At 71.2% G+C, this 229,751-nt stretch carries 195 protein-coding genes, 5 pseudogenes and 2 CRISPR repeat arrays (2 of these 202 cut by a window edge); of the genes and pseudogenes, 85 read left to right on the forward strand and 115 right to left on the reverse strand.

The genetic code is table 11. From position 1 onward, the window contains the following. Window positions 1-1,506: the 3' portion of a glycoside hydrolase family 27 protein gene (locus tag KIF24_RS15200; protein WP_221084583.1), read on the forward strand. 138 nt of this gene lie to the left of the window's left edge; 1,506 of the gene's 1,644 nt are visible here — the last part of the coding sequence; its start codon lies off the left edge, out of view; the stop codon is at window positions 1,504-1,506. On the opposite strand, the gene KIF24_RS15205 is transcribed toward KIF24_RS15200, so the two are convergent. The 4 genes from KIF24_RS15205 to chvE form a co-directional block, all read right to left on the reverse strand. Next, on the reverse strand, window positions 1,503-2,810 hold the full coding sequence (locus KIF24_RS15205; protein WP_221084584.1) for an ROK family transcriptional regulator: 1,308 nt from the start codon (window positions 2,808-2,810) through the stop codon (window positions 1,503-1,505). The two genes, KIF24_RS15200 and KIF24_RS15205, sit on opposite strands and share 4 nt — an antisense overlap. A gap of 120 nt (window positions 2,811-2,930) precedes the next feature. After that, window positions 2,931-4,181: a multiple monosaccharide ABC transporter permease gene (mmsB, locus tag KIF24_RS15210; protein WP_221084585.1), complete on the reverse strand. Its 1,251-nt coding sequence runs from the start codon at window positions 4,179-4,181 to the stop codon at window positions 2,931-2,933. Beyond that, complete coding sequence (gene mmsA, locus KIF24_RS15215; protein ID WP_221084586.1) at window positions 4,178-5,716, reverse strand: multiple monosaccharide ABC transporter ATP-binding protein; 1,539 nt, start codon at window positions 5,714-5,716, stop codon at window positions 4,178-4,180. Before mmsA ends, mmsB begins: the two co-directional genes overlap by 4 nt. A 91-nt stretch (window positions 5,717-5,807) precedes the next feature. After that, window positions 5,808-6,938, reverse strand: a complete 1,131-nt coding sequence (chvE, locus tag KIF24_RS15220) for a multiple monosaccharide ABC transporter substrate-binding protein (RefSeq protein ID WP_331461145.1) — start codon at window positions 6,936-6,938, stop codon at window positions 5,808-5,810. Window positions 6,939-7,442: 504 nt separating this feature from the next. Here chvE and KIF24_RS15225 point away from each other — a divergent pair. Further along, window positions 7,443-8,753: a hypothetical protein gene (locus KIF24_RS15225; protein ID WP_221084587.1), complete on the forward strand. Its 1,311-nt coding sequence runs from the start codon at window positions 7,443-7,445 to the stop codon at window positions 8,751-8,753. A gap of 141 nt (window positions 8,754-8,894) precedes the next feature. Here the strand turns inward: KIF24_RS15225 and KIF24_RS15235 are convergent, their stop codons facing one another. Both KIF24_RS15235 and KIF24_RS15240 read right to left on the reverse strand, forming a co-directional pair. Then, a complete protein-coding gene (locus tag KIF24_RS15235; protein WP_230415631.1) occupies window positions 8,895-11,897 on the reverse strand; it encodes a glycoside hydrolase family 95 protein in 3,003 nt (1,000 codons plus the stop codon). 318 nt (window positions 11,898-12,215) lie between these two features. Next, window positions 12,216-12,551, reverse strand: a complete 336-nt coding sequence (locus tag KIF24_RS15240; protein WP_221084589.1) for an L-rhamnose mutarotase — start codon at window positions 12,549-12,551, stop codon at window positions 12,216-12,218. 172 nt (window positions 12,552-12,723) lie between these two features. Between KIF24_RS15240 and KIF24_RS15245 the strand changes: the two genes are divergently transcribed. Continuing rightward, window positions 12,724-13,419, forward strand: a complete 696-nt coding sequence (locus KIF24_RS15245; RefSeq protein ID WP_221084590.1) for a FadR/GntR family transcriptional regulator — start codon at window positions 12,724-12,726, stop codon at window positions 13,417-13,419. Between the two features lie 155 nt (window positions 13,420-13,574). Here KIF24_RS15245 and KIF24_RS15250 read toward each other — a convergent pair whose 3' ends face one another. The 4 genes from KIF24_RS15250 to KIF24_RS15265 all read right to left on the reverse strand — a co-directional run bounded on the left by KIF24_RS15250 (window position 13,575) and on the right by KIF24_RS15265 (window position 18,618). Next, the gene (locus KIF24_RS15250; protein ID WP_221084591.1) at window positions 13,575-14,900 is read right to left on the reverse strand and encodes an enolase C-terminal domain-like protein; all 1,326 of its coding nucleotides are present in this window, start codon (window positions 14,898-14,900) and stop codon (window positions 13,575-13,577) included. 76 nt (window positions 14,901-14,976) lie between these two features. Continuing rightward, the gene (locus KIF24_RS15255; RefSeq protein WP_221084592.1) at window positions 14,977-16,020 is read right to left on the reverse strand and encodes an ABC transporter permease; all 1,044 of its coding nucleotides are present in this window, start codon (window positions 16,018-16,020) and stop codon (window positions 14,977-14,979) included. Beyond that, the gene (locus tag KIF24_RS15260; RefSeq protein WP_221084593.1) at window positions 16,013-17,554 is read right to left on the reverse strand and encodes a sugar ABC transporter ATP-binding protein; all 1,542 of its coding nucleotides are present in this window, start codon (window positions 17,552-17,554) and stop codon (window positions 16,013-16,015) included. Before KIF24_RS15260 ends, KIF24_RS15255 begins: the two co-directional genes overlap by 8 nt. After that, window positions 17,551-18,618 (reverse strand): sugar ABC transporter substrate-binding protein, encoded by a 1,068-nt coding sequence (locus KIF24_RS15265; protein ID WP_221084594.1) that lies wholly within the window; start codon window positions 18,616-18,618, stop codon window positions 17,551-17,553. The genes KIF24_RS15260 and KIF24_RS15265 overlap by 4 nt, the downstream gene beginning before the upstream one ends. 712 nt (window positions 18,619-19,330) lie before the next feature. Here KIF24_RS15265 and KIF24_RS15270 point away from each other — a divergent pair. Then, window positions 19,331-19,613: pseudogene (locus KIF24_RS15270) on the forward strand (VOC family protein). Between the two features lie 140 nt (window positions 19,614-19,753). Here the strand turns inward: KIF24_RS15270 and KIF24_RS15275 are convergent. Genes KIF24_RS15275 through KIF24_RS15290 form a run of 4 tightly spaced genes read right to left on the reverse strand, consistent with a single transcriptional unit; the run spans window position 19,754 to window position 24,060 of the window. Next, on the reverse strand, window positions 19,754-20,905 hold the full coding sequence (locus KIF24_RS15275; RefSeq protein ID WP_221084595.1) for a serine hydrolase domain-containing protein: 1,152 nt from the start codon (window positions 20,903-20,905) through the stop codon (window positions 19,754-19,756). 4 nt (window positions 20,906-20,909) lie between these two features. Continuing rightward, window positions 20,910-21,737, reverse strand: coding sequence for a carbohydrate ABC transporter permease (locus KIF24_RS15280; RefSeq protein ID WP_221084596.1), 828 nt, complete (start codon window positions 21,735-21,737; stop codon window positions 20,910-20,912). Continuing rightward, window positions 21,737-22,702, reverse strand: a complete 966-nt coding sequence (locus KIF24_RS15285; protein ID WP_221084597.1) for a carbohydrate ABC transporter permease — start codon at window positions 22,700-22,702, stop codon at window positions 21,737-21,739. The genes KIF24_RS15280 and KIF24_RS15285 overlap by 1 nt, the downstream gene beginning before the upstream one ends. Beyond that, complete coding sequence (locus tag KIF24_RS15290; protein ID WP_221084598.1) at window positions 22,699-24,060, reverse strand: ABC transporter substrate-binding protein; 1,362 nt, start codon at window positions 24,058-24,060, stop codon at window positions 22,699-22,701. The genes KIF24_RS15285 and KIF24_RS15290 overlap by 4 nt, the downstream gene beginning before the upstream one ends. Window positions 24,061-24,358: 298 nt before the next feature. Here KIF24_RS15290 and KIF24_RS15295 point away from each other — a divergent pair, with 298 nt between their 5' ends. From KIF24_RS15295 to KIF24_RS15305, 3 genes are all read left to right on the forward strand, one after another. Continuing rightward, window positions 24,359-25,384 carry a LacI family DNA-binding transcriptional regulator gene (locus tag KIF24_RS15295; protein ID WP_221084599.1) on the forward strand — a complete coding sequence of 342 codons (1,026 nt, stop codon included), beginning with the start codon at window positions 24,359-24,361 and terminating at the stop codon, window positions 25,382-25,384. Window positions 25,385-25,452: 68 nt separating this feature from the next. Next, entirely contained in the window at window positions 25,453-26,418 is a 966-nt protein-coding gene (locus tag KIF24_RS15300) for a family 43 glycosylhydrolase (protein WP_221084600.1), read from the forward strand. A gap of 114 nt (window positions 26,419-26,532) precedes the next feature. Next, the gene (locus tag KIF24_RS15305; protein ID WP_221084601.1) at window positions 26,533-27,732 is read left to right on the forward strand and encodes an epoxide hydrolase family protein; all 1,200 of its coding nucleotides are present in this window, start codon (window positions 26,533-26,535) and stop codon (window positions 27,730-27,732) included. 18 nt (window positions 27,733-27,750) lie between these two features. Here KIF24_RS15305 and KIF24_RS15310 read toward each other — a convergent pair whose 3' ends face one another. The 4 genes from KIF24_RS15310 to KIF24_RS15325 all read right to left on the reverse strand — a co-directional run bounded on the left by KIF24_RS15310 (window position 27,751) and on the right by KIF24_RS15325 (window position 30,086). Then, window positions 27,751-27,915, reverse strand: a complete 165-nt coding sequence (locus KIF24_RS15310) for a hypothetical protein (RefSeq protein WP_221084602.1) — start codon at window positions 27,913-27,915, stop codon at window positions 27,751-27,753. 412 nt (window positions 27,916-28,327) lie between these two features. Further along, window positions 28,328-29,167 (reverse strand): helix-turn-helix domain-containing protein, encoded by an 840-nt coding sequence (locus KIF24_RS15315; RefSeq protein ID WP_221084603.1) that lies wholly within the window; start codon window positions 29,165-29,167, stop codon window positions 28,328-28,330. A gap of 12 nt (window positions 29,168-29,179) precedes the next feature. Continuing rightward, the gene (locus tag KIF24_RS15320) at window positions 29,180-29,698 is read right to left on the reverse strand and encodes a DUF6879 family protein (protein WP_221084604.1); all 519 of its coding nucleotides are present in this window, start codon (window positions 29,696-29,698) and stop codon (window positions 29,180-29,182) included. Further along, window positions 29,679-30,086, reverse strand: coding sequence for a hypothetical protein (locus KIF24_RS15325; protein WP_221084605.1), 408 nt, complete (start codon window positions 30,084-30,086; stop codon window positions 29,679-29,681). The genes KIF24_RS15320 and KIF24_RS15325 overlap by 20 nt, the downstream gene beginning before the upstream one ends. A gap of 172 nt (window positions 30,087-30,258) precedes the next feature. Here KIF24_RS15325 and KIF24_RS15330 point away from each other — a divergent pair, with 172 nt between their 5' ends. Together KIF24_RS15330 and KIF24_RS15335 are read left to right on the forward strand one after the other, a co-directional pair. Then, window positions 30,259-30,516, forward strand: a complete 258-nt coding sequence (locus KIF24_RS15330; protein ID WP_221084606.1) for a hypothetical protein — start codon at window positions 30,259-30,261, stop codon at window positions 30,514-30,516. A gap of 190 nt (window positions 30,517-30,706) precedes the next feature. Continuing rightward, window positions 30,707-31,162: a hypothetical protein gene (locus KIF24_RS15335; protein ID WP_221084607.1), complete on the forward strand. Its 456-nt coding sequence runs from the start codon at window positions 30,707-30,709 to the stop codon at window positions 31,160-31,162. A gap of 49 nt (window positions 31,163-31,211) precedes the next feature. Here KIF24_RS15335 and KIF24_RS15340 read toward each other — a convergent pair whose 3' ends face one another. From KIF24_RS15340 to KIF24_RS15420, 17 genes are all read right to left on the reverse strand, one after another. Further along, window positions 31,212-31,763 (reverse strand): class IV adenylate cyclase, encoded by a 552-nt coding sequence (locus tag KIF24_RS15340; RefSeq protein WP_221084608.1) that lies wholly within the window; start codon window positions 31,761-31,763, stop codon window positions 31,212-31,214. Further along, on the reverse strand, window positions 31,760-32,779 hold the full coding sequence (locus KIF24_RS15345) for an ABC transporter ATP-binding protein (RefSeq protein ID WP_221084609.1): 1,020 nt from the start codon (window positions 32,777-32,779) through the stop codon (window positions 31,760-31,762). Before KIF24_RS15345 ends, KIF24_RS15340 begins: the two co-directional genes overlap by 4 nt. Continuing rightward, window positions 32,776-33,780, reverse strand: a complete 1,005-nt coding sequence (locus KIF24_RS15350) for an ABC transporter ATP-binding protein (RefSeq protein WP_221084610.1) — start codon at window positions 33,778-33,780, stop codon at window positions 32,776-32,778. The genes KIF24_RS15345 and KIF24_RS15350 overlap by 4 nt, the downstream gene beginning before the upstream one ends. After that, window positions 33,777-34,688: an ABC transporter permease gene (locus KIF24_RS15355; protein ID WP_230415632.1), complete on the reverse strand. Its 912-nt coding sequence runs from the start codon at window positions 34,686-34,688 to the stop codon at window positions 33,777-33,779. The genes KIF24_RS15350 and KIF24_RS15355 overlap by 4 nt, the downstream gene beginning before the upstream one ends. Next, the gene (locus KIF24_RS15360; protein WP_221084611.1) at window positions 34,685-35,629 is read right to left on the reverse strand and encodes an ABC transporter permease; all 945 of its coding nucleotides are present in this window, start codon (window positions 35,627-35,629) and stop codon (window positions 34,685-34,687) included. Before KIF24_RS15360 ends, KIF24_RS15355 begins: the two co-directional genes overlap by 4 nt. Window positions 35,630-35,647: 18 nt before the next feature. Next, window positions 35,648-37,183, reverse strand: a complete 1,536-nt coding sequence (locus tag KIF24_RS15365) for an ABC transporter substrate-binding protein (protein WP_221084612.1) — start codon at window positions 37,181-37,183, stop codon at window positions 35,648-35,650. A gap of 293 nt (window positions 37,184-37,476) precedes the next feature. Further along, window positions 37,477-38,109: a M23 family metallopeptidase gene (locus KIF24_RS15370; RefSeq protein ID WP_221084613.1), complete on the reverse strand. Its 633-nt coding sequence runs from the start codon at window positions 38,107-38,109 to the stop codon at window positions 37,477-37,479. 92 nt (window positions 38,110-38,201) lie between these two features. Further along, the gene (locus tag KIF24_RS15375; protein WP_221084614.1) at window positions 38,202-38,666 is read right to left on the reverse strand and encodes a universal stress protein; all 465 of its coding nucleotides are present in this window, start codon (window positions 38,664-38,666) and stop codon (window positions 38,202-38,204) included. Window positions 38,667-38,956: 290 nt separating this feature from the next. Next, window positions 38,957-39,943: a zinc-dependent alcohol dehydrogenase family protein gene (locus KIF24_RS15380; protein WP_221084615.1), complete on the reverse strand. Its 987-nt coding sequence runs from the start codon at window positions 39,941-39,943 to the stop codon at window positions 38,957-38,959. Then, window positions 39,940-40,782 carry a carbohydrate ABC transporter permease gene (locus KIF24_RS15385; protein WP_221084616.1) on the reverse strand — a complete coding sequence of 281 codons (843 nt, stop codon included), beginning with the start codon at window positions 40,780-40,782 and terminating at the stop codon, window positions 39,940-39,942. The genes KIF24_RS15380 and KIF24_RS15385 overlap by 4 nt, the downstream gene beginning before the upstream one ends. Beyond that, on the reverse strand, window positions 40,779-41,711 hold the full coding sequence (locus KIF24_RS15390) for a carbohydrate ABC transporter permease (protein ID WP_221084617.1): 933 nt from the start codon (window positions 41,709-41,711) through the stop codon (window positions 40,779-40,781). Before KIF24_RS15390 ends, KIF24_RS15385 begins: the two co-directional genes overlap by 4 nt. Before the next feature lie 55 nt (window positions 41,712-41,766). Beyond that, on the reverse strand, window positions 41,767-43,128 hold the full coding sequence (locus KIF24_RS15395; protein WP_331461146.1) for an ABC transporter substrate-binding protein: 1,362 nt from the start codon (window positions 43,126-43,128) through the stop codon (window positions 41,767-41,769). A 57-nt stretch (window positions 43,129-43,185) separates the two neighbouring features. Next, a complete protein-coding gene (locus KIF24_RS15400; protein ID WP_221084618.1) occupies window positions 43,186-43,947 on the reverse strand; it encodes a DeoR/GlpR family DNA-binding transcription regulator in 762 nt (253 codons plus the stop codon). A gap of 218 nt (window positions 43,948-44,165) precedes the next feature. Beyond that, window positions 44,166-44,921: a hypothetical protein gene (locus KIF24_RS15405; protein WP_221084619.1), complete on the reverse strand. Its 756-nt coding sequence runs from the start codon at window positions 44,919-44,921 to the stop codon at window positions 44,166-44,168. Continuing rightward, window positions 44,911-45,426, reverse strand: coding sequence for a sigma-70 family RNA polymerase sigma factor (locus KIF24_RS15410; RefSeq protein ID WP_221084620.1), 516 nt, complete (start codon window positions 45,424-45,426; stop codon window positions 44,911-44,913). Before KIF24_RS15410 ends, KIF24_RS15405 begins: the two co-directional genes overlap by 11 nt. A gap of 95 nt (window positions 45,427-45,521) precedes the next feature. Beyond that, window positions 45,522-46,154 carry a hypothetical protein gene (locus KIF24_RS15415; RefSeq protein WP_331461147.1) on the reverse strand — a complete coding sequence of 211 codons (633 nt, stop codon included), beginning with the start codon at window positions 46,152-46,154 and terminating at the stop codon, window positions 45,522-45,524. A 147-nt stretch (window positions 46,155-46,301) separates the two neighbouring features. Next, window positions 46,302-46,715, reverse strand: coding sequence for a hypothetical protein (locus KIF24_RS15420; RefSeq protein ID WP_221084621.1), 414 nt, complete (start codon window positions 46,713-46,715; stop codon window positions 46,302-46,304). 389 nt (window positions 46,716-47,104) lie between these two features. Here KIF24_RS15420 and KIF24_RS15425 point away from each other — a divergent pair, with 389 nt between their 5' ends. The 3 genes from KIF24_RS15425 to KIF24_RS15435 all read left to right on the forward strand — a co-directional run bounded on the left by KIF24_RS15425 (window position 47,105) and on the right by KIF24_RS15435 (window position 50,585). Then, a complete protein-coding gene (locus KIF24_RS15425; protein WP_221084622.1) occupies window positions 47,105-47,458 on the forward strand; it encodes a DUF4212 domain-containing protein in 354 nt (117 codons plus the stop codon). Next, window positions 47,455-49,140 (forward strand): sodium:solute symporter family protein, encoded by a 1,686-nt coding sequence (locus tag KIF24_RS15430; protein ID WP_221084623.1) that lies wholly within the window; start codon window positions 47,455-47,457, stop codon window positions 49,138-49,140. Before KIF24_RS15425 ends, KIF24_RS15430 begins: the two co-directional genes overlap by 4 nt. 221 nt (window positions 49,141-49,361) lie before the next feature. After that, the gene (locus tag KIF24_RS15435) at window positions 49,362-50,585 is read left to right on the forward strand and encodes a multidrug effflux MFS transporter (protein WP_221087376.1); all 1,224 of its coding nucleotides are present in this window, start codon (window positions 49,362-49,364) and stop codon (window positions 50,583-50,585) included. Between the two features lie 45 nt (window positions 50,586-50,630). Here the strand turns inward: KIF24_RS15435 and KIF24_RS15440 are convergent, their stop codons facing one another. The 5 genes from KIF24_RS15440 to KIF24_RS15460 all read right to left on the reverse strand — a co-directional run bounded on the left by KIF24_RS15440 (window position 50,631) and on the right by KIF24_RS15460 (window position 55,243). Beyond that, window positions 50,631-51,020 (reverse strand): VOC family protein, encoded by a 390-nt coding sequence (locus tag KIF24_RS15440; RefSeq protein WP_221084624.1) that lies wholly within the window; start codon window positions 51,018-51,020, stop codon window positions 50,631-50,633. Beyond that, on the reverse strand, window positions 51,002-51,286 hold the full coding sequence (locus tag KIF24_RS15445) for an ArsR/SmtB family transcription factor (RefSeq protein ID WP_331461148.1): 285 nt from the start codon (window positions 51,284-51,286) through the stop codon (window positions 51,002-51,004). The genes KIF24_RS15440 and KIF24_RS15445 overlap by 19 nt, the downstream gene beginning before the upstream one ends. Before the next feature lie 192 nt (window positions 51,287-51,478). Then, complete coding sequence (locus KIF24_RS15450; RefSeq protein WP_221084625.1) at window positions 51,479-53,716, reverse strand: xanthine dehydrogenase family protein molybdopterin-binding subunit; 2,238 nt, start codon at window positions 53,714-53,716, stop codon at window positions 51,479-51,481. Between the two features lie 13 nt (window positions 53,717-53,729). Beyond that, on the reverse strand, window positions 53,730-54,749 hold the full coding sequence (locus KIF24_RS15455; protein ID WP_221084626.1) for an FAD binding domain-containing protein: 1,020 nt from the start codon (window positions 54,747-54,749) through the stop codon (window positions 53,730-53,732). Further along, the gene (locus KIF24_RS15460) at window positions 54,749-55,243 is read right to left on the reverse strand and encodes a (2Fe-2S)-binding protein (RefSeq protein ID WP_331461367.1); all 495 of its coding nucleotides are present in this window, start codon (window positions 55,241-55,243) and stop codon (window positions 54,749-54,751) included. Before KIF24_RS15460 ends, KIF24_RS15455 begins: the two co-directional genes overlap by 1 nt. 215 nt (window positions 55,244-55,458) lie before the next feature. Between KIF24_RS15460 and sthA the strand changes: the two genes are divergently transcribed. Beyond that, on the forward strand, window positions 55,459-56,862 hold the full coding sequence (gene sthA, locus KIF24_RS15465) for a Si-specific NAD(P)(+) transhydrogenase (RefSeq protein ID WP_221084627.1): 1,404 nt from the start codon (window positions 55,459-55,461) through the stop codon (window positions 56,860-56,862). A gap of 373 nt (window positions 56,863-57,235) precedes the next feature. Here the strand turns inward: sthA and aceB are convergent, their stop codons facing one another. Together aceB and aceA are read right to left on the reverse strand one after the other, a co-directional pair. Further along, window positions 57,236-58,846: a malate synthase A gene (aceB, locus tag KIF24_RS15470; protein ID WP_221084628.1), complete on the reverse strand. Its 1,611-nt coding sequence runs from the start codon at window positions 58,844-58,846 to the stop codon at window positions 57,236-57,238. Continuing rightward, window positions 58,846-60,114 carry an isocitrate lyase gene (gene aceA, locus KIF24_RS15475; RefSeq protein WP_221084629.1) on the reverse strand — a complete coding sequence of 423 codons (1,269 nt, stop codon included), beginning with the start codon at window positions 60,112-60,114 and terminating at the stop codon, window positions 58,846-58,848. Before aceA ends, aceB begins: the two co-directional genes overlap by 1 nt. 218 nt (window positions 60,115-60,332) lie before the next feature. On the opposite strand from aceA, the gene KIF24_RS15480 reads away from it, so the two are divergent. Then, on the forward strand, window positions 60,333-61,727 hold the full coding sequence (locus KIF24_RS15480; RefSeq protein WP_221084630.1) for a short-chain fatty acyl-CoA regulator family protein: 1,395 nt from the start codon (window positions 60,333-60,335) through the stop codon (window positions 61,725-61,727). 63 nt (window positions 61,728-61,790) lie between these two features. Continuing rightward, the gene (locus KIF24_RS15485; RefSeq protein WP_221084631.1) at window positions 61,791-62,642 is read left to right on the forward strand and encodes an endonuclease/exonuclease/phosphatase family protein; all 852 of its coding nucleotides are present in this window, start codon (window positions 61,791-61,793) and stop codon (window positions 62,640-62,642) included. A 9-nt stretch (window positions 62,643-62,651) separates the two neighbouring features. Here KIF24_RS15485 and KIF24_RS34510 read toward each other — a convergent pair whose 3' ends face one another. The 4 genes from KIF24_RS34510 to eda form a co-directional block, all read right to left on the reverse strand. Continuing rightward, window positions 62,652-63,509, reverse strand: a complete 858-nt coding sequence (locus tag KIF24_RS34510) for a DUF4253 domain-containing protein (RefSeq protein ID WP_221084632.1) — start codon at window positions 63,507-63,509, stop codon at window positions 62,652-62,654. Between the two features lie 62 nt (window positions 63,510-63,571). Further along, window positions 63,572-64,069 (reverse strand): DinB family protein, encoded by a 498-nt coding sequence (locus KIF24_RS15495; protein WP_221084633.1) that lies wholly within the window; start codon window positions 64,067-64,069, stop codon window positions 63,572-63,574. Between the two features lie 235 nt (window positions 64,070-64,304). Beyond that, window positions 64,305-65,408 (reverse strand): sugar kinase, encoded by a 1,104-nt coding sequence (locus KIF24_RS15500; protein WP_221084634.1) that lies wholly within the window; start codon window positions 65,406-65,408, stop codon window positions 64,305-64,307. Further along, entirely contained in the window at window positions 65,405-66,043 is a 639-nt protein-coding gene (eda, locus tag KIF24_RS15505; RefSeq protein WP_221084635.1) for a bifunctional 4-hydroxy-2-oxoglutarate aldolase/2-dehydro-3-deoxy-phosphogluconate aldolase, read from the reverse strand. Before eda ends, KIF24_RS15500 begins: the two co-directional genes overlap by 4 nt. Before the next feature lie 447 nt (window positions 66,044-66,490). On the opposite strand from eda, the gene KIF24_RS15510 reads away from it, so the two are divergent. Next, a complete protein-coding gene (locus KIF24_RS15510) occupies window positions 66,491-68,122 on the forward strand; it encodes a cellulose binding domain-containing protein (RefSeq protein ID WP_230415637.1) in 1,632 nt (543 codons plus the stop codon). A 109-nt stretch (window positions 68,123-68,231) separates the two neighbouring features. Continuing rightward, window positions 68,232-69,008 (forward strand): IclR family transcriptional regulator, encoded by a 777-nt coding sequence (locus KIF24_RS34515; RefSeq protein ID WP_221084637.1) that lies wholly within the window; start codon window positions 68,232-68,234, stop codon window positions 69,006-69,008. A gap of 616 nt (window positions 69,009-69,624) precedes the next feature. Here the strand turns inward: KIF24_RS34515 and KIF24_RS15520 are convergent. Beyond that, a complete protein-coding gene (locus KIF24_RS15520) occupies window positions 69,625-71,004 on the reverse strand; it encodes a glycosyl hydrolase family 18 protein (protein ID WP_221084638.1) in 1,380 nt (459 codons plus the stop codon). Between the two features lie 235 nt (window positions 71,005-71,239). Between KIF24_RS15520 and KIF24_RS15525 the strand changes: the two genes are divergently transcribed. Further along, entirely contained in the window at window positions 71,240-72,805 is a 1,566-nt protein-coding gene (locus KIF24_RS15525) for a glycoside hydrolase family 43 protein (RefSeq protein ID WP_230415639.1), read from the forward strand. 66 nt (window positions 72,806-72,871) lie between these two features. On the opposite strand, the gene KIF24_RS15530 is transcribed toward KIF24_RS15525, so the two are convergent. Further along, on the reverse strand, window positions 72,872-74,506 hold the full coding sequence (locus KIF24_RS15530) for a glucuronyl esterase domain-containing protein (protein ID WP_221084640.1): 1,635 nt from the start codon (window positions 74,504-74,506) through the stop codon (window positions 72,872-72,874). 573 nt (window positions 74,507-75,079) lie between these two features. On the opposite strand from KIF24_RS15530, the gene KIF24_RS15535 reads away from it, so the two are divergent. The 11 genes from KIF24_RS15535 to KIF24_RS15585 all read left to right on the forward strand — a co-directional run bounded on the left by KIF24_RS15535 (window position 75,080) and on the right by KIF24_RS15585 (window position 86,217). Continuing rightward, complete coding sequence (locus tag KIF24_RS15535) at window positions 75,080-75,682, forward strand: DUF4956 domain-containing protein (protein WP_221084641.1); 603 nt, start codon at window positions 75,080-75,082, stop codon at window positions 75,680-75,682. Then, on the forward strand, window positions 75,679-76,509 hold the full coding sequence (locus KIF24_RS15540) for a polyphosphate polymerase domain-containing protein (RefSeq protein ID WP_221084642.1): 831 nt from the start codon (window positions 75,679-75,681) through the stop codon (window positions 76,507-76,509). The genes KIF24_RS15535 and KIF24_RS15540 overlap by 4 nt, the downstream gene beginning before the upstream one ends. Before the next feature lie 157 nt (window positions 76,510-76,666). Beyond that, window positions 76,667-78,358 carry a CotH kinase family protein gene (locus KIF24_RS15545; protein ID WP_221084643.1) on the forward strand — a complete coding sequence of 564 codons (1,692 nt, stop codon included), beginning with the start codon at window positions 76,667-76,669 and terminating at the stop codon, window positions 78,356-78,358. Further along, window positions 78,355-78,630: a cellulose binding domain-containing protein gene (locus KIF24_RS15550; protein ID WP_221084644.1), complete on the forward strand. Its 276-nt coding sequence runs from the start codon at window positions 78,355-78,357 to the stop codon at window positions 78,628-78,630. Before KIF24_RS15545 ends, KIF24_RS15550 begins: the two co-directional genes overlap by 4 nt. A 249-nt stretch (window positions 78,631-78,879) precedes the next feature. Next, entirely contained in the window at window positions 78,880-80,076 is a 1,197-nt protein-coding gene (locus KIF24_RS15555; protein ID WP_221084645.1) for a helix-turn-helix domain-containing protein, read from the forward strand. A gap of 356 nt (window positions 80,077-80,432) precedes the next feature. After that, a complete protein-coding gene (locus tag KIF24_RS35090) occupies window positions 80,433-80,612 on the forward strand; it encodes a hypothetical protein (RefSeq protein ID WP_221087671.1) in 180 nt (59 codons plus the stop codon). A gap of 138 nt (window positions 80,613-80,750) precedes the next feature. Next, window positions 80,751-81,620 (forward strand): SDR family NAD(P)-dependent oxidoreductase, encoded by an 870-nt coding sequence (locus tag KIF24_RS15565; RefSeq protein WP_230415642.1) that lies wholly within the window; start codon window positions 80,751-80,753, stop codon window positions 81,618-81,620. Window positions 81,621-81,831: 211 nt separating this feature from the next. After that, entirely contained in the window at window positions 81,832-82,035 is a 204-nt protein-coding gene (locus tag KIF24_RS15570) for a cold-shock protein (protein WP_221087380.1), read from the forward strand. Between the two features lie 118 nt (window positions 82,036-82,153). Then, the gene (locus tag KIF24_RS15575; protein ID WP_221084646.1) at window positions 82,154-82,759 is read left to right on the forward strand and encodes an NUDIX-like domain-containing protein; all 606 of its coding nucleotides are present in this window, start codon (window positions 82,154-82,156) and stop codon (window positions 82,757-82,759) included. Between the two features lie 33 nt (window positions 82,760-82,792). Continuing rightward, a complete protein-coding gene (locus tag KIF24_RS15580; RefSeq protein ID WP_221084647.1) occupies window positions 82,793-84,472 on the forward strand; it encodes an ABC transporter transmembrane domain-containing protein in 1,680 nt (559 codons plus the stop codon). Next, window positions 84,469-86,217, forward strand: a complete 1,749-nt coding sequence (locus KIF24_RS15585; RefSeq protein ID WP_221084648.1) for an ABC transporter ATP-binding protein — start codon at window positions 84,469-84,471, stop codon at window positions 86,215-86,217. The genes KIF24_RS15580 and KIF24_RS15585 overlap by 4 nt, the downstream gene beginning before the upstream one ends. On the opposite strand, the gene KIF24_RS15590 is transcribed toward KIF24_RS15585, so the two are convergent. From KIF24_RS15590 to KIF24_RS15640, 11 genes are read right to left on the reverse strand one after another with little or no spacing between them, the layout of a single operon-like run. Continuing rightward, the gene (locus KIF24_RS15590) at window positions 86,125-86,799 is read right to left on the reverse strand and encodes a DUF998 domain-containing protein (RefSeq protein WP_221084649.1); all 675 of its coding nucleotides are present in this window, start codon (window positions 86,797-86,799) and stop codon (window positions 86,125-86,127) included. The genes KIF24_RS15585 and KIF24_RS15590 overlap by 93 nt on opposite strands. Window positions 86,800-86,846: 47 nt before the next feature. Continuing rightward, window positions 86,847-87,830: an LLM class flavin-dependent oxidoreductase gene (locus tag KIF24_RS15595; RefSeq protein ID WP_221084650.1), complete on the reverse strand. Its 984-nt coding sequence runs from the start codon at window positions 87,828-87,830 to the stop codon at window positions 86,847-86,849. After that, window positions 87,827-88,153: a TIGR04076 family protein gene (locus KIF24_RS15600; RefSeq protein WP_221084651.1), complete on the reverse strand. Its 327-nt coding sequence runs from the start codon at window positions 88,151-88,153 to the stop codon at window positions 87,827-87,829. The genes KIF24_RS15595 and KIF24_RS15600 overlap by 4 nt, the downstream gene beginning before the upstream one ends. Beyond that, window positions 88,150-88,524 (reverse strand): nuclear transport factor 2 family protein, encoded by a 375-nt coding sequence (locus KIF24_RS15605; protein WP_221084652.1) that lies wholly within the window; start codon window positions 88,522-88,524, stop codon window positions 88,150-88,152. Before KIF24_RS15605 ends, KIF24_RS15600 begins: the two co-directional genes overlap by 4 nt. A 4-nt stretch (window positions 88,525-88,528) precedes the next feature. Continuing rightward, window positions 88,529-90,202, reverse strand: a complete 1,674-nt coding sequence (locus KIF24_RS15610) for a DUF885 domain-containing protein (RefSeq protein WP_221084653.1) — start codon at window positions 90,200-90,202, stop codon at window positions 88,529-88,531. Next, on the reverse strand, window positions 90,199-91,437 hold the full coding sequence (locus KIF24_RS15615; RefSeq protein WP_221084654.1) for an amidohydrolase family protein: 1,239 nt from the start codon (window positions 91,435-91,437) through the stop codon (window positions 90,199-90,201). The genes KIF24_RS15610 and KIF24_RS15615 overlap by 4 nt, the downstream gene beginning before the upstream one ends. Further along, window positions 91,437-92,486, reverse strand: a complete 1,050-nt coding sequence (locus tag KIF24_RS15620; RefSeq protein ID WP_230415644.1) for an ABC transporter ATP-binding protein — start codon at window positions 92,484-92,486, stop codon at window positions 91,437-91,439. Before KIF24_RS15620 ends, KIF24_RS15615 begins: the two co-directional genes overlap by 1 nt. Further along, entirely contained in the window at window positions 92,483-93,460 is a 978-nt protein-coding gene (locus tag KIF24_RS15625; protein ID WP_221084655.1) for an ABC transporter ATP-binding protein, read from the reverse strand. Before KIF24_RS15625 ends, KIF24_RS15620 begins: the two co-directional genes overlap by 4 nt. A 1-nt stretch (window position 93,461) precedes the next feature. After that, the gene (locus KIF24_RS15630) at window positions 93,462-94,379 is read right to left on the reverse strand and encodes an ABC transporter permease (protein WP_221084656.1); all 918 of its coding nucleotides are present in this window, start codon (window positions 94,377-94,379) and stop codon (window positions 93,462-93,464) included. Further along, on the reverse strand, window positions 94,376-95,461 hold the full coding sequence (locus KIF24_RS15635; RefSeq protein ID WP_221084657.1) for an ABC transporter permease: 1,086 nt from the start codon (window positions 95,459-95,461) through the stop codon (window positions 94,376-94,378). The genes KIF24_RS15630 and KIF24_RS15635 overlap by 4 nt, the downstream gene beginning before the upstream one ends. Window positions 95,462-95,471: 10 nt before the next feature. Continuing rightward, the gene (locus KIF24_RS15640; RefSeq protein WP_221084658.1) at window positions 95,472-97,079 is read right to left on the reverse strand and encodes an ABC transporter substrate-binding protein; all 1,608 of its coding nucleotides are present in this window, start codon (window positions 97,077-97,079) and stop codon (window positions 95,472-95,474) included. Window positions 97,080-97,345: 266 nt separating this feature from the next. Here KIF24_RS15640 and KIF24_RS15645 point away from each other — a divergent pair, with 266 nt between their 5' ends. Further along, a complete protein-coding gene (locus tag KIF24_RS15645) occupies window positions 97,346-97,882 on the forward strand; it encodes a cupin domain-containing protein (RefSeq protein WP_221084659.1) in 537 nt (178 codons plus the stop codon). Between the two features lie 137 nt (window positions 97,883-98,019). Here the strand turns inward: KIF24_RS15645 and KIF24_RS15650 are convergent, their stop codons facing one another. Continuing rightward, window positions 98,020-98,499, reverse strand: coding sequence for an SRPBCC family protein (locus tag KIF24_RS15650; protein WP_221084660.1), 480 nt, complete (start codon window positions 98,497-98,499; stop codon window positions 98,020-98,022). A 20-nt stretch (window positions 98,500-98,519) separates the two neighbouring features. Here KIF24_RS15650 and KIF24_RS15655 point away from each other — a divergent pair, with 20 nt between their 5' ends. The 7 genes and pseudogenes from KIF24_RS15655 (at window position 98,520) to KIF24_RS15685 (ending at window position 105,308) form a co-directional block, all read left to right on the forward strand. Further along, window positions 98,520-98,930 carry an ArsR/SmtB family transcription factor gene (locus KIF24_RS15655; protein WP_230415645.1) on the forward strand — a complete coding sequence of 137 codons (411 nt, stop codon included), beginning with the start codon at window positions 98,520-98,522 and terminating at the stop codon, window positions 98,928-98,930. Continuing rightward, a complete protein-coding gene (locus KIF24_RS15660; protein WP_221084661.1) occupies window positions 98,927-99,307 on the forward strand; it encodes an ArsR/SmtB family transcription factor in 381 nt (126 codons plus the stop codon). The genes KIF24_RS15655 and KIF24_RS15660 overlap by 4 nt, the downstream gene beginning before the upstream one ends. Continuing rightward, a complete protein-coding gene (locus tag KIF24_RS15665; protein WP_221084662.1) occupies window positions 99,307-100,026 on the forward strand; it encodes a cation transporter in 720 nt (239 codons plus the stop codon). The genes KIF24_RS15660 and KIF24_RS15665 overlap by 1 nt, the downstream gene beginning before the upstream one ends. 66 nt (window positions 100,027-100,092) lie before the next feature. Further along, window positions 100,093-100,490, forward strand: a pseudogene (locus KIF24_RS15670) (DUF6518 family protein). A 152-nt stretch (window positions 100,491-100,642) separates the two neighbouring features. Further along, entirely contained in the window at window positions 100,643-102,790 is a 2,148-nt protein-coding gene (locus tag KIF24_RS15675; RefSeq protein ID WP_230415646.1) for a galactose-binding domain-containing protein, read from the forward strand. A gap of 212 nt (window positions 102,791-103,002) precedes the next feature. Next, window positions 103,003-104,895, forward strand: a complete 1,893-nt coding sequence (locus tag KIF24_RS15680; RefSeq protein ID WP_221084663.1) for a glycosyl hydrolase family 28-related protein — start codon at window positions 103,003-103,005, stop codon at window positions 104,893-104,895. Between the two features lie 35 nt (window positions 104,896-104,930). Continuing rightward, the gene (locus KIF24_RS15685) at window positions 104,931-105,308 is read left to right on the forward strand and encodes an MmcQ/YjbR family DNA-binding protein (RefSeq protein ID WP_221084664.1); all 378 of its coding nucleotides are present in this window, start codon (window positions 104,931-104,933) and stop codon (window positions 105,306-105,308) included. A 51-nt stretch (window positions 105,309-105,359) separates the two neighbouring features. On the opposite strand, the gene KIF24_RS15690 is transcribed toward KIF24_RS15685, so the two are convergent. Continuing rightward, complete coding sequence (locus KIF24_RS15690) at window positions 105,360-107,186, reverse strand: family 43 glycosylhydrolase (protein ID WP_221084665.1); 1,827 nt, start codon at window positions 107,184-107,186, stop codon at window positions 105,360-105,362. Window positions 107,187-107,665: 479 nt separating this feature from the next. Between KIF24_RS15690 and KIF24_RS15695 the strand changes: the two genes are divergently transcribed. Further along, window positions 107,666-109,105, forward strand: coding sequence for a cellulase family glycosylhydrolase (locus KIF24_RS15695; RefSeq protein WP_221084666.1), 1,440 nt, complete (start codon window positions 107,666-107,668; stop codon window positions 109,103-109,105). 230 nt (window positions 109,106-109,335) lie between these two features. Here the strand turns inward: KIF24_RS15695 and KIF24_RS15700 are convergent, their stop codons facing one another. Next, the gene (locus KIF24_RS15700; protein WP_221084667.1) at window positions 109,336-110,775 is read right to left on the reverse strand and encodes a glucose-6-phosphate dehydrogenase; all 1,440 of its coding nucleotides are present in this window, start codon (window positions 110,773-110,775) and stop codon (window positions 109,336-109,338) included. A gap of 204 nt (window positions 110,776-110,979) precedes the next feature. On the opposite strand from KIF24_RS15700, the gene pgi reads away from it, so the two are divergent. Next, window positions 110,980-112,614 (forward strand): glucose-6-phosphate isomerase, encoded by a 1,635-nt coding sequence (gene pgi, locus KIF24_RS15705; RefSeq protein WP_221084668.1) that lies wholly within the window; start codon window positions 110,980-110,982, stop codon window positions 112,612-112,614. Window positions 112,615-112,817: 203 nt separating this feature from the next. Here the strand turns inward: pgi and KIF24_RS15710 are convergent, their stop codons facing one another. Next, on the reverse strand, window positions 112,818-113,150 hold the full coding sequence (locus KIF24_RS15710) for a hypothetical protein (RefSeq protein WP_221084669.1): 333 nt from the start codon (window positions 113,148-113,150) through the stop codon (window positions 112,818-112,820). 47 nt (window positions 113,151-113,197) lie between these two features. Here KIF24_RS15710 and KIF24_RS15715 point away from each other — a divergent pair, with 47 nt between their 5' ends. Then, window positions 113,198-113,392: a hypothetical protein gene (locus tag KIF24_RS15715; protein WP_221084670.1), complete on the forward strand. Its 195-nt coding sequence runs from the start codon at window positions 113,198-113,200 to the stop codon at window positions 113,390-113,392. A 521-nt stretch (window positions 113,393-113,913) separates the two neighbouring features. Beyond that, on the forward strand, window positions 113,914-114,213 hold the full coding sequence (locus KIF24_RS15720; protein ID WP_221087384.1) for a BON domain-containing protein: 300 nt from the start codon (window positions 113,914-113,916) through the stop codon (window positions 114,211-114,213). 142 nt (window positions 114,214-114,355) lie between these two features. On the opposite strand, the gene KIF24_RS15725 is transcribed toward KIF24_RS15720, so the two are convergent. Continuing rightward, complete coding sequence (locus tag KIF24_RS15725) at window positions 114,356-114,934, reverse strand: STAS domain-containing protein (RefSeq protein WP_221084671.1); 579 nt, start codon at window positions 114,932-114,934, stop codon at window positions 114,356-114,358. Window positions 114,935-115,020: 86 nt separating this feature from the next. Here KIF24_RS15725 and KIF24_RS15730 point away from each other — a divergent pair, with 86 nt between their 5' ends. Together KIF24_RS15730 and KIF24_RS15735 are read left to right on the forward strand one after the other, a co-directional pair. Continuing rightward, the gene (locus KIF24_RS15730; RefSeq protein WP_221084672.1) at window positions 115,021-115,191 is read left to right on the forward strand and encodes a hypothetical protein; all 171 of its coding nucleotides are present in this window, start codon (window positions 115,021-115,023) and stop codon (window positions 115,189-115,191) included. Between the two features lie 103 nt (window positions 115,192-115,294). Continuing rightward, window positions 115,295-115,465 (forward strand): hypothetical protein, encoded by a 171-nt coding sequence (locus tag KIF24_RS15735; RefSeq protein ID WP_221084673.1) that lies wholly within the window; start codon window positions 115,295-115,297, stop codon window positions 115,463-115,465. Window positions 115,466-115,467: 2 nt separating this feature from the next. Here the strand turns inward: KIF24_RS15735 and KIF24_RS15740 are convergent, their stop codons facing one another. Next, on the reverse strand, window positions 115,468-117,102 hold the full coding sequence (locus tag KIF24_RS15740; protein WP_221084674.1) for a glycosyltransferase 87 family protein: 1,635 nt from the start codon (window positions 117,100-117,102) through the stop codon (window positions 115,468-115,470). Between the two features lie 238 nt (window positions 117,103-117,340). Between KIF24_RS15740 and KIF24_RS15745 the strand changes: the two genes are divergently transcribed. After that, complete coding sequence (locus KIF24_RS15745) at window positions 117,341-118,681, forward strand: extracellular catalytic domain type 1 short-chain-length polyhydroxyalkanoate depolymerase (protein WP_221084675.1); 1,341 nt, start codon at window positions 117,341-117,343, stop codon at window positions 118,679-118,681. Between the two features lie 174 nt (window positions 118,682-118,855). Continuing rightward, window positions 118,856-120,463, forward strand: a complete 1,608-nt coding sequence (locus KIF24_RS15750; protein ID WP_221084676.1) for an RICIN domain-containing protein — start codon at window positions 118,856-118,858, stop codon at window positions 120,461-120,463. A 91-nt stretch (window positions 120,464-120,554) separates the two neighbouring features. Here KIF24_RS15750 and KIF24_RS15755 read toward each other — a convergent pair whose 3' ends face one another. The 3 genes from KIF24_RS15755 to KIF24_RS15765 form a co-directional block, all read right to left on the reverse strand. Next, entirely contained in the window at window positions 120,555-122,006 is a 1,452-nt protein-coding gene (locus KIF24_RS15755; RefSeq protein ID WP_221084677.1) for an endo-1,4-beta-xylanase, read from the reverse strand. A gap of 258 nt (window positions 122,007-122,264) precedes the next feature. Further along, on the reverse strand, window positions 122,265-123,308 hold the full coding sequence (locus tag KIF24_RS15760) for an acetylxylan esterase (RefSeq protein ID WP_221084678.1): 1,044 nt from the start codon (window positions 123,306-123,308) through the stop codon (window positions 122,265-122,267). A 21-nt stretch (window positions 123,309-123,329) separates the two neighbouring features. Further along, on the reverse strand, window positions 123,330-124,361 hold the full coding sequence (locus tag KIF24_RS15765) for a LacI family DNA-binding transcriptional regulator (protein ID WP_221084679.1): 1,032 nt from the start codon (window positions 124,359-124,361) through the stop codon (window positions 123,330-123,332). Window positions 124,362-124,660: 299 nt separating this feature from the next. Here KIF24_RS15765 and KIF24_RS15770 point away from each other — a divergent pair, with 299 nt between their 5' ends. From KIF24_RS15770 to KIF24_RS15795, 6 genes are all read left to right on the forward strand, one after another. Beyond that, window positions 124,661-127,060 carry a beta-xylosidase/alpha-l-arabinosidase gene (locus KIF24_RS15770; RefSeq protein ID WP_230415648.1) on the forward strand — a complete coding sequence of 800 codons (2,400 nt, stop codon included), beginning with the start codon at window positions 124,661-124,663 and terminating at the stop codon, window positions 127,058-127,060. Further along, on the forward strand, window positions 127,057-128,037 hold the full coding sequence (locus KIF24_RS15775; protein ID WP_230415650.1) for an ABC transporter permease: 981 nt from the start codon (window positions 127,057-127,059) through the stop codon (window positions 128,035-128,037). Before KIF24_RS15770 ends, KIF24_RS15775 begins: the two co-directional genes overlap by 4 nt. Then, the gene (locus KIF24_RS32940) at window positions 128,034-128,969 is read left to right on the forward strand and encodes a carbohydrate ABC transporter permease (protein WP_331461149.1); all 936 of its coding nucleotides are present in this window, start codon (window positions 128,034-128,036) and stop codon (window positions 128,967-128,969) included. The genes KIF24_RS15775 and KIF24_RS32940 overlap by 4 nt, the downstream gene beginning before the upstream one ends. A 44-nt stretch (window positions 128,970-129,013) precedes the next feature. Next, a complete protein-coding gene (locus KIF24_RS15785) occupies window positions 129,014-130,651 on the forward strand; it encodes an ABC transporter substrate-binding protein (protein ID WP_221084681.1) in 1,638 nt (545 codons plus the stop codon). 73 nt (window positions 130,652-130,724) lie between these two features. Next, complete coding sequence (locus KIF24_RS15790; protein ID WP_221084682.1) at window positions 130,725-131,183, forward strand: hypothetical protein; 459 nt, start codon at window positions 130,725-130,727, stop codon at window positions 131,181-131,183. Then, window positions 131,180-131,863, forward strand: a complete 684-nt coding sequence (locus KIF24_RS15795) for a DUF624 domain-containing protein (RefSeq protein WP_221084683.1) — start codon at window positions 131,180-131,182, stop codon at window positions 131,861-131,863. The genes KIF24_RS15790 and KIF24_RS15795 overlap by 4 nt, the downstream gene beginning before the upstream one ends. Before the next feature lie 114 nt (window positions 131,864-131,977). Here KIF24_RS15795 and KIF24_RS15800 read toward each other — a convergent pair whose 3' ends face one another. Then, window positions 131,978-134,056 (reverse strand): alpha-glucuronidase, encoded by a 2,079-nt coding sequence (locus tag KIF24_RS15800; protein ID WP_221084684.1) that lies wholly within the window; start codon window positions 134,054-134,056, stop codon window positions 131,978-131,980. A 305-nt stretch (window positions 134,057-134,361) separates the two neighbouring features. On the opposite strand from KIF24_RS15800, the gene KIF24_RS15805 reads away from it, so the two are divergent. After that, entirely contained in the window at window positions 134,362-134,625 is a 264-nt protein-coding gene (locus tag KIF24_RS15805; RefSeq protein ID WP_230415652.1) for a DUF2267 domain-containing protein, read from the forward strand. A gap of 10 nt (window positions 134,626-134,635) precedes the next feature. On the opposite strand, the gene KIF24_RS15810 is transcribed toward KIF24_RS15805, so the two are convergent. Both KIF24_RS15810 and KIF24_RS15815 read right to left on the reverse strand, forming a co-directional pair. Next, window positions 134,636-135,055 carry a roadblock/LC7 domain-containing protein gene (locus tag KIF24_RS15810; protein WP_221084685.1) on the reverse strand — a complete coding sequence of 140 codons (420 nt, stop codon included), beginning with the start codon at window positions 135,053-135,055 and terminating at the stop codon, window positions 134,636-134,638. 265 nt (window positions 135,056-135,320) lie between these two features. Beyond that, entirely contained in the window at window positions 135,321-136,589 is a 1,269-nt protein-coding gene (locus KIF24_RS15815; protein WP_221084686.1) for a YncE family protein, read from the reverse strand. Window positions 136,590-136,755: 166 nt separating this feature from the next. On the opposite strand from KIF24_RS15815, the gene KIF24_RS15820 reads away from it, so the two are divergent. From KIF24_RS15820 to KIF24_RS15840, 5 genes are all read left to right on the forward strand, one after another. Beyond that, the gene (locus tag KIF24_RS15820; protein ID WP_269440728.1) at window positions 136,756-137,250 is read left to right on the forward strand and encodes an RNA polymerase sigma factor; all 495 of its coding nucleotides are present in this window, start codon (window positions 136,756-136,758) and stop codon (window positions 137,248-137,250) included. Next, a complete protein-coding gene (locus KIF24_RS15825; protein ID WP_221084687.1) occupies window positions 137,243-137,974 on the forward strand; it encodes a hypothetical protein in 732 nt (243 codons plus the stop codon). The genes KIF24_RS15820 and KIF24_RS15825 overlap by 8 nt, the downstream gene beginning before the upstream one ends. Before the next feature lie 515 nt (window positions 137,975-138,489). Further along, entirely contained in the window at window positions 138,490-139,755 is a 1,266-nt protein-coding gene (locus KIF24_RS15830; protein ID WP_331461150.1) for an extracellular solute-binding protein, read from the forward strand. A 13-nt stretch (window positions 139,756-139,768) separates the two neighbouring features. Continuing rightward, window positions 139,769-140,791, forward strand: coding sequence for a carbohydrate ABC transporter permease (locus KIF24_RS15835; RefSeq protein ID WP_221084689.1), 1,023 nt, complete (start codon window positions 139,769-139,771; stop codon window positions 140,789-140,791). Continuing rightward, on the forward strand, window positions 140,791-141,666 hold the full coding sequence (locus tag KIF24_RS15840) for a carbohydrate ABC transporter permease (RefSeq protein ID WP_221084690.1): 876 nt from the start codon (window positions 140,791-140,793) through the stop codon (window positions 141,664-141,666). The genes KIF24_RS15835 and KIF24_RS15840 overlap by 1 nt, the downstream gene beginning before the upstream one ends. A 268-nt stretch (window positions 141,667-141,934) precedes the next feature. Here the strand turns inward: KIF24_RS15840 and KIF24_RS15845 are convergent. Next, window positions 141,935-142,552, reverse strand: a pseudogene (locus KIF24_RS15845) (flavin reductase family protein); the annotation flags it as partial. 198 nt (window positions 142,553-142,750) lie between these two features. Here KIF24_RS15845 and KIF24_RS15850 point away from each other — a divergent pair. Beyond that, window positions 142,751-143,536, forward strand: coding sequence for a class I SAM-dependent methyltransferase (locus KIF24_RS15850; protein WP_221084691.1), 786 nt, complete (start codon window positions 142,751-142,753; stop codon window positions 143,534-143,536). A 184-nt stretch (window positions 143,537-143,720) separates the two neighbouring features. Here KIF24_RS15850 and KIF24_RS15855 read toward each other — a convergent pair whose 3' ends face one another. The 5 genes from KIF24_RS15855 to KIF24_RS15875 are packed head-to-tail and all read right to left on the reverse strand — an operon-like array spanning window position 143,721 to window position 149,227. Then, complete coding sequence (locus tag KIF24_RS15855) at window positions 143,721-144,038, reverse strand: DUF4387 family protein (protein ID WP_221083342.1); 318 nt, start codon at window positions 144,036-144,038, stop codon at window positions 143,721-143,723. Continuing rightward, the gene (locus tag KIF24_RS15860; RefSeq protein ID WP_221084692.1) at window positions 144,035-145,396 is read right to left on the reverse strand and encodes an acyclic terpene utilization AtuA family protein; all 1,362 of its coding nucleotides are present in this window, start codon (window positions 145,394-145,396) and stop codon (window positions 144,035-144,037) included. Before KIF24_RS15860 ends, KIF24_RS15855 begins: the two co-directional genes overlap by 4 nt. A gap of 6 nt (window positions 145,397-145,402) precedes the next feature. Further along, window positions 145,403-147,013: an FAD-binding dehydrogenase gene (locus KIF24_RS15865; protein ID WP_221084693.1), complete on the reverse strand. Its 1,611-nt coding sequence runs from the start codon at window positions 147,011-147,013 to the stop codon at window positions 145,403-145,405. Then, the gene (locus KIF24_RS15870) at window positions 147,010-147,942 is read right to left on the reverse strand and encodes an NAD(P)-dependent oxidoreductase (protein WP_221084694.1); all 933 of its coding nucleotides are present in this window, start codon (window positions 147,940-147,942) and stop codon (window positions 147,010-147,012) included. Before KIF24_RS15870 ends, KIF24_RS15865 begins: the two co-directional genes overlap by 4 nt. A gap of 10 nt (window positions 147,943-147,952) precedes the next feature. Next, complete coding sequence (locus tag KIF24_RS15875) at window positions 147,953-149,227, reverse strand: MFS transporter (protein ID WP_221084695.1); 1,275 nt, start codon at window positions 149,225-149,227, stop codon at window positions 147,953-147,955. A gap of 101 nt (window positions 149,228-149,328) precedes the next feature. Between KIF24_RS15875 and KIF24_RS15880 the strand changes: the two genes are divergently transcribed. After that, window positions 149,329-150,018, forward strand: coding sequence for a GntR family transcriptional regulator (locus KIF24_RS15880; protein WP_221084696.1), 690 nt, complete (start codon window positions 149,329-149,331; stop codon window positions 150,016-150,018). After that, on the forward strand, window positions 150,015-151,094 hold the full coding sequence (locus tag KIF24_RS15885) for a tartrate dehydrogenase (RefSeq protein ID WP_221084697.1): 1,080 nt from the start codon (window positions 150,015-150,017) through the stop codon (window positions 151,092-151,094). Before KIF24_RS15880 ends, KIF24_RS15885 begins: the two co-directional genes overlap by 4 nt. Before the next feature lie 40 nt (window positions 151,095-151,134). Here the strand turns inward: KIF24_RS15885 and KIF24_RS15890 are convergent, their stop codons facing one another. Further along, window positions 151,135-151,590 carry an NUDIX hydrolase gene (locus KIF24_RS15890; RefSeq protein ID WP_221084698.1) on the reverse strand — a complete coding sequence of 152 codons (456 nt, stop codon included), beginning with the start codon at window positions 151,588-151,590 and terminating at the stop codon, window positions 151,135-151,137. Between the two features lie 338 nt (window positions 151,591-151,928). Next, a CRISPR array of direct repeats spans window positions 151,929-156,169; the repeat unit is 28 nt; unit sequence CTGCTCCCCGCGCACGCGGGGATGATCC. 857 nt (window positions 156,170-157,026) lie between these two features. Here KIF24_RS15890 and KIF24_RS15895 point away from each other — a divergent pair. Further along, on the forward strand, window positions 157,027-157,692 hold the full coding sequence (locus tag KIF24_RS15895; RefSeq protein ID WP_221084699.1) for a 2'-5' RNA ligase family protein: 666 nt from the start codon (window positions 157,027-157,029) through the stop codon (window positions 157,690-157,692). A 50-nt stretch (window positions 157,693-157,742) separates the two neighbouring features. On the opposite strand, the gene KIF24_RS15900 is transcribed toward KIF24_RS15895, so the two are convergent. Continuing rightward, the gene (locus tag KIF24_RS15900; protein WP_230415654.1) at window positions 157,743-158,990 is read right to left on the reverse strand and encodes a tetratricopeptide repeat protein; all 1,248 of its coding nucleotides are present in this window, start codon (window positions 158,988-158,990) and stop codon (window positions 157,743-157,745) included. Between the two features lie 314 nt (window positions 158,991-159,304). Here KIF24_RS15900 and KIF24_RS15905 point away from each other — a divergent pair, with 314 nt between their 5' ends. The 5 genes from KIF24_RS15905 to KIF24_RS15925 all read left to right on the forward strand — a co-directional run bounded on the left by KIF24_RS15905 (window position 159,305) and on the right by KIF24_RS15925 (window position 164,725). Beyond that, window positions 159,305-160,537: an FAD-binding oxidoreductase gene (locus tag KIF24_RS15905; protein WP_331461151.1), complete on the forward strand. Its 1,233-nt coding sequence runs from the start codon at window positions 159,305-159,307 to the stop codon at window positions 160,535-160,537. A gap of 55 nt (window positions 160,538-160,592) precedes the next feature. After that, window positions 160,593-161,165 (forward strand): N-acetyltransferase, encoded by a 573-nt coding sequence (locus KIF24_RS15910; protein WP_221084701.1) that lies wholly within the window; start codon window positions 160,593-160,595, stop codon window positions 161,163-161,165. 64 nt (window positions 161,166-161,229) lie between these two features. Then, complete coding sequence (locus KIF24_RS15915) at window positions 161,230-162,687, forward strand: APC family permease (protein ID WP_221084702.1); 1,458 nt, start codon at window positions 161,230-161,232, stop codon at window positions 162,685-162,687. A 14-nt stretch (window positions 162,688-162,701) separates the two neighbouring features. Beyond that, window positions 162,702-163,514, forward strand: coding sequence for a hypothetical protein (locus KIF24_RS15920; protein ID WP_230415656.1), 813 nt, complete (start codon window positions 162,702-162,704; stop codon window positions 163,512-163,514). Further along, a complete protein-coding gene (locus KIF24_RS15925; protein WP_221084703.1) occupies window positions 163,511-164,725 on the forward strand; it encodes a histidine decarboxylase in 1,215 nt (404 codons plus the stop codon). The genes KIF24_RS15920 and KIF24_RS15925 overlap by 4 nt, the downstream gene beginning before the upstream one ends. Window positions 164,726-165,000: 275 nt before the next feature. Here the strand turns inward: KIF24_RS15925 and KIF24_RS15930 are convergent, their stop codons facing one another. Continuing rightward, a complete protein-coding gene (locus tag KIF24_RS15930; protein WP_230415658.1) occupies window positions 165,001-165,711 on the reverse strand; it encodes a TOPRIM nucleotidyl transferase/hydrolase domain-containing protein in 711 nt (236 codons plus the stop codon). Between the two features lie 198 nt (window positions 165,712-165,909). Here KIF24_RS15930 and KIF24_RS15935 point away from each other — a divergent pair, with 198 nt between their 5' ends. Then, entirely contained in the window at window positions 165,910-167,322 is a 1,413-nt protein-coding gene (locus tag KIF24_RS15935; protein ID WP_221084704.1) for a carbohydrate-binding protein, read from the forward strand. Window positions 167,323-167,512: 190 nt separating this feature from the next. Further along, a CRISPR array of direct repeats spans window positions 167,513-168,456; the repeat unit is 28 nt; unit sequence GGATCACCCCCGCGTGCGCGGGGAGCAG. A 25-nt stretch (window positions 168,457-168,481) separates the two neighbouring features. Here KIF24_RS15935 and cas2e read toward each other — a convergent pair. Genes cas2e through KIF24_RS15985 form a run of 10 tightly spaced genes read right to left on the reverse strand, consistent with a single transcriptional unit; the run spans window position 168,482 to window position 179,644 of the window. Then, a complete protein-coding gene (cas2e, locus tag KIF24_RS15940; protein WP_221084705.1) occupies window positions 168,482-168,892 on the reverse strand; it encodes a type I-E CRISPR-associated endoribonuclease Cas2e in 411 nt (136 codons plus the stop codon). After that, complete coding sequence (cas1e, locus tag KIF24_RS15945) at window positions 168,892-169,860, reverse strand: type I-E CRISPR-associated endonuclease Cas1e (RefSeq protein ID WP_221084706.1); 969 nt, start codon at window positions 169,858-169,860, stop codon at window positions 168,892-168,894. The genes cas2e and cas1e overlap by 1 nt, the downstream gene beginning before the upstream one ends. After that, a complete protein-coding gene (gene cas6e / locus KIF24_RS15950; protein WP_221084707.1) occupies window positions 169,857-170,534 on the reverse strand; it encodes a type I-E CRISPR-associated protein Cas6/Cse3/CasE in 678 nt (225 codons plus the stop codon). The genes cas1e and cas6e overlap by 4 nt, the downstream gene beginning before the upstream one ends. 2 nt (window positions 170,535-170,536) lie before the next feature. Beyond that, window positions 170,537-171,238, reverse strand: a complete 702-nt coding sequence (gene cas5e / locus KIF24_RS15955; protein WP_221084708.1) for a type I-E CRISPR-associated protein Cas5/CasD — start codon at window positions 171,236-171,238, stop codon at window positions 170,537-170,539. Continuing rightward, entirely contained in the window at window positions 171,235-172,359 is a 1,125-nt protein-coding gene (gene cas7e, locus KIF24_RS15960; protein WP_221084709.1) for a type I-E CRISPR-associated protein Cas7/Cse4/CasC, read from the reverse strand. The genes cas5e and cas7e overlap by 4 nt, the downstream gene beginning before the upstream one ends. Then, entirely contained in the window at window positions 172,356-173,012 is a 657-nt protein-coding gene (casB, locus tag KIF24_RS15965) for a type I-E CRISPR-associated protein Cse2/CasB (RefSeq protein WP_221084710.1), read from the reverse strand. Before casB ends, cas7e begins: the two co-directional genes overlap by 4 nt. Further along, window positions 173,009-174,670, reverse strand: coding sequence for a type I-E CRISPR-associated protein Cse1/CasA (gene casA, locus KIF24_RS15970; protein ID WP_221084711.1), 1,662 nt, complete (start codon window positions 174,668-174,670; stop codon window positions 173,009-173,011). Before casA ends, casB begins: the two co-directional genes overlap by 4 nt. 32 nt (window positions 174,671-174,702) lie before the next feature. Further along, window positions 174,703-177,546, reverse strand: a complete 2,844-nt coding sequence (locus KIF24_RS15975; protein WP_221084712.1) for a CRISPR-associated endonuclease Cas3'' — start codon at window positions 177,544-177,546, stop codon at window positions 174,703-174,705. Further along, window positions 177,543-178,418, reverse strand: a complete 876-nt coding sequence (locus tag KIF24_RS15980) for a 3'-5' exonuclease (RefSeq protein ID WP_221084713.1) — start codon at window positions 178,416-178,418, stop codon at window positions 177,543-177,545. Before KIF24_RS15980 ends, KIF24_RS15975 begins: the two co-directional genes overlap by 4 nt. Next, window positions 178,382-179,644 (reverse strand): UvrD-helicase domain-containing protein, encoded by a 1,263-nt coding sequence (locus tag KIF24_RS15985; protein WP_221084714.1) that lies wholly within the window; start codon window positions 179,642-179,644, stop codon window positions 178,382-178,384. Before KIF24_RS15985 ends, KIF24_RS15980 begins: the two co-directional genes overlap by 37 nt. A gap of 253 nt (window positions 179,645-179,897) precedes the next feature. Between KIF24_RS15985 and KIF24_RS15990 the strand changes: the two genes are divergently transcribed. Then, a complete protein-coding gene (locus KIF24_RS15990) occupies window positions 179,898-181,196 on the forward strand; it encodes a serine/threonine-protein kinase (RefSeq protein WP_331461152.1) in 1,299 nt (432 codons plus the stop codon). Here KIF24_RS15990 and KIF24_RS15995 read toward each other — a convergent pair. Then, window positions 181,135-181,842 carry a hypothetical protein gene (locus KIF24_RS15995; protein ID WP_230415659.1) on the reverse strand — a complete coding sequence of 236 codons (708 nt, stop codon included), beginning with the start codon at window positions 181,840-181,842 and terminating at the stop codon, window positions 181,135-181,137. The genes KIF24_RS15990 and KIF24_RS15995 overlap by 62 nt on opposite strands. Before the next feature lie 47 nt (window positions 181,843-181,889). Next, window positions 181,890-182,060 carry a hypothetical protein gene (locus tag KIF24_RS16000; RefSeq protein ID WP_221084716.1) on the reverse strand — a complete coding sequence of 57 codons (171 nt, stop codon included), beginning with the start codon at window positions 182,058-182,060 and terminating at the stop codon, window positions 181,890-181,892. Between the two features lie 95 nt (window positions 182,061-182,155). Between KIF24_RS16000 and KIF24_RS16005 the strand changes: the two genes are divergently transcribed. The 3 genes and pseudogenes from KIF24_RS16005 (at window position 182,156) to KIF24_RS16015 (ending at window position 185,676) form a co-directional block, all read left to right on the forward strand. Next, entirely contained in the window at window positions 182,156-184,243 is a 2,088-nt protein-coding gene (locus KIF24_RS16005; RefSeq protein WP_221084717.1) for an N-6 DNA methylase, read from the forward strand. 108 nt (window positions 184,244-184,351) lie between these two features. Beyond that, window positions 184,352-184,495, forward strand: coding sequence for a hypothetical protein (locus KIF24_RS16010; protein ID WP_221084718.1), 144 nt, complete (start codon window positions 184,352-184,354; stop codon window positions 184,493-184,495). Window positions 184,496-184,666: 171 nt separating this feature from the next. Then, window positions 184,667-185,676, forward strand: a pseudogene (locus KIF24_RS16015) (SDR family oxidoreductase). Between the two features lie 120 nt (window positions 185,677-185,796). On the opposite strand, the gene KIF24_RS16020 reads toward KIF24_RS16015, so the two are convergent. The 4 genes from KIF24_RS16020 to KIF24_RS16035 all read right to left on the reverse strand — a co-directional run bounded on the left by KIF24_RS16020 (window position 185,797) and on the right by KIF24_RS16035 (window position 190,387). Next, window positions 185,797-187,173 (reverse strand): GH1 family beta-glucosidase, encoded by a 1,377-nt coding sequence (locus KIF24_RS16020; protein WP_221084719.1) that lies wholly within the window; start codon window positions 187,171-187,173, stop codon window positions 185,797-185,799. Window positions 187,174-187,208: 35 nt separating this feature from the next. Beyond that, window positions 187,209-188,048 (reverse strand): carbohydrate ABC transporter permease, encoded by an 840-nt coding sequence (locus KIF24_RS16025; RefSeq protein WP_221084720.1) that lies wholly within the window; start codon window positions 188,046-188,048, stop codon window positions 187,209-187,211. Then, window positions 188,041-189,027 carry a carbohydrate ABC transporter permease gene (locus tag KIF24_RS16030; protein ID WP_221084721.1) on the reverse strand — a complete coding sequence of 329 codons (987 nt, stop codon included), beginning with the start codon at window positions 189,025-189,027 and terminating at the stop codon, window positions 188,041-188,043. Before KIF24_RS16030 ends, KIF24_RS16025 begins: the two co-directional genes overlap by 8 nt. 64 nt (window positions 189,028-189,091) lie before the next feature. After that, window positions 189,092-190,387: an ABC transporter substrate-binding protein gene (locus KIF24_RS16035; protein ID WP_221084722.1), complete on the reverse strand. Its 1,296-nt coding sequence runs from the start codon at window positions 190,385-190,387 to the stop codon at window positions 189,092-189,094. Between the two features lie 152 nt (window positions 190,388-190,539). On the opposite strand from KIF24_RS16035, the gene KIF24_RS16040 reads away from it, so the two are divergent. After that, window positions 190,540-191,739 carry an ROK family transcriptional regulator gene (locus KIF24_RS16040; RefSeq protein WP_221084723.1) on the forward strand — a complete coding sequence of 400 codons (1,200 nt, stop codon included), beginning with the start codon at window positions 190,540-190,542 and terminating at the stop codon, window positions 191,737-191,739. A gap of 440 nt (window positions 191,740-192,179) precedes the next feature. Continuing rightward, on the forward strand, window positions 192,180-194,450 hold the full coding sequence (locus KIF24_RS16045) for a discoidin domain-containing protein (protein WP_221084724.1): 2,271 nt from the start codon (window positions 192,180-192,182) through the stop codon (window positions 194,448-194,450). Window positions 194,451-194,497: 47 nt separating this feature from the next. Here KIF24_RS16045 and KIF24_RS16050 read toward each other — a convergent pair whose 3' ends face one another. The 5 genes from KIF24_RS16050 to KIF24_RS16070 form a co-directional block, all read right to left on the reverse strand. Continuing rightward, window positions 194,498-194,992: a molybdenum cofactor biosysynthesis protein gene (locus KIF24_RS16050; protein WP_221084725.1), complete on the reverse strand. Its 495-nt coding sequence runs from the start codon at window positions 194,990-194,992 to the stop codon at window positions 194,498-194,500. A gap of 124 nt (window positions 194,993-195,116) precedes the next feature. Continuing rightward, a complete protein-coding gene (locus tag KIF24_RS35325) occupies window positions 195,117-196,496 on the reverse strand; it encodes an extracellular catalytic domain type 1 short-chain-length polyhydroxyalkanoate depolymerase (protein ID WP_456238345.1) in 1,380 nt (459 codons plus the stop codon). Between the two features lie 196 nt (window positions 196,497-196,692). Then, complete coding sequence (locus tag KIF24_RS16060; RefSeq protein WP_221084726.1) at window positions 196,693-198,909, reverse strand: ABC transporter permease; 2,217 nt, start codon at window positions 198,907-198,909, stop codon at window positions 196,693-196,695. 73 nt (window positions 198,910-198,982) lie between these two features. After that, window positions 198,983-199,678 (reverse strand): ABC transporter ATP-binding protein, encoded by a 696-nt coding sequence (locus KIF24_RS16065; RefSeq protein ID WP_221084727.1) that lies wholly within the window; start codon window positions 199,676-199,678, stop codon window positions 198,983-198,985. Next, window positions 199,675-200,205 (reverse strand): PadR family transcriptional regulator, encoded by a 531-nt coding sequence (locus KIF24_RS16070; protein ID WP_221084728.1) that lies wholly within the window; start codon window positions 200,203-200,205, stop codon window positions 199,675-199,677. The genes KIF24_RS16065 and KIF24_RS16070 overlap by 4 nt, the downstream gene beginning before the upstream one ends. A 317-nt stretch (window positions 200,206-200,522) precedes the next feature. Between KIF24_RS16070 and KIF24_RS16075 the strand changes: the two genes are divergently transcribed. Next, entirely contained in the window at window positions 200,523-201,866 is a 1,344-nt protein-coding gene (locus tag KIF24_RS16075) for a glycoside hydrolase family 18 protein (protein WP_221084729.1), read from the forward strand. Window positions 201,867-201,875: 9 nt separating this feature from the next. Here the strand turns inward: KIF24_RS16075 and KIF24_RS16080 are convergent, their stop codons facing one another. Beyond that, entirely contained in the window at window positions 201,876-203,012 is a 1,137-nt protein-coding gene (locus KIF24_RS16080; protein WP_221084730.1) for an NYN domain-containing protein, read from the reverse strand. Between the two features lie 123 nt (window positions 203,013-203,135). On the opposite strand from KIF24_RS16080, the gene KIF24_RS16085 reads away from it, so the two are divergent. Further along, complete coding sequence (locus tag KIF24_RS16085) at window positions 203,136-203,702, forward strand: nucleosidase (protein ID WP_221084731.1); 567 nt, start codon at window positions 203,136-203,138, stop codon at window positions 203,700-203,702. A gap of 69 nt (window positions 203,703-203,771) precedes the next feature. Here the strand turns inward: KIF24_RS16085 and KIF24_RS16090 are convergent, their stop codons facing one another. Continuing rightward, window positions 203,772-204,578 carry a hypothetical protein gene (locus KIF24_RS16090; protein ID WP_221084732.1) on the reverse strand — a complete coding sequence of 269 codons (807 nt, stop codon included), beginning with the start codon at window positions 204,576-204,578 and terminating at the stop codon, window positions 203,772-203,774. 201 nt (window positions 204,579-204,779) lie between these two features. Here KIF24_RS16090 and KIF24_RS16095 point away from each other — a divergent pair, with 201 nt between their 5' ends. Both KIF24_RS16095 and KIF24_RS16100 read left to right on the forward strand, forming a co-directional pair. Then, window positions 204,780-207,836: a tetratricopeptide repeat protein gene (locus KIF24_RS16095; RefSeq protein ID WP_221084733.1), complete on the forward strand. Its 3,057-nt coding sequence runs from the start codon at window positions 204,780-204,782 to the stop codon at window positions 207,834-207,836. A gap of 128 nt (window positions 207,837-207,964) precedes the next feature. After that, complete coding sequence (locus tag KIF24_RS16100) at window positions 207,965-208,384, forward strand: DUF1440 domain-containing protein (protein WP_221084734.1); 420 nt, start codon at window positions 207,965-207,967, stop codon at window positions 208,382-208,384. A gap of 68 nt (window positions 208,385-208,452) precedes the next feature. Here the strand turns inward: KIF24_RS16100 and KIF24_RS16105 are convergent, their stop codons facing one another. The 7 genes and pseudogenes from KIF24_RS16105 to KIF24_RS34545 all read right to left on the reverse strand — a co-directional run bounded on the left by KIF24_RS16105 (window position 208,453) and on the right by KIF24_RS34545 (window position 215,038). Further along, on the reverse strand, window positions 208,453-210,111 hold the full coding sequence (locus KIF24_RS16105) for an ABC transporter permease (protein WP_221084735.1): 1,659 nt from the start codon (window positions 210,109-210,111) through the stop codon (window positions 208,453-208,455). Then, window positions 210,108-211,025 carry an ABC transporter ATP-binding protein gene (locus KIF24_RS16110; RefSeq protein ID WP_221084736.1) on the reverse strand — a complete coding sequence of 306 codons (918 nt, stop codon included), beginning with the start codon at window positions 211,023-211,025 and terminating at the stop codon, window positions 210,108-210,110. Before KIF24_RS16110 ends, KIF24_RS16105 begins: the two co-directional genes overlap by 4 nt. A 135-nt stretch (window positions 211,026-211,160) precedes the next feature. After that, a complete protein-coding gene (locus KIF24_RS16115; protein WP_331461369.1) occupies window positions 211,161-211,634 on the reverse strand; it encodes a hypothetical protein in 474 nt (157 codons plus the stop codon). A gap of 33 nt (window positions 211,635-211,667) precedes the next feature. Next, window positions 211,668-211,853: pseudogene (locus KIF24_RS34535) on the reverse strand (TetR/AcrR family transcriptional regulator); the annotation flags it as partial. A gap of 98 nt (window positions 211,854-211,951) precedes the next feature. Further along, window positions 211,952-213,589 carry a ribosomal protection-like ABC-F family protein gene (abc-f, locus tag KIF24_RS16120; protein WP_221084737.1) on the reverse strand — a complete coding sequence of 546 codons (1,638 nt, stop codon included), beginning with the start codon at window positions 213,587-213,589 and terminating at the stop codon, window positions 211,952-211,954. Window positions 213,590-213,857: 268 nt separating this feature from the next. After that, window positions 213,858-214,247 carry a helix-turn-helix domain-containing protein gene (locus KIF24_RS34540; protein ID WP_331461154.1) on the reverse strand — a complete coding sequence of 130 codons (390 nt, stop codon included), beginning with the start codon at window positions 214,245-214,247 and terminating at the stop codon, window positions 213,858-213,860. Continuing rightward, window positions 214,163-215,038 (reverse strand): hypothetical protein, encoded by an 876-nt coding sequence (locus KIF24_RS34545; protein ID WP_331461155.1) that lies wholly within the window; start codon window positions 215,036-215,038, stop codon window positions 214,163-214,165. The genes KIF24_RS34540 and KIF24_RS34545 overlap by 85 nt, the downstream gene beginning before the upstream one ends. An 86-nt stretch (window positions 215,039-215,124) precedes the next feature. Between KIF24_RS34545 and KIF24_RS16130 the strand changes: the two genes are divergently transcribed. The 4 genes from KIF24_RS16130 (at window position 215,125) to KIF24_RS16145 (ending at window position 221,824) form a co-directional block, all read left to right on the forward strand. Continuing rightward, complete coding sequence (locus KIF24_RS16130; RefSeq protein WP_407939998.1) at window positions 215,125-217,440, forward strand: aminotransferase class III-fold pyridoxal phosphate-dependent enzyme; 2,316 nt, start codon at window positions 215,125-215,127, stop codon at window positions 217,438-217,440. 4 nt (window positions 217,441-217,444) lie between these two features. Continuing rightward, window positions 217,445-219,049: a xylulokinase gene (locus tag KIF24_RS16135; protein ID WP_221084738.1), complete on the forward strand. Its 1,605-nt coding sequence runs from the start codon at window positions 217,445-217,447 to the stop codon at window positions 219,047-219,049. Between the two features lie 71 nt (window positions 219,050-219,120). Then, complete coding sequence (locus tag KIF24_RS16140; protein WP_221084739.1) at window positions 219,121-219,834, forward strand: MIP/aquaporin family protein; 714 nt, start codon at window positions 219,121-219,123, stop codon at window positions 219,832-219,834. A 283-nt stretch (window positions 219,835-220,117) separates the two neighbouring features. Continuing rightward, window positions 220,118-221,824: a hypothetical protein gene (locus KIF24_RS16145; RefSeq protein WP_331461370.1), complete on the forward strand. Its 1,707-nt coding sequence runs from the start codon at window positions 220,118-220,120 to the stop codon at window positions 221,822-221,824. A 47-nt stretch (window positions 221,825-221,871) separates the two neighbouring features. Here KIF24_RS16145 and KIF24_RS16150 read toward each other — a convergent pair whose 3' ends face one another. Both KIF24_RS16150 and KIF24_RS16155 read right to left on the reverse strand, forming a co-directional pair. Next, window positions 221,872-223,350, reverse strand: coding sequence for a cation:proton antiporter domain-containing protein (locus tag KIF24_RS16150; RefSeq protein ID WP_221084741.1), 1,479 nt, complete (start codon window positions 223,348-223,350; stop codon window positions 221,872-221,874). Between the two features lie 48 nt (window positions 223,351-223,398). Next, window positions 223,399-223,626 carry a potassium transporter TrkA gene (locus tag KIF24_RS16155; protein WP_221084742.1) on the reverse strand — a complete coding sequence of 76 codons (228 nt, stop codon included), beginning with the start codon at window positions 223,624-223,626 and terminating at the stop codon, window positions 223,399-223,401. 575 nt (window positions 223,627-224,201) lie between these two features. On the opposite strand from KIF24_RS16155, the gene KIF24_RS16160 reads away from it, so the two are divergent. Continuing rightward, window positions 224,202-225,377: a lactonase family protein gene (locus KIF24_RS16160; protein ID WP_221084743.1), complete on the forward strand. Its 1,176-nt coding sequence runs from the start codon at window positions 224,202-224,204 to the stop codon at window positions 225,375-225,377. 266 nt (window positions 225,378-225,643) lie between these two features. Here the strand turns inward: KIF24_RS16160 and KIF24_RS16165 are convergent, their stop codons facing one another. Continuing rightward, window positions 225,644-225,985 (reverse strand): AbfB domain-containing protein, encoded by a 342-nt coding sequence (locus tag KIF24_RS16165; protein ID WP_331461371.1) that lies wholly within the window; start codon window positions 225,983-225,985, stop codon window positions 225,644-225,646. 126 nt (window positions 225,986-226,111) lie between these two features. On the opposite strand from KIF24_RS16165, the gene KIF24_RS16170 reads away from it, so the two are divergent. Beyond that, a complete protein-coding gene (locus tag KIF24_RS16170) occupies window positions 226,112-226,858 on the forward strand; it encodes a VOC family protein (protein ID WP_221084744.1) in 747 nt (248 codons plus the stop codon). A gap of 84 nt (window positions 226,859-226,942) precedes the next feature. On the opposite strand, the gene argS is transcribed toward KIF24_RS16170, so the two are convergent. Continuing rightward, window positions 226,943-227,416 (reverse strand): arginine--tRNA ligase domain-containing protein, encoded by a 474-nt coding sequence (gene argS / locus KIF24_RS34550; RefSeq protein ID WP_331461157.1) that lies wholly within the window; start codon window positions 227,414-227,416, stop codon window positions 226,943-226,945. Between the two features lie 96 nt (window positions 227,417-227,512). On the opposite strand from argS, the gene KIF24_RS16175 reads away from it, so the two are divergent. Further along, window positions 227,513-228,181, forward strand: coding sequence for a winged helix-turn-helix domain-containing protein (locus KIF24_RS16175; RefSeq protein ID WP_221084745.1), 669 nt, complete (start codon window positions 227,513-227,515; stop codon window positions 228,179-228,181). After that, the gene (locus tag KIF24_RS16180) at window positions 228,175-229,497 is read left to right on the forward strand and encodes a sensor histidine kinase (RefSeq protein WP_221084746.1); all 1,323 of its coding nucleotides are present in this window, start codon (window positions 228,175-228,177) and stop codon (window positions 229,495-229,497) included. Before KIF24_RS16175 ends, KIF24_RS16180 begins: the two co-directional genes overlap by 7 nt. Here KIF24_RS16180 and KIF24_RS16185 read toward each other — a convergent pair. After that, window positions 229,448-229,751 carry the 3' portion of a COG4315 family predicted lipoprotein gene (locus tag KIF24_RS16185; protein WP_221084747.1) on the reverse strand. 200 nt of this gene lie beyond the right edge of the window, so 304 of the gene's 504 nt are visible here — the last part of the coding sequence; the start codon falls outside the window, past its right edge; it ends in the stop codon at window positions 229,448-229,450. The two genes, KIF24_RS16180 and KIF24_RS16185, sit on opposite strands and share 50 nt — an antisense overlap.

Below are 229,751 nucleotides of genomic sequence, written 5' to 3' on the forward strand. Positions count from 1 at the left end.
TGGAACACCTGGAACACGTTCGGTTGCAACATCAACGAGGCGCTGATCCGGCAGATGGCCGACGCCATCGTCGCCAACGGGATGCGCGACCTCGGCTACAAGTACGTCGTCGTCGACGACTGCTGGTTCAACCCGAACCGCGACGCGCAGGGCAACCTGCAGGCCGACCCGGGCCGCTTCCCGAGCGGGATGAAGGCGCTCGGCGACTACCTGCACGCCCGCGGCCTGCTCTTCGGGCTCTACCAGGTGCCGCGGGAGAAGACCTGCGCCCAGTACTTCGGGGCGTGGCCCGGATCCACCGGCAGCCTCGGACACGAGTACCAGGACGCCCGGCAGTTCGCCGCCTGGGGCGTCGACTACCTGAAGTACGACTGGTGCTCGCCCTGGGGGACCATCAACGACCAGGTGGCGGGCTTCGCCCTGATGCGGGACGCCCTGGCAGCCACCGGCCGCCCCATCGTCTACAGCATCAACCCGAACAGCATCCACGAGAAGACCGGTCCGCAGCGCAACTGGGGTGACATCGCCAACATGTGGCGGACCACCGAGGACATCACCAACTCGTGGGACACCGGCCAGACCAACGGCTACCCGATGGGCATCCAGAACATCCTCAACGTCAACGTGCCCCTGGCCTCGTACGCCTCGCCGGGATCCTTCAACGACCCGGACATGCTCGTGGTCGGCAACGGTGGGATGACCGACACGGAGATGCGCAGCCACTTCGCCCTCTGGTCGATCATGGCGGCGCCACTGATGGCCGGCAACGACATCCGCAACGCCAACGCGGCGACGCTGGCCATCCTGCGCAACGAGAACCTGATCGCCATCAACCAGGACCCGCTGGCACTACAGGCGGTGCAGGTCGCCAACGACGGCACCCGCCGGGTGCTGGCCAAGCGGCTGTCGAACGGCGACGTCGCGGTCGCCCTGCTGAACCAGGGCGGTTCCACGACGACCGTGTCCACCACCGCAGCCGCGATCGGCAAGTCCGGCAGTTCGTTCACCCTCCGGGACGCCTGGACCAACGGCACCTCCACCACCAGCGGCGCGATCTCGGCCAGCGTGCCGGCGCACGGCACCGTCGTCTACCGGGTCAGCGGCGGCGGGACGACGAACCCGCCGGCCGCCTTCCGGCTGCGCAGCGAGTCGTCCGGCCGATGCCTGGACGTCAACAACGGCAGCACCGCCAACGGCACCACGACGCTGATCTGGGACTGTCACAGCGGCAGCAACCAGAGCTTCAGCCAGAACGGCCAGGCCCTCCAGGTGCTCGGCAAGTGCCTCGACATCTCGCCGAACGCGACGGCCGGCACCCCGGTGCAGATCTGGGACTGCAACGGCGGCAGCAACCAGCAGTGGACCTTCAACGGCAACGGCACGATCAGCAGTGTCCGCTTCCCGAACCTCTGCCTGGACGTCAACAACAACGGGACCACGAACGGGACCACCGTGCTCGTCTGGACCTGCCATACCGCCGCCAACCAGCGGTGGAGCCGGGCCTAGCACCGGTCCGACCACCCATCCCGGTCGCCCCGCCCGCGCCCGCCGAGCGCGGGCGGGTGCGCCATCCGGGCGGATGCCCTGCCGGGCATCCGCCCGGATGCGTCACCGGACCGGTCGGCCACGCCGGCCAGCGCTGGCAGCGGGTCGGCGAGCAACCGGGCGAAGCCGAGTTCCGCCGCGCCGACGAGGGTGGCGTCGTCGCCGAGGATCGCGGTGCGCAGCCGTACGGTCTCCCGGGCCACCGGCAGCACGTTCCGGGCGATCCGCCGGCGCACCTGCACCGCCGCGGCGGGATACAGATCGCACAGCATCCCGCCGAAGACCACCATCCCCGGGTTGAACAGGTTGATCAGATTCGCCACGCCGATGCCGAGCCAGTCGCCGACGCGGCGCAGGGCCGCCCCCGCCGCCGGATCACCACGGTCGGCGTCGTCGGCCACCGACCGGATCGCGGCTCGGCCGAACAGCTCGGCGGGCCGACCGGCGGCGTCGAGCAGGGCCCGCTCGCCTACCTCCGCCTCCAGGCAGCCGGACGACCCGCAACCGCAGGGCCGGCCGCCGTGCGGGTTGACCACCATGTGGCCCAGCTCGCAGCCGTAGCCGCCATCACCGCCGAGCAGCCGGCCGCCGACGATGATGCCACCGCCCACGCCGACATCCCCATGCAGGTAGATGAGGTCGTCGAGGCCGACACCCGCGCCGCGCAGCTGCTCGGCCTGCGCGCCGAGGTGGGCCTCGTTACCCACGGCCACCGGCAGGCCGAGCCCGAGACGGCGGCCGAGTTCGGCACCGAACGCCTGGTCCACCCAGCCCAGGTCGGGCCCGAAGCGCACCATCCCGTCACCGGGACGGATCATGCCACAGTACGAGGCGCCCACGCCGACACAGGCCGCCTCCGGTGGCGCCGCGCGGTGCAGCTGGCGGCCGAACCGGGCGAGAACCGCGACCACTCGACGCAGGTCGGGTCCGGCGCGCGGGCGCGTCGCCTCGCGGCGGTCCAGGATCACTCCCCCCAGCCCGACCCGAGCGGCGACCAATCGATCCACGGCGACGTCGAAGGCCAGCACATAGCACCGGTCGGATGCCGGGCGGACCAGCAGCGAGGGCCGGCCGGCGCGGCCGGTGTCCGTGGGCGACTCCTCGTGGACCAGGCCCGCCCGGGTCAGCTCGGTGGTCAGCGCCATGATGGTGCTGCGGTTCAGGTCCATCCGTTCGGCCAGCTCGGCACGGGACGACGGGCCGGTGAGGTGCACGTGCCGCAGCAGCCGGCCGGCGTTGCGCCGGCGGATCTCCTCCTGGACCAATCCGACCTCCGGCGTCAGGCCACGACGGGACGGACAGCTGACCCGAGGGAGTGTCGCCAGGACGCGACGCCGGCGTCAAGCGTGGGCCACCCGGAAACCGGCCGGCCCACGCCCGAACCGTCAGCGACTCGCGCCCGCGCGCCGCTTGTTGTAGACGTCGAAGGCCACGGCCACCAGCAGCACCAGGCCCTTCACCACCGATTGCAGCGACTGGTCCACGCCCATCAGCTGCATGCCGTTGCTCATCACCGCCATGATGAGGCCACCCACCATGGCACCCACGACGGTGCCCACGCCACCGGTGACCGCTGCGCCGCCGATGAAGGCCGCGGCGATCGCGTCGAGCTCGAACATGTTGCCGGCCGCGGGCTGTGCGCCGTTGGAGCGCGACGAGAAGATGATGCCCGCCACGGCGGACAGGAAGCCCATGTTGACGAAGATCCAGAAGTTGACGGTACGGACCTTCACGCCCGACAACATCGCCGCGGAGAGGTTGCCGCCGATCGCGTAGACCTGCCGGCCGAAGACCGTACGCCGGGTGAGCAGGCCGTAGACCAGCACCAGCGCCGCAAGGATGATCAGCACGATCGGCAGACCGCGAGCGTGGGCCAACTGCCAGGCGAAATACATGACCACGCCGCCGACCAGCGTCATCCGCACGACGAACAGCACGAACGACTCGACGGGCTGCTGGTAGCGGATGCGCGCGGCCCGGGTGCGGAAGCAGCTCACCACGTAGCCGGCCACCCCGATCGCGCCGATCAGCAGGGTGAAGGCGTCGTAGCCGTCCCCGCCGATCAGTCCGTTGAGGAAGCCGGCCGCGATCCGGTTGTACTCGGCCGGGAACGGCGACAGCGAGATGTTGTCGAGCACCCGCAGGGTGAGACCGCGGAACAGCAGCATGCCCGCCAGGGTCACGATGAAGGCGGGGATACCGACATACGCGACCCAGAAGCCGTGCCAGGCGCCGACCGCGATGCCCACGGCCAGGGCGGCCAGCACGCCGACCCACCACGGCTGGCCCTGCCGGATGACCACCACGGCGGAGACCGCACCGGTCAGCGCGACCACCGAGCCGACCGACAGGTCGATGTGCCCGCCGATGATCACGACGACCATGCCGATCGCGAGCACGAGGATGTAGGAGTACTGCAGGACGATGTTGGTGATGTTGCCCGGGCTCAGCGAGATGCCGTCGGTCAGGAACGCGAAGAGCGCGACGATGACGACGAGGGCGACGAAGATCCCGCTCTGCCGCAGGTTGTTCATGATCAGCGCGCGGGGATCGCTGGTGCCGGCGTGCGGCGCGGCGCCGGGAGCGCTCTCGGCGGGCTTCCTGTCCGCCGCCGACGAGGGCTTGGTGCTGGTCATCTGACGGGTTCCTTGTCCTTCGCCATGAGTTCCATGAGCTTCTCCTGGGTCGCCTCACCGGCCGGCAGCACGCCGGTGATCCGGCCCGCGGACAGCGTGTAGATGCGGTCGCACATGCCGAGCAGTTCGGGCAGCTCGGAGGAGATGATGATGACCGCCTTGCCCTCGGCGACCAACCGGTTGACGATCGTGTAGATCTCGAACTTCGCCCCGACGTCGATACCCCGGGTCGGCTCGTCCAGGATCAGCACGTCCGGATCGGTGAACAACCACTTGGACAGCACGACCTTCTGCTGGTTGCCGCCGGAGAGCTTGCCCACCACCGACATCACGCTCGGTGCCTTGATGTTCAGGTCACGCCGGCTCGTCTCGGCGACCTTGATCTCCTCGTTGCCGTGCACCCAGCCGAACCGGGCGAGCCGGCGCAGCCCGGCCGCCGAGATGTTGCGCCGGATGTCCTCGATGAGGTTGAGCCCGAAACGCTTGCGGTCCTCGGTCGCGTACGCGATGCCGTTGCGGATCGCCTCCGCGACGGAGCGTGCCCTGATCTCCCTGCCGTGCATGAGAAGCCGGCCGGTGATGTCCCGGCCGTACGACCGCCCGAAGACGCTCATCGCCAGTTCGGTACGCCCGGCGCCCATCAGCCCGGCGATGCCGACCACCTCACCGGCGCGTACGTCGAGGCTGGCACCCTCGACGACCAGGCGGTCCTGGGTCGGGTGCCGCACCGACCAGTTCTCGATCCGCAACACCTCCGCACCCGGTGTGGAGACCCGGTCGGGGTAGAAGCTGTCCAACTCGCGGCCGACCATGCCGCGGATGATCCGGTCCTGGGTCACCTCGCCCGAGCGCACGTCGAGCCGCTCCACCGTCCGCCCGTCGCGCAGCACGGTGGTCGAGTCGGCGATCGAGGTGATCTCGTTGAGCTTGTGCGAGATCATGATGGAGGTGATGCCCTCGTCGCGCAGCCGGCGCATCAAGTCCAGCAGATGCGCCGAGTCGACGTCGTTGAGCGCGGCGGTCGGCTCGTCGAGGATGAGCAGCCGGACCTTCTTGGACAGTGCCTTGGCGATCTCCACCAGCTGCTGCTTGCCGACGCCGAGTTGCACGACGGGCGTCAGCGGGTTCTCGGCCAGTCCCACCGAGGCGAGCAGCTTCGCCGCCTCGGCGTTGGTGCGGTTCCAGTCGATGAGCCCGCCGGGACCACGGCGTTCGTTGCCGAGGAAGATGTTCTCGGCGATCGACAGGTACGGCACCAGGGCGAGTTCCTGGTGGATGATGACGATGCCGTGGTGCTCGCTGCCCCGGATGCCACGGAAGTGCACCGGGTCACCGTCGAGGAGGATCTCCCCGTCGTAGCTGCCGGACGGGTAGACGCCCGACAACACCTTCATCAGGGTGGACTTGCCGGCACCGTTCTCGCCGCAGATGGCGTGGATCTCCCCACGGCGAACGGCGAGCGAGACGTCCTGGAGCGCGGCCACGCCCGGGAAGGTCTTGGTGATGTGACGCATCTCGAGGATGTTGTCGTCCATGCTCACCGTCCTGGCGGTCTGGATCGTGCGGGGTGGCAGGGGTGGTGCCGGGCTCGGCGACGATGCCGCCGCCGAGCCCGGGACAGCGCCGTCAGCCGGCCTGGCCGGCGGCGACCTCCTCGGCGGTGAAGTAGCCCGAGTCGATCAGAACCGGCTTGATGTCGTCCTTGTACACCGTCTGGACCGGCAACAGGTACGACGGGACGACCTTGACACCGTTCTCGTACGTCTCGGTGTCGTTGGCCTCCGGCGTCTTGTCGGTCAGGAACGCCTCACCGGCGATGACGGCCTGCTCGGCCAGCAGGCGGGTGTCCTTGAAGATGGTGGAGTGCTGCACCCCGTCGTCGATCAGCTTGACCGAGGCGATCTCGGCGTCCTGACCGGTCACCACCGGGAAGTCGGCACCGCGGTAGCCGGCGTTCTGTAGGGCGGTGATGATGCCACGGGACAGCCCGTCGTACGGCGACAGGACGCCGTCGACCTTGGTGCCACTGTTGTAGCTGGCGGTCAGCAGGTCCTCCATCCGCCGCTGCGCGGCCTCCTGCTGCCACCGCAGGATCGCCACCTGCTCGATGTCGGTCTGCCCGGACGTCACCTTCAGCGTGCCGTCCTCGATGAACGGTTTGAGGGTGTCCATCGCGCCGTCGAAGAAGAAGTGGGCGTTGTTGTCGTCGAGCGATCCGGCGAACAGCTCGATGTTGAACGGTCCCTTCGCCTCGCCCTTCGCGCCGTCCTTGGTCTGCACACCGAGGCCGACCAGCAACGCGGTCGCCTGGGCGACGCCGACCTTGCGGTTGTCGAAGCTGACGTAGAAGTCGACGTTCGGGCTTTCCCGGATGAGCCGGTCGTAGGCGATGACCGGGATGTCCGCGTCGGCCGCCGCCTGCAACTGCCCGCTCAGCGCCGTGCCGTCGATCGCCGCGATGATGAGCACGTCGGCACCGCGCGTGATCATCTGGTCGACCTGCTGGGACTGGGTGGGGATGTCGTCACCGGCGTACTGGAGGTCGACCTGGTAACCCTTGGCCTCGAGCTTCTCCTTGACCGAGTTGCCGTCCGCGATCCACCGCTCGGAGGTCTGGGTCGGCATCGAGACGCCGATGGTCAGGTCGCCGGGGCTGTCGCTGTCGTTCCCATCGCTGCCGGCACCCTCACCACTGCAAGCCGCCATACTCAGCGCCAGTACGGCGCTACCGAGAGCGGCCAGGATTCTTCTGCTCACTGGCTTCCCCAATCTGGAACTCGCGCCGTCGGACCGGCTGCGCGGGTCGCACTTGGGGCCCAAGTGTTAGCGCTCACAATGCGCCGGTCAACACCTCGTTAGAAATACCCCGGTCACGGTCTCGTAACGAACGCCCCGCTCCACCAAGCGGCCGAGTCGTCGCAGGTCAACGCGGCGATCACGGGACGTGGCCGGGGAGTCGCGCGCACCGACCGGGTGGGCTTCATCGACGCCAGAGAATACGGCAAGCCAGGGCCGGCGGACACCCCGCGGCCGACCTCCGTCCACACCCGACCGCCCACCCGCCGGGGTCGACCAGCGGCGATCCACGGGCGTCGCGCCATGTGAACGCTCGGTTTCCATGCCGTTACCAGAACGGCCTTGACATCCACCTGACGGACGCCGATGCTCTGCTAAATCAGTTTAGCGCCCGTTGTCCCCTGGCTCGGCAGAGCCGCTCCGGCGCGAGCCGGACCAGACGGACGCGTCCAACAAGGAGGGCCGATGAGACTGCGCAGGACGCTCGTCTCCGTCGCTGCGGTGCTGCTGCTGGCCACGTCCGGCACCGCCGCCTATGCCGCGACCAGAGAACACGGCGGCGGCACCGGTGGCATCCGCAGCGTCACACCGATCACCACCGTCTACACCTATGGCCAGAAGGTCTCGGCCGTCGCGGTCGAGTACGGCGCGACGGTCAACCCCCACAAGCTCGACAACTCCACCTTCTCGGTCTCCGACACCAGCTACAACTTCCGCTTCAACCCGATCGAGGACCTGCCCAAGCTGACCGAGCGGAGGATCACCCGCACCTACACCAACAGCGCCGCCACGACCCGCGCCGACCGCCGGTCGGTCCCCGGACGGTACGTGATCGTCGAGCTGGATCCGGACCAGAACGCCGGCTGGACGGTCATCGTCTCCAAGTGCCCGACCTTCCTGTGCACCGTCAAGGTGAACACCGACCTGCCGACCCGGGTGACCCAGCGCAAGGATGTGCACGCCCAGCCGGGCAAGGGCAGGGGCAAGGGGCCGGTGCTGGCCAAGGCCGCGCCACGCACCTCGCACGGGGTCACCGAGCCGCCGGTGAACCTGCTCGTCGACGACTTCGACTACGGCTCGTACCTCAGCGGCGGCATGGTGCTGCCGTACCACTACCACCTGCCGAAGAACTACCAGCCCGGCAGGAAGTACCCGCTGATGGTCGTGCTGCCCGGACACGGCATGGGATGGGACGGCGACAACGCGGGAGTGCAGATCGCCGCCGACATCCCGGCGACGGCCTGGTTGCGGCCAGACGTGACCGGCAGCCGGGAGGACGTCATCGTGCTCGCCCCGCAGAACCAGCGGGTGGGTGACGTGGCGGAGGCGGACCTGCTGGTCAAGCTGGTCGACCAGTTCAGCAAGGACTACGCGGTGGACACCGACCGGGTGTACGCCACCACCGTCTCGTACGGCTCCCGGCTGTTGTGGGAGGCGTTCGCCAAGCGTCCCGACCTGTTCGCCGGCGGGCTGGTGACCGGTGGTTTCCAGGTCGGCGCCGCACAGGCGACGGCCATCGCCGCCGCCGAGATCCCGCTCTGGATCACCCACGGCGTCAGCGACCACCTGCTCAACATCTCGCTGGCCCGCAACACGCAGGCGGCGCTGCGCTCGGCGTACGAGGCGCGGGGCAAGACACCGCAGCAGATCGACGAGTTGCTGCACTACACCGAGTACGGCAACGAGGCGTTCTCGCTGCCCGACTACCACGCGGCCTACGGCCCGACGTACGACGACCGGGGCATCCTGCGGTGGCTGCTGGCCCAGCGGAAGTGACGACGGGCCGGGCCTCCGGGGCGTACTGAGCAGGCACCGACCGGGCTCGCCGGCCGCGACAGGGGATGTCGTGGCCGGCGAGCCCGCCGGGATGCGGTGCTGGATCCGTCGGCGGAGATCCGGGAGACCCGCCCTCGACCGTCAGGCGCCGATCGCGATCGCGAAGATGTGCATGGTCGGCACGTTGGCCGCCGGGCGTGCGCTGATGTTCGGCAGTTCCACCCGGGCCACCGGCTTGTTCTGCAACGCCACCCCGACGTAGTAGACGCAGGCGGCGACGTTGTGCCGCTGGTTGCCGGGCCGGTTCTGGTACGCCATCACGACGGCCGCGGTGCCACCGCCGTGCGGTCCGCCGTACCAGTCCGGGGTGCTGAGCGTGAACGTCTGCCGGGTGCCGTCGGCGTAGACCACGGCGGCGGTGCCCGAGACGGCACCGTAGGTGCCGGTCGCGAGGAAGCCGAGCGTACGGCCGGTGCCGGTCAGACCGATCGACTGCCCGGAGGCGATGGCGTTGTCGGCACCGCCCGGTGCGACGTCGGGCCAGCGGAAGGTGACCCCGTTGCGGCTCACCGTGCTGCCGGGCGTGACCCCGGCCTGGGCCAGGGCCTGCGCGGAGAGGGTGGCTCCGTTGCCGTCGAAGTTGCCGGCGCCGGTGTTGTAGTCGTTGGTGGTGCTGACGTTGGTGAAGCTCTGCTCCAGCGGCGGTGCGGTGGGCGCACCGCCGGACCCGGTGGCCCGGTAGGTGCGCCCGGCCGCGACGGTGACCTCGATCAGGTCGCTCTCGACCTTCGTGGTCGGGGCCGGGGTGCCGTCGGCGGCGTCGACCACGGTGTGGTTGCCGGTGAACAGCCGGCCGCGCAGCCGGACGGTGCCGGCCCGGTCCGGCCGGACGAGAATCTCGCTGGCCTGGCCGTTGCTCCAGGTGATGCCGACGGTGTGACCGCCCCGGCCCCGCAGCCCGCTGACCCGTCCGCTGGGCCAGGCCGCCGGCAGGGCCGGCAGGATGTGTAGTTCGCCGACGTGGCTGTGCAGCAGCATCTCCGCGATGCCGGCGGTGGCGCCGAAGTTGCCGTCGATCTGGAACGGCGGGTGCAGGTCGAACATGTTCGGCGCGAGCCGGGCCGGGGTGGCGAGGAAGCGGATCAGGTCATGGGCCCGGTCGCCCTCCTCCATCCGGGCCCAGAAGTTGATTTTCCAGGCGAGCGACCAGCCGGTGCCGTCGTCGCCCCGGATCTCCAGGGTGCGCCGGGCCGCCTCGAACAGCTGCGGGGTGTTGCGCCGGGTGATCTGGTTGCTGGGGGCCAGACCGTAGAGGTGCGAGACGTGGCGGTGGTTCCGCTCGGTCTCGACCCAGTCGTAGAGCCACTCCATGATGTTGCCGCGCGATCCGATCCGGTTCGGCGCGAGCCGGTCCCGGGTGGCCCGGACCTGTGCCCGGAAGGTGGCGTCGGTGTTGAGGATCTCGCTCGCCCGGGCGCACCCGTCGAAGAGGTCCCGCAGGATCTGATTGTCCATCGTGGGCCCCGCGCAGACGCTGGCGTCGGCGTGGTGGCCGATCTCGGGCGAGTTCGACGGGTTGGTCACCAGGTAACCGAGGCTCGGCTCGGTCACCAGGGTGTCGAGGAAGAACTGCGCCGCGCCCCTCATCGCCGGGTAGTTCGCCCGGAGGAACTCGATGTCCCCGGTGAACAGGTAGTGGTCCCAGATCAGGGTGGCCAGCCAGGCGCCGCCGGTCTGCCACATGCCCCAGAAGGCGCCGTCGACCACGGAGGTGGCCCGCCAGGCGTCGGTGTTGTGGTGGGTGACCCAGCCGCCGGCACCGTACTGCACCTGGGCGGTGCGGGCGCCGGCGACCGCGAGGTCCCTGACCATGTCGAAGACCGGTGCGTGGCACTCGGACAGGTTTGTGGTGTTGGCCGGCCAGTAGTTCATCGGCAGGTTGGCGTTGATGGTGTACTTCGAGTCCCAGGCCGGGGTCAGCGAATCGTTCCAGATGCCCTGGAGGTTGGCCGGCTGGGTGCCCGGCCGGGAGGACGAGATCAGCAGGTACCGGCCGAACTGGAACAGCAGCGCGGAGAACTGCGGATCGTCGACGTTGTTGTGCTGGGCGATCCGGACGTCGGTCGGCTGGTCCGCCGCCGAGGTACGCCCCAGGTCGAGGCTGACCCGCCCGAACAGCGCCTGGTGGTCGGCGACGTGCCGGGTGCGCAGCTGGTCGTAGCTGCTGGCCCGCGCCGCGGTAAGGTGCCGCCGCGCGATGCCCTGGTAGTCGCCGCCGACGTTGCGGTAGTTCACGTAGCTGGAGCCGATCGAGACCAGCAGGGTCACGCTGGTGGCGCCGGTGACCCGCAACGTGCCGCCGGAACTGCTCACGGTGCCGCCGCTGACGGTGGCGTTGGCCAGCGCAAGGAAGCGCACCGCGCCGGTGACGCCCTCCTGGTTGCCGGAGACGCCGTCGAGGGCGATCGTGGTGCCGTCCGGGCTGGAGACGGAGGTCCGCTGCGGGCTGTCGAACGTGGCGGTGAAGGTGATCGAGCCGCTCCGGTCGGCGGTCAGCCGCATCGCGATGACCTGGTCCGGTGCGCTGGCGAACGTCTCCCGCTGGTACCGCACCCCGTTCATCACGTACGACACGCCGGTGGTCGCGGTGGTGAGGTCAAGCTGCCGGTCGTACTGCGACGCCCCGCCGGAGGTCGGGAAGGCCAGTCGGAGGTTGCCGACGGTCTGGTACGCCAACTGCCCGACCGGGTTGCCGAGCATGTTCTGGTTGACCAGGTTCTGGGCCTGGGTCCACTGGTTCGCGAACACGAGTCGCCGGATCTCGGCCAGCGCGCCCAGACCACGCGGGTTGCTCGGGTCGTGCGGTCCGCCGGCCCAGACGGTGTCCTCGTTGAGCTGTAGCCGTTCCGCGTCGACGTTGCCGAAGACCATGGCACCGAGCCGGCCGTTGCCGATCGGCAGCGCCCGCAGCCAGTCGGTGCCGGCGGCCTCGTCGTACCAGAGCGCCAGGTCACCGGCGGCCAGCACCTGTGGCGGTGCCGCCGGATCCGCTCGGGCCGCGGCGGTCCAGGGCAGCGGCAGCAGGGCGCCACCCGCACCCGCCGCGCCGATCTTGAGGGCCTGCCGTCGAGTCAGGTCTGACATCGATCCTCCAACCGTGACCGATCCGGCCATGCGAAGCCTCACTGATCGCCGACAGACCCAGAATGGCCAGACATCAGATGTGTTTCGCGAATGTTACCGCCTGACGGCGCGATAGGCAACGGTCTATCTCGCCAGCGGACCGGGGCGACGGCCCGTCCGTCGTCCCGTCAATTCCGAATCTCACCAGGCATTACGCAATCCAGGGCAGGGTGCTACCACACCCGGCGGGCGGCCCGGCCGGACCGGACCACACACCGACCGAGACTGGTGCAGGCACCTTATTCATCAGATGTAGGGAGCGCGGTAGAGCGATGCGTATCAGTACCGATCCTCGGTCAGGTGCCAGATCTCCTGCATCGGGGCCCACAAGTGCCCCGACCCGGGTTCGGCGAGCGATTCCTGGCACGGGTCGGTCAGCTTCCACCACGCCTGCGTCTCCGGGTCGTCGGCCATCCGGCGCTGGTCCGCGTCGTGGTCATCGCCGACGTACTCGTAGTAGCCGAACAACAGGTCGCCGTGGAGAAAGATGGTGAAGTTGCGGATGTTCCCCTCGCGTAGCGTCTGCTCGACACCGGGCCAGACCTCGGCGTGCAGCCGCAGGTAGGTCTCCCGGTGCTCCGGCCTGAGCCGGATCACCATGCCGTAACGTCGCATGTCACACCCTCCGGTGAGGTCGGTTGATCCTGGTCCCGGCAGCCACACGGCGAGCGAGCCACGGCGCCGGCAAACGTCCGATGTCTCTATAGTGGTGAGGGTTGCCGGTGTCGGCCGCAGGTGGTGGCCCCAGGCTGACGGCGTCCGGCCGACCGGTCCGAAGGGGGCGTGGATGGCACTGACCGACGACGCGATCGCGAAGATCCGGAGCATGATCCAGAGCGGTGAGCTGCCCCCGGGGACGCGGCTGCCACCAGAGCCGCAACTGGCCGCCCAGATGGGGTTGTCGCGCAGCGGAGTCCGGGAAGCGGTCAAGGTGCTCGAATCGGCCCGGGTGCTCGACGTGCGGCGCGGCGACGGAACGTACGTCACCAGCCTCGCACCCCGGCTGCTGCTGCAGGGGCTCGGCGTCGCGGTGGAACTGCTGCGTGACGACACGCTCCTGGAGGTCATGGAGGTGCGCCGGATGCTGGAGCCGATGGCGACCGGCCTGGCGGCGCTGCGGATGACCGACGCCGACCTCGACGAGCTGGGCCAGATCCTTCAGGACATGCGGGCGGCGACCGACGACGCCGAGAAGCTCATCCAGTTCGACACCGCCTTTCACCACACCGTCGTCGCCACCACCGGCAACGAGACCCTCACCTCGCTGCTGGACGGGCTCTCCGGTCGTACGCTGCGGGCCCGGGTGTGGCGCGGGTTGATAGAGGGCGACGCGGCGCACCAGACGATCGAGGAGCATCACACGATCTATCTCGCGCTGCGCGCGCGTGACCAGTTGCTGGCACAGGCCAGCGCCCTGCTGCATGTCAACACCTCCGAGGCGTGGCTGCGTACGGTGCTCGCCGCGAAGTCGACGGACGGGTAGCGGCCGGATCGAAGCAGGCAGGCCGACCGAGCCGCGGCAGACATCAGATGAACCGCCCCGTACGGTCGCGTAGCCGAACAACTCGGCGACCCCGGCCGGTGGACGGCGAACGCCCTCGAACGCAGAGTTGCGGTGGCCCCGGGCCGCATGCGTGATCATGATGTCGGCGCTCCCGCCAGGGCATCGGCGTCGGCCCACGCCGGGCCGTCGGGGAAGCGGTACCGCGCCAACGAGTCGGGCAGGATCCGGGCGCTCATGCCGGCGGCGTCGGGCGCGCGGTACCGTCCGCCGCTGAGGCGTACCGGATCGACGAAGTGCTCATGCAGATGGTCGACGTACTCGATGGCCCGGTCGTCGGTGCTGCCGCTGAGCGCGACGAAGTCGAACATGGCCAGGTGCTGCACCAGCTCGCACAGCCCCACTCCCCCGGCGTGTGGGCAGACCGGCACCCCGAACTTCGCGGCGAGCAGCAGGATCGCCAGGTTCTCGTTGACCCCGGCGACGCGACAGGCGTCGATCTGCACCACATCGACGGCGTCGGCCTGGAGCAGCTGCTTGAACATGACCGCGTTGTGCACGTGCTCGCCGGTGGCCACCTTGACCGGGGCGAGAGCCTTGCGCACGGCGCCGTGCCCGAGCACGTCGTCCGGCGAGGTCGGCTCCTCGATCCAGTACGGGTCGAACTCGGCGAGTTCCCGCATCCAGCGGATCGCCTCGGGCACGCCCCAGACCTGGTTGGCGTCGACCGCGATCCGGATGTCCGGCCCGACGGCCTGCCGGGCGATGCCCATCCGGCGTACGTCGTCGGCCAGGTTCCCGCCCACCTTGAGCTTGATCAGCCGGTAGCCCGCCTCGACCGCTTCCCGGCAGAGCCGGGCCAGCTTCTCGTCGTCGTAACCGAGCCAACCGGGAGTCGTGGTGTACGCCGGGTAGCCCTCGGCCCGTAGCCGCCGCTCACGCTCGGCCCGCCCACCCTCGGCGGCCCGCAGCAACGCCGACGCCTCGTCCTCGGTGAGGGCGTCGCGCAGATAGCGGAAGTCGACCTGGGCGATCAGCTGCTCCGGGGTGAGGTCGGCGAGCAGCTTCCACAACGGCTTGCCCGCCCGCCGGGCCGCGAGATCCCACACCGCGTTGACGAGACCACCGGCGGCCATGTGCACGACCCCCTTCTCCGGCCCCAGCCACCGGAGCTGGCTGTCACCGACGAGCCGGCGGGCCAGCGCCCCCGGATCGGCGACCATCTCGTCGACCCGCAGGCCGACCACCATCGGGGCGAGCGCCTGCACCGCCGCGACCTGGAGGTCGGTGCCGCGGCCCACGGTGAAGACCAGTCCGTGGCCCTCGGCACCGGCCGAGGTCCGCAGGATCACGTACGCGGCGGAGTAGTCGGGGAACGGGTTCATCGCGTCCGACCCGTCGCGATGCCGGGACGTGGGGAACCGTACGTCGATGGTTTCTATGGACGAGATGCGCTCACTCACCGAAACTCCTGAGGGGTCGAGCAGGTGGGCCTGACTGTCTGCCTCGCGAACGGCCCGGCCGCCGGGCCGGGCCGCCTCACGTCTGTGCCTTACCTCCGGTGATGCGGGAGACCACCAGGGCCACCAGGATGACGGTGCCGTTGAGGAAGTTCGTCCACTGCGCGGGCACCCCGGCCAGGGCCAGCACGTTGATGATCATGAAGAGCAGCAGGACGCCGGTGAAGGCACCGAAGACGCTGCCCCGGCCGCCGTTGAGGCTGACGCCACCGATCACCGCCGCCGCGAAGACCTGGAAGATGGCGCCGCTGCCCTGGGCCGACGGCACCGCCGCGAGCCGGCCGCTGATCAGCAGGCCGGCAAGGGCCGCGAGCACACTGGCCACGATGAGGGCCGTCCAGAGCACCCGGTCGGTGCGGATACCCGCCGCGCGGGCCGCGTCGGTGTTGCCGCCGATCGCGTAGAGCGCCCGGCCTGCGCGGGTGTAGCCGAGGACGACGATCCCGGCGGCGAACAGCAGCAGCGACAGCCAGATCGAGGCCGGCACGCCGACCCAGGTGGTGGAGCCGAGATAGGTCATCGACTCGGGCAGCATGAAGAAGGTCTGGCCGCCGGAGATGCCGGTGAGCAACCCGCGCAGGACGATCAGCATGCCCAACGTGACGATGAAACCGTTGAGGCCGAAGCGCACGATGAGCAACCCGTTGAAGGCGCCGACGAGGGCACCGACGAGCAGCACGACCGGGACCGCCCAGGCGCCGGGTAGCACGTCGAGACCGAGGCCCCGGGTCAACGCGGGGTCGACGACCAGCCAGGCCGCGATGCCCGGCGCGAGGCCGAAGGTGGACTCCAGCGACAGGTCCATCTTGCCGGTGATCAGCACGATGGTCTGGGCGAGGACCACGATGGCGATCTCCGACATGCTCTGTAGCACGTTGATGATGTTGTCGGTGCTGAGGAAGACCGGGCTGACGATCGACCCGACGACGGCGACCGCGATGATCGCCGGCACCAGCGCCAGGTCACGGAGCCGGGCGATGGCCAGGCTGCGCGACGGGGGACCCGGTGGTGACGGTGGCGGCGTTGCGGCCGGCCGCGCGGTGGTGGAGAGCGTCTCAGACATGGTGGAGATCCACCCCTTCCATGGCGGCTACCAGATCGTTGTCGCTCCACCCGTGGGCCATCTCGCGAACGACCCGCCCCTGGAACAACACCAGTACGCGATCACAGATCCGCAGGTCGTCGAGTTCGTCGGAGACGACCAGCACGGTGGTGCCGCGACGGCGTACCTCCTCGACGACGCCGAGCAGGGTCTGCTTGGAGCGCACGTCCACCCCGGCGGTCGGGGTGATCAGGACCAGCAGCTTCGGATCGCTGGCCAGCGCCCGGCCCATGACCACCTTCTGCTGGTTGCCGCCGGACAGGTCGGAGACCGGCACCTGCGGCCCGGCGGCCTTGATCGCCAGATCGGCGATGGCGTCCCGGGCCAGGGCATCACGCCGGGCCGGCGAGATGAGGCCCCGCCGACCGATCCGACCCGGCACGGTCATCGTGACGTTCTCGGCGATGGACAGCAGCGGCACCAGGCCCTCCCGGTGCCGGTCCTGCGGCACCAGCCCGACACCGGCGTCGAGGGCGTCGGGCACGCTGCCGGGACGCAGTTCCCGGCCGCCGACGGCGACCGTCCCGCCCGCTGGCCGGGCCAGGCCGACGATCGCCTCGGCGACCTCGACCTTGCCGCTGCCACCGCCGCCCGCGATGCCGACCACCTCGCCCGCCCGGGCCTCGACGGACAGCTCGGCGCCGGAGGCGGTGACCAGGTCCCGGACCGACAGCAGCACCGGCGCGTCGGCGGGCAGCGGCCGGTGGTCGGCCTCGGGCATGGTCACGTCCTCACCGGTCATCGCGGCCACCAACTCCGGGCGGCTCAGCTGCGCCACCGGGGCGGTGACGATGTGCCGGGCGTCGCGGAAGACCGTCACCTGGTCGCAGATCTCGTAGATCTCCTGCAGGTGATGGCTGATGAACAGGAAGGTCACGCCCTGCGCCCGCAGCTCCCGGATCCGGGTGAACAGGCGGTTGATGCCGGCGCCGTCGAGCTGGGCGGTCGGCTCGTCGAGAATGATGAACCGGGCTCCGAAGGAGAGCGCCCGGGCGATCTCGACGAACTGCCGTTGCTCGACGGAGAGCGTCGAGGCGGGCCGGCGTACGTCGACGTCCACCGACCACGCCGCCAGCAACTGCTCCGCCGCACGACGCAGCCGCGACCAGCCGATCAACCCGGCCCGGCCGCGGGCGTGCCGGTTGAGGAACAGGTTCTCCGCCACGGTGAGCGTGCCGATGATTGTGGACTTCTGGTAGACGCAGGCCACTCGCCTGCGCCAGGCGTCACGGTCACCCAGCGGCGGTGCCGGACGCCCGTCGAAGGCCACCGCGCCGTCGTCGGCGGCCTGCAATCCGGTGAGAATGCCGACCAGCGTGGACTTACCGGCGCCGTTGCGTCCCACCAGGCCGTGTGTCTCACCGCGCCGGACCACGATCTCCGCGTCGGCCAGCGCCACCGTCGAACCGAACCGCTTGGTGATGTTCACGGCCTCGACGACGGGCTGGTCGGCGCCGACCAGCCCGTCGGTCGGCGCCGGCGGGATGCCGCTCATGCGTTGTTGCCCCACAGGGACGGGTCGTCGAACTTCAGGGTGGGCTCACCCGCGATCGGCGCACCGTCCAGCGTCACCAGCGGCGCCGGCAACTGGTCCTCGAGCAGGCCGTCGCGCACCTGGATGATGTTGCTGCCGTGCGGGGTCGGGCCGGGCTGGAACGTCCTGCCCTCGATCGCCGCCTGCACGTACTCCAGGCCGTACCTGGCGTAGAGGTCGGCCGGTTGGCTGACGGTGGCGTCGATCAGCCCCGCACCGATGTTCTTCAGTTCCTCGGGGATGCCGTCGTTGGAGACCACGAAGACGTGCTTTGGGTCGCTCGGCGGCACCTGGAGACCCCGCTGCTTGAGGATCTGGAGGGTCCCGGACAGGGCGAAGGAGGACTGCATGTAGATGCCCCTGATGTCCGGGTCCGCCGCGAACCGGGTCTGTAGCTTCGACGCCGCCACGTCGGCCTTCCAGTCGGTGGCCTCGCCGAAGACGGTGATGTCGGGGAACTCCTTCTGCATGCACTCGTTGAACGCCTCGGTGCGGTCCCGGCCGTTGATCGAGTCGAGGCCACCCTGGAGCATGACGACCTTGCCCCGGCCGCCGAGTCTGGTGCCGAGGAACTGGCACGCCTTGATGCCGTAGGCGCGGTTGTCGGCCCGGACGACCATGAACACGTTGCCGGTGTCGGGCCGGGTGTCGATGGTGACCACCGGGATCTGCCTACTGTCCAGTTGGGACAGGGTCGGTGCGATGGCGGCGGTGTCCTGCGGCGCCATCACCACACCCTTGACACCCTGGCTGATGAAGGTCTGGGTGTTCGAGATCAGGTTGGCGATGTCGTTCTGCGAGTTGGTGGTCTTGACCTCGACACCCAGCTCGTCGGCGAACTGCGGGACGTACCTGATGTAGGAGTTCCAGAAGTCGGTGTCGGAGCGCGGATAGTCCACCCCGACGACCTTGGAGCCGCCCGATCCGGTGCCGTCGGCCGTGCCGTCACCGCAACCCGCCGCGAGGGTGGCCGACGCGCCGAGCATCAGCGTCAGCCCCACGTTCAGCAGTGCCCTATTTTTCATTGCTGTTCCTCCATATCCGGGGCGTCACCTCAGGCGCGTCGCCACGGCCTGGTCGGGCCACGACGACGCCCGTGTCGGACGTGACGTGCGAAGGGTTCATGCGAGGGGCGAATGTCCACGGCGGATTCGCGCTGCCGCCCCAGCTCCGCTGCTTCAGTCGCGCGCTGGGAGCGACGTTGCCGCAGCTGTCCAGCACCGGCCCGGTTGTCACGTTCGTGCTCCGCCGACGGGTGGCCGGGATGAAGGTGACCCGCAGGACGGTGATGGCGTCGTTGTTTCCGGCCCCACCCGCGCCGAGGGCGGCCCACAGCGAAGCCGGGCGACGGGACATGGCGATCCCTCCGAGACACGATGGTGGGGTGGTGGAGTTCACGAAGCTTAGACGTCAGACGTTAAAGGTTACAGACGTGTGACGTCAACGTCCGGGATCACCCGGTAACCCCCAGAAGCGCACCTTGATCGCAGCAGACATCAGACTGATTGCTTTGGGCGACTGGGCCATCCTGCCAACCCGGCCGGCCGACCGTTCGTTCGACGGGCACCTGTGGCTCGGGTGGCCGCAGGGCGACAGCCGACGCCGTGGACGACAACCGGGAGGCGGAAACGTCGGACGCGAAATGTTTGCGATCACATGGGTGTGGACTGGCCAACACCATGAGCAGGGTCAACTAGATGCGAACGCTAACATCGATGATGCTGAGATTGCTAGGCGCTGTCGACATTCTGGCGGGACGCGCTGGGCTACGTGCATCCCGGCGCGGCTGTTCTTCCAGCAGGTGCCCGAGGACAAGGTCGCGAAGAACCGGGTGCACCTCGACGTGCGGGCCGCGGCCGGGCTGACCGGAGCGGAACGGATGGCGGCGTTGCAGGCCGAGTGTGATCGGCTCGTCGCGTTGGGCGCCACCCAGGTACGCCGGGTCGAGCCCGCGCCACCGCTTGAGGCCGGCTTCATCGTGCTGACCGACCCCGAGGGCAACGAGTTCTGCCTCGACTGACGGGGCCTCCGACGCCCCGGGCGCTACGCCGCCCGGATCGCGAGATCAGCATCGACAAACGACATCCGCTCACCGTAGGTCGATCACGGTCGCGGGTGTGCCCCGGCTCGGTCGAGCGGCTTCGCCGGGGCCACCGTCGGTCAGCTGTCGCCCAGGCAGTCCCGGACCGCTGCGGAGAGCAGGTTGGCGCGCTCGTCGTCGAAGCCGCCCATCTGGTTGACGACGTAGCCGAACCCGACCTGGTGGGCCTCGTCGCCGAAGGCCAGGTGCCCACCCGCCCCGTCATGGCCGAAGCTGCGTTCGCCGAGCATCGGGCGGGGCACCGAGTGCACCAGGAAACCGGTACCCCAGCGGTGTCCCGCGTCGGGGAGCCCGTAGACCTGTTGCCCGCTGACGCGGACCGTGACGGCGTCGTCGACGGACGCGGGGCTGAGCAGCCGCGCACCGTCGACCTCGGAGACACAGGCGGCGTAGAGGCGGGCCAGGCTCTCGGCCGTGCTGACCGCGCCCGCGCCCGGGATCTGGGCGGCCTGTATGGCCGGGTCATTGAAGCTGACCAGGCCGTTCTCGTCGGCGGGGAAGGCGAAGGCACCGCCCATGGTGATGCCGCGCTCGGCGACCGGGTCGCCGGCCGGAACGGGCTCGCCGATCGGCGCCAGCATCCAGGCGACCGCGTCGCGTTCGGCGGCCGGCAGGCCGATCCAGGTACGCAGGCCGAGCGGCTCACCCAGGGCGCGGGCAAAGTAGGCACCAGGCATCTCACCGGTGATCCGTCGGATCACCTCGCCGATCAGCCAGCCGTAGGTGATCGCGTGGTAGCTGTACGCGGTGCCCGGCTTCCACAGTGGAGTCTGCGCCTCGATCGCCTTGATCACCGGGTCCCAGGCCAGCACCTCCTCGCGGGAGAAGTGCTGGTCCAGCGCCGGCAGGCCGGACTGGTGGGTGAGCAGCCACCGTACCGGGATCTCCGCCTTGCCGTGCTGGCCGAACTCCGGCCAGTAGCGGGTGACCGGTGCGTCGAGCTCCAGCCGGCCCTCCTGCACCAGCAGGTAGGCGCAGATCGCCATGATCCCCTTGGTGCAGGAGAAGACGACCGCGGGCGTGCCGGCGGTCCAGGGCCGGCCCGATCGGGGGTCGGCGGACCCGCCGTGCAGGTCCACGACCTTACGACCGGCCACGTACACGGCGACTGCGGCGCCCACCTCGCCCCGGCTGGCGAAGTTGTCACGGAACACGTCGGCCACCCGGCCGAAGCCGTCGTCGGCGTGCCCGTGGATCTGGGTGTCGGTCAACTCGTCATCCCTTCACGGACCCTTGGAGCAGTGCCTTGATGAATTGTCGCTGGAAGATCAGGAACACGATCAGCGTGGGGGTGAGGATCAGGAGCGAGCCGGCGCAGAGCAGCACCAGATCCGTCCCCCACTGACCCTGGAAGGCGCCGAGCGCGCCGGCCATCGTCCGTTTGGTCGCGTCGTCGACCAGGACGATGGCGAGCAGGAACTGGTTCCAGGTCCACAGGAACAACAGGATGGTCAGCGAGGCGATGGCCGGCCGGGCCAGCGGCACGTGCACCCGCCAGAACAGCTGCCAGGTGTTGCTGCCGTCCACCCGTGCCGCCTCGGACAGTTCCCGGGGCACGTTGATGAAGTGGGCGCGCATCCAGAAGACCGCGAACGGCATGTAGAGGCCGATCAGCGGCAGGATGATCGCCCATCGGGTGTTGAGCAGGCCCAGGTCCCGCATCTGGTAGTACAGCGGGGTGACCACCGCCTCGAAGGGCAGGGTCAGGCCGAGCAGCAGCAGCCCGAAGGCGAGGTGACCGCCGGGTACCCGCAGGTGACCGAGGCCGAACCCGGCCATGGTCGCGATGAGCACGCCGATCGGCACCACCCCGGCCACGATCAGTGCGCTCGACTTCAGCAGGGCGCCCATGTTCGCGGCGGTGAAGGCGTCGGCGAAGTTGCCCCACTGTGGATCGGTGGGCCAGGCCAGGCCGGTGGGCACGGTGCCGCGCGGTTGCAGGGCCGCCGACAGCATGCTCAGAAACGGCAGCAGGGTGACCACGACCAGCGCGATCAGGAAGATGCGCCCGGTGAGCCGCTCGCTGCGGGTGGTCAGGTTCATCACTTCTCTCCCCGGGTCAGCCGCTGGATCGGCAGTACGCACACCAGCACCAGCGCCATCAGCACCACCGCCAGGGCAGAGGCGAGGCCGACCTGACGCTGCGAGAAGGCGAGCCGGTAGATCTCCAGGCCGGGCACGGTGGTCTGGAGTCCCGGACCACCGCTGGTGGAGATGTAGACGATGTCGAAGCTGGCCAGCGCCGCGATGATGGTCACGGTCAGGCAGATCCCGATCTCCTGGCGCAGGCTGGGCAGGGTCACCGCGAAGAACTCACGCATCGGGCCGGCCCCGTCGATCCGGGCGGCCTCGTAGAGCGAGGGGTCGATCTTGCTCATGCCGGTGATCAGCAGGATCGTGCAGAGGCCGAGCATGACCCAGGTGCCGATCACGCCCACCGCCGGCAGCGCGGTGTCGAAGTCGCCGAGCCAGGCCCGGGTGACGCCGTCCAGCCCGACGGCCCGCAGCGCCTGGTTGACCAGCCCGTTGGTGGAGAGCACCCAGCTCCAGGCGATGCCGGCCGCGACGAGCGGGATCACCTGGGGCAGGAACAGCACGGTGCGGACCATGGTGCCGGCCGGGCCGGTGGTGATCCGCCGGACCAGGCTGGCCACCAGCAGGCCGAGGACGACCGGAATGAAGCTGAAGAAGATGATCAGAATGAACGCGTTGGAGATGATCTTCAGCAGGTCCCGGTCGGTGAAGACCGTGAGGTAGTTGTCCAGCCCCGCCCAGCGGGCGGCCCCGATGCCGTTCCAGTCGTACAGCGAGTACTGCACGGTCAGCACGAGCGGACGCAGCACGAAGACGCCGTACATGATCAGGGCGGGCAGCACCCAGAGCCAACCGGTCCACCGGACCGTGCGGCCCCACCGCTTCCGGTGGGGCCGCACGGGTGACCGGTGTCCCCGGCCGGGCCGGGACGAGGTGTCCGGCCCGGCCGGGGCGCTGCCGAGGGCAGACGTCATCGGGACAGTTCCTTCTCGTACTCGGCCTGGACCGCCTTCACGTACCCCTCGGGGGTCTGCTGACCGGCGACCAGCTTCTGCATCTCGGGGGTGATGGCCGCGGCGAAGATGCCGCCGGTCGCGTTCGCGGTGAAGTCGACCGCGCCGTTGTCGGCGCCCAACTGCTGCGAGGCCTTGAGGGTCTCGGCCAGCACGGTCCCGTCGGCCACCGGCGGCAGGGCCAGGTCGGCCGGGCCGCCCGGGTGCGAGCCGCCGACGGTCACCGAGATCTCACGGGCCTTGTCGTTGGTGTGCAACCAGTTGAGGAAGTACGCGGCGGCGTCCGCGTTCTTCGCCCTGGCGCCGACGCCGAAGGTGTTCGGCGCGGACATCGCGACCCGCTTGGCGTCGGCGGTCTCACCCGGGAAGAGGAAGAAGCCGACCTCGCCGGCCATGTTCTTGTCCAGGTTCCCCGACTCCCAGTCGCCGTTGAACATGAACAGGCCGTTGCCCTTCTGGAACTCGCCCATCATGGCGGTGTAGTCGATGGCGTTCGCGTCCTGCGGGAAGTAGCCGGCCTCGGCCCACTTCTGGATGGTCTGGGTCGCCTTGAGCGCGGCGGGCGTGTCGAAGGTGGCACCGGGCTTCTGGAAGATCCAGTCCGCGATCGCGGTCGGGTCGCCGTACTGGTTCTGCAGTGCCTGGTGCGGGAAGTTGATGCCGGCGGTGTTCTTGTTGAACTGCATGATCGGCAGCAGGTCGGCCGCCTTCGCCTTGGCCAGCAACTCCTCGAACTCGGCGATGGTGGCCGGCGGCTGGGTCATGCCGACCTGCTCGGCCTGCTTCTTGTTGTAGAAGACGCCGGTCACGCTGTAGCCGAGCCCCATGCCGTACAGCGATCCGCTGCCACGCACCGCCCCGCCGTCGGACAGGCGCAGCTGCACCAGCTGGGAGGCGGGGAACTTGTCCCAGCCGTGCGCGTCGAAGTACGGGTCCAGGTTCTTCAGCAGCCCGTCCTTGACCAGGTCGACCATGGTGGGCAGCCGGATGATGTCGGGCGCGTTGTCCGACGCGAGCACCCGGGGTGCGTTCTCCGTGATCACGGTGAACTGGTCCTCGCGGATGTTGAACGTGACGTTCGGGTGCTGCTTGGTGAACTCGTCCGCGAGCGCCTTGGCCAGCGGGAAGCCGGTCTCGGCGTACATTTCCAGGGTGATCGGGTCGCTACCGAGCTCCGTGCTGACCGCGGCGTCGGGGTCCCCCGACGGGGTCTGCTCGGAACCCGGCGCGCTACAGGCGGTGCTTGTCAGACCGACGGCCAGCAGTGGCACCAGCAGTGCCAACCGGCGTCGGGTGAACCTCGTCGAGAACTCCGGCACCTCGTGCTCCTTGACTCATCCGCGTGCCGAGCCCCGGCTGACGGCCCGCGGTCCCAATATGACGTCGGCGGACGCACCAGCGTCCACCGCAGAGGCGAAACAGCGCCGCTAAACTGATTTAGCAGAGCATGCGCGCGTTGCCGGGGGCTGTCAAGGACGAGTTCGCAACGGTCTGGAAACAGATGGTTCATCGGCCGGGCGTCCCGCGACGGGACACCGCCGGTGACCGGGGACGCGGCTCGACGCATCATGATTGGGCAACGGCGGCGTCGGACGGGCCGCCGCGATCGGAGGACTCATGGGCCGCGACAGAGCAACCTTGGCCGACGTGGCGCGCCGGGCCGGGCTGTCCAAGACCGCCGCGTCGATGGTGCTCAACGGCCGCGAGGGCACCCGGCTCTCCGCGGAGGCGCACCAACGGGTCTTCGCCGCCGCGGAGGAACTCGGCTACCGGCCCAACGTGGCCGCCCGTAGCCTGCGGACCCGCAAGACCGCCACCATCGCGTTCGTCTCCGACATCGTCGCCACGACCCGCTTCGCCGGCGGCCTCATCCGCGGCGCGCTGGACGCCTCCCGGGAGCGCGACCACGTCCTGCTGATCACCGAGACCCAGGGCGACGCGGCGTTCGAGCAGTACGCCATCGAGGCGATCCTCGACCGCCAGGTCGACGGCGTGATCTACGCGGCCATGGCGACCCGCCGGCTGGCCGTACCGCCGGCCATCCTCGGCGGCCCGGTGGTGCTGCTCAACGCGACCAGCCCGGAGCAGCTGCCCTGCGTGCTGCCCGACGACGAGCGGGCCGGTGCCGTGGTCGCCGAGACCCTGCTCGGCCAGGGCCACCGGGATCGCATCGCGCTGATCGGTCGCAACCGGCAGAAGGAACGCGATCCGGAGATCTCCCTCGCCGCCGAGGCCCGGCTGCGCGGCATCCGGGACACCCTCGCCGCCGCCGGCGTCTCGCTCCTCAGCGAGGGCTTCTGCCCGGAGTGGCAGCCGGAGCACGGCTACGCCGCCATGCGTACCCTGCTGGATCGGCCCGCCCGGCCCACCGCGGTGATCTGCATGAACGACCGGCTCGCCTTCGGCGCGTACCAGGCGCTCGGCGAGACCGGCCTGACCATCCCGGACGACCTCTCGGTGATCTCCTTCGACGACGACCCGATCGCCGCCTGGCTCCGGCCGGGGCTCTCCACCGCCGCGCTGCCGCACGAGCAGATGGGGCGCCGGGCGGTGGAACTCCTGCTCGACGGGGATCATGCCGGCCCCACGTTGGTGCCGATGCCGCTGCGGCGCCGCCGCTCCGTGGCCCCGCCCGCGGGCTGACCCCGACCGTTCGCCGGCCGGGTCACCCGCTGTCGCGGCTAAACCGATTCACTGGTACGTTTCCGGCCATGCTGAGTCTGCCCGACCACTGGGTGTGGGACAGCTGGTACGCCCAGGACGACGCCGGCCGCTGGCACGCCTTCTTCCTGCGCGCCTCCCGCGCCCTGCTCGACCCGCACCGCCGCCACCGCCGTGCCTCCATCGGTCACGCCGTCTCCACCGACCTGCGCTCCTGGCGCCTGCTCGCCGACGCGCTCGTGCCCGCCGACCAGCCGGCCTGGGACGACCTGGCCACCTGGACCGGCTGCACGGTGCGCGGCCCGGACCGGCGGTGGTACCTCTTCTACACCGGGGTCGGCCGGGCGGAGGACGGCCTGGTCCAACGCATCGGCCTGGCCGTCTCCGACGACCTGCTGACCTGGCACCGGCACGGCGACGGCCCGCTCCTGGAGGCCGACCCCACCTGGTACGAGCTGCTCGACCGCGAGATGTGGTACGAGCAGGCGTGGCGCGACCCGTGGGTCTTCCCCGATCCGGACGGCCACGGCTGGCACATGCTGATCACCGCCCGCGCCAACCAGGGACCTGCCGACGCGCGTGGTGTCGTCGGCCACGCGACCTCGCCGGACCTGCTGAACTGGACCGTCCAGGCGCCGCTGTCCGCGCCCGCCGGATTCGGTCACCTGGAGGTGCCGCAGATCGCCGTCGTCGACGGCCAGCCGCTGCTGCTGTTCTGCACCAACGCCTTCGCCGCCGGTCGCGAGTCCGGGCACCGGCTCTGGGTGACGACCTCGCCGACGGTCCGTGGCCCGTGGGACGTCGCGTCCGCCCGGCCCGTCGCGCAACCGCACCTGTACGCGCCCCGCCTGGTCCCCGACGCCGACGGCTGGTCCCTGATCGGTTTCGTCGAGCACGCCGACGGCGAGTTCGTCGGCGAGATCAGCGACCCGATCCCGGTCCGCTACGAGCGCACCGGCGGTCTGGTCGCGCGGGCCCCGACGGTGGTTCCCGCCGGAGCCCACCACCCCGGCTGACCCGACCGAGAAGTCGCGTTCCGGTCCGCCGGCCACCGGCCCGATGTCACGATGGGCCGGTGCCAGCTCCGGCGGGTCCCGGCGTCCGTCGGCCCGACCCGACAGGCGGAGAACATGTCCAACGACAACGATGTCCATCCCTTCCGCCTGGACACGCCGGAAGAGGCGATCACCGACATGCGTCGCCGGATCGCGGCCACGCGTTGGCCCACCAGGGAACTGGTCACCGATCGCTCCCAGGGCGTACAACTGGCGACAGTTCAGGAGCTGGCCCGCTACTGGACCGACGATCACGACTGGCGCGCCTTCGAGACGAGGCTGAACGCCCTGTCGCAATACACGACGGACATCGACGGCGTCGAGATCCACTTCATTCATCAGCGGTCACCGCACGAGGACGCCCTGCCGCTGATCATGACGCACGGCTGGCCAGGCTCGGTCGTCGAACTGCTCGGCGTCGTCGGCCCGCTCACCGATCCGACCGCGCACGGCGGACGGGCCGAGGACGCCTTCCACCTGGTACTGCCATCCTTGCCGGGTTACGGCTTCTCGGGCGAACCGACCGAACTCGGCTGGGACTCGGCCCGGATGGCACGCGCCTGGGCGGAGCTGATGGGCCGCCTCGGCTACTCGCGCTACGTCGCCCAGGGGGGCGACGTGGGCGCCGCCGTCACGGACGCGATGGGCCGCCAGGCACCAGAGGGCCTGCTCGGCATCCACATCAACCTGCTCGCCGCGGCGATCGATCTCAAGGACCAACTCCCGGCGGAGTCCGAGCAGGAGCGCGCGGCACACGAGGCGCTCAACGCATTCGTGACGGACGGCTTCGGCTACTTCCTGGAGCAGTCCACCCGACCGCAGACGATCGGCTACTCCCTGCTCGACTCACCCATCGGGCTGGCGGCCTGGATGCTCGATCACGACACCGACAGCTACCACAAGATCTCCCGCGCGTTCGTCGACGGCGAGCCCGTCGGCAGTCTCACCCGGGACACCATCATCGACAACATCACGCTCTACTGGCTGACGGGCACCGGCACCTCGGCCGCCCGCTGGTACTGGGAGTTCGGCCGGTTCCAGGCGGCGGCCCGCGCGACCGGCCAGGCTCCTCCGGCGGTCTCGGTTCCGGTCGGCTTCACGACGTTCCCCGGCGAGATCTGGGCGGCCCCGCGCAGCTGGGTCGAGGCGGTCTACCCCGGCCTCGCCTACTTCAACAAGGTCGATCGCGGCGGCCACTTCCCGGCCTGGGAGGAACCGGAGCTCTTCTCCACCGAGGTACGGGCCGCGTTCCGGCCGCTGCGCGCCCGCCGATGACCGCCGCCGGCACCGGTGTCAGTCGCCGGCATGCGCGGCCGGAAGCTGCTCTCCGTCCCCGACCGCCCGGCCGGGCCGGGTCAGCACCGCCACCGCCACCATGAAGGTGGTGAGCAGGCCGATGGCCGCCAGGGCGGGGAGAGACCGGCCAGCAGGCAGCAGGACCAGCGGTACGCCGGCCACGACGAAAAGGTCGACCCGGACGCCCCCCGCCCGACAGCCACCGCACCAGCGCCGTGCCCACCAGGTAGAGGGCAGTGCCTCCGTAGAGCGCCGCGGCGGCCGGCCAACCCAGTGGATCACCGCCCGGAGTGCCGCCGTCGCCGGCGACCACCTGCGTGTTCGCGGCATGGGCGGCATACGTCGGGCTGGAACAGGAAGAACAACTGGATAGGTTTGAAGATCACTACCTTGGTGAGTGGGACTCGATGAAGGCGCATGCCGAGCGTCGCGCCGTCCCTCTGGCGCGACGCCCAGCGCGGAACCTCTCCATTCGTACCAACCGCGTGTTCGCGTAGGCGCTCCATATCACGCACACGCCGTGACCCTAGGTGGCCAGAGCAGCGCCCGTTGTAGCCGTTCACGAGACGCAGACTCAACCTGACCGATAGGAACGCAAGGTGTCCTCGATTAACCGTGCCGCGCCTTCCCCGTAGACCGTGGCCTCTGCCAGCGCCTCGAACGCCTTGGCGTAGAGCGCAATCTCGCGTGGCTGGGTAATGGTCAGCTCGGCCGTGACGGCCTCGACCTGGACCAGCCGGTCGTCGAACATGATGAACTGGTTGGTTGGCACCTCGTAGCGGTGGGTCCTGGGGAGGATGCCCAGGCGGACCCGTGGCAGGGAGAGCACAGTGAGCAGGCGGTCGAGCTGCCCGATCATGACCTCTCGGTCGCCAACGACGGTACGGAGCGTCTGTTCGGCCAGGATGAAGTGAAAGCGGTGGATGCCGCGGTAGAGGATCTGCTGCCGTTCCATGCGGACCTCCACGCCCGCGTCGAGGTCATCGGTCACCTGGTAGAAGGCGATGACCCGGCCGAGGACAGCACGGGCGTACTCGGCCGTGTGCAGGATGCCGGGCACGAGTACCGGCTCGTACCACCGGAACAGGCGGGTTTCGCCTTCGACCTGCTTGGAGGTTTCCTGCCGTCGCTTCGTGCCGGTGCGCAGCATGCGGCGCCACTCGACGTACATCGCCTCGATGTTACGGACTGTGGCGATGAGGTCCGGTACCTGGTCGAGTGAACCGCACTGCTGGCACCAGGCGCGGATGTCGTCCTCGCTCGGCGTCTGCTTCCCGTACTCGATCTTGGAAATCTTGGAGTTGTGCCAACCGGTGAGGTCGGCAAGTTGTCGACCCGTCAGTCCAGCGTCACGGCGAAGGTCCCTCAGCCGGTGGCCGAGCGCTTCGCGCGCCTGGTGGACGGGTCCTGACAAGGTGCCGCCTGCTCACTCGGCAACGTAGGCGGCATGTGGGGTGGCCCGGTCCCAGACCTGCCGGTGTGCCGCACGGCACCGCTCGACGATGAAGGGGTCCGTGGTTTCCGCCCCTCCGGCGAACCGGCCGCCGGGCTCGAAGACGGTGTAGACCACCCGCTCGTCGTCGAAGATCCAGAAGTCGTCCAGCGGCAGGGCGAGGTCTGCGGTCAGGTGGCGCGGGAGCCAACGGATGTCCTCGCCAGCGGCGGTGTTCAGCTCGGCGACGGTCAGGCCCCAGCGGGTGTAGTCGACGTGGGGCACCGTCACCACCCGTACGCGGGAAACGCTTCGGCCCGCGCCGGTGGTCTCCTTGACGAGCGTCAGCCAGGGCTGGTGCCAAGCGAAGTCGTCGGGTTCGCCGGTGAGGAAACGCCGGAAGGGCTCGCTCTCCTCCGGCGTGGAGTAGATGTCCTGTACCTCAAGGTGAAAGGCAGTGCGGGCGAACGTCCGGAACAGATCGTCGAAGGCGTCACCCGTCAGCAGTTGCACCTACATCACCCTCCCGTATCTTCCCGACCTCGACGCACGTCTCGTGGCCAGGGATGTCCATCTGCATGATCACCTCGTGATCAAGGACGGCGGCCCCGGCCAGTATGTAGCTGTCACGCCCTGTGTCCTGGAGCGGGACGCCGAGTTGCGTGTCCGGTTCCAGGAAGCGCAGCAAGCCCTTGGGGATCTCGACGCTCGTCGTCTCTTCGGGCACCTTCCAACCCTGCACGATGTACGTCTCGCGATCGGTGGCGAAGAGAGTCGGAGAGCCGCCCCCTTGTGTCTGCTTGCCGAGAAACCGTAGCTCCATGCGGTCACCTCCCGTAGCGATGTTGCTTTGGTTTTCTTGCCATTCACCCATCTTCTGACAGGCTTCGATGTCCGTCAAGTGCTGTGAGTAGCCGTCACATTGCAGCAATTCGGAGCAACTTTGTTGGCTCGGCCAGGTCCCCGACCTAGCTTCGAGGCATCTCTACAACTCGATGACCGGGCTGGCAGCCCGGTACTTCCTCATGTCCGCGTCCACATCGGCGGTGGGGGCGGACCGAGCGGGAGGCTCGATGCGACTGCTGTTACGGCGTGCCAGCGGCGGTGTTCTGCCGGGCGGCACCGAGTACGTGCCGGGTCTCGGCGTGGTGCGGACTGTCGGCAGGGAGTGGCGGTGGAGGCTCGCCGGCGAGTACGCCACGACCCACCGGCTCACCGGGCCGTGGTACCGGCGGGTCTGCGCCTCGTGCGGAACCCGGGGGCGCTGCGCGTTCCAGCGCTGGTCCAGCGCGACCCTTGCCGCCGGGACGCGTGAGCGGCGAGGCCGGTAGGCCATGCGGTACAGCCCGTTCACTGTCGAGTGCCCGCCTCCGCCGTGTCCGCCGCTGGGAGTGCCGGTGGTCATCGGCTGGGAGTTGGCGTCGAGTCTGTGGCGCTCGCACCTGCCCGACCCGCTGAGCCGCGACGCGACCTGCACCCGGTGTCACCTGCCGATGCCGTGCTTTTGCTGGCTGTTCGCGGATGCCTTCCTCGCCGAAGCCGTCGCGCCAGATGTTCGTCCGTTCGCTCCTGCGAGCCCTCGACGAGCTGCCGCCCGAGCGGCGCGACCGGCTGGTGCTGGGTGGCGACTACAACGTCATCGCCCGGCATCATCGGCCGCTGCATCCCGGCTTCCTGCCCTTCGAGTTCGGCCTACTCGAAGCCCTGGAGGCGCACGGCCTGGTCGACGCGCACGAACGGTGCTCGCCCGGCGAGCAGCCGTACTCCTGGATCGGGCGAACCGGCGACGGCTACCGCTACGACTACTTCCACATCGGGCGTGAGCTGGCCGGGCGTATCACGGGTTGTGCGTACCTGCACGAGACGCGCGAACTGCGGTTGACCGACCACGCGGCGGTCACGCTGACGCTGGACGTTGACGAGGTGGAGCGGCTGGCGATCGGCGACGTGATCGAAGAAGCGGCGACGTTGTTCTAGGGGCAGCCCGGCGCACATTCCTACCGCGACCCGCTGGCGTGACCTCGCCCTACACGCCCGTCGGCGCCGCGCGGACGAGCGAGTCGTAGGTGTCGGTGGTGCGCTCCAGCTCGACACCGAGGGAGAGCGCGAAGGCGTGCAGCTCGGCTTGTACAGCCTCGCCGGTTTGCCCCGGCCCGACGACCTTCTCGATCTCCAGGAACGTCCCGATGTGCTCAACGTCGTCCAGGCACAGGGACAGGTCGCCCAGCCTGGCCGAACGGCGGGTCTTCACGATGCGGACGGTGGGATAGAAGCCCATGTGCTGGATGGCTTCGTGCATCTGGTCGCGGTCGGCTACCTCGGTCTCGAACTCCAGGCAGGCCAGCTCGTTGTCCGTGGGACGCTTCAGCGTGAACAGATGGCCGCCGTCCTGCGTGCGGAGACGGGCGAAGGCCACGCCGAGCTTGCTCATGCCGTAACGCCAGCCGTCCTGGGCGTACGCCTGGTCGTCCTGGTGTACCGGGGGCGACAAGACGACACCGCGGCGGTACAGCTCATCCGCCAGACCGGCCAGGTCACGGACGCGGTACTTGACCTCGATCTCCCTGGCCTGGCTCACGTGATCGGCCCCCGGGCCGACCGCATCGCCCGTACCGCCTCCCCGGCGAACAGGCACGCCGCGCGGTGTGCGGGGTCGACCTCGGCGAGCGCCGGGTCGGTCTCGGCGCACTCCGGCCGGGCCTGCGGGCAGCGGGTCCGGAACCGGCAGCCGTCGGGCGGGTCGACCGGGCTGGGGATGTCACCGCTGAGGATGATCCGGCGGCGTTCCCGCTCGACCTGCGGGTCGGCCACCGGCACCGCCGACAGCAGCGCGGCAGTGTACGGATGGGCCGGCTCCCGCCAGATCTGCGCCGGCGTGCCGCTCTCCACGATCCGCCCGAGGTACATCACGGCCATCCGGTCGCTCATGTGCTCGACCGCGGCGAGGTCGTGCGCGATGAACAGGTAGGTGAGGCCGAGGTCCCGCTGCAAACCCCGGAGCAGGTTCATGATCTGCGCCTGCACGCTCAGGTCAAGCGAGGCGATCGGTTCGTCCAGCACGATCAGGTCCGGCTCGCCGGCCAGCGCGCGGGCGATGCCGACCCGCTGCCGCTGGCCGCCGGAGAGCTCGTGCGGGTGCCGGTCGGCCAGGTCACGGCGCAGCCCGACCATGTCGAGCAGTTCCTCGACCCGCCGGCGGCGGGCGGCTGCGCCGTCGGTGAGCCGGTGCACGATCAGCGGCTCGGCGATACTCGCCCCGATGGTCCGCCGCGGATCGAGGGACGCCTGCGGGTCCTGGAACACCATCGCGACGCGGCGGCGCAGCGCGCGCAGTCGCCGCCGGGACCAGCGGGTGACCTCCTGCCCCGCCACCCGGACGCTGCCGGAGGTCGGGTCGACCAGTCGCAGCAACGCCAACCCCGCGGTGGACTTGCCGCTGCCGGACTCGCCGACCAGACCCAGGGTCTCGCCGCGACGGATCTCCAGGGAGACCCCGTCGACCGCACGAACCACGCCGGCCGGCGTCGGGAACCACACGGTCAGGTCGTCGAGTTCGGCCACGACCTCGGCCGGTACGCGCGGCGTCGTGGTCATCGGGCCTCCCCGTCGGCGCGCTGCGGATAGAAGGTGCGGACGTGATGCCCGGTCGACACCGGCACCAGTGGTGGCAGCTCGTGCTCGCACCGGGCGTCGCCGCGCACCGGGCAACGGGGCCAGAAGGCGCAGCCGGGCGGGAGGTCCAACGGGCTGGGAGGGGCGCCCTGGATGGTGACCAGATCACCGCCGCCGGCCGCCGGGTCCGGCCGGGCCGCCAGCAGGGCCGCAGTGTACGGGTGCGACGGCGCACCGAAGACCGCGTCCACCGGCCCCTGTTCGAGGATGCGGCCCGCGTACATGACCGCGACCGTGTCGGCGATGCCGGCGACCACACCGAGGTCGTGGGTGATCCAGACGACCGCCGTGCCGAGCCGCCGTTGCAGGTCGGCGACCAGCTCGACGATCTGGGCCTGGGTGGTGACGTCGAGGGCCGTCGTCGGCTCGTCGGCGATCAGCAGGTCCGGCTCGCACATCAGGGCCATGGCGATCACCACCCGCTGGCGCATGCCGCCGGAGAACTGGTGCGGGTAGGCGTCGACCCGCTGCGCGGCGGACGGGATGCCGACCAGGTCGAGCAGTTCCACGGCGCGGGACCGGGCGGCCCGCCGGGTCAGCCCGAGGTGTTCCTCACCGGCCTCGGCGACCTGCCGGCCCACGGTCAACACCGGGTTGAGCGAGGTCATCGGATCCTGGAAGACGAAGCCGACGTGCCGCCCGCGCAGCCGCCGCCGGCGCTCCCCGGCCAGCCCGGTGAGGTCCGTGCCGAGCAGGTGCACCCGCCCGGTCACCCGGGCGGAGCGGGGCGCGAGACCGGTGGCGGCGAGCACGCTCATGCTCTTGCCGCTGCCCGACTCGCCGACCAGCGCCAGGGTCTCCCCCGGGCGCACCGACCAGTCCACGCCGACGACCGCCCGCGCCGGCCCGCGCCGGGTGCCGATGGTGACGCTGAGATCCTCGATCGCGAGTACCGGTTCGCCGCGCTCGCGCTGCTGACTCATGTGCTGCTCCTGCGGGCTTCGCTCACGGTGAGCTGGCGGGGGTCGAGCACGTCCCGCAGCGCGTCACCGACCAGGTTGAACGCCAGCACGGTGAGGAAGATCGCCGCGCCGGGGAAGAAGCCCAGCCACCACGCCTGGGTGACGAACCCCCGCCCGTCGAACAGCATCCGGCCCCAGGCCGGATCGGGTGGCTGCACGCCGAGGCCGAGGAAGGACAGCGCCGCCTCGGAGAGGATCGCGAAGGCCAGCGACAGCGACGTCTGCACGATCAGTGGTGCCGCGATGTTGGGCAGCACGTGTCGCCGCATGATGCGCAGGTCGGACGCGCCGATCGAGATCGCCGCCCGGACGAAGACCTGTTCCCGGACGGAGAGCACACCGGCGCGGGTGACCCGGGCGAAGATCGGGGTGTAGACCACCCCGATCGCGACCATCGCGGTCACCAGCCCCGGCCCCAACACCGCCACGATGGCCACGGCGAGCAGCAGGACCGGGAACGCGAAGAGCACGTCCATGCAGCGCATCAGCACGTTGTCGAGCCAGCCCCGGTAGTAGCCGGCGAACAGCCCGAGGGTCACCCCCACCACCAGCGCGATCCCGACGCTGACCAGGCCGACCTGTAGGGAGACCCGCGCCGCGACCATGACCCGGCTGAGCACGTCGCGACCCAGTTCGTCGGTGCCGAACGGATGCGACCAACTGGGCGGTTGGAGCATCCGGTCGACGTCGACCTCGTTGATCCCGGACGGCGCCAACCAAGGCCCGGCGACGCCCACCACCACCAGCAGCGCGAGCACCACGCTGCCGACCAGCGCCAGCGGATCGTGCCGCAGCGCCGACAACGCCCGACGCAGCTGCCCCTCGCTGCGGGCCGTTCGCCCGCCCCGCTCGCTCATGTCGGTGCTCATCGGACGGTGATCCGTGGATCGAGGCGGGCATAGAGGATGTCGACCAGGAGGTTGACCAGGAGGAACAGCGCCGCCACCAGCAGCACGGCGCCCTGTAGCACGGGATAGTCACGAGCCTGGACCGCGTCGTAGGTGAGCCGGCCGATGCCGGGCCAGGCGAACAGCACCTCGATCACGATCACGCCACCGAGCAGGCTGGCCAGCTGCACCGCGACCACGGTGACCACCGGGATGAGCGCGTTCCGCAGCACGTGCCGCAGCACCACCACCCGGGTACGCAGCCCCTTGGCCTCCGCGGTGCGGACGTAGTCCTCCGAGAGCACCTCCAGCATCGAGGAGCGGATGAACCGGGTGAGGATCGAGGCGGTCACCAGGCCGACCGTCGCGGCCGGCAGGGCCACGTGCGAGGCCCACCCGGCCGGATCCTCGGTGAGGGCGACGTAGCCCGACGGTGGCAGCCAGCCGAGCACCCCGGCGAAGAGCAGGATTCCCATGATGCCCATCCAGAAGTCGGGCACCGAGACGCCGAACTGGCTGAACACCCGGGCCGCGTGGTCGATCCACGAGCCGCTGCGGATGGCCGACAGGATCCCCAGTGGGAAGGCGACCACCGTCGCGAACACCACCGCGGTGAACGCCAGCGACAGCGTCGCGGGCAACCGCTCCAGCACGATCGCGGTGACCGGCCGTCCACTGCGGAAGCTGACGCCGAGGTCGCCGGTCAGCGCCCGCCCGAGGTAGTTGAAATACTGCACGACGAGCGGCTGGTCCAGCCCCGCCCGGGCCCGCAGCGCCTCGTACGTCTGCGGGTCGAAGCGGGTGCCGAGGGCCACCCGCACGGGGTCACCCGGCACCAGCTGGAGCAGCAGGAACACGACGAGGGTCACGCCGAGCAGTACGACGGCCGACTGCAACAGCCGACGGATGACGAAGCGGGCCACCTGCGGAACCCCGCCGGCTCACTTGGCCAGTGCCACGTCGCGGAACCTGATCGCCCGGTCGGTGCGGACCTCGTAGCCGGTGACCTGCTTGGACCAGCCCTGAGCCACATCCGGGTTGTACAGGTAGATGTAGCTGGCGTCGTCCACGATCTGCTTCGCCACCTGGTCGTACTGCTGCTTGCGGGCGGCCTGGTCGGTCTCGGTCCGGGCCTGGTCGAGCAGGCGGTCCACGGTGGGGTTGGCGTACTTGTGGAAGTTGAACGTGCCGCCGCTGTGGTGCTGGGCGTAGTAGAACTCGTCCGGGTCGATGTTGCCCAGCCAGCCGAGCATGAACGAGTCGAAGTTGCCGGCACCCTGCTCGTCGAGCCACTGCGCGAAGTCCAGCGTGCGGATCTCGACCGTGACGCCGATGGCTTCGAGCTGTGACGCGATGACCTGCGCGGCGGTGACCGTCTCCGGGTACTCGCTGGTGACCATGAGGTCCATGCTCAGGTCACTCACCCCGGCCTGGTCGAGCAGCTGGCGGGCCTGGTTCACGTCGTGCGAGAACGGCGCGTACTCGTAGTAGAAGGCGCTGTTCTGCGGGATGGCGGTCTGATTGACCGTCGCCAGCCCGAACTTGGCGGCCTTGGTGATCGCCTCCCGGTCCAGCGCGAAGGCGATCGCCCGGCGTACGTTCACGTCGTCGTACGGCTCGCGGGCCTGGTTGAGCGCGAGGTACCAGTAGTCGGTCGACGGCACCGACTGGACCGTCGGGTCGTCGCCGTCCAGCAACGCGGCGACCTGTTGGGGCGGCAGGTTGTCGGTCCACTGCACCTCGCCGCCCTGCAGGTTCTGCAGGGCCACGGTGGGATCGCTGACGAAGGTGAACGTCACGCCGTCGAGCTTGGGCTTCTCGCCCCAGTAGTTGTCGTTGCGGACCAGCCGGATGCTGTCGCCGGAGGTGTAGCTGTCGACGGCGAAGGGGCCGCTGCCGACCGGCTTGGTCGTCACCTCGCCGGATTCCACGTTGGACTTCTGGACGATCGCCACGCCCTTGAAGCCACCGAGGTTGGCGAGCAGGTTCGGGGTGGGCGCGTTGAGGGTGACCACGACGGTGGTCGGGTCGGGCGCGGCCACCGACTTGACGGTGCCGAACCGGTAGGCGTTGTTCAGCTTCTCGTCGATGATCCGGTTGTACGAGTAGACGACGTCCTCGGCGGTCAACGGCGAACCGTCGGAGAACGTGACTCCCTCGCGGAGGGTGAACGTCCAGGTCAGCTGATCGTCACTGGTGGTCCATCCGGTGGCCAGCGACGGCTTCATCTCCAGGTTCGTGTCCGGCTCGACCAGGGTGTCGTAGACGTTCTCCAACACCTGGAAGCTGTGGTAGGCGGAGGTCTTGTGCGGGTCGAGCTGGTCGGGCTCCCCGCCGATGGCGGCATTGAGGACGCCGCCGGCGGACGCCCCGTCGGCTCCGTCGACGTCGACTCCCTCGCCCGTGGTGCAACCGGCCAGCGCACCGAGCATCAGGGCCAGTGTGGCGCCGGCCATCCGGAATCTGGTGCTGGACATGGTCCTCCCCCTGGATTCTTCCCCGGCAGATGAAAGATTTTTGCGAGTCTGGCTCCCTGGCCGACAAATGTCAACACAAACCGTCGCAAATTGCCCGTCTTGCCGGGCTCCGACCTCCCCTTCTCGCCCCACGCTAACCGCAAACCCGCCGGTCGGCAGACCGCGGACCTCGCAGGCACCCGCGATCGCCGCCGTTCTGTGACCTGTCCGTTGTGCCCTCGACTTTTCCGTCGACCGTCGACGTGTCCCTCGGGGCGTCGACCTTTTGTGAACGGCATCACCCGGGCGGCGCGTTATGGGCAGTTGTTGCTGGTCAGCCGCGCCGTGTACTCGACTTCGTCGGTGGTGATGCCCGACGGGGCACCGTCGAACCAGGTCTCCACCTTCTGCAAGCCCCGGCGTTGTTCGTAGTGCAGGTGCGGGGCGCCGGAGTTGCCGCTGCTGCCGATCCGGCCGATCTGTTCGCCCTGGGCGACCCGCTGGCCTTCCGCCACCAGCGGTGGTTCCAGCAGGTGCAGGTACTGCGTCTCCCACCGGCCGCCGTGGTCGATCTTCACCCAGTAGCCGCCGCCCCGGCCTCGGGGACCGTCCGGGTTCTCCGGGGTGCGTGCGCCCAACGACCCGTTGATCCCGGCCACGGTGACCGTGCCGTCGTAGGAGGCGAGCACCGGCTGCCCCCACGGGTCGCCCTGCAGCGGGAAGAAGTCCACGTCAAAGTCGCCGTGACCGGGGTAGGTGCCGACCTGCCAGGTCTCACCGCAGGCGACCGGCAGCTGGAACAGCGGGCGCGGACCGGGCGGGCGGAGCACCACGACGGCCGCCACCGCCAGGGCGGTCACGACAGCGAGGCTGAGCACGATCCGCAGGCCGTTGCGGCGGGCGCGGCGGTGGGAGCGGGGGTGGCCGGTCGTCACCGTCCAGAGCATGGCAGATGCCGGCAAGCCGCCGGCCCGCGGGCGCGGGCACCCGACGGGGCGCCCGCGCCAGCCGGCCCTGGCACGCCGGTCGCCGGTTCCGGTCAGACCGGCAGCGCCGGCGCGGCGTTCGCGGCGGTGGCGGGAGCCGGCACCGGGATCACCACCACCGGGCAGGTCGCCTTGCGTACGCATTCCTCGCTGACGGAGCCGAGCACGGTGTGCCGCAGCCGGCCGTGCCCGTGACTGCCGAGCACCAGCAGGTCGGCGCCACGGGCCGCGGCGGAGAGCACGTCGGCCGGCCGGCCTTCGACGACCTGCGCGGCGACCGGCGCCGCGGAACCGTCCCGGTTGACCACGGCGATCTCCCGGGCCAGCAGGGCGGTGGCCCGCTCCTCCTCCTCGATCGGGTTCGGCGCGACCATGGACCCGCCTTCCAGGCCGTCCCACCGCCAGGCGGTGACCGCCTGCACGGTGCCGTTCCGTTCGGCTGCCTCGCGGGCCGCCCACCCCAGCGCTCGCCGCCCACCTTCCGAGCCGTCAACGCCTACGACGATCAGATAGGTCATCGTCCTCACTCCCTTCGTCCTGCCCTCCAGTGCAGCGGCTCGGGCGGGGCCGTACCAGCGGCCGAGGTCTCCTTCCGCAGGGCCGGACGGTCCGGTCGGAGCGGGACTTCCGACCTGGCCGGTTCGGGCTCCCGGACCAGGCGGGCGCGGTCGGACTCCCCCGCGCCCCCAAGACTCAAACCGTCCACGAGCGCGGGCGACGATCCCGCGTGGATCATGCAGTTGTGGCACCTAACAAAGTGGTGCATTCAACATGTTTCCGGCGCCACAACTGCATGATCGACGAGGTGTTAGGTGATGAGGAGTTTGCGGCCTTTGCCGGATCGGAACTGGGTCATGGCGTCGGCGTAGGACTCCAGGGGGAAGCGGTGGCTGATGAAGACCTGTGGGTCGAGGACGCCGGCCGTGAACAACTCGGCGGCGCGTTCGAAGCTGTGCAGGACGGCCATGGAGCCGGTGACGGTGATCTCCTTGTTGTAGATGCGGTAGGGCTCGACGGGGACTCGGGTGGCGTATTCGGAGACGCCGAACTGGAGGAACGTGCCGGCGGGGGCGACCCGGGTCAGGCCGTCGGCGATGGCCGCCTGCACACCGGTGCAGTCGATGACCACGTCCCAGCCGCGCGGGCGGTCCAGCTCCTCGGCGCTGGCGGCGCTCGCGGAGCAGCCCAACCGCACCGCCGTGGCGAGGCGGTCGGGGTTCAGGTCGACCACGCTGACCGTGGCGGCGCCGCAGCGTTTGGCCAGCTCCAGCATCATCAGGCCCATGGTGCCGGCGCCGTAGATGAGGTAGTGGTCGGCCAGGCGGCGGGGCAGCACGTCGAAGCCGCGTACGGCGCAGGACAGCGGTTCGATGAGCGCGGCGTCGGCCGGGGCCACGCCGGACGGCAGCACCACGCAGTTGCGGACCGGGGCCAGGGCGTACTCGGCGGCTCCGCCGGAGACGGTGACCCCGATGGCGTTCCACCGCTCGCAGAGGTTGCCCCGGGCCCGCCGGCACTGGTAGCACTCGCCGCAGTGCAGCGACGGGTCGACGGCGACCGACTCACCCACCCGCACCTCGGTGACGTCCCGCCCGGTGGCCACCACCGTGCCGGCGAACTCGTGACCGGGCACGATCGGGTACGCGGGCGCGAACTCGCCGTCCATGATGTGCAGGTCGGTGCCGCAGATCCCGCAACCGGCGACCTCGACGAGCACGTCCCGGGGCCCGGGCGTGGGGTCCGGCACGGACTCGACGCTGATCTGGCCCGGCGTGACGATGACTGCTGCCTTCACTTGACCGCCCCCATGGAGAGTCCTCGGACGAGTTGTTTCTGGGCGATCCAGCCGGCCAGCACGACCGGCAGCGACACGATCGTCGCCGCCGCGCAGAGCCGGGCCAGGAAAAGCCCTTCGGAGGTGATGAAACCGACCAGGAAGATCGGCGAGGTGCCGGCCCGGGTGGCGGTCAGGTTGACCGCGAAGAAGAACTCGTTCCAGCTGAAGATGAAACAGATCAGCGCCGTGGCGGCCAGGCCGGGCGCGACGATCGGCAGCAGGATCCGCCGGATCGTGACCAGCAGGCTGGCGCCGTCCATCGCCGCCGCCTCGATCAGCGCGGCCGGCACCTCCAGCAGGAACGAACGCATCATCCAGACCGCCAGCGGCAGGTTCATGGCCGTGTAGAGCACCACCAGGGTCCAGACGTTGTCCAGCATGCCGAGGTCCTGGACCAGCAGGTAGATCGGCAACAGCGCGGCGACCACCGGCAGCATCTTCGTGCTGATGAAGAAGAACAGCACGTCGCGCCAGCGCTCGACCGGCCGGATCGACAGCGCGTACGCCGCCGGAGTGGCCAGCAGCAGCACCAGCAGGGTCGACATGACGCTGGCCATCACCGAGTTGAGCAGGTACGGGGTGATGTCCCGGTCGAAGACCTGCCGGTAGCCGTCGAGCACCGGGGTGAAGAACCAGGACGGCGGGTTGCTGGCCGCGTCGACCTCCCGCTTGAAGCCGGTGAGCACCATCCATGCCACCGGCAGGAAGAACAGCAGCCCGGCGAGCCAGGCCAGCACGGTCCAGATCGCCCCGGTGCGGCCCGCGCCGCGCCGGGCCGGGTTCGTGGTACGCGTCATTTCGCGTCCTCCATCCGGAACAGGCTGGAGATCACCCGCAGCGCGAAGGTGGCGACGACGATGGTGCCGATCACCACCACGACGCCGGCCGCCGCGGCCTCGCCGTACTCGAACTTGCGGAAGGTGGTCAGGTAGATCTCGTACGGCAGGTTGGTGGTGGCGCGGCCCGGGCCGCCCTGGGTGATGGTGAAGACCGCGTCGAAGGTCTGCACCAGGTAGATGGAACCGAGCAGGGCGCCCAGTTCCAGGTAGGGCCGCAGGTAGGGCAGGGTGACCCGGGTGAAGGTCTGCCACGGGCCGGCGCCGTCGACCCGGGCCGCCTCCAGGGTCTCCAGGGACTGCCCCTGCAATCCGGCCAGGATGATCAGCATCATGAACGGGGTCCACTGCCAGACCAGGGCGGCGACCACGGAGACCATCGGGTACTGCGAGACCCAGTCCGTGCTGCCGCCGACGATGCCGTTGATCAGGCCGTACGACGGGTTGTAGATGGCGTGCTTCCACAGCAGCGCCGCCGCCATGGGCATCACCAGGAACGGGGTGATGAGCATGGTGCGCACGATGCCGCGGCCGGGAAACCTGCGGTCGAGCAGGATGGCCAGGCCGAGTCCGAGCAGCACGGACGCGATCACCGACGAGGCGGTGAGCACGACCGTGTTGACCAGAGCGGCGCGCAGCCGGTCGTCGCTGAGCACCTGAGCGTAGTTGGCCAGCCCGATGAACTCGCGGCTGCCGGGGCGCAGCGCGTTCCAGCTCTGGGTGGACAGGTACACGGTGAACAGGAACGGCAGTTGGGTCACCACGATGGCGAAGACCAGGGCCGGCAGCAGCGGTGCGCGCCGGGCCCAGCGTTGCGTGCGGTCCGGCCGGGTGGGGCGGACGGTGGGACGCGGTACCGCGTCCGCACCGGTGGTGCTGGTGGTGGTCATCGATTCACCTCGGGGCAGGGCCGGGGCCGGCCGGTCGACCGGCCCCGGTGCGCGGCTACCGGTGGTTGCTGGCGACTTCCTCGGCCAGCCGCTGGCCGTCGGCGAGCGCCTGTTCGACGGTGGTCTGGCCGGCGATCGCCGCCGACACCTCCTGGGACACCTTCGTGCCGAGGTCGGCGAACTCGGGGATGCCGACGAACTGCACGCCGAGGGCGGGGCGCGGCTGCACCCCGGGGCTGACCGGGTCGGCCTCCTGGATGGACCTCAGTGTGATGTCGGCGAAGGCGGCGGCGGAGTCCCGGTACTCGGCGATCTCGTAGGTCGACTGGCGCTTGCCGGCCGGCACCCGGGACCAGCCGAGCGAGGAGCCGATCAGCTGCTCGTACTCCTTGCCGGTCGCCCAGGAGATGAACTTCCAGGCCGCATCGGCGTTCTGGGTGGTCTTCGGCATCGCCAGCGCCCAGGCCCAGAGCCAGCCCGACGACTCGGTCCTGTCGACCGGCGCGTACGCGTAGCCGACCTTGCCCGCGACCGTGCTGGAGTCGGGGTCCTCCAGGGTGCCCGCGGCGGAGGTGGCGTCGTACCACATGGCGGCCTTGCCCTGGCCGAAGGTGTTCAGGCACTCGGTGAAGCCGGCCTGCGGCGCGCCCGGTTGGCCGTGTTCCCGCAGCAGGTCGACGTAGAATTTTGTCGCCTCGGTGAACTCGGGTGCGTTCACCTTCGGCGTCCAGTCCTGCTCGAACCAGGTCCCGCCGAAGGTGTTGACCACCGTGGTCAGCGGCGCGAACAGCTCGCCCCAGCCGGGCAGGCCGCGCAGGCAGATCCCGGAGACACCGGCGCTGTCGTCGTCGAGCTGCGCGGCGAACTGGGCCACCTGCTGCCAGGTCGGCCGTTCCGGCATGCTCAGGCCCTTGGCCGCGAAGAGTTCCTTGTTGTACATCAGGAACGACGACTCGCCGTAGAACGGCGCGGCGTAGAGCTTGCCGTCGGCGCCGGAGAGCGAGGCGACCATCGGTTCGAGCAGGTCACCCTTGTCGTACCCGGTGTCGGCGTCGGCGTACGAGCTGAGTTCGTGCAACCAGTCGTTCTGCGCCCAGATCGGCGCCTCGTACGCGCCGATGGTCGCCACGTCGTACTGGCCGCCCTGGGTGGCGACGTCCTGGGTGACCCGGTCGCGCAGCTCGTTCTCCGGCAGGATCGTGAAGCGCACCTCGATCCCGGTGTCCTTGGTGAAGTTGTCGGCGGTGACCTTGGCCAGGTCCTCCATCTGCGGGTTGCCGACCATGAGCACGGTGATGGCCGTGCCGTCGTCGGACGAGCCGCCGCCGGCCCCGGAGCAGGCGGTCGAGACCAGTCCGACCGCGAGGGCGACGGCCAGCGTGCCGCGCCATCGGTGCGGAGATCGTGTTCTGGGCACAGCGAACCTCCAGTGGTGGTGAGGTGGTGGGTGAAAGGGATGGCCGGCCGGCGGCGCTCAGACGCGCAGCACCACCGGACCGAGCAGTGAGTAGCGGTGCGCCTCGGACGCCGGCAGCGCGGTGTCCGTGACGATGGTGTCGACGTCCGCGACGTCGGCGAAACGGCAGAAACTGTGCCCGCCGAACTTGGTGTGCACCCCGGCGAACACCACCCGCCGGGACACCGCCATCACCTGGGACTTGACCGCCGCAACGGCGGGGTCGGGCGTGGTCAGCCCGTGTTTGCGGGAGATGCCGTTGGCGCCGACGTAGGCCAGGTCGATGACGAAGCCGGCGAGCATCCGGGTAGCCCAGTGGTCGACGGTGGCCAGGGTGCGTCCGCGGACCCGGCCGCCGAGCAGCAGCACGGTGATGCTCGGGTACGCGGCCAGCGCCGCCGCGGTGTGCAGCGAGGCGGTCACCACGGTCAACGGCCGGTGGGTGGGCAGTGCCTCGGCGATCAGTTGCGGGGTGTAGCCCTCGTCGACGAAGACCGACTCCGCGTCGACGAGGTGCTCCACCGCCGCCGTGGCGATCCGCCGCTTCTCCACGACCATCCGGGTGGCCCGGGTCTCCAGGGTCGTCTCGAACCGGGCGGTCTCCACCGGGTACGCGCCGCCGTGGGTCCGCCGGACCAGTCCCTGCTGAGCGAGCAGGCTCAGGTCGCGGCGCACCGTCTCGGGTGCGACGCCCAGGTCGGCGGCGAGCTTGCGGACGTCGACGTCACCCTGGCGGCGAGCCAACGTGAGGATGTGATGTCGTCGCTGTGTTGCGTCCACTTTGCACCTCCCGTCGGCTCGTGTGTTTTTTTGTAACACCGTTAACGAGGGGTGACCGCGGTCACATGGGCGTCAATCTGGTGGATTTGCTGACCGGGTTTCCCGGCCGAACGGGCAGCCCGGAACGGGCACTAGCCACAACATTCGCAATTCGCGTGCCCGTTTGCGGGCAGCGCCCGCCCGATCGGGATCCGAACTGCCCGGTCGGGCACCCCCGGTCATCGGGGTGCGGGCCCGTTGTCGACCAGCCGAAAGCGGGTGGTCAGCGACGCGTCACCCAACTCCTCGAGGATCAGGCCGCGGGTCGGCGAGTTCTGCAGATAGGCCCAGTGGTTACTGATCGCGTACGTCGCCTCGCCGTCCCACTGCCCGTCGCGGGCGACCGAGAACTGCTGCCTCGGTTCGTCCGGCGCGCAGCCGGCCGCGACGACCCGCAGTGGCTCGCTGGCCGCCGAGCGCACCTCCCAGCAGACGTCGGTCGCCTCGGCGCCCTGCTCGGCGGCACGGATCAGGTAACCGTCGGGCCCCTGGGGCACGAACACGAACAGCTGGCGACCCTCGTCGCCGTCGACCTCGGCGAGCCGACCGTCGGCGAGCAGCGACAGCCCGGCGGCCCGGGCGACCGCCCGCACGATGGTGACCTGGCGCTGCCCGGACAGCAGCGGATCGGCAGCGGCACCGGGTGAACCCGACGTCTCCCCCGGAACCGGACTGGACAACGCGGTGGCCGGCGGCGGTGTCGGGCCGGCCGGTCCGACGGGCACGCCGTCCGGCGCACCGGCGAGACGGACCAGGACGGCACCGGCGCCGAGCACGCCGACGAGCACGGCGCCGAGCCCGACGGAAGCGGCCCGCCGGCGACGACGGCGGGCGTCGCCACGCCGCCGGACATCGGCGGCGGCCGGGACCCGGCCCTGCCCGCCGTGCCGGGCCAATGCCCGCAGGGCCTCGTCGAGATGCGGCTCAGACCCCATGGCTGCTCCCCCCGCCGGTCGTCTGGTAGTCGTCGTCGGTCAGGTACGCGGCGAGCGCCCGGCGTCCCCGGGCGAGCCGGGTCTTGACGGTGTTCGGGTTGGCACCGACCTCCACCGCGATCTCGGTCACGCTGAGGCCGACCAGGTGGTGCAGTACGACGGCCCGGCGCTGCTCGGCGGGAATACGGCGCAGCGCGGACACGACCGCCACGTGGTCGACCGTCGCCGCCTCGACGTGCTGCCCGGCGATCTCCCGCCGGTGTGCCCGGAGCCGGTTCACCGCCTTACGCCACGCGCTCACCGCGATGCGGTACGCCACGCTGCGCACCCACGCCTCCGGGCTGTCGCACTCCCGGACCGACGCCCAGCGGTCCCAGGCCCTGGCGTACGCCTCGGCCACCGCGTCCTCGGCCTCGGCCCGGCTGCCGATCATCGCGGCCAGGTGTCCCAGCACGCGCTGGGCCGACGCCGAGTAGAAGGCGTCGAACTCCTCAGCGTCACGCATCGCTCACGTTTCCCACCCGAACTGGTCGCACCTGTCGCACAGTCGCTTGACGGACGGCCGGGCTGGACGGCCCGGCCGGGCACGCCGCCGGCGGCTCACCCGTGTCGCGGCGCCGGCCCGGTGTCGTTGAACCGGAAGCTACTCGCCGGCGGCGCATCGCCCAACTCCTCCATGATCAGACCGGACCGCGCGGAATCCCGCAGGTAGGCCCACCGGTTGCTGATCACGAACTCCCGGACGCCACCGCCGGACGCCGGGTCGATGACGAACCGCTGAGCCGGGTCACCCGCCCGGCACGCGGCCTCCCGCACCACCAGCGGGCGCGTGTCGCCGAAGTTGTGCACCTGCCAGCAGACCGGCTGCCCGGCGCCGCCACCGCGGTAAGCCTTGATCAGGAACTCACCGGAACTCAGCGGAGTCGGCACGAACACCTGCCGGCCACTGTCGTCGTCGACCTCGGCCAGCCGCCCCCGGTCGAGCAGCGACAGCCCCGACTCGAACGCGCCGACCCGCACGATCGTCACCCGGCGGGTACCGGACAGCGCCGGCGGCGGCGCGCTCGGCGACGCGGACGCCGACGGGACATCGGCCGTATCGACGACCGCGACCGGCGCGGGCCCGGTCGGACCGCCGCCGGCGTCCGTAGCGGGTGTCACCCCGCACGCCGGCACGGCGGCACCGGCCAGAACCACCAGGCTCACACCCGCGAACCGCTTACCCACCAACACCGTTACCTCCCCGGCTGCCGGCCGCCGCATCCACGGCGACCGTCCGGTCGATCCGTGACTCACGACCGGTACAGCCTCGTGACGCCGGGGACCGGGGAGTGGTTTCACCGGCTCGCCAGAACGTTGCGCGGGCCGGCACCGCCGGGGCTACCGGAGCGCCACCAGGCGCATGCCGGTGCGGATGAGGACCACCGCGCCACCGGCGGCCATCACCATGCCGATGCCGGGCATCAGCTGCCCCCAGGCACCGGTGCTGGCGCTGAGGGTGGCCAGCCGGACCAACTGCCAACCGACGATGATCGCGACGGCCAGTCCGGGCAGCAGGCAGTGCGCGATGGCGACCTTGCGGTACGGCAGCAGTGCGCCGGCGATGGCGATGAACGCCGCGCTCAGCGTCCACAGGCCCGGGCCGGCCGCGCCGGACAGCGGCCCGAACGGAGTGATGACCCAGGGCAGCAGCGAGCCGACCAGCGCCAGCAGGCCGCCGACGATCATGCCGATGCTGCCGGCGTGCAGGATGCGCCGGCGGGCCGGGGCGGCGGTGGATGCGGTGTCTGCCATGTCCGGATGCTAGGCGCTCACCACCGATGACCGAACGAGCAGATCGGTGAACGGTCGGACAGTGTCGGTGGACGGCCCGAACCCGGCCGCGAACAGCCGCAAACCGGACGGCACCCACCGCTTGCCCGGGCCGGACGACCGTTCACGGGATCCAACGGACCGCTCGGCGACCCGAACCACCGCCCAACCGATCAACTCTTGCCTGGCCAGGCCGCGTCACGTTCGCTTCGCAGAACGTGTGACCGACCGCACAACCGCGTCGAGCAGTACGGCGGCGTGGACGGGCGGATCGGGCAGCGGCACCAGCACCGCGTCACCACCAACCGGGCGCCGTGTCGCAGGCCCCTCGCCGGATCTGCCGGTTCCGTACCGACTAGGAGGCTCCAGACATGACCGAGGTAACCCCCGACAAGGAAACCCGGGGCGGGGAACCGCCACCGTCTTCACCACCACCGGCCGCACCGCCGGACAACGGCTGGCGCAAGGAGTACTGGAGCCGGAACCTCCGGCTCATGGTGATCCTGCTGACCGTCTGGTTCATCGTCTCGTTCGGCTTCGGAATCATCCTGGTCGAACCACTGAACGAAATCGTCATCGCCGGTTTCCCGCTCGGCTTCTGGTTCGCCCAGCAGGGATCGATATACGTCTTCGTGATTCTCATTCTGGTGTACGCAAAGATGATGGACCGTCTGGACAACCAGTTCGGTGTCGGTGAGCAGGAGAACCAGGAGGCTGGCAAATGAGTCAGATCCAGACCTGGACGCTCGTCTTCATCGTCGCGTCCTTCTCCGTCTACCTCTACATCGCCTGGCGCAGCCGGGTGAAGGAGACCGCCGGCTTCTACGTGGCCGGCCAGGGCATTCCCACCATCGCCAACGGCGCCGCCGTGGCCGCCGACTGGATGTCCGCGGCGTCGTTCATCTCGATGGCCGGCCTGATCGCGTTCCTCGGCTCGGACGGGACCATCTACCTGATGGGCTGGACCGGCGGCTACGTGCTGCTGGCCCTGCTGATCGCCCCGTACCTGCGCAAGTGGGGCAAGTTCACGGTTCCCGAGTTCGTCGGCGACCGGTACTCGGAGACGGTCCGCACCATCGCCGCCGTCGCCGCGATCATCATCTCCTTCACCTACGTGGTCGGGCAGATGCGCGGCGGCGGCATCGTCTTCAGCCGGTTCCTCAAGCTGGACGTCACCGGCGGCGTCATCCTCGCCGCGGTCATCATCGGCCTGTACGCGGTGCTCGGCGGCATGAAGGGCATCACCTGGACCCAGGTCGCCCAGTACACCGTGCTGATCACCGCCTACCTGATCCCCGCTGTCGCGGTGGCCCAGCAGATGACCGGCATCCCGATTCCACAGGTGTCGTTCGGGCAGATCCTCAGCGAACTCGACGCGATCAGCGTGGAGATGGGGCTGAACCAGTACACCGAGGCGTTCGCGGCCCGACCACAGATCGACGTCTTCCTGGTGACCATGGCGTTGATGATCGGCACCGCCGGCCTACCCCACGTGATCGTCCGGTTCTACACCACGAAGAGCGTCCGAGGCGCCCGCTACTCGGCGTTCTGGGCACTGTTCTTCATCGCGCTGCTCTACACCACCGCCCCGGCGGTCGGCGCGTTCACCAAGCTGAACCTGCTGCAGGACGTGAACGGGATCTCCGCGAACGCGCTGCCCTCCTGGATCGAGAACTGGGCGGCGACGGGTCTGGTCACCGTCAACGACGGTGCGCAGACCATCAACACCGTCAGCAACAGCCCCACCTCCGGCGCCGACCTGATCGTCAACAACGACATCCTGGTGCTCGCCAGTCCGGAGATCGCCGGCCTGCCGGCACCGATCGTGGGTCTGGTGGCGGCCGGCGGCATGGCCGCCGCGATGTCCACCGCGGCGGGCTTGTTGCTGGTGATCTCGTCGTCCTTCTCGCACGACCTGTACTTCCGCCGGGTCAAGCGGGACTCGACCGACAAGCAGCGGCTGCTCGCCGGTCGGATCGCGATGGGCCTGGCGGTGCTGATCGCGATCTACGCCGGCATCAACCCGCCGGCGTTCGTGGCGCAGGTGGTCGCCTTCGCGTTCGGCCTTGCCGCGTCGACCTTCTTCCCGGCCATCGTGCTCGGCATCTTCTGGAAACGATGTAACGCCACGGGCGCGGCAGCCGGCATGGTGTCCGGCCTGGTATTCACCGCCACCTACATGATCTACACACTGCCGGTGTTCGGCACCGCCGCCAACCCGCACATTCTCGACATCAGCCCCGAGGGCATCGGCACCATCGGCGCCATCGTCAACTTCGTCGTCACCATCGTCGTGTCGAAGATGACGGCGCCACCGCCGGACGAGATCGTCGAGATGGTGGAGAACATCCGTTACCCGGCCGCCCGCCGGGAGGTGACGGCCGGCAACGTCGCCGACGCCACCTGACCCTCGTCCCCCACTACCCGAAGCCAGCGGTCGCCGGCCCCGACACCGACGTCGGGGCCGGCGACGCGCTCTCCGGCCGGCGAGACCGCTTGCCGGCGGCTGTGAGCTGCGTTACCTCTGCGCAGACCGGGAATCAGCTCACCGGTTCCCGGTTGCAGCCAGATATGACCGTCGCACCACTGCCCGCCGCGCCGCCGCCCGCGCTGATGCCGGGAGATCTGATGAGCCGCCGCCAGCGGGTGCGGCTCATCCTCGTCCTCGGCTCGCTGATCGCGGTGGGACCGCTGACCATCGACATGTACCTGCCAGCGCTGCCCGCGATCGTCGACGACCTCGCCACCACCTCGGCGGCGGTCCAGTTGACCCTTACCGGCACGCTGGTCGGCCTCGCCCTGGGCCAGTTGCTGATCGGCCCGCTGTCGGACGCGGTCGGCCGGCGCAAGCCACTGATCGCGGGCACCGCGCTGCACATCGTGGCCTCCGTGTGCTGCGCCCTCGCCCCGAACATCGCGGTGCTCGGTGGGCTGCGGGTGGTCCAGGGCCTGGGCGCCGCGGCAGCCGCCGTGATCGCCATGGCGGTGGTACGCGACCTGTTCAGCGGCACGGCCTTCGCCCAACTCCTCTCCCGGCTGTTGCTGGTCATGGGGGCCGCCCCGGTCCTCGCACCGACGCTCGGCAGTGAACTGCTGCGGTGGACCCAGTGGCGGGGCGTGTTCGCGGCACTGGCCGTCTTCGGCGTGCTGCTGATGCTGATCGCCATGCTCGGTCTGCCGGAGACACTGCCGGCCCTGCGCCGCCAGCGCGGTGGGGTGCTGCCGACGGTCCGCCTCTACGGCTCCCTGCTGCGTGACCGCGCCTTCGTCGGGCTGGTGCTGGTCGCCGGGCTGGCCATGGCGGCGCTGTTCGCGTACGTCGGCGGCTCCTCGTTCGTCCTGCAGGAGCAGTACGGGCTCGACGAGCAGCAGTTCGGGCTGGCCTTCGGGGCCGGGGCGATCGGCCTGATCGCGGCCACCCAGGGCAACGTTCGCCTGCTGCGCCGCTACTCCCCGCAACGGATCCTGACCACCGCCCTACTCGTCGGGTCCGCCGCCAGCCTGGTGCTGCTCGGCCTCGCCGCGACCGGGATCGGCGGGCTGCCGGCCCTGCTCGCGGCGCTGTGGGTGGTGCTCGCCACCGCCGGGCTGGCGCTGCCGAACGCCCCCGCGCTGGCCCTGACCCGGCACGGCGAGGCGGCCGGCACCGCCTCCGCCCTGCTCGGCGCGGTGCAGTTCGGCATCGGCGCGCTGGCCGCGCCGCTGGTGGGGGTACTCGGCACCGGAGCAGTGGCGATGGCCCTGGTGATCGCCGGCGGCATGGCCTCGGCACTGGTCGTGCTGCTGTTCGTGGTGCGCGCCGAACGGCCGGCCCTGCTGGGACCGGAGACCGTGCCCCTCGCCGTCCACTGACCGCCGCCCCGGCAGTGCGGCACGAGCGGGCGGCACCGCAGCCGCTCAGGCCTGCGGAGCCGCTATCTGGATGAGATTGCCGCAGGTGTCGTCGAAGACCGCGGTCGTCATGCCGCCGACGCTCAACGGCTCCTGGGTGAAGATCACCCCGAGAGCCGTCAACCGCTCGTACTCGGCGGCCACGTCCGGCACACCGAACATGGTGACCGGGATCCCGTCGGTGACCAGCGCCTTCTTGAACGTGGCCGCCGCGGGATGCTGGTCGGGTTCGAGGACGAGTTCCACCCCGTCGGGCTCCTCCGGGGACACCACGGTCAACCACCGGTGCTCCCCCAGCGGAATCTCGTGCTTCTTCGTGAAGCCGAGCACGCCGGTGTAGAACGTCAACGCCTTGTCCTGGTCGTCGACGAAAATGCTCAGGTGTCCGATCCGCATGGTCCTGCCCTCCATCGTTGGTAGATCTGTCGAAGTGGGGACGTGTCGAGGTCGAGGAACACGTACCGGCCCTCGCGACGGATCACCACCAGCCCGGCGTCGGACAGGACGGCGAGATGCTGGGAGATGGCCTGCCGCGTCGAGGTGAAACCCTTGCCAGCCAGGCGGGCACAGAGCTCGAACAGCGTCTGCCCACCGCGGTCCTGCAACTCGTCGAGGATGGCACGCCGCGTTGGGTCAGCCAGCGCCTTGTACACGTCACCCACCACGTGAACGATAGGCAAGCGTTCACTTGCATGTCAAGCGAGACGCCCTACCACCGCGGTTGCGACCGCGTCGAGCCGGTCGGCCAGCGACGCCGCCAGCCACTGCCCATCCGCACCGACCGCCACCGCCGCAGGGTAACCAGCCGGATCCGCACTCGCGAGTCGGTCACCGACAACCGAGTGCGGACAGTGTCACAGCAGCTCCTCCAGCATGATCGGAAGCCTGCGCACCCGGCGCCCGGTGGCGTGGTGGATCGCGTTGGCGATGGCCGCCGCCACCCCGACGACGCCGATCTCGCCCACTCCCTTGACGCCGAGCGGGTTCACCACCGTGTCGGACACCTCGATGGTGTCCACCACCACGTCGGGGGCGTCCGCGTTGACCGGAACCAGGTAGTCGTTGAAGCTCGGATTCGCCCATCGGCCCAGCGCCGGGTCCATGTGGGTGGCCTCCAGCAACGCCTGGCTGAGCCCCCACAGCATCCCGCCCATCAGCTGGCTGTGCGCCGTGCGACGGTTGAGCACCCGCCCCGGTGCGAAGACACCGACCATCCGGCGGACCCGGATCAGCCTCAGCTCCGCGTCGACCGCGACCTCGGCGAACTGGGCGCCGAAGGTGTGCATGCCGTACCCGGGGTCCGGTGGCGGCGGGGTCCACACGCCGAGCGTCTCGACGTCGGGAATCAGGGACCGGCCGAGCAGGTCGGCGTAGCCGTCGGCCGTGTCGGGGCGGTCCCGCAGCATCATCCGGCCGTCGGTCACGGTGACCGAGCCGGGGTCCGCGCCGTGCAGTGGCGAGCGGGTGTCCGCAATGGCCTGCCGGATCAGCTGGTCGCGCAGCGACGTCGCGGCGAGGTGCACGGCGGCGCTGACCGCGCCGGTGCCCGCCGAGCCGACGGCGGCGGTGATGTTGGGCAGGTCGCTACTGCCGCCGACGAAGCGAACCCGGTCGACCGGCAGCCCCAGCCCGTCCGCGGCGACCTGCGTCATCGCCGTCAGCACGCCGGTGCCGAACTCGGAGACGCCGGCCTCGATCTGCGCGCTGCCGTCGCTGTAGAGCCGCGCCCGGGCCCGCTGCGGGTTGGGCGGCGCGACCTGCGGGTACGCGGCCAACGCCAGCCCGGAGCCGATCAGCCAGTTCCCCTCCCGGCGTGTCCCGGGCCGGGCGTCGCGGTGCTGCCAGCCGAACAGTTCCGCACCCCGCTGAAGGCAATCCCGCAGGCCGTGGCTCGACCACGGGTGGCCGGTGGTCGGATCGTGGTCGGCGATGTTACGCATCCGCAGTTCCAACGGGTCGACGCCGATCCGTACGGAGAGTTCGTCCATCGCACTCTCCAGCGAGAAGACGCCGGTCGCCTCCCCTGGCGCCCGCATGAAGGTCGGGGTGATCGTGTTCGCCTTCGCCACCCGGTAGATCCCCTCGTAGTTGGGGATGTCGTAGAGCACCGCGGGCGACTGGAGCGACGTCTCGGCCCAGTCGTCGAACTGCGAGGTGACCGATACCTTCTGGTGACGCAGGGCAGTGAGCCGACCGTCGGGCCGGGCGCCGAGGCTGACCCGGTGTTCCTGCTCCTCGCGGTGCCCGCAGGAGTGGAACATCTGTTCCCGGCTCAGGGTCAGCCGGACCGGTCGGCCCAGCTGCCGGGCGGCCAGCGCCGCCAGGGTGACGTGTGGCCAGATCATCGCCTTCGCCCCGAAGCTACCGCCGACGAACTCGCTGATCACCTTGACCTGGGTGGGCGGCAGCCCGAGCAGGTGGGCAACCGTGAGCTGGGTGGCCGTCGGCCCCTGGGTGGAGTCGTAGACGGTGACCCGGTCGACGTCGTCCCAGATCGCCGTGGTGACCGACGGTTCGAGCGGGTTCTGGTGGTTGGCCGCGAAGGCGTACGTCTCGTCGAGGCGGAGCTGCGCCTGACCGAGCGCGCCGTCCACGTCGCCCCGGGACATCCGGCCGGGCAGCATCCCACCGAAGATCTTCTCCGGCACGTACGCCTGGTCGCGCACCTGGTCCAGGACGGTGTTCGCCGGGCTCTGCGCGTAGTCGACCTCGATCAGGCTGGCCGCGTGCTCGGCCGCCTCGATGGTGCTGGCGACCACCACGGCGACCGGCTGGCCGGCATAGTGCACCACGTCGGCCTGCATCGGAAAGAAGCTCTGCCCCGGCGCGGGCAGCCCGGCCAGCGACGGCAGCAGCTGCGGCTGGCCGACGATCCGGGGGAGGTCGTGGTGGGTCAGGACGGCGATCAGGCCGCCGGCCGACTCCGCCGCGCTGGCGTCGATGCGGGTGATCCGGCCGTTGGCCACCCGGGCGCCGACGAGGACCGCGTGCACCAGGCCGGGCACTGTCACCTCGCCGGTGTACCGGGCGGTGCCGCTGACCTTCGGCCGGGCGTCGACCCGGTCGACGGCGAGACCGATGGCGGGGCTCATGACATCACCGTCCTCATGCGACACCAGCCGCCCGGGTCGCCGCCGGCCAGTCTTCGGCGGTGATGGCGCCCAGCGCGCGGACGATGGTGCGCCGAGCCAACTCGATCTTGAACTCGTTCATGCCGTGGGCGACCGACGCTGCCATCTCCCGTCCGGCCGCTGCCATGAACGTCTCGACCGTCGCGGGTGCCCCGCGCAGCACCTGCTCCGCCTGTCTGGCCCGCCACGGTCTGGTAGCCACGCCGCCGAGCGCCAGGCGTACGTCCGTGATCGTCCCCGCCTCGACCGCGACCGCGGCGGCGACCGACACCAGCGCGAACTCGTACGACTCCCGGTCGCGCACCTTGAGATAGGCGGACCGGGCGGCGATCGGCGACGCCGGCACCTCAATCGTCTCGATCAGTTCGCCGTGCTCGATCGGATGCTCCCGGTCCGGGGTGTTCCCCGGCAGCAGGAAGAAATCGTCGACGGGGATGTCCCGCGATGCCACGGCGCCGCGCGTGTACACCACCGCGTCGAGCGCCACGAGTGCCACGGCCAGGTCGGACGGGTGGGTGGCGATGCACATGTCGCTGGTGCCCAGGACGGCGTGGCCGCGGTTCACCCCGTGCATCGCGCCACATCCGGCACCCGGCGTCCGCTTGTTGCACGGGCTGGCCAGGTCACGGAAGTAGGCGCACCGGGTGCGCTGCATCAGGTTGCCGCCCATCGAGGCCATGTTGCGCAGCTGCGGGGACGCACCGAGCAGCAGCGCCTGGGCGAGCACCGGGAACCGCTGCCGGACCAGGCGGTGCCCGGCGACATCGCTCATCCGGGCCAACGCGCCGATCTGCAGCCCACCGCCGGGCGACTCCTCGATCTGTCGCAGCGGCAGGTCGTTGATGTCCACCAGCCGCGCCGGCTGCTCCACGTAGATCCGCAGCAGGTCGACCTGGTTGGTGCCGCCGGCCAGGAACGCGCTGCCCGGGTCGGCGGTGACGGCACCGACCGCGGTGGGCACGTCGGTCGCCCGGGAGTAGCTGATGGTCCTCATCAGGAGGCTCCTGTCGAGTTCGCGTCGCGGACCTGCCGGATGGCGGCTCGGATGTGCGGATACGCCGCGCACCGGCACAGGTTGCCGCTCATCCACTCCCGGATGTGTGCGTCGTCCGGCTCGTGCCCCTCGGCCAGGAAGGCCACCGCCGACATGATCTGGCCGGGAGTGCAGTAGCCACACTGGAAGGCGTCCCGCTCGATGAACGCGGACTGCATCGGGTGCAGCTCACCGCCGGTCGACAGGCCCTCGATGGTGGTCACCTCGCGCGCCTCGCAGCCGACGGCCAGCGTCAGGCAGGCCAGCACCGCCCGACCGTCGACCCAGACCGTACAGGCACCGCAGGCACCCTGGTTGCATCCCTTCTTGGCGCCGGTGAGGCCCATCCGTTCGCGCAGGGCGTCCAGCAGGCTGACCCGGGGCTCGATGGCGATGGTGCGCGGCTGGCCGTTGACGGAGAGCGTCACCCGCACCTCGCCCGGCCCCCGAACCACGACGTTGTCGGCGCTGACCGCCGTCTCTGCATACGACCTCACCACGCCGCACCACCCCCGAGCCCGTCATCCACCCTCAGGACAGTATCAGCATATAAGCGGACGATTAGGATGTATCCCTCAGGATGGCGGGTTTGTTCCGGTGAGGTTAAGGTCGGGTCCCGCATGGACTCCAGGCCTGGCGCGGGCCGCGACATCTTGCGACGCTAGTGATCGTGTATGACTACGACCTGTTGGTACTGGGCTCCGGCCCCAGCGGCCAGAAGGCCGCGATCGCCGCCGCCAAGCTGGGCAGGCGGGTCGGCCTCGTGGAACGACGCGACATGATCGGCGGAGTGTGCATCAACACCGGCACCGTCCCGTCCAAGACCCTGCGTGAGGCCGTGCTCTACCTGACCGGCCTCAGCCAGCGGGACCTCTACGGCAGCAGCTACCGGGTCAAGGACGAGATCACGGTCAGTGACCTGGCTGCCCGGACGCAACACGTGATCAACCGGCAGACCGACGTCATCCGCAACCAACTCGCCCGCAACCGGATCGCGATGATCACCGGCACCGGACGGTTCGCCGACCCGCACGCGGTCTGGGTCGACGGCGGCTCCGGACGCGAGTCCAAGGTCACCTTCGACAAGGCCGTCATCGCCGCGGGCACCCGACCGGCCCGCCCGGACAGCGTCGACTTCGACGACAAGACGATCGTGGACTCCGACGGCGTCATCAACCTGCAGAGCGTGCCCCGCAGCATGGTGGTGGTCGGCGCCGGCGTGATCGGCATGGAGTACGCGTCGATGTTCGCCGCGCTCGGCACCAAGGTCACCGTGGTCGAACGCCGGGAGCGGATGCTCGACTTCTGTGACGAGGAGATCGTCGAGTCGCTGAAGTACCACCTGCGGGACCTGTCCGTGACGTTCCGTTTCGGCGAGGAGGTGGCCGCGGTGGAGAAGCACCAGGCCGCAGCCCTGTGCATTCTCAAGAGCGGCAAGAAGATCGTCGCGGACACCGTGATGTACTCGGCCGGCCGGCAGGGCCAGACCGACGGGCTGGACCTGGCGGCGGCCGGGCTGGCGGCGGACCGGCGCGGTCGGATCGAGGTCGACGCGAACTACCGGACCGCGGTGGAGAACATCTACGCGGTCGGCGACGTGATCGGCTTTCCGGCGCTGGCCTCCACCTCGATGGAGCAGGGACGGCTGGCCGCGCAGCACGCCTGCGGCGAGCCGGACCGGCCGATGCACCAGTTGCAGCCGATCGGCATCTACACGATCCCGGAGATCAGCTTCGTCGGGAAGACCGAGGAGGAGCTGACCGACGGCGCGACGCCGTTCGAGGTGGGCATCGCCCGCTACCGCGAGCTGGCCCGCGGCCAGATCGTCGGCGACTCGTACGGCATGTTGAAGCTGCTCGTCTCACCGGGCGACGGCCGGCTGCTCGGTGTGCACGTCTTCGGCACCGGTGCCACCGAGATCGTCCACATCGGGCAGGCCGTGATGGGCTGCGGCGGGACCGTCGACTACCTGGTCGACACGGTCTTCAACTACCCCACCCTGGCCGAGGCGTACAAGGTGGCCGCCCTGGACGCCTCCAACAAGATCCGCAACATCACCCGGATCGACGGCTGACGGCGCCCGAGGGTGTATCCGCCGAGACGGCGGCGGCCTGCCGTGGCCGCCGCCGTCCCCGCGACCGTTCAGCACCGTTACCTTCGGTGACGACCTCCCTCACCCTCAGCCGCTGCTGTCCGTGACGATGACAGCCGACGGCCATACCCCTACCACCCGTCCTTTGCTCTGCTTCAACCCACGCAATAGCCGCCGAGCTGGGTAGATCTGGCGCGACGGTGGAGCCGCAGCCTGCTCGTCAGCAGCGGAGCGTAACCGTTGCGTAGGTTGAAGCAGAGCAAAGCGTGCGAGTGGGAAGGGGGTGGAGCAGGACAGGCGTTTACGAGCTGTGACGGTCGACGTCGATGGCTGGGGTGTTGCGGGTGGTTGCCGCTCAGCGGGCCGCCACGGCCAACTCTCGGGCGGGGCCCAGGTGCCGGGCGTACGCGCCGGTGGTGAAGAACGACGGCAGGTCCTCGCCCAACGCGGTCTCCTCGACGATCCGGGCGGCCTGCTCGGCGCGCTCCCGCCCGGCGTCCGCACGACCCTCGGTCAGGGTGGCCAGCTCCTCGGCGAGCATCGACCGGACCAGCTCGTCGGTGACGCAGCCACCGCCGGCCAGTGGCGCGCCGTGGTGCAGCCACTGCCAGATCTGGCAGCGGGCGATCTCGGCGGTGGCGGCGTCCTCCATCAGGTTCCACAGCGCCACCGCACCCGCACCACCGAGCCAGGCGTCGATGTAGTGCAGCGCCACCGCGACGTTGGACCGCAGCCCCGCCTCGGTGACCTGGCCCGGGGTCTTGTCGACGGAGAGCAGGTCGGCGGCGGTGACCGCCACGTCGTCGCGGCGCCGGTCGAGCTGGTTCGGGCGCTCGCCCAGCACCGCGTCGAAGACCTCCCGGCAGGTCTCGACCAGGCCGGGGTGGGCGACCCACGAGCCGTCGAAGCCGTCGCCGGCCTCCCGTTGCTTGTCCGCCCGCACCTTGGTCAGGGCGACCTCGTTGACCTCCGGGTCGCGGGCCGGGACGAAGGCGGCCATCCCGCCGATCGCGTGGGCGCCGCGCCGGTGGCAGGTCCGCACCAGCAATTCCGTGTACGCGCGCATGAACGGCACGGTCATGCTCACCTCGGACCGGTCCGGCAGGACGAAGTCCGGCCACTGCCCGAAGTTCTTGATGACGCTGAAGATGTAGTCCCACCGGCCGGCGTTCAGCCCCGCCGAGTGCTCGCGCAGCTCGTAGAGGATCTCCTCCATCTCGAACGCGGCCGTGATCGTCTCGATCAGCGTGGTCGCCCGGATGGTGCCCTGCGGCAGGCCCAGGTAGCGCTGGGCGAAGACGAAGATGTCGTTCCACAGCCGCGCCTCGCGGTGACTCTCCAGCTTCGGCAGGTAGAAGTACGGCCCGGACCCGGCGTCGAGCTGGCGGCGGGCGCAGTGGAAGAAGTAGAGCCCGAAGTCGACCAGGCTGGCCGAGACCGGCCGCCCGTCGACCACGATCCCCTTTTCCACCAGGTGCCAGCCGCGCGGCCGGACCACGATCGTGGCCAGCTCCGCGCCGAGCGCGTAACGCTTGCCGCGCGGGTCGGTGAAGTCGATCCGCCGGTCCAGGGCGTCGATCAGGTTGAGTTGACCACGGATGATGTTGTGCCAGGTCGGAGCGGTGGCGTCCTCGAAGTCGGCGAGCCAGACCTTGGCGCCGGAGTTCAGCGCGTTGATGGTCATCTTGCGGTCGGGCGGCCCGGTGATCTCGGTCCGCCGGTCCAGCAGGCCCGGCGCGGGCGACGCCACCTGCCAGGTCGGGTCGGCGCGGATGCCGGCGGTCTCGGGCAGGAAGTCGGGCAGCTGGCCGGTGGCATACCGGTCCCGGCGTGCCCGGCGGGTGTCCAGCAGGGCCACCCGGCGGGCCGCGAACTCGCTGTCCAGCGCGACGAGGAAATCGAGCGCCTCGGACGTGAGCACCTCGTCGAACCGTTCCGCCATCGGGCCGATGATCTCGTATCTCATCAGAACTGCTCCTCCTCGGTGGAACCGCGCAGCGCGGTGGTCTCGCCGGCCGGGTTGAGCACGGTGCTGATCAGGTCGAAGTAGCCGGTGCCCACCTCGCGCTGGTGCTTGACCGCGGTGTAGCCGGCCGCCTCCGCCGCGAACTCCCGCTCCTGCAGGGACACGTAGGCCGGCATGCCGTCGGTGGCGTAGCCCCGGGCCAGGTCGAACATCGAGTAGTTGAGGGCGTGGAAGCCGGCCAGGGTGATGAACTGGAACTTGTAGCCCATGTGGCCAAGCTCGCGCTGGAACTTCGCGATCGTCGCGTCGTCGAGGTGCTTGCGCCAGTTGAACGACGGCGAGCAGTTGTAGGCGAGCAACTGGTCCGGGTGCTCGGCCTTGATCGCCTCGGCGAACCGGCGGGCCACCTCCAGATCCGGCGTGCTGGTCTCCATCCAGAGCAGGTCGGAGTGCGGGGCGTAGGCCAGGCCCCGGGCGATGCACGGCTCGACACCGTTGCGGACCCGGTAGAAACCCTCGGCGGTGCGCTCGCCGGTGACGAACGGCTGGTCCCGCTCGTCGACGTCCGTGGTGAGCAGGGTGGCGGCCTGGGCGTCGGTGCGGGCGACGACCACGGTCGGCACGCCGGCGACGTCGGCGGCCAGCCGCGCCGCCTCCAGGGTGCGGATGTGCTGACCGGTGGGGATGAGCACCTTGCCGCCGAGGTGGCCGCACTTCTTCTCGGAGGCGAGTTGGTCCTCCCAGTGCACGCCGGCGGCGCCGGCCGAGATCATCCCGCTCATCAGCTCGTACGCGTTGAGCACGCCGCCGAAGCCGGCCTCGGCGTCGGCGACGATCGGCGCCAGCCAGTCGATCGCCGACGTGTCCCCCTCGGCGGTGGTGATCTGGGCGGCGCGCAGCAGGGCGTTGTTGATCCGGCGCACCACCGCCGGCACCGAGTTGGCCGGGTAGAGGCTCTGGTCGGGGTAGGTGTGCCCGGCCAGGTTGGCGTCCGCGGCCACCTGCCAGCCGGAGAGGTAGATCGCCTTGAGTCCGGCCCGGACCATCTGCACGGCCTGGTTGCCGGTGAGCGCGCCGAGGGCGTGGATGTAGTCCTCGCTGTTCAGCAGCCGCCACAACCGGTTCGCCCCGTGCCGGGCCAGGGTGTGCTCCTCCTGGATCGCGCCGCGCAACCGCACCACGTCCTCGGCACGGTAGCTGCGCCGCACTCCCCGCCAACGGGGGTTGGTGTCCCATTCGTGCCGCAACTGCTCGACCGCGGTAACCATCGTTTCTCATTCCCTTCGGGGGTCTTCGATCGGCACCCGGGGCGCTGCGCCAACGCCGAGCCGCCGGTGTCAGCCCACGTTCACACGGCTGGCCGGACAGGGTCGAGGGACGCAAAAAGCCAATTACTGAAAAGTCAAGAGGCGATTTTGCAAAGTTGCGAAGGACTCCATTCGCAGCAGTGCTAATGTGGCCCGATCCGGTTCCGCGGAGCAGGGAGGTGAGGGCGATCGCCAAGACCTTTGCCGGCGCCCGGCTGCGCCGGATGCGCGAGGAGCGCGCGCTCAGCCAGACCGAGCTGGCCCGCCACCTCGGCATCTCTCCGAGCTACCTCAACCAGATCGAGCACGACACCCGGCCGCTGACCGTGCCGGTGCTGCTGCGCATCACCGAGCTGTTCGGTGTCGACCCGACCGTGTTCGCCGCGCACGACACGCCACGCCTGGTCACCGGGCTGCGCGAGGCACTGCCCGGCCGGGCCGGGCTGGCCGAGCTGACCGAGTTCGCCACCCGGCTGCCCGAGGTCGCCGCGGCCGTCATCGAGCTGCACCGCCGCTACCAGCAGGCCGACGAACAGCTCGCCGAACTGGTCGGCGACCGCGAGCGGGTGGGCCGCAGCCCCCACGACCAGGTGACCGAGTTCTTCTACCGGCGGCAGAACTACGTGCCCGACCTGGACGAGGAGGCCGAGCGGCTGGCCGTACGGATGGGGCTGCGCCGCGGTGAGGTCCGCGCCCTGCTGCGCGACCGGCTGGCCGAGCGCCACGGGGTACGCATCGCCCGCGAGGACGCCGCCGCGCTCGGCGGCGAACTGCACCGGTACCGTCCGCAGACCCGCACCCTGCACCTGTCCACGTCGCTGCGCGCGGGGCAGGAGGCGATGCGGATGGCCGCGCAGATCGCGCTGCTGGAGTTCGCCGACGTCATCGACGAGATCGTGGAGTCGGAGAAGTTCGACGACGCACAGACCCAGATCCTCACCCGGGTCGGTCTGGCCAACTACTTCGCGGCGGCGTTGATCCTGCCGTACGAGCACTTCCTCGCCGCCGCCGAGCAGCGCCGCTACGACATCGACCTGCTCACCCAGCACTACGCGATCGGCTGGGAGACGGTCTGCCACCGGCTGAGCACCCTGCAACGCCCCCGGGCGCGCGGGGTGCCGTTCTCGTTCGTCCGGGTGGACCGGGCCGGCAACATGTCGAAACGCCAGTCGGCCACCGGCTTCCCGTTCTCCCGCACCGGCGGCACCTGCCCCCTGTGGAACGTCTACGAGGCGTTCGGCTCACCGGGCCGGGTGGTGACCCAGGTCGCGGCGATGCCGGACGGCCAGCGCTACCTGTGGATCGCCCGCACCATCACCCGCCACCACGGCGGCTACGGCCAGCCCGGCAAGGTCTACGCGATCGGCCTGGGCTGCGAGACCCGGCACGCCGGTCGGCTGGTCTACTCCACCGGGGTGGACCTGCACGCGACCGAGGCGGCGACCCCGATCGGGCCGGGCTGCAAGACCTGCGAGCGGATGACCTGCCCGCAGCGGGCCGCGCCGCCGATCAGCCGGCAGCTGGACGTGGACGAGAACCGCAGCACCTTCATCCCGTACCCGCTGCGCGACTGAACCCGACGCTGCCTGCGGAGGGCGGATACACTTTCAGCCCCTCCGCGAGTGCAGGGCAGGTGCATGGCTTCTCGTCCCTCCCTTGTCCCGCGCCGGCTGGTCGCCGTCGTCGTCTGCCTGATCTCGGTCGCCGGGCTGCTGGCCGGCTGTTCGGTCTCCGACGCGCCCGGCCCCACCCAGCTGCGGGTGCTCCAGCTGAACCTGTGCAACAGCGGCATGGCGAAGGGCTGCTACACGGGTCGGTCGGTGGCCCGCGCCGCCGAGGTGATCCGCAGCGAGAGCCCTGACGTCGTCACCCTCAACGAGATCTGCTCCGGCGACGTGGACCTGCTGGAGCAGGCGATGCGACAGGCACACGACGACGCCGTGGTGGCCGCCTTCCAGCCGGCGCGCAACGGCCGTACCGGCGAGCCCTACCGATGCGTCAACGGAGAGCAGTACGGCGTCGGGGTGCTGGCGCACATCGCGGCGCCGTACCGTGGCCACGAGGTGCACGCCGGGATCTACCCGGCGCAGGATCCGGCGGACCCCGAGCAGCGGGCCTGGCTCTGCGTCGACGCCACCGACGCCTACTATGCATGCACCACGCATCTGGCGTACACCAGCTCGACGCTGGCGCTGGCCCAGTGTGGGCACCTGCTCGGCACCGCCATCCCGCAGCTGCACGCCCGCCACCGCTACCAGCCGACGGTGGTCAGCGGCGACCTCAACCTGCGGCACGGCGGCACACCCGACGTGCGGTCCTGCGTGCCGGCGGACCACCTGCACCTGCACGACGGCGGGGTGCAGCAGTTCATGGCCACGGCCGACGTCACGATCCGCGACAGCAGGTCGATCAGCATGGACCGGACGACCGATCACGCGGCGTTCCTGGTCACCCTCACGATCCCCGGACCGGGCGACCCCGCCCACTGAGCCGCCCGGTCAGTCCCACCAGAACGCCCAGGTCGGGGCGTCGACCAGGCGGTCGGCGTACGCGGCCAGCGTGCACGGTCGCTGCCCCTGCCACACGTTGTCCGGGCAGAAGGCGAAGTGCTCGGCGGCCACCCGCAGCGCCTCTGCGGTGTGCGTCGGCGGCGCGGCGACGCTCAGGTACAGCTCGGCGAATCCGACGCCGATCACCCGGACCCCGAACCGCTCCTCCCAGCTGCGCAGCACGGCGCAGAGCTGGGCGGTGTCGTTGGTGTGGTTGATCGCGCCCTGCCAGCCGAGCACGGCCAACGCGTCACTGCCCCGCTCCGCGGCGACCAGCCCGAGCCGCATCGCGGGCTGAGCCTGCGACAGCTGCTCGGCCCAGTGGTCGGCGTGCCGCTCCGGCGCCACCCAGGGCTCGGCCGCCACGGCCAGCCCGGGCCAGTCCTGACCGTACGGGGCGGCCACCGCGAGCCGCCGCTCGTTGGACAGCTCGTCGTCGCCGTCGTAGGGGGCCGTCTGGGCGGTCCACCAGCCGGCGAGCAGTCGTTCCGGATCATGCGCTGCCGGCGAGGAGACGCCGTCCGGCCAGAACTCGCCGACAGCCCAGGGACGCGACGTGTCACCGGCGTAGCCGTCCAGCAGCAACGGCCACAACCCGGACTGCCGGTGCGCCGCGCGCAACCGCGGCCACAACCCGGCCGACGCAGGATCGTCGGACAGCCACAACGAGGGCCGCTCGGCGTCGCCCTCGTCGCCCCGCACCGCACGGCCGGCCGGCAACGGCACGGACAGTGTGCGCGGACCCGCGTCCGTCCCCCCGAACAGCTCCAGCAGGTCGGACGGCATCTCGTTCAGCTGCGATCTCACGAGGCGGAAGGATATCGGTCAGCTCCGACAACCGGTCAGAGACAAGCCGGAGCAGCGCCGGGTCAATCGGCGAGGATCTGTTCGCGGAGGATGTCGGCGTGCCCGCAGTGCTGGGCGAGTTCGCGCAGCACGTGCAGGTAGACCCAGCGCAGCGGAATCGGGCCGCGCCGGTTGCCCGGCAACAGGTCGTCCAGGTCCAGGTTCGCCGTGGCGCGTCGGGACGCCACGCAGGCTTCCCGGTGCGCTCGCTGGACGCTCTCGACGGTGTCGGTGTCGTCGAGGACGAACGACTCGTCCGGCGTCGCGGGGATGCCGACCTCGGCGCGCGGCCGGCCGGTCACCGCCTCGTCGAACCAGACCTTCTCCACGAAGGCGGCGTGCTTCACCAGCCCCAGCAGGGTGGTGCGCGACGGCACCAATGATCGTCGGGCCTGCTCCTCGGTCAGCCCGTCGAGGCTGCTGTTGAGCAAGGCGCGGTGCTCGTCGAGGAACGTCTCGAACTGGGCCCGGATCGGCTTCTGGAGAACGTCCTGGGTGGAGGTGTGCGGCAGGGAAGGCATCGCCGGAGCATCCCAGAAGCGGCTGCGCCCGGCAACGAACGACCGCTACGGTCCACCGATGGAGTCGAACGGCGCGGATCTGTTCCCGGCGGCCCGGACGTAGGAGAACGACTCCCGCCTGCCGGAACGGCTGTCGCAGTTGACCGCCGATACACACACGTCAGTCGGATCATCACCAGCTCGGCGTACGCGACCGCGCACAGTCCGAGGTCGGGTGCAGCCCGAGGTCGCTGCCTCAGCGTTGCACGCGCGCTCCGGCTCCCCGCATCAGCGCCTCCACCTCGGCACGGCTGGCCATCGACGTGTCGCCCGTGGTGGTCATCGCCAGCGCACCGTGGGCGGCACCGTACTCCACCGCCAGCGCCAGGTCACCGCCATGTTCGAGCAGGCCGTAGATCAGCCCGGAGGCGAAGCTGTCGCCGCCGCCGACCCGGTCGAGGATCTCCAGGCCGGGCCGGTGGGTGGCCTCGGCGAACGAACCGCCGGCCCAGGCCACGGCACCCCAGTCGTTCACGGTCGCGCTGCGCACGCCGCGCAGCGTGGTCGCCACGACCTTGAAGTTGGGGTACGCCTCGACCACCGCCTCGATCATCGCCTTGAAGTTGCCGGCGTCCAGCGCTCCACTGTGAATGTCGGTGTCCGGCACCGGGAAGCCCAGGCAGGCGGTGAAGTCCTCCTCGTTGCCGATCATCACGTCGACCAGACCGGCGAGCCGGCCGTTCACCTCCCGCGCGCGGTCCTGACCGCCGACGGCCTTCCAGAGGCTGGGCCGGTAGTTCAGGTCGTAGGAGACGGCGGTGCCGTGCCGGCGGGCGGCGGTCATGGCGGCCTCGGCGGTCAGCGCGGCCGTCTCCGACAACGCCGCGTAGATGCCGCCGGTGTGCAGCCACCGCACGCCCAACGCGCCGAACAGGTGATCCCAGTCGACGTCGTCCGGCTTGAGTTGGCTGGCGGCGGAGTACCCACGGTCGGAGGTGCCGACGGCCCCGCGTACGCCGAAGCCCCGCTCGGTGAAGTTCAACCCGTTACGGACGGTGCGGCCGATCCCGTCGTACGGCAGCCAGCTGACGAAGCTGGTGTCGACGCCGCCCTGGAGGATGAGGTCCTCCAGCAGCCGGCCGACCTCGTTCTCGGCGAACGCGGTGACGACCGCGGTCCGCAGGCCGAAGCAGCGACGCAGGCCACGGGCGACGTTGTACTCCCCGCCGCCCTCCCAGGCGCGGAACTGGCGTGCGGTGCGGACCCGCCCCTCACCGGGATCGAGCCGCAGCATGACCTCGCCGAGCGAGACCAGGTCGAAGCGGCAGTCGCCCTTCGGTCGGGTTGTCACGATGCTCATGCGGCACCTCCGGCCGCCGCCAGCGCCGCCCGGGTCCGGGCGCTGATCTCGTCCCACTGCTCGCCGGCGATGAGGTCCGCCGACACCATCCAGCTCGCGCCGACCGCGAGAACGGCCGGGAGGGCGAGGTACTCCGCGATCACGGCGGCGGTGATGCCACCGGTGGGGATGAACCGGACGGCTCGGAACGGCGCCGCGAGTGCCTTGATCATTGCGGCGCCGCCGAGCTGCTGGGCGGGGAAGAACTTGACGATGTCCAGGCCGACGTCGAGGGCCATCTGGATCTCGGTGGCGGTGGCGGCGCCGGGCACCACCGGCACGCCGGCCTCCTGACCGGCGCGGACCACGGCCGGCGCGAAGCCGGGGGTCACCACGAACCGGGCGCCGGCCGCGACCGCCCGCTCGGCCTGCTCGGTGGTGAGCACCGTGCCGGCGCCGACCGTCAGGTCACCACGGGCGGCGAGTGCCTTGATGGCGGCCAGCCCGGCGGGGGTACGAAGGGTTACCTCGACCGCCGTCAGACCGCCCTTGACCAGGGCGTCACCGAGGGGATCGGCGTGCCGCGCATCGTCGAGGACCACGACGGGCAGCACCCGACCGACAGCCAATCGTTCAGAGCCATGAACGTCAGTCACGTACGTGACGCTACTGGAGGCCCAGTTCTTTCGCCAGTGCGGCAACACCCCTTCGGGATCATGCCTGGAGTTCGAGGCTACAAGCCGTGATCGTGCTGTGTGCACTCGGTAGCGAGGCTGGTTGCGAACCCTGCCCCGGGCTGACAAAATGACCGTTTGTGCGTCGCGCGGGAGCGGTAGCGCTGATCATCCGGGCCGAGGGCAACGGCGACGGAGCAGCTCGTTTCTGATCAACTCGTAGCTGGGAGGCGACGGTAGCGGCTGTCCCGCTGCCCGCCCGGCCTCTCGGGCTGGCCCGAGGTCCCCAGTTGCGCGATGTTGCCGCCGCCTGCATCGCAACGGCGGTAGAGAGGAAGCCCGATGAGGCTTACCCACCGTGACGAAGTCCCACCGTCCCGCCTGCGTCGCGGAGCGGTCGCGGCCACAGTGCTCGCCGCGGGGACCGCGTTGGTCACCGCAGCAGGGGTCCTGACCGCGCCGCCCCTGTTGGCCGCCACGCCCGACATCACCGTCGATACCGCCTCGTCGTTCCAGGTGATCGACGGGTTCGGGGCCGCGACTCCGATCTGGGGAAGCGCGGGCGAGCACTGGACGACCGGCGAAACCCAGACACTCGTCGGCATGGGCAGCGGGCAGCTCGGTCTGTCGATCGTGCGAACCGGGCTGTCGCCCGAGTCGAGCGAGTGGAGCCATGCGGTCAACAGCCTCAGGACTGCCAAGTCCTACGGCTCCGACGTCAAGATTCTTGCGTCGCCTTGGACGGCTCCGGCGCACTTCAAGACCAACAACAGCAGGACCGACGGCGGCAAGCTCAAGCCGGACTACCACGACGACTATGCCGAGCACCTGAACAATTACGTGCAGTACATGAAAGGGCAGGGTGTCACGATCGACGTGACCTCGGTCCAGAACGAGCCGGACTGGCACCCGAACTACGACTCGATGGACTGGACCGGCACCGAGATGCGGAATTTCGTCCGGGACCACGGCGCCAAGGTCAAGGACACCGAACTCATGGTTGCCGAGTCGCTGAGGTTCAACCGCTCGTACACCGACCCCACGCTGCAGGACGCCGCCGCACGCAACAACATCGGCTATGTCGGCGGCCATCTGTACGATACCGAGAACAGTGGAAACCTGTCTCCCTACCCACTCGCGAACCAGCATGGCAAAAACCAGTGGATGACCGAGTGGAACCTCCACGCGGCCGACGGGAACGGTTCGAACATCTGGGGGGACCCCAGCAACACCTCCGTCTGGAACGAGAGCCTGGACGACATCATGCGGACCGTGCACAGGTCGATGGAGTCCGGCTGGAGCGCGTACGTCTGGTGGTATGGCCGCCGTTTCTACTCCTTCGTCGGTGACGGCGAGGCGCAGTTCGGGACCACGAAGGGCGAGGCACTCAAACGCGGCTATGCATTTTCGCAGTACGCCAAATATGTCCGGCCCGGCGACAGGCGGGTGGCCGTCTCGAAGGGTTCACGGGCTTCTTCTCTGGAGGTCACCGCCTACCACGGAAGGGGCAAGGTCACGCTGGTGGTTCTCAACCGTTCGAACAGTGCGGTCAACGATGCCGTCGTCCAGGTGCCGCAGAACATTTCGACGGCCGAGTACACCGTCACCTCACGAACCCAGAGTGCCCAGTCACAGCCGGCGAGTGTCAGCGGCGGGCAGGTGACCGTCGACGTCCCCGCGCGGAGCATCTCCACCATCACCGTCACGGAGGGGTCCGGCTCACCCACCCCGACCACGAACCCACCTGCCGGAGCTTGCCGGGTGACCAACTCCGTCAACGCGTGGAACACCGGCCTGGTCGACAACATCACCATCACCAATACCGGCACGAGTCCCGTCAACGGCTGGTCACTCAGGTTCACCCTCGCTCCCGGGCAGACCATCACCTCCGGCTGGAGTGCCACCTACTCACCAACCAGTGGTCAGGTGACCGCTACGAACGTCAGCTACAACGCCTCCATACCTCCAGGGGGCTCGACCACCATCGGCTTCCAAGCCAGCCACAGCGGCAACGACGCCGCACCGAGCGGCTTCACCCTCGACGGCGCCGCCTGTAGCTGAGCCCCGTGTACTGGCCGGGCCGGCAAGTGCCGACCCGGCCAGCACATCGAGCCTTCGGCGCCGCGACACCGGCAACGTTTCCCGGCACCGCCCTGGCTAGAGTCACCACGTGTCCAGCACGCCCGAGGATTTCCAGCCCGTCAAATCGGCCGGGCGCACCCTCGACCTGCTCGAGTTGCTCGCCGACCACCCCCACCCGTGGGCGCTGGGCGACCTGGCCCGCGCCCTCGGCATTCCGAAGAGCAGCCTGCACGGCCTGCTGCGTACGCTGACCAACCGCGGTTGGGTGCGGACCGACGAGACCGGCACCCGGTTCCGGCTTGGCCTGCGGGCGCTGCGGGTCGGTGCCGGCTACCTCGACGGCGACGACCAGATCGGCCTGCTCTCCGGCGTGCTCGACGAGCTGTCCCGCCGCTTCGGCGAGGCCGTGCATCTCGGCCGCCTCGACGGCGACCAGGTCGTCTACCTGGCCAAGCGTGAGTCGGTGCACCGACTGCGCCTCTACAGCGCCATCGGCCGCCGGCTGCCGGCCCACGCCACCGCGCTCGGCAAGGCGCTGCTCGCCGAGCATCCCGACCAGGACGTCGACGGGCTGTTGTCGTGGCCGCTGCCCCGCCTCACCCCGCACACCCTCACCGACCGCGACGCCCTGCACGCCGCGCTGGCGACGGTACGGGCGGCCGGGCACGCCGTCGACCGGGAGGAGAACGCCGAGGGCATCATGTGCCTCGCGATGGCCGTACCGCTGGCGTCGCCGGCGGTGGACGCGGTGAGCGTCTCGGTGCCGGCGACCCGGCTACGACCGGAGCTCGAAACGTCGATCGTCACGGCTTTGCGGGAGACGCTCGGCGGCCTTACCCAGGCCCGCAGCATGCTGACCGGATAGTCACACCGTCCCGCCGCACCCGGCCGCCCGGCCGCCCGGCCGTCGCCCCGGCCGTCGCCCACCCCGTCGGCCGCCCGTCGCCCGGTCATCGCCCGGCCCGTCCGGCCGCAGCCGGGCCCCAGCCTGAAGCCGGACGCACATCTGCCGCAGCCGGATCCGGCCCGAAGCCGCACGCGCATCTATCCGCAGCTCGACCTGAAGCCGCACCCCCACGGATCCGACGAGGAGCAGACGCCGATCACCGTCGGCAATATTCGCCGCTCACGCCCCCTCACCCCCTAGCTCCTTTGCTCTGCTTCAATCCACGCAACAAGTCACGCTACGTGGCGGCAGAAGTTCCTGCCCGATTTGGCGCCGCCCGGATCGTCGCTGCTCAGCTGCCAGTGCGTGGGTTGAAGCAGAGCAAAGGAGCCAACCACCATATCCGGGAGGAGTCGGCGCCACTACGGAACGTCAGCAGCGTGGAGCGTCGTCGACATCGTCACGGAGCGTCAGCGTCAGGGCGGACGGTCAACGGCTCCACTGACCGTCCGCCCGTCCGCCCGTCCACCCGTCCGCCTGCCCGTTCGTTCGTTCGGACTCGGCGAGTGGCACCGCCTCGGCGGCGGGCACCGCGTCAGGCTGGCAGCCTCCAGACCTGGTTGGCGCCGCCGAAGCAGTCCCAGATTTGCAGCCGGGTGCCGTTGGCGGAGCTGTTGCCGGTGGCGTCCAGGCACTTGTTCGACGCCGGGTTGCGCAGCGTGCCGTTGGACTGTGGCTGCCAGACCTGGGCGCCGGTGCCGTTGCAGTCCCAGAGCTGGATCGTCGTGCCGTTGGCGGTGCCGGCGCTGGTCACGTCCATGCACTTGCCGAGGGCACGCAGGGTGCCGTTGCTGGCCACGGTCCAGCTCTGCGCGGCGGTGCCGTTGCAGGTGTAGAGCTGGATGGCGGTGCCGTTGGCGGTGCCGGCGGCGGCCACGTCCACGCACTTGCCGGCGATGCCGGTGATCTGGCCGGTCCGGCCGCCCGGCGGCGGTGTGCCGCCGCCCATCACGGTGTCGTAGATCGCGCTGACCAGCGAGGTGGAGCCGCCGGTGTCCTGGGTGAGCTCCCAGTTCATCATGCCGCCGGCGTTGGCCATCGCCCACTGCGTCTTGCGCTTGACGGTCGGGACGCCGTTGTAGCACTGCTGGGCCCCGCCGGCGGTGGTGCAGTCGCGGTTGGCGTTCGCCGGGTCCATGCCGACCAGTTGCGAGTAGGTGTAGTAGCCGGGCCGGCTGTAGAAGGGCACGCCGAGGATCGCTTTGCTGGCCGGCAGGCCGCGGGCCTTCCAGCCGTTCACCGCGTTGATCGACCAGTCGTAGTTGGCGTGCGGGCTACCACCGTCGTACGCCATGATGTTGAGGAAGTCGACGTGGTTGAAGACCGCCGTCGGCACCCCGTCGCGGTAGTAGCCCTCGGCCACGACGGCGGCGGTGAGCAGCTTGCCCTGCGGACGCAGCGCGTTGCTGAGCTGGGACATCAGCACGCTGTAGTTGTTGGCCGAGGCACCCGGGTCCGGGTACTCCCAGTCCATGTCGACGCCGTCGAGGCCGTACTGGTTCACGAAGCTGACCACACTGTTGACGAACGTGGTGCGGGTGCTGGCGTTCGCGGCGAGCGCCTCGAAGGCGCTGTCGTCGCCGTTGTTCCAACCGCCGATGGCGATGGAGACCTTGACGTTGTTGGCGCGGCCGAGCGACACCAGCGACGAGAGCTTGCTGGGGTTCTCCACCGCGCGCAGGGTGCCGTTGCTGTTGGGCAGCACGAACGCGTAGTTGATGTGGGTGAGCTTGTTGTACTGGACCGCGTTGACGTTGCCGGTCCACGACGGCAGGTAGCCGACGCTCTTGAAGTTGTTCGGCAGGACCACCGCCTGCGCGGCGGTCGGGGCGAGGGCGAGGGTCGCGGCGGTGGTGGCCAGGGCGAGCAGACCGGCGGCCAGGGCCGAGCGGCGCCGCGGGCGTGGTGAGGACATCGAGGGCCTTCCCGTTGGCAGGTGAGGGTGCCGTGCCGCCACGGCCGGGCACCGCTGGTGCCGCCGGTGACCGGCCGGGCGTACGGGTGATGGGTTCCTCGAGGCAGCCAAATCTTAAAGAGTGTTAACGGTAAGGTCAATGACATCGTTCGATGCGGCCCTGCCTCCTGGCGGGGCACCGGTCTCCGCCCGTAGGCGGCGACGGCGACGGCGATCGGCCTATAGCATGATCCACATGACCACCCCCTCCGCCACCTTCCGCAATCCCGTCGTCTCCGGCTTCCACCCGGACCCGAGCGTCTGCCGGGTCGGCGACGACTACTACCTGGTCTGTTCGAGTTTCGAGTACTTCCCCGGCGTGCCGATCCTCCACAGCCGGGACCTGGTGAACTGGCGGCAGATCGGCAACGTGCTCGACCGCCCCGGCCAGCTGGAACTTCCTCCGGACACGCACGCCTCGCTGGGCATCTGGGCACCGACGATCCGTCATCACGACGGCCGGTTCTGGATGGTCACCACGAACGTCACCCTCGGCCGGCACCTGATCGTCACCGCGACCGACCCGGCCGGGCCGTGGTCGGACCCGGTCTACTTCGACCTGCCGAACGTCGATCCGTCCCTCACCTGGGACGACAACGGTGACTGCTGGATGACCCTGTCGGGCGTGGCGTCCTACCGCATCGACCCCGAGGCCGGCACCGTCCTGGAAGGCCCGGTGCCGATGTGGTCCGGCACCGGCGGGCAGTACCCGGAGGCCCCGCACCTGTACCGGATCGGCGACTGGTGGTATCTGCTGGTCTCCGAGGGCGGCACGCACACCGGCCACGCCGTCTCCATCGCCCGCTCCCGCAACATCCGCGGCCCGTTCGAGCCCGGCCCGGTGAACCCGTTCCTGACCCATCGCAGCACCGACCGCAGGGTGCAGGCCACCGGCCACGCCGACCTCGTCCAGGCCGGTGACGGCAGTTGGTGGATGGTGCTGCTCGGCATCCGGGCCAAGGGCCAGTGGCCGCCGTACCACGTGCTCGGCCGGGAGACCTTCCTGGTGCCGGTGCGGTGGGTGGACGGCTGGCCGGTGGTCGACCCGGTCGAGGAGGTGACGGCCGCGCCGGCCGGAAGCCCGCCGTCGCATGCCGCAGCCGCGGATCCCGGCGCGCGCCGGGACGACTTCGACGGCGCGGAGCTGGCGCCGGGCTGGATCTCGCTGCGCCACCGGCGGCAGGAGAGCTGGTCGCTGACCGCACGGCCCGGGTGGCTCACTCTGCACGCCGACGGTACGACCCTCGACCGGACCGGCGCGACCATGGTCGCCCACCGGCAACTGCACCATGACTGCCGGGCCGCCGTCCGGGTCGACCCCGGCTCCGGACGGGCCGGACTGACCCTCCGCATGGACGAGGCGCACCACTACGACCTTGAGATCTCCGACGGTTGCGTACGGGTGATCGGCCGGGTCGGGCCGTTCCGCCAGGTCTTCGGCGAGGTGCCGGTGCCGGCCGGGCCGGTCACCCTGACGATCGCCACCAGGACCCACGACCTGCTGCCACCGACGGTCACCGCGGCCGACCAGGTGACGGCGCCCGGGGCACCCTTCGGCGTACGCCCCTCTGCCTGCGACACGGTCAGTTTCGAGGTGGCGACCGAACAGGGCCCGGTGGTGCTGGCCGAACTCGACGGCCGTTACCTGTCCACCGAGGTTGCCGCCGGCTTCACCGGGCGGGTGTTCGGCCTCTACGTCACCGCGGGCAGCGCCGCCTTCGACTGGTTCGACTACCGCTCGACCCCGGTCAGCGAGCAATGACAGGAACACGCCTGGTGCGGCGGCTTGCCGCCGCCGCACCAGGCCGGGACTCGACGTGCCGGGGACCTACCCGGCGGCGCAGCCGGCGGTCATTCCCGTGCCGGTTCCGGTGCCCTGGAAGCCGAACTCGGTCGACTGGCCGGCGGCGACGCTGCCGTTGTAGCTGACGTTGGTGAAGGTGACCGCGCCGCTGTTCCCGCTCCGCTGGGCGTTCCAGGCGTTGGTCACGGCAGCACCGGAGGGCAGCGTCATGGGGACCGACCAGCCGTTGATCGACGAGGAGCCCGCGGTGACCCGCACCGTGGCGACGAACCCGCCGGGCCACTGATTGACCGACACCGACGCCGAGCAGCCACCGCCGGGCGGCGTGGTGGTGGGCGGCGTGGTGGTGGGCGGCGTGGTGGTGGGCGGCGTCGTGGTGGGCGGCGTGGTCGGCCCGTCGGCGAGGGTAGGCGTCTGCCAGTCCCGCCACTCGGCCAGGTTGCCCGCCTTGCGGCTGGAGATGCGGAAGACGCCGGCCGCGCTACCCGTCTTCAGCAGGAACTTCTGGATGTGCTGTTGCAGCGGGGTGCGCCACTCCGACCGGGAGGCGCAGTGCGTGCCGTCCTGCACGTCGGACCAGTAGGTGATGTTGTCACCCGCACCGAGGGCCTGGTAGACCTCCGCGCCGGCCAGGGCCGCGACGCTCGATGACCGGGCGGCCAGCCAGTCGATGTGCGGGTTGTCCATGATGAACAGACCGCGGGGCGCCACCATGGCCACCGTCTGGTGGGTGTCCACCGGCAGGTTCGCCGGGTTTCCGGTGTAGGAGCCGAAGGCGTCGCCGAGCCACGGCTGCTCGCCGTACGCGCTGCTCAGCGGCTGGGCTCCGGACTCGCCGGGGATGCCGCGGAAGATGGGTGAGCCGGCACTGCCCGACTCGATCGGCATGGTCAACGCGATGCGCTGGTCGAAGGCGCCGGTCACGAAGGCACCCTTGCCGTAGCGGGAGCAGCCGGTGACGCCGGTCGCGTCCGCCCGGAGGATGCTGCCGCCCGACTGCTCGATGACGTCGATGATCCGGCTCACCCCCCAGGCCCAGGCGACCAACAGGCCGCTGCTGCTCGATGAGCCGTAGATGCTGTAGAAGGCGCCCTGCTTGTCGTTGCGGGGCGTGCCCTCCCGGCCCACCGCGAGAGGGTCATAGTTGATCACCGCGGCGCCGGCGGACCGGATGGTGGCCGTGTCCGCGCCGAATCCACCCAGCACCACCACGGCGGGGTGCGGCCCGTTGCCGCTGGGCAGCTGCACGCTCGCGGAGAAGCTGGCGCTGCGGCCGTTGTGGGTCACGTTCACCGTGATGTTCGTGCCCGAGACCGTACCCGTGACACTCTGCGGCTTCGCCGGCTTGTCGCCGTAGACGTACCGCTCCGCGAGGTCCTTGGTCTCCGCCCGCTGGCACCGCCAGTCGGACTTGGCCGAGATCCGGGTGCCGTTGAGCTTCCGGAAGGGATCGGGGAGGCGAGAGCTGGCCGGCGGCGATCCCGGGTTGGGCACCGGGCAGTCGGCGCCCTCGTCCTCCACCGGCGAGACGGCGGCGAGGCTGCCGGCGGCCTGGGCCACGGTGGTGCTCGCCACCACCCAGATCGTCGCGGCGAGCGCGAGCACCGTCACCGCCAGCACGACGATCGCCGAACGGATCTGTGACCGGTCTGATCTCATGATCACTGAAGGTCCCCTTCCAGCGGCGACGAGCGCGATCGACGTTCATCGATAGCAGGCAGCGGTAAGTTTCAAACCCGACACCGAAACATGTCAATATGGTTTCGGCAATTATCGGTCGGTCATCGCCGGCCGGCCCGCCCACCCGGACACGCACCGCATCGGCCCGCGATCGGGCCCGGGTTCGGCCGCCACCGCGTCCACCGCCCGGACGGCCGGTCTCACGACGATCCACGGCATCCGCGGCGCGCGGCAGTGGACGGTGCAGACACCCCTCGTTTGCCTCTGGTTCATCGTTGGTCAATCGGCCAGTTGATTCGCCGTCACCCCACACTGACCAGCAAGGTTGGCCCGGCCGACCAGCCACAGTGGAAGGGTCGACGCACCAACGACCCAGGTGAGCGCCAGGTTTTCATTGACCAATCTCGATTTCTTGCCTTACTATTCTCGAAATTGTTCCCGCAAGTTTACCGGAAGTTCCGGTTGCGTTTCGGCCGATCATCCTGCGGTTCATCCGAGGACAGCGTGGACGGTCCGGGCCGGAGCGGCAGCGATCCAGGAGGAACGTACGAGATGTCGCAGCTCGTCCTGTTCGCGATCGACATCTGCGCGGTGGCGTTGCTCGTCTTCGGGCTCTACTTCCCGAGGCACCGGCGCCGTGACCTTGTCGTCGCCTACCTCGGGGTCAACGTCGGTGTCCTCGCGGTGGCCAGCGCGCTCAGCGCCAGCAACGTCGGCGCCGGGCTCGGGCTCGGGTTGGCACTGTTCGGCGTACTGTCCATCATCCGCCTGCGCTCCACGGAGCTGGACCAGCACGAGGTCGCGTACTACTTCTCGGCCCTGGCCCTGGGCATCCTCGGCGCGCTGAGCACCACCTCGATCTGGCTCAGCGCCGGCCTGATGGGGCTGATCGTGGTGGTGATGTTCCTGGGTGACCATCCCCGGCTGCTACGCCACTACCGCCACCAGATCATGGTGCTCGACTCGGCCGTCACCGACCAGGTCGCCCTCGTCGCACAGCTGGAGCAACTGCTCGGCGCACGGGTGCACGCCGCCATCGTGCAGCGGCTCGACCTGGTCAACGAGACCACCATCGTCGACGTCCGGTACTCGGTGAAGGGTCGGGCCGCCAGGGCCGCGGCCGGCACGCCGACCCCGGCGGGAGCCCACCGATGAGCACGCCGCCGTTGACCGCGCCACTGGCGGCGCTGCCACCCGTCGGGCTGGCCGAGCTGATCGACCGGGCCGCGCTGCAGACCAGGGTCGACCGCAAGTACGTCGTCCCGCTCGGCGAGCTGCCGCAGCTGTTGCGCCAGCTCACCTCGTACGCCCAGGTGCTGGAGATCGACGGCGAGCGCAGCTTCCGCTACGAGTCGGTCTACTTCGACACCCCGTGGCTGGCCAGCTACCACTGTGCGGCCTACCGGCGGCGACGCCGCTTCAAGGTACGCACGCGCAGCTACCTCGACTCCGCACAGTGCTGGCTGAGAGTCAAGATCAGCGGTGCCCGGGACAGCATCACCAAGCACCGGTTGCCGTACGACCCGCGCGACCGCGCGACCGTGCGCCCGGGCCGGGACTTCGTCGACGAGGCCCTCGTCCGGGAGGCGGTCTGCCCGCCCGCCGGCAGCGACCTCGACCCGGTGCTGGTGACCAGCTACCGGCGGGCGACCCTGCTGCTGCCGGGCACCGCCAGCCGGGTCACCATCGACACCGGCTTGAGCTGGCAGGACGGCGACACCTCGTTGCAACTGCCCGGCCTCGCCGTGGTCGAGACCAAGACCAGCTACGCCGCCTCACCCGCCGACCGGATGTTGTGGCAGCGCGGGCTGCGGCCCGCCCGCATCTCCAAGTACGCAACCGGCCTGGCCGCCCTCCGTCCGGGGCTGCCGGACTCGCCGTGGCGACGGACCCTGCGCCGCCACTTCCGCGCCCCCGAGTCGGTGGGCACGGCACCGACCTCCACCACCCACCGTTCCGTTCAGGAGGCATCGTGCGTCTGACCGTCCGCAGCGCCGGCACCGCGACGGCACCCCTGCGTACCGCAGGGATCGCCGCCGTCGCCGTGCTGGTCGCCGGGCTACTCGTCCCGTCGCCGGCACCGGCCGGCGCCGAACCCTCGCCGGCTCGTCCACCACCGGCGGCAGCGGCACCGACACCGTGGCGGCCGACGCCGTCACGGCGGCAGCCGCCGCCGACGACCTGGTCGGCGACATCGGGTTCTCCGTGCCCAGCGGCACCTTCTCCGGCGAGGTGTCGGTGTCGCTGAGCAGCACCGTCAGCGGCGCCCAGATCCGTTACACCACCGACGGTCGACTGCCCACCGCACAGTCGTCGCTCTACTCCGGCTCCCCGCTGCGGCTGACCCGGACCACCCAGGTGCGGGCGCAGGCCTTCGTCGGACAGACCGCGTCCGGGGCGCCGGGCACCGCGATGTACGTCGCCCGCAACACCACCACGGCGCATGACCTACCGGTCATCCTGGTCGACTCGTACGGTGCCGGCCGGCCGGACCGGGAGTACTTCGACGCCGCCACCATGATCTTCGAGCCGGGTGGCGGGAACACCTCGCTGGCCGCCGCGCCCACGGTCGCCACCCGCGCCGGGTTCCGGCTACGCGGCCAGTCGTCGTCGACCTTCGACAAGACGCCGTTCCGGCTCGAATTCTGGGACAACGAGGACGACGACGCCGACTACCCGCTGCTGGGCATGCCCGCCGACTCCGACTGGGTGCTGCGCGGCCCGTTCACCGACAAGGCCCTGATCCGGGAGGCGTTCGTCTACGACCTCGGGCGGCAGATGGGCCTGCCGGCGCCCCGGTACGCCTTCGCGGAGTTCTACCTCAACACCGACGCCGGCCCGGTCGCCGCCGACGACTACATGGGCGTCTACATGATCGTCGAGACGATCAAGAACTCCAAGAACCGCCTCGACCTCAAGCAGCTCCGCGAGGACGACCGGACCCTGCCGAGGATCACCGGCGGCTACATCTGGAAGTTCGAGTGGATGGCCGCCGAGGAGCCCATCCTGCCCTGCACCGGGCCGGCGGCGAGCTGCTGGAACTACCTGGAGGTCGCCGACCCGTCCCCGCTGCAACCCGAACAACGGGACTGGCTACGCAACCACCTCCAGGAGTTCCACAACGTGCTCCGGGCGCCCAACTTCGCCGACCCGACGAGCGGCTACCGGGCGTACATCGACGTGGACTCCTTCATCGACCAGCTGATCATCAACGAGTTGAGCCGGGAGATGGACTCGTACATCCGCAGCGCGTACTTCTACAAGGACCGCGACACCAAGATCTTCGCCGGTCCGCTGTGGGACTACGACCTCAGCTTCGGGGTGGGCGGATACTTCGCCAACGACCAGACCTCCGGCTGGCAGTACCAGCAGGTGCGGCAGCCCGTGGCCAACGACTGGTACACCCAGCTGATGCGGGATCCGGCCTTCGTCAACCAGGTCCGGCTGCGCTGGCAGGCGCTGCGCACCAGCACCCTCTCCGACGCGTCGCTACAGTCCCGGATCAACGCCCTCACCGCGCCGCTGACGGCCGGCGCGCAACGCAACTTCCAGCGCTGGCCGAACCTCTCCACCCGGATGGTCGGGCCCTTCATCACCCCGACCGCGTCCACCTGGCAGGGGCAGGTCCAGTTCATGCGGGACTGGATGCTGCGCCGCGCGGCCTGGCTCGACTCGACCGCCGGCTGGGGCGGGTCCACCACGCCCCCACCGACCACTCCCCGCCCACCACTCCCCACCGACCACTCCCCGCCAACCACTCCCCGCCGACCACCCCGCCGCCGACCACCCCGCCGCCGGGCGGGAGCGGCTGCACCGCGACGTACGCGGTGATCAACCAGTGGCCCGGCGGCTTCCAGGGCGAGGTCCGCGTCACCGCTGGTGCGGCAGCGATCAACGGCTGGACCGTGACCTGGACGTTCGCCAACGGCCAGACGATCAGTCAGGTCTGGAACGCGACCGTCACCAGCCAGGGATCGACGGTCACCGCCCGCAACGTCAGCTACAACGGCAGCCTCGCCGCCCGCGCCAGCACGACGTTCGGCTTCCTCGGCTCGGCCAGCGGCTCGACCAGCGCCCCGACGCCGAGCTGCACCGCTGGCTGACCGCCGCCGGCAGGCGCACCTGGCACCGGGTCACCGGTGTCAGGTGCGCCACCGGATTGACGCGCGGACCGCACCAGACCATTCGACGGGTCAACCGCCCGGGGTAGCCGACGGACATGAACGGGAGCGGGGACCGTACGAAGCCCGGAACCTGCAAGCGTGGGGTCATCGATGTGCGGCGTGCCGGGGTACGGTCGGCGGGTGGCGGCTGGGTGAGTTCGCCTGGCCTGTTGAGCTTGGAGCGGCGCTATGGTCTCGTCCGTCGATCCGCGCTTCGGTGTAGCTCTGCGTGAGTTTCGGCAGCGGCGTGGTCTGTCGCTTCGGTCCCTGGGGCAGCTCGCTCATCGGGGTAAGAGCCATCTGCACGAGTTGGAGGCAGGGCTCAAGGCTCCGACGGTCGACACGGCGCGCCACCTGGACCAGATTCTCGAAGCGGAGGGCGCGCTTGCTCGCCTGGTCGATGCGCCGATCGACCATGCGGCCGAGGCCGGCGAGTTGCGGGCGCGGGTTGCCGCCAGCGATGTCAGCAGAGAGGTGCTCGACCGGATCGAGCAGGGTGTTGACGATCTTGCCAGTTCCTATCCGACGATGGCCCCTGCGGATCTTCTGCCGCTGGTGCGGCGGCACCTCGCCTATGTGGGGCGGTTGCTGGATGGACGGGTCACGCTAGCTCAGCAACGGCGGTTGTTGGTTGCTGGTGGCTGGTTGGCGGTACTGCGGGCCACCGTCCACATCGACCTGCGGCAGCGGACTGCTGCGGCTGCCCATCTGCGAGCTGCTCGTGACCTTGCCGAACATGCCGAACATGGCGAGATCCAGGCATGGTGTCTCGAAACCCGGGCCTGGGACGTGTTGACTCAAGGTGACTACCGGACGGCACTCGATCTTTCCGATCAAGCTCAGCGGATCGCCCCGAAGGGCAGCTCCGCCCGCATTCAGGCGACTGCCCAGGAGGCGCGTGCGTGGGCACGGATCGGGGACGTCGGCGCGACCCGGCGAGCGTTGGACCGGGTAGCGCGGCTGACGGCGAACCTGCCCGTTCCTGAGCGGGCCGAGCACCACTATCGATACGACCCGGCCAAGGCCGCCGCCTACACGGCCACGACGTTGGCGTGGGCCGGTGACCCCGGTGCCGAGCAGGTAGCGCGGGCGGTGCTGGCCGACCTGGACCCGAACGGCGACGGGGGAGCACGGCCCCGCCGGTCCGCGTCGGCCCGTCTCGACCTCGGTCTCGCCCTGGTCGCCGCCGGCCAGCCGGACGAGGCGGTCGCGCTCGGGACGCAGGCGGTGGCGTCCGGGCGGGTGGTGCCGTCGAACTGGTGGCGGGCTGCGGAGTTGCTGACGAAGGTGGAGCAGACGGGGGCACCAGAGGCGGCGACACTGCGTGACCTGTGCATCGAGTACGCCCCGGGACGTCGACCACCAGCGGACAGCACACCTGGTTAGCGGACAGTCACCTTCTGGATCGATGACGCGCCCGGCGTGACGCTGGACCTCACTGCACCCGGGCGCGGAACGAGGCACATCAGCAGGTGTCCCTCCGTGCCCTCGCGACGGAGGGCCGGACAGATGACCGCACACAAGCCCCCGGCAGCGGGCAGGGACGTCTCGGTGTCGGTGGAGCGGCGCGTCTCGTACGACGAATACCTCTCGGCTACCGCGTTGACGTTTGCCCGGCGGCATCGGCCCGTGTGGTCGTGGCAGCGGTGGCGGCGCGTCTGCCGGTGCGGGGCCGATCTGCCGTGTCGTGCCCGGCATCGCATCCCGATCAACCGTGATCACTGGCCGCAGGAAGGTGAGCAGTGACCGGCGGGCCGGAGCAGGCGATCCTCGCGGTCCACGTCCGAGGACTCGACGGCATGTGTGCCGGTTGCCGAGCCTGGTGGTCGCGGCTGTCCCCGTACCCGTGCTGGCAGGTGGAGTGGGCGACCAGCCAGCAGGCCCACGCGAGCGTCGCCAGATTCCTCGGCCGTGTGCGGTGAGCACCCACGGCCCGGTCCTGCCGATCTGGAGCTGCACCGCCGCTTCATCGGCTGGACCAGACGACCGCCGCATGCACAGCAGCGAAGCCCAGCGACCGTGCCGGCCGAACCCGACCGGGACCGCCGGCACCAGGCCGGATGACCTCGCACGACAACCGGGTGATGGTGCAGCAGGACGCGGACAGCGGTCACGCCCTCGCCCATCCGTTCGGCAGAATGGCCGGTATGAGGATAGACCTTGCTGGCCGCACCGCTCTCGTGACCGGCTCGACCCAGGGCATCGGCCGGGCCATCGCCGCCGGCCTGGCGGCGGCCGGAGCCCGGGTGGGAATCAACGGGCGTTCACCTGAGTCCGTCGACCGGTCCCTGGCCGAGTTGGGCGAGGGTGACTTCGTCGCCGTACCCGCCGACGTGTCGACAGCCGACGGAGCGATCGCGGCGGTCGACGCGCTCCCCCGGGTCGACATCCTGATCAACAATCTCGGCATCTTCGGTGCCCAGCCCGCCCTGGAGATCAGCGACGACGACTGGCGGCGCTACTTCGAGGTCAACGTGCTGGCCGCGGTGCGGCTGACCCGGGCATACCTGCCCGGGATGCGCGAGCGCGGCTGGGGTCGGGTCCAGTACATCGCCAGCGACTCGGCGGTGGTGATCCCGGCCGAGATGATCCACAATGGTGTCTCCAAGACCGCCCTGCTGGGTGTGGCCCGGGGCTTCGCCAAGGAGGCGGCGGGCTCGGGCGTCACCGTGAACAGTGTCATCGCCGGCCCCACCCACACCGGCGGGGTCGAACAGTTCGTCCGCTCGCTGGTCGGCTCGGAACTGCCCTGGGACGCCGCGCAGCACGAGTTCATGATCCGGCACCGGCCACAGTCGCTGTTGCAACGCCTCATCGAGCCCGCGGAGATCGCGAATATGGTGGTCTATCTGTCCTCGCCACTCGCGTCGGCGACCACCGGGGCCGCGGTGCGGGTGGACGGCGGCTACGTGGACTCCATCCTGCCCTGACCCGTCGCGGCGAAGACCGCACCCGGCCCGGTTTTCCGTGCTACGGTGGCCACGTTGCAGTTTTGATTTCCGTAGACGTAGCCAGCGCCTGAGGGTATCCAAACCCGGGCGCTTTTTGTTTTGTCCCGGCTCTGCCGGGACACGGGTGATCAACGCAGCGACCAGGAAACTCCGCATGGTGCGGCGTTTCGACAGCCTGCGAGGAGAAAACATGGCTTCCGGCACCGTCAAGTGGTTCAACGCGGACAAGGGCTTCGGCTTCATCAGCCAGGACGGAGGCGGGGCCGACGTGTTCGCGCACTTCTCGGCCATTTCCGCCAGCGGATTCCGCAGCCTGGAGGAGAACCAGCGGGTGGAGTTCGAGATCACCCAGGGCCAGCGTGGACTTCAGGCGGAGAACATCCGCCCGCTCTGACGCGACTCCCGGGTACGACGGGCCGACTGATTCAGCGGACCCGCCGTACCCGGGGCAACCGACTGGTGTCCGTCCACCCGTGACCGGGTCGCCGATGGCCGTCGGGCACGATCAGGGCATGACATTCGGCGGGCTGGCGTACACCGGGACACCACAGGACCGGGCCGCGAGCCTGCGCACCGACCCGGACTGGGTCGCCGACCGGCTCCGGCGCGACGACAGCCAGGTGCTGCCGATGTGGCGCGACCGCCCGCTGTTGACGGCCACCGGCCACCCGGTCACGCTCACCGGGCCGCCGGGCCGGACCCTGGTGGCGTCTGCCGGCCAGAGCACCCTGCTGGGTCTGGACGGTACGACGGCGATCTTCGCGGCCGACCTCAGCGAGGTCGACGAGGCGGAGGCGCTGCGGCTCGGTGCCGCGCACGCCAGCGCCGACCTGCGTAGCCTCGCCGCCACGCTGCCCGCGCCGCTGGCCGCCACCCTCGCGTACGCCCGGGGACTGCTCTACTGGAACCGGCACACCCGGTACTGCGGTACCTGCGGTGGTTCACCGAAGCCGAGATCGTCGAACGCATCGTCGACGGCCCCGGTTCGGGTCCCGTCGACTCGATCGGTGGATGGCTGCTGCGCTCCTGGGTCGGCCTGCCGCCGGCCTGACCGGCCGCCCGCTTCGCGCCGCCGCGTCCGGTCGGCGAAATGGCGCCAACCGGCCCTTTCAGGTTAGCCTGCCCTAACTTTGCGACATCAAGGCGGGGGCATGCCACAGACCACGGCGCGGCTGATCGGCCAGATGTTCTGGCGCCAGCGCCGGGACACCACGTTGTGCGCCGCCTTCTGGTCGCTGCACCAGGTCTGCGAGGCACTCGTCCCGGTGGCGATCGGCCTGGTCATCGACCAGGCCGTCGGGACCGGATCGACCTCGGCGATGGCCTGGTCCGTGCTGGGCATCTTCGCGCTGTTCACCGCCCTCACCATGGGTTGGCGGTCGGGTTTCTGGTTCCTCTCCAAGGCGGTGGTGGAGGAGTCGCACGTGCTGCGGATGCGGGTGGTCCGGCGCGTGGTGACCGGACGGGGCATCCGGACCGAACGCCAGAGCGGGGAACTGCTCTCGATCGCCACCTCCGACACCCAGTCCGCCGCCGAGTTGCTCGAACTGGGCACCCGGGGGGTGAGCGCGCTGGTCGGTCTGTCGGTGTCGACGATCGTGCTGTTGCGGATCGACTGGTCGCTCGGCCTGGGGTTGGTGGTGGGCGTGCCGATCCTGGTGCTCGGGCTCAACGCGCTCGGGCCGGTCGTGGGGCGCCACACGTCGGCGCAACAGCAGGCCATCGGCCGGGCCGCCGCGACCGCCTCGGACCTGCTGCGCGGGCTTCGGCCGCTGCGGGGTTTCGGGGGCGTCGACGAGGCCGCCCGTCGCTACCGTACGGCGAGCCGTACCTCGCTGCGCGCCAGCATCGGCACGGCCAAGGCCGGCGCCACCTTCGTCGGCGCGTCGACGTTCACCACCGGTCTGCTGATCACGGTCGTGGCCGCGCTGGCGGGCTGGTTCGCCCTGCAGGGACGGATCACCGTCGGGCAACTCATCACGATCGTGGGGCTGGCGACGTTCATCGCCGATCCGGTGCTCAACCTCGCCGACTGCGTCTTCCGGCTGGCGACCGCGCGAGCCAGCGCGGCCCGCGTCGCCGAGGTGCTCGCCGCACCCGAGCAGGCCCCGTCCGGCCGACGGACCGCGGCGGCGGGGACGCTGGCCCTCGACGAGGTGCACGCGCCGGGGCTGGCCGGCGTCGGCCTCACCGTCCCGCCCGGTGAGCTGCTCGGTGTGGTCACCGGGGAGACGGTCACCGCGGATGCGATCACCGAACTGCTCGCCGGTGCGCGGCTGCCCGAGCGGGGCGAGGTGAGGCTGGCCGGCACGCCGTTACCGGAGCTGGACGTGGCCTCGTTGCGCCGGGTGGTGCTCGTCGAGCCGCACGGGGTCGACCTGTTCGGTGCCACGCTGCGCGAGGCGCTGCGGACCGGTGCGGACGGGGATGACTCGGCGCTGAGCGCGAGCATGGCGGCGGCCTCCGTCGACGACCTGCTCGCCGAGGGCGACGCCGGGCTGGACCGCCACCTGACCGACCACGGCCTCAACCTCTCCGGCGGCCAGCGGCAGCGGCTCGCCCTGGCCCGGGCGTTGCTCGCCGACCGGCCGGTCACCGTCTTCCGCGACCCGACGACGGCGGTCGACGCGGTGACCGAACACGCCATCGCCGACGGGATACGCGCCTACCGGGCTGGCGGCGGGCGGGCAACGGTCCTGGTCACCACCAGCGCGCCGCTGCTCGACCAGTGCGACCGGGTCGTCTTCGTCCAGGCCGGCCGGGTGGCGGCCGTCGGGCGCCACCGTGAACTGCTCGCCCAGCCCGGGTACGCCGAGGTGGTGCTGCGATGAGCCCGACGTCGATCCTGCCCGTCGCGAGCGGCAGGGCGACCGCTGCCGCCTTCTGGCGTGCCCTCCGGCGCTACCCGCTGCTCGGCTGGACGTCGGTGGTGGCATCGGCAGCGGCGAGCGTGGCCGCGGTCGGCGTGCCGATCCTGCTCGGTCGGCTGGTCGACCTGGTGGTTGCCGGCGGCACCGTCCGGTCGCTGCTGCTGACCTCGGCGTGGATCCTCGGCGCGGGTCTCGCCAGCGCGGTCCTCACCGGGGCGTCCCGGTGGCTGATCACCGAGTGGGGCATGCGCGGCTGCGCCGACCTGCGGGAAGACGTGCTCGACCGGGCGCTGCGGATGGACGCGGCCCGGCTGGAGAGCGCCGGCGCGGGCGACGTGGCCTCGCGGGTCACCGAGGACGTCGAGCAGGTGACCGACTCGGTCCGGCTGGCCGCGGGGATCTTCACCGCGCTGGTCACCGTCGTCATCACCTTCGCCGGCTTCGCGACGCTCGACTGGCGCATCGCCTGCGCCTTTCTGATCGTCTTCCCGGTGCACGCGATGAGCCTGCGCCGGTTCGTGCCCCGGGCGAGGCGGCTCTACGCCGCCGAGCGGGAGGCCGCGGCGGTCCGGACCCAGAGCCTGTTGACGACCTTCACCGGCACCCGGACGGTCCACGCGTACGGCATGGAGGATCGGCAGAGCCGGCGGGTCGACGAGGCGTCGAGGGCCGCGGTCGTCGCCCGGCTGCGGGCGGTCCGCGGATTCCTCTGGTTCGCGAACATGATGAACTACGCGGAGGCGATCGGGCTCACCGCGGTGCTCCTGAGCGGGTTCCTGCTGGTTCGGGCGGGCGAGGTCACCGTCGGCGACGTCACCGCCGCCGCGCTGCTCTTCCACCGGCTCTTCGGCCCGCTCGGCATGCTGCTGATCTCGTTCAACGACATCCAGTCGGCCGGCGCGGCGCTCGCCCGGCTCGTGGGCATCACCGGGCTCGGCGTGCCGGCGGCGGGTGCCGGCGGCCCGGTGACCTCGCGGAGGCCCGCCGGCATCACCGCCAAATCGGTGGCACACCGCTACCCCGGCGGCCCCCTCGTCGTGCACGACGTGTCGCTCGACATCGCCGAGGGCGAGTCACTCGCGATCGTCGGCGAGAGCGGGGCCGGCAAGACGACCCTCGCGGCCATCCTCGGCGGGGTCGTCCCCGCCGCCGACGGCGAGGTGTGGCTGGGTGGCCGGCCGATCGGCGAGCTGTCCCCGGACGAACTGCGCCGCACCGTCGGCGTGGTCACCCAGGAGGTCCACGTCTTCGCCGGCACGCTCGCCGACGACCTCCGGCTGGCCGCCCCGCACGCCCGCGACGAGGACCTGTTCGCCGCGCTGACCCTGGTCGGCGCCCGCGAGTGGGTCGACGCGCTGCCCGACGGGGTGCAGACCAGGGTCGGTGACGGTGCCCATCCGGTCAATCCGGGCCAGGCACAGCAGCTGGCGCTGGCCCGGATCGCCCTGCTCGACCCGCCGATCGTCGTCCTCGACGAGGCGAGCGCCGAGGCCGGCAGCGCGGGCGCGCGGCAGCTCGAACAGGCCAGCGCCGCGCTCATCCGTGGCCGCACGGCCGTCGTCGTCGCGCACCGGCTCACCCAGGCACACAGCTGTGACCGGATCGCCGTGATGTCACACGGCCGGATCGTCGAACTCGGCAGCCCGGACGAGCTCGTCGCGGCCGGCGGCCGGTACGCCGAGCTCTGGTCGGCCTGGCAGCGCTGACCGGTCGCCGGCGCGCAGGGCCCGCACCGCGAGGACGGCCAGCCAGGTCCAGCCGAGTGTGATCCCGGCACGCTGGATCAGCCCCGCACCGCCGTCGGTCGGATCGACCGCGCCGGCGGCCACGACGAGCACCCCGACGGTGATCCCGGTGAGCCGGCAGTACCAGCGCCACGCGCCGGTCGGCCGCCAGCGGGCGGCCGTGAAGCAGGCGGCGATCAGCGCCGCGAAGACGAGGAGCGAGACGAGGTTGTGCGCGGTGCCGTGGCTGGTCGTCCGGTCGGTCGGAACCGGATCCGAGACGAAGACGCCGGCTCCGATCAGGCAGATCGCGAAGACCCGCACCAGCCAGGCCGTCCACCGTGAGACGGTGTGCCGCAGCCCGAACGAGAACACCGCCAACAGGGTGCCGCTCACCACGAAGTTCGCGATCTGGAGCCACCCGCCGCGCCCGATCGAGCCCTCGCTGACGAAGTCGTGGGCCGGCTGGTAGCCGGGTTTGACCACTCCGTTGATCAGGATCACCGCGATGAACAGCACCGCGCCGACGATTCCGCAGCCGAGCAGGCCCCGAGTCCTCGTCACGGCCACAACGTAGCAACGGTGAACACGCCGGCCGGCCGGGCGTCGGGTCAGCCGCGCAGCAGCGGCAGCACCCGCCCACCGAGCAGCTCTATTCCGCGGTGCGGGGTCAAGCCGTGCGGCGTGCCGAACTCCACCCGGCTCGCCCCGGCGTCGAACACCGCGGCGGCCTGCGCGGCGACCTGTTCGGGCGTACCGGAGAACGCGAACAGGTCGAGCAGGTCGTCGCCGATCAGCGCGCCGGCCAGGTCGTCCTCGCGGCGCGTGACGTGCTGCTGGATCCGGGCCAGCAGCTCGGGGTCGACCTCGACGGTGGGGTCGAGGGCGGCGACCACGGCGAGGTACATGGCGACCTCGGTGCGGGCCACCCGTCGCGCCAGCGCACCGTCGGAGTCGACGACGGTGACCGCGCCAAGCACCACACCGGTGCCCGGTCCGGCCCCCGCCTCGTCCAGCCAGGCCCGCATCGTCTTGGCCATCGCCGGGTTCGCCGACCCGCCGACCTTGACCTCGCTGGCGAAGCGGGCGGCGGACCGGGCCGTCTGCTGCCCCCAGGTGCCGACCAGCACCGGCACGTCGGGGCGGGCCGGGGCGTACCGCAGGGCGGTGCCGGGCGCCACGGTGAACTCCCGGCCGGCGAAGCCGCCGTCGTCGCCGGCGAGCAACCGGCGGACGATCTGGACGGTCTCGGCGATGCGGCGCAGTGGCCGGGCCTGCGGCACCCCGACCTGCTGCAACCAGGTGCCCCGGGCGAGCCCGAGGTAGGCGCGGCCGTGCGAGGCCAGGTCGAGCGCGGCGACCTGCCCGGCCACCTCCACCGGGTGCAGGGTGAACGGGTTCAGGCAGGCCGCGCCGAGGCGGATCCGGCGGGTGTGCCGGGCGGCCACCAGCAGCGGGAAGATCGGCGGCTGGTACATCAGGTCACCGAAGACCGACAGCACGTCGAAGCCGTGCCGTTCGGCCAGCTCGGCAAGCTCGGCGTACTCGTCGGCGGACTTGTCCGACTGCAGGCCGATACCGACCAGACGGCTCACGTCAGCTCCTCGGTGGGGATCTGCCGCCGGCCGGTGCGTTCGATGCGCATGATGACCCGCTCGTCCGGGTCCGGGCAGGCGACGTGGCTGTCCCGGGCCATCCAGTCACCCTCGGCCAGGGCCCGCTGCTTGGCCGGCAGCAGCGGCAGGCAGGCAGCGAGGGCGTACAGGCAGAAGTGCTGGCCGGCGGGGATGCTGAGCCGGCAGGACTCGGTCAGGTCGAGGTGGTCGCCCGGCTTCATGCCGCACACCGAGCGGCCCTCGATGCGCTCCACCACGACCCGCAGGTCGTAGACGTCGGTGGTGGGCTGTTCGTCGCTCATCGCATGGCCTCCGCGTGGTGGTGCACGATCCGCCAGCCGGTGCCCGCGCGACGCAGCACGTCGGTGACCCGGAAGCAGCTGTCCGGCCGGTCGCCGCCGTGGCGGGCCCGCAGCACGTACCGGACCACGCCGGTGTCGCCCCAGCAGTCCGCGTGGAGCTGTTCCGGCGCCACGGTGAGCGGCGCCGGTCCGGCCGCCTCGGCCGCCCGCCGGTCGCGCAGCGCGTGCAGGTCGGCCAGGCCGCGGAGCAGGTGATCGGCGTCGCTCTCCCAGATGGTCAGGTCGGGGTGCAGGTGGGCGTCGAAGGCGGGCCGATCCCCGAGTGATCGGTACATGTCGCTGATCGTGGCGGTGAGTTCGTCGGTGGTCATCGGGTCACTTCCGGTCGAGGGTGGCGGTGGCGGGTCGGAACGTCTCGGCGAGGCGGTCGCGCAGCGGGTCCAGGCCCATCGGCCCGAGCGCCAGCGCGGTGTGGTGGAAGCGTTTGCGGTCGAACGCGGCACCGGCGCGCCGCTCGGCGTCCCGGCGGGTCTGCTGCCACAGCCGGGCGCCGACCTTGAACGCCAGGGCCTGCGCCGGCCAGCCGAGGTAGCGGTCGACCTCGAAGCGGGCGGTCGCGGCGTCCAGCCCGGCCACCCGGGTCAGGAGGTCCACGGCCAGCTCGGGTGTCCAGCGCCGAGCGGCGGTGAACCCGTTGCCGGCGGGGATCGGCAGGTCGAGGTGCAGGCCCAGGTCGATGACCACCCGGGCGGCCCGCCACAGCTGCCCGTCGAGCATGCCGAGCCGTTCCGCGGGGCCGGTGTAGAGGCCGAGTTCGTCGGCGAGCCGTTCGGCGTAGTGCGCCCAACCCTCGGCGTAGCCGTGCACCTGGCAGCGGGTGCGCTGCCACGGGTGCAGCTCGGCGGTGGTGAGGGTGATGGCGTGTTGCAGGTGGTGGCCGGGCAGCCCCTCGTGGCACAACGTCCCGACGTGGCGCCACACCGGCACGGTCTGCTCGCCCGGTGGCACCGACCACCAGATCCCGCCGGGGCGGGTCAGGCCCGGATCGGGCGGGGTGTAGTACATGACGCCGGCGGCGGCGGGGCTGATCCGGCACGTCACCTGCCGGGTGTCGGCCGGGATGTCGAAGTGGGTGCCGTCGAGCGCGTCGGTCAGCCGTGCGGTCCGCTCCCGCAGCCACGCCTCCAGTGCGGGGCCGACCGGCACCCGGTGCGCGGGGTCGGCGTCCAGTGCGGCCCGCGCGGTGGGCGCGTCCGGATGGCCGCAGTCGGTCGCCGCGGCGCGCAGCTCGGTGGCGGTGCGGTCCAGCTCCGCCCAGCCGTACGCGTACAGCTCGTCGAGGTCGACGGTGGCGCCGAGGAAGGCGCGGGCGGTGACCTCGTACAGCTCGCGGCCGACACCGTCGACGTCGGGGGCGGCGGGGGTCAGTTCGGCACGCAGGAAGGCGGCGAACTGCGCCGTCGCGGCGGTGGCCGACCGCGCCCCGTCGACCAGCCGGCCGGCGAGCGGCCCACCCGGGTAGCCGGCGACGACACCGCCGTAGAAGTCGGCGGTGATCCAGGCGGTGCACTGCTCGGCGACGGCCAGCACCTGCCGGCGGGCGACCAGCTGCCCGCGCTGTGCGGAGCGGCGCAGTGTCGCGGCGTACTGGTCGAGGGTGGTGGGCAGCCGGTGCAGGTGGTCGGCGACGGCGGCCCAGTCGTCGGCGGTGGAACGGGGCAGGTTGTCGAAGACCTGCCGGGCCAGGTGCACCGGGGTGGCCAGCGGGGCGAGCAGCCGGGTGGTGAAGCCGGCGTCGTGCAGCGCGACCTCACTGGCGAGCCGGTCGGCGAGGGCACCGACGAGGGCGCGTTCGGTCGGGCTGTCTGCGCTGGCCGTGGCGACGGCGGTCGCGGTGGTGCGGGCCAGCTCCGCGCGGGCGTCGAACGCCTCCGGCGACAGGTCGGCCAGCTGCGACTCGGGGGTGCGTCCGACCGCCTCGGCGGCCTCCGGGTCGAGTCCGGCCAGGGCGTGCAGGTAGTCGTCCGCCACCTGGACGATGGCGGTCATCGGGGTGTCCGGACACGGTGGTGGTCGTCGCGGTACACCACGCCGCCCTTCATCACCACGTGCAGGGTGCGCAGCGCGGAGACCGAGCGGGTCGGGTCCTCGCGCAGCACCAGCAGGTCGGCGTGCTTGCCGGCCTCGACGCTGCCGAGCGTGTCGGCCTGCCCGAGCCACTGCGCGGGGCGGATGGTGGCGGCCCGCAAGGCGTCCGCGACCGGCATCCCGGCGTCCACCATGAACTCCAGCTCGCGGACGGTGGCGGTGGTCTCGTCGTAGCCGGCGTGCGGCGGCATGTCGCTGCCCAGCGCGATCGGTACCCCGTTGCGGATGGCGTGCTGGAGGCTCTCCCAGTGCCGGGGGCCGGCGGCCAGCGCCCGGTCCATCAGCCAGCCGGGCACGCCGGAGTCGCGGAAGAACTGTTCGCAGCGGCTGACCACGATGGTGGGGACGTACCAGACACCCCGCTCGGCCATCAGCCGGGTGACCTCGTCGGTCAACTCGTAGCCGTGCTCGACGCAGTCGAGGCCGAGTTCGACCGCCCGGCGTACGGTGTCGGCCGGACCGGCGTGCGCGGTGACCTTGCGCCCCCAGTCGTGGGCGACCCGGATGACGGCGGCCATCTCGTCGTCGAGCAGCTGCGGCGTGTCGATGGCCTCGTACTGGCCGGCGATGCCGCCGGAGACACACACCTTGATCAGGTCGGCGCCGGCCCGGATCTGCGCCCGGGTGAGCCGCCGGAACCCGTCCGCGCCGTCGGCCTCCAGGGCGTCGGCCTCCCAGCCGTGGCCACCCGTGCAGCACAGGGCGTGCCCGGCGGTGAAGATCCGGGGGCCGTCCACCGCGCCACCCTCGATGCCCCGGCGCAGCGCGAAGTCGGCGTAGCGCCCCTCACCGACCAGCCGGGCGGTGGTGACACCGGCGTGCAGGGTGCGTCGCGCCGAGTCGGCCATCAGCAGCACCAGCTCGGCCAGGTTGGACCGGTGCACCGTGTCGGCCAGGTGACCGGGCAGCCCGAGCGACAGGTGCACGTGCATGTTGGTCAGGCCGGGCATGACGACGTCGCCGCCGAGGTCGACCACTGTGGCGTCGCCCGCCTCGGCGAGCACGTCGTCGACCGGGCCGACGGCGCGGATCATCCCGTCGGCGCCGACCCAGACGCCCCGGTCGGGCTGGAGCCGTTCGTCGACGCCGTCGTAGAGGGCGAGGTTGACCAGGACCTGTTCGCTGGCGGAGTGCATCACGACTTCCTCGGTGGGCGGGCACGGTGGCCGGGTTCTTCGGGTTCGGTCAGCCAGCAGGCGGCGCTGCGGCCACCCAGCTCGACGGTGGGCGGCTCGTCGCCGCAGGGGGCGAAGGCGTGCGGGCAGCGCGGCCGGAACCGGCAGCCGGTCGGCGCGTTGGCCGGGTCGGGCACCTCTCCGGCGAGGGTGGCGGGCAGCCGCGGGGCGGGCCCGATCTGCGGCACCGCGTCGATCAGCGCCCGGGTGTACGGGTGTCGGGGGTCGCGCCACAGCTCGCGGGTGGGCGCGCTCTCGACGATCCGGCCGAGGTACATCACGGCGGTGACGTCGGCGATCTCGTGCACCAGCGCGAGGTCGTGGGAGATGAACAGCATGCCCATGTCGAGGTCGCGGACCAGCCCGACGAGCAGGTTGACCACCTGGGCCTGCGACGAGGCGTCCAGCGCGGTGACCGGCTCGTCGGCGATGATCATCCGGGGCTGCGGGGCGAGCGCCCGGGCGATGGCGAGGCGCTGCCGTTGCCCGCCGGAGAACTGGTGCGGGTACCGGTCGGCGGCCGTGGCCGGCATGCCGACCCGGTCGAGCAGCTCGGGCACCCGGTCGCGGCGGGCCGCGCCGGTCACCTCCGCCGGCACGCCGTCGAGCAGTTGCGCGCCGATGGTGCGCCGGGGGTTCAGGGATGCGTACGGGTTCTGGAAGACCATCTGCAGGCCGATCTCGGTGCCCGGCCGGCGGCGCCAACCCAGCGGGGTGACCGGCTGCCCGGCGAAGCGGATCGCACCGGCGCTCGGCGCGGTCAGCCCGACCGCGACCCGGGCCAGCGACGACTTGCCGCAGCCGGACTCGCCGACCAGGCCGACGATCTGCCCGGCCGCCACGTCCAGGCTGACCCCGGCGACCGCCCGCACCCGGCCGCGTCCCCGGGGCCGGTACTCGACCTCCACGTCGCTGATCTCCAGCAGGCTCGGTTCACCCGGGACGGCACCGCGCCGCGCGCCGGCACCGTCGTCCTGGGTCTGCTGACCCGCCCACTGCCGCCCGCTCATGCGGCCACCTCCAGTTCCGGGCGCACCACACAGGCCACCGACCGATCGGTGCCGGCCGGCGTCAACGGTGGTGCGGCGGTGCCGCAGGCCGGTTCGGCGTACCCGCAGCGGGGTTGGAACGGGCAGCCCGGCGGCGCCTGGCCCGGTGCCGGCGGGCCGCCGGGAATGGGCCGCAGCGTGCCGACGGACTGGGTGCCGTGCGGCCGGGCGCCCAGCAGCGCCGCCGTGTACGGGTGGGTGGGTGCGGTGAGCAGCGCGCCGGTGGGGCCGGTCTCCACCACCCGCCCGGCGTAGAAGACGTAGCCGCGCGTGGTCAGCGCGCTGAGCACCCCGAGGTCGTGGGTGATGAACGCGACGGCCAGCCCGGTCTCGGCGCGCAGCCGGTCGAGCAGGGCGAGGATGCCGGCCTGCACGGTGACGTCGAGCGCGGTGGTCGGTTCGTCGGCGATCAGCAGCCGGGGCCGGGCGGCCAGGGCGATGGCGATGGCCGCGCGTTGCCGCATGCCGCCGGAGAACTGGTGCGGGTAGGCCCGCAGGGCACGCTCCGGATCGGGGATGCGCACCTGGTCGAGCAGTTCCACCGCCCGGCGCGTCGCCGCCCGCCGGTCCAGCCGCAGGTGCACCCGCATGTGCTCGGTGAGTTGGCGGCCGACGGTGAGCATCGGGTGCAGGGCCGCGCTGGGGTCCTGGAAGACCATGGCGATGCCCGCGCCCCGGATCCGCTGCCAGCCCCGGTTGTCCAGGCCCAGCAGGTCGGTGCCGGCGAACCGGGCCGCGCCGCTGACCCGCGCGCCGTCCGGGAGCAGACCGAGCAGGGTCTGCGCGGTGATGCTCTTGCCGCAGCCGCTCTCCCCCGCGATGCCGACGAGTTCGCCCTCGTCGACGCGCAGCGACACGTCGTGCAGGATCGGCAGCGGCCCGCGCGGGCCGGGCAGGGTGACGGCGAGGGAGTCGACGTCGAGCAGCGGCGCCATCTCAGCGTCCCTTCGCGTAGCGGGGGTCGAGCCGGTCACGCAGCGCGTCGCCGAGCACGTTGAAGGCCATCACGACGGTGAGGATGGCCAGGCCGGGAAAGACGCTGACCCACCACATCGACAGGTCCTGGGAGCCGAGGGCCACCATGGAGCCCCACTCGGCGGCCGGTGGGCGGGGCCCCAGGCCCAGGAAGGAGAGCGCGGCGAGCAGCAGCACCGCGTTGCCGAGCTCCAGGGTGGCCAGCACGATCGCCGGGCCGATGCTGTTGGGCAGCACGTCGCGGCGCAGCGCCCGGACCGGCCCGACGCCGAGCAGCCGCGCGGCGTTGAGGTAGTCGTCGCCACGCATGCTGAGCACCGCGCTGCGGATGACCCGGGCGTAGACCGGCCAGGACACGATGACCAGCGCGAGAACGGCGTTGCGGGTGTTCGGGCCGAAGGCGGCGGTCACCGCCATGGCCAGGATGATCTGCGGGAAGGCGAAGACCAGGTCGGTCAGCCGCATCAGCGCCTCGTCGGCGAACCGCCCGAGATAGCCGGCGACCAGCCCGAGCAGGCCACCGACGAGCAGGGCCAGCGAGACGATGGCCAGGGCCAGCGGGATGGACAGCCGCGCGCCGTGGAGGACCCGGCTGAGGATGTCCCGGCCCAGCGAGTCGGTGCCGAACCAGTGCGCCGCCGACGGCGGGGCATACCCGTCGGCGCTCTGCGCGAGCGGGTCGTAGGGGGCGATGAGCGGGGCGAACAGCGCCACCAGCAGCCACCCGCCGAGGATGGCCAGCGCCACCACCGCGATGGGCTGCCGCCACACAGGCCGGCTGGTCGGGCCACCGCGCAGCCGGCCGAGCCAACGACGCCGGGTCAGCGCCCGGTCCACCTTCGGGTCTCCGGCAACCGGATCGGGTGCGATCATCGTCATGACAGGCGGATCCTCGGGTCGATGAGCCCGTACAGCAGGTCGACGGTCAGGTTGACCAGGGTGTAGACCAACGCCACGAACAGGCTGACGCCGAGGATCGCGGGCAGGTCCAGGGCGGTGGCGCTGCGGTAGGCGTACTGCCCGAGGCCGGGCCAGCCGAAGATGCTCTCCACCAGCACCGTGCCGGACAGCAACGAGGCGAAGGCCAGCCCGGAGACGGTGACCACCGGGACCAGGCCGGCGCGCAGCAGGTGCCGGCGCAGCACCACCCGGGTCGGCAGACCCTTGGCGTACGCGGCCCGGATGTAGTCCTGCTGGAGCACTTCGAGCATGGCGGAGCGGACGAACCGGACCAGCAGCGCCACCGTCAGCGAGGTCAGCACCAGCACCGGCAGGGTCAGGTGCTGCGCGGCGTCCCAGGCCACGTCCCACTGCCCGGCCAGCGCCGCGTCGACGGTGTACATGCCGGTGACCGTGGGCGGTGGGCTGAACCCGGTGGAGAGCCGCCCGCCGCTGGGCGCCAGGCCGAGCTGGTAGAAGAAGACGTAGAGCACCACCAGGGAGAGCCAGAACGGCGGGGTGGAGAGGCCGAGCAGGGCACCGACCCGGACGAGCTGGTCGGTGAACCGGCCGTTGCGTACCGCCGCGAGCATGCCGATCCCGGTGCCGATCAACAGTGCCAGCACCATGGTGGGGATGGCCAGTTCCATCGTCGCCGGCACGTACCGCACCAGGTCGTCCAGGACCGCCCGGCCGGTCTGCTGGGAGGTGCCCAGGTCGCCGTGCAGCAGGTTGCCCAGGTAGTGCAGGTACTGCGCCCAGAGCGGCTGGTCCAGCCCCCACTTCTCGCGGAAGGCGGCAACCGTGGCCGGGTCGTTGAGCGCCTGGTCGGAGAGGTTGGCGGTGACCGGGTCACCGGGCACCACGTTGACCAGACCGAACGTCACCGCCGTGACGCCCAGCAGCAGCCCTGCGGTGATCGCCAGCCGCTTGGCCAGGAAGGCCAGCAGCGGATGCGCGCGTCGGGGCCGGGGCGCGGTCGTGGTGACCGCGCCCGGCTCTCCGTCGTGGAGCGTCGTCATGGTGCTCCGACTACTTGCGGCCGACCGCGGCCACGTCGACCTGCCAACCGGCGGCGGTGTAGTCCGCCCCGGTCAGGTCGGCGGTCGCCACCACCGTGGAGGAGTTGCTGGCCAGCACGATGTACGGCGAGGACTGGTTCATCAGCCGCTGCCACTGCTGCATGGCGGTGGCGCGAGCGGCCAGGTCGAGGGTCTCGGTGACCTGCTCGCCGGCGGCCACGATGGCCGGGTCGGCCCGCTCGACCGTCCAGCCGGAGCGCAGCGCGGTGGCCTGTCCGGGCGCCATGTTGTTGATCAGCGAGTCGGCGACCGGGTAGTTCAGGCTCTGCGGGGTGAAGCCCAGCGGCGACTTTCCGCCGCGCATCTCGTCCAGGAAGGTGGTCAGCGGCTGCGGGTTCAGCTCCAGCGTGATGCCGGCCTCGGCGGCGTCGCCCTGCACCTTGGTGGCCACGGTGCCGAGATCGACCCCCTTGTAGGTGATGGCCGGATAGTTGAACTTCACCGTCGGGTCGGTCAGCCCGGCCTCGGCGAGCAGCGCCTTGGCCTTCGCCACGTCCCGGGTGGACGCCTCACCGGCCGGCAGGGTGCCGGGGAAGGCGGGCGCGACCAGCCCGGCGCCGGGTGCGGCGCCCTCGCCGTACAGGGCGGCGATGCCCTGGTAGTCGATGGCGGCGCGCAGCGCCTGGTTGAACTTCGCGTTCGAGGTCACCGCCGACACTGCCGGGTCGGCGTTGAGGAAGAGGAAGTAGACGGTGTCCTGCACGCCGGAGGTGTGCAGGCTCTCCGGCAGGCCGTCGAGCAGCTTGCCGGAGATGTCCAGGGAGATCTCGGCGGTCTCGGCGCGCTGCATGGTCAGCTTCTGGGTCTGCACGTCCATGTTGCGCAGCACCACCCGGTCGAACTGCGGCTTCTCGCCCCAGTAGTTCGGGTTGGCCTCCAGCACCACCTGCGCGGACGGGTCGTACGACTTCAGCACGTACGGGCCGCTGCCGATGGAGTTGGTGTCCAGGTACTGCTGTGCGGTGTCGCCCTGCGCGGCGTCCTCGCCGTCCTTGGCGCCGTTCTCCTGGGCCACCCCGGCGTTGAGCACGCCGGTGGACGGCATCGCCAGCACGACCGGGACGTTCGGGTTGGGCGTGGCCGAGGTGACCACGACGGTGCTGTCGTCGGTCTTGCTGACGCTCAGCTCGCTGACGGTGACCGCGGGGCTGCCCTTGATGTTCTTCAGCCGGTTGAGCGAGAAGACCACGTCGTCAGCGGTGAGCGGGCTGCCGTCGGAGAAGGTCACCCCGGACCGCAGCTTGAAGGTGAAGGTCTTCGCGTCCGCGGACACCTCGTACGACTCGGCCAGCGCCGGGACCGGCGTGCCGACGTCGGAGCCCTCGAAGGTGAGCAGGGTGTCGTAGAGGGCGTGCACGGCGGTCAGCCCGGTCGCCTCGTAGACGCGGCCCGGGTCGAGGGTCTTGAGCACGAACGACGTGTTCACGGTGAGGGTCGTGGTCGCGTCACCGTTCGCGTTTCCACCGCTGCCACCGGCGGTGCAGGCGGTGGTGGAGATGATGGCCAGCGTCGCCAGAGCGAGTGCTCCGGCGCGGAGCCGGCGGGGGTACACCGACATGCTGTTCCTACCTTCGTATGGCGCGGCTCGCTGCGCGGATCCGCGGGGGCATCGACGGGTGCGTCGGTTTTCGGGGTGCCGTCGGTTTCGGGCTGCGTCGTCGCAGGGTTGGATGTAGGCCGGACTCGCGTTCGTCCGGTTCGTGCCTGGACGCGGCGTGTCTACCACTACCAAACAACACCGCCATCTTGTTTGACCACCCTAAACAGGTCCGTGTAGTTTGGTCAAACATTTTCAGCCACACTGTTTTTGGAGCGAGGACCCCCATGCTCGGTGACCGACTGCGCGACCTGCGCCAGCAGCACTCCCTCACGCTGCGGCAGCTCGCCACAGCCGCCGACGTGTCACCCGCCCTGCTCAGCCAGATCGAGAACGGCGCGACCGACCCGAGCCTGTCCACTTTGCGCAAGCTCGCCCAGGTCTTCGACACCTCCATCGCCGAACTCTTCTCCGAGCCGGAGGCGCCACCCGTACACATCAGCCGGGTCGGCGCCCGGAGCCTGCTGACCGCACCCCCGGGCCAGATCACCTACGAGCGGCTCACCCCCGGCCGGGGCGACCTGGAGGTGCTCCAGGCCGACCTCGCCCCCGGCGACGCCAGCTCGGCCGAGCCCTGGGCGCACCCCTCCACCGAGTGCGCCATCGTCGTCAGCGGTGAGGTGGTCGCCGAGATCGGCGGCGAGTCGTACACCCTCACCGCCGGCGAGGCGGTCACCTTCGACTCGCGCCTGGCCCACCTCTACCGCAACGCCAGCGACCAGCCGGCCCACCTGATCATCGCGGTCACCCCGCCCAACCCGTGACCGCGGGCCCCGGCGGCCCCCGGCACAGCGAGAGCGCCCACCCCCGGTGTGGGGGTGGGCGCTTCCCGTGCGTCCGGGTCACGGCCCGGGGTACCGACCCGCCCGCCACACCCGGCATCCCCAGGACGGCAGGGCGGTCAGACGAAGAAGCCGGCGCGCAGGTTGATGCCGTGCTCCAGCCACGCCTTGAGGCAGCAGAGCATGTTGGTCCAGCCCTCGCAGTTGCCGTACGACGCGCGCTGGCCCTCCGGGGTGGGGCGCCAGCCCTCCTCGGCGATGGTGACCAGGGTGCGGTCCTCACCCAACGCCTCGAACTCCATGGTGACGGTCGTCGAGTAGGCCGCGCCCGCTTCCGGCGCGTCCGCCGTGGACTGCGCGCCGTCGGCCGCCTCCCAGCGCAGCACGATCCGCCGATCCTGCTCGACCTCGACCACCTCGACCGGGAACGCCCCCGGGAAGTCGGCGAAGTCCCAGGTGACGGTGGCGCCGGTGACCATCCGGCCCTTCGCCCCGCCGGTGGTGAAGTACCGCGAGAGCTGGTCCGGGTCGACCACCGCCTCGAACACCTCGCGCACCGGACGGCCGACCCGCCCGGCGATCTTGAAACGCAGCTCCATGGTGATCTCCCCTCGCCGACATGTTGTATCTTTATAACATGTCGTCCCGTCGTGGTCAGCCGCCCGAACCAGATCCGGTCGACGAGGACGGCGTCTTCAAGGCGCTGGCGTCGCCGACCCGGCGGCGCATCCTCGACCTACTGAAGGACCACGCCCGCACCACGGGAGACCTCTGCGAACTGATCCCCGAGCTGGACCGGTGCACGGTGATGCAGCACCTGCGGGTGCTCGAAGCCGCCGGCCTGGTCATCGCGCAACGCAAGGGCCGCGAGCGGTGGAACCACCTCGACCCGCTGCCGATCAAGCACATCCACGACCGCTGGATCGGCGAGTACGCCAGCGCCGCGGTGGGCCTGCTCGCCACCCTCAAGACCGAACTCGAAGGTCGGCCGCCCGAGCAGGAGGACGGCGGCGCACCGCACCCGCGATGACAGTTCAGCGTTTTGTTTATTCAGTATGTGCTGTACCGTCTGCCTCCGTGGAGGCACTGACGCATGGCAACGTCCTGGCCCGTTTTGGACACGCCCTGTCCGACCCGGTCCGGGCCCGCCTGCTGCTCGCCCTGCGCGAGAGTCCCGGCTACCCCGCCGAACTGGCCGACCTGCTGGGCACCAGCCGGCAGAACCTCTCCAACCACCTGGGCTGCCTGCGCGGCTGCGGCCTGGTCGTGACGGTTCCCGAAGGCCGCCGCTCCCGCTACGAGCTGGCCGACCCCCGGCTCGCCCACGCGCTCGGGGACCTGATCGACCTCGTCCTGGCCGTCGACCCGGCAGCCTGCCCGGCAGCCGACACCGACGACTGCTGCTGATGGGCACGCCGCTGCCGCTGGCCCCGAGCCTCCCGGCCGACACCGCCGACGCCCGGCGGGTGGTGCTCACCCGCCGGATCCGCTGGTTCGTCGCCGCCACCATCACCTACAACGTGGCCGAGGCCGTCGTCGCCATCACCGCCGGCACGATCGCGTCGTCCACGGCACTGATCGGCTTCGGCCTCGACTCGATCGTCGAGGTCTGCTCCGCCACGGCCGTCGCCTGGCAGTTCAGCGGCGCCGACCACGAACGCCGCGAACGCGCCGCCCTCCGGGTCATCGCCATCTCGTTCTTCGCGCTCGCCGCGTACGTCGGCGTCGAGTCGGTACGCGCGCTGCTCGGCGCGGATCGGGCGGACCACTCCACCGTCGGACTCGTCCTCGCGGCACTGTCACTGGCGATCATGCCGATCCTGTCCGCCGCACAACGCCGGGCTGGCCGGGAACTCGGCTCGGCCTCCGCCGTCGCGGACTCCAAACAGACGCTGCTCTGCACGTACCTGTCCGCGGTACTGCTTGTCGGCCTGGCGGCCAACTCGCTCTTCGGCTGGTGGTGGGCCGACCCGGCAGCCGCCCTCGTCATCGCCGCCGTCGCCGTGAAGGAAGGCCGAGACGCCTGGCGAGGCGACGCCTGCTGCGCCCCCACCACCATCGATCCCGCTCGCCCGCCCGGCGGATGCGCCGCTGGCTGCCGGTGCTCCGGTACCTGCGCGAACTGACGGGGCACGACGGCCGAGACCCGAGCGCCCGCACCGGCCGGAGCGGCGGCCGGGCTCGTCGTCGCGGTGCCCAGCTACTACCTCGCGGCGGCGCTCATCCAGGGTGACGAACCGGCCGTGCTGTGGGCACCGACGTCACTGCTCTGGATGCTCTTCGGCGTCCTCGCCGGGGTGGTCTTCGGCATCGGCGGGACGTGGGCGCGCGGCCCGGGTGGCGGCGGCTCGTCGCACCCGCGCTGCCGGGCGGGGTGCTCCTCGCCGAGGCGGGGCTGGAGGTTCGCCGGATCGGTGACCCGAACTACGGGATCGATCCACTGTGGGACGCCCTGCTGAAGATCGCCCTCGGGGTGCTGGTCGTCGTCGTGTCCGCCCGCACGCACCGGCAGCGGATGCTCGCCCTGGCCGTGGCGCTGCCCCTGGCACTCGCCGGACTCGGCGCGTTCCTGCTGGCCGGCTTCCGCTGACCGTCGAGAGGTCGACATCGGGCGGGCATCCGGACCCGCATCCGCGCCGCCGCTCGGCGCCGCTCAGTCACAGTCGGTTTTTTACAGCTACTTTGCCGGCATCTTTCATTCGCAGATTCAAGTGTTGCGCTTCCGTGTCGTCCGCTGGCATGATGTCCGCCAATTCCTCCTACCCCGAAGGGGTGGCCGGCATGGCGCTCACTCGCCGCACCGTGATCGGCTCCATCGCGGCAGGTTCCGCGCTCGCCGCCGTCGGCGACGCGCCAACCACCGCCCGCCCCGCCCGCGCGGCCGGCCCGCCCGGCGACGTGGTCGGCAAGGTCACCGTCGGCTACCAGGGTTGGTTCGCCTGTCCCGGCGACGGCGCACCGATCGGCGGCTGGTGGCACTGGAGCCGGGACCGCTTCCAGCCGCCGTCGCCGACCAACACCACGATCGTGTCCTGGCCGGACACCCGGGAGTACGCGCACAGCTACCCCACCGCGTACCCGAGTCTCGGCAACGGCCAGCCCGCGACACTGTTCTCGTCCTACGACCAGCAGACGGTGGACACCCACTTCCGCTGGATGCAGGAGTACGGCTGCGACACCGCCGCGTTGCAGCGGTTCAACCCGTTCGGCGACGAGGGGCCGACCCGCGACGCGATGGCGGTGAAGGTCCGCGGCGCGGCCGAACGGTTCGGCCGCAAGTTCTACATCATGTACGACGTCACCGGCTGGACCTCGATGCAGTCGCAGCTCAAGCAGGACTGGACGACGAAGATGTCGGCGTACACCGCCTCGGCGGCGTACGCCCGGCAGAGCGGCAAGCCGGTCGTCTGCATCTGGGGGTTCGGCTTCGACGACCCCGGCCGGCCGTTCACACCGGCACCCTGCCTCGACGTGATCGACTGGTTCAAGGCGCAGGGTTGCTACGTGATCGGCGGCGTGCCCACGTACTGGCGGCAGGGCGTCAACGACTCGCGGCCCGGCTTCACCGAGGTCTACCACGCCTTCGACATGCTCTCGCCGTGGATGGTCGGACGCACCGGCACCCTCGCCGGTCTGGACGACTTCCACGCCAACGTCAACGTCCCCGACCTGGCCGACTGCGTCGCGCACGGCATCGACTACCAGCCCTGCGTGATGCCGGGCGACCTGTCCGCCGGGCACCGCCGGCACGGCGACTTCTACTGGCGGCACCTCTACAACATGGTCCGGCTCGGTGCCCAGGGTCTCTACGTGTCGATGTTCGACGAGTACAACGAGGGCAACCAGATCGCCAAGACCAGCGAGACGCAGGCGAGCACGCCGGCCGGGGTCGGTATCCGCGCGCTCGACGAGGACGGCACCCGCTGCTCCGCCGACTACTACCTCCGGATCACCGCCGACGGCGGCCGGATGCTCAAGGGCCAACTCCCCCTCACCCCGGTCCGGCCGACCGCGCCGGTCACCGACGGCGGACCGCCGCCCACCGGCGACCTGGCCGCCGGCCGGCCGGCCACCGCCAGCAGCCAGCACGGACCGTTCACCGCCGGCAACGCGGTGGACGGCGACCGGAACAGCTACTGGGAGGGCAGCAACAACGCGTTCCCGCAGTGGTGGCAGGTGGATCTCGGCGCCGCGTACCCGGTGAACCGGCTCGTCCTCGCCCTGCCGTCCGGGTGGGAAGCCCGCACCCAGACCCTGTCGGTGCAGGGCAGCACCGACGGCGCCACGTTCACCACGCTGGCCGCGGCGGCCGGCATCCGGTTCGACCCGACGACCGGCAACACCGCCACGGTCACCACGCCGGCCACGACCGTCCGCCACGTCCGGGTCACCGTCGCCGGCAACACCGCCTGGCCCGCAGCCCAGCTGGCCCGGGTCGAGGTGTACGGGACCGGCGACGCACCGCCGTCCCCGACAGATCTGGCGGGCGGGCGGCCCACCGCCGCGAGCAGCCACGTCCAGGCCTACGGCAGCGGCAGCGTCGTCGACGGCAACCCGGACAGCTACTGGGAGAGCGCCAACAACGCCTTCCCCCAGTGGGTGCAGGTCGACCTCGGCGCCCTCACCGCGGTCGGTCGGGTGACACTGCGCCTGCCACCGTCGCCGGCCTGGCAGGCCCGCACCCAGACGCTCGCCGTGCAGGGCAGCTCCGACGGCGCGGCCTGGACCACGCTCGTCGCCGCCGAAGGCCGGGTCTTCGACCCGGCGACCGGCAACCGGGTGACCTCGACCTTCACCGCCGCCCCGACCCGGTACGTCCGAATCCGGTTCACCGGCAACACCGGTTGGCCCGCCGGCCAGCTCTCCCAGCTGGAGATCTACCCCGCCTGAACCCGGCCCGCCGGCCGCGGTCGCCCCACCGACGTCACCGATGTGGAGATGAGTCCCGATGCACCGGAGCAGCCACACACCACGCCGTCACCGGCGCCGAGCCGCGGTCGCCGCCGCGACGGCGTTGGCCACCACGCTCGGCATCCTGGCCGGCGCACCGGCCGGCGCGGCCACCGGCGCTCCCGGCCGGCCGGGACCGGAGGCGCCGCCCGGTGGTGACCCGGGCCGCCCTCGATCCGGCGCTGGTCGCCGGCCGCGGCGCCCGGGTCGCCTTCCGGGAACAGGAGGCGGAGAACGCGGTGACCAGCGGCGAGGTGATCGGCCCCGACCGCACGGCGTACACGCTGCCGTCGGAGGCCTCCGGCCGGCGGGCGGTGAAGCTGCGGCCCGGCCAGCACGTCGAGTTCACCCTGCCGGCGGCGGCCAACGCGATCACCGTGCGCTACAGCATTCCGGACGCGCCCACCGGCGGCGGCATCACCGCGCCGCTGGACGTCTCGGCCAACGGCAAGCGCCTCCGCACGATGACGCTGACCTCCCAGTACGCCTGGCTCTACAACCAGTACCCGTTCACCAACGACCCGGACGCCGACCTGCTGCACCCGGACTGGTGGATCACCGAGTGCTCCTGCGTCCCGGCGCAGACCACGCCGTACCCGAGCATCACCAAACCGTTCCGGCCCAGCCACTTCTACGACGAGCAGCGGCTGAGGCTGGGGCGCACCTACCGGGCCGGCGACCGGATCCGGCTGACCGTGCCGGCCGGCAGCAACGCCGCCTGGACGGTCATCGACCTGCTCGACTCCGAACTGGTCGGGCCGCCGCGGGTGCGGCTGCGCGCCGCCAACGTGCTGGCCTTCGGCGCCGACCCCACCGGCCGCCGCGACGCGGCTCCCGCCATCGAGCGGGCGATCGCCCACGCCAAGCGCAAGAAGCTGCCGGTCTACCTGCCGCCGGGCACCTACCAGGTCAACCGGCACATCATCGTCGACGACGTGACGATCGAGGGTGCCGGCAACTGGTACACGATCATCCGGGGCCGCGAGGTCGCCCTGCCCACGCCCGCACCGGACGGCTCGGTGCACACCGGCGTCGGCTTCTACGGCCGGGACGCCGCCGACGGCGGCAGCCACAACGTCCACCTCTCCGGCTTCGCCATCGCCGGGGACGTCCGGGAACGCATCGACACCGACCAGGTCAACGGGATCGGCGGGGCGCTCAACGACTCCACCATCGACGGGCTGCACATCCGGCACACCAAGGTCGGCATCTGGCTCGACGGCCCGATGCGCAACGTGCGGATCACCGACAACATCATCGTCGACCAGATCGCGGACGCACTGAACTTCCACACCGGCGTCACGGACTCGCTGGTGGCCAACAACTTCGTCCGCAACACCGGCGACGACGGGCTGGCCATGTGGTCGGAAGCCACCGCCAACGCCCGCAACACCTTCGACCACAACACGGTGCAGTCGCCGGTGCTCGCCAACGGCATCGCGATCTACGGCGGGAGGGACAACACCGTCTCGAACAACCTGATCGCCGACCCGGTCCGCGAGGGCAGCGCCATCCAGATCGGCTCCCGGTTCGGCGCGGAACCGTTCACCGGGCACCTGCGGATCACCAGCAACACCACCGCCCGCGCCGGCACGTACGAGCTGAACTGGAACATCGGCCTCGGCGCGATCTGGTTCTACGCCCTGGACCGCAGCATCGACGCCCGGATCGAGGTGACCGGTGACGCCTACCTGGACAACACATACAACGCGATCATGCTGGTCAGCGAGTGGGCGGTGAAGGACCTGTACTCGATCAGCAACGTGCATTTCCGGAACATCCGGGTCGACGGCACCGGCACCTCCGTGGTGAGCGCCCGCACCGCCGGATCCGCGTCCTTCCAGAACGTCGACGCCCGCCACGTCGGCGCGGTCGGGGTGAACAACTGCGGCTCGTTCGGCTTCACCCCGGCCGGCTCGGAGTTCGGCCTCACCGACCGCGGCGGCAACGACGGTGGCTGGCTCGCCGACTGGCAGCTGCCGAACACCGTCACCTGCGACGACCGGCCGCCGGTCGTACCGCCGCCGCCGCCGGCCCGCTGGTGACCGCGACGTTCACCGATGTGCCGTACGGTGGAACGATGACGGACATCGTGGCCCCGATCCGCCGGGTGTGCCTGGGCCTTCCCGAGGTGAGTGAGCGCCTCAGCCACGGCACCCCCGCCTGGTTCATCCGGGGGAAGAAGTCGTTCGCGCAGGTCTGGCCCGACGGCCACCACCAGAACGAGTTCCCCCACCTGTGGTGCGCCGCACCGCCCGGCTCGGCCGCCGAGCTGATGGCGGCGAGTCCGGAGACGTACTTCCGGCCGCCCTACGTGGGGCATCGGGGCTGGGTCGGCGTACGCCTGGACACCGGCATCGACGAGGCCGAGCTCGCCGAGGTCATCGAGGACGGCTATCGGGTGGTGGCGCCGGCGACGCTGCTCGCCCGGCTCGACGCGAACTCGCCGGGGCGGTGACCGGCGGCGGGCCCGACCGGAAGGTCGGGCCCGCCGCCGGGTGTCAACCCGTCACTGGAAGGACACGTCGTCGAGGTAGAAGCTGTCGGTGCCGGCCGCCGTCTCGACGTAGAGGCGGGCGTTGGACAACGTGCCACTCCACGACACCGTCGCCGTGCCGGTGAGCTGGGTCCAGCCGTTCGCGTTCGCCGTCACCGACGGTGCCAGTTGGAGGTAGCTGGTGGTGCCGTCGGCGGTGACCGCCAGGGTCGGCCGCACCGAGGGGGTGCCGTTCTGCGACCGCACCCAGAGCGTCGTGGTGTACGTCCGGCCGCTGGTCAGCACCGAGGTCACGTCCTGGCTGGGCCCGTTCCACGACCCCGTCCGCCCGGTGTGCAGCAGCGAGCGTGAGCCGCTGCGTACGACGTTGGTGTCGGCGGTCAGCGTGCCACTGCCGAACACCGACCACCCGGTCGTGCCGCTCTCCATGGTGCCGTTGGTCACCAGGTTCCCACCGGCGCCGCCGGTGAACCGCCAATTGTTGACGTTGAACAGGTAGCCGCTGCCGCCGGTGAAGCGCAGGTGGAGATCGCGGGTGCCGGTGGCGCCGCTGACGTTGCAGTTCGTGTCGGTCCAGTTCTGCCAGCCGCCGGTGCCGGCCACGACGCAGGTGCCGACCAGCGGACCGGAGGTGCTGTCCAGGCGGAGCTCGATGGTGCCGCCGCTGGTGCCCGAGGCGACCCGGGCGGTGAAGGACGAGGCGCCGGTGCCGAACGCGGCCCCCTTGACCCGGATCCAGTCGCCGTTCTCGATCCAGCCGACGTTCATCCCGCCCTCGCTGGACGGTTCGGTCTCGATGCCGCTGGCCCGGTCGATGGTCTCGGCCTCCTGGGTGGCGTACGGGTTGAGGGTGCCGACCTGGGGTGGGCCGGCGGTCGTCATGTTCATCGTCGGGATCGATCCGTCGGCGTTGTAGGAGAACCGTTCCACCGCTACCGACCGGGTGTAGCCACCGCCGCCGGGCAGCGCTCCGTTGTGGTAGAAGAAGTACGAGTTTCCGGCGAAGTCGATGACGCCGGGGTGGTTGGTGAAGCTGCCTCCCTGCCGGGGCATGACCGTTCCGCGATAGGTCCACGGCCCGGTCGGGCCGGGTGCCGTGGAGTAGCCGATGAACTCCGAGCAGCACTCCGCGGCGAAGACGTTGTAGTAGACGCCGTCGCGCTTGTAGACCCACGGCCCCTCCTCGTAGAGGGTCGGCCGGCTGGAGTTCCCGGTGCGGGTGCCGAACCCGGCCGTGGTCAGCGGGATCTGCGTCAGCCCGCCGGAGTAGGAGATCATGTCGGCGTTCAACCGTACGTACCACAGATTCGGGTTACCCCAGTACAGATAGGCTTGGCCGTTGTCGTCGATGAAGGCGTGCGGATCGATCTCACCGTTGCCCAGCAGGGGCCGACCGAGGGCGTCCCGGAACGGCCCGGTCGGGGAGTTGGACACCCCGACGCCGATCACCATCTGCCCGTTCGATCGCTGCCGCACCGGCACGTACCAGTAGAACTGGCCGTTGCGTTCGACGACATGGCCGGCCCAGGCGTTCGCGTCGGCCCAGCTGAACGTGCCGAGGTTCATCGGTACGCCGTGATCGGTCCAGTTCACCATGTCCGCCGACGAGAAGACCCGCCACTCGTTCATGGTGAAGTACGTCGACCCGTCCTCGTCCCGGCCGGTGTACATGTAGACCCGGCCGTTGTGCACCAGCGGGGCCGGGTCGGCCGTGTAGACGTGTTGGACGATGGGGTTGTCCGCCTTCGCCGGGGCGGCGAAGAACGTCGCCAGCATCAGCGGAACCATCAACCAGGCGACCGGGCGCCTGGATCTGACGCTGCTCAGCAGCGAGGACATGAATTTCACTGTGGACTCCTGGGTGGTGGTGCGCTCGCGGGACGCGGCCGGCGGACGGCAGCAGGAGAACGGCTCGGCGTACCGACTTCGGCGGCGTGCGGAGGCCCGATGCCCGGCGGCGCGAGGGCAGGCGATGTTAGCGCCAACATCACCTGATCGGCGGTCTCACCAGTGCTGGTGTGTGTCTCGCGGGGCCGGCAGCCCGGGGGTGGGACGAACACCCGCCGGCACCGAGGAAAAGCTAACATGTGAGCGATCACATAGACAAGGACGACTCGGTCGGCCATCCCGTACCCGATCATCGCGGACCTCGGGATGCGGCGCGGCCGTGCCCGTTCGCGAGACTTCGATGCACTCGAATATTGCAGGATCGTTTCGATACGTCGTAAGCTGCCGTGGGAGCGCTCCCGGTCGTCCCGTCCGATGTCACCGGAGTGCCGTACCACCACCCACCACGACGCAGATTGCGACGGTCCACCATGAAGCATCCTCCGCGCCGCCTGCGGCGCCTGCTGATCGCAGCCGGCGCCGTCGGTGCGTTGACCCTCGGCGTGCTGACCGCCCTGCCCACCACGAACGCGATGGCCGCGACCGGCTGCTCGGTGACCTACACGACGAACAGCTGGTCCGGCGGGTTCACCGCGAGTGTCACCATCACCAACGTCGGCGACGCGCTCAACGGCTGGACGCTCGGGTTCACCTTCCCCGACAGCGGCCAACGACTCACCCAGGGCTGGTCGGCCACGTGGAGCCAGAGCGGTGCGTCCGTCACCGCGCGGAACATGAGTTGGAACGGCTCACTGGCCACCGGCGCCAGCACCAACATCGGCTTCAACGGCAGCTTCACCGGCGCCAACCCGTCGCCGACCTCGTTCAGCCTCAACGGTACGGTCTGCACCGGATCGACCTCGCCGACCACTCCACCGCCCACCACACCCCCGCCCACCACACCCCCGCCGACGACCCCGCCGCCCACCGGGCAGACCCCGGTTGCCGTCAACGGCCAGCTGCGGGTCTGCGGGGTCAACCTCTGCAACCAGTACGGCCGGCCGATCCAGCTGCGCGGCATGAGCACCCACGGCATCCAGTGGTTCGGCCAGTGCTACAACGACGCGTCCCTCGACGCCCTCGCCACCGACTGGCGCTCCGACCTGTTCCGGATCGCGATGTACGTCCAGGAGGAGGGCTACGAGACCGACCCGACCGGCTTCACCAACCGGGTCAACACCCTGGTCGAGGAGGCCACCGAGCGGGGGATGTACGCGATGATCGACTTCCACACCCTCACGCCGGGCGACCCGATGCACAACCTCCAACGAGCCAGGACGTTCTTCGCCGCCGTCTCCGCCCGGCACGCCGCGAAGAACAACGTGATCTACGAAATCACCAACGAGCCCAACGGGGTCAGCTGGTCGACCATCAAGAACTACGCCGAGCAGGTCATCCCCGTCATCCGGGCCAACGACCCGGACGCGGTGATCGTCGTGGGTACCCGGGCCTGGTCCTCGCTGGGGGTCTCCGAGGGCGCCAACCACACCGAGATCGCGAACGATCCGGTGAACGCCAGCAACATCATGTACGCGTTCCACTTCTACGCGGCGTCGCACAAGGACAACTACCGCGCCGAGGTGGAGCGGGCCGCCGCCCGGCTGCCACTGTTCGTCACCGAGTTCGGCACCGTGGACTACACCGGTGACGGTGCCGCCGACCTGACCAGCAGCGGCCAGTGGCTGGATCTGCTGGACCGGCTGAAGATCGGCTACGCGAACTGGACGTTCTCCGACAAGGCCGAGGGCAGCGCGGCGTTGCGGCCCGGCACCTGCAACGGCAGCAACTACACCGGCACGTCCGTGCTGACCACCTCCGGTGCCTTCATGCGTGAGCGCATCCGCACGCCGGACAACTTCCCGACCAGCTGATCCGAGCGCACCACCACCCTGCGGCCTCGGCGGGACACCGCCGGGGCCGCGGTGCGCGCACCGCGGGTCGCCGCGAGAGATCAGCACCGCGACAGGAGGTCACGGTCACCTCGGCACGCGCTGTCGGGCTGAACCGTTCGCGCTATCACCGGCCGGAGCGCCAGCAGCGGTGATCCGTCTGCGCGGTCAGCTCGACAGGCGACGCCGGCAGCGACACACCGCGCAGCCACTCAACCGGGCATCGGGCCGATCAGCGAGTCGGCGGGGCCGGTGGAACCCGCCGGATACTCCTGCAACGGCACCGTGCCGCCCTTCCAGGCGGTCAGCACCGGATCGACGATGCGCCAGCACTCCTCGGCGACGTCGCTGCGTACCGACAGGGTCGGATCACCCTCGAGGGCTCCGCGCAGCACCTCACCGTACGCCGGCAGGTCACCGGGACCGAAGCTCGCCGCCAGGTTGACCTGTTCCAGCTCGAACGGGTTACCGGGACCGTTGATGTTGAGGTCCAGGCAGAGCCGGTCCGGACCGAAGCCGATCCGGAGCCGGTCGGGACGCTCGTAGCCGGTCAGGCCATCGGGCACCCGGGCCGGCTGCTTGAAGGTGATGATCGCCTCCTTGCGGGCCTGCGCCATCGCCTTGCCGGAACGCAGCCGGAACGGCACTCCCGCCCAGCGCCAGTTGTCCACGGTGACCGCGATCTCGGCCAGCGTCTCCGTTCCCCGGGCCGGGTCTACGCCCGACTCGTCGACGTAACTCGGCAACCGGCGCCCGCCGACCTCGCCCGCGCCGTAGCGGGCCCGGCGGCTGGCGACGACCGGATCGTCGTGCCACAGGCCGGTGGCCCGCAGCACCTGCGCCGCACGCCCCCGCAGTTCCAGGGCCTGCAGGGTCGGCGGCGGGTCCATCGCGAGCAGTGCCAGCACCTGGAGCAGGTGACTCTGCACCATGTCCACCAACGCGCCGGCACCGTCGTAGTAGCCGGCCCGCCCCTCCAGGCCGAGAGTCTCGTCGAAGACGATGTCCACGCAGGCCACGTGTGCGGAGTTGAGCAGCGGCTCGAAGATCCGGTTGGCGAACCGCAGGCCGAGCAGGTTCAGCACCGTCGACTTGCCGAGGAAGTGGTCGATGCGGTGAACCTGGTCCTCCGGCACGATCGTGTCCAGCAGCTCGTTGAGTGAACGGGCCGAGATCCGGTCGACGCCGAACGGCTTCTCCAGCATCAGCCGAGTGCCGGGCGGCACTCCGATGCGGGCCAGCGCGGCGGCCGACCGGGCGGTCACCAGCGGCGGCAGGGCGAAGAAGATCACCAACGGCCCGGCGCACTCCCGCAGCAGCCGCCGCAGGTCCTCCTCGCGCGTCACGTCGGCGGACACGTACCGCGTCTCACGTACCAGCTCGGACTCCGCGGGGCCGTCCGCGCCGACCGTGGCGAAGGAGTCGGCCACCCGGCGGCGCCACCGCTCGTCGTCCCAGTCGTCCATGCCGCTGCCGAGCAGCCGCAGCCCGGGGACGGCCCCGCTGGCCACCAGCCGGCCCAGCCCGGGCAGCAGCAGCCGTCCGGTCAGGTCGCCACTGGCACCGAGCACCAGCAACGTCTGCCGTACCCCCGTGGCGGCGGCGGGATTTCCGGAGTCGGTCGCGCGGGCACTCGGGCTTGACGTCGTCATGCCACCACCTTGCCCTGTCCCGGCGACGGGCCGGCAGCGGACCCCTCGAAACGACCGCCGTGCGCGCACCGCTCCGGTGCCCGCGCGGATGGTGACAGTCGTGGGCGTCGGGCTGGCGCGGCGATCTTCGTGTGGCAGGCTGGTCTCACCGCCGGCCGGACGACGCCGGCGGCGTGCCGACCCTGCGAGGAGACGATCGATCCGATGGCTGCGGACGTCACCACCACCGACGAGTGGCAGGCCCTGCGCAAGCACGCCGACGAGATCCGCGGGACCCGCCTGCGGGACCTCTTCGCCACCGACCGCGACCGGGGCGAACGGTTGACCGTCGAGGTGGCCGACCTCTACGTCGACTACAGCAAGAACCTGGTCACCGACGAGACGCTGCGGTTGCTGACCGCCCTGGCCGAACGGGTCGGGCTCGCCGAGCGGATCGCCGACATGTTCTCCGGCGCCCACATCAACGGCACCGAGGACCGGGCCGTGCTGCACACCGCGCTGCGGCTGCCCCGCGGGGCCACCCTCACCGTCGACGGGCAGGACGTGGCCGCCGACGTGCACGCCGTGCGGGAGCGGATGGCCGGGTTCGCCGAGAAGGTGCGCTCGGGGCAGTGGCGCGGGCACACCGGCGAACGGATCCGCACCGTGGTCAACATCGGCATCGGCGGCTCCGACCTCGGGCCGGTGATGGCGTACGAGGCGCTGAAGGCGTACCGCGACGGCGGGATCAGCTGCCGCTTCGTGTCGAACATCGACCCGACCGACATCCACGACACCACCGCCGACCTGGACCCGGCCAGCACCCTGTTCGTCGTGGTGTCGAAGACCTTCTCCACCCAGGAGACCCTGGCCAACGCCCATCAGGCCCGCCGCTGGCTGCTGTCCGGGCTCGGCGCGGACGCCGACGCGGTGGCCCGACACTTCGTCGCGGTCAGCACAAACGCTCAGCGGGTGCGCGACTTCGGCATCGACCCGGCGAACATGTTCGGCTTCTGGGACTGGGTCGGCGGCCGGTACTCCCTACCCTCGGCGGTCGGCCTGTCGGTGCTGCTGTCCATCGGACCGGCGCGGTTCGACGAGTTGCTCGGCGGCTACCACGCCGTGGACGAGCACTTCCGCACCGCGCCGCCGGCCCGCAACGCGCCGGTGCTGCTCGGGCTGCTCAACGTCTGGTACGTCAACTTCCTCGGCGCGCAGACCCACGCGGTGCTGCCGTACTCGCAGTACCTGCACCGGTTCCCGGCCTACCTCCAGCAGCTGACCATGGAGAGCAACGGCAAGTCGGTACGCACCGACGGCCGGCCGGTGTCGTACGACACCGGGGAGATCTTCTGGGGCGAGCCCGGCACCAACGGCCAGCACGCGTTCTACCAGCTGCTGCACCAGGGCACCCGGCTGGTGCCGGCGGACTTCATCGGGTTCAGCGAACCCAACCACGACATCGGCGAGATGCACGACCTGTTCATGTCGAACTTCTTCGCGCAGACGGCGGCGCTTGCCTTCGGCCGTACCGCCGAGCAGGTCGCGGCCGAGGGCACCCCGGCGGAACTCGTGCCGCACCGGGTGATGGCCGGCAACCACCCGACCACGTCGATCGTGGCCGACCGCCTCACTCCGGCGACCCTCGGGCAGTTGGTCGCCCTCTACGAGCACATCGTCCTCACCGAGGGCGTGATCTGGGACATCAACCCGTTCGACCAGTGGGGCGTCGAGCTGGGCAAGGTGATGGCCAACCAGCTCGCCCCGCTGCTCACCGGCGACCGGGCGCAGCTCGACGACCTCGACTCCTCCACCGCCACCCTGATCGGCCGCTACCGCGCCCAGCGACGGCGGGACTGAGATGTTGATCAAGAAGTGGGTCAGGACTGCCGGGTCAGGCCGACGATGGCCGCCAGTCGCGCCACGTCGGCCGCTGCCGGCCCGCACTGGATGATCTCGGCGAGGAGGGTACGGGCGACCGGGCGGCTGCGGACCTCGGCGGGGGCGATGCGGTCGCTGTCGAGCAGCGCGTGCCCGGCTTTGGTGGAGTCGCCGGTGAGAGGTCATTGTGCGCTGGTCCTGCCTGAGCGAGCGGTGATCAACCAAAGTCCGGTCGCCAGCCGATAACCGGTGCCGGCCGTGCGGAACCGTTCGAGCAGGCGGCCCAACCCGGCCCGGGCCTGCTCCTGGGTGGTGGGTTCGGCGTCCCGATAGGCCGCGCCGGCAGGGCCCATCTCGATGGGCCATTCGGTGACCACCGCCGGGTCGTCCGGGGCGTCGAGCGTGACGTCGTACGGGTGGATGCCGATGTCGGTGAAACCGGCGGCGGTGAGCAGGCGGGCCGCCCGGGCCGGATCGGCGAATGCGAAGGGGCCTGGCTCATCGCCGACCGGCAACGGCGGCAACGGTCCCAGGTGGGAACCTTGAGGACCGCCGCCGCGGCATGGCGATGTTCGCCGCCGATCTGACGGCCACCGGCGAGGTTCGGGTGAGTCAGGAACGGGCCGCCGATGTGCTGTGGCTCGCGCAGGATGTCCGCAACTACGACTGGCTGGTGCACGAGCGCGCGTGGCCGGTCGAGCAGTTCGAGCGGTGGTTCGTGGACAGCGTCGCCACCGTGCTCGGTGCGCCCGACTGACCACGCCTCCGTGCCCCGACTCGGATTGCGCAGACCAGCGCCCAAGCGGTCCTGACAACCACTTGCGGCCATGTATTGGATCGGCGACGGCCTTGATTGCCGAGACAGGGAATCGGTGCGCCGGAGCAATTCCTTGGCTACCTGGTCTGCCGGCGCCGGATGTCAGCGGAACGGCAGTTGTTGCCATCGCCGTGCCCAACAGGAGCACTGAAGTGATCTTCGGTGTCATGGTGCCGGCCCCGCTCGAAGGGTTCGAGTACATCCACGACCTCCGCGATCAAGGCGATCTGATCGGTGCGTCGATCATGCAGTTGTGGTCGCCGTTTTGCCCTGCTCCACCCCCTCTGTCAGGTGCCACAACTGCATGATCAGCGGGAGTGGGTGGGGCCGGCAGGCGATCTGTCATGCAACTGTCATCCAACCGTGCGGTCGACTCCAAGGTCGTTGCGCAAGGTAATGGTCGATCGGGACGGCGCGTCGGATCACCGGCGTCGACGACGACGAAGGAGACCGCTGTGGTGATGCCGTGGCCCTGGCCGATGCCTGACGACCACTCCTTCCGCGCGGTCTGGGACGAGCCACAGAACCACGACGAGGATGTCCGCCTCGCCGCCCTGGTCGCCCAGCGGCTCAGCGCCGACTGGACGACCCGCCGGCAACAGATCACGGTGATGGTGCAGAACCGGGTCGTGATCCTCACCGGCCTGGTCGGCAGCGCCGAGACCCGCCGCGCAGCCGCCGAGTTGGCCTGGGACGTCGCGGGCGTGGCGGACGTCTGCAACGCACTGCGGCTCGCCGGGCCCCGGCGCGGTCGCCGCTGAACTCCGGCCCGTCCGCAGCGCCTGGCACCGGCGTTGCGGACGGGCCGGACGCGACTTCCCGGCCGGCCGGCGCAGGCTCGGATCGCCGCGCGGGTCTGCGGTGCGGGCAGAGCGGACAGCGGTGTGCCGGCGCAGCACCGGGTCAGTTGCGGGCGCTCTCCGTGGCCGCGACGGCGGGGCGACCTTCGAGTCGCGCGAGCGCGGCGGCGTGGCTGTCCTCGACGGGGAACACCTCGTCGAGGCGGGTGACCCGCAGGACCTGACGGATCAGCGGCGAGGTCGCCACCACGCAGAGCAGCGCGCCACGCTCGACGGCGCCGCGATGCGCGCGGGCGAGCAGCCCCAGGGCGGTGGAGTCGACCAGGTCCGTCCGCGCGAGGTCCACCAGGACATGCCCGCCCATGTCTGCCGCGTGCCGCAACGCCATCCGCAGCGTGTCGCCGGTGTCGAGGTCGATGTCGCCGGCGACGGTCACCACGGTCACGTCACCGAGGTGCTCGATGCCGAGGATGCCACCGGGCACGCCGCCGGACACCGGGTCCAGGCGGGTGCAGTGCGCGCAACGGTGCGGGCCGTCGGCCAGCGGGGAGCCGCTCCAGCCGTGCTCGGACACCAGCGGCCACACCACCTCGCCGTCGGAGGGCACCCGCGGCTCGGCGACGGTGTCACCGCAGTTGTCGCAGGTCAGGGTGACCAGATGATCGTCCAGGACGACGGCCATGGCGTGCTCCTTTCCCAGGTCGGAGGGATCGGCCCCCACCCTGCCGGCGCCAGGTGGCGGGCACCGCGCGGACACATGACGGTTGGGTGACGAACAGGCTTCCTGCTGCTGCGGGTCGGATGGACGACGGCCGGCTTCGCTGCCTGGACTGCCCACCGACGAACCGGTCGGCACGCTGGAAGTGGTGCGCCGGTTCCGGGCCGTACGCCCTGTTCCGGACCCGCATCGACGCCGGGCCGGTGCTGCTCCGGCCGTGACCACCGGCACCTCTATCGGGTGGTCGTGACACCCGGTCGGGGTGCCCCGCCGAGCACCACGCGTAGCGTCGAGGAGCAATGCCCACGAGGTGAGGAGCGGGTCGTGACCGAGCCGGAGGAAGAGCGCGAGAAGAGCGCGAAGACCGATCCGGTGCTGTTCTCACCCGACGGCGACCCGCATCACAACCCGGCCCAGGCGCCGCAGCCCGACGAGCACCTGCCGGTGACGTACACCCACGACGGTGAGACCGATGTGGTCGACGGCGACCAGTAGCCTCACCCGGGCGACCGGGCACCCAGGGCGGCGGCCAACTCGTCGTCGTAGGAGGCGAGCGGGCGCCCGTCGGCGGAGTAGGCAACCAGCCGCCCATGGACCATCGTCGCCGATCGGAACGAGAAGGTCCGCACGCCCGGGTAGGCAGCCAGCAGCGGGATGTTCCGGGGTGGGCCGCCGGGTGCGGAGTGGTAGTCGAGGCGGGCCACGTGATCGGCGACCACCCCGTTGACGCGTACCTTGGTCTTCTCACTGCGGGTGGCGAAGGTGACCGGGGCGCCGGTGCCGAAGCGGGCGCACTCCACCGGCCCCCGGCAGGCGAAGAAGTAACGCGGGTTGACCACGTCCTCCAGCCGGTAGGCCTTGAAGGTCGGATCCGCGCCGGCGGGCAACGGCTGCACGGCGAAGAACGCCAGCACGCCGAGGGACGCGACGCCCGCCCGCAGCCAGCCGCGGCCGGCGGTCGCCGGACGGTCCGCCCGGCCGGCAACGACCGCGGCGGCACCGAACCCGGCGACGCAGAGCGCGCACACGCCGAGGGTCCGGGCGTTCTCGAACAGGAACTGCACGCCGGGCCGGGTCGAGATGGGACCGAGCAACACACCCAGCGAGAGCACCATGCTCGCCATCAGCGCGACGCCGGCCACCCGTCGGGTCGTGCCGGCCGTACCGATCAGCAGCATCGCCGCCAGCACCGTCCACACCTGGTGGTGCGTCCAGGACACCGGGGAAGCGGCCACGGTGGCGCAGCCGACGAGCACCGCGGCGTGCCCGGATCGACCCTGCCCGGCCAGCCGTCGCGCCCGCAGCAACGCCAGCGCGCAGACGACGGCCACCAGGGCGGCCCAGACCAGTGGTAGGGACCGCTCGTCGACGCCGAGGCGCAGCAGCATCCCGTGCACGGACTGGTTGCCCAGCGAGGCCAGGTTGCCGATCCGGGAGGTCTGCGCCACCGTGCCGGCCCAGTAGGTCAGGCTCTCCGCGGGCAGGACCACCAGCGCCAGCGCCCCGCAGGCGAAAAAGGCTCCCGTCGCGCGGGCCGCGTCGCGGTACCGGCCGCAGACCAGGAAGTAGCCGACGAACAGCAGCGGGGTGAGCTTGATCGCCGCCGCCACCCCGACCAGCACCCCGCGTACCCGCGACGGCCGCCCGATGCCGTCGAGCAGGGCCATGAGCACGATGAAGATGCTCACCTGGCCGAATCGCAGGTTGCTCTGCACCGGCGCGGAGACCATGAGCACCGCGGCGACCAGGGCGGGTCCGCTGGATCTCGCCGGGCCGGGACGCGACCCGGACGGCAGCCGAGCGGCGCGCCCCGCCGCCAGCGTACGGCCGACCGGCACCGCGATGGCGACCACGGCCACGCAGGTCGCCGCCAACCACAGCCCTTCGGCCACGCCGAGCGGCACCATGGTGATCGGCCACAGGACGAGGGCCGCGAACGGCGGGTAGGTGAACGGACCCCCGTTCGCCGCCACGTACCCGTACAACGGGCGCCCGGCGCGCAAGTCGGTCAGCGCGCCGTAGTAGATGTGCAGGTCGGACAGCCGGTCCGCGCGTCTGAGCACGAGGGCGATGGAGACCACCACGGCCAGCACGAATCCCACCCACAACAGCACGACCCGGTGATCCCGCATGGACAAAGGATAGGAGGGTCGCCGTACGGCCCGGGTGCCCGGCGGGCCGCTCGCCGCGGACCCGACACCGCTCGCCGCGGACCCGCCGCCGCTCGGCGCGGCTCCGCCCACGCGCCCTGTCAGGCACTCTCGAACACCACGACAATCATCAATGTTCCTGAGCCGGACGAGGTAGGGCACCGGGCAAGCCCTCGATTGGAACGACGCTCTGCCCACTTGCGTCCGGAGGATCTGTGCAATGAAAAAGGCGATCAGACTGTGGTGCGCCGCGCTGGCGACCATCGCCCTGACGGCGCTGGCCGCGCTGGCGGTCCCGACACCGGCGTCGGCGGCGACGCTGACCGAGGTGACCAACTTCGGCACCAACCCGAGCAACCTGCGCATGTACCTGTACGTGCCGGACCGGGTCGCACCCCGGCCGGGACTCCTGGTGGCGGTCCACTACTGCACCGGCACCGGCCCGGCGATGTACTCCGGCACCCAGTTCGCGTCCCTGGCCGACCAGTACGGCTACATCGTGATCTACCCGTCGGTGACCCGCAGCAGCCAGTGCTTCGACGTGTACTCGCAGCAGGCGCTGCGCCGCGGCGGCGGCAGCGACCCGGTCGGCATCATGTCGATGGTGGACCACGTCCGGGCGCGGTACTCCGTCGACCCGGCCAAGATCGCCGTCACCGGCGTCTCGTCCGGAGCGATGATGACCAACGTCCTGCTCGGGCTCTATCCGGATGTCTTCCGCGCCGGAGCCGCTTTCGCGGGTGTGCCGTTCGGCTGCTGCGCCACCACCGGCGGCTCCGAGTGGAACAGCGAGTGCGCCAACGGGCAGCTCACCCGGACCCCGCAGCAGTGGGGTGACCTGGTGCGCAACGCGTACCCCGGGTACACCGGCGCGGGGCCCCGGATGCAGGTCTGGCACGGCACGAACGACGAGGTCCTGCGCTATCCGAACTTCGGTGAGCAGATCAAGCAGTGGACGAACCTGCACGGGCTGAGCCAGACCCCGACCTTCACCGACAGCCCGCAGCCCGGCCACACCCGCACCCGGTACGGCGGTTCGGGCGGCAACGCGCCGGTCGAGGCGATCAGCATGCAGGGCGTGTCGCACAACCTGCCGGTCAACGCCGCCCAGGCGATCCGGTTCTTCGGTTTCGACGGCACGACCCCCACCCCCACGCCAACCCCCACCCCCACACCGACCCCCACCCCCACACCGACCCCGACTCCCACGCCCACCACGCCACCGCCGACGACGCCGCCGGGCACCGGCTGCCGGGTCGGGTACGTGGTCAACGCCTGGAACACCGGACTGACCGCCCAGGTGACCATCACCAACAGCGGCACCACGGCCGTCAACGGCTGGAGCCTGGCCTTCACGCTGCCCGGTGGGCAGACCATCACCAACGGCTGGAACGCCAGCTACTCCCCGACCGCCGGCGCGGTGACCGCCCGTAACGTCTCCTACAACGGCACCCTCGGCCCCAACGGGTCGGTCAGCCTCGGCTTCCAGGCCACCCACACCGGCGACACCGGTCGTCCGGCCTCGTTCACCCTCAACGGCAGCCCCTGCGCGGTCGCCTGATCCCACCCGGCACCGGTGCCCGCGTGGCCTTCCGGCCGGCGGGCACCGGCAGCTACACCCGTTGGCTTTATCGAGAAATCTCGATAGCTTGACCAGAGCAGGAAAGCGCTTGCCCTATCCCGTCGCCACTCCGGCACGCGCTCCACCACCAACCCGCACCCGGAGGAACCTCGGATGCTGCTCAGGACAACGAAACGACAGCCCCGCCGCTGGCTGGTCAGCACCGCCACACTCGCGCTGCTCGGCGCCGGCATGGCGGTGGCCTCGCCGAGCGCGCAGGCCGCGACGGTCGACCCCAACGCCACCTACGTGTTCGTCAACCGGCACAGCGGCAAGGCGATGGACGTGTGGAACTGGTCCACCGCCGACAACGCCCCGATCAACCAGTACACCCGCAACGACGCCGCGGTGCAGCAGTGGCGCTTCGTCGACGCCGGCAGCGGCTATTACCAGATCCGCTCGGTGCACAGCGGCAAGGTGCTCGAAGTGCCCAACGCCAACGACGGCGTCCAACTCGTCCAGAACACCGCCGCCAGCGGCAACAACCGCCAGCACTTCAGGCTGGCCGACTCCGACGGCGGCCACGTCCGGTTCGTCAACCGGCACTCCAACAAGGTCCTGGACGTGTGGGCCTGGTCCACCGCCGACGGCGGCATGATCTCGCAGTACCAGGATCTCGGCGGGGCCAACCAGCAGTGGCAGTTGGTCGCCCTCGGAACCGGCGGCGGCAGCGGCTGCGGCAGCGGTGCGTTCCAGGCCGAAGCCGTGCTCGGCGGCGGCACCTGGACCGCCCGCAACGGTGGCAGCACGGTCTACACCGGCGGCGACATGCGGGCGGCCGTGCAGGCGGCGGTGAACAGCCTCAGTGCCGGCCGGACCAGCAAGCAGCGGGTCGTGGTGCGCGGCTCCGGCTCGATCAGCGCCGGCTCCCGCATCTCGCTGCCCAGTTACACGGCGATCGACGTCTGCGGCACGATCAACGTCACCGGCTCCGGCTCGGGTGACCAGGCCCCGATCTACTCCCGCGGCACCACGCAGGTCGAGGTGCAGCACCTCACCGTCACCGGGGCGCCGCTCTACGGCATCTTCATGCGCAACGTCACAAACGTGATCCTCGGGCAGATCGATCTGCGGCTCTCCGCCGGCCTCGGCGTACGCATCGACAACCGGGGCGACACCAGCCAGTGGAGCCGCAACGTCCGGATCGACAACGTCCACGTCTCCGGCACCAGCACCCACGGCGTGGAGACGTACGGCGTGGACGGGCTGACCGTCGGCACCGTGACGGCCCGCAACGTCGGCGGGTCCGGCCTGCTGCTCAACGAGACCATCAACGCGACGGTGACCACCGTCGACGCGGAGAACGCCGGCACCGGCACCGGCTACGCGGCGTTCCGGACCGCCAACCGCGCCGGGCGGATCGGCTCCGGATACCCGACCAACATCCGGGTGGACACCGTCCGGGCGCGCGGCGGCGGCCGGGGCATCTTCTGCGTCTCGGAATCCGGCGGTGTGGCGATCAACCGGGTCGACATCGCCAACACCGGCAACAACGCGATCCTCCTGGAAAACTGCTACGGGGTGGACATCGCCGCGGGCGGCGGCACGATCAGCGGCGGCGGGGAGGTGCGGCTGGCGGCGCGTACCGAGTTCCCCGGCAACCGGGACATCACGCTGCGCAACTTCACGCTGGTCAACAGCCGGATCCGGGAAAGCCCCTGCGCGGCCAACCTGACCATCAGCAACATCGTCCTGAACAACTCGACCATCAGCCGCTGCTGACCGGCCCGGAACCCATCGGGAGCGCACGAGGCGCACATGCCGGTGCCCGGCGCGGAGGTTCCGCGCCGGGCACCGGGGTGTTACCGGTGGATCAGCTGCCGGAGCAGGTGGCGGTGCCGGATGGCCCGGTGCCGGTGCCCTGGAAGCCGAACTCGGTGGTAGCGCCGGCGTTGACCGTGCCGTTGTAGCTGACGTTGCGGAAGTTCACGGTGCCGCTGGAGCCGCTGGCCTGGGCGTTCCACGTGTTGAACACCGTGGCGCCACCCGGTATCGAGACGTTCACCGACCAGCCGTTCAAACTGCTGGAACCGGCGGTGACCCGAACCGTGGTGACGAAGCCGCCGGGCCACTGGTTCAGCGACAGCGATGCGGTGCAGCCGGCGCCGCCCGGCGGCGGAGTGGTCGGCGGCGGCGTGGTGGGCGGCGGAGTGGTCGGCGGGGGCGTGGTGGGCGGCGGCGTGGTCGGCGGCGGAGTCGTGGGCGGCGGAGTCGTGCCACCCGCGTTCAGGGCCTCCAGCGTCGAGTTGTACGCGGCCTTCTTGTTGCCGTTGTTGTCGAAGAGCAGCGGGGTGCCGTAGGAGCGCCACGAGTCGCTGTCCCGGATGCCCCACACGGTGATGCCGTTGCAGCGGGGCACCGCCAGGCAGTCGTTGACCACGTTGCGGTAGGTGTTGGCCTGCGCGGTGCCGGAGCCCTCGATGTCCAGCTCGGTGATCTGCACGTCCACCCCGAGGGCGGCGAAGCTGGAGAGCGTGGTGCGGTAGTTGCTGTTGTACGCCGACTGCGCGTTGAAGTGCGACTGGAACCCGACGCAGTCGATCGGCACGCCGCGCTGCTTGAAGTCCTGCACCATCCGGTAGACGGCCTGGGTCTTGGCCCAGGTCCAGTTGTCGGTGTTGTAGTCGTTGTAGCAGAGCTTGGCGCCCGGGTCGGCGGCCCGTGCGGCCCGGAACGCGGCCTCGATCCAGTCGTTGCCGGTGCGCTGCAGGTTCGAGTCGCGCCGGGCACCATTGTTGCCGTCGTCGAACGCCTCGTTCACCACGTCCCACGAGTCGATCTTGCCGCGGTAGTAGGTCGCCACCTGGGTGACGTGGTTCAGCATCGCGTTACGCAGCGCGGTGCCGGACATGTTCTGCATCCAGCCGGGCTGCTGCGAGTGCCAGGCCAGCGTGTGGCCGCGCACCTTCCACCCCCGACTGAGGGCGTGGTTGACGATCCGGTCCGCGTTGCTGTAGTTGAACTGGTTCTGCTGCGGCTCGAGCGCGTCGATCTTCATCTCGTTCTCGGCCGTGACGCTGTTGAACTCGCGGTTCAGGATGCCGACGTAGGTGGAGTCGGAGAGCTTGTTCGCGGCGACGGCGGCCCCGAAGTACCGGCCGCTCTCGGCTGCCGACGCCCCCAGGGTGGTCGCCGCGCTGGCGCTGGAGGCCACCACCATGGTGGTGGCGACGAGAGCGAGGCCGACCGTGGCCGAGACCAGCGCGGCGCGCGGTCGCCGTCGGGTAGCCGGGCGCCCGCTACCGCGGGCGAATGGGTTGTTCATGGCATGAGCCTTTCGACGAAGCCGTGATGAAGAAACCGGCCTCGACCACTGCCCAGCATGGTGGCTCTCCGTCGCCGACGCGGTCGCCCGAGAGCCGCGTCGGCCGGTGCGTTCCGCCGGCCACCATGAGTAGATCGAGGCTGTTGTATCGAAAACAGTATCGAAACACGCCCGAAAGCTCAACGCTCCGAAACTCTTTCAGCGGCTGGCGGCGACTCCCCCGCGACCGCCTACCCAAAGGCAGCACGGGCCCGCCGGTCAGGACGGCAGCGCCGAAAGTTTCGGCGTCGCCGGTCCGTCCGGCGCCCCGTCCGGCGCTCCCAGCACACCGGCCAGCCAACACAGTTGCCGGCGCACCTGGGTCGCCTCCCCGTGCTCGTGGCCGTTGAACGGGTACACCTGGATCGTCCGCTCGGGCGCCGGGCGTCCACTCGCCGCGCCGTACTGGTTGTAGGCGGCGAAGCCCGTGCTCGGCGGGCACACGGCGTCGCGCAGCCCGATCCCGAAGTGCGCCGGAGCGGTGGCCCGCCGGGCGAAACTGACCCCGTCGAAGTAGGAGAGGGTGCGCCGCACGGCCGGCTCCGCGTCGCGGTTGACGGCGAGATAGTTGACGATCTCGCCGTACGCCCCCACGTCGGTGATCTCGATGGCCCGCTGGAGGTGACAGAGGAACGGTGCAGTGGCGATCACGGCAGCGAGGTCCGGCACGAGCCCGGCGACCGCGAGAGCCAGCCCACCACCCTGGCTGTTGCCGGCGGCGACCACCCGCTGCGGGTCGACTCCCGGCAGGGCGCGGGCGGCCTGGACCGCGCGCACCGCGTCGGTGATGAGGCGGCGGTAGTAGTAGCCCTCCGGGCTCAGGATGCCCCGGGTCACCGGTGACGGCCCGCCCGCCGCGCTGCCGTGCGGATCGGCCGTGTCGCCCACGCCGTACTGGCCGGACTGCCCCCGAGCGTCCATGAGCAGGTGCGCGTAGCCCGCCACCGGCCAGGTCAGCCGCTCGTGCGGCAGTCCCCGGCCACGGCCGTAGCCGACGTACTCCACGACGACCGGCAACGGTCCGTCCGTCCCGGTCGGTCGGGTGTACCAGGCCCGGACCGGGTCACCGGCAAAGCCGGCGAAGGTGACGTCCCAGCTGTCGACCAGGCGCAGGTCGGTGGGTTCGGGGCGGACGTCGACCAGCACCGGCGGCGCCGCCGCCGCGCGCAGGGTGGACCGCCAGAACACGTCGAAGTCGGCTGGCTCGGCCACTGCGGGCGCGTACTGCCGCAGCTGGTCGAGGGGCAGATCGAACTGGGGCATGGCTCCTCACAGCGGGCTCGGTCAGGGGTGCGGGGGTGGTGCGGTGCTCTCCCGGATCACCAGCTCGGCGACCAGGTCGATCCGGCTGGTGGGCAGGGCGTTTCCGCGCGCGAGGTCGAGCAGCATCTGGGTGGCCGTGCCGGCCATGTCGCGCAGCGGCTGGTTGACCGTGGTCAGGGCCGGGCCGATCCAGGCGGAGACCGGGAGGTTGTCGTAGCCGACCACCGACACGTCACCGGGAACGTCGAGGCCGACCTGCCGGGCCGCGCGCAGCACTCCCATCGCCTGCAGGTCCGAGCCGGCGAAGATCGCCGTCGGGCGGTCCGGCCGGGAGAGCAGCTCGACGCCGTGGGTGTAGCCGGCGTCGAGGTGGAAGTTTCCGTGCCGGATCAGACCCGGGTCGGCCGGAATGCCGAGTTCCTCGTGGGCACAGCGGAAGCCCGCCGTCCGGGCCCGGGCGCACAACACGTCCTGCGGACCGGAGATGATCGCGATCCGGCGGTGCCCGAGTTCCAGCAGGTGGCGGGTGGCGAGCAGCCCGCCGTTCCAGTTGTTCGAGCCGACGGTGGGCACCGAGGCCGCGCTGGCGCTGTCGGTGTCGACCACGACGACGGGGATCGACTGGCGTTGCAGATGCTGACGCTGCTGGTCGGTCAGGTTGCACATGACCAGCAGCACGCCGAGCGGACGCCGGGCGATCACCGAGTCGATCCAGGACTGCGGCGGTCGGCGTGCGCCGCTGAGCTGCGACAGCAGCACGTTCACCTCCTTGAGGGTGGTGACCGCCTCGACGCCGCGGATGATCTCCAGGGCCCAGTCGGAGCCGAACTCGTGGAACACCAGGTCGATCTGGCCCTCGGCGGAGGCCCGCCGGGCGCGGCGGCGGTAGCGGTGCCGCTCCAGGCTGGCCTCGACCCGCGCCCTGGTCCCCGCAGCGACGTCCGACCGCCCGTTGAGGACCTTGGAGACCGTCGCCGTGGAGACACCGACCTCCTGCGCGATGGTCGCGATGGTGGTGGCGCCGAGCGTTGTCGACGAGCCGTTCTCTGCCATCCGGTCCTCTACAACGGGGTCCGAAAATTTCGGAGCACCTTAGCACGACGATTACCGGTCGGTGATGACACGAGTCGATGGCGTGGGGGTCGCCACGGGGTGACAGGCAATCGCTTGCCTGCGCCGCTGACGCAGCATGCGGGAGTCTCTGCCGCACCCTTGACACGCCTTATCGACGCCCATAGGTTCCCGACACGGTGACGAAGTGGTTTCCGAAAATTTCGAGGATCGCCGTGGTCCCACGGCGTTCGGTGTGGCCTGCCGGGAGCGACCTCCCGGGCGTGGCCGGAGGGGTGCGCATGACTAGTCAGCTGCCCGTCGACGATCGATTGGCGTCCCCCGGCACCGATCGTTGGCGCGACCCGGGGCTGCGCCCGGACGAGCGGGCCGAGGCGCTCATCCCGCTGATGTCGCTGGAGGAGAAGGTCGCCCAGCTGGTCGGCCTCTGGGTCGGTGCCGACGCCTCCGGTGAGGGCGTCGCTCCCCACCAGACCGACATGGTCGAGCACATCCCGCCCTGGCCGGACGCGATCCGCCACGGCCTGGGGCAGCTGACCCGGCCGTTCGGGACCGCACCCGTCGAGCCGGTCGTCGGCGCACGCTCGCTGGCCGCCTCCCAGGCAGAGATCGTGGCGGCGAGCCGGTTCGGGATCCCGGCCCAGGTCCACGAGGAGTGCCTCACCGGCTTCGCCGCCTGGCGGGCGACGGTCTACCCGGCGCCGTTGAGCTGGGGTGCGGCCTTCGACCCCGAGCTGGTGGCGGAGATGGCCGGGCTGATCGGCCGGTCGATGCGGGCCGCCGGCATCCACCAGGGACTCGCCCCCGTGCTGGACGTGACCCGCGACTACCGCTGGGGGCGCACCGAGGAGACGATCGGCGAGGATCCCTACCTGGTCGGAACGACCGGTGCGGCGTACGTGCGCGGGCTGGAGCGGGCCGGCGTGGTGGCGACGCTGAAGCACTTCGCCGGCTACTCGGCCTCGCGGGGCGGGCGGAACCTGGCGCCGGTGCCGATGGGGCGCCGGGAGTTGGCCGACGTGATCCTGCCGCCGTTCGAGATGGCCCTGCGGCTGGGCGGCGCGCGGTCGGTGATGCACTCCTATGCCGAGATCGACGGCGTGCCGGTCGCGGCCGACGAGGAGCTGCTGACCCGGGTCCTGCGCGAGCAGTGGGGCTTCGACGGTGTGCTGGTCGCCGACTACTTCGCCGTCCGTTTCCTGCAGTCCCTACACGGCGTGGCCGCCGACGCCGCGGCGGCGGCCCGGCTCGCCCTGCGCGCCGGCATCGACGTCGAGCTACCCACTGTGGACGCCTACGGTGAGCCGCTGGTCGCCGCGGTGCGCGCCGGCACGGTCGACGAGGCGCTGGTCGACCGGGCCCTGCGTCGGGTGCTGATCCAGAAGATCGAGCTGGGGCTGCTCGACGAGGGATGGCGGGCACTGCCCGCCGAGGTCGACGAGCTGCGCCTGGACGACGAGGCCAGCCGGGCCGTCGCCCTGCGGCTGGCCCGCCAGTCCGTCGTGCTGCTGCGCAACCGCGACGGGCTGCTCCCGCTCACCGCCGGGCGACGTGTCGCGCTGATCGGCCCGGTGGCGGACGACCCGATGGCGATGCTCGGGTGCTACTCCTTCCCGCTGCACGTCGGCGTGCAGTACCCGGAGCACGGCACCGGGGTGGAGATCCCGTCGCTGCGCGAGGCGCTCCAGCGGCTGCACCCGCAGCTGCGGCACGTGCCGGGCACCGGCATCACCGGAGACGACACCTCCGGTATCGCCGCGGCGGTCGAGGCGGCCACCGACGCCGACGTCTGCGTCCTCGCGGTCGGCGACCGGGCCGGGATGTTCGGCCGGGGTACCTCCGGCGAGGGCTGCGACGCGGCCGACCTGCAACTGCCCGGGGTGCAGGCCGAACTGGTACGCGCGGTGCTGTCCACCGGAACCCCGGTGGTGCTGGTGGTGCTCTCCGGCCGGCCGTACGCGCTCGGCGCGGCGGTGGACGCCGCGGGTGCGATCGTGCAGGCATTCTTCCCCGGTCAGCTCGGCGGCCAGGCGCTGGCCGAGGTGCTCACCGGCGCGGTCGACCCCTCCGGTCGGCTGCCCGTCAGCGTGCCCCAGCACAGCGGTGGCCTGCCCGGCACCTACCTCACCCCCGCCCTGGGCCGCCGCACGCAGGTGTCGTCGGTGGATCCGACGCCCGCGTTCCCGTTCGGCCACGGGCTGAGCTACACCACCTTCGAGTGGCACGACGCCCAGGCCGGTGGCGGGCCGGGCGGCGCCACCGGAGAACCGACGGCCTGGCCGGTCGACGGGGAGGTGACGGTCGACGTCACGGTCCGCAACACCGGCTCGCGGGCCGGCACCGACGTGGTCCAGCTCTACCTGCACGATCCGGTGGCGCAGACCACCAGACCGGTGGTCCGGCTGGTCGGCTACGCCCGGGTGCCGGTGGAACCGGGCGAGTCGGCTCGGGTCACCTTCGTGGTCCCGGCCGATGTCGCCTCGTTCACCGGCGTGCGCGGCCAGCGGGTGGTCGAGCCCGGTGACGTGCAGCTGCGCCTGGCCCGGTCCAGCGGCGAGACGGTGACGAGCCTGGCACTGCGGTTGGTGGGCGGCGAACGCGAGGTCGGCCACCACCGGCAGCTGGTCTCGCGGGTCCGCGTCGAGCCCGCCACCGCCGACACACCGCGGAGCCGGCCATGAGCGCCTCCACCACGGTCACCTCACCGGAGCCGGTCACCGACGCGACCCCGCCGAGTACACCCCCGCGGGCCAGGAGCCAGACCTGGCGCCGCGCGCTGCGGCGGGACTGGCAGCTGTACTCCCTGGCGATCCTGCCCCTGCTGTTCTTCCTGATCTTCCGGTACCTGCCGATGCTCGGCAACGTGATCGCCTTCCGCCGGTTCCAGCCCGGCGGCAACATCTTCGGCGAGTACTGGGTGGGCCTGCGGTACTTCAAGATGTTCCTCAACGACCCGACGTTCTGGAACGTCTTCACCAACACGCTGGTGCTGGGCACGCTGACCCTGCTGTTCTGCTTCCCGCTGCCGATCGTGCTGGCGCTGCTGCTCAACGAGGTGCGCGCCCGCCGGCTCAAGCGCTTCGTGCAGTCGGTGTCCTACCTGCCGCACTTCCTGTCCATCGTGATCGTGGCGGCCATCGTCATGCAGCTGCTGTCCATGGACGGCACGGTCAACCAGCTCGTCAAGGCGGGCGGCGGCGACGCGATCCCGTTCCTGCAACGACCGGAATGGTTCCGCACCATCTACGTCTCCTCCGAGGTCTGGCAGACGGTGGGCTGGGGGACGATCCTCTATCTGGCCGCGCTCACCACCGTCGACGACGACCTCTACGAGGCGGCCCGGATCGACGGCGCCAACCGGTGGCGGCAGACCTGGCACGTCACGCTGCCGGGCATCCGGCCGACCATGGTGACCCTGTTGATCCTCAACATCGGCACCTTCATGGCGGTCGGCTTCGAGAAGATCCTGCTGCTGTACAACCCGCTGACCTATCCGACCGCCGACGTGCTCTCCACGTACCTGTTCCGGATGGGTTTCGCGTCCAGCAACTTCAGCTATGCCGCCGCGATCGGGCTGTTCGAGGCGGTGATCGGGTTGATCCTCGTCGTCTCGGCGAACCTGATCGCCCGCCGCACGGTGGGGACGAGCCTGTGGTGACCGTCGACGCCGCCCAGCGGCCCACCGAGACCGCGCCCCGCCCCCGCCGGCGGCGCGGCATCCAGCAGACCCGGGGCTACCGGGCGTTCCAGGTGGCCAACGGGATCATCCTCACCGTGGTGGTGATGGTGACGCTCTACCCGTTCGTCAACATCGTGGCCCGTTCGATGAGCGACGAGGCGTACATCATCGCCGGTCAGGTGAACCTCGTGCCGCGCGGTTTCACCCTGGACACCTACAAGCTGTTGATGTCCGATTCGCTGTTCTGGACGAACTACCGCAACACGGTGTTCTACACGGTCACCGCGACGGTCATCTCGATCGTGATGACCACCTGCTACGCCTACGTGCTGTCCAAGAAGCAGCTCAAGGGACGCGGCGCGCTGGTCGGCATCGCGGTCTTCACCATGTTCTTCACCGGTGGCCTGATCCCCAACTACGTCCTGGTCACCAGCCTGGGCCTGAAGAACAGCGTCTGGGCGATCGCGCTGCCCAACGCCATCAGCGTGTTCAACCTGCTGGTGATGAAGGCGTTCTTCGAGAGCCTGCCGACGGAGTTGGAGGAGGCCGCCGCCGTCGACGGGCTCAACACGTACGGCATCCTGCTGCGGATCGTGCTGCCGCTGTCGAAGGCCATCGTCGCCACGATGGTGCTCTTCTATGCGGTCGCCTTCTGGAACTCCTGGTTCGCCGCATTCCTCTACATGGACCGGCAGGAACTCTGGCCGGTCACCGTGTACCTGCGCAACCTCATCGCCGGTGCCACCGGCGCGGAGAACGTCGGTGCGATCACCGAGGCCAACGAGGTACAGGCCGAGGCGACGCTCAAGGCCGTGACCATCGTGCTCACCACCCTGCCGATCCTCCTGGTCTACCCCTTCGTCCAGCGGTACTTCGTCCGGGGCATCATGCTCGGCGCGGTGAAGGGCTGACCGGCGTGTCCACCCCTCCCACCACCAAGTTGAAAGGATCCGCCATGTTCCGCAGATCGTGGCGCCATGCGGCGGCAGCCACCGCCGCGCTGTTTGCCCTCACCAGCATCACCGCCTGTAGCGACGACCCGGCCGACGCGGAGGACCTGTCGGGGAACCGGGCCGGCGCGATGGAGAACTACGCCGCCGGTACGCAGTTCAAGGCCACCGAGCCGCTCTCCTTCTCCGTCCTCTACAACAACCACCCCAACTATCCGCTCAAGGAGGACTGGCTGTTCTGGACGGAGTTGACGTCCCGGACGAACGTCAGCCTCGAAAAGGTCGCCGTGCCACTGAGCGACTACAACCAGAAGCGCAGCCTGCTCATCGGTGCCGGTGACGCCCCGCTGCTCATCCCGAAGACCTACCCACCGGACGTGCACGCGTACGTCTCCTCGGGGGCGATCCTGCCGATCAGCGACTACCTCGATCTGATGCCGAACCTCAAGGACAAGATCGAGAAGTGGAACCTCAAGCCGGAGATCGACACGCTGCGCCAGCAGGACGGCAAGTTCTACCTGCTGCCGGGCCTGCACGAGAAGGCGTGGCACGACTACTCCCTGGCGGTCCGCACCGACATCCTCGAGGAGCTGAACCTGGAGGTGCCGAAGACCTGGGACGACGTCTACACCATGCTCAAGGCGATGAAGGCGGCCTACCCGGACGTCTACCCGTTCTCCGACCGGTGGAGCCAGCCCAACCCGGCCGGTAACCTGCTGAACCTGCTGGCCGTGTCGTACGGCCTGGAGGGCGCGGGCTGGAACTTCCAGCACGTCAGCTGGAACGCCCAGGCGCAGCAGTTCGAGTACACCGGCGCCACCGAGCAGTACAAGCAGATGTTGCAGTACCTCAACAAGCTGGTCTCGGAGAAGCTGCTCGACCCGGAGAGCTTCACCCAGACCGACGACCTGGCCCGGCAGAAGCTCGCCAACGGCAAGTCCTTCGTGATCAGCGCGAACGCCCAGGCCGTGGTGAACGAATACCGGCCGGACCTGGCGGCGACCAACCCGAAGGCGAAGATCACCAAGATCCCGCTGCCGATCGGCCCGGCCGGTGAGATCAACCCCGCCAGCCGCCTGGAGAACGGCATGATGATCTCGTCGAGGGCCCGCGACAGCGAGAACTTCGTGGCGATGATGCAGTTCGTCGACTGGCTGTGGTATTCGGACGCTGGCCAGGAGTTCGCCAAGTGGGGCGTCGAGGGCACCACCTTCGTCAAGGACGCCGCCGGCAAGCACACCCTCGCCCCCGACGTCAACGTCATCGGCCTGAACCCCGACGCGCCCAAGCACCTGCAGAAGGACTTCGGCTTCTACAACGGCGTGTTCGCCTACGGCGGCAAGCCCGAGCTGGTGCAGGCGTTCTTCTCCCCGGAGGAGCAGGAGTTCCAGCAGGTGATGAACGCGCGGGCGCCGAAGGCGGTGCCGCCGCCGTACCCGCTCAACGACGAGGAGCGGGAGCAGGTGTCGCTCTGGGAGACCCCGCTGAAGGACTACGTCTACCAGGCCACACTCCAGTTCGTTCTCGGGCAGCGTGACTTCGCCCAGTGGGACGCGTACGTGGCGGAGTTGAAGAGCAAGAACATGGACACCTACCTGGAGACGGTCAACAACGCGCACAAGCGCTTCCAGGAGAACACCTAGCAGACGTGTCCGGTCCGGTCGTGTCGGCGCGACCGGACCGGACGCCCTTCCACCGGCGAGCACGAGGACGAGGATGCGCATCACCGTTGCGGAGCAACCCCTCGGCCCGGACCACCTGGTCACCCGGGACGGCACCGGCCGGATCGCCGTGCTGGCCTGGGCTCCGGTCGACGTCACCGGCCGTGACCCGGTCGACGGGCACACCGTGCGCCTGTCGCTGCCCGTCGCCGCCGCGACCGCCCGCACCGCCTTCCTGCTGCGCTCCTCGGTCAGCGAGGAGGCGGGCAACGCCTGGCGGGCGTGGTGCGAACTGGGTCGGCCGCCCTCCCCGACCATGCGCCAGCTGGATGTCCTGCTGGAGGCCGCCGAGCCGGCCCGACGGCACACGTCGCTGCCGGTGGTCGCCGGCCGCGTCGAGCTGGACCTGCACCTGACCCGGCACGAGGTGACCCTGGCCGAAATCACGCCGACCGTCGACCACACTCCACCGTGGTGGGACGAGCATCGGCTGCTCGGCGGAGCGCCGACGTGAGCACCGCCGCCCGCCGCGACTTCGGTGCCGGCCCGCTGTCACGGGGCGCCGCGCTGGTCTACTCCCTGCTCGTGGTCGAGCTGCTGCTGCTGCTCTGCGCGGCGCCCGGCCTGGTCGCGCTGTTCGCGCTGGAGCGCCACGCCAGCAACCTGCCGCTGGTCGCCGGCTGCGCGGTGCCGTTCGGCCCGGCGCTGTCCGCCGCGCTGTACGCGCTGCACCACCAGCGCCTCGACCTGACCGACCTGCGCCCGGGGCGGCTGTTCTGGCGCGGCTACCGGGCCAACCTGGCCGGCTCGCTGCTGGTCTGGGTGCCGATGCTGCTGTGGCTGGCCGTCATCGCGGTCAACCTGGTCAACCTGCCGGCGGCCGGGGTGCCCCGCTGGTGGCCGGTGCCGCTGGTGCTGGTCGGCGCCGGGCTGTCCGTGGTCGGCGTCAACGCGCTGGTCATCACCTCGCTGTTCACGTTCCGGCTGCGCGACGTGCTCCGGCTCGCCGGCTACTTCGTGCTGCGTACCCCCGTGGTCGCCCTCGGCACCGCGTTGCTGCTGGGCGCCGCGACGCTGCTGACGCTGGTCGCCTCGGAGGCGGCGCCGGCGGCGCTCGCCTCGGTGCTGGCGTTGGCCCTGGTCCGCGGCGGCGCACCGATGATCGCCGTCATCCGGGAGGAGTTCGTGCGATGAGCCTGCCGGTCACCGCCAGGTGCCGTTCGGCGGCGCCTGCTACTGCGACCTCCCAGCATCGTGGCGGTCCCCCGGTGGCCGTTTCTCGTCGGGCGCCGCTCCTGCCGGGAGGGCTCAGTGCAGCCGGCGGCCATGGGCGTCGGGCACGCCGGACTTGCGGTGGAAGTAGGCGTTCACCTGGTCACGCCACTCCTGGGCGCAGCGCAGCTGCTCGGCCAGCCGCTCGGTGACCCGGGCGTGCACGGCCGGGTCGACCAGCCAGGCGAGACACTCCCACCGCCGGCGCATCGCCTCGACCTCGCGGACGCCCTCGAAGTGGGTGTCGTAGATGTGCTGGACGACCGTCCGCCCGCTGGGCAGGACGTGTCCGTAGGGCACGTGGTGGAAGAAGAGCAGCAACTCCTCGGGACAGCGGTCCAGCGACTCGTACACCTGCGACCAGGGCAGCGGGTACTGGCCGGTGAAGCCGGTGCCGGTGGCCCGGGTGCGGTCCACGCCCACACCGTCGCGGTCGGCGAAGTGGTAGGTGCCCCACGGCGTGTACTCGTACCCGTCGATGTCGGGGCCGTAGTGGTTGCCCGGCCGCACCATGAAGCCCACGCCCAGCGGCGCGGTGTACCGCTCGTAGCCGCGCCAGGAGCCGTCCATGATCTCGTGCAGGGTCCGGCGCAACAGCTCGGGGTCGGCGCCGCCCGCCGGGTCGAAGGTCAGGCCGATCCACTCGTCGAGCACCGTCTCCGGGCGCAGCGTCGGCTCCCAGGCGAGCCGGCCGAAGGCGTACAGGTTGGCCTGGGCCAGCGGGTGCCCGGTCCAGAACGGGTCGTCGCCCACGTTGGAGACGGCGACCAGACCACCGCCGGCGACGGCCACCCCGGCGACGGTCCGCCCGTCGTCACCCCAGCCGAACCGCAGCACCTCGCTCCACCAGGGCGCCAGATAGCACACGTGCCGCTGCTGGCCGGTGTACTCCTGCGTCACCTGGAACTCGACCGCCAGCCGGGTGTTCGGCATCGCGGTGATCACCGGAGAGACCGGCTCTCGGGTCTGGAAATCCATCGGGCCATGCTTGACCTGCACCAGGACGTTGTCGTGGAAGCGGCCGTCGAGCGGGGCGAAGTGGTCGAAGGCGGCTCGGGCGCGGTCGGTCGAGCGGTCGCGCCAGTCCTGCCGGTGGTTGTAGACGAAGGCCCGCCAGTGCACCACGCCGCCGTACGGTGCCAGCGCCTCGGCGAGCAGGTTCGCCCCGTCGGCGTGGTCACGGCCGTAGCTGAACGGGCCCGGCTGGCCCTCCGAGTCGGCCTTGACCACGTAACCGCCGAAGTCGGGGATGCGGTCGTACACCCGGCGGGTGGTCTCGGCCCACCAGGCGTGTACCGCCTCGTCGAGCGGGTCGGCGGTGGGCAGGCCGCCGAGCACCACGGGCGCGGCGAAGGTGACCGACAGGTGCACCCGGATGCTGTACGGCCGCAGCTCGTCGGCGATCTCGGCGACGTCGTCCAGCCGCTCGGTCAGCAGCCGCGCCTCGGTGGCGTGCACGTTGACGTTGTTCACCGAGACGGCGTTGACGCCGCAGGCGGCCAGCAGCCGCGCGTAGGCCCGTATCCGGGTGCGGTCCCGCCGGGGACGGCCGTCCCGCCAGAAGATCGACCCGCCGGCGTAGCCGCGCTCGACCTGCCCCATCACCGGATGCACGTCGACGTTGTCCCAGTGGTCCAGCATCCGCCGCCGCATCGCCGGGCGGTGCACCCGCACCGGGTGGGGCGGGCCGAACGCCGCCTCGCCGAGCCGGACCACATGGAACAGTCCGTAGAGGAGCCCGGCGGGTTCGTCGGCGAGCACGACCGTGACCTCGCCGTGGCGGGCCAGTGCGTAGCCCTCCGGGCCGAGCGGTCCGCCCCCGGCGCGGTCGAGGTCGGCCCGGGCCGCACCGGCGGCGTCGAGGTCGGCGGGGGCCCGCTGGCCGGTGGCCGGCGGGGTGAGGGTGAGCACCAGCTCGGGCGTCGGGCCGCCGGTATCCGCCGATCCGCGCCGGACGCTGCCGCCGTGCGTGGCACAGGCCCGCTCGACCTCGGCGAAGACCGTGTCGACCAGGGCGGCGTCGCCGCCCACGAGGGTGTTCCGGGAGCCGATGGCGCGAAAAGCCTCGGGCGGCAGCCAGGCGGGGTGGACGTCGGTCGGGTGGGGGCCGGTCACGGATTTTCCCGGCGATACCGTCGCATTGCGCAGATCGTAACGATCTCCACGAATACGTCAAGGTACTTCCGGAAACGTCGCACCCGGGCACGGCGGTCCGGCCCCCGTTTGAGACGCCGACGGGCGGGTAGACGCCGGGTCCGTTGCGAGAAGGGGGCCGGCCAGGTGGACGACGACCAGTTCATCGACTCGGTGGCGAACCGCGCAGGCACCTCGGCCGAGCAGGCGACCGTCCTGGCGCGGGCCACGCTGACCACCCTGGCGGAGCGGATCGACGGCGGCGAGGCCCGGAGCTGGCCGGCCAGTTGCCCGAGGGGCTGCGGGCGTACGCGTTCGCGCCGCACCCCGACGCCGAGCGGTTCGGTCTCGACGTGTTCGTGCAGCGGGTCGGTGGCCGGGCGGACGTGGCGCCGGACCTGGCCGTCACCGGCATCCGCGCGGTCTTCGACACCATCCGCGATGCCGTCACCGCCGCGGAGTACGACGACGTCATCGCGTTCCTGCCCGCGGAGTTGTGGCAGGTGGCGAACCCGGCCCCGCCGTACGACGGACAGCGCGACCGCGGTTAGCCGCCGGGCCTCAGCACAGTGCGCCACGGACGGCCGGTTCCAGATACACCGGCAGGTACGGGCCGGCCTGGGCCACGAACATGGCCACCTCGTAGGCCATGTCACCGACCTCGGCGTCGCCGTCGATGCCGACGGCGAGAACGGCACCGTTGCCGGTGGTGGCGTGGAACAGGAACGCCCGCGACATCTGTACGACGACCTGGTGCAGCTCGCCGTCGCCGCACACCCGGGCGGCGGCCAGGCCCAGGGCCTGTAGCCCGCAGACCATGCTGGACAGCTCCGTGGCGAGTTCGTCGTCGATTCCCCGGGAGGCACCCAGCAGGAGGCCGTCCGGGGAGAGCACCACCGCGAACTGTGCGCCCGGTACGCGGTCGACGATGCCGTCGAGCGCCCGGCTGAGGTCGCCGGCGGTGGCCGCGGCAGGGGTCATGGAAGTGTCCTCTCGTGACCGCGGGTCCGGTGCCCGCGGGGTCCTACGTTCGTACCAGAGATCACTCCGGCATTCCGAGCCCGACTCTGGCCGACCCTTGTCCCCCATTCCCCCTAACGTACGAGAGCGGAGCCGCCCCCAGTTGAACGGGTCGGGTAGCGGGATCGTCCCCGATGACCGGTTCCGGTCACCGCCAGCCCCCTGCACGACTTCGTACTCGACCTGCCGGGCACGGTCGGTGACCCGTTCGCCGCCCGCCGAGCCGTCAGGCGGGCCGGGCGGGACCGTGCAGCCCCACCAGGCCGGGCACGGCGACCCGGCCGAGCTCGCCACCCGTGGCGGGATCCTGCCAGGTCACCGCGCCGTGCTGGGCCAGGTAGAGGCGGGCCCGGTCGGGGCTGAGGACGAGACCGTCGAGCGCGTCGCGGACCGGCCGCTCGGTGGTCACGACCAGACCGGCGAGGTCCACGGTCCGCAGCGCGGCACCGGCACCGGCACCGGCACCGGCACCGAGGAACAGCCGATCGCCGTCGGCAACCGCGTACGCCGGGCCGGTGCCGGCAGGGAGCCGGGCCGTGCGGCGTACGGTCAGGTCCTCGGTGGATATCTCGGCGACGGTGCCGGAGGTGGTGTCGGCGACGTAGAGGCGGCTGCCGTCCGGGGTGATCGCCATGGCGTGACCGTCGGTGGGGCCCTCGCCGAACGGGTGCGGCAGGTCCACGCAGTACGCCCACCGTTGTTCGAGGTTCAGGGTGTGCACGAAGGCGTGCACGTCGCTGCCCGGCCGGCCGCTGATCCGGTCCCGGGTGTGCTGGTGCTCGGGCTGGTGGGTGTAGAGCGTGTAGAGCACGGCCCGGTTCGGGGCGAGCACCGCCTGCCGTCCGTCGCCGCGCATCTCCTCCTCCGCGCCGGCCGGAACCGGCGCCTTGGCCCGGGTGGAGAGCGGGCCGGGGACACCGGTGGCGAGGTCGACGACGCGGACCCGGTACCGGTCCGGCGCGTTCGGCGGCAGCCACTCCAGCACGAAGAGCCCGGCGAGGTCCGAGGTGAACGCCTCCGGCACGACGTTGCCGGGCAGCCGCAGCCGTTGCCGGACGCCACCGGCGTCGGCGATCAGCACCGGGGTCACGTCGCGCCCGGCGGGTCGCTCCTTGGTGACGCTGACCGCCTCGGTGGTCAGCGCCACCCGGCTGCCGTCGACGGAGACCGTCTGCGGCACCCAGCGGCCGGGCAGCCGGACCCGCTCGGAGGCGGTGCCCCGGCCCGCGTCGATCCGCCACAGGGCGGTGTCGGCGCCGTCGGGGGCGCTCGCGTGGACCAGCCGCCCGTCGGCGGTGGCCACCCCGTGCGGGATCACCTCCAGGTCGGTGCCGCGCAGCACCCCGAGGCCGCCGTCGACCTGGACGAGCAGCGGGTCCGGGAGCCGGCCGCCGGCCGCCGGGGCGCCCGTCGGGTCGCAGCCGGCCAGCGCGGCGGCGCCCGCACCGGCAAGCGTGGTCAGCAGGGTGCGCCGCGAGATCGTCGCCTTCGTCATCATGACCCGGTGACACCGCCGGACCGGCCGGGGTTCCATCGGGCCGCGGGCGGAACCCGGCCGGCGCGGGCGGTGTCAGTAAGGGTGATCCCCACCGGAGGTTGCACTGGACGACGAGGAGTTCGTCACCCGCGCGCAGGCAGGTGACCTGGGGGCGTACGAGTTCCTGGTCGCCCGGCACACCACGGCCGCGTACCGGACCGCGGTGCTGCTCGGCGCGGGTTCGGACGCGGAGGACGTCGTCCAGGAGGCGTTCGTGAAGGGCTACCGAAAGCTGTCCCGCTATCGCGGTGAGTCGTCGTTCCGGTCCTGGCTGCTGGCGATCGTGGCGAACGAGACCCGCAACCTGCACCGTTCGCGGGACCGGCGCCACGGGCTGGTGCTGCGGGCGGCGCGGGTGGACCCGGGCTCGGAGATCGTCGAGGACGACGCCGTCGCGGCGATCCTCGCCGGGGAGCGCCGGGCGGCGCTGGTGCGCGCCCTGCGGCTGCTCCCGGCCAGGGACCGGGAGGTGATCGTCTGCCGGTACTTCCTGGACCTGAGCGAGGACGAGACCGTCACCATGCTGGGCTGGCCGAGGGGCACGGTGAAGTCGCGGACGTCCCGGGCGCTGGTGAAGCTGCGCGGCCTGCTCGCCGTCGAGGAGGTCGGTCATGGATGACCTGGAGCGGGAGCTACGGGAGCTGTCCACCTGGCTGGCAACGCCCCCGCCGCCCGAGGTGACGGCGCAGGTCCGCGCCCGGCTGGCCGCTGCGCCGGCCACCCGCCACGTCGAGCGTCGACGACGCTGGCGGTACGCGCTCGCGGCGGCGCTGGCCGCGCTGCTGGTGGCGGTGCTGCCGCCGGGGCGGGCGGCGCTCGCCGGGGCGGTGACGGGCCTGCTGCGTTTCGCCGGCATCACCATCAGCACGTCCTCCGCACCGGGGCCACCGACCGGTTCGGCGTCACCGCTGCCGGCGCAGCGGCCCGCCGCGCTGGACGCGGCACAGCGGCTGGTGCGCTTCCCGATCCGTACGCCGGCCGCGCTGGGACCGCCGGAGCAGGTGCTGGTGGCCGATCCCGACGGCACGGGCGGGCATCGGGTGGTGACCCTGCTCTACCGTGGCGGCGCGGTGCGCCTGGACGCCTTCGACGGCCGGCTCGACCCGGTCTTCGTCAAGCAGGCCGGTGGACCGGGGGTGCAGTGGACGCAGGTCGCCGGGGCGCAGGCGATCTGGGTCGGTGCCCCGCACCCGGTCTCGTACGTGGACCGCGACGGCACGGTACGCCAGGAGAGTGCCCGGCTCGCCGCGGCGACCCTCATCTGGGCGGACGCCGGGGTGACCTACCGCCTGGAGGGCGGGCTGACCATGACCGAGGCGATCGGAATCGCTACCTCCCTGTAGTGACGGGACCGCACGGTGCGTCCGCGCGGGCTCTCTTCGCTGACGGACCCACGCCTACCGGGAGTTTACCGATATCACGGCGCGGTTCGCCCGCGCGTCGGATACGTGTGCGGCAGCCACCAGCCCGCCTACCGGACGATTTGTGCAGTGAGCGGGCAAATGTGTGTTAGCGCGAACACGTCGCTACCGAGAGACAACGTCAGGTACTGCCGCCGAATCCCGGGGATTGGCCACGCCTCCACACGCGACCCCGCCCATTGGAAGTTTCGGGAACGTGTCTTGTTTTTTTCAGATAAGTCTGCGACTGTTTTGGCCGTCGGTGGCCTGGGTCACTCCGAGGTCAACCCCGATGTGGCCGCGAGCCGAGCACCAGACCAGCGCCGGTCGACCGGCGGGAGCCTTTCCGGCCTCCCCCGACGCATGCCTGGTCGGCGTCTCCGTTCGCCGCAGCGGGCTTTCAGGTGGACAGACTCGGCAGAGAGGAAAGATTGATGAGAGCGAGGAAACTACTGGCTGTGTCGGTAGTCCTGGCGACGGGCGTCCTGGGTACGGCCGCCTGTGGCGACGACTCGGGCCGCAACAGCGACGGCTCGGTCACGATGAGCTTCTGGCACAACGCCTCCACCGGCGATGGCCAGGCCTTCTGGGAGAAGACCGTCGCCGACTTCGAGGCCGCCAACTCCAACGTGACGATCGAGATCCAGGCCATCCAGAACGAGGACCTGGACGGCAAGCTCCAGACCGCCCTCAACTCCGGCGACGCCCCCGACGTCTTCATGCAGCGCGGCGGCGGCAAGATGGCCGCGATGGTCAAGGCCGGCCAGCTGATGGACATCACGGGCTCGATCACCGACGCGACCAGGAAGGTCATCTCCGAGGGGTCGTTCATCGCGCAGACGATCGACGACAAGGTCTACGCGATGCCGGTGGCAGTCCTGCCCGGCGGCTTCTTCTACAGCAAGGACCTGTTCGCCCAGGCGGGCATCACCGAGCCACCGGCCACGCTCACCGACCTGCAGGGCGCCGTCGACAAGCTGAAGGCGGCGGACATCCAGCCGATCGCCCTCGGCGCCAAGGACGCCTGGCCGGCCGCCTTCTACTACTACTTCTTCGCGCTCCGCGAGTGCAGCTCCACCACGATCACCGAGACCGGCAAGACCATGAACTTCGACGATCCCTGCTGGCTCAAGGCCGGTCAGGACGTCCAGAGCTTCGCCGCGGCGGAGCCGTTCAACAACGGCTTCCTGACCACGTCGGCCCAGCAGGGCGCGGCCAGCTCGGCCGGTCTGCTGGCCAACCACAAGGCCGCGATGGAGCTCATGGGTGCCTGGAACCCCGGTGTCATCGCCTCGTTGACGCCGGACGAGAAGCCGCTGCCCGACCTGGGCTGGTTCCCCTTCCCCAGCGTCACCGGTGGCGCGGGTGAGCCCGGCGCCATCCTCGGCGGCGTCGACGGATACTCCTGCTCGGCGCAGGCGCCCAAGGCGGAGTGCACCGCCTTCCTGAACTACCTGGCGGAGACCGATGTGCAGAAGGCGTACTACGAGGCCTTCAAGGCACCGCCGGTGAACAGCGAGGCGCAGGCCGCGGTGACCGAGGCGCACCTGCAGTCCGTGCTCGCGGCCTACAACCAGGCGCCGTTCGTCTCGCAGTGGCTCGACACGGTGTACGGGCAGAAGGTCGGCAACGCCCTCAACACCGCCGTGGTCAACATGCTGGCCGGCAAGGGAGACCCGCAGGGCCTCGTCGACGCGGTCAAGGCCGCCGCCGAGGGCCCGTAGAGAAATACACACCATGTCTGATCTGGACCGTGAAAACGTACGGCTCGCGACGAAGCAGTCGCCGGATCTGACGACGGGTGGGGGTGGCACGCCGGTCGTGCCGCCCCCGGCCGGCCGCCGGGCCCGAAAGGGCATCGGCTGGCCCGCCCGGCTGGAGATCGCGCTGATGACAGGGCCGACACTGCTCGTGTTCCTGTCCTTCGTCATCCTCCCCGTCGTCATGGCGGCCTACTACGGCTTCTTCAGCTGGCAGGGGTACGGCCCGGCCGAGGAGTTCGTCGGCTTCCGCAACTACCTGTTCATCTTCGAAGACGGCACGTTCATCGACGCGCTGCAACACAACGGCGCGATCGTGGTGCTGTCGCTGCTGCTCCAGGGGCCGGCGGCGATCCTGCTCGCGCTGCTGCTGAACCGGCGGATGCGGGGGCAGACGCTCATCCGGGTGCTCGTCTTCGTCCCCTACGTGATCGCCGAGGTGGTCGTCGGCATCGGCTGGAGCCTGATGCTGCACGGAGACGGCTTCGTCAACACCATCCTCGCGGACCTGGGGTTGGCCTGGTTGCAGAATGACTGGCTCTCCGACCCGCAGATCGCGATCTGGACGCTGATGGGCATCCTCACCTGGAAGTACATCGGCTTCGCCGTGATCCTCTTCCTCGCCGGGCTACAGGGCATCCCGGAGGAACTGACCGAGGCCGCAGCGATCGACGGAGCATCGTACTGGCAGACCCAACGCCGCATCACGCTGCCACTGCTCGGACCGACGATCCGCATCTGGGCCTTCCTGTCGATGATCGGTGCCCTACAGCTGTTCGACCTGGTCTACATCATCTGGGGGCAGTACATCGCGGCGACGGCGGGGACGTCGACGATGGCCACCTACATGGTGGCCAACGGGCGTAACGCCGGGGAGTACGGGTACGGCAACGCGGTCGCCGTGGTCCTGTTCTTCATCTCGCTCATCGCCGCCCTGATCTACCAGCGGTTCATTCTGCGCCGGGACACCGATGGCGCGATCACCGGAGGGAGGAACTGATGGCCGTGACTGCCGTGATCGGACGCCGGGCACCCCGGGCACCCCGGGCGCGTCGGCGGCCGGCGTGGGGAAACCCGTCGGTGTACTTCGTCGCGCTGCTGCTCATCGGGATGATGCTGGCGCCGGTCGCCTACATCATCGTCGGTGGCTTCCGCACGAACGCGCAGATCACCACCGACCCGGCGGGATGGCCGAACCCGTGGCGGTTCGAGAACTATCTCGACGTGCTGGCCGGCGGGACATTCTGGCGCCAGGTGCTCAACTCCACCCTCGTCGGCGTGTCCACCACGGCGGCCGTGGTCACCCTCGGTCTCATGACGAGCTTCATCCTCGCGCGCTACCGGTTCCGGGGCCGCGAGGCGATGTACTCGCTGTTCGCCGCGGGTCTGATGTTCCCGCTGACCGTGGCGATCACGCCGCTCTACATCCTGGTCAAGACCCTCGGCCTGATGAACACGCTGCCCGGGGTGATCCTCCCGCAGATCGGGTTCGCCATCCCGATGACGATCATCATCCTGGTCCCGTTCGTGCGAGCCATCCCGGACGAGATCCAGGAGGCGGCGTCGATCGACGGTTGCAGCCGGCTCGGTTTCTTCTGGCGGATGGTGCTCCCGCTGTCCAAACCGGGAGTCATCACCGTGGGCATCCTGACCTTCATCCAGAGCTGGAACAGCTACCTGCTGCCGCTGTTCATCCTGAACAGGGAGGAGACCTTCACCCTGCCCCTCGGGGTGCAGGCCTTCGCGTCGCAGTACTCGGTCGACACGGCCAAGGTCCTGGCGTTCACGTCCCTGTCGATGATCCCGGCCCTGGTGTTCTTCAGCCTCTTCCAGCGCCGCATCGTCGGCGGCCTAACCGGCGCCGTAAAGGGCTGACCCCCGTCCGCGCGGCCGACCCCGTCCGCGCGGCCGACCCCGTCCGCGCGGCCGACCCCGTCCGCGCGGCCGACCCTCGTCCGCGCGGCCGACCCCCGTCCGCGCGGCCGACCCCGTCCGCGCGGCCGACCCCGTCCGCGCGGCTGACCTCCGTGATCATGCAGTTGTGGCACCTGAGATGAGTCGTTTCGCGACCTTTGCGGAGTGCCACAACTGCATGATCGGCGCGAGGGGCCGGGGCCACTACGCCATGGTCGACAGTTGGTGGGGGCATGCGCCAACCCTCGGCCAGTCGGGACGGATGGACGTTGTCCCCGCCGCCGAAGAACTCGCAGGATTTCGTGATCAGTGGATCGCCAGCGCAGCGGGTCGACGTAGTGTGTCCCCGGCACGAGCAGATCCTCCGCGACGTGCGCCCGGACCACACGCACCAGGAACGCGGTGGCGTGCGGTGCCGGCCTCCCGAACTCGTGAGCGGTGTCCACCGCACACTCCAGCTGGATCGGGCACTGCGCCACTCGCGGCGCCGCGACCAACTCCGCAGCCTGTTCGGTCAGCCCGGCGGCAGCGGACTTGTCCGGCTCGTACCGGTATCCGATCTCGTACCGGTATCCGATCGCCGCCTTGTGAGCGGGCACGACCGGTGCCGCGGTGGTCAACGCGAGTCGGTCCACGACGTCGACCACGACGCCGACGGCGGGTTGAGCACGCACTCACGCTCCCGCAGCAGATTCGCCGTCGTCTGCCCGCTGTTACCCAGGCCCAGCATGCAACTCTGGCTCAGCCACCACGCCGACGACATGTGGGCGAGGTCGGTGGTGCCGTCGGGGTTCCGCGAACCGATGAGCACCACCGGAGTCCCGAAGTGCAGAGCCGCAGCCGCGATCCTCGTCCTTCAGCCTTGTGGAAGATCAGCGCGACCCGGCTTGAGAACAACCTTTGGCTACAACTCCCCCGACCGAAAACCTCGCCGTGGCGTTGTGCAAGCAGACCGGTGGTGGGTGGATGGGCTTCCGTAACACGTTGAGCATGCCATGAGCAGAATCGCTCGCGTCCCGATCGTGGCCGCGGACGGACTGTCGAGATGAGAGCGAGCTTCAACGGTGGGGTGGCGACGTACTACGCGAGGCACCGACGCGGTTATCCGCCCGAGGTGCTCGACGCCCTCGTCGAAGCGTTCGGTCTCGGCGCCGCAGACACGGTCGTCGACCTCGGCTGCGGCACCGGTCAGTTGAGCCTCCCACTCGCCGCTCGGGTCGGGTCCGTCATCGGCGTGGACCCGGAGCCGGACATGCTGGCCCTGGCTCGCCAGGCCGCCCTCGATGCGGCACGAGCCAACGCCACCTGGCTGCTCGGTGACGACAGCGATCTGCCGGCGCTGGGCCGGCTGCTCGGCGACCGGACGATCGGCGCGCTGACCGTCGCTGTCGCTGTCCACTTCATGGACCGCGACACGCTGTTCAGGGCCGTCCGACCGCTGCTACGCGCCGGCGGCGGCGTCGCCGTGATCACTAACGGCGCACCGCTGTGGTTGCAGGACGCCGAGTGGTCCGGGGCACTGCGCGAATGCCTGGAGGGGCTGGGTCACCCCGTCACGGCGACATGCCAAACCGATCAGGCCGGTCGCCAACGCAACCAGGACGCCCTCGTTGGCGCCGGCTACCGATATGCAGAGTCTTCGGTGCAGTACGACGCACCGCTCACCATCGATGACATGGTCGGCGGCGTCTTCTCCGCCATGTCGGCCGACCGGCTGCCCTCCATGCACGGCCGAGCCACGTTCACCGCCGAGGTCCGCGACGCCCTCGGAGGGCGCGACAAGGTCACCGAGCGGATCCGCGTCTGGCTGCAAATCGGCACGCCCGACTGAGAGCCGCGCCTCACCCAACTAGAGCCTTCCCACGTCCACTTCCCTCATCCGTTCCACTCGCGGAGGAGCCTCATCAGTCAGGTCGAAACCCATTCAGTGTCTAGGCCGATCGGCGGCCTGTCACAGTGGGCACTTGGTCGGTGGCCCGCCGGCCAGGTGGTGCGGGTCTGAGCCGGCGGCGCGGTCAGGTGGCGGGAGGGACGGCCAGCATGGCCAGCGGCACGTGGTGTTGGCCGGCGTGGATGTCGCGGTCGTGCAGGCTGCCCTGCACGACCGGCCGCGGGAACGAGATCTTCACGACGTTCAGCGCGGGGATCCGGAAGAACTGGACGCCCTCCGCGGCGACGCCGTAGAGGCGGGCGATCACCGAGGCGTCCAGGAACGACGGATCGGCGAGGAGCGCGTAGGCGGCGGCGTCCCGGGCGAACACCTCCATCGTCACCCAGAACGGCCCGGCGTTCTTCGACCGGACCTCCAGTGCGAGATCAGCGACCACGGTCATCGGTTGTCCTCCAGGCAGACGCGGAACAGGCTGGTCGGCGACGGCACCTCGACGACGTGGTTGAGCACGAACTCGTACGCCGCTCCCCGCTCGGTCTCGGCCGGCGACGTGGCGAAGGCGAGGCTGGGCAGGTGGTCCATGTCCGGTGTGGGCAGGTGCAGCATCAGCGGGTTGGCGACCTTCGCGACCGCCGTGGCGGTCTGCTGGTCCGCCGCGTGGACCAGGAGCATGATGCCCACCTCGCGGGGCGGACCGGCGGCGGGGTCGAGGTCGCCGAGGATCGCGTCGTGGCCGTAGCGGCGGATGTCGAAGGTGTAGTCGCCCTCGCCCAGCCCGATGGTCCCGGACACCCACTCGGTGATCATTTTGCGGAGCAGCGCGGTCCACGTGTCGATCTGGCCGAGGATGTGCGGGTCGCGGATGGCGGTGAACGACATCGTCTCGTACCCGGTGATCCGGGCGCCCTCCAGCTTGATGGTGTGCTGCGCGGCGGGCTCGAACCGGGAGCCCTCCACGCGGACGCGCCGCTCGTCCAGCGCCCGGTAGACCGCGTCGCCGACCTCGATGGTGCCGGCCGGCTCGCGCATCGTGAACGGGTCGACCGTCTCGTAGAGCATGTGCGCCGCGACCGAGGTGGGCGTGCACGCATTGGCCGGATCGAGCGGCTCGATGGTGAACCCGGTGGCGTCGACGGTGGCCAGCACCCCGCCGGCACGCGGGTTCGTGGTGCACTGCCCGCCACACTCGACGATCTTCGCGGCGTGCCACACAGGCCCGGCCGGCATGCCCCTGAGCAGCGGATAGGCGGCGGCCACGGCAGTGTCGGTGGCCCGCCCGGCGAGGACCACGTCGGCACCGGCGGTCAGGGCCGCGGCGATCGGTTCGTGGCCCATCATCCCGACGATGTTGGCGCAGCTCTCCAGGGTCGCCCGGTCGAGGTCGCCGGCCGGCGGGAGCGGCCGGATCCGGTCCAGATCGAGGTCGGCGGCCCGCTGCGAGCTGTAGATCGTGGCCAGCCGCAGGTCCAGGCCCTCCCCGGCCAGGATCTCCCGGGTGATGCCGGCGACCCAGTCGACACCGGCGTCGGTGCCGCTGGTGCCGCACGAGCCGATGATCAGCGGGATGCCGGCGGTGGCCGCCGCCCGCAGCAGCAGGCGCAGGTCGCGGGCGACCGCGGCGCGGGCGGTCTTGGCGGTTCCGGCACCGAGGTAGTAGGGCCCGGAGTCGGTCGAGCCGCCGTCGACGGCGATCACGTCGGCGCCGAGGGCCAGGCCGCGTTCGACGGTCTCGGGCGGGAAGCCGGCGCCGAGCATGCCGACCGGCACCAGGATGCGTACGGAGTCAGGGTTGGTGGCCATCGTTCCTCAATTCTTGGCGATCGCTCGGCCGGCCTGCCGGCCGGAGAACAGGCAGCCGCCCAGGAAGGTGCCCTCCAGGGCGCGGTAGCCGTGCATGCCGCCGCCGCCGAAGCCGCTGGCCTCGCCGGCGGCGTAGAGGCCGGGCACCGGCTGCCCGGCGGCGTCCAGGACCCGCCCGTCGAGGTCGGTGTGCAGGCCGCCCAGGGTCTTGCGGGTGAGCACGTGCAGGCGTACGGCGATCAGTGGCCCGGCCTTCGGGTCGAGGATCCGGTGCGGCGGGGCGGTCCGGATCAGCCGGTCGCCCCGGTAGTTCCGGAAGTTCCGGATCGCAGCGATCTGGAGGTCCTTGGTGAACGGGTTGTCCAGTTGCCGGTCGCGCGCCTGCACCACCCGCCGGATCTCGGCCGGGTCCAGCAGCGGCGTCTCGGTGAGCGCGTTCATCCCCTTCACCAGGTCGTCCAGGTCGTCGGCGACCACGAAGTCCGCGCCGCGGCTCTTGAACGCCTCCACCGGTGCCGGCGCGCCGGCCCGGATCCGGCCGAGCACCTGGCGGACGCTGCGGCCGGTCAGGTCCGGGTTCTGTTCCGACCCGGACAGCGCGAACTCCTTCTCGATGATCTTCTGGGTCAGCACGAACCAGCTGTGGTCGTACCCGGTGGACCGCAGGTGGGCGAGGGTGCCAAGGGTGTCGAATCCGGGCGAGAGCTCCGCCGGCAGCCGCTGCCCGCGGGCGTCCAGCCAGATCGAGGAGGGTCCGGGCAGGATGCGGATGCCGTGCGCGTCCCAGATTGGGTTCCAGTTCTGCACGCCCTCCACGTAGTGCCACATCCGGTCCGGGTTGATCACCGCGCCGCCGGCGTCCGCCGCGATGCCGATCATGGCACCGTCCACGTGGGTCGGCACCCCGGAGATCATCCGAGCGGGCGGTGTGCCGAGCCGCTGCGGCCAGTTGCGGCGGACCAGGTCGTGGTTGCCGCCGATGCCGCCGGAGGTCACCACCACCACGGGCGCGGACAGTTCGAAGTCCGCGACGGCCGTGCGGCTGCTGGCGGTGCCGCGCTCCGCGTCGCTCGCTTCAAGAACCTTTCCGCGTACGCCGGAGACGGCACCGTTGGTGCGGACGATCTCGTCGACCCGGTGCCGGAACCTGACCGTCACCTTCCCGGCGCGCATCTTGGCGACGAACGGCTCCAGCAGGCCCGGCCCGGTGCCCCAGGTGATGTGGAAGCGGGGCACGGAGTTGTTGGCGCGCTCCGCCCAGCCGACGATCGGGAACAGTTTGACGCCGAGCTGGCGCAGCCAGGCACGTTTCTCACCGGCGGCGAAGTCGACGTACGCCTGCGCCCAGCGCCGGGGCCACTCGTCCTCGGGCCGGTCGAACCCGGCGTTGCCCAGCCAGTCCTGCCAGGCCAGCTCGCGCGAGTCGCGGATGCCCATCCGGCGCTGCTCGGGCGAGTCGACCAGGAACAGGCCGCCGAACGACCAGAACGCCTGGCCGCCGAGGCTCTGCTCGGGCTCCTGGTCGAGCAGGAGGACACTGTGGCCGGCGTCCACCAGCTCGGCGGTGGTGACGAGCCCGGCGAGGCCGGCCCCGACAACGATCACGTCAGCGGTCATCGGCTCTGCTCCGGGGTGATCAGGTGGGCGTTGACGGAGGTCTGCGGGTTGCCGGCCAGGGCGGCGACCAGTTCGCGGGCGCCGCAGAGGCCCGCGTCGCGGCGGGCCTCGGTGGTCTGGCCGGCCATGTGCGAGTAGACGGTGATGCCGTCGACACCGCGCAGCACGCTGTCGGCGGGCAACGGTTCGACGTCCACGACGTCGAGGGCCGCCCCGGCGATCCGGCCGGACCGGACCGCCTCGGCCAGGGCGGTCACGTCGACGATCGGGCCGCGGGCCGTGTTGATCAGATGGGCGGTCGGCTTCATCCGGGCCAGCGCGGCGGCGTCGATCAGGTGCCGGGTGCGCGGGGTCAGCGCGGTGTGGATGGAGACGTAGTCGGCGTCGCGGAGCAGGCGTTCCAGCGCGACCTCGTGGCCCAGCACCGTCATGCCGAACGCCTCGGCGAGCGGTCGCACCCGCTGGGCCACCGCGCCACGGCCGATCAGGCCGAGGGTCTTGCCGCGCAGCTCGTGCCCGTCCCGGCGCGGCCAGCCGCCGGCCGCGACCCCGGCCGCCATCGGCACCAGCTGCCGGGCCTGGGCCAGCAGCAACGCGAGGGTGTACTCGGCGACCGCGTTGGCGTTGATGCCGGGCAGGTTGCTGACGCTGATGCCGAGGCGGGTGGCGGCCGGGACGTCGACGGAGTCGTACCCGACGCCGGTGCGCACGATCGCCCGCAGGCCGGGCGACGCCGCCAGCACCTGCTCGGTCATCGGCTCGTTGGCGATCAGCGCGCCGTCGGCGCCGGCCAGCGCGGCGATCAGCTCCGCCGGCCGGCGCGGCCCGCCCATCGGGTCGTGCCGGGTGGTGAAGCCCTGGCCGGTGAGGTAGGCGTCCACCTCGTCTCCCGGGCGCAGGTAGTCGGTGGTGATCAGGATGGTCGGCATCGGCTCTCTCTCAACGTGCGGGGGCGGGGGTCGTCTCGCGGGCCTGCTCCAGGCGGGCCAGCCGGATCACGACCACGGCGGCGAGCGTGGCCAGCACGGCGATGTCGAGCAGCATCCAGTCCCAGCCGACCAGGTCGACCGCGACGCCGACCAGCGCCGGCCCGGCGAAGCCGCCCAAATACCAGGTGACCGCGTAGAGCCCGGTGTAGGCGCCGAGCATCCGGCTGGACGGGGCCAGGTTCCACAACGCGACCGCCGCGTTGATCAGGAAACCGGCGGCGCCCATGGCGGCGACGCAGAACAGCACGACCGTGCCGGTGGGGGTCCGCACGACGGCGGCGGCCGTGAGCGCCGCGGCGAAGACGGCGATGCCGATCAGGACCACCCGCAGCCGGCCGAAGCGCTCGGCGGCCAGCGCGGCCGGGTAGGCCGCGATCAGGTAGGCGACGCCGCTGGGCAGGGTGAGCCCGCCGGCCTCACCGCGGGTCAGGCCCAGCACCTCCATGCCGTACGGGGTCATCAGCGACCGGGACGCGAACCAGGCGCCGCCGAAGAGGAAGACGGTGAGCAGCAGGAGCACCCGCCGCCGGTCCCGGCTGGTGACCAGTTCGGTGATGACCCGCCACAGTGGCGATCTCGTCTCGCCGGGTCCGGTGGTCGCGTCCTCGGTCACCGCGGCCCGATAGGCCGGGGACCGGCTGTCGCGCACCTTGGCGATCATCACGGCGGTGACGGCCAGCATGATCGCCGCCGGGATGACGAAGGCCGCCCGGGGATGGTCGTCCACCACCAGGAGGCTGATCAGTGACGCCACGATGATGGTCAGCGAAGTGGCGATCTTGACGACGGCGTTGGTCCGGCCGCGCCGCTGGGGCGGGACGAAGTCCGGGGTCAGCGCCTCGGCGAGGGGCCGCATGGTGTTCGCGACCAGCGCGTAGCAGACCATCACCGCGACCAGCGTGACCAGCGAGGTGGTCCAGGGCAGGAGCAGGAAGATCAGGGCGCCGAGGGGCATGCCCACCGCGAGGTACGGGATGCGCCGGCCCCACCGGGTCCGGGTGTTGTCGGACCGGTTGCCGATCCAGGGCTGGATGAAGATCCCCAGCAGGTTGTCCATCCCCATCAGCACACCGACGAGCGCGGCGCTCGTGACGTGCTCGCGCAGCAGGACGGGCACCTGGTTGTCGTAGAAGTTCCAGGTCGACTCCTGCGCGAACAGCGCGAGAGCGATGAAGAAGGTGATCTTCCGGTACGACACCTCGTCGCGGGTCTTTATTTCGGCCATGTCGCCTCCACGTAACGTGTGCCGCGTCACGCTAGTTTGCTGTAGCAAACTCGTCAACAGTTGCAACAAAGTTAGGCAATGGCATGCGTTAGGGTGTGGCCATGACAGTCACCGAGACGCTCGCCGACCAGGCGTACCGTCATGTCCGCGCCGCCATCGCCGCCGGCGAGCTGGCGCCGGGAGAGAAGGTCACCGAGCGCGGCCTGGCCGAACGCCTGGCGATCAGCCCGACCCCGGTCCGCGAGGCGCTGCGGCGACTGGAGTCCGACGGGCTGATCGAGCGCCTCGGGCCACGGACCGTGCTGGTCGCCGAGATCCGGGACGCCGCCATCGACGACCTCGCCGAGGTCGAGGTCGGCCTGCGCGGCCTGGTCGCCCGGTTCGCCGCCCGGCACGCCACCCCCGGCCAGCTCGACACCCTCGACGAGATCCTCGACCGGGCCGACGACCTGCTGATCCTGCTCAAGGAGCGCCGGTCCCACGACCGGCCGACCGAGCGGCACCTCACCGCGCTGCTCGACACCATGCTGGAATTCAACGAGGCGGTCAACGCCTGCGCCCACAACCCGGTCCTCGTCCGGATGCTCGACCAGAGCCGGGTGTTCACCCGGCCGCAGCGACGGGAACTGCTGCTCAAGCGGGTGGCCGAGGACGACACCTTCGGCCTGGAGCGCTACACCAGCCATCGCGCCCTGGTCCGCGCGCTGCGCGCCGGTGACTCCGCCGCCGCCGAACGCATCGCCATCGAGGACTCACAGGGCGGCCTCGACGCCCTGCGGGGGGCCCGATGAACCACCGGATCGCCGTCATCCCCGGCGACGGGATCGGCAAGGAGGTCGTCCCGGCCGGCATCGAAGCCCTGGAGGCGACCGCCGGGCGCTTCGGCCTGCGGCTGGAGTTCACCGACTTCGGCTTCGCCAGCGCCGACTACTGGCAGCGGCACCAGAAAATGCTGCCGCCCGACTGGGAGGAGACGCTGCGCTCCTTCGACGCCATCTTCTTCGGCGCGGTCGGCTGGCCCGCCGTGGTGCCCGACCACATCTCGCTCTGGGGCAGCCTGCTCCAGTTCCGGCGTACCTTCGACCAGTTCGTGAACCTGCGCCCGTGCCGGCTCATGCCCGGCGTCCGCAGCCCACTCGCCGACCGCGAGCCCGGCGACATCGACTTCCTGGTGGTCCGCGAAAACACCGAGGGTGAATACTCCAGTGTCGGCGGACGCATCTTCGAGGGCACCCACCGGGAGACCGTGCTACAAGAGACGGTGATGACCCGCATCGGCGTCGACCGGGTGCTGCGCTTCGCCTTCGAGCAGGCGCAGAGCCGCCCGCAACAGCACCTCACCTCGGCGACCAAGAGCAACGGCATCGCCATCTCCATGCCGTACTGGGACGAGCGGGTCGCCGCGATGGCCGAACAGTTCCCCCGCGTACGGGTCGACAGGTTCCACATCGACGCCCTCGCCGCCCAGTTCGTGCTGCACCCCGAGTGGTTCGACGTGGTCGTCGCCAGCAACCTCTTCGGCGACATCCTCTCCGACCTCGGCCCGGCCTGCACCGGCACACTCGGCATCGCACCCAGCGCCAACATCAACCCCGACCGCCACCACCCCAGCCTCTTCGAGCCGGTGCACGGCTCCGCACCCGACATCGCCGGCCAGGGCATCGCCAACCCGATCGGCCAGATCTGGTGCGGCTCCATGATGCTGGACCACCTCGGCCATCCCGAGGCCGCCGCCCACCTCCTCGGCGCCGTCGAGGACGTGCTGGCGCTCGGGCCGAAGGAGGCGCCGCTCACCCCCGACCTGCACGGCACCGGCACGACCGCGGAACTGGGCCGCGCGATCGCCGAGCGCGTCCGGGAACGCTGAGCCCAGCCGCCCCGCGCCGCTCAAACGGCTGAACGTGGCCTCAGTGCTGCACGAGCCCGCCGGCCAGGACCGGAGGGACGTGCCCGGTCGCCGGGCGCGTCCGCGCCAGGGCGAGACCGACGTCCACCAGGGAGGATCGGCGCAGGTGAACCACCTCCGCCATCGGGGTCCAGACCGCCTCGACAGTGTCGCCGCTCGGCTCCGGCCGGAGGACGCCTCCCGTGATGCGGACCTGGTAGAAAATGCCAACATTCTGGTGATCGAGCCCTGACCACGCCTCGGCGGCGGGAATCACCCTGGAATCCACGCCCACCAAGCTCTCGACCACCGCGTCGCAGCCGGTCTCCTCGGCAACCTCCCGGATCACCGCATCGAACGGATCCTCCGCGTGCTCCACCCTGCCGCCCGGAAGGCTCCAGTTGGTCCCGCCGGCCGGCGACACGCAACGGACAAGCAGCACCCGCTCATCCTCGAAGCACACGGCGTACGCGGCCAACCGGAAACTCAACCCAGCACCTCCCGACCGACGTCGACGTCCCGACGGTGACCTCTCGCGGACTGCGAGCCGCCCCATCATGAGATGGTCACCGCCGCCAGCCGCTCCATCCAATCACCAAGGGTTTGTCGCAGGTCGACACGTCCATCATGGGCGGAGAGTCGGCCGCCCGGCCGAGAGCCCCTTTCGACCATCGCCATCCGCTACGCTGAACCTCACGTTTCGCCACTCGCACACACCCAACTCCCGACCCCAAGCGGCAAAGGAGCCTGGCGATCTTGAGACGCAAAGTGAAGAAAAACAGCGGACTTGATCTTTAACACCCCAGGTCAGAAAGCCTGCTCCCCGCGCACGCGGGGATGATCCCGGCACACCCTTCGGATCCGGTGTCGTCAACGCTGCTCCCCGCGCACGCGGGGATGATCCCTGAGGAGGTTCCCATGCTGCCGACGCTCGGCTCTGCTCCCCGCGCACGCGGGGATGATCCCGTCATCGCCGGGCCCTGGTCGTCGGCGGCGAACTGCTCCCCGCGCACGCGGGGATGATCCGGGCTCCGGCGCGGGCGAGATCGGCAAGGTGCTCTGCTCCCCGCGCACGCGGGGATGATCCCCCGGGCCTGCTGACGGCGAACGCCAGAGCGATCTGCTCCCCGCGCACGCGGGGATGATCCGAACCGGCTGACCGCCTCACCGATCTGCGGCAGCTGCTCCCCGCGCACGCGGGGATGATCCCCGGCTGGCGGGCACCGCGCAGGCAACCTGGGACTGCTCCCCGCGCACGCGGGGATGATCCGCCGACCCCGCCCGCCGCGCCCAGGCCGGCGCCCTGCTCCCCGCGCACGCGGGGATGATCCCTCACCGTTGCCGAGCGGCTCCGCGTGCTCCACCTGCTCCCCGCGCACGCGGGGATGATCCCAATCCGACCAGCGCGACGTGGTTCTATGGCCCCTGCTCCCCGCGCACGCGGGGATGATCCCTCGCGGGCGGCACCCAGGTCCGGCGTGAGGATCTGCTCCCCGCGCACGCGGGGATGATCCCGCGATCGGGTAGAACCGTCCGCCGGGGTCAGTCTGCTCCCCGCGCACGCGGGGATGATCCCGGCGCGCAGCTCGGTAGCACAGCAGCAGTGGACTGCTCCCCGCGCACGCGGGGATGATCCTGTCGACCAACGCCGGCGCGGCGGCCCGCGGCACTGCTCCCCGCGCACGCGGGGATGATCCCAGCCACCGGGCCTTGCGCCAGTACGCGGCCTTCTGCTCCCCGCGCACGCGGGGATGATCCTGCGTCGCGCGACGACGGCCGGCGACGGGGTGGCTGCTCCCCGCGCACGCGGGGATGATCCCAAGAGAGGGCGGCAGTGACCGAGCAGCAGATGCTGCTCCCCGCGCACGCGGGGATGATCCGTCGGGCCCTCAGCGGGCGGGTGCGCATCTGGCCTGCTCCCCGCGCACGCGGGGATGATCCGTCCACCACCCGACACACCACCCGTGACCAGCACTGCTCCCCGCGCACGCGGGGATGATCCCAGGACTGGCGACGCACCACCGCCGCCGTGCAGCTGCTCCCCGCGCACGCGGGGATGATCCCATCCCGTCGGTGTGCTCGGACAGGCCCGGCACCTGCTCCCCGCGCACGCGGGGATGATCCCACGAAGCAGGTCACCGGCGGGCGCGCTTGTCGCTGCTCCCCGCGCACGCGGGGATGATCCGAAACTGGTGGAGGCATACGAACACCGGATCACCTGCTCCCCGCGCACGCGGGGATGATCCCCTGTCGGAGGCAGAACCGCGGGCGCTGCAGATCTGCTCCCCGCGCACGCGGGGATGATCCCGGGCTGCTGCGGGACATGCAGATGGTCCACCTCTGCTCCCCGCGCACGCGGGGATGATCCCTGGCGCGGGTCCGCACGGCGCTGCAGGAGGCTCTGCTCCCCGCGCACGCGGGGATGATCCCGTGGCGAGCAGGGTGCCGGTGGCGGCGTCGCCCTGCTCCCCGCGCACGCGGGGATGATCCGGGTTAGGCATCGTCGTTGTCTCCCATCAGTGCCTGCTCCCCGCGCACGCGGGGATGATCCCGTCTCGACGCGGGCGTGGAACTGGGCGATGAACTGCTCCCCGCGCACGCGGGGATGATCCCCTCTGTCGTCGTACGAACGGCCGGAGAGCCAGCTGCTCCCCGCGCACGCGGGGATGATCCCTCCTCCGGTTTGCTCGACCGGCTCGACGAGATCTGCTCCCCGCGCACGCGGGGATGATCCCAGCAAAGGCCGGCTGATGACGCCCGGCGAGGTCTGCTCCCCGCGCACGCGGGGATGATCCAGTCCGCCGCCGAGCGTGCGGCCAAGTCGGCGGCCTGCTCCCCGCGCACGCGGGGATGATCCGGATGTGCGGCATGAGCGAGCAATGCGCCTTGTCTGCTCCCCGCGCACGCGGGGATGATCCCGCGATCTCGTGCGACCAGTCGGGCTGGTCTGCCTGCTCCCCGCGCACGCGGGGATGATCCCGTGCCCACGGTCGACGTGCCGGTGTGGACCGACTGCTCCCCGCGCACGCGGGGATGATCCCCATCCGTCGTCGTGAGGAGAAGACATGGAGATCTGCTCCCCGCGCACGCGGGGATGATCCGGCAATCGGACAAACCGGGGCAGCCGATCCCGCCTGCTCCCCGCGCACGCGGGGATGATCCGCAGTGCGGCGGCCACCTCCAGCCCGGCGAACCCTGCTCCCCGCGCACGCGGGGATGATCCTCCGGACATACCGGGGCACGGAATACGGACGGTCTGCTCCCCGCGCACGCGGGGATGATCCGCGGATCAGCTTGTCGGCCGGCGTCGCCACGCCCTGCTCCCCGCGCACGCGGGGATGATCCGACTTCACCGAGGCGGAGATTGTGGTGTCGGATCTGCTCCCCGCGCACGCGGGGATGATCCCCGGCCGTCGACGCCGACACTGCGGCGGCCGTCCTGCTCCCCGCGCACGCGGGGATGATCCCCATGCGGCTGGAATCCGACCCGATCCGCTGGCTCTGCTCCCCGCGCACGCGGGGATGATCCCAGGTCCCGCCGCTCGACAGCCAGCGGGTGGTTCTGCTCCCCGCGCACGCGGGGATGATCCCCTAGAGCGCAGTGTATGCAGAGTCAACAGTGCCTGCTCCCCGCGCACGCGGGGATGATCCTCTCCGACACCCGGGTCAAGTTCGCCCTGCGGACTGCTCCCCGCGCACGCGGGGATGATCCCGGGTAGATGCGGATCATCGTCGGTGTCCTCGTCTGCTCCCCGCGCACGCGGGGATGATCCCGCCTTCGCCGAGGTGTATTCGATCGCGGAGATCTGCTCCCCGCGCACGCGGGGATGATCCGGACACCGAGCGAGAGATCGCACAGGAACAGATCTGCTCCCCGCGCACGCGGGGATGATCCCGTTGTTTTTTGCCTGATCCTGTTGGGCCGGAGATCTGCTCCCCGCGCACGCGGGGATGATCCCGAAGCCGCCTGGGAAGACGCCCGCTCCCAACGCTGCTCCCCGCGCACGCGGGGATGATCCCGGGAAGGTCAGCTTCCAGCAGCTGATCGCCGACTGCTCCCCGCGCACGCGGGGATGATCCCGGCGCCGCGGGGGTGCCGTCGATCTCCGTGAACTGCTCCCCGCGCACGCGGGGATGATCCCTACCAGGACCAGCCGACCAGGGAGAGCGCCGACTGCTCCCCGCGCACGCGGGGATGATCCCGGGGTGGGCACCTACGACCTGCCGGTCACCGTCTGCTCCCCGCGCACGCGGGGATGATCCCTCGCGCGCCACCGAGGTAGATGGCACGGTCTTCTGCTCCCCGCGCACGCGGGGATGATCCCCGTCCGCCGGGGTCAGTGGTCCGCGGGGTGCTGCTGCTCCCCGCGCACGCGGGGATGATCCCGTGTCGTCCTCGTCGGACTCCAGCACCGCCGTCTGCTCCCCGCGCACGCGGGGATGATCCCCTGTCTAGTGGGTATATCAAGCGGGTTGGTCCTCTGCTCCCCGCGCACGCGGGGATGATCCCACCATGGACACGGACAGCGGGCCGTCGAGCGGCTGCTCCCCGCGCACGCGGGGATGATCCTCCCACGGTGCCACAGTCCCGTATGGCCACACCCTGCTCCCCGCGCACGCGGGGATGATCCGGCGGCCTTCGGTGGCTGCGGGTTGTCGCGCTTCTGCTCCCCGCGCACGCGGGGATGATCCGATTCCGTTCGAGATCCTCGGCCTGGTCCTGGCCTGCTCCCCGCGCACGCGGGGATGATCCGTGGTCGGGATCGACCCTGCCCACGTCGGGCCTCTGCTCCCCGCGCACGCGGGGATGATCCGGTGCCAGCGGTGCCCAGGTCGTCGCGGATCAGCTGCTCCCCGCGCACGCGGGGATGATCCTGGGAATGGGAGTGTGATTGTCCAAAATCCTGTCTGCTCCCCGCGCACGCGGGGATGATCCGTTCCTTCCCCCCTACCCCCCAGGAGGAGCCTCTGCTCCCCGCGCACGCGGGGATGATCCCGAGACGGTGACCCGATGGTGATCGTGATCCTGCTGCTCCCCGCGCACGCGGGGATGATCCGGATGCTGCTGTGTTTTCACCGGGTGTTTTTGGCCCCACCGTTCCGGAAAGTCCCGGGTCCACCGTCCGCGACAGGTGCCCATGCGTCGATGGGAGTTCCAGTTCCAGTTGGCCCCACCGGTCCCAAGGGATGGAACAGCCGTACTTCGGCCGGCGGAGCCCGACGTACTCGCAGCCAAGCCGCCGACCCCAGGACACTGCGCTCCCACCAGCGACGTCTTGCTGCAGGGATTCGGTGGCAAGCCGGTCGAAGACCGGCGCGGCAGCTGTTCGGCGCCGAGCGGCGTGAACCGGTGGAGCCACGCTGACACCACCGGGCATCGGCGTCCATGTGGAGCCACAGATTTCTGGAATCGAATTGATGGGGCCAGGAATCGATGGACCTGTGGGGCCCGAATGAGTCGGCGAGAACACTGCTGCGTTCTACGCCCCGTCCGCTCTCTGCTCCCCGCGCACGCGGGGATGATCCCCAACCGCCGTGCAGTCGGAGGGCAACCGGATCCTGCTCCCCGCGCACGCTCCCCGCGCACGCGGGGATGGTCCCACAGCCACCCGGCCAACTGGGTCAGCTCGGCACTGCTCCCCGCGCACGCGGGGATGATCCCAACGCCCGCCGGTCGATCGCCTCACCGCACCTGCGCCGCGACAACCCCGAGCCCGAGCATGCCGGCTCGCTGGTGCTGGAAGCACTCAGACTCACCGCCGAGCAGCGCTACGAGTCGGTCCATAAGCGTGCTCGGCAGTTCCTCACCACCGCTCGGCCGTACGCTGCGACCGCAGCTCCGGCATGTCGCGGAGGTACTTGCTGAGCGCAGCCGGCCTGCTGCCCTGTCACCGCCCGGCTTACCATCGCCGTCATGAGCGATCGGGAGCTGGCCAGCCTGCACCAACGCTGGAGTGCCTACGAGGAGCTGCCCAACCTCACCGAGCACTGGTACTGGCGGCCCGGTTGGCGAGCCGACCGACAGTTCTACACCTGGCACCTGACCTTCGAACACCAGCTCGAACTTCATGCACTCGTGGCCCGGATCCAGGCTGAGCTAGCGCTGCCGGAGCTGGACCTGGTGCCGGTCGACGGCTTGCATCTCACCATGCAGGGCATTGGGTTCGCCGACGAGATCAACTACGCCGACATCGAAGAGATTATCGCTGCTATCCGTCTACTCTGCGCGAGCATGCCGCCGCTTGAGCTGACCCTCGGTCCGGTAGATCCCGATGCCGAGGGGATCGGCCTTCTCGTTCAGCCGTGGGCACAGGTCGAGCGCCTGCGCAACACCATCCGAGAGGCCATCGACACGGTGTGGCGGAGCGTGCCCGAGCCTGCCGACGGGTTTCGGCCGCACGTCACCATCGCGTACAGCGGCTCGCCAGCACCAGCCGGCCCGATACGCCGCCGCCTCGCCGCCCTACGCGACCTTCCTCCGGCACGGGTCAGAATCGGCCATGTGCCGTTGATTGCGCTTCGCCGGGCCGACCGCACCTACCGGTGGACGACAGTCGCCGAGGCAAATCTGGCCGGGTGATGTAGCTGACCAGGGCGTAGTCCCTGTGTAGGCGTGCGCGTTGGGTCCTATCATGCCGAGGTCAGGGTACGAAGCTCGTCGAGGTAGGACATGACCTCGTCCTGTCTTGGGTGTCTGTTGGCGAGCGTGCTGGCGAGTTCTCGCGAACACATCAGGAGTGAGGGCAAGGACTTACGGTCGCCTTCGAGCGCTCGCCGGCCATGAGACACCGCTGCTTCGACGTCTCCCTCGCGGGCAGCTGTGACGCCAAGCGTGATGCGCGCCTCCGCGATCCGCATCGGCTTTCGCGGAATCCCGTTCGGGTCGGTGGATGAGGCAATTACCTCCCTGGCGTACATCTCGGCCAGGCGATTTTCGCCTAGGATCCGGTAGCAATCCATGGCGTAGAAGTCGAATTTGGCGGGATCCACCATGAAGTGGTGGTCGATATCTGCCGGGTATGGAAGGGACTCCAGCAGTCGGCGACCATGATCGAGGGCAGTCTCGACCTGGCGACGATCACCGAGGCGGGCCCAAGCCTTCGCCCGCTGAGCGGCGAGTTGGACTGCCGCGCCATCTGCTGCGGCGACGTCCTCCCCAGCATTGGCTGCGACAATGGCGCCCCGGTAGTCGCCCTGGGTCAGGGCGTACCAGGCGCGCATCTCGTAGGCCCAGGCGGAAACGGCGGCGTTGCCGGCTTCTTCGCCGAGTGAGGCGGCAGCTCGACGGGTGCCCTCGGCGGCCCTGCGATCTCCCATGTCGTGCTCAAGGCAGCCGACCAACAGGGCAACCCATCCAGCGAGCGTGAGAACATCTCGGTGCTGGGACAGGGTGAGGCGGCGGTCCATCAGCGAGGTGATGCGCCGCAGCCATGCCTGGCCCTCAGCGTGGAGCTGCTCCGACCGCATGTATGGGTACTCGGAGCAGAGGCGATCGGCGGTGACCTTCAGTGCGTCAAGCGTCGACGTGGAGACATCGGACGCCTGCACTCTCGCCAGGATTTCCAGGGTCTCCATACCGGATCCCCCAAGGAGCGCCTGGTCGGCCTCACGCGCCGCATGGGGCGGAAAGAATGCGGCGGTGACGGTGCCGAAGGTCTCGGCAATGGCCGCCTTGTAAAAGGAATCTGGTTCGGTTCCACCCGCCTCCCAGCGCTTCCAGTTCCGCAGGAGGGCGTTGTCCGAGGGCAGTTGTTCCGGTGAGTGAGCGCGAAGCGCCCGAATCGCGTCTGCCTGCGACCACCCGCGTGCAGCCCGTTCGGCGCGTAGCCGGGCAGCCCAGACGGGCCGGTCCTCCGCAGCGTCCTGACCTTCTGCCATGGTCCCATTATCGCTCTTTCCGAGGGTGGCACCGAGGGGACGGGCAGGTGTCACCGCAGTGACATCTGTAGTTGCAGGCGATTCAACGGAACCTTTGATGTCGGGATCCCCGAGCGTCGCGCTGCGCCGTCGCGCGGAGGTTCGACCAGCTGAACTGGCACGCGCGTGGCCGTCTCCTGAGGCACTGTGCACGGAGCCATCGACCGTTCGACGGAGAGCTGACATGGAGTTGATCGGTACCGCAGTTGATGGGCGGATGGCCGGGACGGCTGCGATGCGGGGTCGGTCGCATGGCTGAGCCCGGGTTGTCGTGGGTGGCCGTTCGTGGAGTGCACGAGCGGGCCGCCGATCATTTCTGGGCGTTCATGGAGGATCGGTCGGTGCGGTTTCTGCCGCACCGGTTTGCGCCGATGTTCTTCACGACGCTGGGGCAGGTGATCGCGGGTCGGGATGAGCCGGCCGGGCGGCGGGCGGCCCTGGCGGTGCTGGGGCGGATGCACCAGCGGCTCGGGCTTCGGGCGTACCACGACACCGCGATCAGTGCCGCGTTCGTGGACACGGTGGGCCGGTTCGCCGGCACCGCCTGGGGTCCGTCGTCGGCGGTGCGGTGGGAGCGGGGTTGCCGGCGGGCGTTGCGGTTGGCGGAGCGGGCGGCCGGGGCGCTGGGCGACGGGCCGCAGGTGATGGTGGGTGAGGTCGAGTCGCGTTCGGAGCCGGTGGCCGGTGTGGTCGTGCTGACCGTACGGCCGGTGCGGCGGCTGCGGTACGAGCCGGGTCAGGCGCTGCCGGTGGGCACGCCGAGGTTGCCCGGCCGGTGGCGGTGGTTGTCCCCGGCGAACGCGCCCCGCCCGGACGGCCGGCTGGAGTTCCACGTCCGCGCCGTCGCGCGGGGTGTCGTGTCGCCGCTGCTGGTCGGGGAGGTGATGCCGGGCGAGACGGTGTGGCTCGGGCCACCCGCCGACGTCGGGCTGTCACTGGCCAGGGCCGGCGGTGCCGATCTGCTGCTGGCGGCGGGCGGGACCGGCCTGGCGCCGCTGCGGGCCATGGTCGAGCAGGTCGCGGTGTCGCCGGGCAATCGGCGGGTGACGCTGGTGGTGGGTGCCCGGACGCTGTTCGATCTTTACGACGCGGTGGCGCTGGACAAGCTCGCCGACGCGCACCGTCGCTGGCTGACGATCGTGCCGACGTTCTCCCACGATCCGGCGGTGGAACCGGCCGCCCAGGGTGACCTGCTCACGGTCGCCCGTTACCACCACCGGCCGGGGCAGGCGTTCTTCGTCTGCGGGCCACCGGCATTGATCGAGGCGGCCCGGGTGCGGTTGCCCGCGGCCGGTGTCGCCGCCCGGGAACTGCACCTGGCGGTCACCTTCGAGCGCGCCCTCGACGCCGCCCGCTGGTCGCGCCAACCGCAGCACCCGCAGCCCGCCAGACAGGCCGGCCGGCAGCGCGACGAGCAGGGCCGCCCGCAGACCGCCGGGCAGCGCGACGAGCAGGACCAGCCGCACGGCGGCGGGCAGTGCGCCGGGCACCGTGCGGCGGAGGTGTGACGTGCGCCGGACAGGATCACCCGCTCGGCCGGCGACCGGTGCCGACCTTCCCGCGTTGAGCGGTCTGCTCGCCGCCGAGCTGGCGGCCGGGCCGATCGCCGCGTGGCTGGTGCCGGACCCGGCCCACCGTCGGCCCGTCCTGCACGCCTACGCCCGGTTCGTGCTGGCGCACGGGCTGGCGCACGGCCAGGTCGACACGACCTGCGACCGGACGGCGGTGGCGGTCTGGTATCCCCGCCGCGCCGCGCCGGAGCCGGCGGCGGCCCTGCTGTTCGGCCTCTGCCGGGTGCTCGGCGCGCAGGCGGCCCGGTTCGCGCTGCTGCACGCGCAGACCGACGCGGTGCACCCGCACATCCCGCACCACCACCTCGCCCAGCTGGCCGGGGATCACGACGCGGCGCGGCGGTTGCTGGTCGCCCGGCACCGGTTGCTGGACCCGCACGGCCTGCCCTCGTACGCCGAGGTGGTCACCGACCGGCCCCGGGAGTGCCTGCTCGGCCGGCTCGGCTACGCCCCACGGACGCCGGTCCTGCTCGGCGGCGGCCCGGCGCTCTGGCGGATGTGGCGGGCCGCGCCCGCGACGGCGCGGCGATGCCGCGCCGGGTGCGGGTGCACCGGGCCCCGCTGACCTCGACCCGACAACTCGAAGGAGAACGACCCATGGTGAGCCCACAGCGGGGTGACCGGCGGTGATGTCGTCGCATGTGCAGGTGGCGCTGGCCCGCCGGACGTTGACGCCGGCCGGGATGTGGATGTTCGGTGCGGCGGCGTCCGCGCCGCTGGTGGTCCTGGCCGGGGGTATCCCCGCCACCTACGCGAACACCCGGGTGACCGCGCTGCCGCTCACCTTCGTCCTGGTGGCCGGCGTGGTCGCGGTGCTCGCCGTCGCGTACACGGCGATGGCCCGGCAGGTCGGGCACCCGGCGGCCTACTACGGCATCGCCGCTCACGGCCTCGGTCGTGGCTGGGGGGTCGCCGCCGGCCTGGTCGCGCTGGTCGCCTACAACGCCATCCAGATCAGCCTGTACGGGTTGTTGGGCGCGACGGTCGCCACCCGGCTCGGTGGTGCGTGGTGGGTGTGGGCCGGTGTCGCCCTGGCGGTCGTCGGGGTGCTGGGGGTGCGGGCGATCGTGCTGTCCACCCGGGTGCTGGGCACCGTGCTGGCCGTGTCGCTGCTGATCGTCGTGGTGTTCGTGCTCGCCGGGCTGGGGCGGCCGGCGGGCGGCCGGCTGGACTGGGCCGGCTTCGACGTGTCCGGGTTGGCGGTCGGCGGCATCGGCGGTGCCGTCGCGTTCTGCGTCGCGGCGTTGACCGGGGTCGACGCGCCGGGCTCGTTCGTGGAGGAGGCCGTCGACCGGCGGGCGGTCGGCCGGGCCACCATCGGCGCGGTGCTCGTGCTCGGCGGGGTGTACGCGGTCACCGCCTGGGCGATGGGCCTCGCGGTCGGCCCGGCGTCGGTCGCCACAGCGGCGGCCGATCCGGCGGCGGGGCTGCCCTTCGCGGTGCTGGCGCGGGCCGGCGGCGGATGGGTCGTCCTCGCCGACGTGATGCTGGTCTTCGCGATCGTCACCGCCATGCTGGCGTTCCACTCGGTGATCGCCCGGTACGTGTTCGCCATGGCCCGGGAGGGGGTGCTGCCGACCGGCCTCGCGCGGGCCGGCGGCGGCACCCGGGTCCGCGCGCCGCGCGGCGGGTCGCTGGCGCAGACCGGTGTCGCGACGGCCGTGGTGGCCGCGTTCGCGCTCGGCGGTGTCGACCCGATCGCGGCGATGTTCACCTGGCTGTCCACCCTGGGCGCGCTGGGGCTGCTGGCGTTGCTGCTGGCCGCGTCGATGGCCGCGATGGTCGCCCCGGCGAGCGTCCGTGGCCCGGCGCCGGACGCCTGGTCGTGGCGGTTCGCGCCGGTGCTGGGGGTGTTCGGCGGATCGGTGCTGCTGGCCGCGATGGTCGGCAACGTCGGGTCGTTGCTCGGTGCCGGGCCCGGATCGTGGTACCCGTACCTGCTGCCGGCGATCGTCGTCGGCACCGCCGTGGTCGGTGCGGTCTGGGCCGGGCACCTGCGGCAGTCGCGGCCCGAGGTGTATGCCGGCATCGGCCGTGGCACGCCGAAGACGCACGCCGTTCCCGACGCCATCACCATCTCGATCTGACCGGGGCGATGACGATGACGAACGTGACGACCCCGGCTGCGGGGCGGCACCACAGCAGCGACCCGCCGGGCCCGGCCTGGCCGCCGGAGCCGGTGTCGCCGCAGCAGCGCTGCTGGGCGGACCTGCGCCAGCAGGTGGTGTTCCGGTCGAAGCGGTTGAACGTGGGCCACATGATCGAGGCCGATCAACGCTTCGGCCAGCGGGACGCGCTCGGCCCGCACGGTGTGGCGCTGTTCTTCGTCTGCGACGCGCCGGCCGAGCCGCACGGTTACCGGCTGCACACCGCGTACCGGCTGTGGTTGGCCTCGCCCGAGGCCGACGACCTGCCCGGCCTGCTCGGTGACCTGACGGAGGTGACGGCGGACAACATCGCCCGTGGCACCGCCGCCGGGCGGCGGTGGCATCCCCTCGGGCCGGACGGGTCGATGGTCAACGGCGGTGACCTGAGCCTGCCGGCCGGGGCGGTCTACGTCGGTGTCGGCGTCAGCACCCTCGACTCCGACCAGGGTCGCTGGCAGCAGGTCGGCCGGAGCCTGCGCGACGTGCCGGCCGGCGGGCGGCAACGGTCGGCGTTCGACCTGAAGGGGCAGTGCTACGCGCTGCTGACCGACGGCACGGCGCTGCACGTCGACCGTGATCCGCACGCCCGACTGGGGGCCGACGGAGTCCGCTGCACCCGTTCCCTCGACCCGGACAGGATCAGCTACCACAACCCGCACGAGCAGCTCACCGAGCAGGGTGACCACCCCACCCGGCAGGTGTGGCGGCAGTTGGCGAGGCTGCACCGCGTCCTCACCGCCCATCTGCGGGCGGAGCGGCGGCCGTGACCGACAGCCGCACCCTCGGCGAGTCGGCGGACCTGCGCCGCGCGCCGATCGACGTCACCGCCGTGCTCGACCGGCTGGTCCGTGACGCCGACGCCGCCGCGCCGACGAGCATCGGCTTTCCCGGTGCCGTCGACCTCGACCACCACGCGGTGCTGACCCGGCTGGGCGGCCGGTTGTGGAACAACATCGGCGACCCGGAGGACCCGGGTGGGGTCGCGCACACCCGGCTGCTGGAACGGGAGGTCGTCGGCTGGGTCGGCGACCTGCTGGCCGCCCCGGCGGACGACCGGTGGGGGTACGTGACCACCGGCGGGACGGAGGGGAACCTCGCCGCCCTGCATGCCGCGTACCGCCGTCACCCGAGGGCCCGGATCTACTTCTCGACCGCCGCGCACTACTCCATCCCCAAGATCATCGCGCTGCTGGGTGCCCGAGGGGTGCGGGTCGAGGCCCGCGCCGACGGGGAGATGGACTATCCGCGACTGGCCGCACACCTGCACCGGCACCGGCGCGTACCGGCCATCGTGGTGGCCACGGCCGGCACCACGATGACCGAGGCCGTCGACGACACCAGCCGGGTCCGTGACCTCCTGGCCGGCCACTCCCCCGGCGGGCACCTGCACGTCGATGCCGCGCTCGCCGGCATCCCGCTCGCTCTCGACGGCCGGCTCCGCCTCGACGCCGACAGCGGCATCGGCAGCGTCGCCATCTCCGGCCACAAGTTCCTCGGCGTACCGACCCCATGCGGAGTGGTCCTGATCCGCGAGTTCGCGACGGCGGTCCGCAGCCACGGCAGCCCGGTCAACTACACCGCCACCCGCGACACCACCATCACCGGATCGCGCTGCGGCCTGGCCGCCGCGCTGCTGTGGCACGCCATCGCCACCCACGGCCGCGAGGGTCACCGCTGGCGCGCCGCCGAGGCCCGCCACCTCGCCGGGTACGCCGTCGAGCAGCTCACCGCCGCCGGCTGGCCGGCGTGGCGGCACCCGCACGCCTTCACCGTCGTGCTGGACACCCCACCCGAGCCGGTACGCGCCAAGTGGCTGCTGGCCACCGACGGCCCGGTCAGCCACATCGTCTGCATGCCCGGCATCAGCCGGCGGCAGATCGACGCTTTTCTGAGTGATCTGGTGGCGACGCTGCCGGCCGCGTCGCTGCCCCGCCCCCGGCAGCCGATTCCGCCACGGGTGGCCGCCGAGCCGGGGTGAACCCGCGACGACCACACCCGGTGGCCGCCGTCGACGTGCGGCCACCCCGACCGGTCGCCGCTCTGGGAGGGACGGCGGCCGGTCGGTGGCCGGCGGCAGCGGACAGCGTCGTCCCTTCCGCCGGCCACCCCGCGCAGCGGAGGCGACTCAACCGCTCGTGGCGGGCTACTTCCGGATGAGCGTCAGCAGGGACGCATCCGTGTCGACGGCGGACGATCGCGGCTCCGGCTTCCGCCGCCTCGTTGGCCAACGCCTGGTCCATGCCTTCCGTGCGGTCAGCCATCGCCGGACTCTGGCCTCACCTGGCGAGCGTTGCCCCCACCAACGGTGCTGAGCAGCGCGTCGAGCGGTCGGGGCACGGTGTCGCGGGCCACTGCCGCCTCGACGAGCAGGCGGGCATAGCGCAGGTTGCGGCGCGAGCTGCTGCGCAGGAACCGCCACAGTTGCGCGCCGGGCTCCCGGCCACGCCAGGCGGGCTGGCTCTGGAACGACCGGAACGACCGGAGGTCGCCCTGCGAGTCGAAGAGCGCCTCCACGCCCGCGGGGCCGACGGCCCGGATCAGCTCGTCCTCCAGATCGTCGAGGCAGACGTAGAACCCGAGGTGCTCCAGCTCGGCGCGGGTGCGCGGCGCGCCGACACCGGCCTCGGTCAGGCCGCGCCGGAAGATCTCCTCCTCCCGCAGATCGCACAGGCCGGCGAGCCGCACCTCCGGGCCCAGCGGACCCAACATGGTAAGGAAACGGCCGATCGCGTGCGCCCCTCCGATCGGCACGACGACGACCCGCTCAGCCGCAAGATCCCGGCCGCGGCCGGCCGCGAGCGCCGCCAGGGCGATCTGGTCGCTGATGCCCTCGACGAGCACCACGGCCGCGGCGGACTCCACCTGCGCCAGCGCGCGGGCGGTGGCCCGCATCGAGGCGGCGTTGCCGCCCAGGGGTCCGTCGAGACCGACCCGGGCCAGCTCACGACGCTCGGTGACATCCATGATGGGTCTCCCCGTCCGGTCGTTGGGCGGCCGACTCTTCCCGCACCTCCGCCCGGCGCCTGGTCGCCATCGGGCGGCGCCGCCATCATCGGTTACCGACGCACGGATCGGCCAGGGGGTTTGCCGACTTCGCGGATCGAGACATTTACTTTTAACAAGGTTAACGATAACCTCCACCCATCGATGAGGAGGCATGCCATGCGACATCGACCCGGGCCATCCGCCCTGCTGGCCACCACCGCCCTGCTCGCCGCCGCCGTGGCCCTCCCGACCGCCAGCAGCCTCGCGGCCACCCCCGCCGCGCAGGGCATCCCCGCCGCGCAGGGCATCCCCGCCGGGAACGGCAGCCCGGCCGGCGTACCCGATGTCGCCGTCGCGGCGGCCTGCACCGCGCCGGCCTGGGCCGAGGGCAACACCTACCCGGTGGGCAGCCGGGTCACCTACGCCGGCCGGACCTACCAGGCTCTCGTGACGCACACGGCGCACGTCGGTGCCGGCTGGAACCCGGCCGCCACCCCGTCACTCTGGACCGACCTCGGCCCATGCGACGGCTCACCGACCCCCTCGCCGACCCCGACGCCGACGCCGTCACCCACCACCACCTCCTCCCCCACGCCGACCCCGCCGCCCACCACCACTGCCCCGCCGGGCCCGGACACCTGCGCGCTCAAGCCGAGGCCGGCGGGCAAGGTGCTCCAGGGCTACTGGGAGAACTGGGACGGCGCGGCAAACGGCGTACACCCGCCGCTGGGTTGGATCCCGATCACCGACTCGCGCATCCCCGCGCACGGCTACAACGTCATCAACACGGCGTTCCCGGTGATCCGCTCCGACGGCACGGTGCTCTGGGAGGACGGCATGGACACCACGGTCAAGGTGCCCACCGCAGCGGAGATGTGCCGGGCCAAGGCCACCGGGCTGACCATCCTGATGTCCATCGGTGGGGCCACCGCCGGCATCGACCTCGGCTCGGCCGCGGTCGCCGACCGGTTCGTCGCCACCATCGTGCCGATCCTCAAGCGCTACAACTTCGACGGCATCGACATCGACATCGAGACCGGGCTCATCGGCAGCGGCAACATCAACCAGCTCTCCACGTCGCAGGCCAACCTGATCCGCATCATCGACGGGGTGCTGGCCCAGATGCCGGCCGGCTTCGGCCTCACCATGGCGCCGGAGACCGCGTACGTCACCGGTGGCAGCGTCGTCTACGGCTCCATCTGGGGCTCCTACCTGCCCATCATCAAGAAGTACGCCGACAACGGCCGGCTCTGGTGGCTGAACATGCAGTACTACAACGGCAGCATGTACGGCTGCTCCGGCGACTCGTACCCGGCCGGCACGGTGCAGGGCTTCGTCGCCCAGACCGACTGCCTCAACGCCGGGCTGGTCGTGCAGGGCACCACCATCCGCGTCCCGTACGACAAGCAGGTCCCCGGCCTGCCCGCCCAGGTCGGTGCCGGCGGCGGCTACCTGGCGCCACCGGCCGTCGCCCAGGCGTGGAACACCTACCGGGGCGGCCTGAAAGGGCTGATGACCTGGTCGCTGAACTGGGACGGTTCGAAGGGCTGGACCTTCGGCGACAACGTCCGGGCCCTCCAGGGGCGCTGACCGGACGGGGATGGTGCCCGGTGGACCCGGGGCAGCAGAGTCGAGATGGGTTCAGCGGCCCTGTCCATATAGGATCGCTCCCGCCGGCGCGGGGAGCAGATTTCGGCTACGTCTGCCGTTTCGTTTTTGGCTGATCACCCACGTGCGCGGGGAGCAGTGGAGATATCCGCGACTATGTGCGGCTGTCCGGGGATCACCCCCGCGTGCGCGGGGAACAGGTCGGGTCGTACCTGGTCAACCAGCACAACCCGGGATCACCCCCACGTGCGCGGGGAGCAGAAGGCCGCTCGTCACCGAAGTCGCCGACCCCCCGGATCACCCCCGCGTGCGCGGGGAGCAGGCCCACTCGTCGTCCCGCCAGGCGAAGTAGGCGGGATCACCCCCGCGTGCGCGGGGAGCAGCGTTCGGAATTACCAGTGACCCGCGCGAGGAGGGGATCACCCCCGCGTGCGCGGGGAGCAGCTGGCGCATTCGGTGTCTGGGGTGTGTACCGCGGGATCACCCCCGCGTGCGCGGGGAGCAGCGCTCGCTGTCATTGACCGACAGCTGGATGCCGGGATCACCCCCGCGTGCGCGGGGAGCAGTCGGGGTTGGGGATGAACGTCTGCGTGGTGTCGGGATCACCCCCGCGTGCGCGGGGAGCAGGTCGGCGTTGATGCGCGGCATCGGGGTGCTCCGGGATCACCCCCGCGTGCGCGGGGAGCAGCCCCTCGATTGCCGCACCACCGGGCCCGAGTGCCGGATCACCCCCGCGTGCGCGGGGAGCAGGAGGGCGGCCAGCTCACCCCGTCCGAGGCACGCGGATCACCCCCGCGTGCGCGGGGAGCAGCGAGAATGAGTGACGCCAATGCGAGACTAGAATGGATCACCCCCGCGTGCGCGGGGAGCAGGGAATGGAGGTCAAACGTATGTCTGACCCCGCGGGATCACCCCCGCGTGCGCGGGGAGCAGCCAGCGCGGTGGTGCGTGCCAGCTCCATCATCCGGATCACCCCCGCGTGCGCGGGGAGCAGGATCGCCACGGCGGTGGCCAGCCCGCCCGGGCCGGATCACCCCCGCGTGCGCGGGGAGCAGGAGGTGCCGGCCGGGGTGGTCGGCGCGACGAAGGGATCACCCCCGCGTGCGCGGGGAGCAGGCTTTCTGAGCTGGGCGTTTGCAGATCAACTATCGGGTTTTTCTTCACTTTGTCTTGGGGTGGCCGTCGGCGTGTCGCTGCGCCCTGTGGTGCGGCGTCCGAAGCGGCGGCGTTTCGCTGCCTTGCTCCAGCCTTTGGGCAGGGCGGGGTTGTAGGTGCTTCGCGCGGTGGGTCGGCGGATCAGGGTGATGCCGTCGAAGTCGACCGGCTGCCAGTGGTGGTCGTGCACCTCGAAACACAGCCGCTGCTCGCCTGGCTGCTGGTAGACCAGCAGCGCCCGGCCCGGCCCGGCCATCTCGACGACCTTGGCCCAGAGCCGGTGCCGGATCCGGCTGTTGACGTGGCCCACGTAGACGCCGGCCGAGATCTCCAGTAGCCATTGGGTCAGGTGACCGCGCAGGCCCTCGGGGCAGGCGGTGAGGATGACGACGGTCATCAGAAGTCGACGTCCTCGCCGTAGTTTCGTCCGCTGGCAAGCTCGTAGCCGCCCTCGTCCCAGAGCCGTAGGGTGTCGTCTTCCGGCTCCTCGCCGAGCCACTGCTCGTCGATCGGCCCGCGGGGCGCGGGGTTGAGCAGCAGGCTCCGGATGTCGCGTACGCAGCGGTCGAGCAGGGCGCCGTCGTGGACCCGGTCGCGGACGGCGCGGCGGGTGTCCGGGGCGATGTCGGTGGATCCGCTGGCGGCGATGTCGAAGGCGACCGGGATGCTGATGTCGGCCTTGTAGAGGTCGGCGATGTCGTAGACGAAGGACCGGTCGTGGCCGGTGTGGACGAAGCCGAGTCCGGGTGCGGCGCCGACGGCGACGATGACGGCGTGCACGATGCCGTACAGGCAGGCGTGTGCCGCCGACAGCGCCTGGTTGACGGGGTCACTGCCGCTGAAGTCGTCCGGGTTGTACTCGCGGTTGTTCCAGGTCACGCCGGTGCGTTTGGCGTGTTCCCGGTAGCAGCGGCGGACCCGGGCGCCTTCCTTGCCGCGCAGTTGCTGCATGGTCAGGGTGGTGGTGTCCTCGCCGGGGAACCGCATCCGGTACATCGCTCGCGCGACCTGGAGACGCCGGTCGCGGTGCACGACCGCGGTGGCCTGGGCGACGAGCAGCCGGCTGGATCGGGCGAGTGGCCGGCCGTGGGCGTAGTACCGGACGCCGTGCTCGCCGACCCAGACGGCGGTGGCGCCGTTGTCGGCGAGCAGCATCATCGCCTGTTGGGTGATGCTGGTGCCCGGCCCGAGCATGAGGGCGCCGAGGGTGGCGGCGGGGAGGTGGACGACGCCCCTGTCGTCGGTGGCGGTGATCGCGTTGCTGTCGCGGTGGATCACGCAGCGTTCGAGGTAGACGAAGCTGAGCCGGTCCTGCGCCCGGTTGAGGTCCGCCAGTTCCGCCGGTGGTACACCGGGAATCTTCACGGGCTGCCCGGGGCGGGTGCGAGGGTGAGCAGGCCGCAGCCGTACGCCTTGGCATGGCCGATGCCGCCGGTCAACGCCCTGCGGAAGGCGTCGGCCTCGGTGACCTGGAGGATGCCGTCGTACGTCGCCACGGTCAGGGTGACGGTGCCCATGCCGCGTTTGAAGGTCTGCGTCTGACGGCGGTGCAGCCGCAGGTTCGGGCGACCGTCCTGCTGGCTCGCCACGGCGAAGCCGTGCCGGTCGGCCCGCCCCACCAGCCAGGCCATCTGTTCGTGCTCGCGCAGGTAGCCGAAGCGCTGGGTCTCCTTGGCGTCGGCGGTCTTGCGGCCACTGTGGGTCGGGTTGGCGGTGAGCCGGAACGCCCACTGCTGGCCTGGGCGCAGCGAGGTGAGCAGCCCGTCGTAGTCCCGGGTCACCCAGGCTTCGTCGCTGGTGGGCCAGCCGACCTGCTCGACCAGGTGGGTGAGATCCGGCCGGCCGGGGCTGACGAGGTAGAGGTGGACGGTCGCGGTCGTCGGGGTGTCGAGCCGCCACAGGGTACGGGTGCCGGCGCGCGCGTAGTCGTCGGCGGCGGCGAAGGCGGCGCGGACCGCCGCGTGCATGGCGTGCGGCGAGGAGAGCAGCTTGCGCGCGTTGCGGCGGGCCGGGTTGATCTGGAATCGGGTGAGGAACATGCTCAGCCTCCCAGCAGGCTCAGCGGGTCGTGCCCGTTGACACCGGCCCGTTCCGCGAGGTCGTTTGTCATGTCGACGTGCCGGCGCAGCACCGTCCGCCAGGTGTGCTGTCGATGCGCGGGGTCGAAGCTGATCGGCTCGTCGGGCACGGTCTCGGTGACCGGCTCACCCGGTCGGACGTCCCGGATGATCTCCAACCGGACCGTGCTCGCCAGCTTGCGGCGGTGCCACTTCGCGGCGAGCCACGGCCAGTGCGTCAGCGCGTCGTCGAGGGTGTCGTCGTGGACGCCGAGGCTGATCGGCCCGGCCGGCGGGCAGGAACGGCGACCGAGGTAGAGGGGGAAGCGTGGCCGGGCCAGCGCCTGCGCCAGGCCGTGCAGCAGTTCCCGCTCGCCGCTGACGGCGGCGAGGAAGGCCGCGTCGGACAGATAGAAGCGGTAGGTCAGCGGTGCGCTCTGCCGGCCGTCGAGGGACCGGGCGGTCTGGAAGTCGCGCAGGAGTTGCCCGGGCTGGTCCAGCCGTACGCCGAACTCCAGGCCGAGCAGTTCGGTGAGCGGCTCGGTCCGGCGGAGGCCCTTCGCGGCGGCGAGCAGGCCGATCACTCCGCTCTTGGTGGGTGCGACCTCGGTGCCCCGGCGGGCGAAGCGGCTGGACGCGCCCCAGGATTGCAGTGGCCCGGCGAGCCTGAGCAGCAGGACGCTCATGCCGGCTGTCCGAGGGCGGTGGTGACCTGCTCACCCACTCCGCTGACCAGCTCGCTGAAGCTGACCGCCTTGCCGAGGTCGGCCAGCACCGCGGTCTTCTCCCCGACCTGGGTGACCCAGCTGCCGACCGGCCGTTCCCCGTACGCGGTCTCGACCGCCACCGTGTGCTTCGCCAGCTCGGCCGCGGCCAGTTCGATCCGCCCGGCGGCGTGCGTCTCGCGGATGGGCGTCTCGAAGGCCCCGACCAGGTTGATGGGCTGCGTGTCGCGCAGCCGCACCAGCACGGCGTCGGGCAGCGTGCGGTGGGCGAAGGTGTTCTGCTTGCCGGTCGGCATGCTGCGGGCGAACGCGGTCAGGAAGGCTTCGACGGCCGCGCGGGTCGCGCTCGCGTCGCCGAGGGTGCGGTGCAGGGCGTCGACGTCGACGGTGGCGTAGCGGTACAGCGTGGACGAGTTGAACTCGATGGTGCCGATCATGCCGGCGCCGGTCTCGGCGGCGTCGGCCTTGCGGTCGTCGACGGCGGTGAAGTAGTCGAACTCGTTGTCGACGGCGTGCACGCTGATGGCGTGGGAGACCTGGCAGGCGGCGTCCACGTTGATGTCGGCCATGTCGGCGACCATCCGGCCGAACATCGCCACGTCGACGGAGTGTTCGGTGTTGACCAACGCCTTGAACCGGGCCCTGTCGAGGGTGCTGCCGTCGCGGGCGGCCTCCAGCGCGGCGGCGGCGAGGTTGTCCAGCTGCCGGTGGCTCAGGAACAGCAGGTAGCCGGACTCGACGTCCTTCACCTCGCCCTTCTTCTTCTCCGCCTTGGCGAGGCCGCCGGCCACGAAGGCCTCGGCGGCGAGGGCGGAGGCGGCCTCGTCGGAGATGCTCGGGTCAAGTTCCTTGATCCGGGTCGCGAGGGACTCGCCGACGCGCTTGGTCCGCTCGCCGAGCTGGGAGCGGTCGAGCAGGCCGGCGAACGCCAGCCGGATGGCCCGCTTCCACGCCTGGCTGGACACCCGTGCCCGACGGTGTCCACCGTAGACGGCGGTCTTCGGTGAACCCGTGTCGTCGCGGTTGAGGTTGCTCGGTGGCACGGTCTGGAGTGCGTAGACGTCGATGATGGTGCGGCTCATGATTGGTCCTCCTCGGGAGAGTCGGTGGCGGCGGGTCGGCTGCGGAAGAACTCCCGGCCCCAGATGGCCTGGACGGTGGACTGGCCGTCGGGTCGGCGCAGGGTCCGTAGGTCGTCGGCGAGCAGCCCGTAGTCGAGTGGGATCTGGTGCTCACGCAGCATCACGATCAGGCTGCGCAGGTGGTAGACGCTCTCGTGGTAGGTGCTGGCGGTGCCGAGCGCGGCGAACCGGCGGCGTACGCCGTCGGGGCCGGCGGACCGGTGGACGAGTTCGGACAGGGCCTGCCCCAGCCCGCGCCCGTCGGCGTGCATCCGCTCCCGGCGGGACTGCTGGTGCAGCGCGTAGAGGGTGACCGCGTCGTGCACGGCGTGCTCGGAGTCGGCCGCCTCGGCGTCGTTCGCCGGCCGGGAGCCCAGCAGGTGCTCCGGCACCTGGAGATACCGTTCGAGGGTGAAGTCGAAGCCGGGGGTGCGGCCGAGGCCGCGCCGGAGCCGGGCCAGCGCGCTCACCGCCTCGGGTTGCGGCACGGTGCTCAACACCCGCGCCTGGAGGCTGCCGACGGCCCGGGCGACGTGGTCGCCGAGGTCACCTCGCCGGCGGAGCCACGACTTTCGCGCCGGTCCGGCCGGCTGGTCGACGTGAGCCGTCGTCATGCTGCTTTCTCCTGACTCTGCTGCGGGGGCTCGGCCGCCATCGGCAGCGCCTTGGCCAGGCCGACGCGGAACCACGCATCGGCCTGCGAGCTGGAGTAGTGGACTTCCCGGCCGGCCCGGTCGGTGCCCGTCCGGCCGATCCAGGCCTGCGGGCCGGCCGCCGCGACCAGTTCGCGGCCGAGCCCGGTGACGTGGCGGCGGACCAGCCGCTGCCATGCCGCGCGCTCGGCGACCGGGTCGCTGTCCGGGCCGAGACGGGCCAGCCAGTCCCGGAAGGCGCGGTCCAGCAGGGCGTACGCCCGCTCGGCCGCCCGGTCGGCCTCGCCGCTGTCGGTGTCCCGGCTGCCGGCGGCGCGGGCCAGGTTGTCGGCGAGCCGGCGCAGCACCGCCACCGCAGCCTCGGCGTCACCGGCGGCGTCGACGGCCGCCGCGCGCAGCGCCGAGTCTCCGACAAGCAGCAGGACGTTCATGGTCAGCGCGTCGCTGAACACCTCGTCGACGACCGCCTGCTGGGTGCCGTAGGTGACGCTCGTGGCGCGGGTGCGGGCCCGGAAATCCGGTGCGACGACGCCGGTGACGGTCAGCCGGGCCAGCCACTGCACCACCATCGGCGACAGCCGTTGCGGTGGCTCGCCGCCGGGCGGTGGTGGCGCCGGCAGCAGGCTCTGCAACCCCCGCCACAGTGCCCGGCTGTGGTCGTGCGGCCGGGGCAGGTAGATCGGTGACCGCTTCTCCTTGGTCTCGCGTGGTCCGCTGCGTCCCCAGACGCTCATCGGCTCCAGCAGGTGCCGGTCCTGCCACTCGAACCGGTCACCGTTGGAGATCATCGCGCCGGTGATGCCGCCGGCATCGCCGAAGAGCCGGATCCGCCGGGACTGCCAGGTGTAGAGGCTGAGCAGGCCGTACGGGCCACGGGTGGCGCCGGCCTCCTCGGCGGCGGTGACCGGCTCGCGCTCCCACACCGGCAGGTCCCGCTCGTCGGCCACCTGCCAGCGCGGTGCGACCGGCACCAGGTTGAGCAGCAGCGTCTCCAGCAACGTCTCGCCCTCAAGATGGACGCCGCCCAGCGAACCAACCGAACTGGGCCCCATCGGGTAGCCCTTGCCGTTCTTGGCGAGCGGATCCCCGACCGCCCCCGTCTTGATGCCGGAGGGGTCGTACGCCTGGCAGTGCACCAGCCAGCGGGCCGCCTCGGCGGGCGCGATCGAGTCCATGCCCGACCCGGCGCGGGTGGTCAGGAACGGAATGCCGTTCGGCACGTCGGCGATCAGACGCTCCAGGCCGTAGGTGTTCTCCTTCGCCGCCCGCAGGTCGGCGACCTGGTAGAACGGGTGTTCCGGGTGGAGCAGGTCGAACCGGTCGCGGAAGGCTCCGAGATAGTCGGCGATCTCCCCGACCGGCAGCGTCCGGGCCCGCCACAACGCCTGCCAGGCGGCCTCGCCGGGTGGACCGCCGGTGGTGCGGTGCAGGATCGCCAGGGCGAGCCGCAGGATCGCGAAGTTCTGCGTGGGCAGCTCACCGGCGAGCGTGCGTACCTCGCCGGCCTGCTCGAAGACGCCGAGCAGGGACACGTCGCGGCGCTGACCCGCGGCGTCCAGCACCGGGATCCACGCCTCGTCGACCAGGGAGAACCCGGCTGGGTGCGTTGAGCCGGTCACCGGCCTCACCTCCTTCGGGAATCGGGGTGAACTCAGCTGGCGGCGCGGGTGACGCGCAGCCCTTCGTGCGGGTCGTAGTGCAGGTCGAAGCCGGCGACCGTGGCGTTGCCGGCCGGGTCGACGTCGAGCACCAGCTCGCCGGCCAGCCACGGGCTGTCCTGCCAGGCGGTGAGGTCGGTACGCCGCTCCAACTCGGCGATGACGTCGTCGATCACGTCGGCGGCGGTCATCGCCCGAGGCAACGGCAGGGTGCAGCGCGCGATCATCCGGGGCAGTGGCCAGCGTGGGACGCTTCCGGTGGGCACGACCACTCCACCACCGTCGATCCATGGGGGCAGGATCAGGCCGTCTGAGGTGCGTACCAGCAGGAGGACCTCAAGGGACTCGGCGTCGGTGTCGCGGACGTGGCCCTGCGCCGCGCGGTCGTCGGCGTTGCCGACGCCACCGGAGAGCCAACCGATCAGCGGTACCCCGGGCTCGGCGACGCCGGCCAGCCGGAAACCGTCGGCCTTCAACTCCTTGGCGATGATCTCGTCTCGCTGCTTCGCCTCCGCGTCTGCCATGGCGGCCTGCCAGGACGGCGGGCCGAGCGTCCGGTCGGCGTAGGCGCTCTGGGTGACCGGCGCGATGTCGGCCGGCAGTCGCAGTGGGGTGCCGTCCAGGTGCGGCAGCAGCACCGCCGCGCTGCGCAGCAGGGTGGCCAGCTGGTAGACGCGCCGCGAGCCGGTGACCGGCTGCGGCGGCTCGGTGGCCCAGTCGGCACCGGTGATCCAGCAGGTCGGCGTCGCGAGCCGGGCGGGACGGTCGTCGCGGGAGTGGCGGTGCAGCCGGCCGATGCGTTGCAGCACCAGGTCGACCGGGGCGAGGTCGGTGACGAGCAGGTCGAAGTCGATGTCGAGGGACTGCTCGGCGACCTGGCTGGCGACCACCACGTGCCGGTGCGGGCGACTGCCGTCGCCGGGTGGCCCGAACGTGTCGCGCAGCCAGCGGTCCTTCGCCGCGCGGTCCACCGCCATGAACCGGGAGTGCGCCACCGACACCGGGAAGTCCGGCCCGAGCGCCGCACGCAGGGCGGTCGCCGTCTCCTGGACCCGGGCCACCGTGTTGCGGACCACGAGCGCGCAGCCGCCGCCGGCCAACCGGTCGCGCAGCAGGTCCGCGAGGGCGGGCGGGTCGTCGGCCAGGCGGCGGAGGGCGACCTCGACCCCTCGGCCCGAGTCGGCGCAGCTGGTGGCGGTGGCGCCACGCTCGGCGGTGGAGACGGTGACCAGCGGGTATCGCAGGTCGGTGCGGAGCGGGGCGTAGGGGTCGGCCCGTGGCTTGCCACGGTCGCGCCACGTCAACGCGGGCAGCGGCCCGAGCCGGCCGTTGTCGTACGCCGCCATCAGCTCGGCCCGCCGGTGTGCCGGCAGCGTCGCCGAGAGCACCACCACCGGTACGCCGTGGGCACCGAGCCACTCCAGCGCCCGGTCGAGGAAGCGGCCCATGTAGACGTCGTAGGCGTGTGCCTCGTCGATCACCACGACCTTGCCGGCCAGCCCGAGGTGGCGCAGCACCAGGTGCTTGCTGCGCAGTGCCGCGAACAGCAGCTGGTCGATGGTGCCGACGACGAAGCTGGACAGCAGGGTCCGCTTGGGCCCGGCGAGCCAGCGGTGCACACCGATGTCGGTGCCGCCGGCGTCCTCGGCGATGCCGCTGGGCAGCGAGGTCGACCGCAGCCGGTCGTACTCGGGGTTGAGCGCCGCCTTGCCGTGGGCCAGCCGCACGTCGCGGTGGCCCCGGTCGGCCTGCGTGTCGGGCAGCCGGCGCAGCCAGGACAACATCCGGGCGAACATGGCGTCGCTGGTGGCCCGGGTGGGTAGCGCCAGGTAGCAGCCGGACGCTCCGGTGCGGCGGGCCAGGATCTCCACCGCCGCGAGGGCGGCTTCGGTCTTGCCCTCCCCCATCGCCGCCTCGACGATCATCATGCCGGGCGCGGGCATCGTCTCGGCCAGCTCGGCGGAGGTGCGCTGTACCGGACGCGGTGTGGCACCGGCGGGCAGCGCGAACCGTGCCCCGAACAGCTCGTCCACGCTCACCGGCGGTGCGGCCGGCCGCCACGGGACCGGCAGGTCCACCAGTTCCCAGCCGGCACGAAGCCGATCCTCGTCGGTGCGGGTGAGCAGGTACGGGAAGAAGTCCTCGTTGCTGGCGATCCAGTCGGCGACGATGACGAGGCCGGTGAGGACGGCCTGTACGGGTTGGCTGAGCGCGACATCTTTCCACCCGTCGATCCGGTTGTCGGCCCCCGACCGGTGGGTCATCCAGGTCAGCAGCTCGTGTTGCACGTCCCGCCAGGCGGGGCCGCCGAGCAGGTGGGGGCGCACCTGCACGTCACGGATCCCCTCGTCGGTCGGCGGCACTCCGTGGTGCCCGCCGACGACCACGGCGACGGGATGCGGGTCGCTCCACTTCTGCTGGTGCAGCCAGTCGGCCAGCACGACGTGCCCGGCCGTGGCGTGCGGGGCGTACCGGCGGTCGGCGTGGATGAGGTCTCGCTGGTAGCCGAGCCCGTGGTCGCGCATCCGCTCCGCGAGGTTGTACGCCTGGCAGGCGAAGGCCGGGGTGGCCTTGCCGATGTCGTGCACCCCGGCGAGCCAGACGGCCAGGGTGCGGCCGTCGACCTCGCCACCGGGCAGTTCGTCGGCGATCCGGCGTCGAGTTGCCTGGCCCAGCCAGTGGTCCCACAGCTGCCCGGCCACGTCGGCGGCGTCGGCCAGGTGCCGCCACAGCGGCAGCCAGCCCACCGGCGAGGTGCCCTGCCGGTCGGTCTTGCCCCACACCGATCGAGCGGCGACGGAAGGCGGCGGGCCGTCGGTGCTGCCGCGGACGATCATCGGAGCGCCGCCGGCAGCAGCGGGCTCGGCGCGCCGCTGTGCGACAGGTAGAGCACGTCCCGGGCGCGGGTCAGGGCGACGAACAGCAGGCAGCGCTCCCGCTGGAGGTCCTGCCGGTGGGCGTGCGGGTCGTCGGCCGCCGAGGTGAGCACGTGGGGTGCCGGCAGCACGCCGGCGTCGAGCCCGACGACGGCCAGGCACTGGAACTCCAGGCCCTTCATCCGGTGCATGGTGGCCACGCGTACCCCGTCGGTGCCGCGCCGGTCGTCGGCGACCGGGATGTGTGCCTCGCCGAGGATCCTGCTGACCGTCCTGACGAGTTGTCCGGTGCGGACGGCCACGCCGACGGCGTGCGGTTCCACGCCCTGCTCCAGCCAGGTGCCCACCCGTTCGATCAGGGCGTCGCACTCGCCGTCGCGGCTGCCGTGCGCGGCAAGCTCCGGGACGCCGCCACGGGTGGTCGAACGGTAGCCGCGCAGCGTGTCGGCCTGCCCGTCCAGGCCGGTGGTGGCGTCGCCACCGAGGACCCTGACCGACAGGTCCAGGATCTCGTGGGTGGTGCGGTAGTTGACGGTGAGCCGGCGGGTCCGGCCCCGGACCTCGATGCCGAGCTGGGCCAGCGACACGTGGCTGTCGTAGATGCGCTGGTACGGGTCGGCGAGCAGGAACATGTCATCGGGCCCGGGTGCGACCAGCGCCCGCAGCAGCCGCCACTGCGCCGGGTGCAGATCCTGCCCCTCGTCGACGACGACGTGTCGATACCGGGCGGGTGACCGGCGGACGATCTCGACGGCCTCGTCGGCGAGTTGGGTGTGGGTGCGTAGGCGCCGCTTCGTCAGCTCCCGGGCCACCGAGTCGATCGCGGCCCACACCTGCTCGCGGTGCGCGGCGCGCAGGCCCGCGCCGCGGCCCCGGCGGGGGCGTCGCGGTACGTCGCCAGGGTGGTCAGCTGCTGCGCCAGGATCACCTGCTCCCACTCGTGCCGCAGGAACGCGGCGCTGAACGTGGTGACCTGGCCGGCGCGGTCGAGGTAGGTGGGGCCGTTCTTCGCGGCGGCCTCCCAGAGCTGGTCGACGATCTCGCTGTCGGCGACCGTGACCTTCCGGTCCCGGGCGACGATCTCGTAGGCGAGCTTGTCGACGCTGATCACGTCGATGCGCGTGCGCACCGCCGGGTCGCTGGTCAGCCGGTACAACTGCTTGGCGAGGGCGTCGGCGAGGGCCCGGGTGAAGGTGGTCAGCAGGACCTTCTCGCCGTCGGGCAGCCGCCCGGCCAGGAACACCGCCCGGTGCAGGCCGGTGACCGTCTTTCCGGTCCCGGCGCTGCCGGTCACCAGGGCGGGACCGCCGTAGGTCTCGCGGTAGGCCACGTCCCGCTGGGTGGGGTGCAGGAAGGTGCGCCACACGTCGAACGGGTGGGCGAGGATGGCCGCGAGCTCCACCGGGCCGGAGACGAAGGCGATCCGCTCCGGGGTGCGGCGGGCGGCGGTCAGCAGGTCGTCGGTGTCCACACCGGAGACGATCCGGTCGGCCAGCTCCGCCCAGACCTCCTCGACGGCGAGCCCGCTGGCCAGCCCCTTGAGGACGTCCACCTGCGTCTCCGGCAGCCGCCCGGCCAGGCTCTCCAACTGCTGGTCGGTCACGATGACCCGCAGCAGCGGCACCAGGTCCGCGTCCACTCCGAGCCGCGCGAATTCCTCGATCGACACGTGGCCGAACAGCCCGGCGCCGGACGGCTGGGACGGCTCGGTGCGGGCGAAGTCCTCGATGCCGGCCTGGTCGCGCGTCTCCAGCACACCGAGCACCTGGTTGACGGTGAAGCGGCGACTCACCGCGAAGGCGATGGCGTCGTCGTGCGGTAGCACGTCGAGCAGCGCGTACCGCTCGCCGCCGAGGGAGAGCACGACGCCGCGATAGAACTGGTCGATCCGGATCGTGCGGATGTTCGGGTCCCGCGCGCCGGTCAGCTTCTCCAGGTGCAGGCCCGCATGGGTGTGCTCGGCGAACTTCCGGATCGCGGCGTCGACGGCCCGCCGCACCCGGTGTTGCAGCCGGGCGTAGGCCGGCAGGAACTCCCGGCCGATGGCCAGCTCAGCCATTCCACCCCCGATGACAGGCGTCGGGGCTCGGCCCGGGACGCGGTGGTCGGAAACTGTCGCGCGCCGGACACAGTCGGCGGCCTCGTTCGCGGATCATGTGCGGCGTCGTGGCCGCCGATCCGCATCGACCTCATGATGCATCTTGTGAACCATGCTTGCAAGCCCCTTTCCGTTGCCATTGTTCACCGCTTCGACCACGCCGGGGCGGACCGACGTGCACGGCCGCGGGCCGACCGGCGACTATGCTCAGGCCGTGGTGCCCGGCACGAGCCTCAAAGACCGATACCGGCTGGGCCGGTTCCCGTTGGCCCACAGGGGAATGGCCGAAGTCTGGCCCGCGCAGGACACGCTGCTCGACCGACCGGTCATCGTGAAGTTCGTCGACGCCGCCAGGATGGACGCCGACCTGGTACGCCGGTTCCGCCGCGAGGCGCTGCTGACCGCCCGGCTCGACCACCCGGGCGTACCCGCCGTCCACGACCTCGGCGAGCACGGTGGTCGGCCCTACGTGGTGCTCCAGAAGATCGACGGAGTGACCCTCTCCGACCTGGTCGCGGAGCAGGGTCCGCTGCCTCTCGGCTGGGTGGCCGCCATCGGCGCGCAGATCAGCAGCGTCCTGCTCGCCGCCCGGCGGCTCGGTCTCGTGCACCGGGACATCAAGCCGAGCAACGCCATGCTGGACCGCAGTGGCGCGGTGAAGGTGCTCGACTTCGGTCTCGCCGTCATGCCCGACGACGACCGCTACTCGCAGATCACCCAGACCGGGCAGGCCCTCGGCACGTTGGGTTACATGGCCCCCGAACAGATCCGCGGCGAGCAGCCCGATCACCGCACCGACCTGTACGGGCTCGGGGCCACCCTCTTCGACCTGCTGACCGGCCGCCCACCGTTCGACGACGCGACCACCGCGACCACCGTGCGGCACCAGTTGGAGACTCCCCCGCCGCGCCCGGTCGAGCTACGGCCGGAGACTCCGGCCGTGCTCGACGACCTGGTGCACGCGCTGCTGGCGCGACACCCCGACGACCGGCCGGCCACCGCCGCCGACGTCTACCCCGTGCTGGTGCCGCTCTGCCAGGACCTGCCGCCGATCCCCGGCGTGCTCGACGACACCGCCGCAGCCGTGCGGGCGTACGCCGCGATCGTCGGACGCGTGCCGCAGCAGGCCCACTTCCGGGCGGCTTCCACCTCGGGGCCGACCACGATCGACGCCGAGCAGGCCGCACGGCACGCGGAACAGCTACAGGCCGCCGGGGAGTTCCGGGCCGCCGCCCGTCAGTGGCGGCGGCTCGCCGAGCACCGGGCCCGGCAGCACGGCGACGACGACTCGGTGGTCTTCGACCTGCGGCTGCGTGCCGCACGGGCCCACGTGGCGCTCGGCGAACACGACCGGGCGCTGCGGCAGTTCAACTCGCTGCTCCAGAGCAGGGAGCGAGCCGACGGGCCAGCGGATCCGGTCGTGGCGCAGCTGCGCCGGGAGATCGCCCGGCTCAACACCGGGCGGCCAGCCTCACCTCCTTCCCCACGACGCGGACCAGGCGCGGATCGCTGAACAGCCGGGGCAGCAGCGCGGCCTTCTGCTCGGCGAAGCGACCCGCCCCGTAACGGAAGATCTGGGCGCAGTTCTGCCCGCGCGTCTCGGTGGTCAGGGCACGCGCGGCCAGCGGCGAGTACATCGCGCTGTGTTTCAACCAGGCGGCCTCCTCGCCGTGCCGGTCGAAGCCACGGCCACTTCCCGCGTGACCGAAGACGTCGTGCACCGCCCGGAACATGTCGTTCTCCCCGTCGCTGAGGTAGGGATGCGGGTTGCCGCTGGCCGCGCTGGCGAACACCTTCAGGCGGTGGTGCCGCACGTCCTCGACCATCGACTCGACGTCGGCGTACGGGTCCTCGTCGACGATCCGCACCGCCACACCCAGGCCACCGAACTCCGGCCGGCCCACCAGCAGGTGGTACTGCTGGAGGGTCTCCCGGCAGAACGCCGCGTACGCGGTGTAGGCCCGTTCGTCGCGGACCGGCGCCGCCACGTACGCGTCGGCGATCGCCGCGCCGAGCACGGAGTCAAGGCGCACTCGCGCGTACACCTGGGGTGTGGTGGTGTGGGTGGAGCCGGAGCCGAATCGCCGCACGCCGTCCACGACGAACTCGACCGGCGGAAAGCACGGGGATGGCGCGGGCGGCAACGTGGTTACGGACAAGGGTGTTCATGGTCCTCCTTGGATCGTGGGTGACGTGGAGCCTGCGGTCAGCGGGTTGCCGCGCCGACCCGGGCATCGTGCGGCGGCGAGCCGTTGCCGGCGGTGGGGACCTGTTCGCACCGCAGCAACTCGCCGAGGACCCGGATCTCGGAGACCCGACGGTCCTGATGGACCTTTGCGATCTTTCCGATGGTGGTGCTGCGCCCACGACGTGGCATCGATCCTCCAACCAGGCTTGTGAAGCGGAACTGCCGAGAAACATAGAGCCTGTGAACAGTGCGCACAAGCTCAATCACCATGCTAGCGTTCACGTGTGACACGAGAGCCGGGCACGGCCCCCAGCAAGGCCACCCTGACCGCCAGCGGCATCGCGCGGCTGGCCAACGTCGGCCGGGCCGCGGTGAGCAACTGGCGTCGCCGGTACGTCGACTTCCCGGCGCCCGTCGGCGGCACCCCGACCAGCCCGTCCTTCGACGCCGGAGAGGTCGAGCAGTGGCTCCGCCAGCACGGCCGGCTGCACCGGGCCGGCACCGAGCAGTGGGCCTGGCGGCAGATCGAGAGCTTCCAACCGGCATCGCAGATCAGCGACGTGCTCGGCATCGCCGGTGCGCTCCTGCTCGCCCGCGCCGCAGCGCCCGACACCCCCGGCGGCGACCTGCCCACCACCCGGCAGCTCGTCACCCGGCTGCGCACCCTGCACCCCGAGCTGGCCGAGCTGGTCGGCGACCTCCTACCGAAGCAGTGGACCGCGCAGCTCACCACGCTGCTGGGCACGGTCGACCAACTCGGCGCCGAGCAGGGCCCGGAAGCCGCCTTCGAATACCTGCACAGCCAGTACGCCACCTCGGCCCACTCGCTGTCCGGCCTGGCCGGCACGCCCGACACCGTCGCCGAGGTGATGCTGGCCCTCGCCGGCCACGGCGCCGACACGTTCGACTTCACCAGCGGCACCGGATCGATCCTGCGGATGGCCGCCGACCAGGCCCTGCGGGCCGGCACCGTCACCCGCTGCCACGCACAGGAGATCAACCCGCAGTACGCCCTGATCACCCTGCTGCGGCTGTGGTTCGTGCAGCTGCGGGCCGGCCACGACGCGCCACCCCCCGCCGTGCACGTCGGCGACAGCCTGCTCGCCGACGCGCTGCCCGACCTGCGGGCCGACGTGGTCGTGGCGAACTTCCCGTTCGGCATCCACGAGTGGGGCCACGACCGTCTCGCCTACGACCCCCGCTGGGCATACGGCCTGCCCCCACGCACCGAACCGGAACTCGCCTGGGTGCAACACGCCCTGGCCCACCTCGCCCCACACGGCACCGCCGTCGTGCTCATGCCGCCGGCCGCCGCGTCACGCCCCGCCGGCCGTCGGGTCCGCGCCGAATTGATCCGCCACGGCGCACTGCGCGCCGTCATCGCCCTGCCGGCCGGACTGATGCCGCCGGCCGGCATCGGCCTGCACGTCTGGGTGCTCACCCCACCCGATCCACAGCACCCACACAGCCCCGACCTGCTCGTGGTCGACACCACCACCGCAGCGGCCGGCCGGAGCCTCACCGAGATCGTCGGCACCGCCTGGGCGGCATACCAGTCCGACAACTACACCGACGAGCCCGGCGTCCACCGCAGCGTGCCCACCATCGAGATGCTCGACGACCAGGTCGACCTGACACCGCAACGCCACCTGCCGCAGGCCGGCGAGCTGACCGCCGACCCGAACCGGACCATCGCCCGCCTCGACGCCTTCGACCAGCTCCTCCACCAGCTGCGAGGCGGCCTGCCGGCCGTACGACAGGCGGCCCGGCCACCGCTGCGCGAGGCACCCCAGGCCGACATCGCCGACCTGATCCGATCCGGCAGCATCTCCGTACAGCGCGCCGTCTCCCGGGCCCGATCCACCCGCGCCACCGCCGGCACCGCCGTGCTGACCGCCACCGACATCCTGGCCGGCGGCCCGGCCACCGGCGCGGCCACCCGCACCGACGACGACGAACCCGGACCGACGGTACGCCCCGGCGACATCCTCGTCCCCGTCATCGGCCACCGGATCAGCGCCCGGGTGGCCACACCCGACCAGGTCGGCGCGGAACTCGGCCCCGGCGCCCAACTGATCCGCGTCGACACGACCCGCTTCGACCCGTGGTTCGTCGCCGGCGTCATCTCCCGCACCGACAACGCGCGCATCGCCGGCCGCTCCGCCAGCACCGCCAACGGCGCCCTACGCATCGACATCCGACGACTCACCATCCCCGTCGTGCCGCTGGAGCAGCAACAGGCGTACGGTCACGCCTTCCGCCAACTCGTCGAGTTCCGCACCACCCTCGACCGGGCGGCAACGACCGGAGCCGCCCTGGCCCGCGAGCTCAGCGACAGCCTGGCAGCCGGCGCCCTCGGACTCGCACCCTGACCGGGCCGACGACACTGCCCCAGCGCGCTGCACCCAGCATCGCTCTCAGACATCGAGCGTTTGCATGATGCCGTCACGACCCGCCGCCGGAACCCCTAAGGTGGACGAATGGGGCGTCCTCCGGCCGGCGCGTCGCTCGCCCTCGCCGCCGTCGACCGGCGGCAACGACCCGCCGCGCTCGCCGACGCCGCCATCGCCGCCGCCTGGGCGGAACTCGGTCGGCGAGCCGTCCGGCTCGACCGGGACGGCTGACGCGCTCAGCGACACCGGGGGCGTGGCCCGCGGTCACCGCCGTCTCCACCATGAGGGCGTACACGAAAGCCTGCGGCGGGTTGCCGCGCAGTTGCCGTGACCGCCGGGGCTGCGTAGTAGCCGCGTACGCGGGTAGACCCGGGCCCGAGGCGAGGTGACCGGAGGCGCCAGATGGGTCGGAACCGGCGGGACGCGCAGGTGGCGGTGGTCACGGGTGCCAGTGCGGGGGTGGGACGGGCGACGGTGCGGCTGCTGGCCGAGCGTGGCATCGCCGTCGCGCTGCTCGCCCGGGGCGGGTCGGGCTCGACGCCGCCGCCGCGGAGGTGCGGGCGGCCGGCGGCCGGCCGCTGCCGGTCGAGGTCGACATGGCCGACTACCCGCAGGTGGCCGCCGCCGCGGAACGGATCGAAGCGGAACTCGGCCCGATCGACCTGTGGATCAACGACGCCTTCAGCTCCGTCTTCGCACCGTTCCAGCAGACCCGGCCGGAGGAGTTCCGCCGCGCGATGGAAGTCAGCTACCTCGGCTACGTGCACGGCACCCGGGTCGCCCTGTCCCACATGACACCCCGCAACCGGGGCACGATCGTGCAGGTCTCCTCGGCGCTGGCCTATCGCGGGATCCCGTTGCAGGCGACCTACTGCGGTGCCAAGCACGCCATCGTCGGCTTCACCGAGGCGCTCCGCTGCGAGCTGCTGCACGACCGCAGCGACGTCAAGGTCACCATGGTGCACCTACCGGCGCTCAACACCCCCCAGTTCGACTGGCTGCTGTCCCGGCTGCCGCGCCACGCCGAACCGGTCCCACCGATCTACGAACCCGTCGTCGCGGCCCGGACGATCGTCGCCGCGGCCGAACGACCGCACCGCCGCGCCTACTGGGTGGGCGCCTCGACAGCGTTGACCATCATCGGCAACCGCGTCGCACCGGGACTGCTCGACCACTACCTGGCCCGGACCGGCTACCGGTCACAGCAGACCAGCCAGCCCGCCGACCCGGACCGGCCGGACAACCTGTGGCACCCACTCGACGGCCCCGGCGGGCGAGACCACGGAACCCGAGGCAGCTTCACCGGTCGATCCCACGGGCGCAGCCCGCAGGCATGGCTGTCGCGTCACCGCGTACTCACCACGATCGGAGCCGGCGTGGTGCTGGGCCTGCTCGCCTGGCGCCGCCGCTGACCGACGCCGGCACCGCGAAGCCCGGCCGTGGCCTGTCGCTCCCGAAGGAGCTGAGCCAAAGCCGGTGCCCCGGGTGCCGCCCGGCGCGGCACCCGGGGCGTCCCGGGCCCCGTCGGCCCGCTATCCGCGCGCCGCGACGGTGTCGACCGTCGCGGTGCGCCGCTGGTGGGCGCGGATCGTCTCGGCGTAGCGGGTGCCGCTCGCCTTGACCGTCCGCTGTTGGGTGGCGTAGTCGACGTGCACCAGCCCGAAGCGCTTGTCGTAGCCGTACGCCCATTCGAAGTTGTCCAGCAGCGACCAGGCGAAGTAGCCGGCCACCGGAGCGCCCCGGCCGGCCGCCGCCGCGCAGGCCGCCAGGTGCCGGTCCAGATGGTCGGTGCGCTCGGGGTCGGTGACGGTGCCGTCGGCGGCGACCACGTCCGGCCAGGCCGAGCCGCTCTCGGTGACCAGGATCCGCTCCGGGGCGTACTCCTCGCTCACCTCCACCAGCAGCCGTTCCAGGCCGGCCGGGTGCACCTCCCAGTCCATCGCGGTGTGTGCCGCGCCGGGCACCCGGACCTGCCGGGCGTACGGTGCCGGACCGTCCGGGTCGTCGGTCACCACCTGCCGGAAGTAGTAGTTGACGCCGAGGAAGTCGATCGGGGCGGCGATCACCGCCAGGTCGTCGCCGCGTACCGGCGGCTCGATGCCGTAGGTCGCCACCGTGTCGGCCGGGTAGCCGCGGCCGTGCAGCGGGTCCAGCCACCAGCGGTTGACGTGCCCGTCCATCCGGCGGGCGGCGGCGACGTCGGTGGGGCGGTCGGTGGCCGCCTCGATCGGGCTGAGGTTGAGCACCGGCCCGATCGACGCCGGGTGGGCGGCGTTGGCCCGGATCGCGGCGGTGGCCAGGCCGTGCCCGAGCAGCACGTGGTGGGCGGCCGGCACGGCGCGGGCCAAGTCCCGCTCGCCGGGGGCCATCCGGCCCTCCAGGTGGCCGATCCAGGCGATGCAGAGCGGCTCGTTGACGGTGCACCAGTCGCTCACCCGGTCGCCGAGGCGGGCCGCCACCACCGCGGCGTAGTCGGCGAACGCCTCGGCGGTCTCCCGGCGCGGCCAGCCGCCCCGGTCCTGCAACGCCTGCGGCAGGTCCCAGTGGTAGAGCGTCACGAACGGCCGGATGCCGGCGGCGAGCAGGGCGTCCACCAGCCGGTCGTAGAAGTCCAGCCCGGCGGGGTTGACCCGGCCGACGCCGTCAGGCCGGACCCGGGGCCAGGCCACCGAGAAGCGGTACGCCCCGACGCCCAGGCCACGCATCAGCGCGACGTCCTGCGGCCACCGGTGGTAGTGGTCGCAGGCGACGTCACCGGTGTCGCCGTTGTCGATGGCGCCCGGCCGGGCGCAGAAGGTGTCCCAGATGGAGGGTTCGCGGCCGTCGGCGCGGACGGCGCCCTCGATCTGGTAGGCCGACGTGGCGACGCCCCAGAGGAAGTCGGGCGGCAGCGTGGACAGGTCCGGCACGGGCGGTTTCTCCTCGGTTCTCGCGGTGGACGGGCTCACTTGACGGCTCCGGCGGTGAGACCGGCGACGAAGTAGCGCTGCAACGCCAGGAAGCCGGCGACCACCGGCACGCTCACCACCAGGGAGGCGGCCATCACCTGGTTCCAGTAGACGTTGAACTGGGTGGCGTAGCCCTGGAGGCCGACGGCGAGGGTGCGGCTGTCCTCGTTGGTCAGCACGGAGGCGAAGAGCACCTCGCCCCAGGCGGTCATGAAGGCGTAGACGGTCACCGCGACCACGCCCGGCACGGCCGCCGGCAGCACCACCTGGAACAGGGTGCGCAGCGGGCCGGCGCCGTCGACCTGGGCGGCCTCGTCGAGGCCGCGCGGGATGGAGTCGAAGTAGCCGACCAGCATCCAGATCGAGAACGGCAGCGAGAAGGTGAGGTAGGTGACGATCAGACCGGTGCGGCTGGCGTAGAGCGCGATGCCGGTGGCGTTGCCGAGGTTGACGTAGATCAGGAACAGCGGCAGCAGGAACAGGATGCCGGGGAACATCTGGGTGGACAGCACGGTCACCGAGAAGATCTGCCGGCCACGGAACCGGTACCGGCTGACCGCGTACGCGGCGAAGATCGCCACGGCGACCGAGAAGACCGCCGCGACGCTGGCCACCAGCAGACTGTTGAGCAGGTAACGGCCGAGCGGGACGGTGGACCACATGTCCACGAACGCCTGCAAGGTGGGACGCCGGGGCCACCAGGTGAAGGGGCCCTGGACGTCCTGCAACGGTTTGATCGCCGAGCTGACCATCACGTAGAGCGGGACGAGGACGAAGCCGGTCAGCAGGGTCAGCACGATCCGGCGCGACCAGCGTTCGGCGGCGGTCTCACGCATCGTTCCTCCGTCGGTTGGTCAGCAGCAGGTATCCGGCGGTGACCACGAGCAGGAACAGCAGCAGCGCCACCGACATCGCCGAGCCGGAGCCGAAGTCCCAGGTCTGGAATGAGCTGCGGTAGATGTGCAGCGAGATGAGGTCGGCCTCGGCCGGGGCGGAGCCGCCGAAGAGGACGTACGGGGTGTTGAAGTCGTTGAACGTCCAGAGGAACAGCACGAGCAGCAGGACCAGGTTCACCGGGCGCAGCATCGGCAGGGTCACCGAGCGCAGCCGCCGCCAGAACCCGGCGCCGTCCATCGCGGCGGCCTCGTAAAACTCGTCGGGGATGTTCTGCAGGCCGGCCATCACGCAGAGGAACGCGAACGGCCAGGTCCGCCAGATCGACACGACCAGCAGGGCGACGAAGCTGTTGTCGCCGATCAGCCAGAACGGCGGCTCGTCGAGCAGGTTGAGCTGGTCGACGAGGACGTGATTGACCAGGCCGGTGTCGCGCTGGAAGAGGAAGGTCCAGGTGATGACGGCGGTGTAGACCGGCAGCGCGTACGGGGTGAGGAAGAGCGCGCGCAGCACGGCCCGGCCCCGGAACGGTCGTTGCAGCAGCACGGCGGCGGTGGTGCCGAGCACCCAGGACAGACCGACGGAGAGCACCGTGTAGACGACGGTGACCCGGAACGAGCGCAGCAGGTCCGCGCCGGCCGCGGTGTTGACGTCCAGCACCACCCGGTAGTTGTCCAGACCCACGAACGGTGCGCCGGACCAGTCGCGAATGTGGAACTGGGTCAGCTCCAGCAGGCTCATCCACGCCCCGACGAGCATCGGGATCACGTGGATCGCCAGCTCCAGCACGATGGCCGGAGCGAGCAGCAGGTACGGCAGCAGTGACCGGCGGGGCTGGCGGGCGGGCCGTCCGGCGGGTCTGCCGGCGGTGGCCGGTGGTGGGCCGGACGCGGTGCCGGCCAGCGGGGTGGTGGTTGCCATTCAGGTCCCTTCGCGGGCTGGCCATGGGAGGGTCGGCGGACCTCCCACGGCCAGCGGTCCGTGGTCAGCGCATCTGCTGCTGGGCCCGGGTCAGCTTCTCCCGGACGCTGTCCTCGGTGACCGGCCTGCCGCTGGCCGCGTCGGCGAAGAGTTCCTTGATCGCGGTGCCGACCAGGGTCTCGAAGGTGCTCTCCTCGGGCACCTGCGGCAACGGCGCCGCGCTGGTGGCCAGGGTCTGCGCCAGGACCTTCTGCTCCTCGGCGGCGAAGGCGGGGTCGGCGGCGACGGTGCCGACCGCCGGCAGCGAGCCGTACGTCTTGTTCAGCGTCACCTGCTCGGCGTCGCTGGTCATGAACCTGACGAACTCCAGCGCCCCGTCGAGGTTCCCGGTGTGCTTGAACACGGCCATGTTGATGCCGGCGACCATGCTGTTGACCTGCTTGCCGCCGGCCGGCGGGTTGGCCGGGAACGGCACCGGGGCCACCCCGTACCCGTCGGGCGCCATGCCCTGTGACTTCAGGTTGGCACCGGCGGCCTGCCAGAGCAGCATGGCGGCCTTGCCGTTGGCGAAGTCGGAGACCGACTGGTTCTGCGCGTACTCGGCGTTGCTCGGATTGACGATCTTGTCGACGGCCATCAGGTCGATGAAGCGCTTGACCGCGGCGACGTTCTGCGGTGTGTCGAAGGTCGGCTGGCCCGCGCTGTCGAACCAGTCGCCACCGTACTGCTGGCCGAAGGTGAAGGCGTGGTGGGCGTTCTCCGACGGGTTGGCGCCCTCGACGGCGAGGCCCCACTTGCCGTCACCGGTGAGCTTCCTGCCGACCTCGGCCATCTCCTCCCAGGTGGTCGGCGGGGCGGTGATGCCGGCGTCGGCGAAGGCCCGCTTGTTGTAGTAGAGGGCGTAGGCGAGGCTGTAGAGCGGCACGGCGGCCGGCGGCTTGTCAGCGGCGCCGGCGGCGGCGAGCGCGGCGGGGACGAACCGGTCCTTGCCGCCGACCTTGTCGAGGGTGGCGTCGTCGAACTCGACAAGCGCGCCGGTGGCCTGCAACGAGGCCGACCAGGTGTTGCCGATGTTCACCACGTCCGGGCCCTGCCCGGTGGTGGCGGCGGCGAGGAGCCGGTTGAGCAGGTCCGACCAGGGCACGACCTCGACGTTGACCTTGATGCCGGTCTGTTGTTCGAACTTGTCCAGCTCGGGCTGGAGGATCTCCTTGTCGGCCTCCAGACTGGCGCCCTGGTTGCTGGCCCAGTAGGTGAGGGTCTTGCCGCCCTCGCCGGACTCGTCGCCGGCGCCGCAGGCGATGAGCGACGCGGCGGCCAGGACGGTCGCGGTGAGTATCGCGAGGTGTCGTCTCGACACGGTCTGCCCTTTCGGTCTGGGGGTGGTGGTGCGGATGACGGGGGAGTTACATCACGGCTTAATTAATGTCGTCATTAAAATGGTTCGGCACAGGGTCGTCAAGCACCGGGCCGTACAGTCGCCCCGGGGCGGCCGACGGGATGAGGTGACACGTGGAGCTGGCGCGGGCGACGAATCGCAGCGTCCGGTTGCGCAACCGGTCGGCCCTGCTGTCCAGAATCTTTCTCGACGGTCCGCTGACCCGGCAGGATCTGGTGCGCGGCACCGGGTTGAGCCAGCCGGCGGTGAGCAACGTGGTCGGCGACCTGATCGACGAGGGTCTGGTGATGGAGGCCGGCGCCGCCGAGTCCGACGGCGGGCGGCCGAGCATGATGCTGCGGGTCGCGCCACGGCACGCCGTCGTGGTCGGGGTGGACGTCGGCGAGACCCGGGTCCGCGTCGAGCTGTTCGACCTCGCGATGAGCGTGCTGGCCAGCGTGGAATACCCCCTGGAGGACGGCGGCACCGAGCCGGCGACGGTCGCCGGGCACGTGCTGGCCGGCATCGACCGGGTGCTGGCCGACGCCGGGGTCGGCCGGTCCGAGGTGCTGGGCGTCGGCATCGGCGTCTCCGGGGTGGTCGAGCAGGGCGCCCGAGCCGTGGTGGACGCGCAGACCCTCGGGTGGGACCGGGTGCCGCTGGAACGGCTGATCGCCGAGGGCACCGACCTGCCCCTGCACATCGACAATGGCGCCAAGACCCTCGGCCAGGCCGAGATGTGGTTCGGCGCCGGCCGGGGCGCCCGGCACGCGGTCTTCGCCCTGGTCGGCTCGGGTGTCGGAGCGGCCGTGGTGACCAACGGCGTCACCTACCGGGGCGCCTCCAGCAGTGCCGGCGAGTGGGGCCACACCACCCTCGTGTACGGCGGGCGGCCCTGCCGGTGCGGCGCCCGGGGCTGCCTGGAGGCGTACGTCGGCGCCGAGGCGATCATCGATCGGTACCGCGAGGCCCGGCGCGGCCGGCCGGTGCCCGGTGACGACGAGGAGTCCCAGCTCGCCGGGCTGGTGGCGGCGGCCGACCGGTCGGAGACCGCCCGGCGGGTGCTGGACGAGACGGCCGGCTACCTGGGCGCCGGGGTGGCCAACCTGATCAACCTGTTCAACCCCGAACGGGTGGTGCTGGGCGGCTGGGCGGCGATGGCGTTGGGCGACCTGCTGCCGGCCGTCCGCGAGGCCGCCGGCCGCCAGGCGCTACGACTGCCCTATGCGCAGGCGTCGATCGAGCTGTGCCGGCTGGGCGTGGACGCCGTGGCGCTAGGCGCGGCCACCCTGCCCATCGCCCGCCTGCTAGCCAACGGCGGCTCCCGCCGCTGACGCCACCCACGCCAAGCTCAGCACCGACCGTCACCCTGAGCAACAACACATCCCACCCGTCCCCCACTCCTCCGTCCCTTTGCTCTGCTTCAACCGACGCAACAGTTACGGTCTGTACCGACAGTCGGACGGTGATCAACGCCGCCCCATCACTCCGCCGCTGGTCATGGGCTATTGCGTGGGTTGAAGCAGAGCAAAGGGGGCGAAGGGGAGTTGGGTGGGGGAGGCATCGCCGTCACGGGAAGTAATCGCCACCGTGAGTACCGCGCTGACAGATGTAGATCGATGCCTTGACGGCAGCGCAACATCGCCGCAACACTCTTCCGCAAGCGCTCCCCCCACGGCGGTGCCAACCCGGCGGCATCACCGCACGGCAGCGCGATCAGTCCCGCCTCCCCGTCGCGCCCGTCGTCAGCAGCTCCCGACCGACAGGCGACGTCATGACACCTCCCGCACCGCTCGTACCAGCCCCGCCAGCACCAGCCCCGCCAGCACCAGCCCCGCCAGCACCAGCCCCGCCAGGCCGCCCCCGGCCGGCCGCTCGGAGTCTGCTCGTCGGGCTCGCGGTGGCCCTGGTGGCCGCCCTGGTCCCGACCATCGGGGTGGCCCCGGCGCAGGCCGCGCCGGTGCTGCTCTCGCAGGGCCGGCCGGCCACCGCCTCCAGCATCGAGGGTGGCGCCTTCCCTGCGTCCGCGGCCGTCGACGGCAACACCGGCACCCGCTGGTCCAGCGCCTTCAGCGACCCGCAGTGGCTCCGGGTCGACCTCGGCACCCGGGCCAGCATCACCCAGGTCACCCTGATCTGGGAGGCCGCGTACGCCCGGGCCTTCCAGATCCAGGCCTCCGACGACGGCAATTCCTGGACCACCGTCCACAGCACCGCCAGCGGTACCGGCGGCACCCAGACCCTGACCGTCACCGGCGCCGGCCGGTACGTACGGATGTACGGCACCCAGCGCGCCACCGGGTACGGCTACTCGCTGTGGGAGTTCCAGGTCTTCGGCGAGACCGGCGACGGTACCGGCGACCCGGTCGAGCCGACCGACCCGCGCAACCCGAACTTCGGCCCGAACACCTACGTGTTCGACCCGGCCACCCCGACCGCCACCATTCAGAACCGGCTGAACACCATTTTCAGCCAACAGGAGACCAACCAGTTCGGCGCCCAGCGCTACGCCGTGCTGTTCAAGCCGGGCAACTACACCGCCGACGTCAACCTCGGCTTCTTCACCCAGGTCGCCGGCCTCGGCATGTCACCGGACGACGTGAACCTCACCGGCCACGTCCGCGCCGAGGCGGCGTGGTTCGGCGGCAACGCCACCCAGAACTTCTGGCGGGCCGCGGAGAACCTGTCGGTGACCCTGCCCGCCGGGGTCGCCGTCGAGCGCTGGGCGGTGTCGCAGGCGGCGCCGTACCGGCGGATGCATCTGCGCGGAGCGCAGAACCAGATCCAGCTCTGGGACGGTTACACCGGCTGGGCCAGCGGCGGGCTGATGGCCGACACCCGCATCGACGGCCTGGTGGTCTCCGGCTCGCAGCAGCAGTGGTACTCACGCAACAGCGAGTTCGGCAACGGCTGGACCGGCTCGGTGTGGAACATGGTCTTCCAGGGAGTGGCCGGCGCTCCGACGCCGAACTTCCCCAACCCGTCGCACACCGTCATCCCGACCACCCCGGTGGTCCGGGAGAAGCCCTTCCTCTACGTCGACGGTACCGGCACGTACCGCGTCTTCGTGCCGGCACTGCGCACCAACTCCTCCGGCACCAGCTGGCACAACAAGACTCCGGCCGGCTCATCCATCTCGCTGGCCGACTTCTTCATCGTCCGGCCGGGCACCTCGGCCGCCACCATCAACAACGCGCTCGCCCAGGGTCGGCACCTGCTGTTCGCCCCCGGCGTGCACCGGATCACCGAACCGATCCAGGTCAACCGGGCCAACACGGTCGTCCTCGGCCTCGGCCTGGCCACCATCCAGACCGACAACGGCACCGTCGGCATGCGGGTCGCCGACGTGGACGGGGTCAAGGTCGCCGGCATCATGTTCGAGGCCGGCGCCACCAGCTCCCCGGTGCTGATGGAGGTCGGGCCGGCCGGCTCCTCGGCCAGCCACGCCGCCAACCCCACCTCGCTGCACGACGTCTTCTTCCGCATCGGCGGACCGGGCGTCGGGCGAGCCACCACCAGCCTGGTGGTCAACAGCGACAACGTGATCGGCGACCACATGTGGCTGTGGCGGGCCGACCACGGTGACGGTGTCGGATGGACGGTCAACACCGCCGACACCGGGCTGATCGTCAACGGCGACAACGTCACCATGTACGGCCTCTTCGTCGAGCACTACCAGAAGTACCAGACCATCTGGAACGGCAACGGCGGGCGGACCTACTTCTACCAGAACGAACTGCCCTACGACCCGCCGAACCAGGCGGCCTGGATGAACGGCTCCACCCGGGGCTACGCGGCGTACAAGGTCGCCGACTCGGTGACCAGCCACCAGGCGTGGGGGTTGGGCAGCTACGCCTACTTCAATGTCGACCCGTCGGTGGTCGCCGAACGCTCCTTCGAAGTGCCGAACAATCCGAACGTGCGGTTCACCAACATGGTGACCGTCTCCCTCGGCGGGGTCGGCACGATCAACCGAATGATCAACAACACCGGCAACACGGTCAACGCCGCCAACCAGGTGTCGTACCTGACCACGTACCCGTAGGCCGGATCGTGGGCGGGCCCGGCCGGCGTCACCGGCCGGGCCCGCCGTCAGGTCTGTCGCCGCCCCGGCCCGGCCTCGATCATCGCGTCGACCGCACCGACCCGCAGGATGCCGTCGGTCACCGGCGTGCAACGGATCCCACCGCGTCCGCGCAGTCCGCGCCACGCTCCGGGGCCGATGGTCACGTCCATCCAGGCGCAGGGGTGCGCCGCCTGGTTCACCCGCAGCCGCACCGGGCCCTGCCCCGAGTCCAGCACCAGCACCGACCCGATCAGCTCGTCCACGGCGATGCCGCTGGTCATGATGTTGCGTCGGACCTGCGCCAGGCCGGCCCCCGGCGGCAGTGACTCCGCCGCGACCACGGTCACGCTCGCCGCGCGGTGCGCTGCCTTGCCGAAGTACCGGTCACCCACGATGCCCAGTTCCGCCCGGATCTCGATCTCGTCCACCAGCTCGCCGGCCGGAGCGGGCACCGGCCCGTCCGCCGGCCGACCCACGAAGCGGTGCGCCGGCGAGGCCAGCAGCTGGACGATTTCCGGCATGGCGACACTGTACGACCGGCGCCCGGCCCTCCACCGTGCGAACCGGTGGTATCCAGAGCCGGTCGGCGGGCCGGCCCGCCGGCGCCCCGGCCCGATGCGGGCGTGGGGGGCGCCGGCGAGCCGGTCAGCTCAGGCGCAGGAGACTCCGTTCAGGGTGAACGAGGTGGGTGGCGGGTTGCTGCCGTTGTGCGTTGCCTGCAGGCCGAAATTGACGCTCTGGTTGGCCGGGATGGTGGCGTTCCAGGCGGCGTTGCGCGCGGTCACCTGGTTGCCGCTCTGGCTCACCGTGGCGTTCCAGCCGTTGGTCACCTGCTGGCTGCCGGGCCAGGACCACTGCACCGTCCAGCCGTTGATCGTGCTGCTGCTGGTGTTGGTGACAATGAGGTTGGCGACCAGGCCGTTGTTCCATGAGTCGACCGTGTACTGCACCCGGCACGACGTCGAGCCGGGCGGCGGCGTCGTCGGCGGCGGGGTGGTCGGCGGCGGCGTCGTCGGCGGTGGAGTGGTGGGGGCGGGGTGGTCGGCGGCGGAGTGGTCGGCGGCGGGGTGGTGGGGGCGGCGTCTGGCTGCCGGTCAGGCCGAAGAACTCGATCGCCACCCGGGCCATGCCGGCCGACGGAAGGCTGTGCCCGGCGCCCTGGATGCTGTACGCCTCGACGCGCACCGTGCCGGACGAGTCGGCGTAGCGGCGCCGGTTCCAGTTGGCCTGCGGGGTGTCCGTCGACGTGGGCGTCTGGCTCAGCCCGGCCACGTTCGTCCACTGCTCGACCCCCTCCTGGAGGAGCTGGAAGGGAATGAGGTTGTCGTTGGTGCCGTGCCAGACCTGCACCCGGGGTCGGGCGCCGTTGTAGCCGGGGTACGCCTGCCGGACGGCGTCGCCCCACTGCTGCGGGGTACGGTCCATCCGCCCGTTCACGCACTGGCTGTTGGTCGGCGGGAAGTCGGCCGCGTTGGCGAAGCAGGTGAACGGCACGCCCATGAACGCCGCGCCGGCCTTGTACACGTCCGGGTAGAGCGCCATCAGCGCCTGGGTCATCATCCCGCCGGACGAGCTGCCGGTGGCGTACACCCGCTGCGGGTCACCGCCGTGCTGGCGCTGCGCGTAGCCGACCATCGACATGATCGAAACCGGGTCGCTGCCGCCGTCGCGGCGCTTGGACGCCGCCGACCACACGTCGAAGCAGTTGCCGAAGCCGGCCTGCTGGGTAGCGGTGGGATAGATGACGATGTAACCGTACTGGTCGGCGAGTCTGGCGAACTCACTGCCCGAGTGGAACCCCGGGCCGGATCCGCCGCAGCCGTGCATGGCCACCACGATCGCCGGGTTCGCCGGTCGGGCGTCCGGCACGTAGATGTGCATCCGCATGTTGCCGGGGTTGTTGCCGAAGTTCGTCACCTCGACCAACGACGCGGCCGAGGCCGGCGTCGGGGCCACGGCGACGCCGGCCACGGCGAGAAGGAATGCGGCAGCTAGGCAAGCCAGCGCCGCTCTGGTTCGGGTCACGTCTACCTCCGAGATAGGGAAGGTGCTGCCCTAACGGAAACGTCTCCGTGCACCTCGCCTTGCCAACGGCACATTTCGCACCAAATCTGCGGCTCCTACGCAACTTGATTATGAACTCCTACTGTTGAGATTTACAACGTGTGCACAGTCATCGATAGTTTCGGTCGATGTGGGACAGCCGGAGCGCAGGACGCCACTACTCACTGCGCAACCCGTCCGCCCTGGTCAACCGCCAGAGCAGCGGCAGGCTGGCGGCCGTGACGGCCAGCACCATCAGCGCGGCGGCGCCGGACACTCCGGCGGTCGCCCCCCAGTTGAACCCGACCGACTCGCCTACCACGGAGAGCAGCACCGCGGTGAGTACGCTTCCGGCCCCGACGGCCAGCACCAACCCCAGCACCACCGGAATCCCCACCTGGTAGAGCACCGACCGGGACAGGATCCGCCGGCTGGTGCCGAAGGCGGTGAGCACCGCCAGCAGCCGACGCCGCTCGCGAAGCTGTTCGAGCACGTTGACCAGCATGCTCACGCCGATGAGCAGCAGCAACGCGACCGCACCGACCTGCACCGCCTGCTCGACGTTGGCGAGCAGGGTGGAGTTGTACTGATCCTCGATGGACTGGACGGCGGCGAACGGATCCACCCGGGCGGTCACGTTACGCACCCGTTCGAGGGCGTCCGGATCGGCGGGGTCGAGCCCCACCAGCACGATCTCCGCGGCCGGCGCGACGAAGCCGAGCGCCGCCGGGGTGACCAGGTAGTCCACCGCCGCGGCCAGGGGTGAGTGGAGCTCCACCCGACGGAGGTTCTCCGGCACCGTCCACGACGCACCGGGCCCCTGCTCGTCGAAGGTCAGGAGCGTCCCGGCCGGCGGACCGCCGGGCCCGCCGACGGCGAAGCTGTCGCCTTCGACGCAGGAGCCCAGCTCGGCGTACTGTGCCAGCGCCGCGCACTCGCCGACCCGCACGGTCGTCGGGTCGGCGGTGTCCGATCCATCGGTCAGGTACGACACGCCGCTGGTGACACGGACACCGGGCAGGTCGGCCAGCGCCCGCGGTAGGGCCGGCAGTTGCTCGTCGGCTGCGGACGTCGCGTACACGGTCGCCTGGAACCGGTCGGTCGGGCCCGACGGGGTGGAGAACTGTGCCTGTGCCACGCCCAGCACGCCCTGGACCGCGATCACGCCGGCCACCGAGACCGCGATGCCGGCGACCGCCCGCACCGCCGTGTCGCTGTCGAGCCGCAGCCGGCGTACCGCGAGTTCCCAGGCGACGCCGCCACCATCCAGCCGGCGCACCACCGACGGGACCAGCCAGGGCAGCAGCAGCGCGATGCCGACCAGTAGGAGGGTGAGGCCCGCGGTGAGCTGAGCCTCGATGATCGGGCCACCGCCCTCGGGCAGCCCGCCGAGAAGCGGGTAGAGCAACAGCAGGCCCAGCACCGGCGGGATCAGCCGCCACCACAGCAACCGGCGCCGCTCGACACCGCGCCGGACCACGCCGAGCGGCTCGATCATCACCCGTCGCAACGCCGAGAGGGTGACCGCCACGGCCGCGGCGGGCACCAGCAGCACGACCACCGCGACCAGCGCGGGCACCGGGCGCAGATCGGCCGGGAAGAAGCTGAACCGGGCCGGGACCAGTTCGCCGACGAACGGCCCGGCACCGAGGAAGACCAGCGCACCGAGCAGCATCCCCAGCACCGTGCCGACCAGGGTCTCCCCGGCGGCGACCAGGCGGGTCATGGTGACGTCCGCGCCCACCAGCCGCAGCGCGGCCAGCTGCCGGTCACGGGCCTCGCTGCCGAACCGGACCGCAGTCGTCACGAAGATCATGACGGGTAGCAGCAGGACCACCAGGCCGAGGACGGCCAGCACCAGCAGCACCGGCGGCAGGCCCGCCGGCTCCGCCGGACCGCTGGCACCGAACGCGCTGATCCGCTGCGTGTAGTAGGGCACCGTGGTGAGTTGATCCGTGCCCAGGTAGAAGAAGTGCTCGCCGGGCCCGGTGAGACCGTCCGGGGCGATGGTGCCGACCACCTGACCGCCCCACCGCTCGCGCAACAGGCCGCCGTCCGGGCCGTGCCACAGCTGCGCCAGGGCCGGTGACACGACCATCTCACCGGGAGCGAGTTGCCGTTCGACGCCGGGTGGCACCGGCGCCCGGTCGCCCTCCGGCCGCAGCAGACGGCCCTCGATACGCACGTCGCGGTACTGCGATCGGACCACCGCGTACAGCAGGGTGTCGGGTCCGGCCGCCGCCACCTCGGGGCCCGGCGACCGGGCGGTGCTCCGGTCGTCGCGGGCCGCGCCCACGGTGGGCAGGGCGGTGGCGGTCAACAGCATCGCCACCCCCAGCCCCACGCCGGCGGAGATCAGGGCCAGCCGGGCCCAGCCGGAACGGCCGCCGGCCACGCTGAAGCGCACCCCAGGGCCAGGTCACCGGTCCAGGCCAACCGGCCACGACGTGCCGGCCTGTCGGCGGCGCTCACCGGACCGGCTCCGGGACGCGGACCCGGCCGTCGCGGACCACGGCCTCCCGATCGGAGTACGCCGCCACCCGCGGCTCGTGGGTGACCAGCACGATCGCCGTGCCGGCCTGCCGGGCCGCCGTGACGAGGAGTTGCATCACCCGCTCGCCGTTGAGCGAGTCGAGCGCACCGGTCGGCTCGTCGGCGAAGATCACCTTGGGACTGGTGACCAGCGCGCGGGCCACGGCGACCCGTTGGCCCTGCCCGCCGGACACCTGGCCGGGGCGCTTGTCCGCCGCGTCGGCGACCTCGAGCTCCGCCAGCAGCTCGACCGCGCGCCGGCTCGCCTCCCGCCGCCGGACCCCGGCCAGTCGCAGCGGCAACGCCACGTTCTCCCGGCAGGTCAGCTCCGGCACCAACTGGCCGAACTGGAACACGAAGCCGAACTCCGTGCGGCGTAGTGCGCTGCGTCGGGTATCCGGCATGGCCGACAGGTCCGCACCGGCGTAGCTGACCCGGCCGGAGTCCGGGGTGACGATCCCGGCCAGACAGTGCAGCAGGGTCGACTTGCCGGAGCCGGAGGGCCCCATCAGGGCCAGCACCTCCCCCGCGTACACCCGCAGCGAGGCACCGTCGAGCGCTCGGGTCGACCCGTACGTCCTGGTCAGCTCCTCCGCCACCAGCAGCGGGCCCGCCGTCTCCGCGGGGTTCACGGCGTCTCCTTCCGCAGCTGGGCGCGGAGCTGGTCGAGCCGGGCCGCGGTCAGCTCCAGCCAGCGCAGGTCGGCTTCCAGGTGGAACAGCGCGTGGTCGCAGACGAGTTGGTCGGCCAGGTCGCCGTCGAACTTGCGGTTGGTCAACGAGCGCATCTGCGCCAGGTGCGCGGACCGCTGGACGTCCAGCAGGTCGGCCGCGTCCCGGTCGGTGAGCAGCGCCAGGACGACCTTGGTGTAGAGCCTGCTCTGCAGGTACGACTCGGGTTGCTCCGGCTGCGCCAGCCAACGCTCCACATCGGTGATTCCCGCCTCGGTGATCGCGTACCGCTTGCGATCCGGGCCGGCGCCGGGCTCGGACTCGACCTCCACGAGGCCGTTCTTCAGCAGCCGGGCCAGGGTCGCGTAGACCTGGCCGTAGTGCAGTGACCGGTCGCGACCGAACTGGTCGTCGTAGGAACGTTTCAGGTCGTACCCGTGGCGTGGACCGCGTTCGAGCAGGCCCAACAGCACCAAACCAACAGACATGACCGCGACTATACACGCTGTCTATACACGGTGCGTCTATCGGCCCGTGCGACTCGACGGCCCGCCGGCCGCAACCGGGGTTCAGCCGGCGATGCCGGGCCTCACGACGCCGTACGCCAGGTCAGCGACCGCAGGTCAACACGCCGTCGGGCACCGCACCGGCCGAGTCTCGCATTCGACGCCCGTCGATTCAACAGTGGCCGGGAACCATGGCGACGCAGCTCGGCCAACCCTTGACCGCAGACCGTGATCGGCTTAACTTTGTCGATCAGGAAGGTATCTTTACTGATTTCGCCTCACCCCTCCTGGGAGTGCCGATGCGATCGTCCCGCCACCGCCGCCTCACCGCTCTCCTCGCCCTGACCACCCTGCTGGTCACCGCCGCACCGCCGACCGTCGCCAACGCGGCCGGCAAGCCCGGCCGCGGCACCGGTTACCACCGGGTCGGCTACTTCACCCAGTGGGGCATCTACGGCCGGGCCTTCCCGGTCAAGAAGCTCGACACCTCCGGAGCGGCGAGCCGCCTCACCCACGTCAACTACGCCTTCGGCAACGTGAGCGAGGACGGGCGGTGCTATGTGGACGGTGGGCCGGGCGAGGGTGACGCCTGGGCCGACTACCAGCGCCCCGTCCCGGCGGACGAGAGCGTCGACGGCGTCGCCGACGCCTGGGGCGAACCGCTCAACGGCAACTTCGGCCAGCTTGCCAAGCTCAAGGCCAAGCACCCCAGCCTCCAGGTGATGATCTCCCTGGGCGGGTGGAGCTGGTCCACGTACTTCTCGAACGCCGCCCGCACCGACGCCTCCCGCCGGGCGTTCGTGGCCTCCTGCATCGACCTCTACCTCAAGGGCAACCTGCCGGTGCTGGACGGCGGCAGCGGCGGCCCGGGTTCCGCCGCCGGGGTGTTCGACGGCATCGATCTGGACTGGGAGTGGCCGAACTGGCCGGGCGAGCCGGGCAACGTGCTCCGCCCGGAGGATCGGGAGAACTTCACCAAACTGCTCGCCGAGTTCCGCCGGCAACTCGACGCGTACGGCCGGCGGACCCGTCAGCACTACCCGTTGACCGCGTTCCTGCCGGCCAACCCGGCCACCATGGACGCCGGCTACGAGGGCCGCAAGATCTTCAAGTACCTCGACTTCGCCACCGTGCAGGGATACGACTTCCACGGCACCTGGGAGGCGGTGACCAACCAGCAGTCGGCGCTGCGCGTGCCGAAGGGAGCGCCGGACGACCCGGACTTCTCCGTCGAGGTCGCGATCGACGGCTGGATCTCCCGTGGCGCACCCCGGCACAAGCTGGTCCTCGGCATCCCCTACTACGGCCAGGGCTGGACCGGCGTCACCGGCGGCGGCAACGGGCTGTTCCAGCCCGCGACCGGGCCGGCGCCGGCCACCCACGCCGCCGGATACGAGGACTACAAGAAGCTCAAGACCCTCACCGGCAACGGCTTCACCGTGCACCGCGACCTCCGTGCCGGGCATGCCTGGCTCTTCGACGGCACGACCTTCTGGACGTACGACGATCCCGCGGTGGTGCTGCGGAAGACGCTCTACATCCGGCGAGCCGGCCTGGGCGGGGCGATGATCTGGTCGCTGGACGGCGACGACGACAACGCCACCCTCACCAGGACGATCGGCCTCGGGCTGACGACCTGGTAGCAGCACGCCTCAGGACGGCTCGGCGGTGAGCAGGTAGTCGTCCGCCTCGGCGCTCCACCGCAGACCCACGGCGCCACCGGTCGCGGCGGCCTTGCAGAACTGGAGGAAGCTCCGGTAGCCCAGCTTCTTCTCGCTGAAGTCCGGCCGCACCCGGCGCAGCTGGTTCTTCAATCCGGACAGGGCCACCTCGCCGGTCTCCGCGGCGAGATCCTGCACCACGGTGCGGAGCAGCGCGAAGGCCACCTCACGGTCGCCGTGCTCGGGCAGGGAGACCTCCGGGTCGCCCTTGGCGGGGCCTTCCGCCAGCTCGATCACCCGCTGCCCGGCAAGGTGGCGTAGCAGCTCGCCGAAGGTGCGGAACCCGTAGTCCGACTCGCTGAAGGTCGGATCCTTGCGCAACAGGGTTCGCTTCAACCGCGACGCGGTCACCTCCCCGCCGGAGCCGCCCTGCAGGCCGGCCACCGTCTGCGCCACCAGGACGGCGAGCGCGTCGACGTCTCGTGCCGGTTCCTCGGCCGGACGCGCCTCGGCCTCCGCCTGCTCGGCGTCGGCCCGCTCGGCGTCGGCCCGCTCGGCGTCGGTCACCCGCTCGGCGTCGGTCACCCGCTCGACCGGCTCCGCGGCGGACGGCCGGGCCGCGCGGGCACGCCGACTGCGCGTCGGCAGGATGTCGACACCCTCCAGCCGGTCGTAGTAGAGGAACTCGTCGCAGGCGGGGGGCAGCAGTGCCGAGGTGGAGTTCTCGACACCGACGCCGATGACCTGCTTGTTCAGTTCGCGGAGCTTGTGCACCAACGGGGTGAAGTCACTGTCGCCGGTACAGAGCACGAATGTCGAGATGTAGTCGCGTTCGAAGGCCAGCTCGATCGCGTCGACGGCCATCTTGATGTCGGCGGCGTTCTTGCGCGTGGCGCCCATCCGCTGCGGTATCTCGATCAGCTCGACGTGGGACCGGGTCAGCATCCGCCGGTCCTCGTCGAAGTAGGACCAGTCGGCGTACGCCCGGCGGACCACCACCCGACCCCGCTCGGCCAGGGCGTCGGCGATGGGTCGGAAGTCGAACATCGCCCCGCCCCGGTGGTCACGCACCCCCAGCGCCAGGTTCTCGTAGTCCAGAAACAGCGCGATCCGGTCTTCTTGCTCCACCCCAGCAGCCTACGTCGACCCGATCGTCACGACCGAGGAGGTGGCCACGCGCAGCGCGAGGATGGCCGTGTCGTCGGTGCCTCGCCGCCCGCCGCCGGTACGGCCGGCGGCTACCATCGCTCGATGGATCTTCGAGGCACCATCAGGCCGGACCGGCCGCTCCTCGTCCTGGCCATCGCGGAGGAGGCGGCCCACCTCGATCCGGAGCTTCCGGTGCTGCTCACCGGCATGGGAAAGGTCAACGCCGCTGCCGCCGTCGCGGCCACGCTGGCCCGCTCCCCGCTGCCGTCGGCGGTGGTCAACCTCGGCACCGCGGGCGCCCTGCACCCCGGTTGGACCGGCACCCACGAGGTGGGCAGCGTCCTCCAGCACGACCTGGACACCGGGTTCATCCGGCAGCTGACCGGCCAGACCGTCGGGGCGCCGCTGACCCTGGGCGACGGACCGGTGCTGGCCACCGGCGACCAGTTCGTCGCCGACGACGACGCGCGCGCCGCGCTGGCCCGGCGAGCCCAGCTGGTGGACATGGAAGGCTACGCGGTGGCGTCGACGGCACGCGGGTTCGGCGTACCGGTCCGTCTGGTCAAGCAGGTCAGCGACGAGGCCGGCGACGGGGCGGACCGCACCTGGAAGCAGTCGGTCGACGGCTGCGCCCGACTGCTCGCCCGGTGGGTGCGCGACCACCTCTGAGACGCGGGGTCGCGGACGGGCCGCCCCGGCTCGTGTCGACCAGGGCGGCCCGGCGGACGACCAGCGCCGCTATCCGGTGTACCTGCCGTTGCGGGTGTCGCCCGAGGTGGCGTCGTAGAGCACCTTGCGGTAGCGGTGCACCGAGCCCTTCTTCACCGCCTGCCAGTGCCAGAGCGGCACGGCGTGGTCGTGGTGCTTCTTGTACGACCCGAACGACTTGTAGTAGACGCGGTGGCGGGCGTAGCCGCCGCAGTTGGCCAGGTAGCTGTGGGAGTACCTCGCCATCCCGCCGAAGCTGGACGAGTAGTAGGTCTTCGCCGGGTGGTACACCGTGCCCGGGTTCGGGTAGCCGGGTAACTCCGCCCAGTGGTACGAGTTCCAGTACAGGTCCCAGCACGTCGACACGGCCGCGGTGGCCATCCCGCCCGACGACGGCGCGGCGAGGTCCTCCGCGACGACCGGGGAGGGTGCGATGGTGCGGCCGGCCAGCTCCGGCGGGGTCGGGGTGCCCGGCGGCGGCTCCGACAGCAGCTCCCGCGGGACCGGCACGTCCTTCGGCGTGATGCGCAGGTACGCCGCCAGCATGCTTCGGTCGTCGTCGTTCACCAGCGGCGCGTTGCGGTCGACCTGCCCGTCCTCCCGCAGGCCCCAGTCACCGGACTCCTCGTCGCGGGAGAACACCACCCGCACCCCGTTGCGATAACCGAGCCGCGCCAGCTCGATCTCCCGGTCCACCGGCTCGTCGCTGGACACCCCGGGCTTGGCCGCACCGGCGGTGCCCGGCGGCGCGGCCGACGCCGGCGCGGCGGTCACCGCCAGCGTCGGCAGTACGACCAGCGCGGCGAGCAGGGCACGTCCAGGCCGCAGTACTGTCATGGCAACTCCTCATCCCGATCGATCGGTGCACGGACCACGCAGGCCCGTTGACCCGGCCATCGTGGGCGGCCGGGCTCAGGACTTCGTCAAGGTGGCGTCAAATTCGCCGGTCCACTGCTGTCGCAACGACGACGTTGGCGTAGGCACCGCCGCCGGCAGGGCGCCAAATGGAGATGGACCAGCTGCCACCGGAGGCGTCGGATGAGCGTGACGGAGGATCGGCCGCTGAACGGCAGGTGCACCCTCGTCGTCGCCGCGGCCGGCTACGGCAAGACCAGCGCGGTACGGAGCTGGTTGGGTGACCGCCCGGTGCGCTGGTGCGACGGCGCGGAAGCCGTCCAGTTGGCCACCACCGGCCCGGCCGGACTGGCCGCCTTCTGCACCCGATGTGCCGCCGGCCCGGCCGGAGACGAACCGGTCTGGCTGGTCCTGGACGACGTGCCGCGGCTGTCCCACCGGCAGTTGCGCACGCTCCTGGACGCCGTGGAGTTGCTTCCGCGACGGCTGCGGCTCGTGCTGCTGACCCGGCATCCGCCGGCAACGCTCCGGCGTCGACCCGCGGGGCTGCCGGCCGAGGTCGGCCCGGCCGATCTGGCCCTCTCGCCCGACCAGGTGTCGGCCGTCCTGGCCACCGATCACGGCCTGGCCGATCCGGCGCTCGCGACCCGGATCCACACCGCGACCGCGGGCTGGCCGGTGCTGGTCGCGCTGGCCGCGAAGACGGCCAGCGCCAGTGGGGCGGACCGCGACGACCTGGCCGGCCCGGGTACGCCGCTGGAGTCGTACCTGATGCGGGAAGTGCTGGCGGAGTTCGCACCGCAGGCGCGCCGCCTGCTGCGGGACGCGGCGCATCTCGACCCGGTGCACGCCGATCTCTGCCAGCGTCTCGGGCACGGCCGGGCCGATCGTCTCCTGGCCCGGATGGTGCGCGCCGGCATCCTCAACCCGCTGGCGGCCGGCGGGCAGGAGTACCGTCCGGTGCCGGTCGTCGCCGACGTCGTCCGCCGCTGCCTCCCGCTGGTCCCCGCGGAGACGCGGCGCCTGCACTCGCGGGCGGCGACGTGGTACGCGGAGCGTCACTGCCTGGTGCCGGCGCTACGGTCGGCCGAAAGATCCGGTGCCACCGAGGTCACCGCGCGCCTCCTCACCGAGCACGGCGCGGGGTTGCTCGCCTCGGGCGGCGCCGAGACCATCGTCGAGGCGTGCCGGTCGCTGCCCGAGCACGCGCTCTCGGCCGGCCTGCTGATGCTGCACGGCGAGGCGCTGCAGATCCGGGGCGACTTCGACGCCGCGATCGCCGGGTTCGGCAGGCTCGCCGCGGACCGGGAAGACCTGGTGGCGGGGCTCGCCTGGCGGTACGGGCTCGTGCACTATCTGCGCGGCGAGCCCCGGGCGGCCCTCGACATCTTCCGGCGTGGTCGCCTCGACGCCCACCCGTCCACCGACAACGTGCGCCTGCTGGCGTGGGCCGCCGCCGCGTACTGGACGACCGGGGATGCCGGCGCGTGTCGGGACCACGCCCGCCGGGCGCTGGCCGCTGCGGTCGAGGTCGGCGGCGACGACGCGCTCGCCGCCGCGCACGCGGCGCTGGCGCTGGAGGCCAAGCTGCGCGGTGACCGGCCGGCCGCCGACGAGCACCACGAGAAGGCGCTCCGGGCCGCCGAGGCGGCCCACGACACCGTGCAGGTGACCCGCATCCGCGCCAACCGCGCGTCCGCGCTGGTGGGCGAGGGCCGCTACGCCGAGGCGCTGGATCAGTTGCGACCCGCGGTGGAGCTGGCCGAGGCCAGCGGCTACAGCGCGATGCTCGCGCTGGCGCTCTGCAACGAGGGCACCGCGTACTTCCATCTCGGGCAGCTGGCCGAGGCGACGGCGTGCTACGAGCGGGCGGTGCCGATCCTGCAACGGATGGGATCGCACAAGGTGGCGTACGCCCTGGTGGGTCTGGGGGAGGTCCACGCGCTGCGGGGCCGCGCCAGCCTGGCCCGGGCCGCCTACGAGGAGGCGCTGCGGGCCAGCGAGCCGGTCGACGACCAGCAGGCCCGGGTGCCGGCGCTCGCCGGTCTGGCCCGGGTGCTCGCCGCCGAGCACGCCGGCACGGCGATCGCCATGGCCGAGCGGGCCGTCGACCTGGAACGCGGGCCGGACTCCGCCACCGCCCGGCTCGCGCTCGGCTGGGTGGCGCTGGAGACCGGCGACCAGGCACGGGCCGCCGAGGTGGCGTTGACGGCGTCCGACGCGGCCCGCCGGCATCGCGACCGTGCGGCGCTGGCCGAGGCGCTGGAGTTGCGCGGTGCCGCCGCGACCGACCCGGACGACACCCGCCGCTCGTGGCGGGAGGCGACGGCGATCCTGCGGGACATCGGGGCGCGGGTGGCCACGGATCGGATCGCGGTGCTGCTCGGTCGGCTGCCCGGTGCGGACCCGTCGGAGCGCCTCGGGGCTCACCTGGCCACCGACCGGCTGGCCGCGGTCGGGGTACCGCCGCCCGACCTGCGGCCCGCCGGCCCACGGGCGCGCATCGGCACCCTCGGCCGGTTCGAGCTGCACCTGGACGGCACGGCGGTCCCGGCCACGGCGTGGCAGTCGCGCAAGGCGCGGGATCTGCTTCGCATCCTCGCGGCCCGGCGTGGTCGGGCGATCTCCCGGGAACAGCTCGGCGAGCTGCTCTGGCCCGGCCAGGACCCGAGCCGGGTCGGTCACCGGTTGTCCGTGGCGCTGTCCACCCTCCGCGCCGTGCTCGATCCCGATCGCCGCACACCGACGGACCATTTCGTCGTCGCGGCCCACACGAGCCTGGCCCTCGACGTCGCTCACGCGGAACTCGACGTGGAGGAGTTCCTGACCGAGGCGGCGCACGGGCTCCACCTCGCCGAGCGGGGTGAGGCCGAGGAGGCGCGGGCCATCCTGCTGCTGGCCGAGCGGCGCTACCGGGGTGACTTCCTGGCGGACGAACCGTACGACGACTGGGCTCAGCCGACCCGCGACCAGGCGCGCCGGGTCTATCTACGGGTGGTGCGCGAGCTGGCCTCGCTGGCCCGCGGCCGAGGCCAGGTCGACGAGACGGTCCGCCTGCTCGGGCGGGCCCTGGAACTGGAGCCCTACGACGAGGGGGTGCACGGCGAGTTCGTCGGCACGCTGGTGGCCGCGGGCCGGCACGGCGAGGCCGGTCAGGCGTACCGGCGCTACGTCGAGGCGATGCACGCGATCGGGGTGCGACCGCGAGCCCGCAACGAGCTGACCGAAGCGCCGCGCTGAGCACCCGCGCCGCCGGCCTCGTTGCCCGGCCGGAGCACGTTTACCGACGGTGGCAGCCGGGTAGCCGGCGCTACTGCGGCTACGGATGGGAACGTGTCATGGCGCTGTCGGCACGCACGACGATCATTATGAGGAGCGGCATCCGGGGTGTCCTCGCCGCGATGGCGATGTCCGGGCTTCGGCAGGCCACCACGTCCCTGAACCTGGTCCAGAGTTCGCCGCCCAAGTCGGTGATGGAGAAGCTGGCGCCCGGACTGCTCGACCGGCTGCCCCGCGACCGGCATCCGGCGGCGCTGGCGGTGGCGCACTGGGGCTACGGGCTCGGGGCCGGGCTGGCCTTCGGCGCACTCCCGACGCGCCTGCGTCATCGGATCTGGGTGGGCCCGCTCTACGGTATGACGCTGCTGCTCGGCTTCCACGCCGCCATCGCGCCGGCCCTGGGTATCGACCGGCGGCTCACCGACTGGCACGAACAGCTGGCGCTGATCGCCGATCATCTGCTGTACGGCATCGTGGTGGCGGGCTTCCCGATGCCCCACCGCGACTGAGCCCGCCGACGCCGCGACCGAGCCCGCCGAGCTGCCCGGACGGACACCTCGGCGGGCTGGCGGGCGCGTCAGGCGCCGCCGGCCAGGTCACGCCGGCGGAACATGGTCACGGCGGCCTGCACCAGCAGCCCCGCGAGCACGGTCAGCACCACGACCGCGACCACGCTGATCTCCTCCAGGGGATAGTCACCGACGTGCTCGAACGGCGACAGCCGTAGCGCGGCGGCGGGAATCTCCAGGATCGGCGCGAAGTACCCGGCGATCAGCCCGTAGCCGAGCACCACCCAGATCACCGGCAACGCCCTCGGGGCCGCCGCGTAGAGCAGGGCCGCGGCGGCCAGCACCAGCCAGACCGCCGGGGTGTGCGCGACGTGGCCGAGCACCAGGTCGCCGAGCAGCCCCGGGTCGCCGGTGCTCACCACCGCCCCGATCCCCATGCCCAGGCCGGCGACGAGCAGCAGCCACGGTACGCCGAGCGCCGCCACCGCGACGTGGCTGCCGAGCCAGGCCCGGCGGCTCACCGCCGTGGCGAGGACCGGCTCGGCCCGCCCGTCGGCCTCCTCGGCGCGCAGCGTCTGCACCGCCAGCACGGCGTAGACCCCGACGGCGAGTGCCATCGTCAGGCCCATGATGCCGAGGAATCCGGCGAGCAGGTTCTCCGCACCGCCCATCAGGGCCACCATGTCCTCGGGTACGTTCTCGAAGCCGTCTAGCATGGGCTGGGTGAACGAGCCGTAGGCGAGGCCGGCGACGAGCAGCGCGGCGCTCCAGCCGATCAGGCTGGCCCGGTGCAGCCGGAACGCGAGCGCGAACGGACCGGCCAGCCACGCCGCGGCCCGCGGTGAACCCGGACGCGGCGGCACCAGGCCGGCGCCGAAGTCCCGGCGCGCCGACAATGCGTAGCCGGCCGCGGCGGCAGCCGCCGCGAAGGCCAGCGAGATGGCCAGCGGCCACCAGCGGTCGTGGACGTACGGCGCGGTCTGCTGGGACCAGCCCATCGGCGACAGCCAGGACAACCAGGACGGCCCGCTGCCCTGCACCGCCGCCATGTCACCCAGTCCGCGCAGCACGAAGGCGGCCCCGAGCGCGGCGCCGGCCATGCCGGAGGCGGCCCGGGGATATTCCGACAGCTGGACGGTGACCGTGGCGATGCCCGCGAAGGCCAGCGCCACCGCACCGACGGCGGCGCCGAACAGCAGCGATCCGCCCGCGTCGTATCCGCGGCTGGTCAGCATCGCGCCGATCAGCACCGCGACCAGCACCCCCATCGCGGCGGTGAGGGTCAGCGCGGCGGTGAGCTGGGCGTGCCGGCCGACCACGTTGGCGCGGACCAGCTCGGCCCGGCCGGAACGTTCCTCGGCGCGGGTGTGCCGCACCACGGTGAGCAGGCCCATCAGCGCGGCACCGATCGCCACGTAGAGGCCGTACTGCCCGGCGAGGAAGCGCTCGACGGTCACCTCGTCGAAGCCGAAGCCGGGGCCGCCGAAGATCGCACCGGCCGGGCTGCCGGTGAAGGCGGCCAGCCCCTCCAGGTCCGCCGGGCTCTGCACCATGGTGTCCAGCGCGGTGGCGAAGTACGTCATCAGCAGCGTCAGGCCGAGCGTCCACGCCGGAAAGCGGATCCGGTCGCGGCGCAGCATGAACCGCAGCAGGGTGCCGGTGCCGGTGACGGTGTTGCCCCGGGCGGCGACGGCGGGCGCGGGCCGGCTCACGGTCGCGGTGGTCATGACGCCACCTGCGCCGCGCCGTCGTGGACAAGCTGGTCGCCGTAGTGGCGCAGGAGCAACTGCTCCAGCGTCGGCGGTCGCACGGTCAGCCCCTGCACGCCGAGTCCACCCAGCTCGCGGACCACGCTCGCGAGCTGGTCGCCGTCCACCTCGAAGCGGACGTGGCCGTCCTCGGTGTGCAGCCCGTGCACTCCGGGCAGGCCGGCGAGGTTGCCGGCCGGCCGGTCGGTGACGGCATCCACCGAGGTGCGGGTGAGGTGACGCAGCTCGGTCAGCGAGCCGGTCTCCACGATCCGCCCCTGCCGGATGATCGAGATCTGGTCGGCGAGCACCTCGACCTGGGCGAGGACGTGGCTGGAGAGCAGGACGGTCCGCCCGGCGTCCTTGGCCTGGCGGATGCACTCCTGGAACACCGCCTCCATCAGCGGGTCCAGCCCGGCCGTGGGCTCGTCGAGCAGGAGCAGCTCCACGTCGCTGGCCAGGGCCGCGATCAGGGCGACCTTCTGCCGGTTGCCCTTGGAGTAGGTGCGGCCCTTCTTGCTCGGGTCCAGGTCGAAACGCTGGCACAGCTCGTCGCGACGGACCGGATCGGTGCCGCCGCGCAACCGGGCGAACAGGTCGATCGCCTCGCCGCCGGTGAGGTTGGGCCACAGTTCGACGTCGCCGGGGACGTAGGCGAGCCGGCGGTGCAGGCTCACCGCGTCGGACCAGGGGTCACCGCCGAGCATCCGGGCCCGGCCGGCGTCGGCGCGCAGCAGCCCGAGCAGGACCCGGATGGTGGTGGACTTGCCGGCGCCGTTGGGGCCGAGGAAGCCGTGCACGGTGCCGGTCTCGACCCGCAGGTCGAGCCCGTCGAGCGCCTTGACCCGCCCGAAGGACTTGTCGAGGTGTTGGATGTCGATGGCAGCAGTCATGGTCGTGGACCTCGTTCGAGGAAAGCCCCAGGGCGCCCTGGGGTCCGGTGTGGTCGATCGGCGCATCTCCGCCGGAGATGCCGCGGTGGTTCGCGTGGTTCGCGGATGGAGGGAGCCACGCCGGGAGCGTGGTGGCTAGCCCGCAGTGCGGTCCGGGTCGCCGGCCGGCGGCGGATCCGGCACGTACATCAGGTATTCGTCGAGCATCGACCGGTCGACGAGCAGCCCTTCGGCGAACAGTTCCAGCGCGGGCAGCGCGAGTTCCTCGACGTACCGGCGGAACAGCGCGGCGAACTCCTCCGCCGGCGCGTCCGCGCCGTGCAGGGTGAACCAGAGCAGCATGCTGCCGGTGGCCTGGTAGGCCAGGTAGCGGCTGCGGGCCGCGCGGTCCCGGCTGGGCCGGACCACCCCGGCGGCCTCCCCCGCGGACAGGTACGCCTCGGCGTCGGTGATCATGTGCTCGACCAGCTTGAGCGCCAGCTCCCCGCCGGCCTGCATGCTGCGCAGCAGGTACTGCACCATCGGCGCGTACTGCTCGACCTCGGCCATCTGGGCCAGCAGCATCGCCGCGGTGCCGTCGGTCAGCGCCTTCGTCTTCTCCTGGCGCATGATCTCCAGCACGCGCTCGTCGCAGGCGCGGCGCAGCCCGTCCTTCGAGCCGAAGTGGTGGATGACCAGGCCGGCGGTCACCCCGGCGTCGGCGGCGATGGTGCGCAGCCCGGCGCGGAAGCCGTCGCGGGCGAACCGCTCGATGGCGGCGGCGCGGATCCGGTCGGCGGTGGCGAACTCGCCACCGCGCTCCCCCGGACCCGCGCCCACCGACGTCACGACCCCAGATTAAACACTTGTTCAACCGCTCGGCAAGGCCCGGCGGCACCGGTCGGCGACCTGTTGCTTCCCCGAGCACCCCGGCATCGGGCCGTCGCTCACTCGGGCTCGGGGGCGGGGATCTCGCGCAGGTCGCCGGCTTCGAGGCGCAGCCATCGCCGCACACCGACGTCGTGCAGGAAGCGCTCGTCGTGGCTGACCACCACGAACGCGCCCCGGTAGGCGTCCAGCGCGTTCACCAGCTGCCCCACGCTGACCAGGTCCAGGTTGTTGGTGGGTTCGTCGAGCAGCAGCAGATGCGGTGCCGGTTGGGCGTACAGGACGCAGGCGAGGGTGGCCCGCAGGCGCTCACCGCCGGAGAGGACACCCACCGGCAGGTTGGCGCGGGCACCCCGGAACAGGAACCGGGCCAGCAGGTTCATCCGCTCCGACTGCGGGCGGTCCGGGGCGTACGCGGTGAGGTTCTCCGCCACCGTACGGTCTCCGTCGAGCAGGTCCAGCCGCTGCGACAGGTACGCCACCCGACCGTCGGCCCGGCGCACCTGCCCACCCTCGGGTTCCAGTTCGCCGAGCAGCAGGCGCAGCAGGGTGGACTTGCCGACGCCGTTGGGCCCGGTCAGGGCGATCCGCTCGGGCCCTCGGATGGTCAGGTCGACACCGTCCCCGGCGAACAGCGCCCGGGTGCCGTGCCGCACCTGCATCCGCTGCCCCTCGACCAGGGTCCGACCGGCGGGTACGTCGGTCTCCGGCAGGTCCAGCGCCAGCGTCTGGTCGTCCCGCAGCGCCCGGCTGGCCTCGTCGAGCCGGCCCTGCGCGTCGCTGACCCGGCTCGCGTGTGCCTGCCGGGCCCGGCCGGCCGACTCCTGGGCACTGCGCTTGAGCCCACCGGCGACGATCCGGGCCAGGCCGGCGTTGCCGAGGTTGCGGGCGGCGTTGCCGGCGCGACGCTCGGCCCGTTCCCGGGCCTGCTGCATCTCCCGCTTCTCCCGCTTGACCTCCAACTCGGCACTGCGCACCTGGCGCTCGGCCAGTTCCTGAGCGGCCCGCGCCGCCTCGGCGTACGCGGTGAAGTTCCCGCCGTACAGGCGCAACTGCCCACCGTCGAGTTCGGCGATCCGGTCCATCCGGTCCAGCAGTGTCCGGTCGTGGCTGACCAGCAGCAGACAGCCGGACCAGTTCTCCAGCACCGCGGACAACCGGTGTCGGGCGTCGATGTCGAGGTTGTTGGTCGGTTCGTCGAGCAGCAGCACGTCGGGGCGGCGGAGCAGCTGCGCGGCCAGGCCGAGGGAGACCGTCTGCCCGCCGCTGAGGGTGTGCAGGCGCCGGTCCAGGTCCACCTCACCCAGGCCCAGCCGGTCGAGTTCGGCGTGGCTGCGCTCCTCGACGTCCCAGTCGTCGCCGACCGCGGCGAAGTTCTCCTCGCTGGCGTCGCCGGCCTCGATCGCCCGCAGGGCGACAAGTGCCGGGGCGACCCCCAGCACCTCCGCCACGGTCAGCTCACCGGTGAGCGGGAGGTTCTGCGGCAGGTAGCCGAGCACGCCCTCGACCGTCACGCCACCGCCGGTCGGGGTCAGCTCGCCGGCGATCAGCCGCAGCAGGGTCGACTTGCCGGCGCCGTTCGGCGCGACCAGGCCGGTGCGGCCCGGCGGCACGGTGAAGGACAGGTCCCGGAACACCGCGGTGTCGTCGGGCCAGGAAAAGGACAGGTTGGTGCAGACGACGCAGGCGTCGGACATGGCAGGAAAGACCTCGGAAAGGGAAGCCGGGACGCGATCAGCGCCCGGTCAGGGCAGACAGGGGATGCGACAAAGACAGGCCGCCCCACGGGCGGCGGGGTTGCTCACCCCGAGATGTCGTCGTCCCCGGAAAGCATTCGCGCTCCTCGTCCCCGCGGCTGTTCCGCTCGGGCCCAGCGTAGCAACTGCCCGACGCGGCCGGCACCGGTCCGCTCGGACCGTCCGCCGGGCACCCGGCACGACCCCAGCCACCGGCGAGTCGGGGCCGCTACCCGTGGCCGGGCGGGGCACCGGGATGGCTGGCCAGGACCACCGACAGCTCGAACCGGGCGGCCGGGTCGTCCAGGTCGGCACCGTACAGGTCGCGCAGGCGCTTGAGGCGGTAGCTGACCGTCTGCGGGTGGACGAACAGCTCGGCGGAGACCTCGGCGCGCGAGCCCCAGTGCCGCAGCCAGGAGTGCAGGGTGACCAGCAGGTTGTCCCGCTGCGCGGTGCGCAGGTCGGCCAGTGGCGCCAGGCGGCGAGCGGTGAGCACCGACAGCGCGGCCGACTCACCGCGCAGGGCCAGCGCGGTCAGCTGGTCGTCGACGAAGATCGGGCCCGGGTCGGGTCCGACCAGCCCGGCGGCCACCTCGGCGAGCCGGACCGCGGCCGGCACCTGGGGCCAGCCCAGTTCCGGGCCGACCACCGCCCAGCGCCCGGCCAGCGCCCCGGCCAGCGGCTCGCGGGCCGCCCGGGGGCCGGCCCGCAGCAACAGCACCGCGTCGCGCCCACGCTCGATGACCAGGCCGTCGGCGCCGTACCGGAACCGCGCGTCGCGGGCCTGGTCCAGCGGCAGCAGGACGGGCACCACGGCGTCGAGGTCGGGCCAGCCGATCCGGGCCGCCGCCGCCTCCACCGCGCTGGGCATGGCGTCGCCGCGCAGCAGCAGCTCGGCGAGCTGCCGGCGGCGGTCCCCTCGCCGGCCTGCTCGCGCACCTGCAGGGCGTACCCGTCGGTGCTCGCGGCGGCCAGCTCGGCGACGTACGCGCTGACCGCGTCGGAGAGGTCGATCAGTTCCTCGGTGTCGACCGGGCGCAGCCGGGCCAGCGACTGCGACGCGGTACGCAGCAGCAGCCGCGCCGCCGTCCGCAGCGCGGCCAGCAGGGCCTCCGGCCCCCGGTCCTCGCGCGCCTCGGCGGCCCCCAGCGCGACGAAGACCTCCCGGAAGCGGGGCGGCAGCGCCGGCTCGTCGGTGCCGATCAGGTCGAGGAACCGGTCGAGCGCCACCTGGACGGCGGTGTGCGCGTCCCGGGTGAACTTGTCGTCGGCGATGCCGGCGAAGGCGGGTGTGGCCTCGGTGACGGCGACCGCGACGGCGGCCACGGTCGCGGGCAGGTGCGGGCGCATGGCGGCGGCCAGGTCGGCGGAGAGACGTCGCCAGGGAGTCGCGGAAACAGGCCCACTCACCCCGCGATTTTGTCACGGCAGGATAAGAACACCCGGCATTCTCGCTGCCGGTGGGACGGTGTTTCGACCCGATCGCCCGCGCGACGATGGACCCGGACGACCCGACGGAGGAGATCGCCGTGCAGCACCGCCTGTCCCGCCAGCACGTCGTCGACATGTGCCGGACCATGCTCGCCCGCGGCTACCTCAAGGCCACCGAGGGCAACGTCTCGGTCCGCGTGCCCGGCCACCGGCTCTACGCGGTGACCCCGAGCAACTACGACTACGACCGGATGCGCGTGGCGGACGTCTGCCTCGTCGACTTCGACGGCAGGCAGGTGCCCGACGACTCCGGCGCCGGGCTCGAACCGTCGATCGAGTGCGGGATGCACGCCAACATCTACCGGCAGCGCCCGGACGTCAACGCGATCGTGCACACCCACCAGCCGTACGCCTCGGCGCTGGCCTTCCTGCGCAAGCCGATCCCGGCGCTGACCGACGAGCAGGTGCGCTTCCTCGGTCGCGAGGTGGCGATCGTCGACTACGCCCCGTCGGGCACCGGCTTCCTTGCCCGCAACGTGCAGAAGAAGGTGAGCAGCGGCGACAACGCGTTCATCATCGCCAACCACGGGGTGGTCGCCGTGGGCACCGACCCGGACCGGGCGGTGTTCAACATGGCGTTGCTGGAGAAGGTCTCCATCGCGTACCTGCTGGCACTGACCAGCGAGGCGGGGAAGGTCTACACCATCCCGACCGCGATCCGGGAGATCGCCTTCGGCAAGCTGCGCGCCGACGAGAAGCGGATCGCCGCGCAGATCACCAGGGCGGTGCAACCGCTGCGGGTGCCGGCCGACGAGCCGCTTCCGAGCGCCGACGCGACCGCCGCCGAGAGCGCCGACGCCGCCGAGGCCGCGAGCGCCACGCCAGCGCCGGCGCAGACCACGGCCGGCGAGGCGGCGGGCACCGAGTCGGCCCGCCTCGGCTACGCGATCAGCGAGTACCCGGACGTCGACGACGTGCTGCGGCGGCTGAAGGCGCTGACCGCCCAGCCGGTGCGCGGGCTGCGCCACGACGCGCTGCTGGACGTGCTCAACTACTTCGACACCAGGTGCCGGGCCAGCAAGGAGATCACCGACCGGGCCCGGGGTCGGATCCCCGGCGGCGTGCAGCACAACCTGGCCTTCAACTACCCGTTCCCGCTCGCCGTCGACAAGGCCGAGGGCGCCTACCTGGTGGACCGGGACGGCAACACCTACATCGACTTCCTCCAGGCCGGCGGGCCGACGATCCTGGGCAGCAACTACGCCCCGGTCAACGAGCGGGTCGCCGAGGTGGTCCGGGCCTGCGGGCCGGTGACCGGCCTGTTCCACGAGTACGAACTCAAGCTCGCCGAGATCATCCACCGGTTCATGCCGCACGTGCAGATGTACCGCTCCCTCGGCTCCGGCACCGAGGCGGTGATGGCCGCCGTCCGGGGCGCCCGCGCCTTCACCGGCAAGAAGATGGTGATCAAGGTCGGCGGCGCGTACCACGGCTGGTCCGACACGATGGTGTACGGGCTGCGGGTGCCCGGCACGTACCGGATGAACGCCAAGGGCATCCCGTTCGGCGCGACCAGCCGCACCCGCGAGTCCTTCCCGCACGACCTGGGCCAGCTCAAGCGCAAGCTGATCGAGAACCGGCTGCGTGGCGGCACCGCCGCCGTCATCGTCGAACCGGTCGGCCCGGAGTCCGGCACCCGCCCGGTGCCCCGCGACTTCAACGCGCACGTCCGCGCGCTCTGCGACGAGTTCGGCGCACTGCTCATCTTCGACGAGGTGATCACCGGTTTCCGGCTCGGTCTCGGCGGCGCGGCCGGCTACTTCGGCGTCACCCCCGACCTGACCGTGCTGGGCAAGGCGGTCTCCGGCGGCTACCCGATGGCCGGCGGGGTCGGCGGGCGGGCCGACGTGATGGCGGTCTTCGGCTCCGGGCTGGACGGCAAAAGTGGGGCGCACATCCAGGTCGGCGGCACGCTGTCGGCCAACCCGCTGTCCTGCGCGGCCGGCTACTTCGCGATCGAGGAGATGGCCCGGACCAACGCGCCGCTGATCGCCGGCCGCGCCGGTGACCGGCTCACCCGAGGGCTGCAACGGCTGATCGACTCCTACGGTCTGCCGTACGTCGCGTACAACCAGGGGTCCATCGTGCACCTGGAGTGCAGCGGCGTGATGCTGCTCGACATGCGCAACCCGGTGAAGCTGCTGCGCGAGAACAAGGCCCGCAAACGGCTGATGGAGCAGATGGGCGCCGCGTACACGGCGCACGGCATCATCACCCTGGCCGGCTCCCGGATGTACACCTCGATGGCCGACACCGACGAGGTCGTCGACGACGCGCTCGCCCGGTTCGACCGGGTCTTCGCGTTGGTCGAGGGGGTCTGAGCCGGTGGCCGCCACCGCAGCGCAGACCCTCGCGATCGACCTGGGCACCTCGGGGATGAAGGCCGCCCTGGTCGCCGCCGACGGCACGGTCACCGGCTGGGCCGAACGACCCGTCCCGCTGCGACTGCTGCCCGGCGGCGGCGCCGAACAGGACCCCCTGGCGTGGTGGGCGGCGCTCGGCGAGGTCGCGGGCGAGCTGGGCCGGGCCCACCCGGAGCAGCTGCGGGCCGTCGGCACGGTCTGCGCCTCCACCCAGGGTGAGGGGACCATCGCGGTGGACGCCGCCGGTGAACCGCTGACCCGATGCATCAGCTGGCTCGACATGCGCGGCGCGGCGCACCTGCGGCGACAGTTCGGCGGCTTCCCCGCGTACCAGGGGATGTCGGTGCGCCGGATCGCGCGCTGGCTGCGGCTCACCGGCGGGATGCCCTCGCCGACCGGCAAGGACCCCGCCGCCCACATGCTGTTCGTCCGCGACACCATGCCGCAGGTGTACGCGCGGACCGCGACCTTCCTCAACGTCCTCGACTGGATCAACCTGAAGCTGACCGGACGCACGGTGGCCACCGTCGACTCGATCCTGACCTCATGGCTGACCGACAACCGCCGGCCCGGCGACATCCGCTACTCCCCCGCCCTGGTCGCCGACTGCGGCATCGACCGCGACAAGCTGCCGCCGATCGTGGCCTGCACCGACGTGATCGGCACGCTGACCCCGGCCGCCGCCGCGCACCTCGGGCTGCCCGAGTCGGTGCGGGTCGTCGCCGGCGCGATCGACAACACCGCGGCGGCGATCGGCGCCGGCACCACCGGCGACAGGGAACCGCACCTGTACGTCGGCACCTCGTCGTGGATCGCGGCCCACGTGCCCCGGAAGAAGACCGACGTCACCGCCGGCATCGCCGCGGTGCCCTGCGCCATCGGCGACCGCTATCTGATGACCGCCCTACAGGCCACCGCCGGGGCCAACCTGACCTGGCTGCGGGACAAGATCGTCGAGTACGACGATCCGCTGCTCGCCGCCGGGCACCTCAGCCGCGACGAGGGCACCATCTTCGACGCGTTCGACACGATCATCCCGACGGTGCCGCCGGGCGCCCGCGGCGTGCTCTACACCCCCTGGCTGTACGGCGAACGCGCCCCCGTGGACGATCCGAACCTGCGCGCCGGCTTCCTCAACATCTCGCTCGACACCAACCGCTCCGACCTGTTGCGGGCGGTCTTCGAGGGGGTCGCCCTCAACACCCGCTGGCTCACCCGCGCGGTCGACCGCTTCCTCGGCGCGCCGGTCACCTCGATGGCCATCACCGGCGGCGGGGCGCTGTCCGACTCGTGGTGCCAGATCTTCGCCGACGTGCTCGGCGTCGAGATCCGGCGGGATGCCCAGCCGCTCGCGGTCAACGCCCGCGGCGCGGGCTGGATCGGCGCGGTCGGCACCGGGCAACTCACCTTCGCCGACATCCCCGCGTTGATGCGTACCGACCGGGTCTTCACGCCAACACCGGCCCACCAGGCCACCTACGACGAGATCTTCCAGACCTACCGGGAGTTGCACAGGCGGCTCGCCCCGGTGTACCGACGCCTCAACCGGCGCGCCGACCCCACCTGAGCCAACCCTCGCTGACGTCCTGACCTGCCGAAACGGCCTCTGACAGGGTCGCTTTTGGGGAGACTGGGACCATGGTCGACCTCAGACGGTACGTAGCCGAGCTCATCGGCACCTTCCTGCTGGTGTTCTTCGGCGTGGGCAGCGCCATCGCCGCCCGGGTCGAGGGCGGCGTGGTGGTGGTCTCGCTGGCGTTCGGGTTCGTGATGCTCGCGCTGGTCTACACGATCGGCCAGCTCTCCGGCAGCCACGTGAACCCGGCGGTGACCCTCGGCGTGCTGCTCTCCGGCAAGATCTCGCTGCTCGGGGCGGTGGCGTACTGGATCGCCCAGTTCCTCGGTGCCGCCCTGGCGTCCTTCCTGCTCTGGGTGCTGGTGCGGTGGGGTGGGGTGACCGACCAGACCGGTGTGCTGGGCGCCAACGGCTACGGTACAAACATCAACGCCGGTGGAGCGATGCTGCTGGAGACCGTCCTGACGTTCCTGTTCGTCCTGGTCGTGCTGGTGGTGGGCAAGCGCAGCACGGACCTGTCGGGCTTCGCCGGCCTGGCGATCGGGCTGGCGCTGGGCGTGGCGAACCTGGTGGGTGTCGGGCTGACCGGGGCGGCGGTGAATCCCGCCCGCGCCTTCGGCCCGGCGATCTTCGAGGGTGGGGACGCGCTCGGGCAGCTCTGGGTGTTCATCGTCTTTCCGCTGCTCGGTGGGGTCCTGGCAGCGCTGGTCGCGCCACTTGTCGAACACGGCTCCGGCGTCACCAGGATCGGCACGCCCCGGCCGGCCGGGCGCTGACCCGGGCCGCCCTGGTGGTGCGGGACCCCACGGTAGGCCGGGATGCCACTTCCCACTATTTGGGATTTGGTGCCGAGAAGCCAGCCCGAAAGTTTCGGTCGCCATCGATGATGGCTCCTATCCTCCAATCGATGCGACGCTATGACGTCGGCGCCGGCCATCGGCAGGAGGATACGTGCAGGCAATACGTCGAAGGCTACTCGGAGCCCCGTCCGCTGACCGCGAGCAAGCCGACCCGGACCAGGCCGAATCGCAGCTCCGGTCCCGATCCGGACAGGAGCGGCTGGCGAGGGCCTTTCGGAGGGCGTCGCGCCTGCTGCGGCATGAATGGACGTTGACGACGATCGCTGGCCTGGCGTTTGCCGTTCTCCTCACCTGGCCGACGCTGAAGCAGCCGTGGACGACCATCCCGGGCGACATCGGCGATCCCCCATTGCAGGCGTGGCAGGTCGCCTGGGCCGGGCATGCTCTGATCACCGACCCACTCAACCTCTGGCACTCGAACACTTTCTTCCCGGATGTGTACACGTACGCCTACACCGACATCGTGCTCGGATATGCACCGGCCGGCCTGCTCGGCCACGGTGTGGCGGCTGCCATCTTCCGCTACAACCTCCTCTACGTCCTGGCCCACGCACTCGCCTTCGTCGGGGCGTACGCCCTGGTGCGCCAGCTGGGGGGAATCCGGACGGCGGCGGCAGTGGCGGGCGTCGCCTGGGCCTTCGCGCCGTGGCGGCTCGCGCACGGCGGCCACCTGAACATCCTCTCCATCGGCGGTGTCGCGCTGTGCCTGGCGATGCTGGCTCGCGGCCACGGCTGGTCCCTGCGCGACGGCCACCGACCGGCGCTGCACCGCCCCGGATGGATCATGGCCGGCTGGCTGGTCGCCGCCTGGCAGATGACCCTGGGCCTGGCGATCGGCCTGCCGCTCGCGTACTTCCTGGCCGGCACCATGCTTGTCGTCCTCGTGGCGGTCGGCTGGACCCGCTGGCGGACCGGCACCTGGGTGTTGGGCCGCCGGGTGGTGCTGGCCAACCTTCTCGGTGGGGTCGCCTTCGGTGGCGTGTGCGTCTGGTTGGGGACCACCTTCCTGCGGGTGGTGGAGCTGAACCCGGAGGCGCACCGGGATCTGTCCTGGACGGAGATGTTCTCCCCACCCCTGCGGGGATACTTCGTCGCGCCCGCGGACTCGTGGCTGTGGGGCGACCACTTCGCGGCCGCCCGCGCCCAGTTGTCCTGGCCGCCGGAGATGGCGCTGCTGCCGGGCGTCACGTTGATCGTGCTGGCCGTGGCCGGGCTGAGCTACTCGACGTTCCGGGTCCGCCACCGTCTTCTGCTCGGGCTCGGCGTGCTGGTCAGCGGCGCGCTCGGACTCGGCACCAACCTCCCCGGTCAGGGCGATCCGGGATACCTGACGTTGTCGCGGCTGCTGCCCGGCTGGGACGCGCTACGAACCCCGGGGCGGCTGATGGTGTGGACGAGCCTGCTGCTCGCCATTCTCGCAGCAGGAGCGATCAGCGAGTTCGGACGAAATCGCCCCAAGCGCGGGTGGCCGAGGTCGGTGAGCGCGGTAGCGCTCCTGGTGCCCCTGCTGCTGGTGCTGGTCGAGGGCGTCAACCGGACACCGCACCCCACCGTGCCCACCGCCCCGCCAGCGCTCCGGGCGGCGACCGAACCGATCCTGGTCCTACCCAGCAACGGTGTGGCCGAATCCGACATCATGCTCTGGTCCACCGACGGATTTCCCCGCGTCGCCAACGGTTCGGTCACCTTCCTGCCGGCCAGTCAACAACAGATCCGCGCGGTGACCACGACGTTCCCCGATCCGGGCAGCATCGCATTTCTCCGGCAGGTCGGCATCCGGTCGGTGGTCGTCCTGCCGGATCGGCTGGCCGGCACGGCCTGGGACGGCCTGCCCAACCGGCCGGTCGATGGCCTCGGCATCACCCGGGAGGAGATAGCCGGGGCGTGGGTGTACCGCCTCGACTGAGCCGGATCAGCGCAGGCGGTACGGGCGTCGGCTGCGGACGGCGCCCGTCACTCCCGGGTGGCGCCCATCGGCTCGCGGACCAGGGCGCCGTCGATGTAGCAGTAGCGCCACTCCTCGCCCTCCTCCAGCGACCGGATCAGCGGGTGCCCGGTGTGCCGGTAGTGCTCCTCGGCGTGGTTGTTGACCGAGTCGCTGCAACAGCCGACCGCCCCGCAGGTCAGGCACATCCGCAGCTGCACCCAGTCGTCACCGCTCTCCACGCACTGCGGGCACGCGTGCGCGTCGGACTCGGTGATGTGGATCCGGTCCAGGTGGGTGCAGGCGGTGCTGATGGTCTCCTCGCGCACGTACCGCCAGCTGGCGTGCAGCAGCCGGTCCGGAATGATCCGGGCGAGGTAGCGGGAGTTCGCGGCGAGCAGCGGGCTGACCACGGCAAGGATCAGCACGTAAAGCGCGATGAACGGGCCGAGTCGGCCGTCGAGGCCGGCGGTGAGGGCGAGGGTGGCGAGGATCAGCGAGAACTCGCCCCGGCCCAGCACCGTCAGGCCGACGTTGGCCGCCCCGCGCTGGTTGAGCCCGAACAACCGGCCGGCGATCAGGCCCGCCAGCACGTTGGTGACGATGGTCATCGTGACCGCCAGCAGCACCGGCAGCGCCACCGAACCGAAGTCGCCGACGTCGATGCTCAGCCCGAACGCCACGAAGAAGACCGCCGCGAAGACGTCCCGCAGCGGCAGCACCAGGCGTTCCACCCGCTCGCGGATGGGAGTGCGGGCCACCACCAGACCGATCATCAGGGCGCCGATCGCGTCGGAGACACCGATCTCGGCCGAGACGCCGGCGACGAGCACCACCAACCCGACCATGAGAATGGCCAGCAGTTCGTCCTCGTTGCTGTCGATCACCTTGCTGACCAGGCGGGCACCGAAGCGGGCCACGGCGAAGAGCACCACCAGGTACGCGAAGCTGAGCCCGATGCGCAGCGCGAGTTCCCCGGCGGTCCCGGCGCCGGACAACAGCGGCGAGAGCAGCGCCAGGTACAGCGCGAGGAACAGGTCCTCGATCACGATGATGCCGAGAATGACCGGGGTCTCCGCGTTGGCCAGCCGGCGCAGCTCGATGAGCAGCTTGGTGACGATGGCCGACGAGGAGATGCCGAGCGCACCGGCGACCACGAACGCCTCGTGGCCACCCCAGCCCAGCGCGAGACCGAAGATCAGCCCGGCGCCGACGTTGAGCAGGATGTAGCAGCCGGCCGCGACGAACAGCCGCCTGCCACTGCCGAGCACCTGCCCGATCGGGAACTCGACGCCCAGGTGGAACAGCAGCAGCACCAGGCCGAGCGAGGCGAGCAGGCTCAGGTCCTCGGGGTGGGCGATCAGCACGGGGCCAGGGGTGCCCGGCCCGAGCAGGATGCCGGCGAGCATGAAGAACGGCACGGTGGGCAGGTTGATCCGACGGCCGAAGCGGGCCAGCAGGCCCGCGATCAGCACGAGGGCTCCGAAGCCCACAAGGTCAGCGTGCACGGTGAGGACTCCTGGAGTGGGCGGGGCGGGCTGTCGGAGCGGAGTCGACTACTCGGAGAAGTAGGTGCCGGCCAGCAGCGCGCCGACCTTGCGCGCCTGCTCCTCCGACATCTCGATCACGGCCACCGGATCATCCTCGCCGGCGGCGAAGACGTACAGGTCGCGGGCACCGTCGCGGCGCACCACGACCGAGATCCGCTGGGTGTTGCTGCCCAGGTCGACGTCGTACCGCTTGCCGATTCCCGGCAGTTCCTGCACGTATATTCCTTTGCCCATGGCCCCTCCCCACTGCGCGATCCACGATCTCTGCGCAATGGTACGAGTCCAACGTCCGCCAGGGGCGGATCCGCCTCCGAGAGAACCCGGGACCTGAGCTACACCGTGGCGGCGACGTCGGCACTCGCCCCCCGGGGGACGCGTCAAGACAGAGAGAAACCATGTCCCGAGGTGGCGTTCGTCGACATCGGCTTCGTGCTGCTGGCCCAGGACGCGAAGGTGCTCACCTCCTGACCGAGGCACTCTGCGGGCTCGACTCGCTCACTCCGGTGGAGGCGCGGGTGACCGAGATGCTTGCCTCGGGCGCCACCAAACAGCAGGCGTCCGGAAGTCTGTTCGTCTCCTTCACGCTCGTTGCTGACCAACCGGCAGCTCGCGTGGGGTCAGTGGGCGCGGATTCCGGTGCTGACGGCGATGTCCTGGGCGAGGAACCCCTCGCCTCCGTCTGCTCATTCGACGAAACGTCGCAAAATTACCACTTTAGGGCAAGTCGCCTAACACGACTACATTCTCCGATAGCTTTCGGATGAGAGGAAAGCTCGTATTCCTTCCATCGAGTGCGTAAGGAGCAATTGATGAAGCGCAGTGTAGCGCTCGCGGCAGCCCTCCTGGCGGGTCTGACCAGCATCGGATCGGTCCCGGGGGCGGCCTTCGCTGACGGCGGCGGCCCGGGATACAACCACGACGACCGCAAGGGAGGTGACTACCACCACGGCGACGAGGGCGCGGTCTTCGTCCAGACCAACAAGGCCGAGGGCAACACCATCAAGGTGTACGACCGCGACAAGGGCGGCCACCTCACCAAGGCGGGTGAGTACGAAACCGGCGGGCTGGGCGGGTTCACCATCGGCGCGCCGGTCGACGCGCTGGCCTCGCAGGGGTCCTTGACCTACCACCGCGGAATGCTGTTCGCCGTGAACGCCGGCAGCAACACCCTGACGGTCTTCGGTGTCGACGGCACCAAGCTGCACAAGCTCCAGGTCATCTGGTCCGGGGGTCTGCTGCCGGTCAGCGTCACGGCCCGTGGCGACCTCGTCTACGTCCTCAACGCCGGTGGTGAGGGCTCGGTCCAAGGCTTCGAGCTGCACAAGGGGCGCCTGTCGCGGATCGACGACTCCAATCGGTCGCTCGGGCTGCACAACGGTAACCCGCCCGCGTTCGGGACCGCCCCGGCTCAAATCGAGATCGACCCGGACAGCGAGTTCGTGTTGGTGTCGACCAAGGCCGCCAATGTCATGTTCAGCTACGAGATCGGTCGCGACGGCGGACTGGCCCGGAACCCCGTCATCAGCGACGCGGGGGACGCTCCGTTCGGCTTCACCTTCGACACCGACGACACGCTGCTGGTCACCGAATCCAACACGAACGCGGTCAGCCGGTTCGAGCTCGAGGACGACGGCGCCCTCGACCAGATCGGGCCGTCGGTGCCCAACGGCCAGCAGGCGACGTGCTGGATCCAACAGGTCGGCGACTTCTTCTACGTCGCCAACGCCGGCAGCTCCACCATCAGTTCCTACCGCCTCAACGACCACGGCAAGCTTGAACTCGTCAAGGCCGTCGCCGTCGACACCGGCGGCGGGGCGATCGACATGACCACCAGCGACGGCTTCCTGTACGTCCAGAACGCCGCCGCCGGCAACGTGCAGGGCTACGAGGTGAACAAGGACGGCTCCCTGACTCTTGTCACCACTGTGGAGGGCCTGCCCAAGTTCGAGAACGGTATCGGCATGGAAGGCATCGCTGCCTCCTGACGCAACCACCCCGCTGGTCCCGGTCGCTCGCCGACCGGGACCAGTTCTTCTGTCGGCGCAGTGCGTGCGGCCGACAGCGGGCCGAGGAGTCTGAGACCCCAGAGGTCGCCGCCAACTGCGTGACATCACGGCCGTGGCGAGATACCCCTCGCCGTCGCCGGCAGGTGGCACCACCTGAAGCTCCACCCGGACCAGACCAGGCGTGGCGGCGAGCGAGGTGGCCACCTCAAGGAAGGTGGCCACCCTGCGTCCGACGGCCCGCCCGGCTACGAGGTCAGGCGGAATGTGGCGTCGTTGCGCGCCTGCGCGTCGTTGATCGGGTCGAGCCGGAGCTGGTAGGCGTAGTGCCGGATATGCCGATCCGGGTAGTTGTACGACTGGAAGGACGACCACGACGAGTTTCCCAGCCCGGCGACCTGTCGGAAGGTGGCGTCGGCAGCGAAGACCGAGCCGCCGTCGTTGGCCGCCAGCACGAAGTCGAACCCGTAGTGCCGCAGGTAGTAACCCGGGTAGTTGACCGACTCGAACGACACGTGGCCGGCGCCGCCGGCCAGGCCGGGCAGCACGCGGAACCGGGCGTCCTGGGCGGGACTGACGTTCGGGTCGATGCGGACGTCGAGGTTCTGCCGTCAGATCACACCCCGCGCGACCGGCGTCGAACCGGGTACGCCAGGGCTGCGGCGTGGACCTTGGCACACTGGCCGGGATGTCGATCCCACCAGGGGGGCAATCTCATGACGACCGTCGATCGCGTCCAACCCAACGAGACCACGGTGCCGCTGCTGCCCTGCGCGGCCGTCGAGGAGACCCTCGCCTTCTGGCGGGCGCTCGGCTTCGTGACCACGTACGAGCAGCGGAAGCCGTACGTGTACCTCGCGCTGCGGTGGAGCGGCTTCGAGCTGCACTACGGACCGGCGCCCCGCGACCTCGACCCGGCGACCGAGAGCAGCGGCGGCTGCCTGGTCATGGTCGACTCGGTGGCGCCCTACCATTCGGCCTTCACCGACGCGATGCGCCAGGCGTACGGCAAGGTGCTCGGCCGGGGATTGCCCCGAATCACCCGCTTCCGCCCCGGCGCGTCGCGGTTCAGCATCGTCGACCCGTCCGGCAACACCGTCATCTTCATCGCCCGGAACGAGCCGGAGGAACTGGAGTACGGCGGCTCGAAGCGGCTGACCGGGCTGGCCCGGGTGCTGGACAACGCGCGGATCCTGCGTGAGTTCAAGACCGACGACCGGGCGGCGTTCCGGGCGCTCGACTCCGGCCTGCGCCGGCACGGGGACGACGCGTCGAGCGTCGAGCGGGCGCTGGCCCTCGCCGCGCTGATCGAGTTGGCCACCGCACTGCCGGAGCTGGAGCGGGTACCGCAGTGGGGTAGCCGGCTCCGGGCGCTCACCCTGACCGAGCCGGAGCGGGAACAGGTTCGGCAGGCCATGGCCGATCCGGGCCTCCTCGAACCCTGGTTGCCCGGAACCCCCTGAGGGCCTACGGCGACGTCGGCCGTACTCAGCCGACCGTTTCACCGGGGAGCCGGCCACCCACAGCGAAGGCGTCCAGGTCGAGGATCAACGCCCGCTCGGCCGGTTCCAGCGTGGCCGTCGGGTCGACCGTCGCCTCGACCTCGCCCGCCCTGGCCAGGATGGACCGGATCGACCACGTACAACAGCCGGTCCGCGCGCGACTCGGTGACCCGGTGCCGCAGCGCCGCGAGGTCGGTCGGAACCGCCGTCACGCTTGCGGACGATCAGCGGCGTGGGCGCACCGTCCGGTCCGCGTACGTCGTCGAAGAAGACGCAGAGCGCCCCGTCGCTGGTCACCGCGACCGCGCCGCGTTCCAGGTCGGCCGCGACCCCGGGCAGCGCGGTGTTGTAGGCGCTCTCCGTGATCCTGATCCGGTTGCCGCGCCGACGTCGCGCGCGGCCGACCCAGCTGAGCAGGTGAACCGCTGGCCACGTGCGCACGGCCGGGCACGGTATGGTGGCCGGCGCCGGCCGACGGCCCCACCACAGGTGATTCACCAGGACGTACGGAGATGCCATGACGGGCGCGCACCACCCGACGAGCGCGGCGCCGAGCCGGACGCCGCTGTTCGGGTCACCGCGCCGAACCGGACGCCGAGCCGATCCACGGCGCGCATGCGAGTCCTGGTAATCGAGGACGACGGGCAGGTTCGCGACGCGGTCGTCAGCGCGTTGCGGTCCGCCGGGCTCGCGGTGGACGAGGCGGCCGGCTGGAGCCAGGCGGAACTGAATCTGACGATCAACGCGTACGACTGCCTGGTGCTGGACCGGATGCTCGCCGACGGCGACTCCGCCGACCAGTTGTACCGGCTGCGGCGGCGTGGGCTGGCCGTGCCGGCGTTGATGCTGACCGCGATGGACGAGGTACGGGACCGGATCGCCGGTTTCGAGGCGGGTGCCGACGACTACGTGGCCAAGCCGTTCTCCACCGCCGAGCTGGTCCAGCGGGTACGGGCGCTGTGCCGACGCAACGGCGCCACCCGGCCGACGGTGCTGCGGGTGGACGACATCGAGGTCGACGCGGCGCGACGCCAGGTACGCCGGGCGGGTGTCCTGCTCACCGTCACCCCGAAGGAGTTCTCGGTCCTCGAAATGCTCATGATCCGAGACCCGGCGGTGGTGAGCCGGAGCGAGTTGATCGAGCACTGCTGGGACGAGATGGCCGACCCGGCGTCGAACGTGGTCGACGTGATCATCGCGCAGCTACGCCGCAAACTCGGCGAGCCGCAGATCATCACGACCGTACGGGGGGCGGGTTACCGGCTCGCCACGCAAGGGTGCTGAGCCCGCGCACCCGGGACGGCCGCCGGCCCTCGTCGCTGCAGAGCGCGGCACGTCTGGGCCGGCTGCGGATCTGGTTGACCGTGCTGCTGGTCGTCCTCAACACGACCGGGCTCGTCGGCATGGGTGGGGTCGCCCTGCTGATCCACGCGGAGCAGCGCGCCGAGGTGGAGGCGGCGGAACTGCTCCGCGCGGCCAGCACCGCGGTCGCGCTGCTCTCCTACGACTCGGGCTCGCTCGACCTGGGCAACCTGAGCACCGACCCGACCGCGCGGGGCTCGGCCGGGGTGTTCGTCTTCGAGGGCCTGCGCGACGACGTCACGCTGGTCTTCGCCCACCCCGCCCAGCTGCCGGTCGTCCCGGCAGCCGACCTGACCGCGCCGGCCCGTGCGGTGTGGCGCACCGGGGTCGGGTTGAGCACCGACGTCGCCGACGGGTACGGGGAGCGGCTGCGCCTGCTGGCGATGCCGTTCCGTCATCCGGTGACCGCAGGGGTGGCCGGCACGGTGGTCGTGGTCGGTGATCCACGCCCCGGCCAGCAGGCGCACCGCCGCCTCGCCGGGGCGCTGGTCGCCGGTGGTGCCCTCTTCATGCTGGTCAGCGGCGTCGGCGGTCATCTGTTGGCCCGTCGGGGCACCCGTCCCGCCGTGGAGACGCTGGGTCAGCAGGAGCGGTTCATCGCCGACGCCGCGCACGAACTGCGTGCCCCGTTGACCGCGATGCGTCTGGTCACCGAGGCCGCCCTGACCGATCCCGGCCGGCAGCCGGCGACGCTGCGTCAGGTGTTGCGCTCGACCGAGCGACTCGCCGGCTCGGTCGACGCCCTGCTGACCCGGGCCCGGCTGGTCGCCGGGCTACGTGACCTGGAACGCCAACCGTTCCGGCTGGACCAACTCGCCGAGGAGGTGGTGGCGGAGCACATCCAACCGCCACACACGGCACACATCGCGACCTCACCGGTCGTCACCCACGGCGATCCGACGCTGGTCCGGATGGCCGTGCAGAACCTGGTGACCAATGCCATCCGGCACGGCCGCGTCGAGCAACGGCCGTGCCGGCTGACCCTGACCGTGACCCAGGGCCAGGTCCGCGTCGGCGACGACGGGCCCGGTCTCGGCGACTGGTCCGTGGATCCGGTGCGACAGCGGTTCCGCAGCGGAACCGCCGACGGGGTGGGCCTCGGATTGGCGATCACCGCCTGGGTGGCCGTGCTGCACGGCGGCGGACTGCGGCTCGAACCGGGGACGGCCGGTGGGACGGACGCCGTGCTCACCCTCCCGGACCGGGTCTCCCGGTGGCGGCGCTACCGTCGGGTCTGACCACCCGCCAGACGCCGTCGACCTCCTGGCCGGTGGCGTCACCGGGCGCCCGGTCACCGGCGTACCCGTAGAGCGGCCACCCGTCGAGGGTGAGCTGCAACCGCCCGTCCGGGCGCGCCAGGGTGCCGACCAGCTGCCGGTTGATGCCCACCACCCGCAGGTCGGACGCGGCCGGCACCGGCAGCCACCGCTGGGCGCAACTGCCCGTGCACCGTGACCGGGACGGTGCACGATCGTCCCGGTCCGACCGGTAG

This window comes from Micromonospora tarapacensis (assembly GCF_019697375.1).
GTDB classification, from domain to species: Bacteria; Actinomycetota; Actinomycetes; order Mycobacteriales; family Micromonosporaceae; genus Micromonospora; species Micromonospora tarapacensis.

What these genes read in the sequence shown, in the direction of transcription:
- KIF24_RS15885 (WP_221084697.1), top strand. Translation starts at nt 150,015, where the DNA reads ATGAACCACCGGATCGCCGTCATCCCCGGCGACGGGATCGGCAAGGAG.
- KIF24_RS15740 (WP_221084674.1), bottom strand. Translation starts at nt 117,102, where the DNA reads ATGCGGGATCACCGGGTCGTGCTGTTGTGGGTGGGATTCGTGCTGGCC.
- KIF24_RS15675 (WP_230415646.1), top strand. Translation starts at nt 100,643, where the DNA reads ATGTCCGCCAATTCCTCCTACCCCGAAGGGGTGGCCGGCATGGCGCTC.
- KIF24_RS15755 (WP_221084677.1), bottom strand. Translation starts at nt 122,006, where the DNA reads ATGAACAACCCATTCGCCCGCGGTAGCGGGCGCCCGGCTACCCGACGG.
- KIF24_RS16105 (WP_221084735.1), bottom strand. Translation starts at nt 210,111, where the DNA reads ATGACCACCGCGACCGTGAGCCGGCCCGCGCCCGCCGTCGCCGCCCGG.
- KIF24_RS15305 (WP_221084601.1), top strand. Translation starts at nt 26,533, where the DNA reads ATGTCCAACGACAACGATGTCCATCCCTTCCGCCTGGACACGCCGGAA.
- KIF24_RS15225 (WP_221084587.1), top strand. Translation starts at nt 7,443, where the DNA reads ATGAGACTGCGCAGGACGCTCGTCTCCGTCGCTGCGGTGCTGCTGCTG.
- KIF24_RS15835 (WP_221084689.1), top strand. Translation starts at nt 139,769, where the DNA reads ATGTCTGATCTGGACCGTGAAAACGTACGGCTCGCGACGAAGCAGTCG.
- KIF24_RS15420 (WP_221084621.1), bottom strand. Translation starts at nt 46,715, where the DNA reads ATGGCAGACACCGCATCCACCGCCGCCCCGGCCCGCCGGCGCATCCTG.
- KIF24_RS15865 (WP_221084693.1), bottom strand. Translation starts at nt 147,013, where the DNA reads ATGACCGCTGACGTGATCGTTGTCGGGGCCGGCCTCGCCGGGCTCGTC.
- KIF24_RS15495 (WP_221084633.1), bottom strand. Translation starts at nt 64,069, where the DNA reads ATGCCTTCCCTGCCGCACACCTCCACCCAGGACGTTCTCCAGAAGCCG.
- KIF24_RS15690 (WP_221084665.1), bottom strand. Translation starts at nt 107,186, where the DNA reads ATGTCCTCGCTGCTGAGCAGCGTCAGATCCAGGCGCCCGGTCGCCTGG.
- KIF24_RS15330 (WP_221084606.1), top strand. Translation starts at nt 30,259, where the DNA reads ATGCGACTGCTGTTACGGCGTGCCAGCGGCGGTGTTCTGCCGGGCGGC.
- KIF24_RS15255 (WP_221084592.1), bottom strand. Translation starts at nt 16,020, where the DNA reads ATGTCTGAGACGCTCTCCACCACCGCGCGGCCGGCCGCAACGCCGCCA.
- KIF24_RS15900 (WP_230415654.1), bottom strand. Translation starts at nt 158,990, where the DNA reads ATGGCAGAAGGTCAGGACGCTGCGGAGGACCGGCCCGTCTGGGCTGCC.
- KIF24_RS15405 (WP_221084619.1), bottom strand. Translation starts at nt 44,921, where the DNA reads ATGGGGTCTGAGCCGCATCTCGACGAGGCCCTGCGGGCATTGGCCCGG.
- aceB (WP_221084628.1), bottom strand. Translation starts at nt 58,846, where the DNA reads ATGAGATACGAGATCATCGGCCCGATGGCGGAACGGTTCGACGAGGTG.
- KIF24_RS15245 (WP_221084590.1), top strand. Translation starts at nt 12,724, where the DNA reads ATGGCACTGACCGACGACGCGATCGCGAAGATCCGGAGCATGATCCAG.
- KIF24_RS15300 (WP_221084600.1), top strand. Translation starts at nt 25,453, where the DNA reads ATGCTGAGTCTGCCCGACCACTGGGTGTGGGACAGCTGGTACGCCCAG.
- KIF24_RS15235 (WP_230415631.1), bottom strand. Translation starts at nt 11,897, where the DNA reads ATGTCAGACCTGACTCGACGGCAGGCCCTCAAGATCGGCGCGGCGGGT.
- cas7e (WP_221084709.1), bottom strand. Translation starts at nt 172,359, where the DNA reads ATGAGCCGCACCATCATCGACGTCTACGCACTCCAGACCGTGCCACCG.
- KIF24_RS15860 (WP_221084692.1), bottom strand. Translation starts at nt 145,396, where the DNA reads ATGGCCACCAACCCTGACTCCGTACGCATCCTGGTGCCGGTCGGCATG.
- aceA (WP_221084629.1), bottom strand. Translation starts at nt 60,114, where the DNA reads ATGGTTACCGCGGTCGAGCAGTTGCGGCACGAATGGGACACCAACCCC.
- KIF24_RS16115 (WP_331461369.1), bottom strand. Translation starts at nt 211,634, where the DNA reads ATGCGCCAGGAGAAGACGAAGGCGCTGACCGACGGCACCGCGGCGATG.
- KIF24_RS15440 (WP_221084624.1), bottom strand. Translation starts at nt 51,020, where the DNA reads ATGCGGATCGGACACCTGAGCATTTTCGTCGACGACCAGGACAAGGCG.
- KIF24_RS15685 (WP_221084664.1), top strand. Translation starts at nt 104,931, where the DNA reads ATGACGGACATCGTGGCCCCGATCCGCCGGGTGTGCCTGGGCCTTCCC.
- KIF24_RS15600 (WP_221084651.1), bottom strand. Translation starts at nt 88,153, where the DNA reads ATGAGCGACGAACAGCCCACCACCGACGTCTACGACCTGCGGGTCGTG.
- cas5e (WP_221084708.1), bottom strand. Translation starts at nt 171,238, where the DNA reads ATGAGCGTCCTGCTGCTCAGGCTCGCCGGGCCACTGCAATCCTGGGGC.
- KIF24_RS15375 (WP_221084614.1), bottom strand. Translation starts at nt 38,666, where the DNA reads ATGACCTATCTGATCGTCGTAGGCGTTGACGGCTCGGAAGGTGGGCGG.
- KIF24_RS16100 (WP_221084734.1), top strand. Translation starts at nt 207,965, where the DNA reads ATGAGGAGCGGCATCCGGGGTGTCCTCGCCGCGATGGCGATGTCCGGG.
- KIF24_RS15720 (WP_221087384.1), top strand. Translation starts at nt 113,914, where the DNA reads ATGCCGTGGCCCTGGCCGATGCCTGACGACCACTCCTTCCGCGCGGTC.
- KIF24_RS15540 (WP_221084642.1), top strand. Translation starts at nt 75,679, where the DNA reads ATGAGCACGCCGCCGTTGACCGCGCCACTGGCGGCGCTGCCACCCGTC.
- KIF24_RS15390 (WP_221084617.1), bottom strand. Translation starts at nt 41,711, where the DNA reads ATGACCACCACCAGCACCACCGGTGCGGACGCGGTACCGCGTCCCACC.
- KIF24_RS15790 (WP_221084682.1), top strand. Translation starts at nt 130,725, where the DNA reads ATGCGCATCACCGTTGCGGAGCAACCCCTCGGCCCGGACCACCTGGTC.
- KIF24_RS16085 (WP_221084731.1), top strand. Translation starts at nt 203,136, where the DNA reads ATGGATCTTCGAGGCACCATCAGGCCGGACCGGCCGCTCCTCGTCCTG.
- KIF24_RS16170 (WP_221084744.1), top strand. Translation starts at nt 226,112, where the DNA reads ATGACGACCGTCGATCGCGTCCAACCCAACGAGACCACGGTGCCGCTG.
- KIF24_RS15715 (WP_221084670.1), top strand. Translation starts at nt 113,198, where the DNA reads ATGGCGATGTTCGCCGCCGATCTGACGGCCACCGGCGAGGTTCGGGTG.
- KIF24_RS15265 (WP_221084594.1), bottom strand. Translation starts at nt 18,618, where the DNA reads ATGAAAAATAGGGCACTGCTGAACGTGGGGCTGACGCTGATGCTCGGC.
- KIF24_RS15635 (WP_221084657.1), bottom strand. Translation starts at nt 95,461, where the DNA reads ATGACGACGCTCCACGACGGAGAGCCGGGCGCGGTCACCACGACCGCG.
- KIF24_RS15640 (WP_221084658.1), bottom strand. Translation starts at nt 97,079, where the DNA reads ATGTCGGTGTACCCCCGCCGGCTCCGCGCCGGAGCACTCGCTCTGGCG.
- KIF24_RS15240 (WP_221084589.1), bottom strand. Translation starts at nt 12,551, where the DNA reads ATGCGACGTTACGGCATGGTGATCCGGCTCAGGCCGGAGCACCGGGAG.
- KIF24_RS16025 (WP_221084720.1), bottom strand. Translation starts at nt 188,048, where the DNA reads ATGCGTGAGACCGCCGCCGAACGCTGGTCGCGCCGGATCGTGCTGACC.
- KIF24_RS15760 (WP_221084678.1), bottom strand. Translation starts at nt 123,308, where the DNA reads ATGCCCCAGTTCGATCTGCCCCTCGACCAGCTGCGGCAGTACGCGCCC.
- KIF24_RS15810 (WP_221084685.1), bottom strand. Translation starts at nt 135,055, where the DNA reads ATGACCCCTGCCGCGGCCACCGCCGGCGACCTCAGCCGGGCGCTCGAC.
- KIF24_RS15855 (WP_221083342.1), bottom strand. Translation starts at nt 144,038, where the DNA reads ATGACCGTGGTCGCTGATCTCGCACTGGAGGTCCGGTCGAAGAACGCC.
- KIF24_RS15650 (WP_221084660.1), bottom strand. Translation starts at nt 98,499, where the DNA reads ATGGAGCTGCGTTTCAAGATCGCCGGGCGGGTCGGCCGTCCGGTGCGC.
- KIF24_RS15280 (WP_221084596.1), bottom strand. Translation starts at nt 21,737, where the DNA reads ATGAACCTGACCACCCGCAGCGAGCGGCTCACCGGGCGCATCTTCCTG.
- KIF24_RS15725 (WP_221084671.1), bottom strand. Translation starts at nt 114,934, where the DNA reads ATGGCCGTCGTCCTGGACGATCATCTGGTCACCCTGACCTGCGACAAC.
- KIF24_RS15350 (WP_221084610.1), bottom strand. Translation starts at nt 33,780, where the DNA reads ATGAGTCAGCAGCGCGAGCGCGGCGAACCGGTACTCGCGATCGAGGAT.
- KIF24_RS15975 (WP_221084712.1), bottom strand. Translation starts at nt 177,546, where the DNA reads ATGATCGTCCGCGGCAGCACCGACGGCCCGCCGCCTTCCGTCGCCGCT.
- KIF24_RS15565 (WP_230415642.1), top strand. Translation starts at nt 80,751, where the DNA reads ATGACCTCGCACGACAACCGGGTGATGGTGCAGCAGGACGCGGACAGC.
- KIF24_RS15700 (WP_221084667.1), bottom strand. Translation starts at nt 110,775, where the DNA reads ATGACGACGTCAAGCCCGAGTGCCCGCGCGACCGACTCCGGAAATCCC.
- KIF24_RS15285 (WP_221084597.1), bottom strand. Translation starts at nt 22,702, where the DNA reads ATGACGTCTGCCCTCGGCAGCGCCCCGGCCGGGCCGGACACCTCGTCC.
- argS (WP_331461157.1), bottom strand. Translation starts at nt 227,416, where the DNA reads ATGGCATCTCCGTACGTCCTGGTGAATCACCTGTGGTGGGGCCGTCGG.
- KIF24_RS16090 (WP_221084732.1), bottom strand. Translation starts at nt 204,578, where the DNA reads ATGACAGTACTGCGGCCTGGACGTGCCCTGCTCGCCGCGCTGGTCGTA.
- KIF24_RS15745 (WP_221084675.1), top strand. Translation starts at nt 117,341, where the DNA reads ATGAAAAAGGCGATCAGACTGTGGTGCGCCGCGCTGGCGACCATCGCC.
- KIF24_RS15920 (WP_230415656.1), top strand. Translation starts at nt 162,702, where the DNA reads ATGACGAACGTGACGACCCCGGCTGCGGGGCGGCACCACAGCAGCGAC.
- KIF24_RS16010 (WP_221084718.1), top strand. Translation starts at nt 184,352, where the DNA reads ATGGGGCGTCCTCCGGCCGGCGCGTCGCTCGCCCTCGCCGCCGTCGAC.
- KIF24_RS15870 (WP_221084694.1), bottom strand. Translation starts at nt 147,942, where the DNA reads ATGCCGACCATCCTGATCACCACCGACTACCTGCGCCCGGGAGACGAG.
- casB (WP_221084710.1), bottom strand. Translation starts at nt 173,012, where the DNA reads ATGACGACGGCTCACGTCGACCAGCCGGCCGGACCGGCGCGAAAGTCG.
- KIF24_RS15915 (WP_221084702.1), top strand. Translation starts at nt 161,230, where the DNA reads ATGTCGTCGCATGTGCAGGTGGCGCTGGCCCGCCGGACGTTGACGCCG.
- KIF24_RS15530 (WP_221084640.1), bottom strand. Translation starts at nt 74,506, where the DNA reads ATGAGATCAGACCGGTCACAGATCCGTTCGGCGATCGTCGTGCTGGCG.
- KIF24_RS15335 (WP_221084607.1), top strand. Translation starts at nt 30,707, where the DNA reads ATGCCTTCCTCGCCGAAGCCGTCGCGCCAGATGTTCGTCCGTTCGCTC.
- KIF24_RS15430 (WP_221084623.1), top strand. Translation starts at nt 47,455, where the DNA reads ATGAGTCAGATCCAGACCTGGACGCTCGTCTTCATCGTCGCGTCCTTC.
- KIF24_RS15815 (WP_221084686.1), bottom strand. Translation starts at nt 136,589, where the DNA reads ATGACGAAGGCGACGATCTCGCGGCGCACCCTGCTGACCACGCTTGCC.
- KIF24_RS16070 (WP_221084728.1), bottom strand. Translation starts at nt 200,205, where the DNA reads ATGTCTGTTGGTTTGGTGCTGTTGGGCCTGCTCGAACGCGGTCCACGC.
- KIF24_RS16160 (WP_221084743.1), top strand. Translation starts at nt 224,202, where the DNA reads ATGAAGCGCAGTGTAGCGCTCGCGGCAGCCCTCCTGGCGGGTCTGACC.
- KIF24_RS15930 (WP_230415658.1), bottom strand. Translation starts at nt 165,711, where the DNA reads ATGGATGTCACCGAGCGTCGTGAGCTGGCCCGGGTCGGTCTCGACGGA.
- KIF24_RS15630 (WP_221084656.1), bottom strand. Translation starts at nt 94,379, where the DNA reads ATGACGATGATCGCACCCGATCCGGTTGCCGGAGACCCGAAGGTGGAC.
- KIF24_RS15385 (WP_221084616.1), bottom strand. Translation starts at nt 40,782, where the DNA reads ATGACGCGTACCACGAACCCGGCCCGGCGCGGCGCGGGCCGCACCGGG.
- KIF24_RS15665 (WP_221084662.1), top strand. Translation starts at nt 99,307, where the DNA reads ATGGGCACGCCGCTGCCGCTGGCCCCGAGCCTCCCGGCCGACACCGCC.
- KIF24_RS15535 (WP_221084641.1), top strand. Translation starts at nt 75,080, where the DNA reads ATGTCGCAGCTCGTCCTGTTCGCGATCGACATCTGCGCGGTGGCGTTG.
- KIF24_RS15500 (WP_221084634.1), bottom strand. Translation starts at nt 65,408, where the DNA reads ATGAGCATCGTGACAACCCGACCGAAGGGCGACTGCCGCTTCGACCTG.
- KIF24_RS15750 (WP_221084676.1), top strand. Translation starts at nt 118,856, where the DNA reads ATGCTGCTCAGGACAACGAAACGACAGCCCCGCCGCTGGCTGGTCAGC.
- KIF24_RS15425 (WP_221084622.1), top strand. Translation starts at nt 47,105, where the DNA reads ATGACCGAGGTAACCCCCGACAAGGAAACCCGGGGCGGGGAACCGCCA.
- KIF24_RS15450 (WP_221084625.1), bottom strand. Translation starts at nt 53,716, where the DNA reads ATGAGCCCCGCCATCGGTCTCGCCGTCGACCGGGTCGACGCCCGGCCG.
- KIF24_RS16130 (WP_407939998.1), top strand. Translation starts at nt 215,125, where the DNA reads ATGGACCCGGACGACCCGACGGAGGAGATCGCCGTGCAGCACCGCCTG.
- KIF24_RS16110 (WP_221084736.1), bottom strand. Translation starts at nt 211,025, where the DNA reads ATGACTGCTGCCATCGACATCCAACACCTCGACAAGTCCTTCGGGCGG.
- KIF24_RS16095 (WP_221084733.1), top strand. Translation starts at nt 204,780, where the DNA reads ATGAGCGTGACGGAGGATCGGCCGCTGAACGGCAGGTGCACCCTCGTC.
- KIF24_RS15615 (WP_221084654.1), bottom strand. Translation starts at nt 91,437, where the DNA reads ATGCACTCCGCCAGCGAACAGGTCCTGGTCAACCTCGCCCTCTACGAC.
- mmsB (WP_221084585.1), bottom strand. Translation starts at nt 4,181, where the DNA reads ATGACCAGCACCAAGCCCTCGTCGGCGGCGGACAGGAAGCCCGCCGAG.
- KIF24_RS15585 (WP_221084648.1), top strand. Translation starts at nt 84,469, where the DNA reads ATGAGCCCGACGTCGATCCTGCCCGTCGCGAGCGGCAGGGCGACCGCT.
- KIF24_RS15580 (WP_221084647.1), top strand. Translation starts at nt 82,793, where the DNA reads ATGCCACAGACCACGGCGCGGCTGATCGGCCAGATGTTCTGGCGCCAG.
- KIF24_RS16045 (WP_221084724.1), top strand. Translation starts at nt 192,180, where the DNA reads ATGACACCTCCCGCACCGCTCGTACCAGCCCCGCCAGCACCAGCCCCG.
- KIF24_RS15825 (WP_221084687.1), top strand. Translation starts at nt 137,243, where the DNA reads ATGGATGACCTGGAGCGGGAGCTACGGGAGCTGTCCACCTGGCTGGCA.
- KIF24_RS15620 (WP_230415644.1), bottom strand. Translation starts at nt 92,486, where the DNA reads ATGAGCGGGCGGCAGTGGGCGGGTCAGCAGACCCAGGACGACGGTGCC.
- abc-f (WP_221084737.1), bottom strand. Translation starts at nt 213,589, where the DNA reads ATGTCCGACGCCTGCGTCGTCTGCACCAACCTGTCCTTTTCCTGGCCC.
- KIF24_RS15365 (WP_221084612.1), bottom strand. Translation starts at nt 37,183, where the DNA reads ATGTCCAGCACCAGATTCCGGATGGCCGGCGCCACACTGGCCCTGATG.
- KIF24_RS15985 (WP_221084714.1), bottom strand. Translation starts at nt 179,644, where the DNA reads ATGGCTGAGCTGGCCATCGGCCGGGAGTTCCTGCCGGCCTACGCCCGG.
- KIF24_RS15355 (WP_230415632.1), bottom strand. Translation starts at nt 34,688, where the DNA reads ATGAGCACCGACATGAGCGAGCGGGGCGGGCGAACGGCCCGCAGCGAG.
- KIF24_RS15880 (WP_221084696.1), top strand. Translation starts at nt 149,329, where the DNA reads ATGACAGTCACCGAGACGCTCGCCGACCAGGCGTACCGTCATGTCCGC.
- KIF24_RS15695 (WP_221084666.1), top strand. Translation starts at nt 107,666, where the DNA reads ATGAAGCATCCTCCGCGCCGCCTGCGGCGCCTGCTGATCGCAGCCGGC.
- KIF24_RS15260 (WP_221084593.1), bottom strand. Translation starts at nt 17,554, where the DNA reads ATGAGCGGCATCCCGCCGGCGCCGACCGACGGGCTGGTCGGCGCCGAC.
- KIF24_RS15435 (WP_221087376.1), top strand. Translation starts at nt 49,362, where the DNA reads ATGAGCCGCCGCCAGCGGGTGCGGCTCATCCTCGTCCTCGGCTCGCTG.
- pgi (WP_221084668.1), top strand. Translation starts at nt 110,980, where the DNA reads ATGGCTGCGGACGTCACCACCACCGACGAGTGGCAGGCCCTGCGCAAG.
- KIF24_RS15575 (WP_221084646.1), top strand. Translation starts at nt 82,154, where the DNA reads ATGACATTCGGCGGGCTGGCGTACACCGGGACACCACAGGACCGGGCC.
- KIF24_RS15850 (WP_221084691.1), top strand. Translation starts at nt 142,751, where the DNA reads ATGAGAGCGAGCTTCAACGGTGGGGTGGCGACGTACTACGCGAGGCAC.
- KIF24_RS16155 (WP_221084742.1), bottom strand. Translation starts at nt 223,626, where the DNA reads ATGGGCAAAGGAATATACGTGCAGGAACTGCCGGGAATCGGCAAGCGG.
- KIF24_RS16050 (WP_221084725.1), bottom strand. Translation starts at nt 194,992, where the DNA reads ATGCCGGAAATCGTCCAGCTGCTGGCCTCGCCGGCGCACCGCTTCGTG.
- KIF24_RS16140 (WP_221084739.1), top strand. Translation starts at nt 219,121, where the DNA reads ATGGTCGACCTCAGACGGTACGTAGCCGAGCTCATCGGCACCTTCCTG.
- KIF24_RS15370 (WP_221084613.1), bottom strand. Translation starts at nt 38,109, where the DNA reads ATGCTCTGGACGGTGACGACCGGCCACCCCCGCTCCCACCGCCGCGCC.
- KIF24_RS15785 (WP_221084681.1), top strand. Translation starts at nt 129,014, where the DNA reads ATGTTCCGCAGATCGTGGCGCCATGCGGCGGCAGCCACCGCCGCGCTG.
- KIF24_RS15410 (WP_221084620.1), bottom strand. Translation starts at nt 45,426, where the DNA reads ATGCGTGACGCTGAGGAGTTCGACGCCTTCTACTCGGCGTCGGCCCAG.
- KIF24_RS15895 (WP_221084699.1), top strand. Translation starts at nt 157,027, where the DNA reads ATGAGCGATCGGGAGCTGGCCAGCCTGCACCAACGCTGGAGTGCCTAC.
- KIF24_RS15345 (WP_221084609.1), bottom strand. Translation starts at nt 32,779, where the DNA reads ATGACCACGACGCCGCGCGTACCGGCCGAGGTCGTGGCCGAACTCGAC.
- KIF24_RS15610 (WP_221084653.1), bottom strand. Translation starts at nt 90,202, where the DNA reads ATGACCGCCATCGTCCAGGTGGCGGACGACTACCTGCACGCCCTGGCC.
- KIF24_RS15660 (WP_221084661.1), top strand. Translation starts at nt 98,927, where the DNA reads ATGACAGTTCAGCGTTTTGTTTATTCAGTATGTGCTGTACCGTCTGCC.
- KIF24_RS15765 (WP_221084679.1), bottom strand. Translation starts at nt 124,361, where the DNA reads ATGGCAGAGAACGGCTCGTCGACAACGCTCGGCGCCACCACCATCGCG.
- KIF24_RS15770 (WP_230415648.1), top strand. Translation starts at nt 124,661, where the DNA reads ATGACTAGTCAGCTGCCCGTCGACGATCGATTGGCGTCCCCCGGCACC.
- KIF24_RS15455 (WP_221084626.1), bottom strand. Translation starts at nt 54,749, where the DNA reads ATGAGGACCATCAGCTACTCCCGGGCGACCGACGTGCCCACCGCGGTC.
- KIF24_RS15875 (WP_221084695.1), bottom strand. Translation starts at nt 149,227, where the DNA reads ATGGCCGAAATAAAGACCCGCGACGAGGTGTCGTACCGGAAGATCACC.
- mmsA (WP_221084586.1), bottom strand. Translation starts at nt 5,716, where the DNA reads ATGGACGACAACATCCTCGAGATGCGTCACATCACCAAGACCTTCCCG.
- KIF24_RS15625 (WP_221084655.1), bottom strand. Translation starts at nt 93,460, where the DNA reads ATGGCGCCGCTGCTCGACGTCGACTCCCTCGCCGTCACCCTGCCCGGC.
- KIF24_RS15775 (WP_230415650.1), top strand. Translation starts at nt 127,057, where the DNA reads ATGAGCGCCTCCACCACGGTCACCTCACCGGAGCCGGTCACCGACGCG.
- KIF24_RS15655 (WP_230415645.1), top strand. Translation starts at nt 98,520, where the DNA reads ATGTTGTATCTTTATAACATGTCGTCCCGTCGTGGTCAGCCGCCCGAA.
- cas2e (WP_221084705.1), bottom strand. Translation starts at nt 168,892, where the DNA reads ATGACCGTCGTCATCCTCACCGCCTGCCCCGAGGGCCTGCGCGGTCAC.
- KIF24_RS15525 (WP_230415639.1), top strand. Translation starts at nt 71,240, where the DNA reads ATGACCACCCCCTCCGCCACCTTCCGCAATCCCGTCGTCTCCGGCTTC.
- KIF24_RS15645 (WP_221084659.1), top strand. Translation starts at nt 97,346, where the DNA reads ATGCTCGGTGACCGACTGCGCGACCTGCGCCAGCAGCACTCCCTCACG.
- KIF24_RS15555 (WP_221084645.1), top strand. Translation starts at nt 78,880, where the DNA reads ATGGTCTCGTCCGTCGATCCGCGCTTCGGTGTAGCTCTGCGTGAGTTT.
- KIF24_RS15520 (WP_221084638.1), bottom strand. Translation starts at nt 71,004, where the DNA reads ATGTCCTCACCACGCCCGCGGCGCCGCTCGGCCCTGGCCGCCGGTCTG.
- KIF24_RS15570 (WP_221087380.1), top strand. Translation starts at nt 81,832, where the DNA reads ATGGCTTCCGGCACCGTCAAGTGGTTCAACGCGGACAAGGGCTTCGGC.
- KIF24_RS16000 (WP_221084716.1), bottom strand. Translation starts at nt 182,060, where the DNA reads ATGCCACGTCGTGGGCGCAGCACCACCATCGGAAAGATCGCAAAGGTC.
- KIF24_RS16175 (WP_221084745.1), top strand. Translation starts at nt 227,513, where the DNA reads ATGCGAGTCCTGGTAATCGAGGACGACGGGCAGGTTCGCGACGCGGTC.
- KIF24_RS16075 (WP_221084729.1), top strand. Translation starts at nt 200,523, where the DNA reads ATGCGATCGTCCCGCCACCGCCGCCTCACCGCTCTCCTCGCCCTGACC.
- cas6e (WP_221084707.1), bottom strand. Translation starts at nt 170,534, where the DNA reads ATGTTCCTCACCCGATTCCAGATCAACCCGGCCCGCCGCAACGCGCGC.
- KIF24_RS15485 (WP_221084631.1), top strand. Translation starts at nt 61,791, where the DNA reads ATGGCTTCTCGTCCCTCCCTTGTCCCGCGCCGGCTGGTCGCCGTCGTC.
- KIF24_RS15295 (WP_221084599.1), top strand. Translation starts at nt 24,359, where the DNA reads ATGGGCCGCGACAGAGCAACCTTGGCCGACGTGGCGCGCCGGGCCGGG.
- KIF24_RS16030 (WP_221084721.1), bottom strand. Translation starts at nt 189,027, where the DNA reads ATGGCAACCACCACCCCGCTGGCCGGCACCGCGTCCGGCCCACCACCG.
- KIF24_RS15935 (WP_221084704.1), top strand. Translation starts at nt 165,910, where the DNA reads ATGCGACATCGACCCGGGCCATCCGCCCTGCTGGCCACCACCGCCCTG.
- KIF24_RS15840 (WP_221084690.1), top strand. Translation starts at nt 140,791, where the DNA reads ATGGCCGTGACTGCCGTGATCGGACGCCGGGCACCCCGGGCACCCCGG.
- KIF24_RS15605 (WP_221084652.1), bottom strand. Translation starts at nt 88,524, where the DNA reads ATGACCACCGACGAACTCACCGCCACGATCAGCGACATGTACCGATCA.